Genomic DNA, 230,686 nt, shown 5'->3' with positions numbered 1-230,686 from the left:
ACCTGCGGTTGACGCCGCATCGCTGGAGCGCGGCCTTCAACAATCTGGGCTTCCGCGATCGCGAAGCGTCAGTACGTATCTGTCCCGTTTCCGATTTGAGCGATATTTCCAAGGCGGCTCAATTCAACTTCGAGTTCCGCGCCGCCGATGCGACCGCCAGTCCGCATCTGCAACTCGCCGCGATCATCCACGCCGGGATGCAAGGCATCGAGGAAGAACTGCCGACGCCGGACGCGACAGCCGAGGATCTCTCGCTTCTCGACCCCTCCGCGTTGGCGGCGCGCGGCCATGTTCGCCTGCCACAGTCGTTGCCTGAGGCCCTCGACCGTTTGTCGGCGAACCGGACAGTCAGTGGATGGTTTCCCGCAGGCTTTGTCGACACCTACGCGAAGCATAAGAACGGAGAGATGGCATTCCTCGAGGGAAAAACCCAACAGGAGATCTGCAGCTTGTATGAACAGGTATACTAAGGGCACCAACACCCGAGCGAATCCGCTCGACTCTGACGAGCGTCACACGCGCGCGTCTCGCGAATAAAGGCCGCTCATGATCCAGTGAGTTCTTTCGGTCAGTGCCGGTCGATGCCGTTTCTTCAGCCATGATCCGGATCAGGTCCGCAAATTCGGGTGATTTGCGGAGAAAATCAGCCGACATGCGGTTTACTCGCTCTCAGCACACGCTCGAAGAATTTCTCGTTCGTTTCCGTACTCGCGAAGCGCGTGACCCAAACGCCGTCGCTCGGTTGACGCTGCGAGTTGTGCCACGTATTCCAGCAGCTCATCCACAAGCTGATCGACGCTATCGATTGAGACGTGACTGATCCTGGGCGACGATCTTGTCTTGTTTGCTGGTGATTGGTGAATGCTGCCTTTTTCGCGTTTGGTGATCAGGTGCATCTTGCAGCGCTTGGCGATCAGCGGCATGCGGAACGAGCATCCATCCCCTTGTCTTGCTCCGCTCTGCTTCAATGGCTCCCTCCGGCGGCCAGGCAAAGAGCTGATTGGCTCGCCGATCTCGTCCCTCGCGGCCGGTTGACGCCCCCCTTGCTGATCGGAACCAACAATTTGGCATGGAACGAATCCCGCCATCGCGCATTAAGTCATTGATAATAAATGTCTATTTTATCAATCGCATCTGACGGCCGCGGAGAAAACATTGACAATTTGCTTCAGAAGGGGTATCCAGCCCCCATCAAGTTGAGGACGGATCGACTCAGGCATGTAATGTGCCAAGGGCCTCAACCCATCAAGTAGCACTTGAGCACCATCGCTTGAGGACGCGCTTGGTCACTTGCTTATGGCTGTGGGCCGAAAGGCTTGGCAAGTCGAGACTACATTTCTCAAAAGGGCGGCTTCGGCCGCTCTTTTTCTTTTCACAGTTCCTCCAGAGCGCGACCGAAAAGAGAGCGGCGACCAGTAACGGGTCTGACCTTACGGGGATAAGCGCTCTCAACAAAAAGGTCAGCCTCTGTGGGTTTTCGCGCAGAGCCAGCTATCAGCTTCAGTCGGAAGAAAATCCAGAACTTCTCATCCTCGACGAGCGGAGAAGGCATGGTCAGTCTATAGATGGTCCAATTGCGCTCAGGGGTAAGCGCTATCTGTTGGGTAGGCTTCGCACAAAGCTCGCACAGGATCGCCGGCAATTCACGGGAGTGAATGTACCTGACCGGACAAAAAATACGGCACTGCCCGTTCCTATCCTTGAAAACATATGAGCCTTCGGACGCGGAGCCATCGTGCTCAAGCGAATAGCAGTGATCACTGTAACGGATTTTGACCGTGCAAGAAAACGCCCCCTCCGCGCCAGTCCAAGAGCAGGTCTCGATATGTTGATCCAAATGACCGAGGTCGAAGTCTCGACCGCAATGCTTGACAAGGAAGGCCACTACCGCTCCGAAAACCGACTTCTAAACGATAATGGATGGAAACACTACAGTTTCGATCATCTTACTCATTCAGGCCCAGCTTGATCAGCATGCACCGAGACATCCGGTCCATATGCTTCTCGCAATGAAGCCAATCGTCGCCTTTCCATTCCTCGTGCGTTGTCGAAGGGTGCTTCCGAGGGATCTCATAGCAAGTGAACGCCAGGCAGCTCTCTCGATTCGATTCTCGCTCATGGCTCGCGCGGCAAGCCGCATTTGTCGAGTCGTCGTAATCGCCAAGAACGATCCGGTCTTCCGACAGGGCAAGAAGGGCGACGAGGCGCTCCGACGGCGGGGCCACTTGGGGCGTCAGCCACGAGTTGAAATATGAAAGGCCTCCGGCGGGCATGCCGGAGGCCTTCTTGGAGGTCGACTTCGATCGATAGAACCGTTCCGTTTTCTCCTTCTGCTGGTTTTACACGGTCACCAGTTGCGCTGAGCTCGGAGCAGAAGCGTGAGGCTGTTCTGATCCTTGAGCTCATACGCCGCGCCCGGCTTGGCGATACCTGACTGCGCTGGCAGCGTCACCGTGCTTCCGCTCGCGTACTTCTGGTTCAGCATCGTGTAGGCGAGGTCTGCCGAGAACGTCAGATTCTTGACCGGAGTCCAGCCGGTCGTCAAACCGACCACCGAGTAGTCGAAGTTCGGGTTACAGCCGCCAGTGCCGCTGGACAGCGCAAGAGTCGTGACGAACGCGCCGCAGATGTAGCCCTTGGCCGCGTCGTTATATCGTACGGCCGCCCACGCCCCGTAGATGCTGGTCGCCCAACGCGGGTCCCAGTTGTGGGTGTAGCCGCCGCGGAAGCCGTACGTCTTGGTCAACTCTTGGCCCGAGCCCGCCACGAACACGGAGTCGGAAAGACCAGCTAGTCCGACGCTCTGATAAACGCCCGCAAGGCCCGACCCGCCGTACATCGCGTAACTGGTCGACATATAATCTTGGAAGTTGTAGCGGCTCGCGCCATTCGTATACACGCCGGTCAAGTTGATCGTGTCGCCAGGACCGGTCGGGACGTTCTTGATCGACAACGCCAGTTGGCCAGCCCAGCCCCACTTGTCGGCCGGATGGCCCGTCGTTTCATCCGCGCCGTAGTAGGCGGCGTGATTGTCGTGCGCGGCGGCCGCCGCCTGGAAGAGGCCCCAGTTCTGATCGACGCGGAGCATGGCGATGAAATCGGGAGACACCGTGCCGGCGATGTCGTTCCCTCCGTAGGATCCGCTCGCGAGAGCTCCCGCGGTCGCGGCACTCACGTTCCAGATGTTCGTCGTGTCATGCTGGACCTGATCCTGGGCCGAGAAGGAGACGCTGACGCCTTGACCCAAGTCCGCGGTATAGCTGAACTGGTTGACCGGATCCCAACCGCCACCTCCCGGCAGACCGTCGAAATTGTTGGCCGGATAGTTTGCCCAGGGAGCGGAGAACTGCGACTGCGCTTTACCCAGCGTAAAGCCGGCGAACTGAACGAACGCGTAATAGACGCCGAGCGTACCACCGGCGACGGTCGCTCCACTATACGCTGACGAGCCATTCGTGGCAGTGGTACCGGCACCGGCATAGCCACCCGAATTCCAAGTGAATACGCCATCGAAGAACGTGCGGACCGTGCCGTATTCCGTCTGCGTTCGCGTGTCGATGGTCAGATCTTCACGCGAGCCGGTGCTGTAGTAGTTGCGCAGACGATTTTGCGCACCGGCCACCCCGCTATTGGCCGCGTCGTAGAGACCGTTCGTGGCCAACCCCGTCTGGACACGCAGATAACCGCCGAGCTTGATGCAGGTGTCGGTGCCGGGAATGTAGTAAAAGCCCGCTCCATAGAGGGAGCAGACCTTCACGTACTCGACCGCTTTGGCCTTGATGGGAAGATCGGCGGCCTGCGCCGAGGCGCCAGCGAACAGCGCCGTGCAACAAAGGACAAGACTCTTCGTCAGTTTCATCGATGAACCTCCAAGTTGAAAACGGCTCCGTCCTCCAGATCCGCCGCCGCCACTTGCGCAGGCGAGCGACGTTGCTTGACGGAACGACTTCGAGGCCCCCCTCGATGTCTGACGAAAACGCTACTTGGGTACCTAAGTCGGCATTTACCGATCTCGGCCTTCTCAAATTCCAAATTCTGCGTTCGAGTGGGAGGTTTCGCAGCTTTCCTGCGATTTGCGGTCAAACCCGTTCTAGCCGATCGACTCGACCGGGCGTCACTGCGCACGACTTTTCCGATTCAAAGAGCGATCGCGCTTGGGGATGCCGCCCCAGCAGCGCAGATAGCCCCCCGGCGAGGCGGGAGGCGCTCATGCGCGCGACGTCACAAGACGGGCTCTGCGCGCCGGAAGTTCGAAAGCGTCGCCAACGCTGCATCTGGCGCCTGGCGCGCAGGCGTCTTCAGGGCGTGTCGAATCCTTCAGGGACCACTTCCGGGGCTCGCGAAGATTCCCGCGGGTCTAACTAGACTTCAATCGAAGGCCGATTCTCTCGACAGCTCGTCGATAACTTGCTTGGTCGCCCCGTATGCCAGTTCGACGATCTCGTCGATTTCTGCTTCGCAGACGACAAGAGGCGGAGCGAAGCCCAGGATGTCGCCATGCGGCATCGCGCGAGCGATAAGTCCTCGATCGCGCGCCGCTTTCGAGACGCGGGCACCGACCTTGCGCTGCGGATCGAAGCGGCGTTTCGTCTGGCGATCTGCCACGAACTCGATCGCGCCGAGCAAGCCCACGCCTCGCACTTCCCCGACGATCTCGAGCTGGGCGAATCGCTCCTTGAGCCTCTTCTGTAGATACGCGCCCGCGATTCTGGCGCGATCGCTCAGTCGCTCCCTTTCGACGATATCAAGAACCGCGTTGGCGGCCGCGGCCGCGATGGGATGTCCGGAATACGTATACCCATGCGAGAATGCTCCGACGCGCTCCGCGGCTTGCTCCATGACCGCGTAAACTCTCTCGCCAACGATGGCAGCCGAGAGCGGCACGTAGCCGGAAGTGAGGCCCTTGGCGACGGTCACCAGGTCGGGCTCGATTTCGTAGAGCGTGCTGCCGAAGTCCGCGCCGGTTCGCCCGAATCCACAAATTACCTCGTCGGCTATCAGAAGCACGTCGTAACGTCGAAGCACCGCTTGAATTTCACGCCAGTAGCCGGCTGGCGGTGGTGTGATGCCGCCAGTCCCCAACACCGGCTCGGCGATGAACGCGCCGACGGTTTCGGGCCCCTCGCGCTGGATCAGTTCTTCGAGTTCGGCCGCACGCCGGCAAGAAAAGGCCTCTTCCGTCTCACCTGGCTCGGCACCCCAATAGTGATGCGGTGCGCCCGTGTGCAATATGCCCGGGAAAGGAAGGTCCATGTGATCATGGTAGAACGACATCCCGGTCATCGATCCGGAAACGACCGAACAGCCATGGTAGCCCCGCTCACGTGAGATGATTTTCTTCTTCTTCGGCTTGCCCCGCAGGTTGTTATAGTACCAAACGAGCTTGGCTTGGGTCTCGTTGGCGTCCGATCCGGACAACCCGAAGAACACCTTGCTTGGCTTCCCTGGCGCCATTCGCACGAGACGGTTAGATAAGATCGCCAGCTCTTCGGTCGTGTGGGCTGCATAGGTGTGGTAGTATGCCAACTTGTGCGCTTGTCGCGAGATGGCCTCGGCCACCTCGGTCCGGCCATACCCGATGTTCACGCAGTAGAGGCCCGCGAAGGCATCGATGTAACTGCGCCCTTCGGCGTCTTGGATACGAATGCCTTGACCGCCAGTGACGATCGTCGGATCACCGGCCTTGCCCTTGGCGAATTCCTCGAGCTGAGTGAACGGATGTAGGACGCTCGCGCGGTCTTGTTCGGCGATGGCTTTGATGTCGATCATTCCAGTTCTCCTAAGCTACCAAATCGCCGAAGCAGACGTATTTCAGTTCCATGTACTCCGCTAATCCGTGTCGCGAGCCCTCCCGACCCAGACCAGACTGCTTCCACCCGCCGAATGGAATTGGCGGCCCCGTGAACGAAGCGGTGTTGATACCAAGCATACCGCACTCGATTCGCTCGGAAAGGCGGAGCGCTCGACGCAGATCGTCCGTGTAGACGTACCCGGCCAGTCCCATTTCGCTGGCATTGGCGCGGGCAACGACTTCTTCCTCGGTTCCGAAGCGAAGCACGGCAGCTACTGGTCCAAACGTCTCCTCCCGCGCGATGAGCATGTCTTCAGCGACATCGCTCAGCAGCGTCGGCGGGACGAAGTTCGGACCCAGACCGGCAACTTCGTGAGCGCAAAGTATGCGCGCTCCCTTTGTCACTGCGTCATCGATCTGGGCCCTGCACTTGTCGGCGACCGACAATCTCGTCATAGGGCCGATGTCTGTTGCAGGGTCCAGGCCATGCCCCACCTTCAGCCGAGCCATTGCCGCAGCAAATGCCTGAACGAAGGCGGTGTAGATCCCTTCCTGGACATAGATGCGGTTGGCGGCCAGGCAATCCTGCCCCGACGTCGCAAACTTTGCCGCCATCGCGCCCTTGACCGCCTTCTCAAGATCAACGTCATCGAAAACAATGAAAGGGGCATGACCGCCCAGCTCCAGTGATACTTTCTTGACCGTTTCAGCCGATCCCTCAAGAAGCAAACGACCGACCTCGGTAGAACCGGTGAATGAAAGGGCGCGTATCCTTGTATCGCGCAGCAGCGGTGTCGAAAGTTCGACCGGATGACCAGCCACGACCTGAAACACGCCACGCGGGACCCCGGCCTCTTCGGCCAGTCTGGCCACGGCAAGGGCGGAAAGCGGCGTCTCGGGCGCGGGCTTCACGATGATCGGACAACCGGCAGCAAGGGCCGCCCCCGCCTTTCGGGTAATCATCGCGACAGGAAAATTCCACGGCGTAATCGCGGCCGCCACGCCAATCGGCTGCATTCGAACCTGAAGCAGGCTCCCGCACCTGTGGCTGGGGATTGTCTCTCCATATGCGCGCTCACCCTCTGCAGCGAACCAGTCGAGAAACCCGGCACCGTAGGCAATTTCCTGGCGGGCCTCTTCGAGTGGCTTGCCCTGCTCGCTCGTCACCAGCACGGCGAGTTCTTCCGAATGGTCGAGCAGCAGGGATGCCCAGGACCGGAGGATCTTGCCCCGTCCTGCCGGCAACAGATCTCGCCACGCAGCGAACGATCGATCCGCGGCCGCGATCGCAGCCCTCATATCAGCAGCAGAGCAGCGAGCCACGTGCGCGATCGCTTCCCCCGTCGCCGGATCTGCCACGACATCTGTTTGATCGCTCGCGGTCCAGCGTCCATCGATCAGCGAGGTTCCTGCGACGAAGTCGCGGCGACGCAGGTTCTGCAGGTGGCTGGCAGCAAAGCCAACCGAGCGGGGGCTCCTGTGCCGGATAGTTTCAAAGTCCATTCCCAAGGTCCGAAGCGGTCATTTTGTTGAATTTCTCAGTGCATTCAGGATATTGGTGTCGCACAGGACATTTGCGTCGCATTTCCTGCCGCTCGGATGATTTCCTGCATCGCGCAGGCATTTTGCGGCGAAATTCACCTGAAGGCTGGAGACGACCATGCAGTACGATAGGATAGACGCCCGGATTCTCGAGATCGTGCAAAAGAACAATCGTTTGACATCCGAGGTGATCGGCGAAATGGCAGGGCTTTCCGCCACCGCATGTCAGCGACGGTTGAAGAGACTCCGTTCAGAAGGCATCATCGAGGCCGACGTCTCGATCGTTTCGGCCAAGGCGGTCGGACGACCTATTCAAATGCTCGTGCTGGTAAACCTGGAGAGGGAGCGCTCAGATATAATTGACAGGTTCAAGAAGGCGATTAAGTCGTCCGTCGACGTAGTCAATGGATTCTACGTCACGGGCGACGCAGACTTTGTCTTGTACGTTACCGCGCGCACCATGGAAGATTATGAGCAGTTCACACGGCGGTTCTTCTATGAAAATCCCGACATTAAAGGCTTCAAGACGATGGTCATTATGGACCGCGTAAAGGCCGGCTTTGCTGTTCCGATTGAAACTCCATCGGATTGATGCGGCGTTTCAGGCCCTCTCGCCGCGGCAGAAAACGGCTCCTCGGGGCAACAACCGCGACTCATCGACGAACTCATGAAGCCAACCGTCAGACCGATCTACAGGCGATGATTAGTGGATGATCTCCCGATCAGCCCCCAAGGGCGAGCGGTCCCACGTTTTCGTGGGCTCCTGACGGCACCTCTCATATGTCGCGCGTCGTCTTGTTCTCTTGACGCGCAGGGAACGTTTTCAACACCTTAAATCGGGGCTCAGCCCCAGCGCAGCGATCTGTCCGTCCGACTTGCCTGCCTTCAGTTAGGATGCCACGGCGCCTCCACGCAACGACGCAATATACGTGCGCCGGCGACCAAGACAGCGGTCGCCGGCCTCGCGGCATCTATTCCGAAACCAATGAATGCAGATCTATGTGCGCCAGGATTTTCTTGAATACGATCGCGGCGGACGCACTCGCAATAGCCTGCAGCTCCGGCTTGTCTTGGCCATCACCAAAATCGGCGACGCCCTTGGCAGCGAGACACAACGGCTTACTTCCGATTACGAAGTCAGGCGCTGTGTAAAGTCCAAACACCTCCATGTCGAGCCCCATGGCGGTCGGGTGCAGTTCAATGATCTCCGCCACTTTTTCTTCGCTTGCCACAAAACTTGAACCCGTCACAACTGCACCAAATCGCACTTGAGGATCCTGATCCAGCAAAGGGGAGTATTTTTGAACGATATCCTGGAACCTCCTCTTCTTGCGCAACTGACTCAGCGCCCGCTCCATCCCTTCGCGCCCCTGCTCGATTGCGAGTTCAACAGGACGGCGAAGGCGATCACTAACGTTCCTCGTCTTGGCACGGCTCCTAAATTCACTCGATTCATCGCTGTCAAGGAATTTTCCTTCCTCCCAGCAAGTGACTTCTCGAACAACAACTACATTTCCCAGTTTTTGCGGATAAGCCGAGGCTGCACTGTTGAACCCACAACACATGCCAAGCATTGCGACGAGACGCGGGCGAAACAGAGAGATCGCCTGCGCAGTGGCAGCGCTCGTTGGCCCTATGCCCATCTCACCGACACAGGCGACGCAACCTGACAACGTGCGACCCGAACCAAGGTCGATTTCTCCAAAGGCTGTCTCGACGTTCCAATTCGGCATCGAAATGCCTTTAGACGCGCTGTTACCGAATAGCACCTCCTTCACCGGCAAAAACTCGCTCTGATGCCGCGCAACCAGCGCGAACACGTCAAGATCATAATTGTATGCCTGAAAATTGTGAGCCGACCTCTTCGAATTCACGAGATACGTTACTCTGTTTGAGAGACGATCCGCCCATGTATCGTCCGTCCAGGAAAACAGCTCCAAAGCGAACAGGTTAGCGTCATAAAACGTTCTTTCATCGCTTGCCACTTCCGCAAACTCGGTGAGACCAACCACGATGGTGGGTAAGACCAATCGGCCGGAGTTTAGCTGACCGATCAACGCACGCGAGAACGCTTTTGATGGAGCCTGCCCAGCACCCGGGATGAGCAAGTCCAGAATCACAAAGTCAAAGAATTGCTCGGTAAGCAGAACCATCGCGGTCTCGTAATCGGCCGCTTTGCAAAATTGGGGGCCATACTCCCTAAGTCGGCTCCCCAGTAACGTTGCAATTCTGCTCGCCTTCTCGGGGTTATCTTCTACGATCAATACGCTTAGCAGTGGCGCCCCAGACACCTTCAATCGCGTCACTTAATGTCCCTTTCCATCCATCATCTTTGAGATCAATCCACACGAGGGCCCGATAGACCATCGGAAATGCTTGGCGGAGAACTAAATGGAGATCATCCAGAGACCCAATCTCTCCGAATTCTTTGCTCACAAATTTGGTATGCGCAGTTGCAACGATCACGGGGACCGCCAAGCCGCTCCTTTGAATGTACTGAAGGACCTCAACGCCGGCCAACGCCTCCTTCGAAATCTCCCTGCCCGCGCCGTGCGATGCCTGGAACGTCATATCAAGTACGATAAGATCCCACTCCCTGAGTTGAAGGGTGGTATATGCATGAGCAATTGAACTGGCCGTTGATACTTTAACTCCAAAGCGCTCGGAAAGTAATAACTTCAAGGCTCCGAGCTTGGTTGGATTATCCTCGACTACAAGAACGTACTTCATTTCACGACTAGTGATTGCGACGTGGACACGATGACTTCAACCATGAACCGGGCTCTCCGACTCGAAAGGGGAGGTACGTTAATCCTAACATTCGACTTGAATGCCCTTCCCCCCACCACCTTGATCCTTTGAAAGCCGGACGACTTGTCAAGCTTTTGTCGTTTAGCGGGTCGGACGCTCGCTAGCTTCGAAATTCCGGAGTATCCATCAATGGCTGCCTTCATCTGCGCAGCGGTCATCGAATTGCTTGCCCTAAGCGTAAAGCCATCATCCGTGGCCAGAAGCTCGATCTCCAATATCGTCTGGAGCCCGTACCCACTGTGCTTGAAGGCGTTGGACACGAGATTATGAAGCGCTTCCTGAAAGAACGGCAAGAACCGTCCATCAATCGATAACGGGCCGCCTTCAGGCGACTTCTGCTTCGAGGTTCGATGATCAGTCGATCGGCACGAAACTTTCAATCGCTCGGAGTGAGACGCCTGAGTCGACAAGAGTTCGACGCTCACTATTTCGTCAATTGTGAACTCTTTAACGTGACCGCGATCCACCGCGATATTTATCCACCGCGAACTCTCGTGGAGAGCCTCACCGAGATTAGTTTCGATCGAATCCAACAACTGCTGCGACTCGGACGTGCGGCACATCTCTCGCATTTGACGAATGCAACTTGCTATGTTCGGCCAGGCAAGATCGTTCAACGCCGCCGACGCCATCAAAATAAACTTTTCAGTCTGTCGTTTGAATGCTGGCATAAACATCACTAGCGATGCGACAGGACGTCGCCGGCCAACAATGCTCGCCTTCAACACCCTTGTCGCTTCACTCGTGGTATCCTTGACGATCTCTGAGGTCGGAGTGATCTTCAGGTATTCATCCATGAATTCATTGATCTCTTTCGCGACATCATTGCGCAGGGTCACGATGGCGTCCCCGGCCTCGCCATAGTGATCGACTATTGCCTCGTCGGACCAATCGCGCACAACCTTGCCGTCCCATTCCAAAGGAGGAATGGCGTCCTGGAAGGCCCGCATGAAACGAGGAAGAAGAATGCCATGACGAAGGTTGTTGCTAATCGCCTGATCTACGCTGGCTAACGATTCAATTAGGACAAATCGCGTCAAAAGGCTCGCCACATACTGCATGATAGCTTCGAGCGTAGCCTGTGGAACAGTCACCTTGGCGCCGGCCAGATCCTGAAGGGAAAGAAAATCGAACTCCTCGCGAAACCGCGCCGCGGCCTCAGCTTGCAAGCTCTCCCATTCGACCTGAACTCTTCCGTCCAGAAGAATGTTGCGAAACAGGAGCACTCTCAGCTGATTGATCGCATCATCTCTGATGTGCTCGAACGTCTCCAGATCGATTGCACCGACCACGTAGGCTGCTCGTACAGCGTCCATCCTTAGCGCACAGACCTTCGTATCGATCTGAGATGTGAGCGGCCCCGTAAATGACGGGGAGGTCGCCAGCATGTTCGCAAGTCTCTCGATTACGCTCTTCTGTAGCAGCTCCAGAATTACCCTGTCACGGGCCTTGCTTGGCAACTTTCTAAACTTTGCAACGACGTTATAGATAGTCGGCGTTCGCCGAGTTGGTCCTTTGATTAGGACATGCAAGTCGCTGATGAACGCGCCCCGGCCCATCGAGAAAGCAACCATCCGAAACCGCTCTCGAACCTGAGGCTCTCCCATCAGGAGCATCAGGAACGCTGTGTGGTCGTCCGGCGGAAGCCACGTAGAATTTAGGACACTGCGGATCCGTACCCAGTCCAAATAACCTATCGTGACCGGGTCGTGCTGATACATGCTTACAATCGAATACTTCAGATCCCCGCCGCTCCTGCGACGAACCGCTCGATCAACAGACAGGGCGATCGCAACGCATCGGCCAATAAAGTCCCTCGGACGGAATGTGGTATGGTCTAAAGGCTTATCCTCGATCACCGCCTGCTCGACGCTTCGTACGAGACGCGGATGAAGATGTCTCCGGATCCCGGGCCAGTTCAGTTTCACGAATTCGCGGTCACTTGAAAAGTTCGACGCGGCCCGGAGCACTATCAGTTGGCTGGCAAAGGGGCCGACGTTCCAGACCTTGAAAACACGAGACATGCACTCCAACTGCGAAAGCGTCAACTGTTGCGAGGGATCGATCAAAGCTTGCAGAAAGGAAAAGATATCAGCTCCCAAAATTGGCCACCAAGCACGTTTGGCTTGGCTGAGGCAGCGACGAAAGTCCACTAAAGAATCCACTGTGAGGGGAAAGCCCAGCTGTTGTAGAAACGTCTTGATCCCAAAGAAGCTCTCCGCAGAATCAAAGCTTAGAATGCGTCGGAGCTGTGCGATCCGCCTTGTTACCAGTAAGCGCTCTTCACCAGCTTCATTACCTTGATTAGCGAAGAGAGAGCTCTGAATCGCGATAGAATAATCTTCCGCCCCTAAACTTCGTGAGGAGGCTAAGGCTTGGTCGTCGCTCGACAATAGACAGCCCACCGCAAATGGCATAACGGCGTGTCGCTCATTTTGTGTCGCAATCTGATGGATGTAATCGACTTGCTGGGTGACCGTTCGCCGCTCGCACGAGGTATTGATCAGGTACGACAGAAGTTCGGTTTGAGGTGGTATCCTTCGTCCAGCGAACACCCGCTGCCGTGACAGCGCAGCCGCAAAGAGGGAGGTTACGTCCCCTGGCGGTCGTCCCGTGCTCGCTTTCAATTTAGAACCATCGTGCATCTTGCGAAGGATTTCGGCTGCCTGAATGCGCCTATTTAAACCAAGGTCAAGCAGAGCAAGATCGCAGCTCGGCCCCTCCTTAGTAGACTCACTGAGATTAAACGGAGCTGATGAGGTCATGAACCAAGACTTTGCGATATTCGATTGTGTCGATCTCAATAAGTGTCAGCAGGGCCGTAGCAAACGAACGGAGCGTTCCGGGTACGTTGTTCACTGTCGGTCTCGTTCGGCTGGGATGGCACTCCGCGAAGGGCCAACAGGAGCAGGAGGGCCGCCAGTCTGACGCCAGGACGTGCTTCGCTTGGAGCTGGACCCGCTCTGAGGGCCGACGATTCGCCGAGAGGAAGAAGCCGCACGGCCCCAAGTAGCCGGCGGCTCCTCGCCGACCAAGGCCGGCTGCGGCGTGCGCCAAAATCGACGGCGGCGCAGCCCGGTAGCAAAAAGCGAAGGCGGGGCGCTTCACAGCCCGGTCTCTTCGTCGCTACCCGTCAGCCCGACCTACCCCGGAATGTAGACGCACCCGGGATCGTCGGGTGGACAGTCACATTCTCCGATCGTCCTGGCCAAATTGGCGAGCTGCGGCTTGTCCTTCACGAAGTCTTTTATCGCCGTCAGGATTTTGCGGCGCACTTTGACGAACTGCCCGGAGTCCTTGAGATGAGCATTGAGCTCTTCACTTAGGCCAGCGTTATGTACGGCACTCATGATCTTTCCCAGGCCTTGCACACCAAAGTCGACGTGGACTCCTCCTGCACGGACGGGCTTTGGCGCCGCGCCTGTCCTGGCAGCATTTCTCGCCTCCCCAACGTGCGATGGTGTGCGTTTCTTAGCTCTTTTAACTTTTGCCATGTCGGAATCCCCTTACAGTGCCGGTTTGAAGATCTTTAGTGCCAGGAATTGCTGAACTGCACGAGCCGCGCCTTGCTCGGCCCTTCCGCCTGTCGCTGTGATAAGCGACCCTTCATAAATCGGGCCTCTGGCCGCCTCGAGAATCTTTCCCTCGCCCTTGTCCAGATATAGCCCCACCGTCAGCTGGTGCGTATCCTTGCGCGACAACGCAATGGGAAAGCTCACATCAGTGACCTGCAACGACGCTCCTTTCGGCGCGAACACAATTTTAGGCGATGCGCCGCCACCTATAGTCGTGGTGAACTGAAGCTGCTGAACCATGCTCGGCGGTCCTTTCTTCACCGCCGCCACGTCCTTGTTGACCGCATCGAGATTTTCAAAAAGGCTCATCAAGGTGAATTCCTTGATCATCTTGGCGAGGCCAACCTTTCCGGCGATGGGATAGACATAATCTTCAGTTCTAGCCAAATGGTTGGTGCAATAGCTCTCGCTTGTCTTCTGAACGAGGTTTCCGAAGTTGTCGGTGATCGTAAACGACCATTCATTCTGTCTCTGCCTGTCGAAATTTCCGGTAAGGCCGAGGGTTACAAGTGAAGTGATAGGCGTCGGCCGAATCAAATTCGCAGCCGGATCTATGTTGTTCGTCTCCAGGCCCGTCAGATCGTAATAGTAGGCTATGCCTGTGCTGTAGAGGAGCCTTGTCACTGTGCGGGCAAAACCGGTCACCTGAGAAGGATCGAAGGTTCTGATCGACTCGGGATTCTCGTTGTAGGCCCGCTGCAGTTCGACACCAACAGCATACGAATAGTCGTCGAGCTTGTTTTTATTCATGTTGTTGTCTGGACTTGCGAGATAACCGAGCAACGCATTGATTACGGCCTGCCGGGCTTCACAGCGGACCTGCCTCGCAATATTGGACGCTGAAATGTGCGCAACGTCATCCGTGACTGGCGCAATGGCGCACCCACTCAACACCAAAAACGCGCTAAACAAACACAGGCGATTTGCGTTCGTCTGCATGCCCATAGAATCCCCCAATATAAACAAGTCAAATAAGCTAGCGCACTCAAAATTCGTCAGTAGAAGACCGGCCTCGCGCCAAGCCTAGTCGGCAATGGCTCGCTCGCCTAGTAGTGTCCAGCCTTCCGCGGCTTCACTGTCGGCGCCGGACTTCACCAATGCCCGGCTCTTCGGAAGACTGGATGGCTTGCTCAACGCGACGCTTCACAACCCGGACGCGAGCCTAGTCCGGATACGTCTGACCAGACAACCAGAAAGTGTCAGCGTATCCCATGTCTTCTGATTATCTTCAGGCATGAATTGCATCGCGCCTGAGGAGATCGTCTGGCCCGGCCGGATCAAAAGGACCTACGACAAATCGGCAAGCGCAGATAGTGTTTTCACAAGTCAGCAGATACTCGGTTTGGTACTAATCGTACCATTCCTCTGTCGGCCTCATCCTGAAGCGAACTGTGATTTGTCGTGATGGGACCGGAACGTCGAGGAATACGCAGGCAACCAATACAAACGTGCGCTGCTCGCGCGCTCGGTGCACTTGCCACCGGAAGGATCCTGCAATGGAAGATTGCCTTGCTGATGCTCGCGCGCAGGAACGGGGCAGCCTGACGAAGTGAGAGTTCGGCGAGATCTCCCCGACTTTGAATAGGCGTGCACCCGTACGACTGCCTGACTCGCTGCCACGATCGATGCGCTCACAGACCTGGATAGCCCCAGCTTGCTCGTTGGTTCGCACGCGGATTGCTTATCAAATCGACGGTCCGCATGCTGACCGAACAACTTACGCGCCATCACACGCCATGGCTCTCTCGCTTCGTTGTCGCCGAGGGGACAATCGGGCAGATCGGTTGCAGCCGCCTGGCGTCGAGCCCTTTCACCGCCGCCCACCGACACTTTCGTGATAGTAATCCCCGCGCTCATTGTGGCTACGCGACTTCGCCAAAGCCCACCCTTTGGAGTGCTGGTATTCAAGCAGCCGCGGCTTTCAGGCATCCTCTTTGAAGGGGCATCTGACTCGTCTATGGCAATGATGCCGAATTCGCCGTGGCGAGGACTGTCGAGGACGCAAGCTCCGTTCTGAAGCTCCTCGCTGCACATCGGTGATCTTCAAAGAGACTCGTTGCGTGGCATCTGAGGATGCCCACGAAGCTGCAGCACAAGCCCGAGTATCAGTTCGTCGGCGCCCCATCAGAACACAACAGGAACATTGAAGGCCGCCAATCCCTTCCATCTCGGCCGGAGATAGTCAAAAAACAAATCTCCACCAGAGCGACGATTTGCTGCCCTGCTCGAAAGCGCGGATTGCGTGGATAAGCCCGAGATCAAGGCTGCGACCGACGAACAGGATGTGGACATCGCCGCCCCAGACGTCCCAATCCTTCCTGGATGATGTTCAATCGGCGCGGGTCCGAGTAGGAAAAATTCATGAGCTTCAAAGCAACGGCAGCCGGCGCTTCGACTGAACCGACCCTGCGATGCCCCAATTGCAATCACGAGATCCACTTGACGGAATCGTTGGCTGCGCCGCTGCTTGCCGAGACGCGTCAACGCTTCCAGGAACAGCTGGCGAGCAAGGACGCCGAGCTGGCTCGCAAGGTCGAGGCGTTACGCCTGGAACGCGAGCAACTTTCGAAGGACCGCGAACAAGTTGAAGACCAGGTCGCACAGCGATTGGCGGCAGAAAGGGCCCAACTTGCCGCCAGCGAGGGAAAGAAGGCCCGCGAGGCGGCTGCCGCTGAACTACAAGCGCGGGAAGCGGAAGCCGCAGAGCTACGGGCCAATTTGGCCAACAACAATCTCAAGCTCGCCGAGGCACAGAAGCAACAGGCCGAACTGATGCGACAGCAGCGGGCGCTCGAGGACGAAAAGCGCGAGCTCGACTTGACCATAGAAAAGCGCGTGCAGGCATCCATCGGGGAAATCCAGGCCAAGGCAAAGCAGGATGCCGACGAAGCCGCGCGTCTGCGCGTTGCGGAAAAGGACCAGACGATCGTGTCCATGGCCCGCACCATCGAGGAATTGAAGCGCAAGGCTGAGCAAGGTTCGCAACAGTCGCAAGGTGAGGTTCTCGAACTTGAACTCGAGGAATTGCTGCGGGGAAGGTTTCCGACCGATCTGATCGAGCCGGTCGGCAAGGGTGAGCTCGGTGCCGACGTGATGCAGCAGGTGAACGGCTCGATCAGCCAGCCGGCCGGGATCATCCTCTGGGAGTCGAAGCGGACCAAAGCCTGGAGCGACGGCTGGCTTGCGAAACTTCGCGATGATCAACGTCGCTGCGGCGCCGACGTGGCGCTTATCGTCTCACAGGCTTTACCGAAGCATGTTGAGCACTTTGATCTCATCGACGGGATCTGGGTTGCTCATCCGCGATGTGCGCTTCCGGTTGCAGTGGCTCTTCGCCAGGGACTTATCGACGTCAACAGCTCGCGCATGGTACAACAAGGACAGCAGACCAAGATGGAGCAGGTCTACCAATACCTGACCGGCACGAAATTCCGCCAGCGGGTAGATGCCGTGGTCGAGAAATTCAATGATATGCGCGAGGACCTGGACAAGGAGCGCAAATTCATGGGGAGGCAGTGGGCCAAGCGGGAAACGCAAATACTGGCGGTGATTGACTCTACAGTCGGCATGGTGGGCGACCTGCAAGCGATCGCCGGCAAGGCGATGCCAGAGATTCCGTGCCTGGAGGTCCCAATGCTGGAAGCGGTAGGCGACCCCGAACGGAAAGCGGGATAGTCGCATAAAGATTCTCGCCGGCACTCGACGGGCGAGCCGAACGTTACGGTCAGAAATAACGGGCATGACCACGTACCACATTGCGTTGACGTCCGAAGAACAAGAGCTCCTGCGTAAGGTTGATCTCCGCGACGACTTGCCGGTTGGGGTCGACGCGCACGCAGTCTACCAAAGCAATCGGGCACCGATTCTGGCGCTGATGAAATCGCTCGTCGATCGCAGAGCAATACCTCAGCATCGCGTCGATTTTTTCACGGACGCCAGCTACAAGCCGGGTCGACCGAGGGGATCCCGGCAAAGCCTTTTCGAAAGAAACGGTACCAGAGGCGAAGAAATCTTCGAGCATCCTCACTTCAAGCCGTATCTTCGATATTTTTTGAACGGATGCGAGTTACCTTCAACCGCAATTTCCGAATTCGAACGGGAAGTCGGCAATCCGGAGTGGGTGAGCGGGAGCGACGGGATTGACCTTGCGAAGAAAGCGATCGCTATTTGTCGGCGGCATCGCATTCCCAGGCACGAGGCCGCCGAAGAGTTTTTCAAGCTCGCGCTGGACATGGGAATAAGGCTCTGTCAGGCGAACACGATACAGGCCATAATCAGCCGATCCAGCTTGAAGTAGAACGGGGCCTTTTGATGCGCAGCGAGCCCGATAGTTGGTCTGAATAATCCGGCAGATATTGACCGGTAGCTGGGACACATCGGCAGACAAGCGGTGCAGCATCAAGGATGGCTCGAGCCTCATGCACGCTTTCGCGCACAGCGATCCTGTTTCGTGCAGACACCCGCATATTTTCGAACTCAACCGTAACGATCATCACGGCGTTGCCGGCATAGGCATCGTCCCCCGCTACGGATGGAAAGCCGTCGCGGTTGATCACCTGAGCGGTCGGGTGCGTAGAACGCACTCAGCTTGATGTGCGTGCCGAACAGATGAGCCACGAGCAGCGCTCTCCGCACGAAGTTTCCCGTTAGGTGCGTAGTCGACGAACACCGTGCTCCTCGGCGCGTGCGGCGGCACCTGCCCGCAGGTTGATCACCCTCGCGGGATTAATCGCAACAGGATTTCCGCGATAATCGGTCACGTTCAAAAGCGCTGATCTTCGTCCTTCCGTGCACAATCAGAGCGCGTTCGAGATCGGCTCTCATGCTCCGTGCAACGGCGTCGATCGGCGTAGTCACCTGCCATCACCTCCCGAGTTCATCCCTTCACTTCATTTTTCTGAAGAAATTGCAGATCCAGCCTGTTTCCCGGCACGGTCGGGGGCTGATTGGCGATGAAGCCCCCTGACGAGCCCGAATGCGAGCCGGTAGCAGGATCCTTTTTCTTCAGGCTCTGTGCCAGAATACAAAGAGAGTCGTCATTTGGGCATGTGGTCTCCGGCGTCGCTTCGGGCTGTGTGTTCGCGCCGGGGCTGGCGGGGGCCGCGGGAGCCGTGTCTGGAGCCTGTTGGGCTGCCGCGCCAGCCATTGATACGATGAAGATGCCCATGACGATATATCGCGTCATTTTGAACGCCCTCGTTGCTGGCCCGCTCCCGCGCCGGTCTGGCTCGGAGTCGGGATACGCCTGACAGTCTTGACACCGATAGCAATCGGCCGCGGAAAGACTTGATTGAGTGCGATGCTCGTTCCATCCGTCGCCGTAGCGGTCACCGTGGCACCCGCAACCGACCGGTTCAGATCCTTGAGGCTATCTTGAAGCTCCTTCAGCTTTTGGGTCTGGTCCCTCGTGAACGGCTTCGCAGCCTCGCCGCCTTGGCTGCCGGCGGCAGATGGCGCGGGCGCCGGCTGATCGCCAAGCTCCTGTACTTTCTGGACGACCTGCGCGATCTGCGCCTGACGGCTGTCCACGGAATGGACCCGAACGATCGACCGCGTCAGATAGACTTGGCTCACGAGGACCAGTTCGACGTTGATCGCATAACGACCTGTGGACTTGCCTTGCGCGTCCAGGGCCGGCTTCCAAATGGCCTCGCCGACCAACATTGACAGCATCTGCCGTACCCCCGTGTCGGCGCAGATGGGCTTGCTTCTCTCGGCCTCACAGAAACTGATCAGTGCCGCCGTAGCCTCCGTGGCATTTACTCCGTAAGTCTCCGTACGGGGGAATCTTAATTCCTCCCGCTCTTCGCTATCTCGGCTCGCACCAAATAATGCCTTCCATCCAGCGAAGCTGCCACCCGCAGAGGCACCGCGCGCGTGCCTGACAACAAAACTTGGAAAAGCCACCAACGATAACGATTTTCGCTGTGCCGGTGAGAAGAGGAAGTCGGCTGTCTCCTGCTGCCAGACCTCGCCATCCTTCTCGGGTACAGGTCCTGTCGTGGGAAAGACAGGCAGATCGCGATAGCTTCGTTCGATCGCCCCGTTTAGGTTCAGGTGCCAAAGCTTGATCGAACGACCGAGGAAGTCAGGCTCACCGCTGCTTATCGTTGCGTAGATATCGCCTACGTAAACATCCTCCTGAGGCGGGTAGATAGGTTCGATATTGAGCTTATGGACCGCCTCATTCCAGTCCGATGCGACAGTATCGGCCTCGATATTCGTCGGCTTCGATGGGCCACCCAGTACGTTTACGGCGTGGATGCCTCCAACTATGGCGAGCAGGACGAGGACACCCCGCAGGCCCCACACCAATATGCTTTTAGTCCATTGCGACATTGCACGCCTTCACCTTACAATCGAGCACTAGGTGAGCCATCTTTTCTGGATACCGCGGACACCTGCCTCAAACAACCGTCGGTTCCCGTTTGGACGGGCCGAGAGCAATATTCAAAGGATCACCGACGAGCGAGGGCGCCGGATTGCGCTGCGCAACGGGAGCGTGCGCATGCAATACCTGGTCGATAATTCCAGGACCGGTCGTAAAACACAGCTTCTTCAAACATTCGGCTGCATCGCCTCGCCCGTAGCGAAACATGCGCGTGATGAAGTCATCGATCTTGATTCCAGGCCGAACGAGCGTACCGGAAGCGTCAAATTCGGTATCGCCTTCCCAGAACCTCTCAGGATTGAAAAAAATCATCGGAGTAAAGTCATGAGCGGAGCCAGCGTAGTAATTCTGTTCGGCATCCTCAAAGATCTCTCGCATGGTCCTGCCGCCGCCCTGCGCATGGACAATCCCGACTCGGGACTGGTGACAAGCGCCTCCTCTCGAATGCTGTTCTGGAAGAATTGTGCGTAGCGGGTCGCAAACGGCATGGTCGGCTCCTTGCCATATAGCCAAGTCGGAATCGCAAGGCCTAGTGCCTTGCTTCGCTGAACCAGCGTCCTTCACTTCGAGAGCAGCGTCCATCCACTGGCGCGCAACATCGAGATCACGTTCACGGCCGGACGCGATCTCGCCGGAGCGAGAGACTACATCACTTGCCAAGGCGGCCTCCTGAACTACTGGATTGGGCAACTTCCCGGCGCATAGGACTCGTTCAGGAAGCGAGCAAGACGAAGACCTGCCCTTCCCAGTTGACGATCCAATACGGGCAAGGACAACTGATAGTAATTGTCGGCCAAGGTCTTGTCTGGCGGGACTGCATTCCAGATGGTCGTTGCCTCAGCGTGCGTCTGTTCCGCCCAATCCTGCAGTGTGCCCTGCTCCGCATTGTTTGCTTCGGCACTGTTGAGCCATCCTGTCTCGAGGCGATCAACGTAAGCGCCCCAATCCCAGACCACCTTGAGAATCAGACCGGAGTCCCAGAACGCATGCAGGTTTGTTGATGCGTTGCAGTTCATACTGCAGGTGTTTCCATGAATGCTCGAGGTTACGTGGACGTCGTTACCGCCCCTGGCTTCCAGCACAGTATGGAGCGGCTGATGCAAGTCCCCGATAAAATGAACGGCAAACCTGAGAGCGTCCGCCCTGGCCGCGTCCGTTGGACGCGCACCGTAGATCAGAACGCAAGCGGTCCAGCTCAGCCAATACGCAATCGCCTTTTGTCGCCCTGTCGGGCGGATTGCAATCACGGCCGGCCTGATACGTATTCGCCGCGACAGGCAGATCGACAAAATGCCAATTGTATGTTTCAGGCCGTTGATCCCGGACGTCATCGGCCCAGCTCCCGACAGCTGCAAGGGAATGACCTTTGCCAAGCAATCGCTCGACCTGCGCTGCGGCTTCCTGATTTAGTCGCCGTTGCGCGATTTCCGCGATGATCGAATGCCCCTCCTGACCGAAGGCCAGGACATCACCGCTCGTCGCGATCAGCACCCCTGCTGCCACCGCAATAATTTTGCGCATCTAAACAACCCTTGAACATAGTTGATTATTGCCATTGGCGCTATCTTAAGTCGAGACCCGTCGGGCGCTTGCCGCAGAATAATTTTGCGCTCAGTTGCCTGGTTTGCGATCGTGGGCAATTGATACTCAGCCACTGTACGATCTGTACAAACGTCGGAAGGACCGCTGCGTTGCGCTGGCTTGTCTCGTTGTTCGCCGTCAGGTTCGCCGTCTCTGCAGTGGCGAAGTCAGATGCTGTTCAGCAACTTCGTCCAGGCGAACAATGAGATCAGAGCTCCATCGCGTCTTGCATGCCTCTCGTTGGCTTGATGTTTTGCAGATTGTGCCGGGGAACTGGAAAGGCTTTGCCGGCCGGTCCTGCGGTCGATCAGCGATGTGGCTAAGAACGCCTTGCAGTATTCCGCCAGGACGTCTCCTGTCGTTCCTCGCGCATCTGGTTTCGAATGCCGGACCGGACACGGTATCGCGGGGGTCGCAGCTATGACGGGCGTGGCACTCCATCTCTTGGTGGTGCCCGTCGCATGTTCGCCTAATGGCAAGCCGGGAGCGGTCAACTATTCGGACCCTTAAGCTCGATATGCGCTCTTCCGGCATCCGCAACCGGATGTGGGCTCATCCTAACCAGCCGGCTCTACGCGGCGCGAAATCTCTTCGAGATACTGGAATGCGCGACCAGCATGTTCACCAGCGCGGTTTATCCAATCTGCGGATTGCTCAATGCGACCGATCTCGGCCGGCAGTCCTCCCCTTGAGACAGCCAAAAGCTGTTCGCAGGGACTTCCTTGGGGCGGCAACGACCAGAAGGATTTCCGCAGACTGCCCGTTCGGTGCGTGGCCGATATCGCATCCCGAACTACGAATCGTATAAATTGGGCTGGCCGTCACCGGCTACTCCTTTGTCACAGTCGCAAGGCTGGTTCAAAGGCGCGGGCTTGCGAGTTTGGCAAGCCGAGCGGCGGGCTTCATCCCGCCTGACAGCGGAGGCCTTAGCCATGACAAGACATGGCAAAGGACCCAAGGACGTGCTCGTGAAGCGATATTCGCGATGGAAAGCGGGCAAGCGCGAGTCGGTACGCGATGCGCACCGAGCTTCGTCTCACCGTCTACGCCTTCGGAGATCGAAAGATCAGCTGGCCTTTGGGTTCTACCGATCGGGCTCGGCCTGAGAGGGAGCCGGTGGCGGCAACCCGTCTAACCAACCTTCGAAAATGGATAGCTCGCTTTTTTTACATTGGCGTCGAAATAGGCGCCCACCGAGGAAGCTCCGAGCAGACCCTCGAAGACCTCGCGAGGAACTCCATGGTAGTGATACTCGCCACCTTTTACGAACATCACACCCAGAGTATTCGTGGCGTCGACGTAGCCAATTGCGGCAACCGTCGAGGATGACACAGGCTGGTACTCCAATTGTATTCTCCCAAATCAACTTTGTTGTCTTCGCCAATTCGTGACCGCAACCGTGTAGTCAGGATTTGGTTTTGCGCCGTCCGCCCAGAGCTTTGATACTTCGGGATCGCCGCTCTTGGGCCTGGGCTCGATGAGCTTGATCCTGACACGGCTGGGTATCTGCGTTGCTTCGCCGGAAATGATCGCCTCGCCGGTCCGTAAAGCGGGCAAAAGGTCCACCAATCCAGCAAGTTCGTCTGGCACGGCACTTTTGATCCGACCCTGGTCCTGGCTGTTGCTTAACCGCAAGGCGATAAACGTGCCGCACTGTGAAAGAAGGGTCTCATCCAGCTCGGACGGCCTTTGGCTCACAAGCACTGCGCCTAACCCATACTTTCGACCTTCCTTGAGAATTCTCTGAACCGACCGGCGAGCGTAGCCTTGGATGAAGCTCCCCTCTCCGCTGGGCAGATAGCGATGGGCTTCCTCGAACACGAGCAGAAGCGGCCGTTGCTTGCCTATGTCAGGTAGATCCTTCCCCCAGAACATCACCTCAAAAAGCAACCTGGACAGCAAGCCAACTACCAAGTCCATTACATCGGACGGAACGCCCGCAAGATCCAGCACCGTGATCGGCTGGTCGTGGTTGACCCAGGATTCGACCAGATCAGCCAGGTCCTTTGTCGCCCCGTCGAAATCTCCCGGATTGAGCAGGAAATCATACCGACGGTCCCGCAAGCGCTGGGCGATCTTGTTGGTATACGCTGCCATTATAGGCGCCGGCTGTGGTTTGAATGGAGCCGTGCTCCCTAAAGCGGCGGGGCTGAACTTTGCGGATGTCAGCGTCTTCGCGTTTCCCTCCGCGATGAGCGCCTCGGTCACGCGAGCTATTTCGTTATAGGTCACCCTCTCCAGACGGTCGAAATGATACCAAAGGTCACGAATGCCGAACGGAAGCGGCGCGTCCGCCGTCACCTCCTCCGGGAGCAGCTTTTTCTGGTTTGCTCCGACTTTTACGCGGACGCTGGCCACGCGACGCATTTCGGCGATCTTGTCGCGCAGATTGCCGTCCTGGATGGTTTCAGACGCAGCGCGTCGGTCGACCAGGAACCAGCCGAGCTCATCAAAGGAGAGGCACCAATACGGCAACACGAACGGATAGTCCTTGGCGCCGATACTGAATACCCGGCTGATGCCCTGGAATGCAGCACCGTATTCGCCATGCGGATCGATTACGATCACACGTGCCTTGGGAAACGATCCTGTCGTGAGGGCCTTTAAAATCGCCGCGACAGTGTTTGATTTGCCGGCTCCAGTTGATCCAACGATCGCAGCATGCCTGGTAACCAGCTTGTCCAGATCGAGCGTGGCTTCCAGGCTTTCCGATGCCGAATGACTGCCGATCGCAACGGGCGCAGACTCGCTGGGAGCGTAAATTTTGCTGAGGTCGTCTTCGGTGACGACGTGGACCTCGTCATCGACGGTAGGATAAATGCTTAGCCCACGTTGAAAAGCCGAATTGCGATAGGCCTCACCTACGAGCTTGATCTCCAGCGTGCATTCGGCCGATCGGGCCGCGATGAGCGGATCCTCGCCGGGCACCGCCACGGCGCCGACCATCGAAACGATTCCGTACGCGTTGAGAAAGCCAAGGGGGATCCGCACAAAGCTCCCGATTTGACCGACCCGATAGACGCGACCGTGAACAATCGGACTGGTTGACGGGAGATCTGACGAGAGCGTGGCATAGACCGTCGCCCCGACAACTCGTCTGACCGAACCAAGGTATGTGGCTTCGTCTTTCATCGGGACTACGATGCCCCCAGCTTGGCGGCAAGCGGCCGAGCACCGATGAACTCGCGCAAGAACTGCGGCAGGTTTTGGAAATTGCCAAGGGTAAATTCGTTCCTCGTATCATCCCAGAAGGGCCAGTTTGACGCGCCAGACGGAGATTTCGCCGGCGCAGACCATGCGCCCATGGTACCACCGACTAATGCAGCGTCGGGCCCATAGACAGTGAGATTCCTGATTCCCTGGGTCGGCTTGATAAGGTTCTTCTCAAGATCGGGTTTGCTCAACGGATCAAATGAAAGGACGGTCATCGAGCATCGATTATTGCTTCGAAGCCCGCCAAAAAGGATATCATTGATGTGCTCGTCACCGAACGAATAGCCCGCCACCAGTATCAGACACTCTCCCGAAGTCGTCAGGCGGCGCAGGCGGTCGTGCAAGGCAACGAACGGCAACCGTCGAGAGTCGGAATATTTATCCCGCGAAGGGAAAATCATCAGGTCTTCATCGGCTTTAGGCGGGATCAAGGGCTGCCGAACGACCTTTTTCGTTCCAGTGATGGCTTCTTCCGCGACGCGCCATCCGATGGATCCGTGCAGTTTCCAGAGTCGCGCCCATGCACGGGGCAATTGGTTCAGATTGTCGGTATCATCCTTGAAATCCACCGCAGCGTCGGAGAAATACGGATTAACCGCGCCGAGAAATCCGTCGAAATAGGGCACCAGTGCTATTTCGAGCCCGCGCTCTATCAGCAGATCATAATTGGTAGAGAAAATTTCGACCGGCTTCGCCCGCTGGATGGAGCTCAACCATGCGGCGAACTCCGCATGAAGCTGGAAGCCTTTGGCCGGATCGACACATATCCTCTGATAAATGGCTTTGCAGATTGCGCGATCCAGCTCAGTTGCGAGGCTGCCAGTAAACCCGCCAGCGGTCGCGGTTTTGCTGTCGCCGATCATCTCTCGGCAAAGCCTTACGCGATTCAATACATGCTCAATGTGCGCCCCTGCGCCGACTTCCGACAGAACGCGGTCGTACTCGGGTTGCATCCTGGAGTCGAGCTGGTTCCGCACGTTTGAGGTCAACTGGACCACACCATCCAGGCCGACGGCTTGCGATGTGCCCGCACCAAAGAAAACAACTAACCTTCGGCGGTCAGACGCCAGCTGCTCCCGGAGCTCCTCCGCCTCGCGCAATGGATCGAACGTCGTCACGCCGGCGCCTCCAGCCTATCGATGTTTAAAGAGTGGTTCGCATGGACGAGACTGGCGCGTTGCCACAAATCGGACATCGGAGTTGCCGGTTCTAATAGTCCAATCGCCACGCACTCTCGCCGTAGTCCCCTCGCCGATGGCTCGCCCGTCAGCAACGGGGAAACCGAGAAGTTCAGCCGAAATTAGATGAACACCACAATCCGAATAGACATTCAATTGAGAAAACTCCCTGGGATTGCGTCCATGATGTGAAGGGTCATCTGCCATGTGAAGACGAGCCAGTCACAGCGAATGACCTTTCGAAGCAGGATTTACACGCCGGATGCCAGGTCGACGACCTCTTCTTTAGCATCATGGCCTGAAATCATCGCCGCGGAAGGATGCGCTGAACGCGCCATGCAGCGTATCTGCCGACAAGGGAGCGATCCAGGGCAAGCGCCCCAGCCACCTCACCCGGCCAATCTCGCAAATCGCTCTCACGGCATCCGAATTCCTTTCGCCAATGAAGGCTATGCCGAGAATGTCGATCTGACGTTTTCGAAGAACTTCTATGGACAGCAGCGAGTAATTGATCGTTCCCGGAGCAGTGCCGGCGCAGAGCACGACTGGAAGCCGCCATTTTTCGAGAACGTCAATGTAGACCGAGCCGCAATTCAGTGGCTCCATCAATCCGCCGGTGCCCTCGATCACAAGTGGCTGCCCTCCGGTATCAGGCACGTCCAGCGAATCGGTATCGATGCGAACCTCTTCGGCTTCTGTTGAACAGTGGAGCGAATCGGCGGCCTGCAGACGGTAACGCTCGGGCAGGATGCGATCCGATGGAAGAACGCCAAGCCGGGTGACACGCTCGGCGTCCGTCTCTCCTTCGACCCCAGCTTGAACCGGCTTCCAGAACTTCGCACCAATGAGATTAACGAGCCCGGCGCAGAAAACGGTCTTTCCGACGCCTGTGCCCGTACCCGTCACCACAATTCTCTGCGGCCTCACCGAGCTTGACCTTTTGTCCCATCGACGAGAATGTCCAGCATTGTACGCACTTCATTCTCCACGATACCCAATGCCAGCTCTCGAGCCTGGGCCCGGCGAGAGAACTGCCCTTACACTTAGGAAGATTACCTCCTGCGATGATCCGCGTACGGAAACACCCGACCTTCCCGGCAGTCGGGCCGGAGGCTGCCAGGCCATTCCCTTCACTGGCTCATGCGAGGCAGCGACTGCACGGTTGACTGGTTGACCACATAAGTTTGTCGCGCACGCGGTTGCGGCTCCTCTGAGTTGCATTTTATGCGTTGTACCAGGTCAGGATTGTTTTCGGGGCGCAAATATCGTCCGGATCGAACGACGGCGTTCAGAATTTGGCAGGATGTATCTCAATGGATGCAGAACGGTACGCTTCGAACCGCAGCTTTACGATTGGTGACTGAATTTACGCTGTTTGGCTTCATTGCCTGGACGCAGGCCGGCCAAGACAAAACGATTTGCGAGCATTGATTTATCCGCGCGAACATCCACCGGGCGGCCAGCGGGTCGCACCCCACAGCCGATCAAGATGATCCTGGCAAAGGACAGGTCATCTCAGCCCCGAAGAAAGTCGGAGCTTTCGCTTCGACACTTTCGGACTTCTTGCGCTGCGGCTCGGGAGCCTGGCCTCGTCGCCCCAGTCGTGCACCCGCTAGCCTCGACCGGCCAGAATGACCTCCTGCACGCGGCGCGCTCGCCGGCGCAAGATGATCGTTCAATGTATAGTCAGCCCTGTTCGCGGCCTGAGACTGCACACCGGGTGCGGGGCGTTTCGAAACGCTCGGGTCGCGGCACGAGTTGCCCCCCCTTGGACGATCACATTGACCTCGTTGCCTATTTCCTTGAGGTCTCGCAGCATCGTCAAGAAGGCTCATTGACGCGAAGACCGGCGGCTCGGCTTTTTTCGAATTCAGGCCGGCAGTATCCGGTTTTCTCGATCAACCAGCACAACGCGGGGCTTGAATCTAATAGCTTCCGCCTCGTCGAAGGAGGCATAGGCAACGATGATCACCTTGTCCCCCGTCATCGCGAGCCGCGCAGCGGCTCCATTCAAGCCTATCGTGCCGGATCCTTCCGGCGCCTCAATCACGTAGGTGGCAAACCGGGCTCCCGTTTCGATATTGTAGATCTCCACCCGTTCGTTGATGAGGAATCCTGCCGCATTCAGCAGCGTACGATCTATCGATATCGAGCCTTCATAGTGCAGATCGGCCTGGGTCACAGTGGCGCGATGAATCTTTCCCTTCATAAGCGTAATCTGCATGGATCTCCTGTCCTGACGTCTGTGCACAGGCCACTTGCTGCTCTGGCCTGGCTTGAGCACGGTTGCGGACCTGATCGCGTTGCAGCCCGGGCATTGTGTCGCGGTCCGCTTACGGGATTTTGCCAGCGAAAAGCAAGTCAGCCTTGATGCGCCGCCAGGCCCTGAAGCGAATTCCGGCGACGAGCGTCCCCCACCGAAATATCATCGTTGCAGAGCCTTCCAATCAACTCCACGCTTTTCGTAAGATCCTGATGGCTTCGTACGCAAAGACATGGCGGCCTATCAGCCAGGATCGACGGAAGACCGCATAATGGGTTGGTATTCGCGATGGCACATACCAGCGCAGCGCCTGCGATCACAATCGTCGCCCTGATCTTACAAAGCGCCCGGAGCATCGCGCCAATCAGGGTTCGCCTGTTCGTACGCCGTGGACGGAGCGCCGGGCCGGCAGACACCCCGTATCCTGCTCAAGCTTCTGTAAACTTCTGCGGCAAGGCTGGAATGACACGAGCAGCGAACAGCCTTCCTGCTGACGATGCCATTCGAGCATTGCGCTCGGCTTGATGCAGATATAAGACGCGACCGGGTTGCGGCGTACCTTTGCGGTTATCATGATCCGTCACATCGTCTTCTTCACAGCCAAGGATAGCTCCGGTATCGACCAGATCTCCGAAGGTCTGTCGGTTCTCACCTCAATCCCGCACGCGCGCCGGCTCGAGATTGCGTACAACCGCAAGAGCGATCAGCTCGGTAATGAGATCGATGTCGTGGTGTATGGTGAATTCGACAGCGAGACGGAACTCGCTGCGTACAAGAAGCACGATTTGTATCGACAAGCGATCGGGCGCGTCCGGCCCCTTCGGGAATTGCGGTTTGCCGTCGACTACGATCTCTCCGCAGACGTGCAGTTCGCCGGGGCGGCAGGGGTAGGCCAGGTCGCGCGACGCAGCCGACCAGCTCGTGGTGGTTAGCTTGATCATCAGCTTCGAGGCTTCGCACGTGTCGGACGAAAGCATCCCCTGTTCACGACGGGCCTACGATCAGATCCGGCTTCACAGCCTGCTGATCGTCGGCACTCGATAGCCGATGCACGTCTGCGAGTTGCAATGGATTGATCCTGTCAGGGCGCTGCGATGCCTGGCGCAGCGACCTCATCTTACCTTTCTCGACAGCGCGACGGGCCCCGAACCGCTTGGGCGGTACTCATATCTGGCCTGCGAACCGTTCGGCACCTATTCGGTGGTCGATGGACAGGCAATCTGGAATGGAGAAGCGCTTGCAGGCGATCCCTGGGCAATCCTCCGCGACCTTCTCGCCAGATACCCCGAAACGCATCGTTCCGATCTCCCTCCGTTCCAGGGCGGCGCTGCCGGCTTCCTTGCTTATGATCTGAACCGAACCGTGGAGCGGCTGCGCGCGCCGTCAGTGCCAGGTCTCCAGCTGCCCCAATCGATTCTACATTTCTATGACGTCGTGGTCAGCTTCGATCATCGGGACCACAGGTGCTGGATCGTCTCGACCGGATGGCCGGACCCGGACCCCACTAGGCGAGCCGAGCGCGCGCGACGTCGCGCCGACGAGTTTGCCGCCCTGCTTGCCAGGCCAAGGTCGCCACGGATTATCATCCCCGGCACGGCAGGCGCGTGGCATTCGAACTTCAGTCGGGAAAGCTTCGTAGCAGCGGTCCAGCACGTCGGCGAGCTAATTCTGGCAGGGGACATATTTCAGGCAAACATCGCGCAGCGCTTCAGTGCCAAGGTATCGCCCCTGTTCGATCCCGTCACGTTCTATTGTCAGCTCCGGTCATCCAACCCGGCACCGTTTGCCGCCCTCTTGCGCTACGACAGGCTGACGATCGCATCGAGCTCACCCGAGCGGTTTCTGAAGCTTGACGGACGACAGATCGAGACGCGCCCGATCAAGGGGACAATCGCGCGCGCCGCTGATCCGGATGAAGATCGGCGCCGCGCCGACATTCTCGTCGCGTCCGAAAAGGACCGCGCCGAGAACATCATGGTCGTCGACCTCCTTCGCAATGACTTGTCTCGCGTTTGTACGGACAGTTCGGTCGAGGTGACGGCACTGTGCAACCTCGAAACCTACGCCTCGGTCCACCACCTCGTCTCGATCGTCAGAGGCGAACTCGCCGCGGACCATGACGCCGTCAGTCTGCTCCGCGCCTGCTTTCCGGGGGGCTCCGTGACCGGAGTTCCAAAGGTGCGCGCGATGGAAATCATCGCGGACATCGAGAAGGTGGCGCGAGAGGTCTATTGCGGGTCGATCGGCTTTATCGGATTCAACGGGCACATGGATACCAACATCGCGATCCGCACCGTGACGATCGACGATGACCTGGCTGTGTTCCATGCAGGGGGAGCGATAACGGCCATGTCGAATCCTGAAGCCGAATACGAGGAGACGCTTGCCAAGGCACGGCGGCTTTTCGATGCCTTCGGCGCCGATCCGTCTGGTGCGTTTTGATCTTCATCATCGACAATTACGATTCCTTCGCGTTCAATATCGCGCGCTATTTCCGCAAGCTTGGCGCAGAGACAAAAGTCGTCCGCAACGACGCGATCGGCGTCGCTGACCTCGTTCGATTCCAGCCGCGCGCCATTGTCATATCCCCTGGCCCATGCACGCCAACGGAGGCCGGCATATCCACTGCCGTCGTCCGCGAGCTTTCAGGCCATGTTCCGATTCTCGGCATCTGTCTTGGACACCAGTGCGTCGGCAGCGTGTTTGGCGGACGGGTAGCGCGTGCGCGTCGTCCCATGCACGGCCGGGCGTCACGCGCAACGCATGACGGTCGTGGGCTATTCGAGGGGCTCCCGTCCCCACTTTCCGTTGGACGCTACCACTCTCTGGCGGTCGAACTTGATGCATCAGAGACGCCGCATCTGCTGGTGACGGCCCGTTCAGACGAAGGCGAGATCATGGCTCTGGCACATCGACATCAACCAACCTATGGCATACAATTCCACCCGGAGTCGGTCCTGACCGAGCAAGGTCACGTGTTGCTTATGAACTTTTTGCGACTGGCAAAAAACTTCCGGGCGTGAGATCAAAAAGTTCGTCGCGCGAATGGCGGCCCGGCTCGATAGGAGGAAGAGGCAAGCTGCGCATTTCATGCTCGGCGTGTGCTTGATGCGAAGCATGCCCCTGCCCTGTGGAAGACGTACCGAAAACGCGAAAAGAACTCGGTCGGTACGTCGCGTACGCAACTTTTTCTTTTAGTGCAGTCTCAATTGAATTAATTGGAGCCAACGATGCGCAGACCTCTTCGCATCACGTCCATCGCGATGAGTACGGCAGACCCGCTCTGGTCTTGCCGCAATAAAGATCGTCACTCGAGATCCGCCAAGAGATTGGCGGTGCCTTGCGGTAGTCTCGCTACCGCTGCCCTAGCGGGCGTTTCCTCCCTAGACTTGGCCGCCGATCCGACAGGATCGGCGGCTCCCTTCACCATCAGCTCAACGTTCTCACGTGAAGCCTGCCGGATCGGGCTGCACTCGACCGACGGCGGTGCCGGCCGGGACGACGTGAGTGATCAGGGCTGATTGTTTTATGCAACACAGAGGCGTGCAATACAGCATTCGGGAAGCTTCGCCGGGCGAATGGCGTTACACTTTTAAGTGTCGAGGGCAAGACGATCAGTGGCAAGACCCGAACGCGATTGCAGCTTCTTGCTGTCCGCCGAGTCGAGGACCGCATCAATCGTGAGCTTAATCGGAGTGCGGAAGGCAAAAGCTCGACGTTGGAGCGGACTACTGGCTCATAGCCTCATTCGACGAAACGCCAGGTCCTTCACGCGCAAGAGCGCGACGGCTCGAATGCTCCCTCCTCTTCCGCCCGCACGCCATTCTCCACCGCGCCTTGACCTCAACAGGTCGCGGCATGCGAACGGATTTGGGAAGAAGGGTCATCACTTCGCGGCGGCTTTCGATCACTTGTGAATGGCCACATGTTCCGCATCGAAGAGGCGAACGCCGTCAATTGCCGCCTCTTCGAACACGGTCGATGGCGCGTGCCGGCGTGATGGCCGGCCTCTTCACGGCAAACAAGGCTGTCGGAATCCCCGCCCGCTCAGTCATATCGAGCATGCTCATCCGCCGAACAATACTGGCTTTGCACAGCAATGGGCCAAGCAGAGTTGCCGCATCTGGTTGCGAGCGGGTCGGCGCTCCAGCAGCGTATTCCAAAAGCGCAGGCAGTCTCCCCTGCCCTTTCCGGCGGCGAGGATCGCATTGACTTTTCCGAGATCAATCCGAGGCGGGAGTATGAGAGCTTTCGCCGCGAAGGCGGCGGTAGTCCTTTGCCGCCGCAAGGTAACCCGGATGCACCGCCGCAAGCCCGCTCGTGCGCCCGGACCGGCTCTTCGGCCGGTATATCCCGCCATGCAGAAGTCTGGCTACGGCTGTTCCGGCAAATCGATCCTGACGTCGGGAGGCCCATTCAGGAGCGTATCCTGATCCGGAACGTAGATGCTGTCGAAGACCCTGAGCCCATGAGCCATCGCCGCGCCGACGATGATGAAGGGGAGCTTGACTTGCTGCAGATCTTCGAAGCTATCAGCATCAACGATCCGGATAAAATCGAGTTTGAACTTTCGGAACGCTACTAGAGATGCGGCCGACATTGTCAGATCCTTGACGTACGAGGCTCCCTCGGCGACCTCCTTCCTCGCATGGTCGATCGCCGTGAAGAGATGTGAAAGCTCGTCGAGCTCGGACCGGCTAAAGCGTCGTAGCCGCGACGAAATCGGTACTCCGTTCCTGTATCTCACCGTGGGCACAAATCGTATCTCGCAATCAAGAAGCAGGTCTGCGACGGCGCGCTTCACCAAGATCGCCTGACCGATATCCTTCAGGCCGAAATAGCTGCGGGTCGGCCGCGCATAGCAGATCCAGCGGATTGCACCGGTCACGGCTTCCTTCAAGCGCTCCTGAGGCCCGTCCAGACGCAAATCATAGTCCTCTTGCGATACGAGCGTTCGATAGCCTGGCGGGAACATCTCGGCATCATTAGACGAAACTACAGCAGTCGCTCCTGCACGTAGTGCAAGCCTGATATCATCGTCCAGATTGAAATCGTAGCTAACACCTGGCTCAAACTGGCTCTTGTTCGGGTATACCGTGACAATTGCTACGTCATTCTCGATTGCAGCCCTTCTGATCAGTTCTGCATGGCCGCGGTGCAGAGCGCCCAATGTGTGTACCGTGCCGATCGTCTGGCCTGTTCTCGCGACTTCGCGAAGAAAGGTTCTGCCCGCTGAAATGGACTCCAGATGCATCTGTCTTACTCCAGTTCTTGAATGCAATAAGGTCTTTCCGACGCTCAGATCACGGCAGGTAGCTCGGCGTGTGCACCGGCAGAGCACGCGTACCCCAGAAGAGCGTTTCACGTCCACGGCAGCATGGGCATTCCTCCCAACCTGGACCAAGCCTGTAACGTTGCATCTCCTCCCCCTATTCCCATTTTCCGAAGGTGTCAGGTTGATCCCTCTCGACCACGTCTCATCAACGATGAAAATTCGGCTAGATAGTCTGTCGGCTCGCACGGCTGATCACCCTGCAAAGCAGCATGAAGCCCCGGACATCGATCTGCAAAAAACGGCGGCTCGAACGTGGTTATCTTTGCGCCCGAAAAGTCGACCTTCACGAAGCTGGCCTGGAACGGCGATATCCCACTTAGATTCGCGTCGCGCAAGCACGATTGATTCATGCGAATGTATGCGACGCGCGCTGCCTCCAGATTGCTGCCGGTCATTCCTGCCGCCAGATATGCCTGAACGAGATTGGCTCCTTCGAGATTGACGTGAGCCAATGCCATCGATTGAGGAGGATCACCGGTAATCATCGACCGGTAGAGGTAAGCCTGCGACAGATCTGCACTCTCAAGATCGCAGTCACGCATGAACGCACAGCGGCCACGAAAGCCGGTAAACTTGGCGGCCCGCATCGTGCTTTCCGTTATCGAAATGCTTTCGCCTGATGCCCGGGACAGGTCCGCTCCATCGAGTTGGCAGGAACGAAATGATGCGCCGTTCAACACGGCACCGACGAGATTGGCGTCGGACAAGTTTACGGACAGCAACCGCGCCTCGGTCAGATCTGCCTGTTCAAGCTCCGCCCTTGAAAGATTTGACAGGTGAAGATCAGCGAATGGGGCGCTCAGTGCTCGCGCCGTGATCTGGCCGCTCACCTTCGACAGTCTCAGATACGGAAGATGAGCGCCTTCCAGCACAAGACCGTCGACCGAGGTGGGACGCATGATCGATAAACAGTCGCCCTTTGCCTGCAAGAACGAGCAGGCCGCCAGATATGACTTCGTAATCGTGACCTGGCTCAGTTTGGCAAAGCGAAAAGACGCGGAAGAAAGGAAGCACTCGTTGATGGTCGAGCCTTGCAATTCCGCGCCATCGAATACAGCGGAACTCGCGTCGCATTGATAGGCGAGAAGTCCACTGAGCATCGCGTTATCAAAACGCGTTCTTTTCATGCTGCAGCCGTGAAACAGACTGCCGGTGGCATCAACTAAATTGCGCAGACTGGCATCATCGAAGTTGCAGACCTGTGCCGCAATCGCGTGCATATACGCACAATCGAGCTTGGCGCCACGGAAGCTCGCTCTCTCTAGCCCAGGACATATAAGGTTGGCCTCGGAAAGGTCTGCCCGATCCAACGTTGTTCCGTAGAGTTGCGCGCGATTGAGTGTGCAACGCCGCAACGGGAAATCGGAGAGGTCGAGACCCCTGAAGTTCTCGGAGGAGAGCTGCAGGCCGATCCCCGTTCTTCTGATCGCCTCCTCGGTTCGTCTTCCGACGGCCACCACTGCGCGCGACCGATCAGCAGCTCGGCTCCAATATCGAACAAATTCTCCATCGGATGAAAAGCTATTTTTCGGCCCGGCCCAGTTCTCTGATTCTTCGGTTGCGCTGCACTCGTTGTTAGCGCCGATCGTTTGCGACATGTCGACGATTCCGTATAGCCCGGATTACGAGCTGTCTTTTTTGTCGTGAGCTCTTCCCGCTCGGCAAATGCGGGCAAGCCACGCAATTACTCCACCGCCATCCGCCGAACCGCGGCTGGATGGGTCGATGACGCAGTAATTGCGCGGCGGCCCTTCGCGGCCGCGGTGGTACGCGCGTCGGCAGAATGTATCATCCCCTCCACCACTGCTTGTTGCGATGGCTCGCCGAGCCCGACCAACGTCGACAAGCAGGCTCGTTGACTACGCCGATATCCCAAAGACGCGATTTGGCTCGATGCAGCTCTTTCCGGAAAATGCGTCCGTCGACCGAATGCGCGAAGTTCACGTTCTTGTTTCTTTCTCAGAATGAAGCCACGGCTTGCGGCCGAACGTGATCGCTTATGTAGCGCCGTACTCGGCATTACCGAGCAATGACCGTGCCAGCCGATCAGCTGCGACAAGGGACTGAATAAATGCGATGAAATCGACATCGCCAGATCGACGCCAGGTGTTTTGAACCTGACAAAGGCCGTCTCTTGTCGGGGATCGCACCAGGTTCGCAAGGATCTCGTAACAAACCAGGTTCTGAGCTCGCTCGCGAGAGGGCGATGGCCCAGAAGGCTTACGGCACATAGTCAAGGAATTCGGCACGTTTCATCGTCGAGTTCGCTGGTGCACGAGCTCCACTGGCCCGCTTCGAGCGCCGGCCGATCCACCGCGAGCCACACACTGTGCTGGCGGGGCGATGAACGAGCGCGCAATCGTGACCACACCAGCGCGCAAAACGGCAAAAACTTCCGCGATCGAAGATCAGCTATTTAATGATCCAAAAAAGTCGAAACCGGCAGCATTCAGGCGATGCCTTCTTCGAGAATCGTCGACGAACGAATTATCTCAGGATCGCGCACGAGACGGGGCATGGCGGCGATAAGGCTTCTGGTATATTCAGATCGTGGATTGAGAAATATCTCATCAGTGGCGGCACAGTCGACAATTCTCCCGTGACGCATGACGATGACGCGATCGCTGATATGACGAACAACGCCGAGATCATGCGAGATGAAGAGGTAACTCATGCCGAGGTGGCGTTTGAGATAGCCGAGCAGGTCCAGGACCTGGGCCTGGATCGAGACGTCGAGCGCCGAAACCGGCTCGTCGCAGACGATTACGGCAGGATTTGGCGCGATCGCGCGGGCGATCGCGACACGCTGGCGCTGACCGCCCGAGAGCTCGAGCGGCCGTCGGTCAAGCAACGCCCGCGACAGTCCGACCAGATCGAGCAGCTCGAAAACGCGCGCGTAACGCTTGCGCGATGTCTCAACGTTACTCCAAAGGCTGTCGGATAAAATGCGTCCAACCGTCCAGCGTGGATCAAACGAGCTAAGAGGATCCTGGTAAATGACTGACATCGACCGCCGGCGAGCCCGCCGTTCGCGTTCGCAAAGCGTGGTCCAAGCTCGGCCTTCAAACTGAACGGCTCCCTCGTCGGGAGCCTCGAGCGCGAGGATCATGCGCGCCATCGTGGACTTTCCTGATCCGGACTCGCCCACGATGCCCAAAGTCTCGCCGGATCGCAATTCAAAGGAGACGCCGTCGACAGCCGCCCGTAAAGTGCCATCCGGCCCCTTGAAGCGCTTCACCAGGTTTGTCGCTTCGAGCACGACGGGAGGAGATGTCGGCGGCGATTCCACGGGTGCCTCCGTTCGCCCGCCAATAGTCGACGATGAGAGACGTGAGCCGCGCGGCCGGCCTGATGGCACGGCGTCCAGCAGCTGGCGAGTATAGGAGTGTCGCGGATCTCCGAATATCTGAGCGGCGGTACCGCGTTCGACGACCTCGCCTTGACGCATGACAAGGACCTCATCCGCCACGCGGGAGACCACTGCCAGATCGTGACTGATCAGGATCAGAGCTTTGCCCCGCGTTTTGGTTTCCTCGAGTAGTGCCAACACCTGAGCCTGCGCTGTCACGTCGAGAGCGGTGGTCGGCTCGTCCGCGATAAGGAGACGTGGATCGAGCGCAAGTGCTGCAGCGATGAGAGCCCGTTGGCGCTGACCACCGGACAATTGATGCGGCAGTTGCCGGGCCTTGATTTCGGGCTCGGGGACGCCGACGAGCCTGAGGAGAGCAATCACCCTCCGTGCGAGCTCCTGGCGCGACGAGACGGCACCATGCAGGAGCAAGCCTTCGCCAATCTCGTCGCCGATCCGACGAAGCGGGTCAAGCGAGACGAGCGCATCCTGCAACACGAAACCAATCCCGTTGCCGCGGATGCGCCGCCAGCCACGATCGTCGAGGCCGGTCAAGTCCGTCCCGTCGAAGCTGATTTGGCGTGCATGGACATTGGCGTGGCGACCAGCGAGGCCTATGAGAGCCCGCGCGGTCACGCTCTTGCCTGAGCCGGACTCGCCGACGATCGCAAGGCACCGGCCCGGTTGCAAGGAGAAGGATACATTGCGCACGACCGCTTTGGCGGCGATATCGCGCCCGAATGAAACACGCAGTGAATCGATCGTGAGGAGGTCTGCCTGCTCCGAGACAGGTCTGGGACGAGCCTGCAACATTCAGCTTTTTCCTTCCAGGCGGTCCTGCAGGTGGCGCCCGATGACGGTGAGGCTGAGGGCAAAACTCGTCACGGCCAGGCCGGGTATGATTTCCAGCCACCAGGCGTAGATCACATAGTTGCGCCCGGCATTGAGCAGCGCGCCCCATTCAGGGGCCGGGGGAGCAACGCCAAGACCCAGAAAGGCCAGGCCGGAGGCCCAGATGATCGCTTGACCGACGCCGATCGTCACCATTGCGGTCAGCGGGCTCATCGCGTTCGGAAGAATATGCCTCCAGACGATACGGGGAAAGGGATGTCCAAGCGCCTTGGCCGCCTCCACATACGCTGTCCCTTTGACAGAAAGCATCTGGCCCCTGACCATGCGCGCATAGCCTGGCGCCGTACCCAGACCGACGGCTATGACCTCAGTCGGTACCGACGGCCCAAAGATTGTCACGAACACAAGGGCGAGCAAGAGCGTTGGAATTGCGAACAGCAAGTCGAAAATCCGGCTGAGAAGGCTGTCGCATACACCACCAGCAAGTGCGGCGGCGACGCCGAGAATGAGCGCGATGGACATGCTCAGCGCGGTCGCACCAAGTCCGATGGCAAGCGACTGGCCTGCGCCCTCCAGCACTCGGGAGTAAACATCCCGGCCCAATTGATCTGTGCCCAGCCAATGGGTGATCGAAGGAGACTGCAATGACGAGCTCAAATCAATTGCGAGCGGATCGTGGGTCTGCAGCACCTTTGGCGCGATGGCCGCGAGGCCAAAAAAAACGATGATCGCAAGCGAGGCAGCAACCCGGAAGGGAACATGGCGGACGAATGCCAGCAGTTCTCGAGACAGGGTGACTTCTGCGAACATGCTCATGTCAGCTTGATCCTCGGATCAAGCATCCGGTAGGCAAGATCGACAATCACACTGACAAGGACGAACAGGCCGGCAGAGATCAAAACAGCTCCCGAGACAATCGGAACGTCACGCGAGGACGTCGCGGCGACAAGAACTCCGCCCAGCCCTTGACGGGCGAAAACGACCTCGATCAAAATCGCACCCGAAAGGAGCCTGCCGAGCGCCCAACCTGATAAGGTAATTGCGGGCAATACGGCATGGCGCAGGACATGGTGAAGCCTGACGCCGAAATCACTCATACCTCGGGCCCGCGCGGACGTAACGAAGGGCTGCTCGAGCACGCGCGTGAACTCATTCAGAACGACTTGTCCGATAAAGCCCGACAGTTCGAGAGCCAGCGCAAGGGTTGGCAGAACGAGTCCCATCGGCGAACTTTCCCCGACGACGGGAAAAATCCGCAAATTCACGGCAAAGACGACGAGTAGAATTGTAGCCAGCCAGTATGGCGGTACGGTTGCCAAGAAGACTTGCGCGCCCCCGAGGAGCTTTGACCATGCGTTGTCTCTGCCGGCGATCAACAGGGTGGTCAATATGGCGATAGCCCATGCCGTCAGCAGCGCGGCGAACGCCAGAACGATAGTGGGACCAATCTGCTCTGTGATGATCCCTGCCACGGGTCGATGCTGCAGGTATGATTCACCAAGATCTCCGTGCAGGATGTTCCATATGTATTTTGTGTATTGAACCGCGAGTGGTTGATCAAAGCCGTACTGCGCATTGATGGCTGCGAGCTCTGTCGGAGGCGCTGGCCCGACGTTGCCACTCCGTATGTTGATGATGATCTGGGCACGATCGCCGGGCAGCAAACACTGTATCAGGAACGCGAATGTTGCCGCAGCCCAGATCACGGCCGCACCGGCAAGTGTGCGGCGCGCGAACCAGACAAGCGGGTTGCGGAGTACGATCTTCACGGCGTCATTTCTTCTCATCAAAATGAGCGTCATAGAAGACGGGTTCACCCACCGACCCATGGTCCAGCCAGACGCCTTTCAGGTTGGGACCGGTGGCCAAAGTCACGTCAAGCACTGTCAGGCCAATCACAGGGGCCTCGTCCACGATCTTCCGTTCCGCCTGCTGATAGAGGTCGGTACGTTCAGCGCTATTGAAATTCTGCTCCGCCTTTTGGATCAGCTCCCAAAGCGCCGAATCCTGGAAACGCGACGGATTGAAGCGATTGGGTTCGCCATTCTGGTCCGGCTTCCATGAAATCCGGAATATCTCGGCGCCAGGTGCGACCCAATAGAGCAGCACGATCTCGTAATCATCGGGGCCGAGGTTTTTTCCGGCGAAGAAGTCAGCCGGATTGGTGGGTTGAAAACGCACGTCGAAACCAGCCGCCCTTGCCTGCTGCTGGATAACTTGCAAGGCTTGCTCGCCATCCGGCTTCAGAAAAGCGTTCGAATAGGAAACGCGCACGATCAGTGAATGACCGTTCTTGACACGGACGCCGTTACGGTCGCGTTCGGTCCAACCCGCCTGGTCGAGCAACTGATTGGCTTTCTCAATATCGTGGGCATACGACTGTCCGAGCTCGCGCAGGTATTCCGGCGAGCTCTGACTTAGCGCGCCGTTGCCCTCAAATGGCAAAGAGCCAAGGAAGGATGTGCCGACCGCGGCCTCTCGGTCAGTAGAATAGGCAAAGGCCTTTCGGACGAGCACGTCGTCAAAAGGCGGCCTGGCCGCATACAACGCAAGGCGCAGAGGGGTGCCGCCGGTAATATGCCGCAACACTGTAAAGCGGGAATGAGCGTCTTTCCAGGCGATGGCCGGGATATCGTATATGGCATCGGTCTCACCCGTGATCAGCGAGCCGTATCGGACAGTCTGATCTGGCAGAAACTTCCAGCTGATCCCGTCAACGTAAGCCGGGCCCTGATGTTTCGCGGTTGCCGGCGGCGAATTGTAATCGGGATTGCGGCGGAAGGTGACCTCCCGCCCATGGCGCCACTTGTCGACGATGAACGGACCTGAGCCCACCGGGTTCTCGCAATTCACTGCAAGTCCACGCTTGAGCGCGGATGGCGACAGAATACCTTGTGAGGATTGGGCGAGCACGTTGAGCAAGGGTTGGAACGGCACCTTCAAGGTTACCTGCAACCTGAGAGGAGCGATTGCCTTCGCCGATCCGAAGCTGTCGCCAAGATATGGAGCGGCAGTCGGATTGCGAAGATCGGGGTCATTGCTGAGCCATCCGTTGATATTGTCGGCGATGGCCTGCGCATCCAGGGGTGTCCCGTCCGTGAACTTCACATTCGGCTTTATCTCGAATGTGTACACCTTCTTATCGTCGGAGATGGTCCAGGACTCGGCGAGCCATGGCACGATCCTGCCGTCCTCGCCGCGCGCAACCAGATTATCGCTGTACTGGCGTTGCAGATACCATTGCTGCACCCACCCACCGAACAAGCAAGCAGGCTCTTGAAAATGCCCGTAACGAATAATGCCTCCTTGTTTCAGGCTGACGGCTGCCCCTTCTTGAGCATGAACGCTGGGCGTCCATTGCGAGAGGCCTGAGAGCGCGACAAGGATAGCCGCCAGTTTCCGTCCTGGATGGCTCGACCGGCCAGGGAAGCGCCTCGTTGATCGCGCGTTCGACAAAAGCATATCCAGGCTCCGATGTATTTGGTGTTGAGGAAGCGTCAGCGCGGTGAGCTAGTTGCGGCTCTTGCCGGTTTGGAAAGGAATCCCGAAGTGCTCGCGCAAGGTCTGCCCCTCATATTCTTTGCGAAACAGGCCGCGCTTCTGCAGGATAGGCACCACATTGTCGACGAAGGCCGGAGTGCCATCTGTCAGCACGTCCGGAATGATGTTGAAACCATCGACCGCGCCAGCGCGGAACCATGCCTCGATCGAATCCGCGATCTGCTCGGGTGCGCCCACGAGCATGCGGTGGCCAAAAGCTTGAACGCTGCTAATGATCTCGCGAACCGTCCGGCCTTGGCGGGCCAGAGTTTCAATCGTGCGATGGTGACCGACAGAAAACGGAACCTTATCTGCATCGGGCAAAATCTCCTCCGGGATCGGCCTTTCAAGGCTGAGCTTCTCAGCCGCCACCCCCATGCTTCGTGCAAGAGCGGCGATGGCGCGCTCCAGATCGAGCAGCCCATCAAGTTCATCTTTGCGACGAGCGGCTTCTTCCTCGGTTCCCCCGATGCACGTGACAAGTCCTGGCAGGATGAGCGGAGCTGCAGGGCGGCCGAACTGCCGAGAGAGCGCGCGCAGGCGCTCCGCCTCCTGCAATGCCGTTGTCAAATCCCCGGCTGCCGCAAACACGACATCCGCACTGCGGGCACCGAGCCGTAATCCGGGATCCGAGCCGCCCGCTTGAACAATGACTGGGTGGCCTTGGGGCGAAGCGGGATGCGTAAGTGGACCTCGGATGCCGAAACTATTCGTATCGGGTTCGAGGAGCCGGAATTGACTCTGATCTGCGTAAACTCCCGCAGCCTGATCGGCGATGATCATCTCGCCGCCCCAGCTCAGCCAGAGAGCACGGACGGTTTCCACGAAGTCCTCGGCGCGTCTGTAGCGATCCGCTCGCGGGACTTCTCGACCGCCAAAGTTTGCCACCGTCGCCGGGCTCGACGTCGTGACCGCATTCCAGGCGACGCGCCCGCCGCTGATGACATCGAGCGATTGGAAACGGCGGGCGAGATTGTATGGCTCATTGTAGGTTGTCGACGCCGTCGCAATCAGCCCAACCCGCTCGGTTTCGCGTGCAATCACGGTGAGGACCAGCGTAGGCTCAAGTCCATTGAGCGGCGGCTGGCGCGTAATGTCGAAACTTATCGCGGGGGTGTCGGCGAGGAATACGGCATCTAGCAGACCATGCTCCGCAACCTTCGCAGCCCGGACATAGTGCTCGATATCGAAAAAGGCGCTTGGATTTGTGCCCGGCCAGCGCCACGCGGCAGAATGACCACCGGCGCCATGAAGATTTAAGCCAAGATGAAGCATGGAACGAACCGAAGACATCACAGCACCGAACGGGGCGGCCTTTGAGCCGCTTGGTAGACCTTGAGTACAAACCGATCTCCGCCAACCATTTCGGCGGCCACCTCGCCCTTTCGCGCAGGCTCGCTCTGAATGCTCCCCGGACAGCCGACTCGAGGAACAGATAATAAACTGTCGACTGATGTAAGAGCGATGTCACCAAAGGGGCCTTGGCTACGTCCTATGATGTTCTCCGAGCGGGCGTGGTCAAGAAGAGCTTCGACCACGACGGTCGCCGAACGACGCTGGGGTGCGTGCAGCCTTTTTCCGACGATGAGTTGATTCCACACGAGTGCACTCACATCGGCTCTCCAGAATTCGTCAAGAGGCCGGCCCCTCTCAGGACGGTGTTTCGGATTCCCATTCGCGATCGAAACATTTGGACTCCAGACCGATCGAGCACGGCTTAAGATCAAAGGATCTGTAGAGGTCGAGAGCATCCAAACGCAATAGTTGAGTATTTCAATCTACTATCCACGGTTGGCATCCTCTTCTATTGCGATGCCTATCTTTGCGTCGCTTAATCAAAATGGTCTCTGATCAGGCTCACCGAACACGCCGCTACCTGATTGCAGCGGCTTCAATTGACGGCGCCGACTCGAAGCCGAACGACATGATTGATGCCTTCGAGGACACACAAGACATTTGGCGCGATAGTGTTGATCAACCGCTTGCTGCCGCGTTGCAAAGCTAGACTCGGCGAGTAGCCTGCGCACGAAGCCAGCCATCCGATAATGCGATGAAACATTCTAGATTTGCGATGCATCTATGAGGCAACGCCTGGCAGCTGAAAACTCTTCTGCACCAAGCGTGCCACCGCCTGCAGCATTCTAGAATGCTGCAGGCCTTCGGTTCATTATCTTGCAGGCGGCGGATGTCGCCGCGCCTTCCATCGGCATGGTTACCGAGGCAAACACTGTAGGAACGCCGTCTTCGCACCCCTTTTCGTCAACCGCGCCGACACGTCCACGGAATCAGCTAGCTCTGTACATAAGGCTCATGCCTCGAGCGCCACGATCGCTTACATCAACCGAAATCGAGTAATTCGGCATCGGACTGCGCCACTTGCCGGCACATCGGGTGAGGCATGCGCCTCGTGATGAATAGCGCGCTATTCTGCGTCAACAATGCCAGATCGGAACGCCATGCCCAATGTCGACGTCTGCGGCCGTCACTGACGGGAGGAGACGCCGCGATCGATATTGCATTTTTTGTGACGTGGTGGTCAGCTTCGCGATCCGCCCAGGGCTCGAGCGGCGTGGGGGCATGCACAAGCCTGGCAGGGATGGTAGACGGCGTTAGTGCAGGGAGAATCCGGCCGGCATTATTCGCCGCATAGACCGTGTCCCAGGCGCCCGCGCGCTTGAAGAGCCACGGCGCCTCGAAGAAGTCGGCGAGTGCCTTCACTGGCACGGGTTTGCCTACTGTCTCCCCAGGCGAGCGCCGCGCAGCTGGGTCGAAATGTTCGCCCATACAGATAGGCGGCCCCATCGTCGTCCACGAAGACGGTTGGACCGATATTCTGGATGCCGTTGGCCGTCGGCAGGCGCTGCGAAACGGCCCTTCATGTCGTATATATCTGCCCCGTTTATGTCAGCCCACTCCCCGCGAGTACCACGTCGCGGTACCGATCGTCATTGCAACCTATTTCATGGCTGCAAAAGCCTTCCGGGGGTCGTCGACACACTTTGAACGGTTGTCCGTCGTTCACGGCTGAGTCATATCCTCCCGATTCGCCTTCCGAAAGAACTGCAGTGCGTTACCGCGCATGATCCGGTCAATCAGGTCACGGGTATCCTCAAGCGCGATCCAGCCCTCGGCGACCAATTGCGAGAGAGCTCGTGCGATTCCACGGCGCGCTACGCACGTATGGCCATAAATTGGCTCGACAGCGACATAGTCGCCACCGAAGGTGAAGATCTTGTTGGACGGCACCGCCATCAAGAACTCCTTCAGAAAGCGAACGCCCGCCACCGGATTAATGATCCATGCCCAGCACATGTCGATCGCGGCGTTAGGGAAATGTTTGGCCAGTGCGATAAACTCGTGCTCGTATGGATATCCGATATGCATCAATACGAATCGGGTTTCGGGAAACTCCTGCAGCAGACGGCAGACGTCTGCTGCATTGCCGCGAGTACGGGCGAGTTGCATCACGCCGTAGCCAGCCAAAACACCGGTGTGCAGTTTGACGGGTAAGCCGTACTCGCCAGCCTTGCCGACGCAATAGCGGAATAGATAGTCTTGCAGCGCTTTGAGGTCTTCAGGACCAAGGGCGTGCAATGCGCCGGCTCTGTCGGCATGGTGGGGGAATAATCTTGCGGCATGCGCCTTGGCGACCGGCGCGAAATCGAGAGCGCGCGAATAGGCAATCTGCGATTTTACAGCCACGGCTTTGGCGCCGTATGTTGTGAAATAAAAGTCGATAACTTCGAGCCATTCATCGAGCGTCGTCGGGCCTCGCCCCGTTTCGGCTTCCACCCACGCAAAATCAGCGGCACTACACCGGCACAATTGAAGGATGCTTATGTCGTGGTCGAGCAACCCCGGCTGCTCGGTCTCCATAAAGATGCGCTGTAGCGAATTGACGTGGCAGCCTTTGATGTTTGCCAGATCCAGAATGCGTGCGTAAAAACCTGGCCGAACAGTTTCATGGTATTTCTCGGCGATGCGGGGCAGGCTTTCGGCGGTCAGGTGCGGTTCTGCACGATTCGACCTATACCGACGACGACTCCAATTGCCAATGCAATCCACCAGCCGAAGAAGGCAAGCGCCAACGTCCAACCAAGACCCGAAAGCAGCCAGTCGATGTAACGCTGACCATCCATGGTCTTTTCAAGAAGAACTCCGAACATCGCGAACCTCACGATTGCGGGTTTGCACGACGACCATGCTCCGCATGGTCGCTCATCGTGCGTGTTGTGCCGGTACTAATCGATCGCGTCACCACGGCGGCCTCGAGCGTCTTCCGGTCGACGACGTTGGGATCGAACTGTTCGGGCCCCCAGAGGCGCATATTTTCACCGTCCGTCGACGCGTTGTCGAACCACTTTTCGAGCTTGATCACATGATCCCGGCTGTCGCCGAAGTCATAGAGATAATGAATCGTCTTGGCGCCGGTCTCTTGAACGATATCGCAGAGCCGCGCTTTGCTGGCGTCCAAGGGCTGGTGGCCGTAATCGTCGTGGGGACCAGGAATCCCCCAACGGACCTCACCAGCGAAGAACTCGAAGAGGTGGCTATTCGTCCAGCCAAATGGCGCCTGAAGCGTCAGATGTAGCCGATCAAAGCGCAGGGTAACGGGTACAACAAGGCGACGCATCAAAAGCCCAAAACCCGAAACGGTTAAACGTTATACTCGGGCGCTTCGTCAACCGTAACAGCGGCAGCCTGCGGCGATCCGAAGGGCGGTGATCGCGGTCGGGCACGGGATCGGGCGGCAATTGCGAGTTGGTTTCGTTCGTTGGCCCACGGGTCGCGCCGTCTCCGAATGGCTCGAAATAGAGTGAGATTGACGGCCTGCCGGCGATTTCCCTGCTGAACGCATCCAGCAATGCTATTACGTGTGCCTCGTGCGACAGCTTTCGGGCGCGCAGAACAATGAGGCCGCACGCTGCGTCATCAGCGTGCCGCGCGTCCAATCCGCTGTGATCTCCCGCTCAAGCCGCGTTCAGCGCCTGCGCGAGGTCCGCGATCAGATCGGACGGGTTCTCGATCCCGATCGACAGCCGGATGGTGGAATCGAGCACGCCGATCTTTTGGCGAATATCGGCGGGAACGCCGGAATGGGTCATGGTCGCGGGCAGGCTCGCGAGCGACTCGGTGCCGCCGAGGCTCACCGCCAGCTTGAGGATTTGCAGCGCATTGAGGAATTTCACCGCCGCCTCCTTGCCGCCGACGATGTCGAACGAGAAGGTCGATCCCGCGCCCAGGCATTGTCTCGCGAACACCCGCCCCGAGGGCGAGGCCTGCTCGTGATGACCGAGATAGTGAACCCTGGCGACCTTGGGATGGTCGCGCAGATAGCTCGCCACCAGGCACGCATTCGCATCGGCCTTTTCCATGCGCAGGCTCAGCGTCTCCAATGAGCGGTTGATCATCCAGCACGAATGCGGATCGAGCTGGGTACCGATGGCGCCGCGCAGCGCCTTGATACCCTTCATGATCGCCTTCGATCCGAGTGCGGCGCCCGCAATCAGGTCGGAGTGGCCGCCGACATATTTCGTCAGCGAATACAGCGACAGGTCCGCACCGTGCTCGATCGGCCGCTGAAACACCGGGCCGAGCAGTGTGTTGTCGCAGGCGATGATCGGCGTATGTCCCTGGGCCTTGCCGATAGAATCGGCGATGCGGCGGATCATCGCGATGTCGACGAGGCCGTTGGTCGGATTGGCCGGGGTCTCGATAAGGATCATCGAAACCCGCCCCCTCCCCGTCGCCTCCTCCGCGGCCTGCCTGACGGAGGTTTCATCGATGCCGTCGGCAAAGCCGACCGCGCTGATCGACAGGCGCGCCAGCGTGTTCGTCAGCAGGGTCTCCGTGCCGCCATAGAGCGGCTGGGAGTGCAGGATGACGTCGCCGGGCCGGACGAAGGCGAGGATCGTGGTCGCGACCGCCGCCATGCCCGAGGAGAACAGCGCACAGCCGTCGGTGCGCTCGTAGACCGCGAGCCTGTCCTCGACGATCTCGCTGTTGGGGTGGTTGAAGCGCGAATAGACGAGGCCCGCCCCCATGCCTTCCGGCGGCTCGCGCCGGCCGGCGACGTAATCGAAGAAGTCCTGGCCGTCTTCGGCGGTCTTGAACACGAAGGTCGAGGTCAGGAACACCGGCGGCTTGATGGCGCCCTCCGACAATTGCGGATCATAGCCATAGGTCAGCATCAGGGTTTCCGGATGCAGCATATGGTTGCCGATATGGGTCTTCGACGGGAACGGTTTTACCATGGCTGCCTCGCTGTTCTGATGCTCGCCGCGCGTTGCGGGCCGTATCGGTGGGACACTTGTGCTCACAAAATCGAGCCTGTATGCAGGTTTGTCAGCACCTGCTCCGGCAGCGGATTTCCAGACAGATCTAACTCGGGATCAGCGCTCAACTGCGTCAGTAGGTTCTCGGATAAGGCTTCTTCTCGATCCTTGAGTGGGCCCCACGTCCCGCTCGGCAGCCCAATTTTCAACCGTCTGGTCTTGGTCGTCCTCCGCATGAGCTGAATCTGCCGCGTCGTAGCCTGTCAGCACTCCGTCCCACTGCGCCCCGGCCTCGTTTTCCTGCCCCTCTCGTTCGTTCGAAGAGATCCCATCGCCGCGCAGAATCTGTCCTGCCTCAAAAGGATCCATTCCATACTCCCTAGCCAGGACTGAGTAGACTCAGTCCACTACGATACGTTGTAACCTCTGAAGCACTTACCTGTCGGTAAGCTGACGAAGAAGATTACGATTACCCACATTTTTGAGTCAGAGTTTCGCTCCCGTTGCGATATCGATGAATCGCGATAGTCCGCGCCACATGATCAGATTCCCTAGTGGCGCATCGTTGGCGCGGACGAGATAGCCGCCGAGCCTGGCTGATCTTGATGAGATAATGCGACAATATCTTTCGTTGGGTGCTGACTGGATCTGTCTTTGACGAGCCGATCAAGCAATTGGATTTCAGCTTTGGTCAGCGCAAATTCCGGTGAGACATTTGGGGGTGAACGATTGAGCATCGTCATCCAAAAAATGCGCCAGCTCACAATGCAGAACAGTGAGATTAGATTCGCAATCGCTGAGCAGTCCGCAGTTGCGAGTCCTCTGCCCTACAGCCGGATTTGAGTATCTTGTGGAAGACCTCGATCTTCCATCGCAGGGAATATCATTCGAGTTTCTCGATCGCCCCCTTCGCGATTGCACCGGAAAATCGGTCAGGAGTTTCCATTCAATCTTCTTTCTGTTCTTTGGCGCTCCTCTTTCATCAGCGGGGATTACAGTCAAAGTCAAAGCGGGATGCCGCGACTGCTGGTCAGCGCTTCCCGAACGACGATCGGGACAGCCGCGCACCGTAATTGCGCCGAGAAATTGTTGCTCCTCGGTGGCTACTACACCTCGCAAATGAGACCGCCATGAAATTGACTGGCCGCCGAGCCAGACCGAGCGGGATAGCAAGCGAGTATTGCCGCCAGAAGCGCTAGAAGAGGTTGACAGACATTGCACTTTTCGCGAGTAACGTTACTATGCACAACTACCGTGGCCCTCAGTGTGGAGTGTGCTCATGGCCGAAATTCTCTTCCGCGCGGGTCAGCGTCTCGAGCGGCACTTTCGGGGCATCGATTCACGATCGATGCAAGCCTGCCTCGGCAGCCTTCCTTACGCAACTCAAGCTCAGGATCGTTGCGCCTCCGCCGGGCTGCGTCTGCCAGACTTTCGCACTGCCGGATTTAGCGACGATGGCGCCATCTCGCCAAAGTCAGCTGCGATGAACAATGGGCGGCCGGCACAGTCGCAAGGGCTGGATCTTTAAGCAATGAAACTCGTCAGCTGATCGACAGCTAAACCCTCTAGCATGAGACCATCTCTATCCGGACAAGGCTGGGCTTGATGGGCTCAAAATCTGGAACAGAAGGAGCCGGATCCCCTCAACATACCGCCCCGTCGAGAACCAGATCCGCTCCATTTATAGCCGTTTGTGCATGTCTCGGTTTCCGACCCTCGCGGCTCGCTCAAATCGGATCAACTTGTCCGATTGATATCGACAAGGCTACCAAAGGGAAAATGGAATGAACCCGTTTGACAATATCAGCCCGTCTGCGGCTTCTACGAATTGCGTCGAGCAGCAACAGGAAGAAACGGGACAAGCAGACTTTGAGCAGCGGCTTGGAGAGCCTCAGCCGAGCCTACGAACATCTGATGCACCCGGGGCCGGATCGTCCCGGACTGACACGGAAGGCAATTTGAGAGCGCAGGCTATTCAGGGGGACGAACGGTGCGCAGCTGCATCCTTTATCAGGACGCGCGCTCAGCTTGCCGCGACGCTGACCTGCGCAACCGTTGCGGAACTCAGAAGAGAAATCGAACTCGCTGCGCAAAAATCGGCACGATGGTCGAAAGCAACTGGGCCATCAGCCGGCGGCATCGATAGTGGCCGCGTTTACGACGAGGTGGTGGCATCGTCGTACGCTGAGCTGCAGCGCTTTCAAAATCACGCCAGCGATTGCAAGCCACATGTACTGGACCGTCAAAGCGCGATGGACCATTTGTTTTCCATGGCGGCTTTGCGTTACGACGCCGCCCCCTGGAATATTTGGGGTGGCCAACAACTTGATCTGGGTCGCGCAGCGGCAGCGCACATGAGAGGGGACACCTATTCTTCGCCTTTTGTATCACTGTCCGAGGAGGCCTCACAACTGCTCCTGTCGCCGGACGATGATAACGAGTATGGCGCCAAAGCAATTGCGGAAAGTGCGAACGAGTTGCACACCTACACGGTGCCACGGGTCACCACCTGGACGGCCGAAGAGATCGTCAGGATCCTTGAGGACGGGACCGAGAATGATGAGCCCAATCTTGCATGGGTGAGCGATACCCCAACCGAGGAGCGCGAGGTACTGTTTCTGGGCGGGAATCTGGATGACTATCGGACCGCTAGCGAATCGAATCCATACAGAAAGTCAGAGACGAGCGGGCAAGGCTAAAGGGTGCGAGAAAACGCGACAACTCTTGTTGCGCTGCTGGGAAAAATCGGAAGCAGCGTTCGCGGCATCTATAATGCCTGATCGGAGTGTGGCCAGCGGGGGAGCTGGCCGGGTAGCGCATGTCGACCATCAAAGTGTCCGCCGAGATCTGTACCGTCTTCAATTCGTCGCACTTGTCGTCGGAGGGAAGCGACGGTATTTCGCTCGCCGATAGCCCAATATGGCCCGTTATAATAATCGCCAGAGCTCCACTCCCACCAGATACGGTCGATGTTGACGTGAATCGGCCAGGATACCGAGTCGTAGGACGCCGTCAGATTGCTGAACATGTCGCCGAGGCCTGGCTGGGAATAGAGATCCGATCGCGCGTGGAAGCGTGGCGACCACCGACCTGGGCGGCGTCGTTGACCGCCGGTCCATATGTGCATGGTGTTATGCGGGTTCTGGTCGAGGAAGCCGAAAGCAGCGTCGTAAATACTGCCGCCGCCGAAGTCGCGGAAATTGTTGAGGCTCAAGATCTGGGTAATGTCAACAGCCGACGGGTAGTGATAGTGGATCACTTGGTTGATGGTGCCGCCGCCGGCATACTCGGCGGGATAGCGCAGCGGATACCAGAGAGCGTGGGTCACAGCCCCATAGCCGATCGTGGTGACCAGGTGGCAGAAGAAGTGGTGTTGTGAGGTGAAGTAGGTGCGCTCGCGTGCGCGCGCGAGGACTGCCTTCTTCTGATCCGCCGTCGGCGCGGGATCAAGCACCGCTAACAGAGTCACAGCCGCTTCTTTAGTGAGATACGCCTTCATCGACTTGGGAATGATGCAACCCTTGTCCGGCTCCTCCGGACGGTACTCGGGCATCGTGAAGTCCCAGTACGGCAGCATGAGCCCGGGTTCGAAGCCTTGCAGGTTCTGCTCGAACTCATAGAGATAAGCGCGATGCCAGGGCAGGAAGCGCTCCCAGCCGTGCTGGCAATGGTTTTGATGGATCAACGCCTGGTTGTTGTAGCTGCGCCGGTCTTCCGGCCAGCGGTTCAGCGCGTAAAGTTGACGAAAGCCGCGGCGTAGACGATCAAGCTGAGCCTCGCCCATGCAATCGATGTTCATGCGTCGTCCCGGCTCACCGACTTGGCTGGTCGGCGAATAGCCGTCGGCAGCCACTGCAAACTCTGCGATCTGGCTCGTGCGGACTCTGACAGGCGGTGCTGGCTCGCCGGGCGAAAGCGCGACCGGAACGCTGGTCGTCTCGTCCGGACAGCCGGCGTCAATCCACTCGGCAATGTGGTCGATATCCGATGGAGATACCGTCCGGCCACGGTAGCGAGGGAAACGGTCACCGTCGAATGGCGCTTCGCCTCGCAATCCCTTGATCAGCCCGGACGCAGCACTCCGCGTGCGAACTGGAGCACAGCAGGCATGGCCCGCCGCTAACGGCGCGACCATCTTCACGCCGAAAATCTCGGCCTCCTCAAGCGCCCGAGCACCCATGGTCCAGAACCGTCCGGCACCACCATAATCAGCGGAGCTCTCGCCCGCAGCTTCATCGAGTATCGCCTTCACGCGCGCATGGGCGATCGTAAGCGCTCTGGTGTCCATTTCACTCCCCGAAGAAGCAAACTCAGGATGCCCGCGTTGCGGATGGTTTGTTCCTGGGAGGCGCACAGCTCGCGCGAGCATCGCCAAAATATCCGGCGACGACCGAGCCAGCTTCGTCCGACATGTCAACCTGCCGCGAAATCCCGTCAATGTGTCCGGCGGCGCTAAACCCATCGACGATGGCAAAGCGGCTCGGCGCGACAAACTGATATGACCCACACAGAAGAAGACGAGCCATTTAAGCCCAGAGACGGATGCAATCTTTGTAGTCACCTACCAAACCTATCAATTGATCAAGAAGACAGACACATGGCATGCATCTGCGTTCCGTGAACACCGTCAAGAGGTTTGAGTTCGGAACCTGGTCGAGAAGAATGAAAAGGCGCCTCCTGGGTATAACAGTCATCATATTGTTGGCCGCAGCTGTCGCTGGTCTGACCGTGCGGCTTTGCAAGCGAAGCGGTTCTGACATCGATATTGATCGCGGCAGCGGCCGTCGACGCTGGGAGTTCGTCAACGCTGGCGATGTGGTCCGTACGTCTCCTCCCGCCATGAGATGTCCTGGTGGGACAGGAAGACCGCTGGGCGGCCAAATCGGTTTCCGCTGGCAGATAGCCAATTCGGTATTCGGCATCGCGGTGAACGGCACTTGCGCCAATCCCGAGGACTCCGACGATAACATTGTTCTGCTGAGCCTTCAGGATGAACGCCAGGTAGCTACGCGCGGCCCGGTTAAGGATCCACTCGGTTACACCTGGAATGACGTCCTCGTGTACGTAAACGGCGCCGCTGCGGTCGCCCGCAATAAATATCAGCCCTGCGAGCTGGCGACTCCGCTGCAACTCGTCAACGGCAGCGAAAGCCAACGGGACGATGCAGCTGGAGTAGAGGCCGTAAGGTCTCCCTTTCCGCCCACCAGGCCGTCAGCGCTGAGTACGATTGCGTGCTCATGGGTCCTGCGCTCACTGGTTTTTGCGCAACCGGGATCGCAGGCGTTTCCAACGGGAGGTACCGCAGGAACCGCCGGCACTGGGCAGGACATCAACATAGGTTTGGTCCACGTGAACTAACGGCCGGAAGTCGCGGACGTCCTTGGTCTTCGCTTTTGTGTAAATTCATGTCGAACGACAAGAGTAACTGATGTCGAGAATTTTGGCTGTTGGGACGGCTTTGCCACCATTCCGGTTTTCGCAGACTGACGTCAAAGCTTTGGCAGGTCGCCACTTCGGATCCAAAATGGAGAAGCTTAAGCGATATCTTACAGTATTCGACCATGCGCTCGTCGATCAACGCTTCTTTTGTGTTACGCCAGAATGGCTTCTCACCGATCATCGCATAAGTGAGACAAACCAAATATATCTGGATTGGGCAAAGGAGCTCGCGTGCAAAGCGACATTGCTCTGTCTCAACCGGGCTGGCGTTAAGCCCGAGAAAGTCGATCGGGTCATGTTCGTCTCGACGACAGGGATAGCGACCCCTAGCCTCGACGTGGACCTGATCTCCAAAGTCGGATTGCGAGCAGACGTGGGACGGACGCCGATATTCGGCCTCGGATGCGCTGGGGGAGCATCGGGAGTAAACTTGGCGGGAGTCCTTTGTCGAGCAACCAACGAACGCATTCTCCTCGTTGCCGTGGAGTTGACTTCCCTTACGTTCCAGCCAAATGATCTCACCCCGAAAAACGTTGTCGCCTCAAGCCTCTTTGGAGATGGCGCTGCTGCATTATTAATCGGGCCAGCCGAGAGCGGCTCTGGCAAACTGGACGTCGTGAGAAGTACGAGTTTGCTTCACCCGGACTCGACTTCTCTCATGGGCTGGCATTTTGGCGACTCCGGATTTGAAGTCGTGGTCTCCGAGCGCATTCCATCAATGATTAGCGAATTGATGCCACGTGCAATGGAATCGTTGCTCGCGGAGGATGGCATCCTGCCAAGCCAGGTGAAGAGCTTCGTCTTTCATCCCGGAGGAAGAAAAGTATTGGAGGTTTGTGAGCAGGGCCTTGGGCGGTCCTCTGAGAACTTCTTTTCGAGCTATGAGACGCTTCGACTTCATGGAAATATGTCCAGCGCAACTGTGCTATTCGTTCTGGAACACGTTCTGGCGCATGAGGAGCAAGCGCCGGGATCATACGGCATCTTAGGCGCCTTTGGGCCAGGCTTCTCGGCCGAACTGTCGCTACTGAAATGGGCTGACACCGAAAGGGCACAGCCAACGCCCGCAAATCTTGAGTTGTTGGGTGACCGATCGAAGCACGTCTCTTAGTCGTGGTACCCGGCATCACCAAATTCGTTGCCGGTGCTGTCTGACGCCCGCGTACACGAGATGCTACCGCTGGTCTGCTCTGTTCAACGGTACCCCAGAAGCGCCCGCAAGACGGTGTCAGTCACAGCATCGCTCGGGAACCGACCTGGACGTCCTCTCTTAGACAACCTCAGACGGCGAGTTGATCGATTTGGAGTTCTCGTCACGGTTAAGGCGCTCATGCATTGCCCTGCTGGTCTTGAAGACCGGAAAGCGCTTTTGCTCGATTTGCATGTACTCGCCCGTTTTTGGATTACGGCCTATGCGAGCCCGCCGATGGCTGACCGAAAATACGCCGAAGCCCCGCAATTCAACGCGGTCACCGCGCGCGAGCCCCTCAACGATCTCATCGAGGATTGCGCTCACAATATTGTTGACGACGCTCTGATAAAGATGCGGGCAGCTGTCGGCGATACGTTGGACGAGTGTGGACCTGATCATCGGCGCCGCTGATGCGTTTTTTTGGGAAGTGGCCATTTGCTCGACGCATTGGCAATTGTCAAGATCGCTTTGTACCGACGTTGACGAAGAAACATCGTCGCGCGATGAACAACCAGCGTTTGCTAGCGCCTTTCAAATGGAACGCGCGACATGGCCTCGACTTATGTTTGATCGGTAACCGGACCTCTCAATGTTGGCAACGACAGATCCATAATGTTTGCAAAGCGGCGCCCCCCGGCATCGACTCCACTATCGATTGCTCCAGCTCAAGCCACATGGCGATGGCTGGCAACGCTGTCTCTGTCTGATTGATCGAACGGAGATAGGAGTGCCGCCCGGTCCGGTAGTCCGACACGGAATGAGCCCTTGTCGATGGCAGCTGGTTTCGCTCTCGAACCCTTTAGCCAATCCGGCACTTGCCTTGGGCCGGCGATCCACGACACAGGGATGATCCCAGCAAGCGCGATCAAAGGCAACCGCCAGCACGGTGACATCTCGCTGTGGCCCTGGATTTCCAAAGGACCGATCACGGCCGGTGCTTGTCCGATCCGCTGCAGAGCCATCGCGGCCAGATCACCCGGGCGTTTCATCAATGTCGGCGAGCACTGGATAACCGCGTGCTCGAGCGACGCCAATGCATCGCTTCGCGGATGGCCTGCCACCGATAGGTCAATTCCGGCGCGCCACGCCTTGTCGAACGTGGCGGTGACGGCCGCCGGCATTCCCGGCAGATCCTTGATGGGAAGTTTGCCCATCTCAACGTCCGAAAGCGTGCCGCCGACGACTTCCGGAGGACGTTGAGATCGACCGGTTGAGGAAGGCAGCCCGCAACTCGCCGCAAGCTGCGCGATACGCCTCCGTACGAAACGTTCCAAACTGTGGCTGAGAGAGCACGCTAATAGACGCAACTGGCGACCCCTCCAATGTTCCAGACCTCGTCGAGTTTCTGGGCCGGAAGCATCGCACTCCTGAAAATGCAGAGCGGCCCTCTCCAAGATCACGAACGGCCAGCCGCCAGTCCTCAAGAAGGACGGCAGGGACGCCGACAAGATAGGGGAAAAAAACCTACGGACTCGACGATCTCGACGGCTTCGATCCGGTCGGCACGGCCAAACCTGACGACGACGCCATATCCAAGGCCTTCAACGAAATGTCAGCGTTCGACGAACATGGCACGCTTTCGACATAGGAGATCAAGCCCCCAGGGACGGGCAAGTCCCGTTTGGATAAAGGATCCGTCATCCTGGCGTTCACATAGCCAAGCCGCAGTATGTTCGGTCATGGAATTAGGACCTAGCCCGGCGCCGACTTAATATGGTTTGGTGTGTGGTGATAGAAATGAGAAGCGTGGTGCTTCAATGTACATGGTCATTCGCAAGTACACCAAGGTTCGTTCGGTTGCGGATGCCGCCCGCCGCGCGAAAAGCGGCATCGGCCAACTTCTAAAGGAATCACATGGATTCAAATCGTATTATGTGCTGGACGGAGGTGACGGCGTCGGTGTCGCTGTGATGATATTCGAGGATCGCGAAAGCGCCAATGCGGCGAGCAAAACGGTCCTGGAGTTCGTTCAAGCAAGTCTGCATGATCTCAATCTTGGAGACCCCGAAATCACCGCAGGGGAGATATTGGTGAATATCCAATCCGATCAGTAGCGCGTATCGTGGAACGATAACTCCAGAGCCCTAAAAACAAACACAGCTTGCCCGTATCGTTGCGGCTACAGATTGGATCGTTTCGTACAGAAGGATCCGCTAATTAGCTTGGGATTTGTGCCTTTTCGAGAGCGGCTGATGGCAACAAATCAGTGATGCATAAAACGCTGCCAGGCACATCGGCATCACCCAGACAAAATGAAGTGCCAAGACAATCACCATAATTGTCATGCCATAGATCCCCACGATCCCGAGGTCGCGGACACGGCACCCTCAGATCCGGTCCTCACCCCTTACGACCACGAACACGCCGTCACCTCTATGCGCCTTCTGGACGCAGATGCAGATGCGGATGACGCCAACGGGCGAGAGGTTGCAAAGATCGCGTTGCATACGGATTTTGAGTATGAACCGCAGTGAGCCCGCCGCGCGTACGAAACCCATCTCGCTCGTGCCAAGTGGGCAGCAAAACATGTGGCAACCGCTGCAGAGCGGTCGACCGCGTTAGAACTAAGATAAACCACTACATTCCTTAGACCTTTGCCTGGCACATTGTTCGCGATCGCGGCGCGAACAAACTTTGTGGCCCGGACGAACGGGCACGGCTCCTCCGGCTAGCCAATCCTAAATGAAGTCGTTCGGTACATTTCGTACCGAACGACTTCAGCGCCATTACCAATTTCGACATCCCGAACCACCAACCGTCCTGCCGCGTGTCGTGGTGATGCACGGACTTGCTAGTGTCCTTCGAAACCGAAGTTCGCTAACGTGCGCACGGCTGAACGAAACGAAGTTCGGATCCGGAACACTCGCGCACTGGTCTAACCTAACCATGACACTCGCACCGCTGATTACCTATGCGCATGTAGTGAAGAGTTTTGCCAGCGGTCGCGACGCCGAGCGCGTCAACGCGGTGGACGACGTCTCGCTCGATATTACGGCGGGCGAATTCCTTGCGATTGTCGGCGCCTCCGGCTCCGGCAAGTCCACCTTGCTGCGGCTCGCCAACCGCCTGCTCGATGCCGACAACGGCCGCGTCATGGTGGAGGGCGAGGACGTGCGCAACGTCGACCCGGTGGGTTTGCGCCGGCGCATGGGCTTCGTGTTCCAGAGCAGCGGGCTGTTTCCGCATATGCGCGTCGCCGACAACATTGCCGTCACACCGAGACTGCTGAGCTGGCCCGCCGCCGAGATCGCCGTGCGGGTCGATGAGCTCCTCGAGCTGGTGCGGCTCGATCGCTCCCTCCATCGTGATCGCTTTCCGCATGAATTGTCGGGCGGCCAACAGCAGCGTGTAGGCGTGGCGCGGGCGCTCGCCGCTCGTCCGCGTATCATGCTGCTGGACGAACCCTTTAGCGCGCTCGATCCGCTGACCCGCGACACCATGGGCGAGGAGTATCGCGTCCTGCATCGCAGCCTCCGTTTGACCACGGTAATGGTCACCCATGACATGACGGAGGCGTTGCTGCTTGCCGACCGCATCGCGGTGATGCGGGCCGGACGGGTTGTGGCGCAAGGCCAGCCAGCCGAGCTGGCAAACAACAAGGATCCCTACGTGGCGGAGCTGTTGAGCACACCCAGGCGGCAGGCCGAGCGGCTGAACGCCCTGCTCCCGGGAGCAAGCGCGGAATGAGCTTCCTGTCCGACCCTCGCTGGCACGACGCGGCGGCGCACCTGCCGGACTATCTTGGCAGCCACGTTCAGGTCAGCTTGGCGGCGCTAGCGCTCGGGCTTGTGATCAGCCTCCCGCTCGCGATCCTCGCGCGCAATCATGCCGTGATCCGCGGCATTCTGCTGGGCCTCGCCAGCATCGTCCAGACCGTGCCCGGACTGGCCCTGCTGGCGCTGTTCTACCCGCTTCTGCTCGCCATTGCGTCATTGACGCTTCGCTGGTTCGGCTTCGACTTTTCCGCGTTCGGATTTCTGCCCTCCATGCTGGCACTGGCGCTCTATTCCATGCTGCCGGTGCTGCGCAACACCATCACCGGGCTGAACGGCGTCGATCCCGCGTTGCTTGAGGCGGCGCGAGGGGTGGGCATGACGCCACGGCAATCGCTGTTCACGGTGGAACTGCCGTTGGCGCTGCCGGTGATCATGGCCGGCATCCGCACCTCGGCGGTATGGGTGATCGGGACCGCGACATTGTCCACGCCGATCGGGCAGACCAGCCTCGGCAATTACATCTTCGCCGGCTTGCAGACCCAAAACTGGGTGCTCGTGCTGTTCGGCTGCGTCGCCTCAGCGCTGCTGGCGCTAGCGGTCGATCAACTTTTAACGCTGATCGAACGCGGATTGCGCCAGCGCAAGCGCCTCCGCACTGCGCTCGGCAGCGTCGGGATCGCCGCACTGGTCGCGGCCACATTGATCCCTTCGATGTCACGCGCCCCGTCGACCTACGTCATCGGCGCCAAAACGTTTGCCGAGCAATATGTGCTCTCCGCGCTCATCGAGCAGCGTCTGCAGGCCGCGGGATTGCAGGCCTCGACGCGCGAAGGTCTCGGCTCCAGCGTGATCTTCCAGGCGCTCGCGGCCAACAACATCGACGTCTATGTGGACTATTCCGGGACCCTGTGGGTCAACCAGCTTCACCGCAGCGAGATGCTGCCGCGTGGAGCATTGCTCGCCGAGCTGAAGAAAATCCTGGCAGAGCAGGACATCACTCTGCTCGGCGTGCTCGGTTTCGAAAACGCCTACGCGCTGGTGATGCCGCGGCAGCGCGCCGAAGCACTCGGCATCCATTCGATCACGGACCTGGCCGCGCACGCGCCAACGCTGTCGATTGCGGGCGATTACGAGTTCTTCTCGCGCCCGGAATGGACTGCCCTGCACAAGGCCTACGGACTTTCATTCCGTGCGCAACGACAGATGCAGCCTGATTTCATGTATGCGGCAGTGGCGAGCGGCAACGTCGACGTCATCGCGGGCTATACCAGCGAGGGGCGGATCAAGGAATACGACCTGGTGACGCTGGCCGATCCCATGCAGGCGGTCCCGCCCTATGATGCGGTCCTGCTACTTGCACCACGGCGCTCTCATGATACGGCGTTGCTGGACGCGCTAAAGCCACTGCTTGACCGGATCGACATTGCGACGATGCGCGAAGCCAATTTGCGCGCCAGTGGCAGCAATGCTAACTCCTCGCCCGCCGCGGTGGCGCGCTGGCTGTGGCAGAGGATCGGTGGGCAGTAGACGTACGTCCATAGCCCGCTAGGAACGCATGGACGCGGCTCGGTTGCCCATTGCGCATCGGCCGCTCACGCGCGCGCCGAACTGGGCCGCGTGGTCTCCTCAACGCTCGAAACAGCCTAGGATTGTCATTGAACCGATCTACCTCTTTTGGAGATTGCCAGTAAAAATCCGTCGCTCGATCCGGATGTCAACGATGCGGCGCCTACTGATTCGATCCTAACTGCCTACATCCGGGAACACGTCGTCATCTATTAGCGTCTCCTAGACGCAGACGCGGAAGGTGTCGACTGGAGAGAAGCCGCCGAGATCGTGTTGCGCATCGATCCCAAACGTAGGCCGCAGCGTGCTCACCGTGCCTACGATAACCCATCTCGCTCGTGTCAATTGGATGGCCAAGCATTATCGGCATCTGTTGCGGAGCAGTTGGCTATGTTCGAACTAAGCAAAGATTGCATGCCAATCTGGCGCGAAGAGCGCAGCGATCAGGATAGCAAGTGGCATCGCCGCGGTATCGATGATTGCCCAGAGATTGTTGGGTGCGAGAGCTTTGTTGGATCTGGTTGTCGCGGAGCGTCAAGCGTGGCGTCTTGGGAACCTGTGGACTTCGGCTGCACGGTAGTATGGACCGTGATCCGCTTGGATCTTGGCTACATAATGCGTGGGCCCAGTGCGCCGAAGTCTCTCAGATCACCTTACCAAGCGGGGCCTCACTTTGATGTTACGCTCCAGTTGTTGAAATTGAAATTCATTCCCCCTGGGGATGAGGTGACCTCGACGCCATATTGAACGCTGCCGACGTTTATATCGCCGAAGTAGCCCTTCGACTTGATCCACTGCAGAATGCTCTTGATGTCCACCGTTCCGCTGTTGGTCTTGGAAGTGCGCAGGAGTGAGATGACCTTGTGACCGTTGAAGCCTTCGAACACGTTCCAAGTCGCTCCGCCCACGTCGACGTTGGTGTAGACCGGGATTGCCGCGCCGGAACGATCCGGGCGATAATGATAAGAAATTGGTTTGACGTTACCGCTGCCGTCTGGATTTCCGGTGTAATTCGTCCAGAGCATTATCTCATGCTGCTGTGAGCTGTCCCAAATATCGTAGGCAACGTCCCAGGCACCGCTGGTCGGAACATCCTGATTGAAGTTCGAGCTCAGAGCGTTGATTGAACTGAGCGGTTTTCCAATATTGAAAGCCTCGTGCGGATAGCTCTTGATGCCAGCAGTATTGGGCTGGTTCGACCACACGCTCCACTGGTTGACTGCACGCACCGAAATCGTCTGAGGCCCAGCGCCTGCGCCCCACACGTCGTTGTTCCAAGAGTAACCATCGCGCGAAAAGGTCCCGTATGGAGCGCTCGAACTCCAAATCGGAGCCTTCGCCGGTACAGGCGCCGCAGACAGTGACCTGGCTTCATTCACGGCCTGCCCAAATAGATTATGATCCTCCTGTCCGAAAGCATACGTCGTTTGGGATCCTGGCGAGCCGGCATCGTTTATCCGATTGGAATTCATAATGCTCTCCTTGCTCTTGAGTAACAAAACCTCTCCGCCGAACCACCCAGCGGGTACCCTGGGTTCGTCACCTGTTCAGTTGTAGGCGGCATCGGCACTAGAGATCAGGTTCGAATGCTAGGAGGGCTGGCTTTCGAGAAGCTGACCACAACCCCGACACGGAGGTTTTGATTCGTTGAAGATGGTTTGATTTGGTTGAGGCCTTGAATAGCCGAGCACCATTTTGCACGAGCCTCGCCGGTTGAGTACAATCCATTTGACGCGAGCGCGATCGGCATTGTGGCGGTCTGGGCAACTAGCCCGGGGAAACTATCGACCGCCCATAGAGGCGTTGGCGACCAGAATGCCGATCTCGATCTCAACCATACAGGCACCCGGCGTACCTTGGGACCTAGCGGAACTCCAATCGGCGCAATATCCGCCGCACGTCGTCGGCGGGGAAAGGCCTGGTAGAGCACTCCGGCCGAATGATCGAGAGATTGTCGAGCGCTATTTGGCCCTCATCGAAGCCCGATCTTCGTCTGCGCTCTCTCGGATAAGCGGGAGCGGCGGAAAAATGCGAGCCCTGCGGCTCGATACGGATCGCAGCCTATCCGTCGACGGACATGCCTTGCCCGGCTGGCGGTCGGGGAGCTTGCAGCTTATCCTCATTCTCAAGGTAGTTCTGCAACCCATTGTCGACAAATTCTGCCAGAGCATGATTGCCGCGCGGCAGCGCAAGCAACCCGCTCACATGAACGGTTCCGCCACCTCCTTCGTAGAGCTACTGAAGAGCTCCGAAACGGCTCGCATAACGCTAAGTAGAAACTATCAGTAACGACGCGAGTATGAGCCGAGCACGCGAATGTCTGCGCGCTCTCGAAGCAACCCGGCAATACTATCCGTCTGCCCATGCCCCGCGACCTCGATCAGGTATCGATGGATTTCGAGGGCCGTCTTGGCCGGTCGCTCGTAAATCGCCAGGATTTGGATTCGGGCACCGGCAAACGACCCAAGCAAGGAAGCAAAATCCGATTCATCTACAGTTGCGAGCAACGACGTCTTGTCGTTTTCGGTCGGCGGAGGCATATCCTTGCCTAGCACCCACCAGCGCGTCACATTGTGCGGGCCTTCTTCGATCCCATCCAGCAGCGAATCCAGCCCATAAATCGCTGCGCCAATATGGGGGCCAACAGAAGCCTTGTCCAAGGCTTCGCTGTTGGCAACGGCTTGCGCCGCGGCGCCACTACTCGCTACCGCGGTACGTCGAACCCGCGGCAGCTCGTGATCCAACCAAGTCTTGAGTTCCTCAAGGGCAACCGGATGTCCGAAGACCTCTTCGATATCCTCCAGACGGGCTCCATGACGAGCAAGAAAGCTATAACGCAGCATTTTGGGATATTCGGCCACGACGCTTACATTCGGCAGGTCGAGGATCGGATCCAGATACGGGGTAGCTCCAACCAGGGAGGTCGTTACAGGCAGGCAGGCGCGGCCGATCTTCCCGCTTTGGTATACTGAGAGCAACTCGTCTTGGGACATAGGGACCAAGTCAGACGGACCGAACAGCTCAAGGCAAGCTTGGTGTGTCCATGATCCAGCCGGCCCAAGATAGCCAGTTTGACCCGCCGTCGCAGCTGTCATGGTGAGCAATCCAGTGCGCCCCTTGCTGCCGCGGCAAGGCGGAGCGTGCCTAACAACAATTGTGCGATCCGCGACAACATGGTCAAGGAGCCGCCTTCCCGGATATCACGATCTCAATTTATGCGGTCGTCCCTCCGCTATGGTCCAAGACGGTCGAAGGGTCGCAAATGGCGTCTTGGCCAAAAAGCGCTGTCTGTGGCCAGCACCAAGTGATGCACCAAGTGCCTGGTCGATGCTCGGTGATGGGCCAGTCCTCCCAAAGGCAAAGGCGACCAGGCTCAAGGCAATCATCAAAAATCACTTGGCGAACCACTAGTAGTTCCATGTGCCGATCTTCACGCATGATCGTTTCCGCTCGTCTAGACGAAGTCACCGGGCGCTCGATCGGCAGCAGTCGTTGAAATTTTTGTGCAGCCGACGAGCCGGTGCGAGACGTTCGACAGCGCGGGCTCAGGTTGGAAACCATTTAGAGATACCGGGTTCTAGCGAAATTTCCGTCGAGCCAAATGATTGAAGACGAATGCGTCTGGCAATTGGAGCGAGCGCTTGGGTTTCATCCGCACTTTGAGGAGTTAATGCTTTGCGCACGCCAGGTTGCTTGTGACCATTGTTCGTCGTCGGCATTACTTCATCATCACTTCGACTTCGGCACGAAAAGCTTGGCGCGAGACGTCTCGTGAATAGAACATGTGGCCGCCCGGAAAGACCACAAGTTTAATCCGCGGAGTGGAAGCAAATGGCGGCAATTGATCGAGCACGATCTGTGATTCGAAATATGGCGTGGCAAGGTCAAACAGCCCGTGCGCGACCAGCAATTTCATGTGCCGATCCGTTGCCAGGATCTGGCGCAGCTCCGAAACTGACTCCGGAGGGCTGCGGCCGAAATCCCAAGCCTCCATGACCTTGCGGTTGCCCAGTTCATAGGAGCCGTCCGGCCGCCAGCTTAGTTTCCGCGTGACGAGATCGACAGTGGCGCTGGTCAGAGGCGCCACCAGCGTATCGCTAGAGGGATCGCCGGAAAGTTGGAAATCGGACTCCGGATATGGATCGAGGCCACGCACAGAGGCATCATACCTGCCGATTAGCTTGCCGTTCTTACGGTCGAACTCACGTCGAAACTCGGCGACTTCGAAGCGGCCGGCGAGCCTACGACTGACAGCTTGGTCGATGCCGGTCAGCGCCGCGACCTTGTCGGCCAGACGCGTTGTCGCTTCCTTATCCGCCTGGCCTTTGATGAGATCAACCAGAAACTCGCCGCGGGCATAGCCTTCCACGTCGCCGAGATCGGCTCGGCTTACCGGACCCTCGGCTTCACGCAGGGTCGCAACATAGCTGGGCAGCGTTGCGGCGTAGCGCAGTGGGCTCCTGTGGGCACTGTAGTCGAACGTTGGCGAGACCATGATCAGACCCTTGACGCCTATGCCCTGCCGCACCTGCAATTGGTGGACAACCTTTGGCCCACGAATGCCGCCATAGCTTTCACCCGCGATGTACTTCGGCGATAGCAGCCGGTCATGCTTTTCGAGCCAGCGGCGGATCACCAGCGCCAGCGCGTTGACGTCACCCTCAACGGAATAGAGCTGCTTGCGCGCATCATCGCTGGTCGCGACGAAACGGCTATAGCCGGTGCCTACGGGGTCGAGAAACACCAGATCGGTGAAATCGAGCCAAGTTTCCGCATTTGGCCTCACCTCCGGAAACGTCGATGGCGTGACCTCGTCAGCATTGATCGGCAACCGCCACGGTCCGGCATTGCCGAGTTGCAGCCAGGCCGATGATGAGCCTGGTCCGCCGTTGAAGAAGAATGTCACCGGGCGCGTGCCGCGATCGGTGCCCTCAAGCTGATAGGAGGTATAGGCGATGTCGGCCAGCGGCTCGCCCTTGTCGTCGAACAGGCGGATGGAGCCGGCGGTCGCGACGACAGAAAGCGTCCGCCCAGGGAGCTCAAGCGAGTGCTTGGTGCTGGAGTCCGGCGGCAGGCGATGCCGCTCGGCCGCCGACGGTATGCTCGGCGTTTCGCCAGCCCCGCCTTGCTGCCCGGCCGGCGTCGTGACTTGGACGGGCGGCGGCGAATCTGTGGCCCTAGCGCTCCCCATTGCCCCGCAGGCAAGCAAGATCATCGCAAGCGAGGTGCGGCGCGGCGCGATCAAGTGCATCGAATTTCTCCTGTCCCGGCGCGCACTTCGGTGCGCGAGGCGCTTCCATCAACAACTCCAACAACTACCTCGTGACCGGGAACAACAAACCTACTGGATCCAGTAGTCGTCACCATCGCCGGCGCCTTATCATTCACGACGCGAAACCTGCGGTTCCAGCCAGAACCAACAGAGCGCGTCTCCACAGCTCCAATCGGGGCCGCTACGGAAGGCGCAATGTTATTGAAAGTTAGTTCCGCCGGCTCAGGGTTTTACGGCGCGCGGCAGCCCCTATGACAAACATGTCAGAGATTTCCCGGTCCGCGCCGTAATCGTCTCCAATTGGAGATCAATTAAGAGCTGCGTCCTAGTTCAGCTCTGCCAAGAACGAATTGATCGCGTCAGCACCTAGCTTTGGCTGCTGACACATCCACCAATGACCGCCCCCTTCCAAAACAGCAACCTTCGCGCCGGCGCGTTCGGCGGACCGGCGCGCGAGCCTCCCCCCGCCACAGTAACGGTCTTCTGTCGCGATTAGCGCCAGGCCAGGTTTGGCGGCCGCCCGCGGCAGGCCGAGCCCGAGATCTCGAATGATCGGCTGCGCGGCCGATCTGTACAGCGCGAGAATTGCCCTGCCCATATCCCTGTTTGCACCAGCAGCCACCTTCCGTGCGATTGCCGCGGTCATGCCCAGTCCCTCATACCCCTGGGCTAACGCCTCGGCCGGCATGCTTACCATCTGCGCGACAGCTTGGTCGCCGACCTTTGGCGTCTGCCAGGCCTGCGCCAGACCGTGCCAGACGTAGTCGGGATCGAAGGCGCCCAGCATATCGCTCGCCCAGGATCGTATCAGAGCGGGATAGTCCATTGCGACTCGCATGACATGTCCCCCACCCCAATCATGCCCCACGAGATCGATTGGTCGCGCCAATTTCCCGAGTTCGCCCACAAGCCAGTTGCGGTAAGCATCAATAGAACAATCAAAGCCAGGCGGGACATCTGACCCAAATCCGGGTGGACAGAGACGGACAATATTCCGGTCGCTCAGAAGCGGGACCAGATCGTCCCAGATCGCCTCGGTTTCAGGATTTCCATGAACCAGAACGATCGTCATCCGCGTTTCTCTCCAAAGAGTTCTGCCTGTCCACCACTCGTCGATAGCACTGCCACCTAGCAAAGATGTTTGCTGGTGACAGCTACGGGGCATATGAACGCGGAGGTTCATCGCTTGGCAAGTATGTGAACAGGTAGTGCAAAATGCCTGGAAGGTCGAATTTCCAACGCAACATGGCTAGAGCAACGTGAGACGATCGTTGGCCCACCTACGAACTCGGCGCGCGGGTTCTTCGCAGCGGTATCGGGACTGGACGAGTGGACCAACACGCAGCACATGACGGATCAAATGGGGCTCGACCACAACATCCGCTTTCTGGTCAGCCGAATTCGATCAATTGAGCTCCAGTTATAAGAGCGGCCCCCGACCTTTTGTTGTGGAAGTGCTGTTTCGAAGCTGTTCCATGTTTTGTCATCAGCACCGAGATTGCGCTCAAGGAGCCAACTTCAGGAAAGTCCTGTGCTCTTCCCAATTTCGGCCGCCACTTGCCGCGCGCGACTCCGCATCGGCCAGCGCTCGCAAATGTCCGGCTATGGACGGACCGTTCCGATGTCAGACTCGAGACAACAGTCGGCAAGTTAATGCGACAAACTCTTACGAGATCTCCGCAAAACATCCGAGTTCAGTCTGGCATATGCCTTGCTTCATTCGGTGCCTCATCACCAATCGCAGTGCGGTGATTTCGGAGCCGATCTGGCGCGCGTTGCCGCGAATGTCAGCTCTGGCACGACGATTTGCCGTGCGACGATATCTTAGGAAGGCCGGCGTGGACCGGGAAAGTGCAGGATCTTTGATGAAGTTGAGAGTTCTTCTGTTGGGTGTCACGACGATTGCGGTCATAGCGAGCGGTGCGGCCAACGCGCGCCTTGAACCAGAACCGAAACTGCCGCTGGTCGTATGGAACTGGTCGGGTGGCTATATCGGCGGACACGTCGGCGGTGGGTACGGCCGAACTTCCTTCAGCAATCCCTACGGCCCGTCGGTCTATGGCGGCATCGTGGAAAACCCGGCATTTTTTGCAGGTGGCCAGATCGGCTACAATTGGCAGAACAACAGCTGGGTGGTTGGCGTCGAACTGGATACCAGCGGTGTTATTTCCGAGGGTACCAATACCTGCCTCGCTCATTCGGGCCTGGTTGTGAGCGCAAACTGCATCGCAGGTCCCAACCTCTTCGCCACCGGGACCGCCCGCATCGGCTACGCTTTTGGCGCACTCGGCCACACGCTGACCTATCTCAGGGGAGGCGTAGCATGGCAAAACAATAGGGGCGATGTCGTCAACAACTTTGAAGCCGGCTACCTGCCCCAGGAAAAAACCCATTTCGACTATGGTCGTCTCGGTAGTGTCATCGGTCTGGGCATCGAGCAGGCGATTACGCCTGCATGGTCGGTGAACGTCGAGTATGACTATCTGCATTTTGGCGGGCCAAGTGTGCGGACGGCTTCGACCGTACAATCGCCACCGCTTGCGTTCCTGCCGGCGAACACAACCAACCTATCCAGCAGCTACCACATCGGGAAGATTGGTCTTAACTACCATTTCGACGCCGGACTGAAGGCCGCAGAATGGTCCAATGTGCCGCTGAACATGAAGGCACAAGCCAGTGCGCGGCCCATTCCCTACGCGCCCGGATGGTCATTCGAAGGCGGCTCGCGGCTCTGGCTCAGCCGGGGACGATTCCAGTGGGATCACAGCGCAGCCGATATAGACCAAGATCCCGGCTTGCTGATATCAAGGCTCACGTATCATGGACTGGACGGATTGTCCGGGGAGTTCTTCAACCGTGTCGACAGCCCCTGGCGATTTTTCCTGAAGAGCAATCTTGGTACCGGGCGCTTCAACAAAGGGAAGATGAACAATGAAGATTGGCTGCCCCACAAGCGGCGGTCCTACCAGAACACCCTTGACGGTCAGTCAAACGGAAGGTTCACATCTTACACCGCCGACGTCGGTTACGATTTCCTGCGAAGTACGAACTATAACGTCGGTGCATTTGTGGGCTGGACCTATTACGGCCAGAGCTCGGACCGGACGGGTTGCGTCGAGTTCGTTAATCCACGGCACCGATGTCTGAAGCCGGGTGACAACAGGATCGTTGGCAGCGAGGATACGCAATGGAATGCGCCTCGAGTCGGCCTGAGCGCCGAAACCATCCTGGCCGAGCGCTGGCGACTGAGCGCTGACGTCGCTTACCTGCCCTGGACCGATTTCATCGGGCGGGACAATCACCTGCTGCGCGACGTGACCACCTTTTCGGAACAACGCGGCAGCGGTGGCGGCGGAGTCCAGCTTGAAGGCGTACTGTCCTACTTCCTCACCGACAACATCAGCGTTGGCGTTGGCGGTCGCTATTGGGCTATGTGGACCAAAAAGGACGAGTCCACCGGTTGCCGCAATGCCTGCATCGAGCACTCGCCCTCATTTGCGAAGTACAGCATGGAGCGCTGGGGTACGTTCTTTCAGGCCTCATACAAGTTCGACTCAAAGACTTGAGACTGCCTCTAGATCCATCCAGGCTTGCTCGCAAGCATCGACGTCGACGCCACAATACGGACGCCGACGTCGTGGGTAATCGAGCGCTTCTATAAGCATGCAACCAGTGTGTAAGCGCTTTCGCTCGTTCTTGAACAATAGTTTCAATGCCAGCGTCCTCATTCCTGTTCGTCGCCTCAGAACCCAGGCCTTGTTGGTTCGTCATAGGCTGCAGGCCCCAAGCATCGGGCACATTGGCGATTGGGTCGAGAGGGTCTTACGCCCAGTGCGGCACAAGCCGCTAGAGCTATGATCATTCACAATCGCAAGCGATTCATCGCGATCAAAGTGGTACTCCCCTTTGTCTTGGAGCATTGGCTGAGACAGCCTGCGCTTGCTGCGATAATCCTGGTCAGCTCTCTCGGAGCGACGGCTGCAGATCTTTTCATGCCGTTGTATTCCGGACATCTAGTCGATGCAGTGAGTTCAGGTCCGTCTAACGACGCAGCGTGGCACGCCGCGCTTGTTGCCTTTGCAGAGATTGTAGCGCTTGGCCTGCTCGCGATCGTATTGCGACTTGCATGCTCGCGGGCAATCATATCGTTCACGCTTAAGACGATGTCGACCGTGGCGCGCGAGGCATTTATACGGGTGCAGCGCCTCTCGACCGAATGGCACACGAATTCTTTCGCGGGCTCCACCGTTCGCAAAATCACGCGCGGGATGTGGGCGTTCGACCTACTAAACAACACGGCACTGATGGCATTGCTGCCGTCGCTGACGGTACTCGTGGGGTCTATGATCCTGTTCAGCCTGTATTGGCCTGTGCTCGGCGGAGTGATTGGCCTTGGCGCGTTGATCTATGCTACGACAACAATAGCAATCACGATCGGGTACATTGCGCCGTCGTCGCGCGTCTCGAATGCTTGCGAGACGAAAATTGGGGGCACGCTAGCGGACTCGATCACGTGCAACGCGGTGGTGAAATCGTTCGGCGCAGAGGCGCGCGAGGACGTTCGGTTTGGCAAAGTGGTGATCCGCTGGCATGCCCGAGTACGGCGCACCTGGCTACGCTCCAACGCCACTAGCACATTGCAGCTCATCATCCTGCTGTGCTTCCGGGCCTCGGTGATCGGCGGCGCGATCCTGGTGTGGGCGCAAGGCCGCGCCACGCCGGGCGACGTCACCTATGTGCTGACCAGCTACTACATCATCCACGCCTATCTGCGGGATGTCGGCATGCACATCAACAATTTGCAGCGTTCGGTGAACGACATGGAGGAGCTGGTGCAGATCCATGGCGAGCCGCTCGGGATCGTCGATGCTGTCGATGCCAGGCCGATCGACATCCATGGCGGCCGCATCGTGTTCGACGATGTCACGTTCCGCTATGGCGGCCATCGCGGGCCGCTCTATGACGGACTGTCGATCGACATCGATGCCGGCGAGCGCGTCGGCCTGGTCGGGCGTTCCGGCTCCGGCAAGACGACCTTCGTCAAGCTGGTGCAGCGGCTCTACGACGTCTCGGGCGGCAAGATCCTGATCGACGGTCAGGACATCGCCCGGGCGACGCAGCAGTCGCTGCGCAGCCAGATCGCGATCGTGCAGCAGGAGCCGATCCTGTTCCATCGCACGTTGGCGGAGAACATCGCCTATGGCCGGCCGGGCGCCAGCGGGGATGCAATCGAGCAGGCGGCGCGGCTTGCCAATGCGCACGACTTCATCATGCGGCTGCCGAAGGATTACGGCACGCTGGTGGGCGAGCGCGGCGTCAAGCTGTCGGGCGGCGAGCGGCAGCGCGTGGCGCTGGCGCGCGCCTTCCTCGCGGATGCGCCGATCCTGATACTGGACGAGGCGACCTCGAGTCTTGACTCGGAGTCCGAGGCACTGATCCAGCAGGCGATGAAGCGGCTGATGAAGGGCCGTACCTCGATCGTGATCGCACACCGGCTGTCGACCTTGCGCAACATGGATCGCATCCTGGTGTTCGATCGCGGCGAGATCGTCGAGCAGGGCACGCATGAGGTGCTGGCCGCCCGTCCCGGCGGCATCTACCGCGGCCTGTTCGAGCGGCAGGCGACCGAGTTCAGTCAAGTTGCGGCGGCAGGCTAGGCCACAAATCCCATCATTTTTGCATCAGTGAGTGATCCCGAGAACGTTGCGCAGCTCATCATTTCGAGGCTGCGCACCAATTATGCAAAATGATCATTGCCTGTTTACGAGCGCCCCGGTACGCATCGACCAGCACCCCGGGCGGACGGCTCTGCCGCAGAGGTCGGGCGCTCGTCTTGGACCGTTCACGAGAGCAGGTCGACGGCGACAATTATTGCTCGTCGAGCGGAGCTCCCTTCGCGACGGTTAGGGACGACGGCATTGCCACGGGAAAGCCCGCCTTTGGACACTCTTGTCGAGAATCACGTCTGCAATCGAAGCTGAACTACTCGCGCACGATCACTCCACGATAAATGGGTACTGGCGGACATGTTCGGCGTCGGACTGGCAACATATCGCGAGGATCAACGTCGTCTGTCCACTTTTTGCTTGTTGTTCGTTACGGGCCATGCGCGACCAAACGCCGAGGAAGACCGCGCTGTCAGTTAGAATAGCGGTCCGTCAGGTCGTGTGAGATCTTCAACCCTTTCTCTATATAGAGTCTGATCGCCATGTTAGCTGCGGGCGTGCAGGTTCGGTAGGTCTGCGCGAACCCGTTGTAGCCGCGGTTAAAGCCCGCGACTATGCGCGTACGGCGGGGACCGAAGGGGGTTTCGGCATCGATCAGCGCCTGCATTTCGTCGCGCCATTTGGCGCCTTCGTTGGAGCCGCAGATGCCGCGCAGATAGTGCAGCACGCCGAGGATCTCGGCCAGCCGCTGTAGATCGGCATCGAAGGGAGCAGGCACGTCCTGGGCGCGGGTCATCGCAACGAATGCCGATATCAGAACCGCAACGGCGAGAAAGGTTTTGATCACAGGCGTTCCGGAAGTCGGTTGGTACGCTCCGTCAACACGCCCGAGGCAAGGTTGACGAGGCCCCGATCGCGCAGAACGTTTCCTCCTGCAGCAGATCAAACTCAAGAGGCGGACGGCTGCTCGCAATGAGCAGCGGAGCAAAAGGCGGACCAACTCGCCTGATACCTCTGCCAATGCCCAACTAGCTGAACATAGCGTGCGCGAGTGGCGGACCGTTCTGTGTGAGAACAAACGGTCCCTGTTCGGCACTTACCAATACTGTCGCACAGTCGCCATTGCCCGGGAGCAAAACATGACCCAGCGCGCCAACTGCAGCGCGTTCCTGTATTCATGTTCTGCCGGCGATTGCCCAATTTAGTTCAACGCTGGAATGGGACTGCAAGATGCAGGCACTTTTATTGCATTCGTCCATGGGATCTTCGTTCTAAACCTGCTCCAGGTGTGGGCCCCGGGTGGTACGTGGCCACCTCAGGGTAAACGACCTATCGAGCAATGGAGTGCACCGTGCGCGGCCTGACTGGTCGAAGTGCTCAGGCCAGCGATGGCACTTCGAACGGATCGAAGATCGCCAGCCAATATACTCGGGAGAAGCCGGAGCCCGTCCTCGGTGCGGCACACGAACGCTTGCCCGGTCGCGCCGTGTGGGGCGCAACCATCGGCAATATTCTCGAATTCTACGACTTTGGGACCTATAGCTTTTTCGCGATCCAGATCGGTCAAGCGTTCTTCCCGGCAAAGGACCCGTTCGCCAGCCTTATGCTGTCGCTTGCAACCTTCGGCGCGGGTTTTGTCACCAGACCGGTCGGGGCCATCGTGCTCGGTTCGTGCTCGGATCGACTGGGGCGCCGGCCCGCGATGACCGCCAGCTTTGCAATGATGAGCGCCGCAATCCTCGTGTTGGCTATTATGCCGTCGTACGAGACAATAGGAATCGCCGCTCCGCTGCTGGTCATTTTCGCACGTCTGGTGCAGGGTTTTGCTTTGGGAGGTGAGGTTGGTCCGACGACCGCCTATTTGATGGAAGCGGCGTCGGCGGAACGGCGTGGTCTTGCCGTCTCGTTTCAGCCCGCCAGCCAACAGATTGCTGCGACAGCCGGCGCGTTGGTTGGAGAACTACTCTCACTCACGATGACAACCGAGGCACTCAATGCGTACGGATGGCGGATCGCGCTGTTGCTGGGCGCCGCTACGCTGCCGTTCGGATTCTGGTTGCGGAACTCCCTTCCCGAAACGTTGCACCGGCCTGAGACGCCGGCTCTGGTCATCCAGCCTGTAGGGAGATCGCCCGCGGTTCGCCGCATCATGAGCTTGGGATTTGTTATCCTGGCCAGTTGCACCATCATCACCTATGTCACGGGATATATGACCACCTATGCCCTGAACACCCTGCACGTTTCCGCGCCTCTCGCCTTTGGCACGACGCTCATCAGCAATGCGGTAGGAATCGCCGCAGCACTGCTGGGCGGCTGGCTAGCGGACCGCGCAGGCCGCCGGCGCATCATGATCTGGCCGCAGATCACCGCGTTGCTGATGACTTATCCGGTGTTCTTCTGGATCTCGGAGAGTCGTAGCACTCTCGCACTTCTTGGAGGCTTCGGCGCGCTCACCCTGATCGGAACGATCCCGTATAGCGCCTTCTACGTGAGCATGGCCGAGGCTTTGCCCAAGAACATTCGTGGCGGCGCCTTCGCGACGATCTACGCTTTTGCCATAGCGATTTTCGGAGGTACCGCTCAAGCCATCGTCACCTGGCTGATCCACCTGACCGGGAGCGCGCTGGCGCCCGCCTGGTACATGCTTTTCGCTAGCGCTGCCGGGCTCTGTGCCATGCTTATGATGCCAGAGACCGCTCCGATCAAAATTCAGAGCGCGCGCACAAGTAGAGGCCGTCATAGCGCAGGGCAGTTTGAATGCGGGTCTCGTTTGCCTGACATCGCGCGGCTTTCGGGGCAGCAGGAATGTAGGTCTTCGCCTTCGACGCGGCCGTTCGCGCGAGCCATCGAGAGCACCGGAAGCACAGTACGCTCCGAGAGCGGATCTCGTCGATGGCTTGCCGGCTTCTTCAGACTCAGGCGCTCGCGGCGCTGAACACGACCCGATCGGTGCAGCGCCTGGAGCTGAGAGCGAAGTACAAGCCTGGGTTCGAGCCGCGGTTCTTAGCGCGCTCAACGCCGGTCCTGGTTAGGTCGATCTCGCCGCGATCTTCAGTTAAATGTCTCGACGCCTGCCCTGGTACCAGGTTCATTGAAGGAGGATCTTATGATCAGAAGTTCCAGCCCGCAGCAAGCCGGTCCGCTCACGCCACAGTTACCTTGCATGGGCTTGCAACAGCTGCCCACGAAAGGAGCTCGAAGGCATTTGCGCCGGCTGCCGCTCTTTCATCCAGATCGCGAAAGTGGCGATAGCAGGCAACTGACCATTGATCTAGTCTTGCTTCAGCCGGACGATCAACCTATGGCCGATCGAAAGCTCGATGAAATCGGGGACCTCTAAATAGCCCCCGCCGATTCCTTGGCTTACTCGGCGCTATGGCTGATGAATTCATAGGTAGCTCGCGCGATTGCTGCGGCATGGACGGCGGGACGTCGCGCACAATCTAAGTCCTTTACCCATTCTCGTTGATTGGAGCGAGCAGGATGTTCCAACCCAGCCTGGAATTTGAGAGAATTATAGATAAACGAACGTCTCGGGCGACTGCTCACTCAAGTCCGACGCGCAGATTCACATAGTACAATTGACTTGTATGCTGATGGCGAGCCTAATTGATTTTGCTGCAAGACTTATAGAGAGCACCAGTGAATTTTGGAACGCCTGTGCAAGCCAGATTCCTCGTTCGAATGGGGACCTCGGGCTGGATGGTTTATGATCGAGAACGCAAGGGACCAGCGCTGATAAACGACAGCCGCCTGGCCGAGAAACTGACAAGGGAACAAGCTGAACACATCAAGAATATCCTGACGAATACTCCGGGCAACCAGCAAACTTAGCCCTTCGTCGTCCATGGTGTTCGGTTGGCGCCCGCAATCCAGTGGGAGTCAAATCCTTGAGCTTCGATTGGGCAAAAGTAGTCCCGCTTCTTTTGATCGGTGCCGGCATCGTACTGGTGCTCGTAGGCCTCATCGGCACAATGCGGCGCCAGCGTTCCGAGGGACGCCGCGCAGCGCAAACAAAAAACGATATGTCCGGATCCAGCGAACCGGCGAAAATCCCAAGCGCGAAAGCGCGGCCTACTGAGAAATCTCCCGGAGAGGATCTGGACGCCCGGCAGGCCAATGAAGAATAACATTGAGTGGCAGCAAAGCTCTGTCCAGGCCGCCTTGCGCTTTTGCTGTCGCTTTCTCTCGCCGTTGGCGATCTCTGTGTCAGGCCGCTTGATACCCGTCATGATCGGAGGCGCGCTCCCTGGCTGATGCTCTCTCAAACATCTCGGCAAGCCATAAGGCCACGGAATAAACGGATCTTCGCTTTCGGCTTAGCGTTAGATCACCAGCGACCTCCACCGGAGGACCCGTTCGAATTGCTTTCAATCGCTTTGAATTCTTGTCCCGCGCTGGGGTGGGAACTTGCAGCTAGAGAGTGTTCGTTGCCTGATCCTTGATGGTCACTCTGTGCTGGAAGATCCGTTCCACCGGATTCTGCTCCGGCGGCGGAACTTGAACGGCTTCGAAGGCTGGGTCGCGATTCTCGTTACGCAAAGAGGACACGGCCGCCGTTCCCGCGAGCGGCCGGTCTGCGAGGCCTCTATCCTCATTCTCTGCTGGTTCGCAATCCCGCGCTTAGTGCTGGACGCACGCTGGATCGGTCAAACAAAAAAACAGGTCGCAGATGCCGTCCAGCGGGTCGTCCGCGCATTGAGGATATGACGTATCGGCTAGCTGCACCTTGGTGGCGACGGGTTGAGGGGCGGCCTCGGCAACAAAGACCGGCAGCGCCGTCGTTGCAAGCGCGGCGGCGCTCGCAGTTACAAACAGCAATTTTTTCATTTCAGAGTCGCTCCCGTGGATAGGCCCCAAGCCGTGCTCCACGGATATATGAAGGCGCCATAAGTGGTAAAATTGATTTTCTTGATCAGGCCCATCTACGGAATGGATGAATTCGCAAATCTCCGCTGCAGTCGCTCGGAATCAACGAAGCCAATCAATCGAGCCTCGATGCGCCCCTATGGCCAGGGGCCGCACGACGTAGGACATGCGCCTCACGTGGCTCCTCGCCGGCTTCGAGGTCCGCGCATTAATCAGAGCAATCGAAGAACGCGGTGGTGCATCTGCGGGCCCGGTGACTTGCGTTCCTTGACCGGACGCGTGACGTCCGACCGTCGAGTCACATCCCCGATTGAGTGCACGAGCGATCTCTGCGTGGTGCATGCGATCGGAGATTCCGTTCGTTTGTTTGGCACCTGATCATCGTCGACGACCCATTGATCAATCCTCCCGCCCTTCGGCCTACACTTCGCGAGCTCCGCGCTCACAGCAACCAGCCTGCCTGAGGTTTCCGGAGCTCAGCCGTCGATGACAACCAACTAACCAGTCTGGCCATCTCCCTTTGGAGCGATGCCTGAGGATTCGACGCTGGATCTTCTTCGCACCGATCTGGTCGCACCGGATCCGGGCAGACCTCGGAATACATTTACTAGCCCCTCCTGCTTCCCACACTTTGTAGGCTGTGGACGCCAACACATGAGGTCGCCGCGCCTTGTCCCGCCAGACGTCTTTGCCTTGGTCTTGCGGACCCGTCGGCACTCAATGAACCGTGAGATTGCAGTTGCGGCAATCAGAGCGCCAACGAAGAAGTTCTGGGGAGCCAAAATGTTTGGCAAAGCGGCGAAAATCTTTATCAAGGGTCAAGCGCTCAATCGGCTTAAGCTTCCTTTAGCCGCCTCAGAGCTTCAGACCGTGATCATTGAACACCTTGTCTCTTAGAGCGCCCTTGATCTCGCGGGCGATATCCTTGCGAATCTCAGCACCCAATTCTCGCTTCGCATCCTCGACGAGATCAGATGCACTCCCGGCCAAGCCTCTGTCGGCGAGCTGTTGCTCCAGCCTGTTGTCGAATTCCTCGCCCATCGCATCAACGAGCTGGCCCTGCATCATGGCATAGTCTTCAGGAGCGATTCGCTGCACCAGGCCGTCCCAAGGCTGCCAGTCCGTCGCCAAATAGCCGGCGAATTCCGCCGCCTCCCTGTTCAGGACGGAGGTCTCCGCACTGTCAATGTCGGGATCGGTGACGCCGGAGACGTCAAAATAGCGCATAGCGGGCGCGACGTGTTGCAGTCCCAGCCGGTCGCGCAGCCTGTTCTGATAAGCAAGATAGACCTCAACGGCGTCGATGTCTTCGACGTTGTAGGCAGAGTGGAGCGAGTGAGTCTTTTCGCGCGCAATCCGCTCAAGCGCGTCCAGACGGAACATGATACGCCCCAGATCGACGAGATCGGGAAGTCGGGCCGTGTCGTCGTAGGCCCCGTTCTCGACGTCTGCGATGAGGCGTGCGGTTTGCATGCCGTTCCAAGTCAAAGTTCTCCTATCCTCGCAGCTTTGATTGGCGTCGAGGGCGAGTTGAAAGTACTGCGCGCGCAATTGCGGGTTAGTCGCCGCCAGGCGCAGATCGTCAGCGACGGACTGCTGGAATTGTTCATTGCTGGAATTGACCGAGTCGAACAGTTTTTCGAGGAAAAGCGCGTATTCTTGGGCGCCCGGCTCTTCTGCAAAGCTCTGCCAGACGGCCAGTAGCTCTCGATCGCCCGGCTTCGGATTACTCCTGAGCCAGCCTGCGACAGTTTCAGCGAGATCATCGGCCTGTCCATCGTCTGTCCCGGACACATCACTTTCGTCATCGCGTGAAAGGTAGACGGTCGGACCGGTATATCCTTCGGCGCGAAGGGTCGTGTCCAGGTTCGTCAGCACCTGCTCGGGCAGCGGATTTTCCCGCAGCTCTATCCTGGCACCAGCGCTCAACTGCGTCAGCAGGTCCTCGGGTAGACTCGCCAACTGGTTTTCGCTGACGTCGAGAAACCGGAGCGTGACAGGGAGAGATTCCGGCAAACCCGTCAACCGGTTTTGGCAGACGTCGAGAAACTGGAGCGTAGCAGGCAGATCCTCCGGCAGACCCGTCAACCGATTGTGGCTGGCGTGGAGAAACTGGAGCGAAGCAGGGAGGGTCTCAGGCAGGTTCGGCAACTGATTGTGGCTGACGTCGAGGAACTGGAGCGCTGTAGGCAGGACCTCAGGCAGGCTCCTCAGTCGATTTGAGCTTGCATCAAGCCCTCTGAGCTCGGCCGGAAGCGCCGACAGACTGGTCAGCTGATTGCCCCTGATGTCGAGACGCTGGAGCGAAGGAGGCAAGCTATCGGGCAGACTGGTCAGCCTATTGAAGGGGACCTCGAGCACGATGATTTCGGTCGGAAGTCGAGGCAGACTGGTAAGAGACAATGATTCGAGATCCAGTCTCGTGACCTCATCCCGGGCATTCACTCGCCTTACCGCCTCTTCCCGATCCTCCAGCGGGCCCACCTGCTGTTCAGCAGCCCAATTCTCAAGCGTTTGGTCTATTTCGCCGTTCGCATGAGCTGAAACCGCCGGGCTTTCTGCATACCCTGACACAACTCCATCCCACTGCGCCGCCGCTTCGTTTTCCCGGTCGGTTTGGCCGGAAGACGCGGAAAGGCTGGCACTGCCCCGCTGTATCTGTCCTTCCTGAAAAGAATCCATCCCCACCCCCTACGAACGAGCCTACTCAGTCCATGACGACAGGTAGGAGGGCCTAAGACATCTAGCTTTCCATAAGCTGACAGGTCGATCGGCAAAAGTTGGCAACCACGGCGTCGGAAGGCCGACACTGCTGTCGTGACCTGAAACTGGGCTGTTGGTCCTGGGTGAGAAACGATCCTCTCCTACCTGCAACAGGCGCTGCGATCTTCCCAAGCGTGCGGCGTCTCTCCCCAAGCAACAAGCAGTCCGCGCCGACTTAGCTTAAGAGGTTGACCCGCTCAGCCGTCAGTGTGACCTGCTTTGGCAACAAGGTTGAGCGAACCGGCTGCCCTGCAGCAACACTCGTCAGCTGATCGACAGGTGGGCCTGCTAAGGTCAGAAAGCTTCCACGTTGACGGTCTTCAGAACTTATCTAGTCACGAAGTGGCAGCAAGCCTGGCAGCAGGATCGATCCAGTTGCCTCGGAAGGCCTCGTGTGAGGCCTACCGGCTCGGCCAGCAGTCGCTAGCCCCGGAGCATCTGCGTTCGCCGAACGATCATTGCGCTGCGCAACGGCCTGCTTCGCGGCCTTGAGAAGCGCCGGGCGTACTCCTTGATTCTAACAGTGAAGAAAGTTGATGAACACAGGACAGGCACAGCGAAGTGCAAACTCCTCCCTCGACACTTTTGAAGATGGGGAGCATGAAAGCTACCTCGGCGGCTTCAACCGAGCCTTGGCGGATTGGGTCGAAGCCTTGACAGGATATCGGACCCCCGCATCTTCGCGTGCGCGCATCCTGGAAAACTGGGCCGCCGAAGAGGGCCAGGGCGAAGCCGAGAATCGGCGACGGGGGCGCTCACGAATTAGGGCTGCGGAGAACGTTGGATCTCATTCGGTAGATCTGTCATCCCTCTCCCTGACCGCTTTGCCCGACGCCCTGCCGCCCCGGCTGAGGGAACTGCGCGCCATGCACAACGAGCTAGGCAGCCTGCCCGCTCGGCTGCCCCCGGGTCTCAACGAACTTCTTGTTAGCCATAATCAGTTGACCAGTTTGCCCGACGCGCTCCCGGCGAGCCTCTATCGCCTGGAAGCGAACGATAACAGGTTGACCAGTCTGCCGGCAGATCTCCCGGCGGGGCTCGGGATCCTAAGCGCAAACAATAACCGACTCGTCAGCCTGCCCGACGCTCTCCCGACCAGCCTCACCTCGCTCGCGGTTAGCGGCAATCAGCTGACCGAGCTTCCCGTCCTCCCATCGGGGCTTATCGAAATCGATGTCAGCAGCAATCAGTTGACCAGCCCTCCCGAACCCCTTCCCGGCTGGCTTCAATCACTCAATCTGAGCGGCAACCGGCTGACCAGCCTGCCCGAGGATCTCCTATCGAGTTTAAACTACCCGAATTTGGAGCTTGCGTTCGGGGACAACCCGCTCCCGGACGAGGTCCGCGCTCATCTGGCTGCACCGCATCTTGAACAACGGTCTCTGCACGAGGCTGCGGCGCAGTGGCTCGGGAACGACTCCGCAGCGCTTGCCGAATGGCAGCACTTTGCGGATGAGCCGGGCGCCCAGGACTATGCCCGCTTCCTGGAGAGGCTACGAGGGACCGTAAACCAGGGCAGCGACGAGTTTCGGCAGGCAGTGGCTGACGATCTGCGGCAGGCGGCGGCCGATCCGAGACTGCGCGAGCAGTTTTTCACACAGGCTTCCGAGGCCAACGCGAGCTGCGAGGATCGTATTACCCTGCATTGGAACGGTATGCGGAGCGCGCGCCTCAATGCTGAGGTCGAGAATGGGTCGTATGATGATCGGCTCAGCGAGCTGATCCAGCGCGCCCGCATTGCTTTCCGCCTCGAGGCGCTGGACGGGATCGCGCGCGACAGGGTTGAATCGCTCCTCACCGTCGACCCGAACGTAGACGACGTCGAAGTCTACCTTGCCTATCAAAACCTTCTGCGCGAGCCGCTGGAGCTCACTCACGTCGCCCCTGAGATGCGTTTCCTGTCGGTCTCTCACGTAACTCCGGAGGATGCGGCGCGGGCGCTGGAGCTGGTTCGGGAGCAGGAAGCGAGCCAATTCACCGACTACATGGCAACCCGCTGGCAACCCTGGGAGACGGTACTGAGGCGCATCGCTCCGGACGAATATGAAGCGATGCAAGATCGGCTCGTCGAAGCCATGGGCGAGGAGTTTCAAAGCCGCCTGGATCAGCGATTGGCCGAGCACGGTCTTCTAGGCGACCCGGATGCCGAGCGCGTGCTCGGAGCCCAAATCCGAAACCAAATCGCAGGCGAGATCAAAGGCGAGGTCATGCGCCGGCTGCTCGCAGACCGTGGGATCGAACAATAAGACTTCTCAGAGCCGCAGCGCAGATATCTTCATTGCTCTGCGGCGCTGATCGATCATGTCAATTGACATCATCTTCGAACTGCCGCTGACGATCGCCGATCGAGATTGGTCAGCGGATCGAATAACGCACGCCGACGAGCAACGTCGGTCTGGCTCAAAAGTGATGAACAAGGATCGGGTCGGTGAAAATGGTGATCGAGGGCGCGCAGTGGCAGCATAAAGGGCTGTCTGAGAGACTTGCAGTGCTCGCAGGCGTGAGAATCTCAAGCTATGGACTGCCGGACGTGACGCGATGTGGCCAAACCTGAGGACGCCAGATTGCTCAGGCCTGAGCACGCTGGAACTGAGCTAGGGTGCATACGTAGCGGGCGCGTCCGCCCGCCATGACCGGCTAGTCGCACTTGCGTGAACCCTGGGACCTGGATTGCCGATGTTCTCACGGCTTTGGCTGGCCGGGGCTGTTTCAATAGCGCGATTGATGAACTGCCCTCAAGCGCTAAACAGCCGCCCGATGCGCCATGTCGGGAAATCCCGCCGGGAGCTGCTCGAAGTGATCGAGCGCGCCATTGCCGCCACTCCCGACGAATCCTTATTCGAATATGCCGAATGGAAAACGGCAACCGTGCACTTCGCTTATCGTGTCAACGTCGACAAGACCTTTTACTTGGCGCCGCGCCGGCTGATCAGTCGTCCGTGGACATCCGGCCTGCCTGTCGCGCAGTCGAAATCTTGCAGGATCACCACGCCGCCAGCCAGCGCGACGTTCCCAGCGCAGCCCACATGTTACATTGAACGAGCACACCCAATCCCATCAGCCTTACGTCGGTATGACGCCGGCCAGCTTGATCGAGATGGCGGCGCGGAGCGCTACTGCTTCGCCATGGCAGTCGAGGGGTTGATGCGCGGACGCCCGCATTCCGGGCAGTATTTTTATTTCGCCATGGGCATCACCGCTCTGGCGCGACGCTATGAGTGCAATCGGCTGGAAGCAGCCTGCGAGAGTGCGTTCAATGCGATCAGCTGCTCCTCCGCGAGCGCCGTCGTTGACGCAGGGCTCGACCGTGCGAGCCCGCGACGCGCTACTATCAATGAAGGAAGTGACCGTCGGCATACTGAGCCACCCGGCCCTGGCCCGAATAGTGGCGGCCCACTGACCTCCCGCATCGATCAGGGGCAGCCGCCATATAAAGCTGGCCGCCCCCGTCATAGGCGTCTGCCTACAGGATGGCATTATCGAGCCAGATGTCGAGGATGTCAGCCGAGCGGTCGTGGGAGTAATGGAACATTGATGCCGCTGGGCCGGTGCGCCACCAAACGACGGATCGTCCGGACTTAGACTCAGCACCGGCGCGGATCGAGATCGGGCGCGCCCCCAACGCGCTCGAGGAAGAACGAAAAGCCCCAGCACCTTCTGGGGGCCGTGGAAGCCTGGATGCTGGGGCCATCGTAGCCTCATCCAAGAGTAGCATGGATAGGCAACCGTATTGTGCATTGCCAATTCGATTCGTCAAACTGGCCCGGGATACTTGTCTTCCCGAAAGTCTCATCACCTGCGTACCCCGTGCTCCGTCTCGGCAAAAGGATAGCCTGGGTAGCTGCTAAAAGCGGCACCTAACAAGGATTTGCAGAACGCAGGCGTGAGCTTGCCGCGGTGAATCACGACGTCATCGTGGCCCGTTGCGGCTCGAGCGTTCTGCCAGAGGCGATTGTAGCCGCGCTGTTCGTTGGATTTCACGTGGCAAGCGGCGAACGCGGCGTCATCTAATGTCGCCAGCTGCCATGCATAGACCGGCCGCTTCGTATGGATATGCACCCACATCGGATTTGGCACCGTACCGTTGCCCAGTGGCGCAGGCTGCAGCTTGATCTCGAACAGCTTTCCTGGCTCGCCCTTCAACGCGCGCGGTGGCTCCAGGGGCGTCAACTCCTCGGCCGCCTGCAATCGTTCGAGGTACTTCTGCGAGGGGAACGCGTAGGTCTTCATGCAATCGATCTCGATCGACGCCTTTCGTGCCGTCAAAACATGTATCTGCCCCTGAACCTCCGACAACATCGCCTTGAGGCGAACTAATTTGTCGTGCACTTCCGGCACTTGCACAGGCGTGAGTAGGCCGCGTCGGCGAGGTTCGTCGAGCGCGGCTGCACACGCCTCTATCTCCGCGGATTGGCTCTGCAGCCGCTCGACCACAGTATGCACGACGTGGTCGGCGTCTTCCGGCTTCATGTGGCGCATTTGCGAAATGGCTCTTTGCTGACTGCCCAGATCGAATTGCAAGAGTTCGTCCAATCGCTCGAGCAGCCGTGTCAGTGCCTCCTTCGACGGCGGAGCCTGCCATATCGCCAAGTGTCCCCTCGCCGACGATGACGTCCTCGCATGCGCCTCCTCCGCGCTCGCAAGTTTCTTCGTGCCCAGATCCGAGAGCACAATAACCTTGGCGGCTCGCACCGCGTCGGCATCGGGCATAGCGGGCTGCGGCTCGGGCTGCCCGGCTGCCGAACTCCCCGCAACTCCGGCCTGCCTGCGCTTGCCCTTCCCTTTCCTGCGCGCTGCACTGCCTTCGGCGGCCGGGGCGTTGCCGGCGGGGTCGGCCGGCATCGCAAGGCCAGCCTCCGTTGGCGGTGCGATGATGGCTGGCGTCTTCGGCTGCACTGCCAGGAGGCGCATGACCTCATGAGCAGTGACCCACGCTCCTTCCACGATCTGATCCAACAGTTCCAACGGAAGCTCGGGACTCGCTCCGTTATTCCTTAGCTCGGCGACCATGTTCGGCAACGCCGACGCGAACTCCGATAGCCGCTCCATAACTCCTTCCAAAACGGCGCAGTGCTCTGCGTCGAGGGCTTGTCCTTTGCTGTTCAGAACAGCATCGCCCGTCGAGAGGAATGCGGGAATAACATCCTCCATGAAGGTTCCGAGTAGGCGTGCCCGACCGTTCTCACCCAAGAGGATTTGCCTGACGGCCGGCTCGAGCGTGCTCGCCTGCGACTCAATTATGACCCGCGCGAGAGCGACCTGCGATTGCAGATGGACGCATTTCGTATACAGTGCCCAGCCGGTGTGCAGCCGTAGTGTCGCCTGTTCAGCCTGTCGCGTTTCGGCCGTTGCACTTGGCAGGTTGGCAGTGGCTGCGCAGACCGACTGCATCCGTTCGGAGCGCAATGCCTTCGTTCCCCACCACTCCGTGCAGGCCGAATAGTGCTTTGCCGCACTGGAAGCCGTTCTGATCAGGTAGTCTGGAGGAGCATTGGATTGGCGCATCCGCTCGAGTATCTTTCCCGCATTCTTCCTGCTCTGCTCCAGGGCGTAGATAGTCGGTGCGGCCAACGCGTTGCATTGGTTCCCCGCATCCAGCGTCTGGTCACGAACGCGGCGAGCCTGGCCGTCGGACAGAATGCTGCGCGCCACATCTGGGGGCAGGCTCGCGTAGTCTTCCAGAACTGCCGCGCCCGCTTTGACAACCTGATCGATCAGCTCTTGCGCCTCAGACGCGCTCCGAGCGCCCTTGGCAGCACTGTGGCAAGCATCAAGTTCCTCACGCAGGCCGTCCATATTTCGTTTCGCTGCGTTGATCCCCTCATCGCTCGAGAACATGGGGACTGCCACACCCGAACCTGAGGGCAGGCTCCCGAGCGTCGCCATTCTACCTTCAGGCGCTAAGCGCATCCGCTCCACGACGGAGTCGAAAACTCGGTTGCCTTCCAAAGGGGCAAAATTAAACTCCGAACGCGCGCTGCTCGATCTCGACGTGCTGTCGGCTCCCGCAGCCCCTTCGCCAGGTCGGCCAATGCCCGTCATGTTCCATCTCCCATAGGGTCAACAATGCGCGGTCTACCTGGATAGACCGCCTGGCTGACGGTTGGCTGACGAAGGATGCTCCCCGGATGCACAAAGAAATCCCCGGCTGCCCGAGTTCCAATTTGATGGAAGCTGTCGTGGTGCTGGAGGCAGCATACGGATGACCCATGAAGTGCGGGATAGGGGGTCGTAACGCGTGTCCGCATTCGGCGCTGCCTCGCCTTAACCAACACGGAAATGCGGGCTGCCAGGCTGCATCGGCAGTGACGGCGATTCCTTAAGGACTTGGCGATGGCGGCGGCTTGTCTAGGGCTTAGCCCTACCAAGGCCTTCCCGAATACTGAAGGGCGCTTAGCATGCCGAACCGTGGAACGGACTGGAAGACTACGGCGAAGGAAGTACCGGACGGATGTCGATTTGCAGACTTTCGGCAGCAGAGAACCTGTTGCTAACCGGGAGCGAGATGCGTTGTTCGGCCGAAGTGTTTACGGATCCAACAACACGTAAATCCGGCTCAATGTGGAACGGTCCGTCATGACAAACCTGTTGTTATCGCGTTCGAATTGAGTCGGAACCGACGTTGCGGAAGTCCTTTCTCCCCGTTCAGGATAGGACCCGCCGATATGCGGCCTATCCAAGCGTACCTAGAATATGCTCATAAAAACAACGCAGCGAGCGTGCCAAGCACACCGAGCGCCAATCCGATCAGCGAGCCTACCGTTGGCACGTCTCGAAACAGCAGGAGCGTGAGAATCGGTTCAACCACTAAAATTGCCCCCACCGATGTCGCGATGATGACCCAGATGTTCTCAAGGTACATGTAACCCAGTGCATATCCGAAGACGAGAAGGATGCCGCCGAAGGATATCAGCAGGAACATCGGCAGGAGAGTAGCCATATCGCCGCCGTCCTTTGCGAACTGCTTTGAGGCGACCAACTCTGCAATGATCGAAAGCGCTTCTCCAAAGAAAATCGCGCCCACCGCTACGATCTTCAATGTTGAGCTCGTCGCTTGACACATCACGATCGCTGTCAACGATTCCTTCCAATATTGGCATTGGCATCTGGCCTGCCTCCGACAGCAGGAAATACCGAGGCCCTCGATCGAGCACTTGCGTTCGTCGCATGTCGCTGGCACTCAACGTTTGCCGAAAGCCGCCCGGCTCCCGAGACGCCAATACGCCTCGCGCCACTCACCGCTTTCGGTGTTGCGCGGCGATGAGAGTGGTCAAAGAGGGAGACGAGATCGCGCAGCTGAGCGGCTGCTAGCCAGAGCTTCACGACCTAAGCTGCAATCCGCACAGGAAGAGCGGAATACCCGTGGACAAAGTTGGACGCAATTCGCTCGGGTCCGCCGACAACCTTGATCTCCAGCCGCGCCTTCAAGATTTCTTCCCAGAGGATTTTCAACTGCAGCTCAGCAAGATGTCGCCCAACGCAGCGATGGATCCCGAATCCGAACGAAAGATGTTGCCGCACGTTCTTGCGGTCGATGACGAAGCTGTCGGCATTCTTGATGACCTCCTCGTCCCGGTTACCGGAGATATACCACATCACGACCTTGTCGCCCTTCCTGATGTGTTTCCCACCTACGACGATATCGGCCGTGGCGTTGCGGCGCATATGTGCGATGGGCGTCTGATAGCGAATAATCTCGGACACGGCGCTTGAGACCAGCTTGGGATTATCGCGCAGCTTTTGCAGCTCGGATGGATGCTGGTTCATGAAAAGAAGGCCGCCGGTAATCGAATTGCGCGTGGTATCATTTCCCCCCACGATCAGAAGAATTAGATTGCCAAGAAATTCGCTCGGCTCCATGTGTCGAGTTGCAGGCGAGTGCGCCATCATGGAAATCAAGTCGAGCCGCGGATCGGCATTGATGCGCTCGTTCCAAAGCCGCGTGAAACACGCCAAGCACTCGGACAAGATCGCGCTTCGCTTGTCCCAGCTATCGATCGGCTGACCAGTTTTCGGAATTGCAACGGCCACGTCCGACCAATAGGTCAAGAGCCGCCGATCCTCGAATGGAAAGTCGAATAGCGTAGCAAGCATCTGCGTCGTCAACTCGATGGAGACCCGATCCACCCAATTGAAGTCATCGTTGCGCGGCAAGCCGTCCAGAATCGCTCTGGCGCGGCCGCGGATCAAGCTTTCGAGCCTGGTCAGATTTTCCGGCGCGACGATCGGACTTACGGTGTCGCGCTGCTCGCGGTGCTTGGGAGGACCCATCTTGATGAAACTCTGAGTCCAATGCTTGTCAGGCACGTCGGCGATAGTAACACCCCGCTCCGACGTGAATACCTTGTGATTGGTATCCACGTCTACGATATCGCGGTATTTCGTTAGCGACCAATATGGACCATAGTGGCTGTCTTGGCAGAGGTGGACGGGATCCTCCCTTCGCAGCCGCTCGAAGCAATCCCATATGCTATCATCTTGAAAGCGCTTGGCTTCGCTTACATCCAGCTTGCTCAGCGGGACATTGGAGGCGTCGTCGTCGGCTCGAAAGTCCGCCAATTGCGTTTTCATGATCATCTCCGCAGATTTTGCTCTCTCGAGAGCCAAGGGATCCACAGATCGCGATGGATAGTTTCGAGCTGCCGTGGCGTGCCGGTTGCGAGCGGGTCGTTGCTCCAACAGAGTATCGCAAATTCCGGGCGGTTTCCCCTACCATTTCCAGCAGGTAAGTATCGCATTGACTTTCCAACTCCGTCCGCTCCATTGAGCCAAAGAGCACCGTTCGCGCTACGCAAGCGGAGCCTAGTGCCGCATTACGCGGCTGCTCAAGCTATCAAACAGGACACAATGCGACCGCAGCTCCTCCTCGCCATTAAGAGGCCGAATGCGAAGTCTTCAGCGCCTAATTGCCGCATTCATTTCCTTGCTTGGCCGCTGGACCGTGCGCTGACCACCGCCCACGGTGATCCTTGTCCGCGAAAGCGGTTGTCGCCGCTCCGCCGCAAAAAGCCAATTTGTTCATCGGCGTGGCAAGGCTGCTTCATCCATCATCCTGACCAAGAGCTTGCACTGGGCGAGACGGGAAGCTCTCGGGGACGACCGCTGTGGAGGGCTGCAAGGATTGATCGTCCGCATCATCAAGTTCACATCGTCGGGACCATTCGGGGCTATCGCCCTGCCTGGCACACAAGAAGGAGGGCCTCCGATCCGCACCACTCATCAAGAGGAAATACGAAGTCCCGCTTTCGGGCGCGGGCGGGTCAGATGCTCGTTCCGCTTCGCCCAGGGTTCGTCAGGTTGCGCGAAACGCAACTATGATGCCCATGACGGCCAACGGTACTAAGTGGCGGCCGCTGCGAAGAGGAGAAGTTGACGCGCCAGACCAGCCCACCTCGGTTGAGCATCATCAAACTCGGCGCTGTGAGGATGAGGCAGGTGCTCGTTCCAGGTCATCATGCCGAACGACCTATGCTGGATTTGCAATGCGTGGGAAGCCAAGCAGCCGCTGCGCACCGAATGCTGCGCTCCTTCTCCAAATCTCAGGCAGCTGGAAGGACCAGGCAGAATGATGGCATATCCCATGGTGTTACAAAGCTTGCGCGCCGCCAGTCCTGGTCGCAGGGTGTTGGAGATAACCACGACCGCAGGGTGCATCGTTCGCTGTTCATATTGCTCTCAGGACAAGTTCGCCGATCGCCAAAGACCTGTGTCTCAAGCGAAGTATCTTGGCCTTCACGATTTCGAGCGATGTTTGGCACGCGTGCCGAAGGCTACCGACATCAGTTTTGCCGGCTACTCGGAGCCTTGGCTGCATCCGGCGTGCACCAGCATGGTTGAGCATGCTTACGCACGCGGTCACGACATCCGAATTTTCACGACCCTTGTCGGGATGAACGGGAGTGACGTCCGGCGCTTGCAAATGCTGCAGTTCAGGGCTTTTGTCGTCCATGTTCCTGATGACGGCAGTTATATGAACAGCCGCCTCGTCGGAAAGTCCTATCTCAATGTCATGCGCCAACTTCTCGACGCGAACATTCCCTCAATTCGATTCGTCGTGCTGGGCAAAATCCATCCCGCCCTCGCCGACATCATTCCCACCGGAAACCTGGAGCGCTTGCGGCCACTAAGTAGCGGCCGAGGACGTCTCGCTCCGCATATCATCAAAGCACGACGGCCAGTCGTCGGAACGTTGACATGTATTGGCAAGCAACAATATCGCAATGTCCTTCTTCCAAACGGCGATGTTACTCTTTGCTGCATGGATTTCGAACGGCGTCATGTCTTGGGCAACCTTTTACGCGACGAATACGAATATCTCTTTGAAGGAACAATCTTTCGCGAAGTCATCGATCGCATGAACGGAATGGGTGGTTTTCTGCTCTGCAGGAGGTGCGAGTTTGCCAGTCCGCGGACGTCAGGACGGCGCATGGACGCCGACCAACAAGCTTGACGGCAGGGCCACGCGAGTGCGGACGTCAAGAATTCACGTAGATCGCTACGTGCCAGAACGGCCATACGAATGGGGAAACTCGCCTTGATCGGATACACGACTGCCACCAGGTGGATCAGAGCCGCGCTCCCGCGAGGTGAACCAGTTGGGAGCCTACTCTGTAGAGGGCCTCACGGGCGGCACGAAACCGCCGATGTTCAACAGGCGCCACTGGAAGTGGTAGATCCTTTTCTGCAAGGTGGCCGAGAACGTATGACGCCAACACACGCCCGAGGACGTTGCCGGGTGCAATGCCACGCCCGTTGTAACCACCTAACGAGACCAGGTTACGGCCAAGCTTGTGAAAGCGCGGCAGGTGGTCGGAAGTCATGCCGATCGCCCCGAACCAACCGGTTTCGAACTCAAGGTTATCGAGCTGCGGAAACAGCCTGCGAAGCGATCTGATCGCCCAGGCTCGGTGAACCAAGGCACCCATACCTTGTAAAGCGCCAACGCTGCCGAACACCAGACGGCCTGACCGATCGAAGCGAAGCGAGGAAAGGACCACGCCGGTGTCCCATGCTCCCTGCCGTTCGGGCAAGATCGATGTCCTGAGACGATCTGACAAGGGCCGCGTGGCCAAATTGAAGTAAGGTAGACGGATCTGCGACCGAGGTCTGTTGCCGTAAGCGTCGGTGGCGACGATCACCCACTCAGCACATACGGATCCCATTGCCGTGCCGACCCTCCGGCACAAGTCCATGTCGCTGATTGTGAGAACTTCAGTCTGAGTGAATATCCTCGCACTCGCTGCAAGTGCAAGGCGTGCCAAGCCTCGCGCATAGCCCAGCGGCTGAATCGTACCGGCGCGCTTGTCTAGCAGCGCGCCGGTATAGTTGCCCACGCCAATCTTTCTGCGGGTCTCCTCCGCATCAAGCAGCACGACCGGAGCGCCGCGCTTTTGCCATTGTTCGGCACGTATCCTGATTTCCTGCAAGCCCTTATGGCCTACCGCGCAATGCAGCGTTCCCGCGCGTTCGACTTCGCACTCGACCCCATCTCTCTCGATCAGTCCAAAAACCTCTTGTGGTGCTCCATCCAGCAATTCGGTGAGCCGTTCCCCAAACGGATGGCCAAGGGTACCGGAGAGCGTATCGGGCATGATCCACATACGCCCGGGTTGACGAGCCCAACGTTAGCGTCCAGACCCACCGAACCCAATTTCGCATGCCTCCAGCAAGATGGCGCGCGCCGGCCTTCGCGAGGTGAATAGCTGCGGAGAGACCAGTGTATCCACCGCCGATCACGACGACGTCAGCTCGCGCATCGCCCACAAGAGGACCCGTATTCGGCGGCGCGCGCGCCGTCAGCTCCCACAAGCCATGCGATTTGGGATTGCCGTGCATCCGACGAACTCGTTCTGTCCATGATCATGACTGATCTCGACCTACACATCGTGGCAGGCGGCAATAAAACTCAACTCCAACATTGTGCACTCGCTCGTCTCGTCAAAGGCGTACAAAAGCATCGGCCGATTGCCGGGTGCATCCCTTCATCTGCCGCTGCCTTTATCTTGGGGCGCGGCTCACACTGCAACGCATCGGAGAAGCGCTTGCTCAGCAGTCCTTGATCCTACATCTGAGGAGCCCACGTCAGGTTTTGGAAAGCTGACGGTACTAGCGAGAGAACACGAGGACGACACCAGCAGACGAGACCATGGACCGATTCAATAATATCAACCCAGCCGATCAGGAACCCGCTGCGTCCGAAGCAACGGTGGAGCAACCGCAACAGCAGCAAGCCGAATTTGAGCAGCACTTGGGAGAGGCGGGTCATGTTGGCCCTCTATATCCACACAGGGAGCTTTATGATGTCTCTGAGGAAGACGATCGCCTGATCCAGGCAGCGTCCAGCGCTGCCCTTGAGCGAGGGCCACCGCCGGGTTCTGTCACCGTGAGCATTTATGATCGGCGACTTCGTAAATTGGCCGAGTTGCTGAAAGAGTCAGGCAAATCAATCGCTGGGCTCGAAGACGATACGTTGCTCGGTTACGCCAAAAAGCTGCTGCCAAATGACAGGGTCATCTTTCCAGCATTGTTCATGGTCAGCCGCTACCGCAATCCTGACGGCATCGCTCGGCTCACCTCAACACATTACCGTCCTTGCAAGGAAGATGAACGGCTCATCAATGAGGCAGCCGAGGCAGGCTTTGGTCGAGGGATCGACCCGAAAACGGCGGGAAATTACGCAAGCAGCCTCCGGAAGCTAGCGTCAGCACTTCGCCCCTTGTCCATTGCCAAGCTCAGTGATGACGCGTTGCTCGGTCATGCCGACACTTTGTTTCCGGATGATAAGAAACTGATCTACGCCTTGAATAGGCTTCGCAACTATCGCGCAATCATCGGGCCGAACAATTTAGGAGGACAGGGAGCCAGCTCGCGCCTGCCGACACAGCCAGCCGCTTATTCGCCGCGGCAGGTCCTCGAAGAGCAGCCTTTTGAGAACGCCGCGGACTGGGGCGCATTGGCGGCTGACGGTTTCAATGCGCCGCAGGATTGGCATGAAATGGGCTTAACCACTTATTCTCCCATACAAAGTGTAGCCCAGGACATGATTTTTGATGCCGCGGAGCGAAGCGGCGAGCTTACGGCTTCCAGCTTCGATGCACCGCTGCTTTGGCAGGGAATGCGCGATCCCGCTTCCTCGCCCGCGCAAAGTTTCGCTCAGGAAGAGCTTTTCGATGCCGCAGATCGCGAGAGCCTGCTGCCAGCCATGCCCCACGATGTATCGGCGTCTTGGCCGACGATGAGCTCCGCCGGCCACTCTACCCGGCAAAGTATCGACGAGAATGAGCTTTTCCATGCCCTGAATCGAGAGGACGCGCTGCCAGGCACAACTTTCGATGCACCTGAACTGTGGCCGCGGCCGAGTTCAGTCGTCCCCTCGCCCATGCAAAGCTTCGCCCAGGAAGATCTTTTCGATGCCGCGGATCGGGAGGGCTCCGTGACCGCGGACCGTCGTGTTTTACCGGCGTTTTGGCAAGAAGTGGCCTCGCCCGACCGCCCACCGATGCAAAGTGTCCGTGGGGAAGAGTTTCTCGATCCTCGCCCCTCGCAGCCGAGCTCCCGACCGCAGACTGCCGCCTCTGAAGAGTACCTTGCAAGGACGATGGACCAAGGCGGTGCTGCCCTCGCCACGACCGGCAGCGAAAGCTTTGATGCTTCCTGGGTCGTTCCAGACGACTTCTCCCACGGCAATCAGTCCGCGCCGGATATGATGCGCTCCAAACTGGGCCACTGGGGTCTGTTGCCCGACGCGGCAGAGCGGGTAAAGACCTACGACATTGCCGGTGAGCGCTATACGGCCGTGTTAGGTCCGGGAGGGCGCAATGATGTTCAGCTTATCCATCTGCGGTCTCCCGCTGCCGGTGACACCTTCGATGTTTCATTCGCAGTGCCCAAGGACTTTTCCCATGGCACCCAGCTGGCGCCCGACATGATGCTATCCACCCTGGGCAAGTGGGACTTCTTGCCTAATGCGGAACATCCGATCATGAACTATGAGATTGGCGGCGAGCGCTACACGGCTGTGTTGGGACCGAAAGGACCTGACGACGTTCAACTCATTCATCACCCCAAGTTCGCTTTACCGGGTGACGCTGCGCTTTTGGCACCGACCGGCGTCGCGCATACGTCCGGCGCCCTTTTACCCGGGCTCAATCCGCCCGCGTCGCTCGACTTCCGCAAGGCGGCAAACCCTCCACCGCCGTCTGCGGCGCAGGCATCTGGTTATCAGCCGCTACGGCAAGTGCCTGAAATCGGAGAGTTGTTCGGCCACGATTGGAGGCACGGCCCCCAAGAGGCTTCGCCTGCCGTAATCGACATGCTCCAAAATTTGGATCTTTTGCCGAGCCAGCATGCCCCGATGACCCGCTTTCTAATCCACGGCCAGCCCTACACGGCCGAAAGCCTGCCCGGAGGCCGCGTTCTTCTCTTCCATCGGCCGCAATTTAGCTGAACGAGGTGCCCTTCGGAGAGCTCAAGCCATCCGAGCCTATGTCGGAGCTTTCGCTTTCAGAGATGTTAGTACTGCCTCCAAATGACGCGAGCAAACCCCAACGCAGCCAGCTCAAGTTGGGTGACTTCAATCATCTCGTGGCTCACATCCGGCAACCAACGATCGGGGTTTCTGATGCTAGGTGTTTGCAGATACAGCTTGGCGGTTGCTCGCATAAAGACTTAAAGGTCTCGATTGGAAACCGGGTCAGCATCTGTCGAAACTGAATGCGCTCCCCTGCACTACACCATTGAGGAGCTCGATCTCGAACAACACGTCAGTCTGTCGCGGTACACCACGGCAAGGGGAGAGATCCGAGATCTCCTGTTGCCGTGACCTTGCGACGCACAACTCTTCGAGATCGAGCATAGCAAAGGCGGGCGCTGCGCATAGACCCTAACACGTCGATTCCCGGGTTTAGGTTAGAGTATCGGCAGATAACGATTGTTATACGAGTCACAGGCAATCGGCCTGCGGCATGCAGGTGTAACGGGTCAGATGCGTCTGGGCGTTGGGCCGACGTCGACCCTGTCGAAATCAGTTGGTTAGTTAATTGGCCATGGGCAGCCAAAGAGATTTCAGCACCCGGTCGCTCGTGATCCGGGATCAGATACCATCGACGATCGCTTGGCCTATACCGCTGCGGAATTTTAACTCGAAAAGCAATGACAGCTTTTCCTGTCCGATTACTAGGGCCTCCGAGCGGTCGAATCTGGAACGGGCCGCAGTCGAACCCAATTTTCGTCCTGCACTGCCTAGCGTGTTCGTTTGACGACGTTCTATGCCAGAAGTCGGACATCGAGCCGGGAAGCTCAGCGCTTATCACGCAGTCTCCGCGTCTTCATCAAAGGTGCCGGATGATATCTCATTGGCACGCCGATTGCTGAGGAGATGGTAGATGCGTGCCGCTCGGCTGGGCCGCCAGCAGGAGTTCGCGGGCTTGATCGGCCGTGAGCCTGGCCACGAAGGTGACAGCTATTGATTCGATAGAACCAGACAGATCATGCGCTGCGCTCACCTGCAGAAGTGCAATCTCGCACTGCAATTCTCATATGCTGCAATGATTGCGCCCTCAAGACGAATCCGCCGCATTGCGATGCCAGTGTATCCACTCTTCATCAATGGCGCGCAGTAACAGCCGTATAGGCGTCGAGGAGAATTTATGAACGCATCTCCAGAGATGATCCCGTCAGAAGCCGATGTCGAGCCTGTCAGCGGCGATAACCTCTCCTCGTTGCTCGCCGAGATCCGAAGCCGTCGAAACAAGTTCGCCGTCGCGCAAAAAATTCCAGACGACATAATCGATGGCTTTAAACGAGTTGGCGTCTATCGGGCTATGGTCGCCAAGCGCTTCGGCGGCGAGGAGAAAACGCCGGCCGAGTTTTGTCAGCTGATCGAGCGCATTTCCGAGGTGGATGGCTCGGCCGGTTGGGTCGCCAGCTTCGGCGATGGGGCTTGCAATCTCGCGGCTCTTCCGGACGAAACGCTCGCCAAAGTCTATGCGAATGGGCCCGATGTGGTATTCGCGGCTGCCGTTTATCCCCTACGCGCCGCCAAGCGCAGTACCGGCGGATTTGTCGTGAACGGCGTGTGGCCATTTGCCAGCGGCTCGCCTGGGGCGGCTTTGATCGGCGTCGGCATCAGGGTGGAAGACGATCCCACCGGCGGCCTTCCGCGTATAGCCGTAGTGCCGGCCGAAAAGGTAACTATCCGCCCCAATTGGGACGTCATTGGGCTGCAGGGAACCGGAAGCCATGATCTGGTTATCGAAGATGTCATCGTGCCGGAAGAATGGACCCTGGTTCGCGGCGGCTCGCCGACACTCGACGGTCCGATCTACCGTTATCCGTCAGTAACGTTTGCAGCCCAGGCGCATGCGATCGTTGGCGTCGGCATCGCGCGCTCCGCACTGAACGAGGTGATCGCGATGAGCAGGAACCGCGCCTCGATCACCGGAGCGCCTGTGATGGGAGAGCGGGGCTACATCCAGCTAGAAGCGGCCAGAGCCGAGGCTATGCTGCGTTCCGCGCGGTCCTTCTTTTATGAGGCCACCGAGGAGCTGTGGAACGAAGCACTCGATGACGCGGTCAATCCGAACACCACGACGCTGATGCGGCTCGCGGCGACTAACGCCGCGCTCCAAAGCGCGGAGGTCTGTAAGATCGCGAGCCGTCTCGCCGGCACTGGCTCGCTGTACACGACGAGCAATCTGGCGCGCGCGATGTGCGACAGCTTCGTGGTTGCCCAGCATGCGGCTTTGAACGAGGGGACACTTCAGCGTGCGGGCCAGCTCCTGCTCGGGGGTGCAGCGCAGCCAGGCTTTCCATGACGTGGTTCGGGAGCATTTTCGCGCGAATAGCTGCGAGCAAAGGGCCAAGAGCCATCATAAACGGCCAAAGCTTAGCGACGGTTTCTCCGCTCGCTCCGATCTCGCTATCTCCAGGACCGGAACGGAACCCGCTGTCGTCGGCGCGTATTCGCACGGTATCTTGAGCGACTGCAACAATTTTCGTGCAGCCAGATGAGCCTCGCGGACAAGACGGCCAGAAGAAATCTGGCCGTCTTTCATGATCGATATGATCCGTGTCGTGGCATTGCAAAGATGCCCGCACGGTTAAAGGGTCGGGGTTTCGAAGCGCATCCCCGTCCCGGTGCTCTTTCGTTTACCAGACGAACTTTGCGCCATCCGGCAGTTCACAGATGAATTCACCCTGGTTCACGAGTTCGGTGGTCCCGACCACAAGCTTTGAGGCCCGCACCGTGAGCTTACCTTCGCGGCTGAGGCTATGGCGAATGTATTCGGTCACGGCATGTCCGGAGCTGTCCACCGTTTGGTGCGCATTGGCGAAGCTGATGCCGTTCTGCGGGGTCACCCTGAATGCATTGATGACCAGACCGGCCTGTGTCGTCGAAGCCGGCTTGCCACCCTCCGCGGCAGCACAGCGGCTCATGTCCAGGATGAGCTTCACGTTTTTGCCGGCCTGCAGGGCATTGAGCACCTCGGTGTATTTCGGTGAGGGCTCATCGGCTCGCGCCATCGAGCTCACGCTGATGGCCGAAAGCAAAGAGAGCAGGATCGCCAGCCCTTTGCCAATAAATTTCATATGCTCTTCTCCCTCGATGAGTACCACAGATCACACGTGGCAAGACGCTGTGCTCGCAAGCCGTTTGGCGGAAACCAGACATCAAGCGCACGCGCGCCTGCGACAAAAACAACCTGTCGTAACCAGACGCAAGTGGTTGCGGCGACTATCCCTACCTCACAACCTCGTAGGTCAGGTTTGCCAAGGCGCCCTATCCTTGCGCGACACCGCTGGAACGATTTGATCCGTGGCGGCCGCTTGGAACCACAAACGGCAAGCGGTCCCGCCGATCCAATGGAGACCAATACGATTGGTGGGCACCACGATCTCGACGATGCGGTTCTCACGTGCGCGTAAACGGACGATTTCCAGCTGCTTTTTGACCAGCCACATCGTCAACTCGTCCACGTTGATACTCTCGCAAGGCTCGCTGCCACCCAGACGACAGGCCCGCAATGAAGCGGATTAGGCGCCGCGCTGTGAAAACGCTCTTCGAGACCCCGATCTCGCCTCGTCCATAATGGCGACTGCACAAGCAGCGCCGATTTATGATTCGTCGATTTGCGTCGCTTCCACCCGGCTCGGCTTCGCCTCACTGAACTAAAATTCAGCCGGTGACGACAAACCGACACTGACTCATCGCCTGGTCCGTCAGCTTCTCGAAAGCTGCACCTGCAACAGTCCGCACTAATAGCCGGCACTCCAGGAGAGAGAGAGATGAATGTTGATCCACGGAATGCTGCAGACGCTCTCTTTGAGCTTCAGGACATGCCGCAGCCACATCGGACGGACCGGCAACCAGACGAGTTGAGCGCACAAACCAGCGCACCGGCACACAGCTCCGAGGCTCAAGCAAGCTTTGAGCAGCAGCTGGATGATTTGGATCCAGATGAATTGAATCCGGTCCATCCTGCCTCCCTTCCGGCAAATAATACGACTGCTACGTCCTCGACCGCGCCGAACGAGAGGCCTCCGGAAACGGGTTCCTATCCAGCCACAACATTTGTCAGCGCGCGCGCTCAACTTGCCGCGACGCTGACAGGCGCCACGCTTGAAGCGCTCAGAAACGAGATCGACCTCGCCGTGCGTCAATCAGCACGTTGGTCGCCGGCGACCGCAGCTTCCGTCGATCGGGACGTCGTATTCGAGGACGTGGCGGGGTCGTCATATGTCACGCTGCGACGTTTTCAGAACCAGGACAATGATTGCAAGCCGCGCGCGGAAGAAAACACGAGAGCAATCTCCCATATCCGTAACACGGCTCGGGATTATTCTTCCGTCGGAGATCCTCTGGAGCGATATACAATGGACCGGGCACGTCAGGCCGGATGGCATATGCGCGGAAAGACAGCAGAATCTCCTTTCGTGTCCCTGGTTGAGGATCCCGCAAAACTGGTTGTTTCGCGCGACCACTGGGCGAGAGCGATCGCCAACAATGCGAACGTGCTGCACAGCTACACCGTCCCGAAGACCGCGGTCTGGACGCCCGACGACGTACTGAGCAGTATCGGGCTTGGAATGAACGTGGAAGACCAGGACAATATCGATGCGGATGTGGATCTGATGTGCTCGCTGGGCAGAACGCCAACCCGAGAGACCGAACGATTGTTTCTAGGCGGCGACCTCGACGACTACCGGACGAACAGCGAGGCAAATCCGTACAAGCGCGACAGCGCTGATTAGGTACGTGCTAAGCATCCCACGGCAGCGGTGTCTTCATTTCCAACCACAAAGGCATCTCCCATAAGGACAAGTTGAAGGACGCGCGCCGGCTTAACGAACAATAGCTTTAGCAGTTTGCGCATCAAGCTATCAAATGCCTCAATCGCCACCGTTATGAGGCGGACTCGACGCCTGCAGCTTATCCAACTCGCTCTTCCAAGTGATTCTTTGGCGGTGCTCAATCGTGCTTTCGGCGATTGCTTGACATCGATCCAATCGCCGCAATCGCATTCGTAGCCGAGCTCGCGGCTCGGGCCGGTGAAAAACCTGCCTTCGCCCGTGGCCGGCTAAGCCCGACGCTGGAGGCGCATTCAACCAGAAGATGGCCGGACGCGACCGCATGGCCAGCGCACTAAAAGCTGCATCACCTATGGTATGGTAAGCCGCATCAAGCGCCGCGCCTATCCGCCGCTTAAATGTGTTCCATCAAAACAATTGATTTTTCCGATCCCGCCTGAAGCCCCCATAGTCGGCCGCAGTCTTTGGAGCAGCATTCAGGAACGTGGTGTGACAGTCGGCCCTCTCTTCAATCCATTGCCAGTCAATTCAACTTGGCAATCGCGCCTGCGCACCCACGACGTTAATTTCTGTGCATCAGGTCAGCTTATCTCACAGCCGGCCATAGTCCGCCAGCCAATCGCCACGTGTGAGGCAACCAGGCAATCTCATACTCGCGCGCGTTGTGGCTTGCCTTGACGCGCACCGATGACGACCGGGCTCACGCAATCGCTACAGCTGAACTGCACATCGCAGAATTTGGAGAGGCGAAATGCTCACAACTTTCGAGAACACGAGAGCGACCGCGCCTCACAAGCCATGACTGTGTTCAAACTGCGTCGCGACCGAGTCAAGACGCGCACAAGATGGAGGGTACTCATAACGAACTGTTAAAGACACTTGATCCTCACCTGACGTCAGATTGTAGGATTTCCGACAGCTTCGCGACACCGAACCCGCGCGCGAACACTTCCTGACAGGTAGCAAGAATTGCGAACGTCTCTCAAACTCAACGACGCTCCGCTCCGCCCCATCGCGCGGATCGATCACTGCTGTGGGCGACGTGTTCTCCGCACCGTCTATGTGCAGAACCGGCAATCCAGCGGCACCTCTGTTGCGGCCCGGGCAGAATTTAGCGGCCGAGTAGAACTCGCATTCCGTTTGCCTTGGCCTGACCGAGCACCACGCAGCTCCAGATCCGCGCTTCGATTACTTTGCCATCGATCATCGCAAGTGAAGAGATGCAACTGGCGTAGCAATATAAACCAGACGGGCCATCGACCTGAAATACGGCAGCCCATTCCGTCTCTCGTTCGCACCTTTCGACGAGATCACGTATCGAAGCTGACCGAAAGTTGGGAGCGTCGGCGTCCGGCGTATCTATCACCGGCTGGGGGACGGCTTTTTCAGTAGCCCGGAGGCGCATCATCGTTCGTTCATCGCGCAACGCGTCTCAGGAGACATTGTCCAGACGCGTAGCGTGAAACTGTCTTTACGCGGAACAGCTTGCCTTGTCGGCGACACCATAGGCTCGACAGCATGGTAAGAACTGACCGCAGGACTGGGGAAAAGTTGGGAGTTCCCAATGCCGGCTTCGCTAGACTATTCAGCCATGGCTTCATCCGCTCGCTCCTGCGCTCGGGTGTCGAGGTCGATTGCGCGGTCCAGCGCTATTGAGATCGAAGGCTGCTGTGCAGTCCGTGCAAACACGGACGCGATCGACGCGCTCATGCGTCAACCTGGGGCGACGGCTTTCGTCCCGGTGAATGATTTCGAAGGTCTTTCCGAGCCAAGGGGTCTGCTGCACATCGCCGACGATGCATTCAGTCCGCGGCCCCCGATCTCACCGCGCAACCCGATGACGGCGGGCTCACTGGGATTGATCGCCCGCCACCGCGCTCTGCTTCTTCGCTGCCGAACTTTGTCGCTCACGACGAAACCGACGTCGGTCAGCTTCATCGAACCTCTTGGCCGTCCGTGACGCGCTCAAGGTCTTGGCGTGGATGGACGAGAGGCGATGAAATGCGAATTCTCCTGATTGATCATCATCCGGACTTTGCCCGTGCTGTGAAGGAAGCGCTCCTCGATTGCGGGTTCGCCGTTGACGTAACACCTACGCTGGATGAGGCCTCGGCTGCGCTGGACTGCGCCAACTACCACATTCTCCTGCTCGAATTGGTTCTGCCCGATGGAGACGGCCTGGACTGGCTGAAGCAGCTCCGGCGCGAGGGACGTTCAATGCCGGCCATCATGATGAGCAGTCTCAACGATCTCGGCCGGCGGATTGCGATTTTCAACGCGGGCGCTGATGATTTCCTTCCCAAACCCGTGTCGACCGAAGAACTCATCGCCCGCATGCGAGCCATTTTACGGCGGTCAACGCAAATGACAGCGCCGGTCGTGACATTCGGCAATCTGCATTTCGATCCGATCGCGAGGCAAGTCGCGGTCGGCGGTCAGGTACTGAGGATTGCCCGCCGGGAAGTGTGCATTCTCGAACATTTGCTCAATCGTGCCGGGCGCACCGTGCCGCGCGCATCCCTGGAGGACAGCCTTTATGCGTTCGACGACGAGGTCTCGACCAATGCGCTGGAGGTCGGGATCTATCGCTTGCGCACCCATTTGAGCCAGTCGGGCGCAACGCTCAGGATCAAGACCGCGCGGGGCGTGGGTTACACCCTTGAACTCATCAGCGCAGCATCGGCTGCCTAACCAAATCGAACTTGAAAGCAACAATCCCTTGAATGTCCTTAACAATGCTGCCCGCGCTGATGAGCCGTCGTTGGTCGTCGGGACGACGCGCTCTGCCGTTTTGCCTGGCCTCTGCTACGTCCTGTGCGGACTTGCTCTGCTATTTCCCCTTGCGGCAGCGGCTCAAACAAAGCGGGATGGCAAGGGAGAACCGCCGCGTAGCGCGCCTGGCAGCGCCACCGGTACGCTCAGCCTGACTTCCTCGCAGGGCAAGACAGTTCATCTAACCGCCCCGGCCGCGAGCATCTTTGTTGCCGACCCGACCATTGCTGATTATCAAGCACCGTCGAACATGACGATCTTCGTGTTCGGCAAGAAAGCCGGACGGACCAGCCTGTTCGCCCTCAATGAGGCTGGAGAAGCTCTCGCCGAGCTGCGCGTTGTCGTCACACAGCCGATCGAGGATCTGCGCGCCGCGCTGAAAGCTGAGGTCGGCGACTATCCGATCCAGGTCAGCTACACCCCGCGCGGAGCGATCTTAAGCGGTACCGCGCCCAATGCCGAGGTCGTCGAGACAGCCAAAAAGGTCACCGAGCAGTTTCTCGGGGCGGGCGCGCTCGTCGTCAACAAAATCCAGGTGGCCGGCTCGCTGCAGGTGAATCTCAGCGTACGGGTCGCAGAAGTGTCCCGCAGCGCCGTCAAGGATCTCAATATCCACTTCACGGCCTCCAGCCCAAACGGCGCTTTCCTTATCAGCGGCAAGGATGGCGGATCCGCCGCAGCGAACGGCGGCGGCACGATCGGCATCGGGCTCAGCGCGGGCAACACCAACCTGAGCGCTGTTCTCGATGCGCTCGCCAGCGAGCATCTCGCCTCGATCTTGGCCGAACCGAACCTGACGGCGATGTCCGGCGAATCCGCGAGTTTCCTGGCCGGCGGCGAATTCCCCATTCCCGTGATGCAGGATAATCGGCAGGTTTCGGTCCAATTCCGCCAATTCGGCGTGAGCCTCGAATTTGTCCCGACAGTGCTCAACAATAATCAGATCAATGTCCGCGTGAAGCCCGAAGTCAGCGAACTGACGAGCGAAGGCCAAGTCAAGATCAATGGCATGGAAGTCCCTGCGCTTTCGACGCGGCGAGCCAGCACCGTGGTCGAGCTCGCCAGCGGTCAGAGCTTTGCGATCGGCGGACTGATCAGGCGCAATTTCAACAACGACATTGGCGAGTTTCCCTGGCTCGGCGACGTGCCGATCCTCGGCGCGCTGTTTCGCTCCTCATCCTTTCAAAAGCGCGAAACCGAGTTGGTCATTATCGTCACGCCGTACATCGTGCGGCCCGGATCGAACCCCAGTCGGATGAGTACGCCGAGCGACCGCATCTCACCCTCTTCAGACGCGGGCCGCGTTTTGACGAACACTCTGGCGCGGCCGCCGAAGGATCGCGATGCGCCCCGCGCCAGCGTACCGGGATTGACCGGCAGCGCCGGCTTTATCATCGAATGAGGATCATCAAATGACCTTGCGACGTCTGTGCCATTTGATCGTGATGGCGGCAACATTAGGGGGATGCGCAAATACCGCTTCGGTCCATCCTGGTCCAGCTGAGCAAGCGATCCAGGTGGAGCAGAAGAGCAATGTCTTGTTCCTGCAGAGCCTTCGTGGCTCCGAAAGGCATCGGCTGCGGAGTTTCATTGCGAGTGCTAGTGGCGGCCGGCGGGACGCACTCCATGTCGATGTCACCGGCTCACCCCGGCTCATTGCACAGGTGGCCCACGAGGCCCGTGCCATGGGCGTTGCCCCTTATAACATCCGCCTGTCCGCCTCCCCGCTCGATCTGCCCGCCCGTTTCGGGGTGCGGATCGAGGCGATCACCTTTGAAGCTCATCCTCCTGTCTGTCCGTCGCTTTCCATCGTCGGGCCCGCGGTAAACGATAATTCGTTCGACCCCACGCTCGGCTGCTCGACCCGAAGCAATCTGGCGGTCATGGTCAACGATCCGCTCGACCTGCTGGACAATCGATCTGTGACGACAAGCAATGGCGATCGCGCCGCCATTCCGGTTGCCAGCTATGGCAGCTTTGCCCAGGGCAACAAGAGCAACGGAGAAGGCGGACAGAGCAACAGGGCCGCGCCGGAGGCCCAGGCGGCCGGAACGGGGGACACACAGCCTCCTCAATGAGGGGCGCTGCAATCGCAAGCGCCGGATCGAAATGAGCTCGCGTTTTTCATTCGGCTGAACCGGAACGGAACTCTGGGCTCTCGTTCTGGCACGTTTCTTCACGCGAACCGGTACCGACTTCGCGCGAAAGCACTCCAGATCATGATGCGCTGTCACGGAATCGCGTCATGCTCTCATCTCTATGTTTGGGAATGAACTTTCGTAAAAACCCGTTTCCACTCTTGCGGGCCATGCTCTACACTAGCCCGGCAGCGTAGAGTGCTTTTGCAATCGACTCGAAATATTGCGACGGAACCGGCTTGCCTAGTTTTGCTTTGCCGAGCAGTTGACTCGCCAGGACCTCGTCATCCACAATCTTGAGCCGCAGCGCGCGTGCCTCGCCAAGCAACTTTAGTGCAGCTTCGCCCTCGCCGCGGCAGACCACGACCGGCACGCCGGTTTCGCCGCGAACATAGCGCAGCCCAATCAGGATTGTGGACCCGCTTAGTATCAAGTTGGCGCGACCGACGCCAAGCGGAGCCTCGTTCGCCGACTCCTGGCGCAGCCGGCGGTGTTCACGCTTCACCTGCGGATTGCCTTGTTGTTCCTTGTTCTCGCGCTTGGCCTCGGTTTCGGTCATGCGCATCTCCTGCATGAACAACCAGCGCTGGATCAATAGGTCGGCCAACCCGCCGACGAGAAACGCCCCGGCAGCAATCCCGGCCAGCAGCTTGACCTCGGTGAAGACTATTCCGACACAGCCCATGCCGCAGACCGGCAAATACACCAGCGCCTTCCAGCTTGCGGTCACGGTAAGGAAAAAGCACGTCCCGAGGAGAACCACCTTAACCAGCGTCTTGCCAAGCTCGACCGCCGAACGTTTCGATGCGAGCCGCGTCAAGCCCTTGATCGGATCCAGCTTTTCAAGCTTCGGTTTGATCGGCTCCAAAGCGAACATGAAACCGCCATTGGCGAGAACATTTGCCAGAAGAGCTGCTGCGACGGCAGCCGCGAGCAAAGGACCGATCGCTGCCATCGATAGTTCCAGCAAGCCGTTGAGCGCCTGCGGAACCGCGCTCGTGAAGGGTTGCTCCTGCAGTTTGTCGATCAGCCGGACCGTTTCATGCCACTTGTCTTCGATCGCACCCGCTCTCCACCACAGACAGGAAAAGCCAGCGCAGGCGCTGACCCCGCTCACCAGGTCGGAGCTGCGCGCGCTCTGGCCTTTCTTGCGCGCATCGCGCAGCTTCTTGGGGCTCGGGGGAAGCTTCTTCTCCTCGCTCGTGCCGCTCATTTCAAGAGCTTCTTGAAGTACTCGAGCACGTTGTTCGACGTGAGGATTTCAGCTCCCGCGTATTCGAGGAGATAGACGGTATAGCTGACCATGATGACGCCGAAGGCAACATTCTTGATCGTAGGCGAAAGATCGTTCAGCTTGAGCTGCGATGCAAAGCGGCCGAGTATCATGACCGCCACGTCGATCAGCAGCAGCAGGGCTAGCACCGGCCCGGCGACCAATAGCGTGGTCAGCATGATATGGTCGAGAAGACTGAGGCATTCCATCGCCCCTTGCGCCGTCACCGGAGGCAGGAACTGATACACGGGCCAGATCAGATAGCTGCCATAAAGACTGCGCACCATGGTTTGGAGGCCGCCGACCAGAACGAAGATTGTGACCGCAGTGACTCCGAGAAACAGCCCGGTTCCCGACGCCTGGCTGTGCGTCGCAGGATCTTCGGCTGCGACCTGGTTCGAGATTCCTCGTTGCGTATCGATGATGTCGCCGACTGCCTGGATGCTCCATAGGGGAATACTGAGCAAGATACCGAGCAGAAGGCCGACGAACACCTCCTTCAAACCGAGCATGGTGACGTTGACCAGACGCGTGTTCGGGTCTAGCGCCTCCAGGCCGAGCTTGATCTGCGCCAGACACGGTAGCCCGATCGCGATCGTCAGACTTCCGCGGATCAGGCCGCTGATGCGCGGCCTGGTGAAGACGGGAAGCACAAGCATGATGCCCAAGGCGCGGGCCGCGCTCAGGCCAGTTGCTGCGATAAGTTCGATGCCGCCCTGGACGAGAGCTTGCGCATCTGTAGGTGACAGGCTGGCCATCCAAGCCCTGCTAGTATCTTGCGGTGAGTGCAGGAAACTCGCTGAAAATGCGTTCGGCCTGCTCGATGAGCGGAGCGCTCAGCACCGGAGAGAATCCGGCGAGTACGGCGACGACGACCAGAAGCTTCACCGTCAGCGGCAAGGTTTGATCCTGGAGCTGGGTTGCCGCCTGGATGAGGCCGATGATCAATCCCGAGATCAGGGCTGCCAGGAGCGGCGGCAGCACCCAGATCATGAAAAGTACAAGCGATTCGCTCAAGTACATGAGGATGCTGGCTTCGTTCATTATCAACCTCCCGGCGTCGTGTAGCTCAAAACCAGCCCGTGCATGAGACGTGACCAGCCGTCGATGGTAACGAACAAAAAGAGCTTGAAGGGGACTGATATCACCGTGGGCGACACCATCGACATCCCCATGGCCATCAAAATCGTGGTGACGATCAAGTCGATGGTGATAAAGGGAAGATAAAGAAGAAAGCCGATTTCGAAGCCGCGCTTGAGCTCCGAGATCAGGAACGACGGCACGAGAATCACAAGATCATCAGTTGTGGCGCTGCCGCGCATCTCCTCCGACCAGACATGTTCGGTCGATGACAGGAAAAACCGGCGCTGCTCTTCATTGGTGAACTTCTTCAGATGCGCGCGCAGCGGTTCCTGCCCCTCCTTGGCGGCCGTCATCCAGTCATCAAACGTTTGGTATCGAAGTTGCGGATCCGCCAGGCGGTTGTAGGTCTGCTCAAACACCGGCGCGCTGATGAAGACGGTCAGGATCAGTGCCGCCCCATACAGGACGATGTTGGGCGGTATCGATTGAGTCCCGAGCGCGTTGCGCACCAGGAAAAGCACGACGGAGACCTTTATGAAGGCAGTCGTCGTCACGACGGCGAAGGCGAGCAGGCCGAGGCCGGCCGTGACCGCCAAAAGCGCGAGGATGCTGGGTTGAATCTCAGTCATTGACCGCCAGCCTGCCGCGTAACCTGACGGCAAGTTCATCGCCGACTCGCACGATATCGCCACGCCCGATGCGCTGTCCGTTGGCAAGGATATCGACCGGGCCGTCAAGCGACCGGCCGAGTTCGAACACGTGGCCTTCGTTGATGCTCCGCAAGGTTCCAATCGGCATCGGCCAGCGGCCGCATTCGAATACGAGCGTGATCTCGAGGCTGTCGATATCGGCCTCGGAGGGGAGTTGCTGCGCTTGGGGTTGTGTCGTCATGTGTTCACTTTTCAAGGGGTGAGATTGCGAGCGGAATGGTCCCCGCAGGAGCAGTCGGTCGCCGGCAACCTCCGCAGGGGCCCACAATGTGCCGGCAGTGACGATGATCTGGCCGCGAGCACGGCAAATTGCGTCCGGCAGCAGCGCATCGCCTTGCTGGGCCTGGCGAAGAAGGCCGATCGTGATGCGGAGCGAGGCAACCTCGCCTGCAACGATCACAGGGAGTTCGGGGCGGACCTTAGGCACCTGTCGCGACAATCGACCAAGCAATTCGCCTAGGATGCCGTACGCTGGCGGAACCGAACCTTCAAGAGACGAGAATAGGAACAGGCGAACCTTGCTGGTGAGCGGACCATAGGCGACCTCGAATTCGAGGAATGGACCTGACTTCGCCGCTTCATCGGTACGGAGAAGCTGCAAATGGCGCTGCGTCAGTTGCTCCAGGGAAGAGAGCAACGGATCTAGCGCGAGTTCAAGGACCAGCGAACGCGTCGGCTCGGAAGGTAAAGTCAGGCCATTCTGCACGGTCGCAATCAGCGCTTCGGCAAGCGGTCTGGGCAAGGACAGGACGAGCGTTTCTCCGCCGGCGTCAAAGACGCAGTCAAGCATCGATGTCTCAGGTGGCTCGGCCTGCCAGACGAGCCGGTCCATTCGCAGCGATAGCGGCTTATCGCCGAGATGGCTTTGCAGAGGTCCGCGGAAAGCTGCGATCTCGTTGAGCCACGAGACCACGGCACGAGATAGGGCCAGCTGTGGTCTGAATGGTACGGGTCCGCCCGGCCTCGGTGTCGCAGGCGGCGCCTGCCCATCGCAGCACGCTGTCGCTGGCAAAGCAGAATTGGCCATCAGCTCGGCTCGCCTCCGGTTTGAATGGTCGCGCCTCTGCGGTAGCGAAGCAACACCTCGTCATCGGCTTCGATTTCCGCCGCGGCTTCAACATCAGCGTTGGTGATGCGCTCGACGTCACGTTCGATCTCTTGCCATTTGTGGCATGCAGCCGAACGTTCGGCCCATAGCGTCCGCGCCTCACGGACCGCCGCCTCGGCCTGATCTTGAGCGGTGTGCGCCTCGTCAAGAAGTAGCTGCGCCGCCGCGATATCCTCCGTGAGCCGCCCCATGATAAGATGATGGCGGCGCTCGAGTTCGCTGACGGAAATCGCATCGGCCGATAACATCTCCCGATAAAGCTCGGCTTCGACCCTTGCGCGGCGTCTTTGGGCATCGGCAAGCTGCTCGGAAGCCTGTTCGAAGGCTTCACCTGCGATGCGGCGCTTGGCTTCCATGTTGGACAGTTCACGAAGGGCGCTGCGCTCCCTCATGTCCTTGACCAACCGCAATCTCGACGCATGAACGGTGTTCAGGCGGTCAGACGTGACATCCATGCGATCGTCTCCTCAAATTTGCACGCCTCGTCCTGGCCCTGGCGCAGGAACGTCCGCAACTCCTCGATCGAGGCGATCGCCCGGTCGGTCAGCGGATCAGCGCCCTGCTTATATTCGCCGACCTTGATCAGGAACTCGGCCTCGGCGTAGCGCGAGAGCAGGTCACGAAAGAAAGATGCCGCCTTGCGATGCGGTACGGACACGACCGCATCCATGACGCGGCTTCGGCTCGACAGCACGTCGATGGCCGGAAAATGCTCTCGCGAAGCCAGTGCACGCGAGAGAATGATATGTCCGTCGAGAATGCCGCGGGATTCTTCGGCGATTGGATCGCCCGTACCGTCACCTTCGACCAGCACGGTATAAAAGGCCGTGATGGAGCCCTGCTCGCCCATGCCGGCCCGCTCCAACAGGCCCGGCAGCAGCGCAAAGACGGAAGGCGGAAATCCGCGCCGGGTCGGAGGTTCTCCCGCGGCGAGGCCGATTTCGCGCATCGCACGGCTAAAGCGCGTCAAGGAATCCATCATCAGAACGACGCGCAGCCCCTGATCACGAAAGTATTCGGCCAGCGCCGTCGCCGTATGGGCGCATTGCGCCCGCTCCATGGCCGAACGGTCGGAGGTTTCAACGACGACGACCGAACGGCGGAGCGCCTCGCCAAGATGACGTTCGATGAATTCACGCACCTCTCTGCCACGTTCGCCGATCAGCGCGACAATCGTGACGTCGGCGGCTGCGCCTTTGACGATTTGCGACATCAGCGTCGACTTGCCGCAACCGGCGTCCCCATAGATTCCGATCCGCTGGCCTTCACCACATGTCAGAAGCCCATCCAGGACACGAACGCCGAGCGGAAAAGGCTGTTCGATTCCGCGCCGTTTCATGGGGTTGGGCGCCTTGCCGCGCAGCGGGCGCACTTCGCCAGCCTTTATAGGGCCCTTACCATCGAGCGGACGACCGAAACTGTCGATCACGCGGCCGAGCAAATCGGGGCCGACTGGAACTTCCTGCATCCGCCCGGTCGTGACGACCTCGGCACGGTTGGACAAGCCGACCATGTCACCGATTGGCGTGAGCAACACCCCGTCCGGCAACAAGCCGATCACCTCGGCCTCGAGTGACCACCCGCTGCGGGGATCCCGCAACAGGCATAGCTCCCCAACGCGGGCTTCCGGCAAGACGGCATGGAGTAGCGTACCGATCGCCTTCGTGATCCTGCCGCGGACGGCGCGCGTATCGATACGCTTGGCGGAAGATCTCAAGGAAGAGAGTGCGGCGTGGACAGCCCCTTCTTCAGCCGCAGCACCATGGGTCGGTCGTTGTGCGGTCACTGCCCACCTTCCTGCGAAGGCAAGCCAAACCCCAAACGAAGTGCGCGGAGCTGCGCCGCAAGTCCGAGATCGATATTGCCAAACTCGCTCCACAAGACGCATTGGTCCGCCTTGAGCGCCGGATCCGGCTCGATCCTGACCTTGGGCCGGCCCTCCTGTCCGTTGTAGGCTGCGAATTCACTGGCAAGCAGGTCAGCTTTCAAGGGGGACACGTGAAGGCAAACTTCCGTGTTCTTGTACTTTTGCTCGATCGCGTGACGAACACTGCGCACCAGCATCTCGCCCGGATCAAAGGCGCCGAGCAGATCCCGCACGATCTCGATGACCAGCTCCGGCAATTCCTGCTCCAGAACGGCCTTTCGCTGCGCGAGTTCGCAAGCAGCCTGCGCGGTCAGCCGCGCGATTTCCTCTGCGCCCGCTTTTACCCCCTCGGCATGGCCGCGCGCCCGTTCCCGCTCGAAAGCTTTGCGTCCCCAGCCGCGAACGCGCTGCAGATGCCGCTCAGCAGTGGCCCGCGCGTGCACGGCTTCATGCCAGATCTCGAGCTCGGCTGCCGGGATCAGGGGCCCAAGCGGACGGATCTGCGGGGCCACAGGCAACGCTGGGACGTCGACCGTCATACCGTGGCTGCCTCCGTCCCCAAATGGGCCACAACCAAGGAAAGCAGCGGGCCTGAAGCACGACGGTGCTCAGCCGCCGGATTGTCCGCTACCGTCCCACGAGGCAAGCGTAGAAGCACGCGGAGGCGCTCAATCGCTGGAGCCTGGTCGAGCCAGGCGCCGAGACAGGCATGTCCATCGTGTTCAATCTGTCGCGCCAGATGTTCCGGATCGACAATGCGTGCTGTTGCAACCGCGCTGGGTAAATGCCGGATAGCGAAGGCATGCGCTTCGGCGCCGATCACCTCGATGAGGATCGAAAGATCGCGCTTTGAAACCAGCTTCAGGACAGACTGAGCATGCCAGATACCGCCGGCGAGCAGGGCAGCCCGACGCGGATCATGGCCGAGCAGAAGGTCGTCGTTCCAGCCAGCTCCGCTCACATTCACTTCGCTGCCGAGCAGCAGCTCCGCCAGCCTTGCCTGCAACCTGGAACTCTGCTGCAGCCGGAGTAATGTAGCGGGCGACAGCAGCGGATCGAGACACGCGGCAAAACGGCTCGGATGAATCGAGGCAATAAGCTCGCGCAGCCGTTCTGAAGGCAGCGTGAACGAACGATTGGGTTCGGTGGGTGATATCGATGACGACATGAGTGTCCTGGTTATGTCGCATCGGAGGTAATCTTTTTGCCAGCAGCCTCGACAGCGGTCACATTCGAACGCCTGCCGAACATGGTAAGTTTGCGCGATATTTGACCGAACCGACGAAGACGCGCGCCAAGCAACAGATAAGATGCGATGACGAATGCGGCACCGGCGCCCCCCACCCCAAGCGCAAGCCACGGTGTTGAAGCCGGCCTCGTTGATTGAGACGAAGCGGCAGCCGACGGCGCTGGCTGCTCAAGCGGAGCCCGCTCAACCGGCACGAAGACCACCGCCACCTTGTCGTAGGACAGCCCTTCGATGCTGTTGGCGACGAGCATCTTGATCTGAGGCAACAGCACCGAGAGCTTCGCGTTCGAACCATGTCGGATGAAAACCGACGCCGAAGATGGGGTCGCATCTTGCCGCAGAAGATCGTTCTTCGGCAGAACCACGTGCACCCGCGCCGAAAGGACGCCATCGATGTCGCTGATGGTGCGCGACAATTCTTCGCTGAGGGCGTAAACGTAACGGGCACGTTCCTCGATCGGGGAGGCAACGAGGCCCGATCCCTTGAACACCTCGCCAAGATTCTTGAAAGATTGGCGTGGCAGCCCCTCAACATTGAGCAGGTCAATCGAATACGCGAGCTGCCTTTCCTCGACCTGGATCGTGCTGGTTCCATCCTTGGCGACAACGCGAACAGCATCGACACCCTTGCCGAGGAGAAGCGCAAGCATCTCATTGGCCTCACGCTCTTGAATCTTGCTGTAGAGATCAGCCTTGCAGCCGATCAACGGAACAAGAAGCGGCATAGCAAGGCAAACGCGAAGCCGGCGCCACCATTGACGGCCGCCGCACCCTCCACTGCGCATCACACCAAGCATCAGCTCCACTCAGCCCGCCGACAGCAGCTTGTTCAGCGATGAGCTTACGGCGCTGGTGCCCTTGGAGACGAGGGAGACCTGAACGACGTCCCGGTAGACATCCCGCAGATTTACCATCATCGAGTCGAAATCCGCAGCCACCGGTTTAACCGCCGCATGCGCGCTGATGTCGACAGGCGGCAACAGCGGCCGCGCGGCGGGTCCCGCTTGTACGGCACTCGCAGCAGAAGACGTGCCACCGACCGCGGGAGCAACGGCACGGCTGCGGTACATGGTGGAAAGTGTTTGAAGAACGCGATCGCCCGGCGGCACCGCCAGCGTGTTCGCACGCTGCACCTCCAGTACCGGCGAAACGACTGCAGCTCTGTCCGCGACCGGTGAGGCAGTCCCCTGACTTGAGACCGCTTGCGCAAGAGACTGCTCAAAGTGTGCCTGCTCGACGGGAGCTGCCGACGAACAGGCATTGGAAAGGCAGTCAGCTGAATTGGGAGAGATCGGCGTTGCGCCTAACATCATATAAGGAGTCATTGTGCTCGCTGATGAGACCAAGCGTTCTCGACGGATGAACAGATGAAAACCTGTAGATTGGTGAGCTGACGAAAACCTGACGAAGATGGAGGTTATGACGCCATCTAATGATCACGTTTGGCTTCCAAGCTGGAACGAAATTCCAGGTTTAATTCTCAGGTGGAAGGCCTTCGGGAATGCTCGTACGATCCACGATGGCGCAAATTTTGAAGAGAGTTCTCTATGCCGGAACTCTCGTTTGTCTTGCAATGGTGAGCGCGTTTGGCGCGCCCCTGTCGCTGCCTTCGACTCCTTATAGCTATACGGTTCTCGATCAGGACCTTGCTGCCGCGCTGCAGGAGTTCGGCAACAATCTCAATATCAGGGTCAATGTCAGCACTGAAGTGAAGGGCCGGATTCGCGGGCGAATGCCGGACCTGCCACCGCGCGAGTTTCTCGAGCATCTGACCAACCTGTACAATCTTCAATGGTACTACGACGGCCTCGTGCTTTACGTATCCGCAGCCCACGAGGCGCAGAGCCGGCTGATTGTGTTGAACCCGATCAGCTTCGATGCGTTCAAGACCGCGCTCGACGCGCTCAACATCGCCGATGAGCGCTATATCGTGAAGCCGGCGCCGGGGGATGGCCTTGTCCTGGCTTCGGGCCCGCCACGCTTCATCGCGCTGGTGGACCAGACGTTGAAGGGCCTTGTGGCGGAGGCGCAGTCGCGGCGCGATCCCCCCGTCGCCGGAAAGCCGCCGCGGGATTCGGTTTTGATGTTGTTTCGCGGCTCCTCCAGCGTGGTTATTCGGGATGGGAGCCCGGAAGGGCATTATGTGTCCGACTCGCCGCGTCAGGACGGCACCGTGCGTGGAGCTGACACAGGCCAGAAATGAACCTGATTGATGCGAGGCAGCTTGAGCCGAGGTCGATCCAATCTGCATTGGCTCAAATCGTTCCGATCGTCAGCTTTTCGAAAGCTAATGCTCCCAGCATGGGCGTGCGGACGTCTGGAAGGCGGCCCCTCCTACCGACCGCAACGGATGTGAGCAATCACCTCCTGGACGCAAGGGGAAGTTGGCAAGCGCCACCTTTGACGGAAGCTCGGGGCCCCAAATATCGACGAGAGCCTTCGAACCGGCTGCGTCAGAGCCGCAGGGCATGTGCCTTCGTCTCGCTCGGTCCGCTCCATCATCGAAAAGGAGTAACAGGATGGATTTCAATGCGATCGGTTCAGGGAATACGGACCCGGAGCCCTACTCAGCTGAACCGTCTATGGACGCGACCGGCTTTGAGCGGCGGCTCGGTGGCGCGCAAGCTGGTGCTCTGCCACAACACGCGGCACCGCCGGTCCTGCAGGGGGACACCTATTCGCCATATCTGGACGCAGGCCATCCTTATTCGCCCTATTTGGATGCTGGTCACCCCTATTCGCCGTACCTGGATTTAGCGCATCCCTCGCCGGACTTGGATCGGGAAGATGATCCGTTTGCGCCGGGCACGGATCACATCGCGCCAGAACCGGAAAGCTCCCCGCAATATCTCCCCCAGCAGACGATTGCTCAGGCGATCGAGGCACATCCTGGTGTCGATCAGGATCTGATATGGCAGAATGTGGATGCCAGCCCTTCGCACCCTGGGCTGTCGAACGCCGGACCACTACAGGCCGGACCGCCCCACGCCGGGCCTGCGCATGCCGGTCCCTCCCACGTTCGGCCGTTGCCAGCCGGCCCCTCTCAGGCTGGTCCGTCCGAAGCTGCACCGCCAGAACTTTCCGAGTTCCGAATGCAAAACGGACGTCTCGCCAAGGATTACTGGGTTTTCACTGGCCAAACGGCCACAGGCGCTCAGATCGATATGCTTGAGCGCAGCGGAGTGAAGCCGAGCAAGGATCACCCCACAAAGGTTTTCTGCCTTCTCGGGGTGCCTCACACGGCCGAATGGAGAGAAGAGGGCTTCATTCGTCTTACACCGTCGCTGGACCAAACCCTTTGGCCTGAGGACCCGACTGAAAATGGATCTGCGGACACCGACTCCAGGGAAGATCCGCCTGCCCGCTAACGGCGGGCCGTGCCTTGGCTGGGCCACGTCCTGGAAGCGAATAGATTAAAATCGCGGAGGCGGAGGTACGGGCCCGCAGCCGGCGAACATGCCAATATTCCTGTTTAAGTCCACGCGATCAGTGCAGAATCCGGTCAACTCAGGATAACTGCACGGCTCAAGACGAACGATCGCAGCCGTCCTCTTTAGTCTCTCCGTCCCGCTGTACCGACGCCACGAAGTCGGCCGCCTTGATCATCAACGCGATCGTCACATGCCCAATCGCCCTTGATGATTGACTCCAGCGCGGCTACGTCCGGCCGAAAGCCGCCCAGACCCCGTCTTCACCATCCCAGCTGCCGCGGCTCGCCGCCTTGGAGTACTCCGTGGCGCGCTGCTCGAAGAAATTGGCGTGCTCGACACCATTGAGAATCTCCACGAGCCATGGCAGCGGATGTGCCTTGAGCCGGGTGAACCCGCCCTCCTTAGCCTCAAAGAAGCCGAATACCGGGGCAATCTGCAGCTGGGTCAGTCGCCAGTCGGCGACGTAGCGGACGTAGGCATGGATCTGCTCGGGACTCATGCCTTCGATCTTGCCGAGGCCAAAGGCGAGGTCGACGAAGTTCTCCTCCAGCTTCACCATGGTCTTGGCGACGTCGATGATGTCGTCACGGACGGAACGCGTCACCGCGCCAGTTTCACGGTGCCATTCGTGAAACAACATGATGAGGCCCTCACAATGCAGGCTCTCGTCGCGAACTGACCAGCTTACGATCTGTCCCATACCGTTCATCTTGTTGTGGCGAGGAAAGTTGAGCAGCATCGCGAAGCTCGCGAACAACGCCATGCCTTCGGTGAAGGCGCCGAACATCGCCAAGGTCCGGGCGACATCGGCCACGGTTCCGACGCCGAACTCGTGCATATAGTCGGCCTTGGCGCGCATCTCGGCATAGCCACGGAATGCCTCGAACTCGGTTTTGGGCATGCCGAGCGTTTTGAGCAATAGCGCATAAGCATCGATGTGGACCGTCTCCATGTTGGTGAAGGCCGCCATCATCATCTGGACGGTGAGCGGCTGGAAGATCGGGATGTAGCGCTTAAGATAGTTGTCGCCGACCTCGATGTCCGATTGAGTAAAGAAACGGAAGATCTGGGTGAGCAACGCGCGTTCGCTGTCGGTGACGCGGTCCGACGCCCAGTCCTTGAGGTCTGCACCGAGCGGCACCTCCTCCCCCATCCAATGGGTCTGCTGCTGGCGCTTCCAGAACTCGTAGGCCCAGCCGTAGCGATCGACGTCGTAGCTCCCGGTCGAGTCGAGGAGGCCGACGCGCTGCTTGCCGATCAGCGTACGCGGATCGACGGACGAGAGATCGATCACTGACATGCGAGACACTCCTCATAGTCGGTGCGCTGCTGCGAGAGTCGCGGTGGCGCAGCCTCGTCGCCATCGGCGATGTTCCCGGCGAACGCGGCGCGCGAAATAGATTTTGAACGACAGTAGTAGAGGCTCTTCACCCCCCGCTTCCATGCCGTCCAGTGCAGCATGTGGAGATCCCATTTATCGACGTCAGCCGGCAGATAGAGGTTGATCGATTGGCTCTGACAGATGAACGCGGCGCGGTCGGCGGCAAGTTCGACGATCCAGCGCTGGTCGATCTCGAAGGCGGTACGAAAGACCGCTTTCTCGAGCTCCGAGAGGATGTCGAGATGGGCGACCGAACCCTCGTGGGCGAGGATCGATTGCCAGATCGCCGCAGTATTGGCGCCCTTGACGGCCAGCAGTTTGGCGAGATGCGGATTACGCACCGAGATGGCGCCGGACAAGGTCTTGTGGGTGTAGATGTTGGCCGGGATCGGTTCAACGCAAGCGCTGGTGCCGCCGCAGATAATGCTTATCGAGGCGGTCGGCGCGATCGCGATCTTATGGCTGAAGCGCGCCATCACGCCTCGTTCCAGGGCATCCGGGCACGGCCCCCGCTCGCGCGCGAGCGTCACGGATGCCGCATCAGCATCGCGACGGATTTTCCGGAACATGTTCAGATTGAACGACTTAGCCACGACGCTTTCCATCGGAATGCTCCTGGCCTGCAGGAACGAGTGGAAGCCCATGACGCCAAGGCCGACGGAACGCTCACGCAAGGCGGCGTAGCGGGCACGCTTCATGACGCCCGGCGCCACCGTGATGAAGTGGGTCAGCACGTTGTCGAGGAAGCGCATGACGTCCTCGATGAAGCCAGGCTCCTCATTCCACTGGTCCCAGGTCTCGAGGTTGAGCGACGACAGGCAGCACACCGCGGTACGCTCCTCGTCGCGATGATCGATGCCGGTCGGCAGAGTAATTTCGCTGCACAAGTTCGATGTTGAGACCTTGAGGCCGAGCTCGCGCTGGTGCTTGGGAAGCGCGCGGTTCACTGTGTCGATGAACAAGAGATAAGGCTCCCCCGTCTGCAGCCGGTTCTCCAGGATGCGTTGCCACAGCTGACGGGCGTCGATTTCACGGATAACGTCCCTGGTCTTTGGACTGCGCAGCGCGAACGCAGTGCCGGCGCCCACGGCACGCATGAACTCATCGGTGACGTTGATGCCGTGATGCAGGTTGAGACTCTTGCGGTTGAAGTCGCCGGACGCCTTCCGGATCTCGAGGAACTCCTCGATCTCGGGATGGTGGATATCGAGATAGACCGCAGCCGAGCCGCGCCGCAACGAGCCCTGGCTGATCGCCAACGTCAGGCCGTCCATGACGTGGATGAACGGGATGATGCCTGAGGTAACGCCGCCCTTCACCTGCTCGCCGATCGAGCGAACATTGCCCCAGTAGGTGCCGATGCCGCCGCCGTTAGAGGCAAGCCATACGTTCTCGTTCCAGGTGCCCACGATGCCTTCGAGCGAGTCCGACACCGAGTTAAGGAAGCAGGAAATCGGCAGGCCACGCGTCGCACCGCCGTTGGAGAGCACCGGCGTGGCTGGCATGAACCACAGCCGAGACATCGCATCATAGAGACGTTGGGCATGCGCGACATCGTCCGCGAAGGCGCAAGACACTCGCGCGAACATGTCCTGGATCATTTCGCCGGCGAGCAGATAACGGTCGCTCAGCGTCAGCTTGCCGAACGGCGTCAACAGGTCGTCGCGCGTCCGATCAAGCTTGAGATCGGTCGGCTTTAGCGATGGCGCAAGGGGCTGCGGCAGCGGAGCCAGCGATGGCGGCGGCACAAGACACAACTCAGGCACGCCGGGCTCTGGCTGCGGCTCGATGAGATGACCATGCTGATCGAAATCGTAAGACGGCGACATCGGCGACCCCGCGATGTTAGGCGGGGAACCGCGCGGACGACTTGCGAGGAAACCGGTCAAACGTCCCCGGCTGCAAGCGACCCAACGGGGCACCCCGCCCGAGGACTTTCGTTCAGTCGCGGCAGGTCTCCTGGCTCGCGGGTCATTACGGCTGTCGGCCTTCCCGGCGCTATGTCGCGCTAGTGGCCATGATGACAATCGCTCGCCGCTTACAGTTGCGGGGGCAGCCCCGGAGTAGCCGTCTTCGGCGCACCGGGTTCCCTCTTAGCTTCCGACCTACAAGATCTGGGGGACGGAAGACCGTGACTAGCTAGAAATAGGCACGACTCGCAGGGATTCGTCAACTGGGGGTCCAGATTCAAAAGGCAAAAAACCTGGCGCCCGGACGACTCTGTGGCCGCGGTCGCTTCTGCTGCAGGTGATTGGAGGTGCCGTTGGGCCGCATTCCGGTTTCCGTAGCTTGCGCAAGGTCCAAGAAATTCCTGGCTCGCGCGTCGCATTGATGGAATGTGTGAAACCACGCTTCAGCGGAGAAGGAATTCGGCAAGGCGCTCTCCGACCTGAGTCGCAGCGCTCCCGCTCGCCGGGACAAATGGCATCTGGACAAAGTCGTTATCTAGTCGCGGGCGAACAATATCGGCTCTGGCGCGCCGCCGACCAGAATCGCCTCGCGCTCGACGTCTTGATCCAGCGACGAAGAGGCTCGCGCTGCACAGTGGTCCTCCTGTCACGGCTCCAGCGCGACCTGCAAGCCCTCCTTGCTTTCAACATGAACGTAACGGGGGCCGATCGGCCGTCCCCTGCCGCTGGCGACGGTGACAACGGCTTCCAGAGGCGCGGCGCGCGCATCCGCCTCGGGGCGAGACAAGATCAGGTCGGCGTGAAACAGCCCTTCCGATTCGAGGCCGGTGGCATCCACGCCAAGGGCTGCCAAGCTGGCCAAACAACTTTCAAACTCTTCAGCGTCGCGAAAGCGACGCTGGATAAACGTCGCGCCGGCAAGACGTTCTGTCACAAGACCACGGTTTGCGAATGTCGCGGCCAGCGACTCAAATGGGAACATTCGCAGCACGAAGGAGATGATCCATGGTTGCTTCTCTGTCGCATCGAGTATCTCGCTGAACGTCTTCTCGGTAACGTAGCCGATGCATCCGGTCGACATGATAACATCCACGGAGCGGAGAATGCGCGCGCTGTCCGCCGATAGCGCCTCCTTTTCAAGGTCAGCGACAATGCCCTGCTCCAAGAGGCCAACACTCTTTGCATAGCTGATCGCCCGTGCCGACACATCGAGACCGATAAAGCGTGCCAATCCGACATCAGGCCAGGCTGCATAAAAACTGCGATCGAGACTCACCAGTGTCTCAGAACTGATTGCTCTCATCTCACGCCGGGCGTAGCGGTGACGCAAGCCCCCGAAGGTCAGCGGAAAGCGATGCACCGCTGCATTGATGCCGTACGAACAACCAACATCGAGCACGACGGGCTTGAGGCCGGTTGCCGACGCTTTCGCTGCCAGGATTTGGCGCACAACTGGCTCAGCTACGTCCGGGATCATATAATCCAGGTCGCCGAGGACCGAGAAATATGCCCTCGGATCATCCGAAGCATAAATATCGTGGAATACAGCTTTAGACCGATTGATACGCGAGAAATCTATCCGCAACGCAATGTCTCCCATCTCATCTGCAAGCAACTCGACGGCTGGTGCCTTCGCACTCGCCTACGCTTTGGTTATATAGGGTGTATAAATCGGTCTAATATCCGCCGATGCGATAGCAGAAGCGGCAAGCGGACAAGAGCATGAAACCACCCTCTCTGCGTCGCGGCGTGAGCGACCCTGCTGTTGCGTGAAGAAACCATCAGCCGGCTCAGCCCACCGATAGAAACTTATTCAGAGATGAGCTGCGCCGGCGCCCTTGGAGATGAGCGAAACCTGAATGACGCGGTCATAAACATCCCGCCGGTTCGTCAAGGCTGAATCGAAATGATCCCCACCTTCCGGTTTGCCTGCCGGATGCACCTCGACTTACTGCGAGCACAAGAGCGGCTGCGCGGCCGGCCCGAGCTGAAGACTCTTCGCAGGATCGAGCTCGGCAGAGCTGGCGGAACCGCCCCCGGAGAAGATGGCTTGCGCCGGTGGATTGTAGAAATGTTCTGCAGGACGCGATCGCCAAGCGGACTCGCCGCCGTGACTGTACACTGAACCTCCGACAGCGTCGGAGCCGGCGGGCGGTCGGCCGCCGAAGAAGCTGCACCTTGCTTCGAAGCTGCCTGCGCACGACTACCATGATACTGGTCCCGCGCCGATAAATAGCCGCTGGGAGAGGCATTCAGCCGGGTTGAGAGAGATCGAGGCAACGGCAGGCAACATGAGAAGAACCGTTTTGTCACGTGATAAGATTGGCTGCTTTGTGAGCGCGAATGGGCCAGCACCCTAGAAACGCAAGCTGACCGAAAGCTGACGAGCCTTCGTCACCTGATGATCAGGGTTGGCTTCCATTTAGGAAGAAGCATCGGCCTCCAAATTTGAGACAAATTTTGGTGTCGATCCTGCCGTGAAAAAATAGCAGGAATACTCATCCGATCTCGGAGACTGTCATCTTGTATGAGCGCGCCGTCTTGATAGGGCGGCACCGTCGCGAATCGCAACGACGCTACAGGCTCCGAGCAACAGATGTCCGAGCTAGAAGGTACCGCCATTCTAGATCGTGGCTTGAGGATTTATTCCTGATGCGAGCCTTTGAACTGCTCTCCAGGATTCGTCATGCGAATGAACTTCGTCGAATAAGGATAAGAGACGTTCCGCTGTCAGGAGCAAACGTACTGCAACGCACCAACAACTAGTAGATGCGCGGCCGATCCAAGGGATTTGAACAGGAACAGACAGGACGGCATGAAGCGGACGAATTCAACTAGGATCTGATTTGGCCGAAGCTGGCAGCTGCACCGTCACGCGCCGAGCCATTGGATGACGGCGAGCGTCCAGCTCCCGGACGTCCCGCCGAGGACCACTGGGCCTTCACTCGCCCAGCCGCCAAATTCCTTAAATCGACATCTGAGAAGCTGCAATGCGATGTCGGGCAGGCATCCCCAGACAACAACTTTCGCCATCGTGGGTGTACCTCACACGGCCGAATGGCGAAGAGAAGACGTCGCCCAAGTCGCTAGAGCGATTTTCGATCACGTTGCGTCGTATCCGGCTGCGACGAGATAGTTTTAGCTTTGAGAGCACTAGACCTGCTCTTGGGGCCGTTTGCGTCCACCCTTCATACACCGCGTGATCCAACAATTATCTCGTACTGAGCCCGGGACGCGGATTCGTCAGGATCGAACGAGCGCAGCGGCTAAGTACGAATAAAAGGATAAAGGCGCGGGGCGTCCGAGCTTTGATGTTTGTCAGAGTAACCTGGGTCCACTCCACGTCTTTAACGATCGAGCTTTTGAGGACTTGGTCAACGACCGGCTGATCCGACCATGCTGGATGCGCTGATGAGACGGGCGCCAGCACTTTTTGGCGCAGGCGCGCAGTTGCGACCGCGAAATCAGCGCCCCACCTTGAGACGCTCCGGAGATTTTGCGAGATCGTTGGACAAAATCAACGAATGCTGCGGATCGCCAGACGGGAGGCCGCTAACTCGACAGACATGCCACCAGACCATGTGAACGCAACCAAACGAAGCTGACACCGGCATTGAAAATCTGTCCGCCCTTACCGGCAAGGCCCATTACATCAATCACCTCGAAATCGTCTGAGTGCCGTCAGCTTCTCGAAAGCTTGTCCGTCCTACCGTACGGCGTGAATATCTAGACGGCGGTGCTCCCATGGACGGTCGCGGAAAGGAGCGCTGCAAGCGCACCGAGCAAAAGGATGTAAGTGGCAGGACCTGTTGAATTCTGCCGCTCAACACCGCTTGTTCGTCGCGATCTCGGGCCGCACTACGTGACCGTCTTGTGGCGCACTCTTATATCGGAGGACCTATAATGTCAGTCGACCTATCGCCAACCGCCAACTCAACTGTGGCTTTATCTGGAACGCCCGCCCCGCCCTCTTCGGCGCAGGACTTTTCCAGCTTTCAGGCGATGCTGGTCAGCCTCGCGTCGAAGGACACGACCAGTGATCGTTCCGCACCGCAGGAGCCGGTGCCCACAGACGCAGCCAAGCAACTGACAGAGGAACTCACACGGGAGACGCGGAGTATCCTTCCACCAGAGATTAGGGCAGCGCTGGATGCATATCAGGATGACCCACAGCCGTCCGGTGCGGCGAGCAGCCCAACCATTGCGGAGGCACCCGTACAAAGCTCAAGGATCACCTGGAACGGTGGCACGCTGACTAATGCGGAACTGCAGATTGTCTCTGTGCTGAACCGCCACAAGGACAAATGCCCGCTTGATTGGAAGTCTCTGGGAGATTTGGCCAACGATCCCTCGACCCCGCCGGATCTAAAGGCGGCGATCGAGGCGCTGCAGCAGGACCCCGAGCTCTTCTATGCGATCGGTTCGCAAGGTGACGGCCGCTGTGGCGGCAAGATCAAAGCGGGCGATCTCTGCGGCTTTTCCGATCACCACCCCCAAGTTGCCGCGTTCCAGGAGCAGCGGGCGCGGACCTACGAGCAGAACTACATACCATCCGACGGGACCGGGAATGGTGAGCCATCGGTCATGGCCCTGACCGATGCCCTGCGCGAACTCTACCGCTATTCCGATAACCTGCCCAAGAACTTGAGCCTCGCGGATTTCAGGCACATCGTGGACGGCAACGCCGACATTGGTAAATGCCCCCCACAGGTCCTCGCGGCGGCTCAATATTTTCTCGACCACCCGGATCAATGGAAGCAGTTGTACGGCGGCTCGATCGATCAGGTTCATAAAGAGGACTTTCTGCAGGTCGCTTCATCATCGATGAGTCTCACTCGACCCGAGCTGGATACACTAAACACGATTAACAAGAACCAGGACGCCTTCTTTGGAAATGGCGTTCTGACCCGGGAAAAGCTCGTGAGTATGGTGGACGACAAGAGCCTTTCCCCCGAGGTACGAAAAGCGGCCTCCCAGCTGCTCTCGGATCCTGTGCTGTTCGGTTTGATGAACAACGCGATTACCGGCTACAAAACCCACCACAAGTTTTTCGACTTCGGCGGCGGCCATACGGTTGACTCAGGAAACATCAGCAAAAACGATTTCAACCAGTTCTTCAACAACATGTCTGGTGCGAACCGCGCCGCTCCACAGTCGAAGACGCATGCCGCTCAAACGCCAGCCGAACAGGAGGCTACCGCGGACATGATGAATGGCGTGGCAGACCAGCCCGACATCAAATCTCCCAAGAAGAATGGCGGCGCCTTCATGCATGCACTTGAAGACGTGCTGAAGGTAGGCTCGAAGGTGCTCGACTGGACAGCGACCGCCGTTGGTGTACTCGGCTTCATTCCAGGGCTGGGCGAACTGGCCGATCTAGCGTCAATGGTGATCGAGGCCGAGGCGCAAGCTGCAAATCTTCTGCACACCGCGATCAGCGGTGGCAACATAAAGCAGGCGCTGGAGGAAGCCGGGCTCAGTCTCGCGGCGCAGGCCGTGGGCTGCATCGCCGGCCCCGAGGTCAAGATAGCCATACGGGAAGGCTTGGTGAAGCAGGCAATTCAAGAAGCGGCGACGGCCGGCATCAACCTGCCGGTGTCGATGGCTCAGTCCTACGCGGAGAACTATCTGGATAACCTCAAGGCACGGATTGAATCCGAGCGCACGCAAGCTGCAGGTGCCTACGCCTAGCCGTAGCGGCAGCTATCGATAGAGGGTGAAGCTGGACCGAAAGGGAGCTTGCGGGGCCACCGCGCGGTAAGGTCGTCCGCGCGGTGCAGGTTCCGCAAGTTCCGCCGGCATTCGATGGTTACACCTACGAGCGTATTTGGCGCTAGCTAAACGGGCGCATTTGTCGGCTGTACTTGAGCGCCCGACGACATTCTCACATCGCGTGCGCCAACGCGAAGATCTCGCGAGCTGATTGCGCCACCCATCGCGGACTGCCAACTTTACGCCGCCACAAACCGTACGGAGCGGCGAACCTCACCAGTTTACGTCATCGGATCGAGAGCACATTAGTGATACGTGAGGCTCAAGGTCGTTGTCTCCAGCGCCTCCTGATCGTGTCCGACAAGGTCGTCCAATTTTTATGGTTCTGCCACGAGCGGAGCAGGAAGATCGCTCTTCGTTGCTGACTCGTACAAGTAACTTTAACCTGCCGCCCGCCCGTGTGGCAGGATGGAGACAAGTCGCTGAGCGGTCCGAGGCAAGTAAATTGCCGAACGAGCTGCGAGTATTCCCGGTTGGGTCATGAGATTGGGCCACATCAAAGATCAAGCCCATTTTATCCGTTCTGGGCGCCTACATTCCGCTCATCAAAGCTGCGCTTGAATGAACAGCGGGCTTGCCTGATCGAGTGCCACATCGGCGAGGCCCTGTACCAACTCTCTAATCGGCAGCTTTCGCCGGTCCACGGCCACATATGAGGCAGCCTGAGCAGAAGCAGCTCAATGAGATCGGCTCACTGTATTTCTGCGGCTCGTCAGCTTGTCGAAAGCTAGCGCTTGCATAGTAGACGTGATGGAGACTCCTTCCACCGCACGAACGAAGTTTGAAGTAGGAGAAACCCGATGCGTATTTCCAGCTCAAGCGCCGCTGGGCACTTTGATTCCGACCTCCATGCGGCCGGCAGCGCCAAAAAGGGATCCCGGGGCCCTGGTGAGCACGATGATCATGGTCGATCGACTGGTGCAGGAGCTCCCGTAGGTGGCGGCACGTCTGGTCCAGACGCTGGCTCGCAAGCCGCCGCTATGCAGCAAGCGTTCAACGTCGCTCTCGGCGCCGTCCTTTTCCAGTTTGCAAGTAGTGCAATGGGCAAGCTCGACGATACCATGGCCGAGACCGAGGAGGATTCCTGACCTCGCATGTTGCGGCGTCAGGAAAATCAGAGCCGCAAGTCGCGGCAATGTTCGAACAAAATGGAGAGACAATATGGCTGATAAGGTTGGTGCATCCCATTCCTCGACTGCCGGTGGCGCAGCTGGCACGATTGCTGCAGCCGCTGGTTCCACCGCTGCTGAAGCTGCCGGAGAAGCGGCATTCAACAGGCAACTCGCTGCGCTGACTGCCACGAGCACGAAGGCTGCTGAAAGGGATGTGGAGCTTCGCGTCGTCACGACAGAGCTCTCGACCGTCAAGAAGGTGGCCGACGAGCGGGTGCAGTGACGAGCGGGTGCAGTAACGGATGAAGCGGGAGGGCGTTATATCCTCCTGCTTTTGCCGGCCGCATGAACTGTGAAGTCGCAACAGGCCGTACGGCTTTGCCGTACGGTCTCGTTCTTCATTCAGGAGGCGACCGTGAATGAACCAGCTTCCCCGCTTTTCGAAGTGTTGTCGGGGTCTTATTCCGGGCTGACTGGCAAGGCGGGCGGCGGCTCCTGCTTGATTGGCAGCAGCCTCGATGCTGATTTGGTCTTCGTCGAGCAAGGCCTCGAACCGCACCATCTTCGCGTCGGCTGGCATGTCAGCTCGGTCGAGATCGAGGCCCTTGCCGCAGACGTCACGATAGAGGGCCACAACTCTATTTCGCCAAATGAGATCGTTGTTGTCCCTCTTCCTGCCGTCATCCGTATGGGCGCGATGTCCATTCGCTTGTCGCTCGAGGGATCTCAACCTGCCGGCTCTACCGGCCGCCGCCGTGCACCGATTACCGTGCTCGCCTTGGTCCTGATCAGCGCTGCCGCAGTCGGCACTGTCTCAACGAGCCTTGTCCAGTCCGACGGAGCCGCAGACCTGAGCACTTCGTCCTCAGCCGCAGACATTGCCCCCAAAGTCGCGCTCGCCTCCCCTGATGCTTCGGCCGCCGACGCAGCTGCTCGACGGCTGCAAGGGGAAGTTGATGCAGCGGGCCTGCTCGGTATCAAAGTCGGTTCTGGGCCGGGCGTTGTGACAGCCGATGGCACCATTACGCCCGCCTCGCTCGCTAAATGGCGCGAGGTCCAGCAGCGATTCGATGTCGACAGCAATGGTGCTTATACGCTCGTCAGCGCGGTCGCCATCAAGGATGAGAAGACGCCCCCCGCGATTGCCGTCCAGGCAGTTTGGCGCGGAAACGATCCCTATCTGGTCATTTCTGGTCAAAAGTATTTCGTGGGCGCGCTCTTGAGCAATGGATGGACCGTAAAGGAGATCGAGGACGGGCGTGTGCTGCTGACACGCAATGGCCAGCTTGCTGCTCTGTCTTTTTAGAATTTTAGCCCGCGGGCAACGAAGGAACGTTTCATGACTAGGCTGCCGCAGCGGTCCGTAGAGCTTGGCACCGCCTTTCAGGGAATCAACAACGAGCATCATGCGCCTGTCGTCACCCCGGCCACACCTCAGGCCAGTGACATCGGCTTCGACAAGATTCATGGAAAAGGCGGCAAGGGCCACACGTCAGTTGTCCAAGACCGCGCGGCGCAGGATCGGTTGGCTGCCAACACGATCGATAACGCGCTCGAACTCAAGTCAATCGATCCAATCTCGCGGATCAATCCCACCGATGCCACCGAGCACGCAGATAAGATCGGAACGAATTCGGAACTTGCATGGCTGAACGGCCCCAATCTCGCGGATAGCCTGCTCTCCTTCGTCACGCCCCGCCTGCGTCATTCGCATGTTGTGCGTCCAGAGCAACACGGCCTTCTCCTCGAGCGCCTGGCCGATGCGCTGTCAGCCGCGCCAGAGGGCTCGGTGGCACGCGAAGGGGCCGCGGTTCTGCGGCTGGAGCTACGGCGCTTGATCCTGCTCAGGCAGAATCACAACGGCTTGATCCAAGGTTAGCAATGCCAGATCCGCGCGGAGTGCAACACTTCACACCTACCCGGTCGTCGAATGTTTTCAAAACCGATGGGGTGGTGCCAATCTCTGGCCCCGAGCGCGATTTGCTCTGCGCGCTTTCCTATGTCCACCTTGCGTGCGGGCAGAGCGCACACAGTCTGGCTCTTTTACGGCCCGTGGTTCACGAACATTCTCAAGATGTCGAGCTGCTTCGTATCCTAGCCTATGCTCTCATCTCAGAGCGCCTCGGCGAGGAAGCGCTATCGGTATTGGACCGGCTGGACATGCTTGATGATCAGCCATCGTCGCGCCCGCCATTGCTGCTGCTACGCAGCCATGCTCTGCGTCATGCTGGCCGCATGGTCGAGGCGCAGGCCACCTTCAAGCGCTATGTTTCATTGCGGAGCAGTATGGCTCCGGTCCAACAATAAGGCTTTACATGGCCACACACCTACGAAATCTCGTCGCCCGCGCGCCGTCCCACCCGGATTTGATGGTCGCGTTGATGCTGCTTCTGGCGATCGGAATGATGATCATGCCGATCCCGATTGTGGTGCTCGATATGCTGATCGGCTTCAATCTTGGCTTTGCCATATTGCTGCTGATGGTTGCCCTTTATCTCAATACGCCTCTCGACTTTTCGTCGCTGCCGGGCGTCATTCTTATCTCCACGGTCTTTCGTCTCGCTCTTACCGTTGCAACGACGCGGCTGATACTCGCCGAAGGCGATGCCGGCAGCATCATCCATACGTTTGGCGATTTCGTCATATCGGGCAACATCGCCGTCGGAATTGTCATATTCCTCATCGTGACCATGGTGCAGTTCATGGTGCTCGCCAAGGGTGCCGAACGCGTCGCAGAGGTTTCGGCGCGCTTCACGCTCGACGCCCTGCCCGGCAAGCAGATGGCAATCGACGCGGAGTTGCGTAACGGCCACATCGACCAGCACGAAGCCCGCAGCCGGCGCAGCGCGCTGGAGCGAGAAAGCCAACTCCACGGGGCCATGGACGGCGCTATGAAATTCGTCAAGGGCGATGCCATCGCCGGCCTCATCGTCATCTGCATCAACATGCTGGGCGGCATCACGATCGGTTCGCTTTCGAAGGGCATGTCCCTTGAAGAGGCGATGCATCAATACACTATCTTGACTATAGGTGACGCGCTCATTTCGCAGATTCCGGCTTTGCTGCTCTCAATTACAGCTGCAACCATCGTCACTCGCGTTAACGGGCCCTCCAGGCTCAATCTTGGCGCCGATATCGTCAACCAGCTTACTGCCAGCACACAAGCGCTTCGGCTGGCCGCCTGCGTCCTCGTCGCGATGGGGCTTGTTCCCGGCTTCCCTTTGCCTCCCTTTTTCATGCTGGCCGCACTCTTCGGTGCGGCGAGCTTTCTCAAGGTTGGCGTGCAGCATGGCAAAGCGGACATCAAGACAAGTGCCAGTGCGACCGGTTCGGCTCCCACTCCCGCACAGAGTCAGAAGCAAACCGTCCCTGCGGAAGCACTTCCGATCACGCTCTTGCTAGCACCGAACCTGATACAGGCGATCAATAAGGCAGACCTCGATCAGGGCATCGGACGGGTTTCGGCACTGGTCTCATCTGATCTTGGCATCACAATTCCACGCATTCCAACCCAGGTCGACCAGCAATTGGCGGATTCGCAATTCAGGGTGGATGTCGAGGGAGTGCCCGTCGAAGCGGACAGCCTTAACCCGACACAACTCTTGCTCAACGACGACCCGGTAAACATTGAATTGAGCGGAATCCCCTTTCGGCAGGACCCAGACACGAACCGGATCTGGATCGAACAAGCTCATGCTCCTGCTCTCAAAGCAGCCGGAATAGGGTATCATGCTGCAAGCGATGTAATCGCATTGCGGGTCCAGTCGACGTTGAGGCGCTATGCTCAACGCCTGGTCGGTATTCAAGAAACCCGTCAGCTGCTCGGACGGATGGAGCAAGAATATGCTGATCTCGTGAAGGAGGTGCTGCGCACGACGCCGATCCCCCGCATCGCGGACGTCCTGCGCCGCTTGCTGGATGAGGGCATCCCGATCCGCAACACTCGCCTAGTCCTGGAGGCGCTCGCAGAATGGAGCGAACGGGAGCAGAATGCCGTGCTGCTGACCGAATATGTCCGCTCCGGTCTGAAGCGCCAGATCTGTCATCGCTATGCCAACGCCCATCGTGTTGTCGCTGCCTTTATCGTCGAGCGCGAAACCGAGAATATCGTGCGTGCTGCCGTGCGAGAAACCCCTGTCGGCCCCTATCTTGTTTTGGAGGATCGGCAAAGCGAGATGCTGCTTTCACAATTCCATCAGATTCATTCAAGCCTCGCGCGGAGTCAAAGCCAGCCGGTCATTCTTGGCTCGATGGATATCCGGCGCTTCGTCCGCGGCTTTCTCACTCGCAACGGGATAGATCTTCCAGTTCTCTCGTATCAGGATCTTGCCGCCGACTTCACGATCCAGCCGATTGGCTCCGTCAAACTTTCTGCTGGCAAGGACAAGGCCCCTACGGGAGAGCATCGCGACCTTCTCCGTGCGGCCGGATGACGAGTACAGCTGTGGGCGTGAGATAGCTTATGAAATCATATGAGATTGACGTTCCGCGGTGGCGCAGCTTTCATCCGCACTCGTGTTCAGCCCTTCTCCCAATTCTCGCCGTTTTAGTGCTCGCAGGCTGCGCTAACCTGGACCACCCGGATCTTTCATCGCAGCAGACGCCCACAGCAGAGCCGGCGGGCGTTGCGGAGATCGATCCCGCCATGCGCGAGCGCATCGCTCACGCCCTCGTTCGAGACGCTGACGAGCAGCAGCATTTGTGCGATACGCTGAAGCAAAAACCAAACAACGCCGATGCGGCGATTCCTCTGGCGCGGGCACTGCTGGCTCGTAAATGCCCCGGCGAGGCGATTGAGGTACTTGACACCGTCTTGTTGGCGTCACCCGGCGATCTGCGCGCACTGAACGCCAAAGCCGTCGTCCTCGATCACCAGGGCCGCCATCAAGAGGCCCAAGCGCTATACCGCAAAGCTCTCGCGACCGAACCGGCAAATCCGATGTTGCGCAACAATCTCACGCTATCGCTCGCACTTGACGGCAAGGCAGAGCCAGAGAACGCCAGTTCCCAAACGCAGACGGACGTCCGACAGGCATTGGCCCGATCGAGATAGACCGGCGACCACGAGCAAAGCACGGATGCTTGACGCCAATCCCATCGCCTACCGATAGCGAAGGCCGACTATTTGCGCGACGCTCGAGGACCGCATTCTTGGGAAGTGTTGTCTTCGGTGGAATGGAAATAGTGCCGTATAACCGCATCAGTGACTCAGCGCGCAATAGTTCTCAAGTGTTTCAGAGGCCGATGCAGATGAGACAGCGCCCTAAAGGGCCATCCTTGGACAGGAAGACAGCCATGCCATTGTCTCGAATCAAGGGATTGCATCGGCCAGACTTGCGAGCAACTTGGAACTCGCCGCGCGTCCTCCTCCTTCGCGTGCACGATCGTGAGACGATCTGCAATCAAGCGCGTGCGCAACGAGTCCATTTGCATTCGTTCACTCGGTCTTGAAATGGCGCAGCCGAATGTTACGCGGGACTTCGCGCACGCCAGGCACGGCTGTTGCGAAGTTGCGAAACATCTTAAGCTGTCGCTTGCGCGAGAGGGGAAGACGGAGACCGACGCCTTCCCACAACCGCAGAGCGACGGCAGGCATGCCGTGGCCCGATCAAGATAGCGCGGCCACGCTCGAGCGGCGGCTTGCCGACACTAAGCTGACTATAGGCCGCTGCGAAGGCTCAGGGAGTGACAATATCTGGTCGATAAGAATACGAATCGTCCGGCGCGGTATCGCGGTTCACCCGTCCCCCTCTTTCCCAGCTGTTTATGAGGCCGGTACCTTGCGATGGCCGGGAACCGGTCCAGCCTGCAGTCCGACATTGGTGAGAGCTTTCGCGGTTTCAATTGAGTAGATAAAATCCTCCGTGACCCGCTGCTTGGCGCCTTTCATCCAGGCCTGAAGAACGCTGATCTGATCGGGCGCTGAAGTCTTGGAGGAGACTTCCTTGAAGAACTCTGTCAATTGTGTCGATTCGGTTTGAATGCGCTCCTGCCAGTGCCAATAGGCCTCCGAGTACTTTTTCAAAAGCTCGTTTTGCGTTCCGATGACTCGCTTGGTGAAGTCCTGGAACGCGCCGGCTGCAACGCCGATGTCATCGTTAATTCCGTTCTCCTTCGTCATCACCGTCTCCTGTGTCGTTGTATACGGACGACGACGCCTGAGCAGAGCCCCCGCGCGTCATTCGTGGTCACCAATTGGCAAGTCTGCACTCTAGTTCACAATGCCGGACCAATCTGGTCCCTTCGTTCGACGAGCAAGCGACGTGCCATAAAAGACGCTGAGAAGCTGCCGTCCATGAACAGGAACGACACGTGCTTGATATAGCGCTCCGGAAGCCCTGCTGACGCGCGTCGCAGTCGAGACATGAAAGTATCAAATCGGACACGGCAGAGTGCGACAGCGGCGGAGGGCGAATGGCAGCATGACGTTTTCACGCACTCGTGCCTGATCAGCTCTCGTGCCGAACAATGATAAGGATTGACCGGGAGCAATTGCTCATAGTTCCAATGTTCCGGATCTATTCAACCGCGGACCAGTATCCTGGCACAATACGTTGCCCGGGCGCGTGCCCATTGCTCGAAGCTGCGCGACGGCAATTGGTCGCGATTCGAGATATACGGCGCCGGAGCAGTCGGCCGACGGTGGGCTAGCGATGCTATGCGCATAGATCGGTGCGTCTGGTCCAGTCGGCTTCGCGGAGGCGGCGCTCGAGCCAATCAGCCGTCATCATGAGTATACTCGGCGTGCTTTGCACCGCGATGAGCTTGTGCTGGCTGTTCACCCGAACGCTGGATTGGGCCGAGAAGTGTATGGCCCGGAATAGCCCCCACCAAAACATGGAGGCGACGACGTGCCTGTATGTAGCTAATATGGTTCGACCAAAGTTCGGGAAGACAGCTTGTCCGCCAGAGCGCTCGCGACGAGGGGACTCGGATGATCAGGCCGGTTCGACGGAGCTGGAGTCCAAAAGAACTGTTCAACGCTCTTACGCCTGCGATGTTCGCCGCCGAACCATCGGCCATACGCGCACGCTGGGATAAATTGTGGCCTGATCTGTACACGGAGTATGATGCCCGGTATTTGAAACAAGAACTAGCCGACCGAAACCTCGTCGCTACCGATGAAGCTGCGGCATTTCTCGACGCCTGGGCGATCGATGAAGAGCGCCACACCGATGGCTTCATCCGCATCATTGAACTTGTCGCTCATGTATCCGAAAGGAATCTTCGAGAGAGGTTGGATGCTCGACCGCATGATTTTGGTCCGATCACCGAGCACCTGACGGACGAATTCTCCCTCATGGTTATGATCGCATTTGATGAGATGTGCACTTGCCGCGCCTACGCAGCAGAAAAGCCGTTTTATGACACCCTCGGGAACAATACGTTTCATCATTGGTTGCGGGAGGTCATTGCCGACGAGGCGGTTCACGCGATGAACGCTGTTAACGTTATCCGCGCGCGCTATCCCGACCGCATTGGTCAAGTCGGTCCAATTCTCGATAGCCTAATCCGCGCGAGCGCAAATCTACGCTATTCTGGCACCTTCGTCCTGGACTACTTCGGCACAGTGTACTCCAAGGAGCTCCTCGCCACCTCTCGCCTCGCAACCATGAGAAGTATTGCCAAGCCACTTACGGTGTAGAGCGAGGCTGTACCGGCGAGCCCTCGCGAAAGTTGATCCGGCGTCATTTCGCGGCTCAATCGCTTCTTCCCTGTAAGTTGCCAGTTGGCGCTAAAGGGTCGTGGTGCTTCGTGCGCAATGTCGTGTTCACGACATGCCGGCGCTCGATGTTCGGGCAGAACGACCGGGCCGGGTCTTTCTCGCGCCCCGTTGGCGCGTCGTCCGGCCCCGCGCGGGCCATCGGGCAATTGGCCCGGCCTTTGCTCCATTGCTTGCCAAACGGTGCGCAGCTTGCCGCTTTGTCGGCCTGTCCGCCACAGCACGCGAATCTCTATGGAATGGAAGGCGGCCATGAAGAACGGGCGTTCGGTCACCGCCACGGCGGGAGGTATCGCCACTGGCGCCATCGGTTCGATGACGCACACCGCCCTGGCGATCGAACACAGAACAGATGATAGCACGGATGGTAACCTATACTTTCCTGAGGAGGAGAGCGTCTTCGCCCAGAGCACGGTCACGTCAGATCGACCAGCTAGCTTCGCGCTTCATAACGGCCTACAGGTGGTGGTGATTCCGGATCATCGGATACCCGTTGTGACACAGATGATCTGGTATAAGGTCGGGGCCGCCGACGAGCCGCCGGGCAAATCGGGGCTGGCGCATTTCCTCGAACACCTGATGTTCAAGGGTACCTCCAAACATCCGGCGGATGAGTTTTCCCAAACCGTGTTGCGCGTCGGCGGCAACCAAAATGCCTTCACCGGAACCGACTATACCAGCTATTTCCAGCATGTGCCGCGCGAGCACCTCGGCAAGATGATGGAATTTGAAGCTGACCGCATGACCGGTCTCATGCTCAAAGATGAGAACGTGCTGTCCGAGCGCAACGTCGTGCTCGAGGAATTCAATATGCGCGTCGCAAACGATCCAGCTGCGCGGCTCGCCGAGCAGATGGTGGCGGCGCTTTACCTCAACCATCCCTACGGCCGTCCTGTGATCGGTTGGCGGCAGGAGATCGAAAAGCTCGACCGCGAGGATGCGCTCGCGTTCTATAAGCGTTTCTACGCACCGAACAACGCCATCCTTATCATCGCGGGCGACGTCGAAGCCAGTGAGATCCACCCGATGGTGGAGAAGAATTTTGGCGAAATCCCCCCGCAGCCATCGATCCCCGCGCAACGCCTGCGACCGCAGGAGCCGACCCCGACCGCGCTGCGCACCGTAACGCTGGCCGATCCGCGCGTCGAGCAGCCAGCCTTGCGCCGCTGCTATCTCGTACCGTCGGCTCGCACCGCTTCTGCCGGGGAGAGTCCAGTGCTTGAGGTGCTTGGAAAATTGATGGGCAGTGGCGTCAACTCATATCTCTATCGCGCGCTGGTAATCGACAAGCAGCTCGCGGTCGGTGCCTGGGCGGGGTACTACGCTGCCGCGCTCGATCCCTCGCAATTTGCGATTTCTGTCACACCAAAACCTGGTGTCAAGTTCGGCCAGATTGAGCGCGCCCTCGACGAGGTGATCGCCGACATTGCGCATCATCCGGCGAGCACCAATGATCTCGAGCGGGTCAAGACCCGGCTGATCGCGCAAGCAATCTACGCCCAGGACAATCACGAAATGCTCGCGAGCTGGTATGGCCGCAGCCTGGCGACGGGGCTGAGCATCGACGATGTCCGAGGCTGGCCCGACGGCATCCGCGCCGTCGGCGCCCAGCAGGTGCACGAGGCGGCGCGGAAATGGCTCGACAAGAAACGCTCGGTGACCGGCTATCTCATCAAAGAGTTAGCGCCACAGCACGGGGAGAAGCTACAGTGACATATTCTTGCACACGACGTGGAGTTCTCCTCGGCGGGGCGTCGCTCTCAATTGCGATGCTCGCTTCGCCAACTTCGCTTGCCGCCATCACGACCAAGGTCAAGCGTCTGGTTTCGTCTTGCGGTATAGAAGCCTGGTTCGTGCAAGATTCCACGGTCCCGTTGATCGCGATGGAATTCGCTTTCGGCGGCGGCGCGACCCAGGATCCCATCGACAAACCCGGCGTAGGCCACATGGTTGCTGGCCTGCTCAACGAAGGTTCCGGCGATCTTGACTTCAAGACCTTTCATGAGCGTCTCGACCGTCGTGCGATTGAGCTGAGCTTCGGATCACCCCACGATCACTTCCGCGGTGCCTTGCGCACCCTTGGGGACAACGGAGACGAGGCCTTCGACCTTTTACGGATGGCGCTAACCTCGCCGCGCTTCGACCCGGCCGACGTCGAACGGATCCGTGCCAGCGTGCTTGCTCGCCTTCGGCATTACTCGACCGATCCATCGTCGCTCGCCAATCGCAAGCTCCTCGAGGTCGCCTTCAGCGATCATCCTTATGCTCGCCCAGCCGCAGGCTCGATCGAAAGCGTGCCGAAGATCGAGGTCGCGGATCTCAAGGGCTATCTCCGACGCGTGATCGCAAAAGACACGCTCAAGATCGCGGTGGTCGGCAACGTCGATCCAGAGGTTCTCTGCAGACTTCTCGACAAGACCTTTGGCTGCCTGCCAGCCAAGGCGGAGTCGGTATCGGTATCCGACGTGGTCGCAGCAAAGCCGCCGCAGCGCGTTTTCATTCCGTTCGATGTGCCACAGACAGTTTTGGCTTTCGGCGGTCCCGGCATTCGCCGCGGCGAGCCCGATTTCATGGCCGCCTATGTCGTCAACCACATTCTCGGTGGCGCCGGTCTGAGGTCACGGCTGTTCCGCGAAGTCCGCGAGAAGCGCGGGTTGGCCTATTCCGTCCGTGAGCACCTGGTCTGGAGGGATCATTCGGCCATGTTTGTCGGCAAAAGCGCGACCCGAGCCGATCGCGCCGGCGAGACGGTCGAACAGATCGAGAAGCAAGCCCGCCACATCGCCGAGGCAGGTCCCACCCAGCAGGAGCTCGATGATGCAAAGTCTTACCTGAAGGGCTCGCAGATGCTGGCTCTCAACACATCATCAAAACTTGCGCGAACGCTGCTGCGGCATCAGCTTGATAAGCTACCGATCGACTATTTCGAGAGGCACAACGCCGTTGTCGATGCGGTGACGTTGGAGGACGCCAAGAGGGCCGCGCAGCGGTTGTGGGGCCAGGGTCTGCTCACCGTTATCGTCGGCCACTCCCCGCTGGGCGCAGCACAGTCGCCCCCTTTCCCACCGGCCACGACGTCTCCGCCACATGCTGAGCAGCTGAGCGCCACACCATCACCCACCTTACCGAGGTAACCCAATTAGCTCTCTGGCAACATCGGCGGCGTGGCCACAAGGCTCGCTCTCCTTCCGGTGGAGAACTGGCAGTTGGCTGCGGCGGGCACAGCTGAGTCACACGAATAACCGCTCGCTGATTGGCTTGTTGCTCATCTTTCACTTCTGGCGCAAGCAGCGCCGCCGGGATTCGGAGGCTTCGCAGCGCGAGAGGTCGAGCCTTTCGGCAGACCCGGAGCAGTGAAATAAGAGCTATGAAGTCGACGCTTCTAGTTCCGCTCCTTACTCGATTTGCCGCCGTAAATATCTTGCCTTCAGGCCTTACAGTTGTGCGCAGCTGGTGCTACCGTGGAGGGCTGGCATTATGTACCGTGGTGCCAGCGGATCGATGCCTCCCTTAGAGCGCAAGCTCTAGGGAGGCATCTGAAAGGCTTCGGTCATCCCATGAAGGACATGGAGGCGAGCGTGAAGAAGCTTCATGCCGAAGCCGAATATGCGGATCAAATAGCAAAAAGCGCGACCGACCAGAAGAAGCGCGACCTGTACGAGCACCTCGCCGCCCATTTTAGGCAGCTTGCCGACCATATCGAAAGGGCCATGGCCGAACGGTCAGAGTGAGCGCTCAACAGACGGTGCTGTCTGTATGAATAAGGACTTGTCCGGTCTGCACAATATCAACATCAGATGCACAGATCATCCGGTGCGAGTCGTCGAGGGTACGCCGTGAAGAATCCCTGCGTCGGGCGTGGCTGGGCGCCCCTAGAGACACTCAAGCGGGCTTCACACTCTTGCGCGAGCGCGCGCTCCATGGCGACCGGATCACGATCGATAATCGTCAGATAGGCGCGCGCGGTCCATCGTGGCCGTGTCAGACGACAATGATGGCGGCGATCGTTGCCTCGACGGTGCTGCCGGTAATGCGTCTTGATCGGCCGCATTGCGGCGGCCCATCCCGATTAATGTATGCACGAGGGACTCATTACCCTTCGACCCCTGATTGTCGAGCTGAATGATCGGCCAGGTCATCACAGCCGTGCGACCCGGCTATCTAAGGAAAAGCGTCTGCGCAACGGCGCAGCACCGGCTCGATCGTGCTCCCACAAGCCCACTATCTGACGTTACGTGCGATTCAGGCCATTTCATGCAGAAATGTGCACGATGATGATCGCGATGATCGTCACCGCGCACAGCCGACTCTTCGACGAACTGCTCGTTCAGCTCCTCACAAACCTCACGTGAAGCACGATCACGAGTGATTAGCTGCTGTTCTCGACTGCATGGTCGTTGCAATCAGAACGCCCTGGTGGCTCGACGTTGGAAAACTCATCAGTTGCGCCGCTCTCGCGTCGAAGATTCGATTGCCCCTTCTTTCTGCCATGTTCGCACCCAAAGCAGAGACTCGTCGATTGCGCACGTCGCGCGCGGCAATAGCGAGTGTCTCAGGAGAATTCCATGGTGAAGCCAGTTGTGATTGTAGTGGGCGCAGACAAAGGAGGGGTCGGCAAGACGACCGTGTCACGAACGCTTCTGGACTACTTCAACGTCAACAACGTGCAAACACGTGCATTCGACACGGAGTCGCCGCGAGGAACGCTGAAGCGCTTCTATCCCGCGATCACCGAGATCGTCGACATGACGACGACCGCGGACCAGATGAAGATCTTCGATACCCTGAACTCAGGGCTATCCGTTACCGTCATTGACGCCCGCGCCGGCTTACTATCCACAGCATTGGCCTCCTTGCGCGACATCGGCTTTTTGGATGCGGCGCGGTCCGGACAGATCACCTTTGCCGTATTCCATATCCTGGGATCATCGATTGCTTCGCTGGACGAGATCGCCGAGACCGCCACCTTCATGGGCGGCGCAAAGTACTATCTGGTCAAGAACTTCATCAACGACACTCAGTTCTTCCAGTGGGACCAGTCGACCTATAATTCCTATTTTCACGGCATCAAGCATGCGACCGAATTGACCATACCGAAGCTCAACGAGATGGCCTATGAGCAGGTCGAAGTCGCTTCTGTTCCCTTCGTAGACTTCGTCGCAAACAAGGGACGGAACGATGAGCCGGCGAACAACTCCTTCGTGTTGCGCGGCTATGTACGGCACTGGCTGGCAAACGTCTGGAGTGAATTCGATCGTATCAACTTGACGGAATTGGCCGGCGCCAAGTCTGCGACCCGGAGCGGCGACAAGTAGTCGCCCTATCGGCAAGCGACGGGTTGAGACACACTACGAAGCGACATTGATCTGCTGGCTATGTTAGCGACCCCCATCTACATCATCTGCTCTCCTAGCCCGCAGGTCGGCAAAACCCTCGTCGCTCGCCTCGTGAGCGAGTACTTGCTGCTGAAAAATGGCACGGCGCTCTCCTTCGATGTCAATCTGAAGGAGCCGTCATTGCTCGATTATCTCCCCAACATCACGGAGACCGCGGATATAATTGACACTTACGGCAAGATGCAGCTGATGGACCCGCTGATCATCCACGATCGGGTCGCCAAGGTAATCGACCTCGGCTTCCATGCCTTCGACGAATTCTTCAAGATGTGCGAGGAGATCGGCTTTATGAAGGAGACTGCGCGCGGCCATGTCGTACCTATTATTCTCTTCGTTGCGGGCGCTGACCGCATCTCCTTTCGCGGTTATGAAATGCTGCGGCGGCAGATTCCTCCGGCGGCTCTGGTCACCGTCCACAATGAATTCGTGCTGCGCGGAGGATTACCTGAAGCGATGGAAGGCGAGCGAGTGCTTCGAATTCCTGCGCTGCCCCTGTTTCTAAAGAGATATATAGATCGACTTAGCTTTTCCTTCACCGGATATCTCCGCAACGAGAAAGACTGGTCGTCCGAGCTCCATCAGTGGATCCGACGAAATTACACCATGCTTCGCGATCTGGAATCGGGGGTGATGCTGCGGGGGCCTTATCGATCTCGGGCGACGAATATCGAGAGCCTACGGCGCACAAGGGTAACTTGAAGTTCCGGTTCGCCATCTATTTCGATGGATGGGTGGTCAAATGCAATTGCGATATAGGATTCCATCTGGATTATGCAGTCGTCCCGTGAAGGTCCGGTGCAGCGCCCGGCTCAAGCGATGTTTTGAACCGGGAGAGTTTTGACGAAGATGTGGATGACGCGCAAAAGCTCTCCCAGCCATCGGAGGAGCAGTCCGAAGTTGTTGCCGGCGGCGGCAAGGACGACGTTGATGCGGTCGCCAAGGCGGCCCTTGAGATGGTTGCGGTCCATGCGGTGTTCGGCCTTCGTGGCGGATGACGGGCTCGACAGCCGCGCGACACTTCATTTCACGACCGATGAAAGCGGTAACGCGGCGGACCTGACCCGAGATCCAGAGCCTGAGCCGAGGCCGGTGGTTGTGACCACGATGCCCTTGGTTGCTTGATGCGGTGACGCTCCACGCCGGTGAGCTTCTCCATGTGGGCAATGACAAGGCCGAGCGTGTGCCGCGAAGAGATTGCCATGCAGTGCTTTGGCATGGAGGAAGAACTGTCTGCCCTTCGGGGACGTCACGGGAGTGGCGATACTGCCTTGGAATTGAATGGGGCTTCACAGCTGGAGGCCGCGCTCAGCAAGCACCTGGCGCATTAGGTCGCCCTTGATCTCGCGGGCGATCTCATTTGATATCTCGGGTCCGAGCAACCGCTCGGCGTCCTCATCGCCGGTCAGTTGAAGACCCGCGAGCCGGTGATTCAGCCGGTGCTTGAACTCCTCCCCCATTGCATCGTGGAGTCGGGTCTCCATGACGTTATGGGCTTCCGGTGCAATGCGCTCCACCACCACCTCCCAAGGCTCCCAGCGCGTCGCCAAATAGTTGGCGAATTCAGTCGCCTCCTTGTCCCGCACGATCGTTTCGGCCGTGTCGATATCAGCGTCAGTGACGTCCGAGACGTCGAAAAAGCGCATAGCGGGAGCGATGTGCTCCAGTCCCAGGCGCTCCCGCAGCTTCGTCTGATAGGCAAGGTAGACCTCGATATCGTCGACATCGCCCATGCGACCGTCGGTTTGCAGCGATTCGACCTTCTTGCGGGCAATCCCCTCCAGCGCGTCCAGGCGGAACATGACCCGGCCCAGATCGATGAGATCGGCAAGGCGAGCGTCATTATCATAGACGCCATTCTTGACGTCCTCGATCATGCGTGCGTTTTGCATGGCGTTCCAGGTCAACGTGACCCGATCTTCGCAGGTTTGACTGGCGTCAAGGGCCAGGGCGAAATACTGCTCACGCAAGTTGCTGTTCGTCGTGACCCGCCGCAAATCATTAACCACCATCCGCCGGAACCCTTCATCGCTAGAGTTCACTGTTCTCGACAGCCGGTCGAGGAACCGCGCGTATTCCGGGGCCCCACTTTCTTGTTCGAACCGCTGCCAGGCGGCCATTACCGATGGCTCGGCCTCGAGCCAGTCCGCGACAACCTCTTGCAGAGACCGCGGCTCGACTTCCACAGTTCCTTCGGCGGTCGAGAAAAAAACCTGCGGACCTGCATAGCCTGCGGCATGTATCGCTGTCGCCAGGCCGGCCTGCACCCAATCGGGGAGCGGGTTATTCTCCAGATCAACGCTCGAGTCACGGCTTAGCTCTGTCAGCAGGGTCTCGGGCACGCTGATTAGCTGGTTGTTGCTGGCGCCGAGCCATAGCAGTTCGGGAGGCACCGTTTCGGGCAGGCTGGTCAGCTCGTTATGGCTGGCGCTGAGCCATTCGAGTCCGGCCGGAAGAGGCTCGGGCAGAGCCGTCAACCGATTGTAATCGACGTTCAGGCGCTGGAGCCGGGCTGGAAGCTCGGGCAGACTGGTCAGGCGATTGCCGCTGGCGTCCAGTTCCTCAAGCGTCGCCGGAAGGCGATCAGGCAGACTGGCCAGCTGATTGTTATCGACGTTCAGGCGCCGCAACCCGGGCGGTAGCTGCGCGGGCAGGTTCGTCAGCCCGTTGCTGATGACATAGAGCCGTCGCAGGCCAGCTGGCAGCTCAGGCAGGCTAGTCAGCCGATTATTGCTGGCATAGAGCCGCTGGAGACCAGCCGGAAGGTCCTCAGGAAGGCTGTTCAGTTGATTGTCGTCGACATTCAGGCGACGCAGCCCGGCCAGGACCGGCGCAGACAAGGCGGTCAGGGACAGGGACGACAGATCGAGGGCCTCATTGACATCGCCCGTCTCCCGCCAAGCCCTCGTACGACTTACCGCCTGTTGCCGATCCTCGTGTTGCCCCTGCCCGTCTTCGGCGGCCCAGTCCGCCAAGACCTCGAGCTGCGAGCTGGACGCCTCGCCGGCGGACGCCAGCGCATCCGTCAGCACTTCGCGCCACTGCGTTGTGGCCGGAGACCCCGGCTCGGAGGTTTCCGAATCGGAAGTTTCGGAAGGAGTGCCTAAGGCAAGCTGCTCTGTATTCATCGACGCCGTTTCTTCCTGTCCAAATGAAGCGAATGCGTCCGCAGCCGCACCTTTAAGCCGTCAGACCTCACCATGGTTGGCGCTCATCGGCTGATGACAAAGCTGTCGATCATACCGCGCGATCACCACCCACGGCTGGCGCGAACACCCGGCCGGTTTGCGGCCGAGCGACTGCAGCCGGACGCAGCACGCCCGCACGAAGTCTCGGCGGTGGATCGCTTGACGATGGAATCCATCCAATTCTCTTCCGCCGGAGCCGAGCACATCGACCCGGACCTGCCAGCCAGTAAAGACCTCTAGCTAGGAGACGTAGCTGTCGATGAGCTGACGGGCTGCGGAGCGACGAACAATGGGCGGAGGGCTAGTCATCGGCCTCCCTGGAAACTCAGCTGCCGGCTTGGCGGACGAGAAGCGGGCGAGACCAAACGGAGCTTCGAGATTGGCAAATTGGGCGCCGTTTACGGCGCGTCGGCAGCGCGGCGATGAGTCGGCCAGTTGCTCGCCCTGTGCGCGCGAGGCGACAAATCCTCCCCTGCTCGCTCAGATAGCCGCATTGGTGCCCTAGCTTGACAGCCCGCAATCCCATGTAGCACCGCTCGCGCTTCACTGCGAGGCGGCATGCCCCGACGCAATCGGCGAAGGCTGGCTTACGTCTTCCTGGATGAGGAGCTCCCACCTGTTCTGACGTCGGCGGCGAGGATCGATCCTGCCAGATCGGCTCACGCTGACGCAGGTTTCGGCCAGCAGAAGCTGATGACTTGGCTCTTGCCGGGACGCCTTCTCAGTTCAACAATTGAACAGCGGCATCTCTAGTGATCAACGTGAAACTCAGTGTAGTAGATCCGCCCCGCGACCGACAAACTCGAGCACCGACTGCGCCTCGTTGATCTCGCGTGAGACGCGCTTCAATATCCGGATTGCCACCTCTTCCGTCGCGATCAGCCCCGCTCTCTCGCAGGCTAAGCCAAAATGGTGCATCACCTGTTCGTAGGAAGGCGCAACACGATTCTGCAACAAGCTGATCGTCAATGATGAGAGCATCTGCTCGACTACATCCTTCTCAGCCTGGATCAAGAACAACGTCCTTCTATTGTTTACTCGCTTCTGTGAATTGTAGACGCTTCCGATTGCGTCGCAAGAGCGTCGCTGCGTCGGATCGTCGTATTGCTCCGTCGCGGCATCATGCGCGTTGAACAGCGCTTAAGAAGAGATTTCCTTGGTCGATTGCCTCGTCTAGTGAGACCACTTCTCCCCTGTACTGGGCGGCGTGGATTCACTTTGTATGAGTTGCAGTTCCCCGATGATCTTCGCGACCGCCTCATGGCCCTCTGCGCCTCGCTGCCATCTACTGAAACCGTTCATCAGGCTCTCCGATTCCGACTTGGTAAAGTCAAAGAACCGTACACCGCGGCCAAGGACCTCATGGACGACCGCCATCGTGGCTTGGCGAGCGGCGCTCTCGTTCGGCCATCTGTTGAAACCGATCACTAGGCCCCTGAGGTCCTGGACAGTGAAGTCTGAGAGTCCCGTCCTCCGGCCGGCACGGCGAAGGACCTCCCCCGCGAGCACAACGGTCACTCGACCACAGGGTAGCTCCTCCGGCCAATTGCTGAAGCCGTTCACCAAGTTCGCGAGCCCCTGCTGTGAAAACTCGTAGAGCCGAGTGGCACGGCGCAGAACCTCACGAGCGAGTGCGACTACTGCTCGGCAAAACGCCGGCTCTTCCGGCCACTTGCTAAAACCGTTCACCAGGTTTGCCAAGCCCTGCTCGGTAAGATCGGACAGTTGGGCAGCGCGCCAAAGTACCTCACCCGCGATCGCAACTGTCGCCTTACGACAGGTCCCATGTTCAGGCCATTTGCAAAACCCGTTCACGAGGTTCGCCAGCCCCTGTTGGCTATAATGATGAAGTTGGTCGGCACGGCGCAAAAGCTCATTTGCGATCGCGACTGTGGCCTGACGAGAGGCCGCCTCATCGGGCCATTTGCTAAACCCATTCACCAAGTTTGCCAGATCCTGCTCGCTAAACTCATGAAACCGGGCGACCCGGCCAAGAACTTCGCCTGCGATCGCAATCGTGGCTCGACCACAGGCCAGCTCTTCCGGCCACTTGCTGAAACCGTTCACCAGGATGGCTAATCCCTGCTGAGGAAATTCGCAGAGCCTGCCGGAACGACGCAGAATTTCGCGTGCGAGCACGGCTGCGGCCTTGCACGAGGCCGCATCATCCGGCCATTTGCTGAATCCGTTGACCAGGCTCACCAATCCTTGCTGTGTAAAGTCAGAGAGCTGGTGATGGCGGCCTGCGCGCCGAATGACATCGCCCGCGATCGCAACCGCCGCCTGGCGAAACTCCGCTTCTTCCGGCCATTTACTGAAGCCGTTTATCAACGCCGCCAAGCTCAGGTTGTTCAACTCTTGAAGCGGTCTGCTTTCGTCGTGACAAAACTTAGCTATTCTGATCGTTCCTTTGCGACATTCCGCCCTGTGGGAGTGCCGTCCGAATGACGCTGCAAATATGGAAAGGGCTCTTATTCCGATTTTCCCGATCAGCGCATGGTCGAGCAGCGACAGACGAGAAGCTATTCTCTCGCAAACGTCCCGGCCGGCTTGACCTCCGGCCTTTCGGCTCACTGCATTGCACGTCGTGGCATAGCCCCACGACTTCCCGGCACGGATGCTGTCCTCGAAGCTTGGCAGGAATCTAGATTGAAACTCAAGGGCCGCCTTTTGCAAAAAAACCGGATGGTCCGTCTTGCGCAGCTGCTTGTCGCGCGCAACCACCACAGTTGAGAATTCTGCAATGTCGCGAGCACGATCGATTTCGCTTAGCGCCGCGGTCAGATTGGCTTGAGCAGACATGGGATCTTCCGAGTTGCAGCGCCTTGTGCGCCCACGAGTTCAATGCGACCGGTTATCGCTTGCGGCCGATATTAACCGCCTATGCAGTTCAAGCACCTGCTCGCGAGACCGGGGCTGGTCAACGGGGCGCGCTTCGCCGCGGAACAAGAAATGCGATTGTGTTGTCAGTACCATTCTACTCGCGCACCGTTCCATCACATCATGGCATATCGCGACTCCGGTTGTTACAGCGCGAATGGCAACGGCCAACACGGTATCGTCCCCGCCGATGGATGCACCTTCTTGCCCACGGCCCACGAGTGAAACAACCGGCAACTGGGAAGCCCGGCTGCCGGATCATATTGAATCACTCGACGGCCGCTCAGCCTGCCTTTGTCTTTAAGGCTTTGCGACCCTACAACCTGACGCAGGGTGGGATTCAAGTCATGAAATATTGGCTTGAACTTTGCATAGCCGGCGATCGCAATGACTATCAATGGAGGCCTTATTCAGCTCGAATGACCTCGACGGACATTCTGCTTCTGAGATCCAAGCTCCCCCGCGCGTTTCATTCGATCGATTCGCGCGCAGGATATCGCGGTGAAGCTCGTCTTATCTGGAGGGAAACCACTTCGCGATTTCCCTTGATGTCGGTTAGTGCGCGCCTCCTACTAATGGACATTCGCATTGAGAAAACGATTGTGACTGTCCGGCGACAAGCGCAGGACGACCGCCGTCGGTGGGACCGGCAAGCACAATGAAGCTGCGAGATCGCTGCGCCGCCCGAGGCCGATATCGATATGCTTGCAGTCGTGAGCCTCCCGTCCTGAGTTACGTCACTGCACGCCGATCGCCCCGTGGAGCGCAGGAATTCCACAACTAGCATGATCGTGACGCAGAAAAGCCGCAACGACTTGCGGCAAATTCCTGTCGCGCACTTAGCATAAGGTGATATCGCTTGATCGGATCCTTGAATAGATCGAGCCGCTCGCCACATCCGCCGGGCGATGACGACAAGTCCCAGGTTCAGGCACAGTCATCGGCATGAACGCGGATGGAGCGACTGAGCAGTGCTGAGGCGTACGTATTGTAGTTTTTATGCCAAGTGAACCTGCATCTGTGATGACTTCGATTGATAATAGATTAAGTGAAATCAGATGGGTGCGGAACGAGATCTGGCGCTGTCGTAGGCTGCTAAAAATGGAACTGCCTCGCGAGGAGGGTGAGGCCGTTGAGAAGCGTTTGCTTGAACAGCTTTCCGACTTCGCACGGCTCCTGACGACCGCATTTCCTCTGGTCTTGGGTTCTGGGGTGCACTCAACCAGAGGCAGTCCCATCGGTTCAAGTGACTCCACTGAACCGCTCGTTGAGGAGTCCGCAACGGCACCAACCGATTCCTTCGGAAGCTCGATCGACGGCTAATTCAACCCGCTTCCCGTGCTCAAGAAGCTGACGCCTTCGGCATCTCACTCCCGATGCACGACGATTGGAACGGTGTTGACGCCTCGTTTTTTCGACCCGCCCGTTCTTTCCGCCGCGATTGGCATTACCCGGCGACATTCGACACGCAGCTCCTTGAAATTATCCCTCAGACAAAACATGGCCGCGTCCACATCGCCACGTCCTGTAAAGCGATCACAGAAGCGCATCACGTCCGGTCTGCAAGAAGTCAAGATCTCTTCCGATCTTCGTTCCCGTGCGCGAGCGTATCCCGCGCACCATGTAGCTGCGATCGCAATCGCAACAAGGATGGTTACATGGCGAGACGCACGGTAAGTCCAATCCCTTCGCTGCTTTTGTTTCAGCAGATCTCTCTTAAGCTTCATACCCTTCACTGTTGTCCCCCCCCGTATCATCTGTTCAGGAAAGCAAGTCGCCGCATCGGTGGACGCGGTCGTGCCACTGCGAGCGCGGCATCATCGTTGCGGTGCTTACCAATCATCCGTGCATCGCGCGCACAAGGCTATGCCGCCACGCCAACGCGGCCGGCACAGCGCATGCAGCCCCAATTTTATTTGCTGCGTGTAGGTCTTGTGATATTCGCGACGTTCGTTCCCAACACGCCATTTCTGCAAAGGACGGCCGATCCAGCTTCGAGCTGCGTACAACCTGACGCTACGGTCGATTCAAGCTTCACGATGGGCATATCCACACTCTAATTGAACAGTAAGGCGAGCCAGCCGACGATTACATTGCTTAGCGCGTTGTCGCGCGTACAAGGCCATCGAGGCTTTCGAGGCAACCTTGATCACGCCCGCCGCCCCGTTCGATCAATACCTCGAGGGCGATGCGTATGCTCTCAATGATCGGCAGAAGGCAGGATTAAAGCTATTCATGGAGAAAGGATGCTCATCCTGCCACAATGGTATCAATATAGGCGGTCAGGATTACTTCCCGTTCGGTGTGATGGAACGGCCAACCGCAAGCCTGCTGCCGAGGGACGACAAGGGCCGTTTCGCCGTCACCAAGATGCCCTGCGACGAGTATGTTTTCCGCTCCGCGCCGTTGCGCAACGTCGCATTGCGTCCCCCCTATTTCCATTCGGGTCAAGTTTGGAGCCTCAAGCAAGCTGTCGGCTTGATGAGAGAGATACAACTCGGCGCGAAGCTCAACGATACAGAACAAGACGACATCGTCTCGTTTCTAAACTCGCTCACCGGACAGCTGCCTCAGATCGATTATCCGATATTGCCCACGCGTACCGACGCAACGCCAAAGCCCTCTACGGACCAATAGGGTTGTTCACTTGACCCAGCCATGCGCTCGTCGACTGCCACGGGAGTGGCACTCATGCTTCCCGCAGCGAAGTTGAAATACATCGTCTCGAGCTGGAACTCACAATCAAGAATCCGGCTCCGAATCGTTCCCGTTAGCCCCTCGGTTTTTAGCAAACGCTTGCCTGAGCGCCTCCGCCTCTCGCCTGTCATTTGGAGCAAGCACCGGGCGCGTCGTCTCGGGGCTTCGGCAATGCCGACCGCCGCGCGCGCGGCGTTATCGCATCAGGGTACAATTGATGAGGCCGCCGCAAACCCACCTTTGATCGTCAGCGTCGGCAGGTTCGTGCGCCGATCAGGACGGAATTACGTACGCCAGCATTTAGCGATATTCGAGAGACCTCGTCGGAAATGGCAACGAGCATACCACAGTTTCGAGAACGCGCTCGTGGACCGTCACAAGCTGCGTCAGCTCGCTGATGTAGCGCCAATCGAACGGCATCGTAGTGACGACCTCCGCATAAGAGTGAATGTCACGGTCGTGGCCTCTGCAACCCATTCTCGCCGCAAGAGCCGACAGTATCATCTTCAGCTTCTATCCCGCCTCTCCTGCATGGTTGGTTCGCTACGCGAACGTCCGAAACTCAACGACACGATGGAGGATTCCACACACGCGGGAGGTCATACGAGCTTCACCATGAACGAAGCCTCCCCCCGCACCATACTGTTAACCGGCACGCAGATTGCTGGGTGAGGAGCAGTGAGCTGCCGCGAGTAGAAATGGCCGCGGCGGAATGTCTTCGGAGTCCCAATGAGACTTATCCGATTGATCCTATTCGACCTGGCCTTGATGCTGCTTGCACCTGAAGTCGCAGAAGCCATGAATGCGGGCGTCGGCGCACACTTCACATCGACCACCAGCGCTGTGGCGCCGTTCGAGCGGATCGCCGGCCATGAGGCGGTCGTATCAAGCCCTGAGGATAGCCAACGCGTCTACAGCCAAACGACGCAGGCCGCGCCAGTCCAGCCGGCGGACAAACTGAGTCCGACCAAGCTGGCTGAGGATTCCGCGATACTGGACGCCCGCCTTGCATGTGTGATCCCTCAGCGCTTCCGGCAGCGTTCGATTGCCACGATCCTCGATGACAGGGAGAAGCTCAAGATGCCGGCTGTCCTAACACCGTCGATCTGCAATGCTGCCGCGGCACCTTTTGGCCTCCTCGGGGCGGAAACGCCGCGTTGGAGCAAAACAGACTGGATTGTCGGCGGCATGGTGTTCATCGCCTTTGCGATCATTCTCGTCGTGATTTGATGGAAAGATGCAGCAGGGCGCGGGCACGTGAGAGAAGCAAAACCGGGCTATATAGAAGTCGCCTTCAACGGCGCTATCGCAGGGATCCCGCTGGATGCGCAATTCAGCGCCCCGGCCAAAGGTGTCACGGCCGTCTTCGGTCCTCCAGGGTGCGGCAAGACCACACTCGCGCGTTGCATTGCGGGCATCCAGCGTCTGCCGAGTGGATTCTGCGGCGTCGATGGTGAAATTTGGCAGGACGAAACGACGTATCGGCCGCCCCATCTTCGTCCCGTCGCATACGTATTCCAGCGACCAATTCTTTTCTCTCATTTGTCCGTCAAGCGCACCCTTCTGTACAACGCGTCAAAATCGAAGGCGTCACTGATTGATCTTGATGGCGCCGTCGAATTGCTCGACCTGGCACCGCTGCTTGACCGTGCGCCATCACATCTTTCTGGCGCCGAGCGACAGCGACTTGCGCTGGGCAGCGCTCTGTTGTCCCAGCCTCGGCTACTTCTCTTGGACGACCCGCTCATTGTGCTCGACCGACCCGCCAAGCGTGAGGTACTGCCGTTTATCGAGCGCATTCGTGAAGAGCTCACGTTGCCGATGATCTATATATGCCACGACATGGCTGACATCGAGCGCTTTGCCGACTATCTCGTCATGATGAAAGATGGCATTGTGACCGCGGCTGGGCCGCTGCATGTCGTCCAGAGCGATCCAGCGCTTGCTGCTCGAGGTGAAGCGGTTGTCTGCGTCGACACCGTAGTCGGCGGCTATGACGGGCGTTATGGGCTGATCATCCTCCGCCTCAAAGGTGCGCGTCTATTGATACCAGGACCACCGCTCAGACCGGGCGCGCGGCTAAGGCTGCGCATCGCAGCCGGCGATGTCAGCATTGCGCGCGAACCACCGCGCGCAAGTTCGATCCTCAACGTTTTTCCGGCACGTATCAAAGCCTCTCTGCCGTTCGACGAAGCTGAGGTGACGTTGGTTCTGGCGCTCGAAACTGGCCGCTCGGGCGTGCCGCTTTTGGCCCGCATCACGCGCCGCTCCTTTGATGAGTTACGGCTTGGCATCGGAACGGACGTGTTCGCCGAGGTCGCCCGGGCCTCGCCGGTCGCTCCCCCCGAACGATTGCTCACAACACCATCCACGCCAGTACGAGACGTTCGACGGCTAGGCGCCGACACGAGGGACGAACAGAAATTGGGACACGGCCATGATCGACGATCTTGATGATATCGATCCGAATGATGTGGCGGCGATTTTCTACCAGCCGGAAGATGACGTCGATAAGCTGCTTGCCGATTTCACCCAGGATCTCGCGCGGCAAGGCGTGCGCGTCGGTGGCATCGTCCAGCGACACTTGAAGGACGCACACGTCACGCACGCTATGTTCGCAGTCGACGTTGCGACTGGGCAAGAGATATCGATTTCCCAGCCACTTGGTAGCGGAGCTATGTCCTGTCGGCTCGATGTGCACGGACTGGCCGAGGCCTCCGCTATCGTTTCTCGGGCGCTACGCGACGGAGTCGATCTCCTCGTAATCAGCAAATTCGCCCAACAAGAAGCGGGTGGCCGCGGCCTGCGCGCCGAATTTGTCAACGCAATCACCTCGGGCGTGCCGCTTCTGACAGCCGTTCCAAGGAAATGCCTTGCCGACTGGCGAACTTTTACTGGTGATATTAGCACGCTGCTACTTTGCGATCCTTTAGCTGTAGAAGAATGGTGGCGCGACACGCGCATGGCGCGCAGCCGTGCCTATAGTCCCAGCTGGGGCTATTTGGGGACGATGATCCCAGACAGCTTGATGACGGCTGCGAGAATATCGCCGATGTTGCCTCCGAAATCACCGGCCAGGCTCCTTCGCAGGCTACGAAAGGAGCCCTAGCTTCGGCGTCCGTTTCACACGGCATCCATATGCCCCGCGAGGGCGCCGAGGATCCATTCTCGGTCGGCAAGCAGCCGTTTTCAACCAGCGGTTCAATCGCTGGTCGAGGATTCTGGCCGCTAATTTTTAACTGCGGCAGCCAAATCGTTACATGCGTGGCGACTCACCGACTTTCAAGCGATCGAGCATTGCGCATCCAAGCGGCATGATTCGAGGTGGATGTGATCACCATCGGACCTCAAGATCAAATGCCTGCAGCCAAGCCGCTCGTTAGCTTAGTTGCGACAATCGGATCTTGAGAACGGATGGCATATAGCTTGCTTCACCAGCGACGGCACAACTTACGCAAAGCAAACTTGTGAGGTCAGCATGCTCGGAATTGGAAGTCAGTTGCCGCCGTTCGAAATCACGGGCGTGAAGCCCGGATTTCAGGCGCAGGAAGAAGAAGGACACAGCGCGTTCGAGACGTTGACCGAAGCGAGCTTCCCAGAAAAATGGAAGGTCATCTTTTTCTACCCCAAGGATTTTACGTTCGTCTGTCCGACCGAGATCGCCGAGTTCGGCCGGCTATCCAAGGAATTCGCCGATCGCGATGCTGTGGTACTAGGCGGCTCGACTGACAACGAGTTCTGCAAGCTCGCCTGGCGGCGCTCCCATGCAGACCTGCACAACCTGCCGATTTGGCAGTTTGCCGACACAAAAGGGACCTTGGTCGATGGCCTCGGCGTGCGTTCGCCCGAGGGCGTCGCCTATCGCTACACCTTTATCGTCGACCCCGGCAACACAATCCAACACGTCTATGCGACCAATCTCAATGTCGGGCGCAGCCCCAAGGACACGCTCCGCGTTCTGGACGCACTGCAAACCGACGAACTCTGTCCCTGCAACCGCGAAGTCGGCGGCGAAACCCTGAAGGTTGCATGAGGCAGCATGTCGTCGATTGAGCGGTTGAATGAGACGATTCCCGATTTCGCCAAGGACGTCAGGCTTAACCTGGCGTCCTTGATAGCCGACGATACGCTGTCGCCGCAGCGACAATACGGCTTGCTACTGGCGAGCGCGATTGCCACTCGCAATGCAGACCTGATTGCCGCGATCGAAACGGCAGCCGCCGGCGTGATGACGCCCGCGGCGATCACGGCCGCGAAATCCGCGGCCTCTGTGATGGCGATGAACAATGTCTACTACCGATTCGTTCACCTCGCGTCCAACCCGGAATATAAGACCATACCGCCGCGATTGCGCATGAACGTGATCGGCAATCCTGGCGTGGATAAGTCCGATTTCGAGCTGTGGTCGCTGGCGGTCTCGGCCATAAATGGCTGCGGTGCGTGTATCGACGCTCACGAGAAGACGCTGCGGGCCGAGGGCGTCAGTTCCGGAGTGATCCAGACTGCTGTGCGCTTTGCTGCGATTGTGCAATCAGTAGCGGTTGCAATCGAGGCCGCCGGGCGCGCCCCGTCCGAGCCGACGGGCTGATTCCTTTGCCGCCGTCGGATCGACACCACTTATGGCGCAATTCCATTGCGGCACGACCAATTCCTCGGCACCCTAAGCGAGCATGATATCCGCAAGCTGCGTCTTGCGGGCCTCCCTCCGTTGCCTCGTTTGAGTCTCACCTCAAGTGCAGACGAGCCAGAATGCGTCACGAAGGCGGTGAGATCCTCAGTGTGATGGCGATCTCACCGAAGCCTTTCGTTGCACTCTCACCCAAACTTGAACAGCACGCCATAGCCGCCGCGCGGATGGCTCCATTTGACGTCGCCGGTGGGTTCAGCGATCACGCGGCAGGTGCCGCACTCGATGCAACCATCGACGGTTATCTCAACTTGGCCGTTGTCGTTGAGTTCGTAGCATCGCGCAGGGCAGGCTTTCAAAAGCGCAAGTAGCTGCGGCGACGGCGTCGTGTGCGCGCGCACGGTGACGTGAGGGCGACCGACATCGACAAGATAGCGGTTGTAATACAGCTTGTCTTCGACGCGCACTGAGGGCTCGACATTCATTCTTTGACCTTCCATTGCCGGATTTCACACTGTTACCGGTCAGCGCCAGGCTCTGGCAAAGCGGCACGCATCTCCGAACAGACCTGTCCATGACCGCGCCTTGACGAAGGATTTCAGGGTCGCCTTCTCCTTTTCGACCTTCGGTGTACCGTCGACGCGTACAAAGTTCTGCATCGCCTTGGAGATAAGCTGCGGATAGGTAAGAAAGAAGTTTTGCGAATGGGTATGCATCAGCGTCGGCATGTCTTTGTACTTCTTGAGATCCTTGATGACGAAGGACTCGTCGAGCATCGTCTTGTAGAGCGACAGATTCTTTGCGGTCATCGGCTCGCGGCGCGATTTCACCTGGGCGATCGCTTCGGCCGCGATGCGGCCTGAGGTCATCGCCAGATTGGAGCCTTCGCGATGAATGGCATTGTTGAGCTGTGCCGCGTCCCCCACCACCACCCACCCCTCACCGTAGAGCTGCGGGATTGCTTTGTACCCGCCTTCGGGAATGAGATGCGCCGCATATTCCTTGACTTCGGAACCCGCGATCAGCGGCGCCACGGACGGATGCTGCTTGAAATGATCGAGCATGCCGTAAGGTGTCTGGCCGGTGCGCTGGAAATCGGCGACGAGGCAGCCGATGCCCAGCGAAATGCACTCCTTGTTGGCATAGATGAAACCCATTCCGGTCATGCCGCGGGAAATGGTGCCGGCAGCCTCTATCACGACGCCTTCGTCGCCCTTAAGATTGAAACGCGCCTCAATCGTCTCGCGGGGCAAGAAGTGCATTTCCTTCACTGCGAGCGCAACATTATCGGGCGTCGGCCGCGGGCGCAGCCCCGCCCGCGTCCCGAGGAGACCATTGACCCCTTCGGCCAGCACCACGACGTCGGCGTGTATTTCGCCGTCGCGGCGATCCGTGCGAACTCCGACGATCCTCTCATGGTCGTCCCGTACGAGCTCGGTGACTGTCGTCTCGCAGAGTACGGTCGCGCCGGCCTCCCGCACTTTCGAGGAGAACCATTTGTCAAACTGCGCGCGTATGATCGTGTATCGGTTCGGCCGCGCCTCGTTGAAGTCATCCGAGCGGTAGTGCATGCCGACATGAGAGCGATCGTCCATCATCCAGAACCGCTGTTCGACCAGATGCCGTTCGAGCGGCGCCTCCTCGCGAAACTCGGGGATCAGCTTTTCCATCATGTCGGCATAGAGGATCGCGCCCTGCACATTCTTCGATCCGGAATATTCGCCCCGCTCGAGCTGCAGCACTTTCATGCCGTGCTTGGCCATGGTCAACGCCGCCGCGTTGCCAGCCATACCGGCCCCGACTATGATCGCATCGAACCTCTCTTCAATCATCACATCTCTCCTCTAGACCGCGAGCCGGGCGCGCGAATTCGGCAAGAGCCTGGCGCGAAACGCGGCCGTCAGCGACGGGAGCAGCTGCATGGCATCACTGACGATCGCGACATGAGCGAAATCGAAGATCGGCGCGTCCTTGTCGGTATTGATCGCGACGATCAGGTCCGCCCCCTCCACGCCGACCCTGTGCTGGATCGCGCCGGAAATGCCGGCGGCAATATAGAGCTTTGGCCGGATAGTCTTGCCGGTCTGGCCGATCTGCCGGTCAGACGTCACCCATCCCTTTTGCACCAGAGGACGCGAGCAGCCGTACTCGGCGCCAAGAAGAGTTGCTAGCTCGCGCACCAGCCGAAAATTCTCGGCCGATCCCAGTCCCAAGCCGCCGGCGACGACGACATCTGCATAAGCCAGATTTGACGTTTCGGAATCGCGATCGGGAATGAACGTCAGTACTTTCGTGACGATATCGTCTTCGACAAGGCCGAGCGGATGGATGATGATACGAGCGGCGTCGCGCAGGACACGCTCCGGCATCGGCATGACGCGCGGGCGGACGGTTGCCATCTGCGGACGGTAGTTCAAGGTATAAATCGTGCAGAGCAGCGAGCCGCCAAAGGTCGGACGCGTCGCCGCAAGCGAGCCATCGGCGTCGACGTCGAGCGCGGTGCAGTCGGCGGTGAGCCCCGTCGATAAGGTGGTCGCCACGGAACCTGCAAGGTCACGACCGAGCGTCGTCGCGCCCAACAGCAAGATTTCAGGCTTGTAGGTGTTGACGAGCTCGGTTAGCGCTTTGGTATAGGACTCATTTCGGTAATCCGACAAAACATTATCGCTCACGAGATAGGCCAAATCGGCGCCATAGCAAAAAGATTCGAGTGCGGCGTTACGCGTCGGCTGCCCCTCCGGTCCAATAACGACCGCGGCGAGGTTCACCTTCAGCCTGTCGGCAAGTCTGCGCCCCGCCCCCATAAGCTCCCAGGAGACCGGATGCACCTGGCCACGCTCCTGCTCGACGAAAACCCAGACATGCTTGTAGGCTTTAAAGTGCTCCGGCAGTTCCTTTTTGGCCGCCGCGCGGCCCGCCGCCGGCGCAGCCGTTTTGGTGACATTGCTCATGTTTTGAATTCCCCTCAATAGTGCGCGCGCCCGCGCCACAGGATTGGTTTCCACTTCGGTTGGCTGACGATCACTTTTGCTCAGCAGATGGCCGGCTGATCGGTGGTCCCGCCAGCTCGGTGCTGCCCGACCGCACGACGAGAGGCGTCACCCGGGGCGAACGTGCAGAGCGAGCCATATTCCGAGAGGGCCCAGAGACAGATTTCCTGCGCGCTTCGTTCGACAAGCGCCAGCGAGGCGGCCAGGCCGCTGCGATCACCCTGGTTGGCCCTCTCCATGCTTGAGTACGCGGTTCAACTTGCTTCGCAAGGGCAGCACCTCGCTTTCGGTCTAGCGCCCCACATCGGCTGTAACGCCCCGGGTGATCTTGCCACCGCGCTATCATGCGATGAGTGCTCGGCCGCCAGCGCTGATGACCCGCGGGGGCCGACGTTGTCCGCTCTTTCTGGCGCATGTCGCTATCAGCTATGGGATAGACGTAGATTCGCGCACAAGCGGGCACCCGCCTGATGCCGACGAAGATGTGCATAGGCTTGCCAAGTGAAACGTGGACGCGCGACTTACCCGGTGGCCGCCCTCCCGGGCCCGATAGTGGCTTTAATCGAATCCATCTGGCATGGCACTGCGCGAGCGGGAGCCACGAGATGATACCGCACAACCCGGTGGGCAGTAGACGCAACGTGAAAGGTCTTCCTTCAGATCTCATTTCGGACGGCTACCATTTATTGCACCGATGACCGGATCAACACGACAACAGCAAGTGTCGTACCAGTTGCAAGAACCAGGTAAATCGGGCGAACCCAATGGCTTATGAGGCACTTGGAACGGCTGCCAATCCCCAGGACACGACCAGTTCGGACATGGGTCGGGAATACGACAGCGCCGCGCGGGTCCTGGCGGAGAGAGTTGATGGAAGGAGACGAAGCCTGCACGAGGAGCCGTCAGCGCAAGATCACTTCAACTCACTCAATGGAATAAAGGCCGTCGGCTTGCCACGATCTGAGACGGCATCCTTCAGAACCTTGAACACCCGTTGCTCGATTGGCGACGATGATACGAAGTCGGCATAGGCCTGCTCCAGCATCGCTTTGCAACGAGCCCTGATGTCAAGCTCTGCGACACCGGCGAATTGCTCATCGGCAAAATATTGTCCCATGCGCTTTAGGATGTGAAGCCGTGCGACATCGACGATCATGGGGTCGTAATCGACGCCCAGCAGTGAAAAGAACTCTTCCGCCGACGAAGCCTTGCTGAGCCGATCCAGGATACCGGTCTCCGGGTGCGAGTTACTCATCGAAAAAGTCTCCTTGAATCAGCGGGTGGACGGTCGCGAAACGGCGGCAGAGCCTGGTCATCGTAGTGCATGCCCCCTTGCGCAACCATGCGGAGGCAGGCCAGCCTTGCCGCCGATCAACGATTCCGTCCTCGCGCGCTTGGCTTTTGAATAGTCTCCCAGACGTTGCTTGGCAGGCTGGTCACGCCGGGCGGGTCTCAGAGCATCCGCACACATCGCGCCAGATCGCCACGACGGTTTCGCGCTCGACGGGTAGCTTGCGCTCGACGGCATGCTTGCGCGCTTGCGACAGGATCTGTCTGGCCTGATCGGTGCTGGCGACGAGCTGCAATTCTTTGAGCAACGCGGTGATCGCCGACAGCCCGGAATGCTTTCCGATCACAAAACGGTTGCGGCGCCCAAGCAGAACCGGATCAAGCGACTGGTAGGTGCGTTGATCCTTTAAAAGGCCATCCACATGAATGCCCGATTCATGCGTAAACACATGCTCTCCGACGATGGCCTTGTTCAGAGGAATCGCACGTGCGGCTGCGGCTGCAACCACCGCAGCGACGTTCTCGAGCTCCGACAGTATGATGCCAGTCTCGCGGCCGTAGAGCTGCTTGAGCGCGACCGCGACCTCCTCGAGCGGTGCATTTCCTGCCCGCTCGCCGAGGCCGATAACGGTTACCGAGGCGTGGCTCGCGCCCGCCTTGATGGCGGAGAGCGTATTGGCGGTTGCAAGACCAAGATCATCGTGACCATGAAACTCGAGTTCGAGATCCGTGGTCACACGCAACTTTGCAACCAGTGCGAAGGTTGTGTCCGGGTCGAGCACACTGAGCGTATCGGCGATACGAAATCTACGCGCTCCCGCCTCTTTTGCCGCTGCTACCAGTCTGATGAGAAAATCGATATCGGCGCGGGAGGAGTCCTCGCCGCCAACGGCGACCTCAAGTCCCTGCTCACGGGCGTAGCCTACTACTCGCTTCACCTGTTCCAGCGCCAGGTCGCGACAACCGCCAAGCTTGGCTGCGATCTGCACATCGGAACTCGGGATCGACATATTGACCATGGACACATTTGCTTCGATCGCGGCATCGATGTCCGCTTGCCGCATCCGGCACCAGCCTATGGTGGTCAGCGGAAGCTCCGCTTCGACGATTGCGCGGATGGCGTTGATCTCCTCGTTGCCCATCGCGGGCGTTCCCGCCTCGATCTCCGTCACGCCCGCCCGCGCCAAAGCCTGCGCGATCGCCAGCTTTTCCTCCGTGGTGAACGCAACACCAGGCGCCTGCTCACCGTCGCGTAATGTCGTGTCGTTGAGCACGGTCGGCCTGACACGCGCCTGCTCGGACCAAGCCGGTTTGGTGGTGGTGGTGGCGGCTATCACGAAGGGGGCTCCTCATTGTGTTGGACCTCCATACGGTTCAGCAACCCGCATGCCAGCCCTCCATCTTTGACCACCCGTTGAAAATATACGCTCTTCTCCTCGGTTAACCTCCTTTCGCGATTGGATTGTCGCAAACGCGACAGGTTCACGAAGCGGACTCCTCACCTTGCCTCTTGCCTCGCCGAGCTCGAATGTCGACGCGATTGCACTACCGGATGCGGAAACGTTGCGAAGCCCCGGTGGCGCGACATCGCATTGCGCGTCCGCATCGAATCGCGTTAGCCGCCTCCTCCAGCTCCGGCGAAGTTCGCGAAGCCCGCGATGAGTTATCAGATGACCGGGAGATCGAGGATCCCTGTGGCAAGTCAAATAGGCCAGTCGCCGCTGACGACCGGGCGAGCTGCCTGCAACAGAAGGTCGCGCCGGCGCTCGGCCATCCGGCTCTGGCCGCCTTCTTCGCCAAAGCAGAGATCGAAGTCGTCACATTGCGTGCACACGGGGGTTGTGCACATGACCAGGCCTTCATCCTCGCATAGCGAGCGGTAAAAGAAGCGCTTCCAGCGCATATTATTGATATTGCGCGCGGCGAGGGGCGCGAAGTGGCGGCTTAGTAGCCGCGAGAGTTCGCCACGATTGCGCAATCCGAGATCTTCCCACAAGTGGTCTGGCTCGATGGAGCGGCGGGCGATCATCGCGGCCAGCCAGCCGCCGATATGCCCTTCCGTCGAGCGTTGCTTGAGCAAGAGATCGCGCAACATGGAGATTTCGTCATTTTCAACGCAATTAGACGCCAGGAGCCGCTCCGAGATCTTGACCTCAACCGACGGAAAATAGAGCCCCAGGAGAACGGCCAGCTCGTGGCCGGACAGGCCGGCCTTCTCGGGAAGCGCGCCACCATCCATCGAAGCGGCCGCCAGGATTGACGCCAGGACATGGCAATCGAAATTGCTGTCGGTGGCAATGTCGGCATCTTGAGGAGGCACGCCAATAAGCGCTCGGTAAGTTGTAATTCCTCGCTGCACATCGCTGCTCGCATCGACGGCGCAAGCAGTCATAAACGGAAGGAAGTGCATTTCGGGCATGATGTTTTGGGCTCTCGCAGCAGTCACGTTTGCCCCGCCCCGTTCTGGCTGGTCGGGTGCCGTCAGAATGCCGGTCTCCTGGATGGGGGGTGAGGAGACCGGCATCCGTCGCGCGCCTTCGCAAGGCCGCGACCCGCGCCCCTTACGAGGCCGCGAGTTCGGCGGCGGTCTTGCCGATGATGGATTCGTCGACCGCCTTCATTATGCCATGCTCCATCAGCATGTCCTCGAGCTCGTCCATGGAGATCGGGGTCGGAATGATGCCCTTGCCACCATTGTTGTGAACCTTGGTCGCAAGATTGCGATAGTGATCGGCCTGCTGCGAATCGGGCGCATACTCCAGCACCGTCATGCGCCGCAGCTCGGCATGCTGCACGACATTGTCGCGCGGCACGAAGTAGATCAGCTGAGTGCCTAACTTCTTCGCCAGCGCCTCCGCCAGTTCCAGCTCCTTATCGGTCTGCCGCTCATTACAGACCAGGCCACCCAGCCGCACGCCGCCCGAGTTGGCGTATTTCAGGATGCCCTTGGAGATGTTGTTTGCGGCATACATCGCCATCATTTCACCCGACATGACGATATAGATTTCCTGCGCCTTGTTCTCGCGGATTGGCATCGCGAAGCCCCCGCAAACGACGTCGCCGAGCACGTCGTAGGAGACATAGTCGATGTTCTCGTAGGCGCCGTTCTCCTCCAGGAAATTGATCGAGGTGATGACGCCGCGGCCGGCACAGCCGACACCGGGCTCAGGACCACCGGACTCCACGCAGCGGATGTCCCTGTAGCCGACCTTCATCACATCCTCGAGTTCGAGATCTTCCACGCTGCCGGCACTCGCTGCAAGGCTCAAGATCGTGTCCTGCGCCTTGGCATGCAGGATCAGGCGGGTCGAATCCGCCTTAGGATCGCATCCCACAATCAGGATTTTCTGGCCCATCTCGGCCAGTGCCGCCAACGTGTTCTGGGAAGTGGTCGACTTGCCGATGCCGCCCTTTCCGTAGAACGCGATTTGTCTCAGTGAAGACATGTAGTTCTCCATCAACCGATTTGCCAAAAGTTGCGTGCTTCCTACACGCGAGCTTGTTTCTCTTGCAGAAACGAGGCACACGGGTTCAAGGGAAGGAGCGCATCGCTCGTCTTACGCGTCGGCGTGCACCCAGCCCTCACTCAGTGTTGCTGCCGGTTAATAGCAACCGCCATGCCAACGCTATCCCCGCCCATTAAGCTTCTGATTAAGTTCTAAAAAGCCAACCGTCCGCAGAGTAACCCCAAGGCGCTTTGGACCGGACGGGATCTTCGCGGCTGTCAGGAAACGAACAACGGCAACACGCATCGACCGGGAAACCGCTGCTTGGCATGACCTGATCCAATGCCCTTGAATGGAACGGGACTTGCTCCTGTTGTTGCAAGCTGGTGGTCAGCAATTTGCGGAGGAAGAGATGCAGGTCGAAGTCGGAACCTCTAAGGCAAGTGGCCCGGCGAGAGTGTTCGTGGCCGAGGATGACGAAATCAATTGTGCGACCGAACTCAACTCCTGACCCAGCTAGTCAGATCGACGCATAACCTTGCTGACAGCAAGTAACGCGCGATCGCCTGCGAAATCGAAGCTAACTGAGGCCTGTTTCGCGCTTCGCTATGAGACATAAGAGCCCGATGCTCGTTGATAAGCTGGCGGCCCAATCTCTAGCTGGTTCGGATCTTGCTCGTTCGCGAGTCACCTCGGGAGATCACGGCCGTCGATCGCGCTAAGGTCGGTGCACGCACGGTACGGTGCTTAAGCCACTGACGGGTGATGGTGCGCAAGAGAGTGTCAAGATGCGCTTTCGGACGTAGCGGAACCGCCGCCGACCGTTCAGCTCGGCGCAGCAAAATGAGGTACACCATGGCGACAATCCTTTTTTATCAGAAGCCCGGCTGTGTCACCAATGCGCGTCAGATGCTGGCGCTGAAGGCCGCTGGCCACGACCTGATAGCCAAGGATATATTGAAGGAGCCATGGGCTGCGGAGGACTTGCGAAGCTTCTTCGGCGATATGCCGATCGCATACTGGTTCAACCGAGCCGCGCCTCGCATCAAGTTGGGGGACATTAATCCTGACACAATCGACGCCACGAGTGCACTCGCGGCGATGCTGGCAGATCCGCTCCTGATCAGACGACCGCTGATCGACGCCGACGGCGCAAGATGCGCCGGATTCGATCATGAACCCGTGTTCTCGCTTCTTGGTCGGGATGCGCAAGATGATCTTGAGGCGTGCTCCAACGAACAACAGGGCACGCACTGTCCATAGATGCGAGGAAACGATCGATCATACTATTATTGGAACGCCAACATCCGAACAACAATCCTCTCGCTTCCGCCCGTTTTCAGAATGGCGGTACAGTCACTGAGAACGCCGGCTTGCGTGGCTCTTCTTAGCCAAAGCGGTCCAGACTGCTCGGCTTGAATACGATCTTTCCGTCGCCCGCTTGTGTGAGACCGCCGCAGTTCGATCGCGTTTGTCGCACATGATGTCTTCAGCTTGAATCCGACCGGAGCTTTACGCCGAGACGCGGTTTATTGAATAGATTCGGCTCAGACAGAACATTGAACTGAATAACGGCCCGGACAAGAGGACGCGAACCTTCGCAGTCGTGATCCTTATGCAACGTGGCTGCAGAATTACGCTACGTCCGCCGCTATTTGATCAGCATCAAATCCTTCGCCGTCTGCCCTGTGTGACAGAGATATCGCGCGACTCCTCGCGCGAACTTTGGAGTGGAGAATTCGATGAGGACAACGACAATTCTGACAACGGCGTGGCTACTTGCGCTCGCGACCCCGCTGGCCAGCATCCCGGTACAGGCCGCGGACCTGGCGCGGGCCCCGATCTACTACAAAGCACCTCAGATTGAGCCCTTCAATCCGTGGATGATCCGCTTGCGCGCGCTTGGCGTTTTGCCGGATACCGCAGGAAGCTCCGTCAATGTTGCCGGGGCGCCGGCGCTGTCCTCGCCCGCCTCCGGACTATCGATCAGCGACCAAGTCGTACCGGAGCTCGATATCACCTATTTCTTCACAAATAACGTTGCCGCCGAACTCATTCTCGGCGTAACCCGTCATCACGTTAGCGGCACGGGCACGCTAAATGGTCTAGATGTCGGCAAAGCTTGGCTGTTGCCGCCAACCCTGACTCTGCAATATCATTTCACCGATTTCGGCCGGTTGAAGCCCTACATCGGCGCGGGCATCAACTACACCGTATTCTTCAACCAATCCGCGGCCAACACGTCGTTCGCTGGCTCTACCGTGACGGATTTGCACATCAGCAACAAATTTGGTGCGGCGGTCCAATTCGGCTTCGATTATATGCTTGACCGTCATTGGGGCCTCAACTTCGACGTGAAGAAATTGTGGTTGCGACCGAATTATTCGGCGACCGTAAACAATGTAATTGCTGTCACCGGCCGCGCCAATATCGACCCATGGCTCGTCAGCGGCGGCATCACTTACAAGTTCTAAAGCTAAAAACTCGTTTCCGTGAACTTCTCGGACGCGCCGCGTCGTCTGGCGCGTCTCCCCGCTGCAGTGCAGTACAAAGGCGAGCGGGACGATGTGTAAAAAGACACGTCGTTTCGCCGAAGGCCGGGATCCATTCGCAGCATTGCTCTCGCTGTGAACTGCGGATGTTGCGGAAAATGACGCAGCATAAACAGATCGAGCCAATAGCGGTCAATAAAATCCTAATCGTGTTTACTTCTCGGCGGAAGCAGAAGCGGTCGCCCTGCTTATCGGAGCCGAGAAGTCAAACCGGCACGCCCACCGCGTGAAACGATCGCGCTTGCAACAGACTTGAGTTCAGGGCAACGGCCCCGATCATGAACAGGACTCCGGTCGAGGCTTTCCTCTTACCGGATGATCCGGATCCAGGGCCATAACGACGGTCAGTAGTCCGCCGCTGCGCACGTGCTGGAAGCGTCAGGGGCGTCGGGTCATCATGAGACATGCCGAGATGCCAGCCGCTGGGCTTATAAGCTGCCCATATTGTCGACGGCCGGGCAAGCGGCGGCAAAGAGGGGCCTTTAGCTTCGCCTCAGCACCATCACGAGGCGGTCGACACGTTTGCCCTGCTTGAGATGGGAGTCTACGATTTCATCAACGTCCTCAGGCGTGGTCGCGCGATACCAGACCCCGTCTGGATACACGACCATCAAAGGACCGGAGTTACAAAAGCCAAGGCAGCCCGCCACGGTGAAACCGACATCAGTGAGACCTTGGGCTTCGATTGCCTTACCCATCCGATCCCAGAGAGCCTGCGCGCCAGAAGCGCCGCAGCTGCCGTGCGGATGATCGGGCGGACGCTGCGTATGGCAGGCAAAGACGTGATGCCGATAAAGTTGAGGAAGCTCGAATTCGGTTTCTGCGTTCATACGCCCATCCTGCAATCAACGGCTTCATCTGAAAGAGACAAGATCCCGGCGCATCCGGCCAAAGCCTCTTCTCTTTAATCGAACGCCGCATCGACCGTGACCAATTCCCACTCGTGCTTGCGAAGGCAGGCGAAATGAGCGGGCGACATATTGATGATCATCGCTGACGATCAGCGACAGATGCTTGCCATATGAAACAACCCGCCATGATCGATTTCAGCGCTGTGACCTTCTTTGCCGACCATCCAATTCCCCAAGCAAGTTCCGCACCAGATACGTGGCGCTTGTTTCTCCAACAATTTCATTCTCCGCTCCCACACATCTGACAATTATGCCGAGCTTGCGACAATGTCGCCCTCCTCTGTTTCGTGCATGACAAATGTTACATCGCGTTCGACACTCCCCCGCTTCAGCCTTTTGCAGTTCGTACGCAGCGCGCCCACGTCCCCGTTAACGCTTCGACCTTGGCCGTCGCCGTCGGCTGATGCGGTGGCGGCGACCGCCAAGGCCAACGCATAAACGGAGGCTTGGCATTGCAATTGCTACGCCCGCTTCAGCGGTCGCTAAAAAATCGGGACATAAGGAAAACTCGGAACACAGGATCGTCATTCCTCCAGACTAAACGGTCCTGTCAGTCTGGGCCTCCCCATTTCACGCAGCCCAGACGGTGCCCTCGGCGAACTTGTCGCCGAGGGCATTTCCTTTCGAAGATTCTATCCCTCGGCCGCAATGACCCTGCTGAATCCATGGTAAGTTAGCGCCAGACACCTCGTTGGTGCCGCTATTCGGCGATGCGCCTTAAAGCGACTAGAGTAGCGGCCAACTGACACGCCTGTTAATCAGGATGGATCGTAATTTCCATGGTTTCGTCGCCGTCCTCGAACGTATCGTACAACCGATCGTCCTCCAGTAACCTGACGCCGCACAGGCAGACGTCACCGTCGATGATTGCGAGCGCGACCGGTTCGAGCGTTTGTCCATTGCAGGGACCTTCGATGCATAGCCCGGTGTCGATCTCAAATCTCGCACCGTGCCTGCCACATCTGAGAAAGGAGCGGTCAGAGGAGAAAAACTCGCCGGAGCCGATGTTGAGCCATAAGCTGTCATGCGGACAGCGATTGACGTACCCTAAATAGTCGTCGTCGAACGTGCGAACCACAATAATTGGAAACGGGCGGCTCTCGCCGCCGCCGTCGACTCGCGACAAGCTGAAGCTCCTGGCGCCACTTCGCTCGATGGCATCGGCGGGACACACGGCGAACACCGCGATCCGGTCACTCACCGGGTTGCCAGTCATCTCTTTGCTCATCCGGGCCTCGCAGTTTCCTGCTTGAAGGCTTCGACCGTAGTCCGGGCCAGCCGAAAAGCGCCGCGGCCACGAGCGAGCGGTCGATAATTCGAGCCGGCGCGGGTGTTGAGGACATCAAACCACTGGTCCGGCGTGAGTTTCGCCGGGCGCTCGCTGATTTGGATCACCCTCCCGTTCGGACCGAAGCGGACGTGAATGATGACTTGTTGCGGGTCCATTGCAATTCCTTATTTAGCCGACTTTAAAGACCCGAGCCCGAGGATCTCAATTGCGAATAGCTCGGCTTCCAGCAGCTTCGCGTGTGGCCTCGAGCCGTGGATTTCAGACCGCGCCTCGCTAGTTTCGAGCAAGTCTTCTTCGTGCTCACGGGCCTGTCCTTGGTCGTTCGCCTTGCTCATCTGGCGCGATGAAGCACAACTACGATCATCGCTATTCAAATGCTCGTCCTTCCGGGTGGTGGATGACCCGCATCTCAGTAGATCGCTGCACCCGCGCCCACGTTGATCGACGCATCTTTCATGGTTTCGACAATAAACTCGATCTTGTCGTTCGAGAGATGGGCGTGAAACGGCAACGCCAGGGCGCGATCGGCGATCTTTTCGGTAACCAGCAAATCGCCACGTCGATAGCCGAGGTCGAAATAGTGGCGTTGCAAGTGCAGAGGATGGTTATATGCGACGGATTCGATTTGGGCGGCGCGCAGATCCTCGACGATGGCGTCGCGACCGGATCGCGTGAAGCGCGTTCCTAGATGGACGAGATAGAGCAACCAGTTCACCTCGGTCACATGAGGGCCTATGTAAGGCGGCTTGATACCTTCAAATGATTGCATATGCGCGCTATAGAGCTGCTCCACCAGTCGACGACGCTCCAGGATTTCATCGAGGCGCTTGAGCTGCGCCAGCCCCAAGGCTGCCGTGAGATCGCTCATGCCGGCCTGGGACGGTGCTGTGGCACCGACGATCACGGAGGAGCGTTCGTCCAGCCGGTGGGCGCGATAGCGACGCAAGCCAAACGCGAGATCGATATCGTCCGTTACCACCATTGCGCCTTCGCCACAGCTTAGGGCCAGGGGTTGGGCAAGGTCGAAAACTGCCAGATCACCAAACCGGCCGACGAGTTCACCCTTGTACCGCGATCCGATTGCTTCGGTGGAATCCTCCAAAAGCGCCAGGTGATGGCGCTGCGCGATCGCCCGCAGTTCTGACCACGGCGCGGGATGGCCGTTGGCATTACCGGCGACAATCGCCCGCGTTTTGGCCGTGATGCGCTCTTCGGCTTTCTCTGGCAGCAATGTTCCCGACCAATAGTCGATGTCGGCGAACACCGCCCGCGCGCCTGCAAGACCGATCGCATGGACCGTCTCGCGAAAGGAATAAGCCGAGGCAATGACCTCATGCCCTGGCCCGACGCCGAGCGCCTTGAGCGCCAGCAGCAGCCCGATGGTACCGCTCGACACTGCTACCGCATATTTGCGGCCAAGATAGAATGCAAAGGCCTGCTCGAACGCCTCGGTGACCCGCCCATTGGAGATCTGCGGCGAGCACAGAAGCGCTTCCACGGCGGAGAGCTCGGCGAAGCTGATATCGGGATCGGACAGTGGAATGAAGGATGTATTTGCATCCTTTCCGTCCGGGCCATCAAGCCGATGCTCTGCCAGCTCAATTCCGTTCACCCTACGTATTCCTCTTCGCTAACACGATAGCAGTCGCTCGTTTCGGATCGGCTGTAATCTGCAAGCAGTGATCCGACCCGTCGAGCAAATGCAGATCAAAACGAGGAAACTGCCGGAACGGCTGATCCGACACATCCGACGCATCGCAGCGAACGCATGCAAGTTGCGGAAAGCGGCGCCGCAGCTCGACGAAGGGGCCCGTGTCGGCGTCATCGACCGCAAGCAGCCGCTCGATTTCGATCAGTTCCTCCGCAGTGAGCACCATCGTGACGTCTCCATGATTGGTCGACGGCAATTCGTCACTGCCAGAACAAGCGCTCGGGATCCGCGTTCAATTCGTCGATCGCTGAACCCAGGCGGTGGTAAAGGCTGTAAAACTCCCAGATTCCTTGCGCGTGGTTCTTGCAAAACACCTTCCAGATCCCGCTCACGGCATCATAAAGAATCAGCGCGACATCAATGAGGCCGCCATCCTTGTCAATATTGCGCGAGCAACAGGGACTCTCAACCAGATAGCCACCTTTCACCGGCGTCACGTTCGGCGAGACATAGAGATAGTGATTGCGCGAGCTCAAGCCGCGCTCGATCCGCTTGCGATCCAGCTCGTTTGGGTGAGGGACCAGCCCGGTCTTTGCCTTCCTCATCAGCCCGGCATTCATCGCGAAAGCCCCCTCAAAGCAACGTGATTTCCTCTTAAAGACAGCCAGTGAGCCGCCGCTCACCAAAATCGACAGTATAGACCGGCACGCCCGCCTCGGTATGGATAGCGACCCTGACGATCTCGCCGGTTGCTCCGGCGCCGAGCACGAGCCCGTCGGGCTCGGTATCGGGTAACGAGCCTTCGTTGATGAGGCCGACTGCGGCTTTGCCGCGCTGGCCCGCCGATACTTCGGAAAGCGGACCTCAGTCATGACATAGTCTCTTCCGGCAATCGCAGATCATCGATCTCCTCGCATGCGTCCACCGGCTCAAGCTCCTTGCGCTTCATGCCAACGCGGTAACCGCTTTCGAGAAACTCGACGCCGTAGATGTAGAATTGCTGCAGGAACGTGCCGATCGAGACGACGTAACCCACCTCTCCCTTCTTGACCAGAATCTCGCCAATCTCCTTGCCACGATATGTGCCATCGTTGCGGATGGTACGATTTGCGCGCACCTTTTCGCTAAAGCCGAAGACAGGCGGCCCGCTGAGCTCGACGACGTCGCTGTCGCGGACGATTTTATTCATGGACCGCTCCCCTCGTGGACATGCAGGGACGCTGCCGTATCAGCGCAAGCGAGGTCCTGCATCGATTTGCCTTTATCTCCATCTGCCGATTCACCCGCGGTAATTGAGCGCGCCACTGCATGGTAGACGTGCGGGCCAAGGCACCCTGTGGAGCAGTTAGCGCCCCGGCAACAGGCGCTGTATGTTCTCGAACCGCACCGGGGGCGTCCAGGTCGTTCGCTGCGGCTCGCGGCCGCTCACTGGAGACGCCGCGCGCTACGATGTGGCGGAAGCCGAGCTCCTCGTCGCTCATCAATCGGCCGAGCGGCCGCAGCGCGATGTGGTGCGACACGGCGCGACTAAACTCAAAGGTATGGTCGGCCAGCATCAGCGTCACTCGGTTGCATCAAATGGAGCTCTAGCCCGGATGGCAAGGCTGCGATGGCCCTCGTTTCGTCGCCGCAGAACCAGGCGCATGGTTCATGCGCCTTCTCGGGTACGGTTTCGTCCACGTCATCAAGCGGCGGCAGCAATCGGTTCATGGAGCTCCCCTTTAGGCTGGCGCGTGGTACCGCGGCCATGACGTGTCAATGACGCAGGTATTGTCGACCGGACAGGCAGCAACACATTGCGGCTCTTCGAAATAGCCAATGCATTCGGTGCATTTCGCCGGTTCAATGACGAAGCTCCCGGCCTTCTCCGAGATTGCAACGTTCGGGCACAATGGCTCGCAGGCTGAGCAGCTCGTACACTGCGAGGCGATGATCTTGAATGGCACGCAACCTCCTCACGCCGCAGAGTTCAGGGCTCCCTGTCGAATCGACGCATCGCCGCGCTTCACGTGCCGGATCTCACCGCTTTTCACCTGGTCGAGATAGCACCGGAACCAGGCGATCGCCGACTTCTCGATGAACTCATGCGCGTACTGATCGACCGGCTCGATTCCAGCCTTGATCAGTTTGCTTTTCGGGCCGCCGCCGATCCTGGCCACGAAGACCGCATGGCAATCATTGATACCGCGGATGATGGTCGAAAGCCTATCCTGCTCCCCATAGCCGCCCTGGCAGTAGACATCCACACGGCGGTGGCCGACGAATTTTGCGCCGGAAGTGGAAAGTTCGTAGATTTGGAATTCCTTCGCATGTCCAAAGTGCTCGTTGATTAGTCCCGAGCCTTTGGTTGCGACTGCCACCAGAAGCGAGATCTCACTCGTCTCCTCAGCCAATTTCCCGAGTTCCTCGTTGTTGGCCGCGGCTTTGGCGGCACGCTCATCCTCTACCCGGTCTCGATAAGCCTGGCGCACATCGAGGTCATATTCGACGTCCATCTTCATGACCTGGTCAGTGGTAAACTCTGCGCTGCGATCCTCTCCGAGTAGACCCACAGCATCGGCCCGGCACTGACGACAGTGGCGCATCATATTTATCTCCCCTTCACACGCATCCTGCAGCGTCTTCAATTCCTGCGCTGTCGGCCCGCGCTGACCGTTGAGGCCGAATACTGTTCCGTACTCGGGTGCGGAGATCAGCGGCATGATATTGTGAAGGAAGGCGCCTCGGGACTTCACCGCCTTGTTGACTGCGACTAGGTGATGATCGTTGATATGCGGGATCATCACAGAGTTGACCTTGCACAGGATCCCCCGTTCGCTGAGCATCTCCAGGCCTTGCAGCTGGCGATCAGTGAGTATCCTTGCCGCGTCGATGCCGATGTGGCGTCTGTGGTCGAAGAAGATCCATGGATAGATCTTGGCCCCGATTTCGGGATCGATCGTGTTGATGGTGATCGTGACATGGTCAATCTTGGACTTGGCGATGACGTCAACATAATCGGGCAGACTCAACCCATTGGTTGATAGACACAGCTTGATGTCCGGAGCCGCTTTGGCGACGAGTTCGAACGTCTTGAACGTCTTCTCTGGATTGGCCAATGGGTCACCGGGACCGGCGATGCCAAGCACGGTCATCTGGGGAATGGTGGCCGCAACCGCAAGCACTTTCTTGACCGCCTGCTCAGGCGTGAGCTTCTCGCTCGCCACGCCCGGGCGCGATTCGTTGGCGCAGTCGTATTTTCGGTTGCAGTAATTGCACTGGATGTTGCAGGCTGGCGCCACAGCGACGTGCATGCGGGCGTAGTGATGATGCGCCTCTTCGCTGTAGCAGGGATGGTTCTTCACTTTTTCCCAGATCTCGGTCTGCAGATCGCCTTGCCCGGCCCGCGAGCCACAACTCGCTTGGCCAATGTTGGACGAGGTGCGGCAGCCCTTATGCTCGGCGGCCGGCTGCACCATCTTGCCGGCATCTACCGCAGCTTCGGCATGTTTCCCGCGTCCAACGACCGCGTTCATTGTCCATTTCTCCCTGCGCGCAATCATCGGCTTCCCCGGACCAGCCCCGAGAGCCTCAGGAAGATCAGTAGCAACTCGCATGCCATCGCGGACACAATGACGTTGCAGCTATGTGCCAACGAGTTAGCGGAAGTCTCAACACCCAGGCATGCAGGACCAGCAATGATGCGGGTGTAGGAAGCGCGACAGGTACGTCGTGCTTTTGACGCAGAGCTCCACGGCTGTTGCATTCATTCACGCACCAAGCTCGCGCGCTCCGGCGCCATCTCTGTTGGCCTTGATGCGATGCGGCCCCTCACAACAGGCCAATGCGGCCGCGAGGATCCGGCTTCGCAACGCCGCTAATGGGTGAGTAGTATCTCGACCGCGCGAGGCAGTCCAATCGCAAGCGGCATCATGCCTTGCTTGCGCATAAAACGGATCTCATTGCGTGAGATTACATCCAGATCAACGATCGCATAATGGGTGTTGGCCGATCGCTTGATGACTTGCCGGGCGTAGCTACGTAACAGTTGATCGTTAAACCGACAACCGATGAAGAGAAAGCTCTGTCCGATCCGCCTTTCCTTGATGATGTCCGGAATCGGTGTCTGGATGTCGATTTCGGTCAGCACCTCGACATAGTCGGCGTCAGAAATCAGGAAGTTATTCGCCGGCTGCACGCCGCCGTGCGGCTTATATAATACCGTCGTCCAGCTCTCCGCCACGACAGTGTCGACCTCGTGGCCAACCGAGTCATAAAAGCGATACCAGCGATTCTCACCAATACCGACGCGGCTGATACCCTGCACTTCGCCCCATCCATCGCGCTTATCCAGCGCCGCGCGCATCGCCCCATCATACCATGTGTCGACTGTGATGGGCAGCGACAGAGACACAAGATGATCGTGCAACCCGGTCGGCTCGACCGGCCGAGCGAAGGCCTGCGTCATCAATGCCGTCACGGTGGAGCGATGCTTGCTGATCTCGATGTGCTGTGCCGCGGCCCATGCATTGCCCTTTGCCCGGCGCGGCAGCGCAACCTTGCTGGCGAAGAACTCAGATAACGTCTCGGGTGTCGTCGGCACATCGGGTCTGGACAGTTCGGCGAGGCCAGGACCAAGATAGGGAACAACGCTCGCGGCCCTCAGCCCGGCAGCGACGTCCGCGAGAATGGCCTTGGCATCGGTCCCATTGACGAAATCGATCTGTGCGGTCGCCTTCACGGATCGTCACCGTTCTCGCCCCGCTTTTTGGCGTTGATTGTCACCGGCAGGCGCGTATCGCTCGCCATCTCAGGCAAATCGAGCACCCAGCCATTGGCTATTTTGATCCAGCCGCCCCATAGCGTCTCGTGCTCCGATTCCACGATCGGCTCTTCGATATCCTTTTTGGGCACGTAGATCGACAGGCCCGCGTCCGGAGAGCGGCGGATCATGATCTTCACGACTGCAACCCCCTCGACTGCGGCGCATAGTCGGTCAGACTGGCAGATTCCCGCAAATTGGCGCGCTGGCCGGCCACGATGTCGGACAGTGCGCACACGACGTCATCGACTTCCGCAACGGACGTTTCACGCGACAGAGAAAAGCGCACCGCGCCGCGCACGCTCCGCGCCGGTACCTGCATGGCGCGCAGAACATGTGATGGTTCCATTGAGCCGGAGTTGCAGGCTGATCCGAGCGACACGGCAATGCCCGCGCGATTGAGATGATGTACGATTGCCTCGCCGTCGAGATCATCGAAAGCGATATTAGCCGTGTTCGTTAGCCGGTTGCTGACATCGCCGAGCACCGCGCACTCGCCAATATGTAAAATCCCCTGCTCCAGGCGGTCTCGCAACGCACCAATCCGAACTCCTTCCAGCTCGAGCCGCTCCAGTGCCAGTTCCGCCGCTTTTCCAAGACCGATGATGCCGGGAATATTCTCAGTTCCGCCGCGGCGCCGACGTTCCTGAGATCCGCCCCAGATCAGCGGCCGAAATTTTGTCCCTTTGCGCAGATAGAGCGCACCGACCCCTTTCGGGCCATGTAGTTTGTGCGCTGAAAGCGACAGCATGTCGATCGCACTGTCCTTTAGGTCGACGCGTACCTTTCCGATGGCTTGGACCGCATCTGTATGAAACAGGGCGCCTGCCTCACGTGTCAATCCGGCCAGAAACTCCACCGGGAAAATCGTACCGGTCTCGTTGTTGGCCCACATGATCGAGGCGACCGCCGTACGGGGCCCGAGCGCGCAGCGAAACGCCTCGATGTCGAGCCGGCCACGGGAATCTACTGGTACGATATGCGTCTTGACGCCCCGCGTCGCCAACTGCTCGACCAGCGAAAGGATGGCGGAGTGCTCAACCGATGTGGTGACGATCTCATCGCGGTCCTCTTGTATCGCAAGCGCCGAGAGGATGGCGGCATTATTCGCCTCGGTCCCACCGGAGGTAAAAACGATCTCATGATCGTGGGCGTTGCCCAACAAATTCTGCAGGCTACGGCGCGCCTGCGCCAGCGCGACTGCGACCTCGCCGCCAAACGCATGGCTCGATGACGCATTGCCGAATTGCTCGGTGAAGAATGGCAACATGGCTTGCACAACGGACGGATCGGTCCGCGTCGTCGCGTTGTTGTCGAGATAAATCGGCACTTGATCCCTCGCTCAATCTCACGCCTTGGCTACGGCAGCTACCGGGATCAAGCGGACGAATTCGCAGATCCTATTGACAAGCCACGCCTGAATGTCGTCAAGCGCCTCCCTCGAAAGCTTGCAGAACGCGCAGGCGCCACGGCTGACCACGATCCTGCTGTGATCGATCCGGTTCAGTCGACTGTCGCCGCCTCGTTGCGGAGTGGGTCGGAAATCTTCGATTACGCCACGAATTGGTAGTTCTCGCCCGCTCATGGCGGCCGGTAATTGCCTCAGTTGCTCTGATTCGGTCGGCATGCTTCACGTCCCTTTCTTGTCAGCTGAACGATTTTCCGCACGAGCAGCTCGAAGTGGCGTTCGGGTTATGAAAGGTGAAGCCTGGACTCTCCAGCGCCATCACGAAATCGATGGTTGTGCCGACCAGATGCTCATGGCTCTTGTTGTCGACAAACACCCTCAGGCCGCCGCACTCGATCACTTTTTCGTCGGGCTTCGGTTGATCGGCCAGACCCATCATGTATTTGAACCCGTTGCAGCCGCCTGCCTCGACCATAATGCGCAGGCCGCTTGCTGGCTGCGTCGATGATGAAATCGCGCTCTTGACCGCATTCACCGCGCTATCCGTCAGGTTGATCATGGCTTATCCTTCATCTGCTTCGGACCACTTAACTTATGGCAAGTCGTGTGCCAGCGTGCAGAGGATTGATGATGCTTGCTTTTTCGTATCGTGCCTGTTGGCTTTGGCACTCGCGTCGAATTTCCGACAAGGCCGCTTGGGCGGTCAGAGCCCATTTACGCCTTCCAAGCTCCGCCGAAGACCGCTGCGCATGTTCGGCAAGCAATTTGCATTGCGTCTCGCACCGGCCAAGGCGTCGGTAAAACGCTTAGATCGAGGACGATTTTGATGACGACAATCGAGAACACCGCACTCGGCAGACTTGAGAAGGAGGGTCGCTTGCTCAATGCCGTATTCAAAGGCGGGACCGTCAAGCCTGGCCGGTTCGGCTTTCGCGGCGACGTCGCACTGAAATTCCAAACCCAGGTCGCGGACGAGAAACGGCCGCCGGACTACTCGATCGAACAGGTTTTGACGATCGCACAAGACGGAGAACGAACCATTCCGGTGCTGGCCGGTTATCTGCATTCCTTCGCGTATCTTGCCGACGTTGCAGGCGTGCTGGACGGCGCGTTAAGTCCCGACGGCAGCTACTTCATGTTCTGCAATAACATAGATCTGCTGGCGAAATACCGAGTCAAGCTTGGCGACGCTACTTTCCACGTCCTCCCGTGCGACGAGTCCACAGTTTGGAAGGAGATGATGGACCTGGTCGGGACCAGCTTCATTCGTTGCGGGAAGCATCGTCTTCGACAAGACGCACGCCGATGACGCAGATATCTCCATCCAGAACTGTCAACGCGATCGGCGTGAGCGCTCCCCCCCTACAGGGACCTTCGATGCACAGCCCGGTGCCGAGTTCGAAGGTCGATCCGTGCTTTCCGCACATTAGCCGAACGCCGTATGGATCGAGGAATTCGTTTCGCTCCCAATCCAGATTGACGCTGTTGTGCGGGCATTTGTTGACATAACCAAGCACTTTATTACCCCATCGGATCACAATGATGGACCACGGCCGCCGATTACCCTCGTCATCGCTGACCATAAGATGGAATCCCATGGCTTGGCGGCTTGAAATATCTTTGAAGCCGCAAATCGCATAGACGGCATCTGGCTGCATTCAATGCTCGCTTAATGTTAGACGTCTTTTACTGTCGTCGTGCAACAACCATGCAGTGCAACATCCTTGTTGGCACGGTTCTACGGGTTAAGGCCAATCCGCGCGAGCATTTGCCTTGCGCTGCGACATCACTACGCGGCACAGCCTTCACAACCCTTCTGGAACTACTTACCGGCCCATCAAACGCACTGTCGCTCGCAGAACGTCAATGCCTTTCCGATAGCGCCGAATAAGCCAGATTGCGCAGGTGAATGCCACGACAAGTGACCTTGGCATACTTTTGAATGAGTGAAGCGTCTGGACTTTGGTGTTCATGCCACGACGCGCCGATGCGATTTGCGGCAAGATTGCAACCGCAAAACCCCACTTAACCGTCGCCGATGGAATTCGAGTTGTTCCGGCTCACACTTCACGGTTTGCGACCGTCAAGTATGTTGCAACAACTCACAATCGCAGCTCGCGGGTGTCCGCTCCTTCCGATCCACCGACGGGGGTATTGCCAATTCGACGAAGCACAACGCTAGGCGTCTTCAGGCAAGGACCGCAAGCCCGAGATCCAGACGAAAGGGAGCGCGAGCGGGCACGCGCTCCCTTCTGGAGATTAAGACTTTTGCGTTAGCAATGACGAAGGACCAGTCATTTCCGAGCCAGTCGCGTCATTCCGAATCGTCTTGCGCCAGACCCATTCTTTCCATGGCGCGCTCCAGATAGAACGCAGGATCATCGTCGGACGATACCGTCTCGAAATTGCCGGCATCATTACCATCAGCACTGGAAAGGTACTTTGTAGGCTTGTCCGTTCGCTGCCACTGATTGTTCTCGTTCTTCGTCCACACATCGGGATGCTCGTGAGGATCAAGCACCCAGTAATTGCGGCCGAAGTGGACAAAACCCATTTCTGCCAGGCGAGGTTCCATGCCTTCCAAGGCAGGACGTGACAAGACCAGCGGATAGTCGCCATCCATTCGCAATTGATATTCCAGTAGAATATCGCCAGCGTTCTCGACGAGCGGATGGGTAACGCGAAGATCTACCACGGACGTGACGTCGCTACGCCCAAACTGCCGCAGAAAACGTTCTCCTTTGATCGTGGCGGGGCCGCCTGCCCTTAGCAGCCCGACACTTTCGTCACCTAGTTGATAGCTGTAGAATTTTGCCTGTTTGTTCGGATCATCGTAAGTGCTGGCATAGCTTCCAGCAACCGTTGCGGCGCGCTCCGCTTTCTCGGATACGAAATCCGAGTACTCTTCTGGGTTGCTTGCGATTTGCATGATGTCGCCACGCATATATCTCCTTACTCCATCCATGAAAGAGGATCGGTCAATGTCGATGATCGGAGGACCGGAAGCGAGAGTGTATCGCATCGTTGATGAGGACTCACCCGGATCCATACCTGCCACCGCCTCCGAAAAGCGGGAGCTGTCTCCCGCCTCTTCCCATTCGGCCTGGCTAGCGCTTGTGGACTCGTTCGCACCAACGATTCTGCCATACATCAGATTCGCTCTCCTATCGGCATAATTGCATGTTGTTGAGCTCGTGCCACGCAAGCTCTGCGGGTGAGGGTACCCAGACTAGCTGACCACAACCTGACGCACAGGCAAGGCATCTGTCCGAACTTTCACGCGAAGGCTAAGCCATCAGCAGCGCATTGCGATCCGACGATATTGTTTTCTCCTGTTGAAGACCTGCACTCCTATTGCGCTAGACTGATCGCGCCTGAGCTGGCCCTCCGCGCAGATCCGACTGCTAGCACCGTTCCTCGCAAGGCATATTGTCAGTCCACCACCGGCCAGGACTTTGTCGGTAAGCCCGTTGGAGAAATAGGACCACCCATCAAGGCGGCAGGTTCTCCTCCACAATTGGCAATTCCCCTGGCGAGATCGAACCCCGCGGTAAATTGCCGGGCCATGGCGAAACTCACACAAGCCGTATCCCAGCCAGAGCCGAAGATCGGACCAAGCGTATCGGCCGTGATCACGTCGGATGGAGCTAGAGATCAAATGGAGCGCAAGACTCGGTCGGGGACGATCTGGGAATAGATCTGTCCACGGCAATACCATGACCAACGTACGCTCCTACTCAAGGAAATACTAATGCTACCACTTGCCCGAAAAACGTGTCCCCGATCGGAGCCACATAATCCGTTACGATGAATCGGCTCAGGTTATGCCAGGCTCCGGCCCGATCTTTGTTGCGGTCACTGCTCAGGAAGTTCAACAATGGCAATATTTTTGACCGTGACGCCTTGCCGGGGAGAGATACGGCGCTGGGTCAAGCAGCTTCAGCTTCGGCCGGAACGTGGGTTTGGCAGTTGGCCGGACAAACCCTGGCGCAGGCGCCGCAGCCGATGCAGGCGCCCTGATCACTTAGAACCATGACCTTCTTTTCGATTTCATCATCCTCGTCATCATCGAGATCGACAAGTTCGCCCTCTTCGTTAATTCCTTTCAGTGTCATGACGTCTCGCCCGCAAACCTTGAAACAGCGACCACAGCCAATGCACTTCTTGGCATCGATCGAGATCAGGTAGTCCGGCGTCCAGTCGCGGCCATCGCGCGTTGCAAATGACATGAGGCGAAACCCTTCAGGTGTTTTCCAGCGCCTTCAAATCATGGCTCTTGCGGTCGAGCTCGGCATAGGCATCATACGCCTTCTGCGCTACCGCCATAATCGACGTCCAGCTGACGGGAAGCTCTTCCGACAGGTCATGCAGATCCATTTTGGCTTGTAGCGCTTTGGCCGACAGTTTCTTGAGTTCTGCCTTTAGTGTTTCACGATCGCTCATGAGTTCCCTCAATAGTTCGCCACGTCCGGAAATTTACGAACCAAGTCGATCCCGCTCCTGACATATTTGTCTCCCTCCTGTGCGAGCATTGCGAGATTATCGAAGCCGAATCGATGTACATCGCGCAGCTGCCTGTTCACTGCGACCAGCCGACCTCCGATCAGCACCATCCGGCCAAAGCCTTCATGATGCATCTTCAGCATCGGCTGGATCATTACGCCGGTGGCTTTCTCGATCGATAGTGCCACCGCATTGAAAAACAACTCCAGCCGCCACAGGGTATCGGGATCAGGATCGCCGACAATCGGCAGTGCTCGCCGTTTCTCCTTATCCAAAACATAGGGTTCAAGCAGGTCGAAATCGCTCCTGGCCTCCCAAGCTCCGTTGGTGTCCTGAGCGCGCCATATCTTGACCAACTCCTTGAGGAACGGCAAATCGAGGGTACCGCTCTGCTGCTTTCGTTCTGCGGCCTCAGTCATATTACCTCATTCGTCGAACTCGAATGTGCGCCGTTGGTCCTTCGCCAAGGCCTTGCGGAGCCAGGGCGGCGGCGTGCCCTTCAGCACCTGCTGGAGCTTTTCGAGCAGCATAAGGATGTTCTCTGGCTTATTCACTTTGATGGGATGGATGTTGTTAGCGACCACCCGTGCAGCGCCGGCGCCGCCGATTGCGGCAACGTACAGGATTGCGCAATCCTTGATCGCTTCGATCTTCGGCGCCAACTTGTCGTCATTGCCATCTTCCTTGAGATCTCCCTCAAACTCGACCGCCTTGAGAAACACGTATCCGCTTGGCGCGACATCGTAAATCGCGATATTCTTTGCCCAACCAAAATGGGCATCGACCTGTCTTAGGTCTTGTGTGGCGAACGCGACCTTCATGCAGTCGACCTCTCAGTCGATCCCGTGGAGCTGCCGTTGGCGGCCGCCGCTGGCAGCGCGGCCCGCCCCCGCCAGCTATCGGGCGTCGGCTGACGATTCTCTTCCCGATCCGCGATCAGGAGATTGGCGATGTCGAAGATCAGATCGCGCGTACCACGATAGCCGATGGATAATTGATGTCCTGCGCCAAGCCGATCGAACACCGGAAAACCGGCTCGATAGAACGGAATTTTCAGCCGGGCCGCCGCTTGCCTACCATGCGAATGCGTGATCAACAGGTCGCAATGCTTGGTTCTGGCGAGCTCTTCCAGATCCTCGAGATCGCCGATCAGCACCTCTTCGGTCCTGATCCGCTCGATCACCGCCGACTGCGTGGTCGTCACCGCCGCGGTCACCTGCGCGCCCATGTCGTGCAGCATGCTGGACAGGTCGAACAGCAGGTCGGGCTCCGCCGCGATCGCAAGTCTACGACCGCCGATATGGAAGTGCGCATCCAGCATTGCATCGGCCAGCTGGCCACGCTGGCGCCGATACTTCGACGGGACGGGGCGACCGCTGATCTCGCTCAAGAAAGTCATCAAGTCGTCGTTTGGCTCGAGACCGCACAGCCGCTCGAACAAACGAATGGGCACGCCCGTCTTGGCCTGCATGACCTCCGCTGCTCGCCGCATTTGCTCGCCGACCGCAATGGTCCATCCGGCACGCCCCATGCTCGCGATTTCGTCGACGCCTATGCCGCCGATGGTCGTTGCCGTAAACTCATCGGGGATATGCCCGTCGAGCGACCCCGCCAGATCAGGCAGGAAGGACGGCCGCAACCCAAAATCCTCCAAGATGGTGCGGAGTTCATCAAGATCACCGGGCGTGAGGTGGCATCCTGGAAGAACATTCACCCTCGATGGATCGCGCAAGCCGCTGACGTTTGGCGTTTCCACCAGCGCATCCACAATGCGCGCCACGGCCTTCTCCCAGCCGTCCTGGAACGCACCCTTGAAATCAGGCGTCGAGGCATAGACCAGCGGTAATTTCGCGAGCTGCGGATGCTTGTCGCGGATCAGCTTGAGGTAGGCACCTACGTCGTCGCCGTTGGTCTCGGTGATCCCCGTCGAGCAGATTCCGATAACCTTCGGCCTGGTCCGGTTGTAGATATTGAGTATCGCCTGCTCGAGATTCTCGTAGCCGCCGAGCACGGTCGCGATTTCGCTCATCGCAGTGGTCTGCAGCGGTACAGCTTCTTTGAAATGCCGCACGAAGAGGGTGAGCCCGAAGGAGGTGCAACCTTGTGAGCCATGCAGAAGCGGCATCGCGCCACTTAGCCCCATGAAGGCAAATGCGGCGCCGATCGGCTGACTCATCTTCAACGGGTTAACCGCGCATGCTTTTGTCGGTACCGTGGCAATGGCCATGACACGTCCCTATTCGGCGGATTGCAGCTCGGCGGGCGATGACGATGACAGGACGTCCTCGATGCGTTGCTTGCAGCAGCCACCGACTGCATTGGTGTGGGCTCTGACTGCATCGACGCTCCTCAGGCCATGCGCGTAGACCGCATCTTCGATTGTGCCGAGATCGACTGTGTTGCAGAAGCAGATCTTTCTCGCCCGCCGCGCCGCCTCCGTGACCGCCGGATCGCAGGCGACCGCGGCCACCGACGATTGTATCTGCACCATCGCCTTGGCCAATGCCTGCCATGGCGCTGGTCGGCGTAGCTGCTCCCAGATCGGGTTGGAGAGCGACTTGTCGATCTCCTCCACCAACCTCACCATTCCGACATAGCCCATATAGGCGTGGCACCGCTCCTGGTTGATATCCAGCCAGGGCATCGCCGCCTTTAATGCGATGAACTGCGATTTGCCGCCCGAAAGCATGATGTCCGCCTTGGCGCCCTTCAACATGTTGTACATTTCGCGCGGCGTCATATCCTCGATCATGTGGGCGTCCTGCCCCATCAGCTGCCTGATGCGATCCTTGTCCTCCCTCGTCGATTTCTTCACACTGGTTCCGACCAGTTCGAGGCCGGCTTGCTGGAGTGCAGCAACGACCGACCAGGACTTGACGCCGCCGGTGATCAACAAAGCCTTCTTGCCCTTGAATCGTGGCTTGTACGGTCCGATCGCGGCCCACGCTCTCGCTTCCTCGCGGGCGATCACAGCTTCGGTGCGTCCGAGCAAATCCATCGGCGCGCCGCGCTCAACCAACAAGCGGGCAATCTGGCGCAGCGATTCGCTTGAGTCCTGGATACCGTAGAACGAGCCTTCGAAGAACGGAATACCGTAGCGTTCCTCCATCTTGCGTGCGACGTTGATCATGGCTTTCGAGCACACCAACATCGCCGCTCGTGCCCGATGGGATGAAGCGACTTCGCGATATTTGGCATCGCCCGAGATGCAGGAGAGTATCCTTATTCCAAGCTCATCCAATAGAGGCTTCACTTGCCAGAGCTCTCCGGAGAGATTGTATTCTCCGATGAGGTTGACATCGTACGGTGTGGTATAGTCCGGCTCTTGCGTTCCGATCACATAGTCGAGCAAGGCCTCGCCGGCGAGTTTGTTACCGAGGTTCTTCGAACCAACGAACCCCGGGGAATTGATCGGAATCACCGGCTTGCCGAACCTTTGAGACGCCGCCTTGCAGACCGCGTCGATATCGTCACCGATCATGGCCGGGATGCAGGTCTGATAGACGAAGATAGCGGGCGGGTCGTGCTTGTCGATGATCTCCTTGATCGCTTTGCAGAGCCGCTTCTCGCCTCCAAATACGATATCGGTTTCGCTCATATCGGTCGTGAACGCGGTGCGCCACAGACTGGAGCCGGAAGACGCCGCGCCGCGATTATCCCACGAATTGCCTTCGCAAGCGATCGGGCCATGTACGAGGTGAGCGACGTCGGTGAAGGGCTGCAGCGCAACCTTGGCGCCGTCGAACGCACACCCTCCCGCAGCGCTGCCAGGCTGCAGCTGTTTGGTGCAGCCCTTTTTGCGCTCAGCCTCCGGCTTACTGCCATTCCTGGCGCAGCCCGGCTCGTTGAAAATACTCTGGACCCTGGCCGCCAGCGAACTCATTCGTTTTTCCTTTCGATCGAAATCAAATGCAAGGCCAACCATCATGGCCAACCATCAGCCTCTCGCGACATCGTCGAAGTCCTCGGCGAGGTCGCAGCGCATCATCTGCCGTCAACGAATGATGTCGAAGCTGTAGTCGGTTTTGCCTAGAACATTTGTTTTCTTGTCGATTTCGTCGAAGATCTTGTCGAGGATCTTCACCAGCACATTCAAGCCACCCTGATAGCCCCATACAGGGGAGCGGTGATGGTGATGTCGATCGAAAATCGGGAATCCGATGCGAATCAATGGCGTTCCCGTGTCGCGCTCCAGATACTTGCCGTGGGTGTTGCCGATCAGAAAGTCAACCGGATCGGTGAACAGGAGCGAACGCATGTGCCAGAGGTCCCGCCCCGGATAGGCTTGGCAGGCCTGTCCAAATGGCGAGCTTGCAAACAGCACCTGCATTTTTTCCTGCCATGCCTTGTTGCCGTTGGTTGACAGCACATGAGTCGGTTCGGCACCGAGTTCGAGCAGAAAGGCTGCCAGCCCATAGCAGAGATCCGGATCGCCGTAGATCGCGAACTTCTTGCCATGGATATGCGCGCTGGAATCCGCGATGGCATCAACCAGGCGGCCACGCTCTCGCGCGAGTTCCTCCGGGATCTCCTTGCCGCTGATGCGCGATAACGCCACGAGAAAATCATCGGTTGCGGACACGCCGACCGGGTAATTGAAAGACACGACGTCCTGGCCATGCTGGGATACGAACGGCAGGGTTTTTTCCGTACACCATTGCTGCATGGAGATTGTCGCCTTCGCGTGAACCGCGTTAGCCGCATCTTCCAGCGTGGTACCGCCGTCATACATCCGGAACTCGCCGTCGGTCGGAGTATCGAAGACTTCGGAGTTATCGGCGAGAATCGTGTGCTTGATGTCCATCAATGCCAAGATTCGCTTGATCTCGCGAAGGTTTCCAACGGTATTGCCATCGAAACCGCCGATGATGTTGATTGCCTCGTCTGGCTTGCGTTCCAGCTTCGGCGCTGTTCCTGCCTTTCCGTCCCAAAAATGCTCCAGGATGCCCTTGAGCGCATTGTCATAGCCGGTGACGTGGCTGCCGACGAACGCCGGCGTGTGTGCGAACGGCACGTCGAACTCTGGCGGAACCGAGCCCTTTTCCTTCGATGTCTTGATGAAGGCGTTGAGGTCATCGCCGATCACCTCGGCCATGCAGGTCGTCGAGACCGCAATCATCTTGGGCTTGTACATGTTGTAGCTGTTGGCGAGCCCGTCGATCATGTTGTTCAACCCGCCGAAGACGGCGGCGTCTTCCGTCATCGACGAAGACACGCAGGAGCTCGGCTCCTTGAAGTGCCGCGACAGATGGCTGCGGTAGTAGGCCACGCAACCTTGCGAGCCGTGGACGAAGGGCAGCGTACCCTCAAAACCGACCGAGACGAATACGGCCCCAAGCGGCTGGCAGGCCTTGGCCGGATTTACCGCGAGCGCCTCCCGCGCGAAATTCTTCTCGCGATATTCAGCCGTTTTGGTCCATTCCTTGATACGTTCGACCTCGGCAGGATCGCGGGGATTCTCGAACATCTTCTTGTCGGCCAGCATTTGCTGGTATTCCGGACCACGGAACAGTTCGACATGATCGAGCACATGTTCTGCACTCTGCGCCATTGTTAAGATCCTTTACTATCGAAAGTGACGTCGCCCGGCTCTCCCCAGAGAGCGGGATTGATTGCTCTGCTCTGGAACCAAGTCCGGGTTATTCTGCAGCCAAGAGCTTCGGCTTCGCAGCTTCCTTCCAGGGAGCCTTCATCTTCTTCCAGATCGGCGAGTTGACGGCCATGTCCATGTCCCGCGCGAAGATCGCAAAGCCGTCATAGCCGTGATATGGGCCAGAATAGTCCCAGGAATGCATCTGCCGGAACGGCACACCCATCTTTTGGAAAACGTATTTCTCCTTGATGCCCGATCCGACCAGATCGGGCTGGACCTTTTCGACGAAGCGCTCGAACTCATAGCCATTGACGTCGTCGTAGATGAGCGTGCTGTCCTTGACGTAATGCTGGGCGGTGCGCTGATAGTCGTCGTTGTGGCCGAACTCGTATCCGGTGCCCACGACTTCCATGCCGAGATCCTCGTACGCGCCGATCACATGACGCGGACGAAGCCCGCCGACGTACAACATCACCGTCTTGCCCTCCAGGCGGGGGCGATATTTGCCGATCACGGCGTTCACCAGCGGCTGGTATTTTTCAATCACCCGCTCGGCGCCTTCCTTGATCCTGTCGTCGAAATAGCCCGCAATCTTGCGCAGCGATTCCGCGATCTTTGAGGGTCCGAAGAAGTTATACTCGCACCAGGGAATGCCGAACTTCTCTTCCATGTGGCGGGAGATGTAGTTCATGGAACGGTAGCAGTGCAGAATATTGAGCTTCGCCTTCGGCGTCGCTTCGAGCTCGGCGAGCGAACCGTCGCCGGACCACTGCGCAATCACCCTCAGGCCCATTTCCTCCAGCAGAATTCGCGATGACCAGGCATCGCCACCGATATTGTAGTCTCCGATGATGGCAACATCGTAGGGCGTCGATTCGAACTTTGGTTTGGCGTCGGGCTCGAGCTTGTCGAAAATCCAATCGCGGACCGCGTCATTGGCAATGTGGTGGCCGAGCGACTGCGACACGCCGCGAAAGCCCTCACAGCGCACGGGCACGATGGTCTTGCCGCCGTATTCCTTGGATTTCGCTCTCGATACGGCCTCGATGTCGTCCCCGATCAGTCCGATCGGGCATTCCGATTGGATCGTGATGCCGTTGTTGAGCGGAAACAGCTCTTGGATTTCGTCAAGGATTTTGATCAGTTTCTTGTCGCCACCAAATACGATGTCCTTTTCCTGGAAGTCGGAGGTGAATTGCAGGGTCACGAAACTATCGACGCCCGTCGTGCCAACGTAATAGTTACGACGCGAGCCCCACGAATATTGGCCGCAGCCAACCGGGCCATGGCTGATATGGACCATGTCCTTGATCGGTCCCCAGACCACCCCCTTGGATCCCGCATACGCACAACCTCTGATTGTCATCACACCGGGTATTGATTTGATGTTGGACTTGACCCCGCAGTCGGACTTGCCCGCTTGGTGAACGTTGAGGTGCTTGGCACGCCGCTTCGCGGTCTTCTCCGGATAGACTTTCAGCACCTCCTCGATCAGCTCTTTGTTGCGAGCCTTGATTTCCGCAATGCTCTGGGTCGTAGCGAGACTCATGCTGATGTCCTTCAAGGGTTAGCTGTTGGAGAGCGGCTTGCTGTCCAAGACTTTTGCAACGAGGACTTTTGCAACGAGCATGCCAGCCTGTCGCGTGCGCAAAAACCGACGTAAATAAAGGCGGTTAGCGCGCTTCGCCCGGTGGGGCGGATTGTTGTTGCGAACGCGACATCGCAGTTTTGCACGGAGACTTCTTCGTTAGCCCTGTTCGAAATGGAACAAGTGCCGGCTATGTGCGGACTCGCGTCGCACAATTCTCGAAGGCACGACGCAGCCGCCGATTCCAGTACTTGGCGATCACGCTCGCCGGGACTGCCGCTAACACAGACAACAGGCGGGCTGAGCGGCTTCCGGCTTGCGAGTACCATCCACGTTGCAGAGACTACGGAAGCTTTACCTTCAACAATGACGATGACGTCCTCTTGCATGACGTCATCGCTCCCGAGATCGACGCAAGCTGCCCGGCCGCCTAGACGTGGCAAGCTCGCCGGTTCACGACAATAGCCGGCGCGCCTTGATCAGCGCGGCCACGAGCGTATCAATCTCTTCGTATGTGTTGTAGAGGCCGAAGGATGCACGGCACGTCGCCAGAACGCCGAAGCGCTTGAGCAGCGGCATCGCGCAATGGGCCCCCGCCCGAACCGCTACACCTGCGCGGTCGACCACGGTGGCAATATCATGCGCATGCGCCCCCTTCATATCAAAGGAGATAATTGGCCCCTTCTCGGCCGGTGTCCCGATCATGCGCAGGGAGTTGATGTCTCCCAGCTGCTGCCGTGCGTAGGCAAGCAACGCACTCTCGTGCTCGCGAATCTGCTCCTTGCCTATTGAATTGATGTAATCCACAGCCGCCCCGAAACCGACCGCCTCCACGATCGGTGGCGTACCCGCCTCGAACCGGTGCGGCGGATCACCATAGATGACGCCGGCACATGACACCTCACGGATCATCTCGCCGCCGCCATTGAAGGGTGGCATCAACGCCAGATGCTCGGACTTGCCGTAAAGCACTCCGATACCGGTCGGACCATAGAGTTTGTGGCCCGTCATCACATAGAAATCGCAATCGATATCGCCGACGTCGACATTCAGATGGACGCCCCCTTGCGAACCATCGATCAGCACCGGGATACCACGCGCGTGTGCGATTTTCGCCACCTCCTTTACCGGCACAACGGTCCCGAGCACGTTCGACATCTGCGTGATCGCAACCATCTTGGTGCGCCGCGTCAGGAGCTGCTCGAATGCATCCAGCAGGAAGTTGCCGTCATCATCGACTGGCGCCCATTTGATCACTGCACCGTTCCGTTCCCTGAGAAAGTGCCACGGCACGATGTTGGAATGGTGTTCCATCATCGAGAGAATGATCTCATCTCCTGGAGTGACGCGTTCACGGCCGAAGGTCTGGGCGACCAGATTGATTGCCTCTGTGGCGCTACGGGTGAAGATGATCTCTTCGCTTAGGCGAGCGTTTACAAATCGCGCCAGCTTCGCACGGGCATCTTCATACGCCTCGGTCGCCGCGTTAGCGAGGTAGTGCAAACCGCGGTGCACATTGGCATATTCGCTGGAGTACGCCTGCATCATACGGTCAAGTACCGCCTTGGGCTTCTGCGCCGAGGCGGCATTGTCGAGATAGACCAGCGGTTTTCCATAAACCGTCATGCTCAGCGCAGGAAAGTCCGTACGCAGACGGTCGACCTCGTACCGGCCCTTGTTCATCGCGGGATGCACGCTCATCACCGCGCTTGCAACCAGTGCTCAGCTTGCGCGGTCACAAAATCGCGCAGATCCTCGGCACCGATCTCCTCAATCGCCTCACCCAGGAATGCTCTGATCAGCAACGCCTGCGCTTCCTTCTCGGATAGACCGCGAGCGCGCAGATAAAAAAGGAGAGTGCCGTCCAGCGCACCTGATGTCGATCCGTGGCCGCAAGTCACGTCGTCGGCCAGAATTTCAAGTTCGGGCTTGTTGTCGGCGCCGGCCTCGTCGGACAGAAGCAGCGCTCGCGTCGTCAGCGTGGCGTCCGTCTTCTGCGCGGCAGGGCGCACGACGATCCGGCCTTGGAACACCGAATGGCCGCAATCATCTATAACCGCACGGAACTTCTCCCGGCTGGCGCAATGTGGCGCGGCGTGGTCGACGACGATTGTCGTGTCGACGTGTTGCTTGTGCCTGATGAGATTGATCCCGTTCGCCGAGAGCTTGGATCCCTCGCCGGCTAGTGTGATGACTCCCTGATAGCGACTGACCGAGCCGCCGCAGATCATGCTGAAGAGATCAAGCCTCGCCCTGGCACCGACCGCGATGATCCCCGACGAGATATTCACGGCGTCAGCGGCGTCGGCTGCTAGTCGGACATGCGAAAATCTCGCCTCATCACCAATCAGGGCGATTGTCGCATCGTTCGTTTGATACCCACTCGCGCCTTCGTTCGAGACGAAGCTTTCCAGGATGACCACATCTGCACCTTGGCCGAGATGCAGATAGGAACGCGTGAAGTTGGACGCCCGCGATCCGGTCGCGACGTGAACGATCTGTATCGGACGCTTTACCGCTTTGCCCTCGGCGATGGTAATCACCAAGCCATCGGTCGCCATTGCCGCGTTGAGCGAGATCATCGCATCAGTCGTCGTCGAGAGTATCAGACCGGCCATAGCTCTGTCCGCGGAATTCTCCAAGACCTCTCGGAGCGACCGCACATCGATCCCATGTTCCAGCCTGCCGACATCGGATAGCTGCGGGGCGAATATGCCATCCACCAAGACGAGCTTGACCGCCTGCTCGACTGCCGCTCGCCGAACTGACGCCCCTGCGGGCACCAGCGCCGCGGCATCCGGTCGCGGAGCGAGCGGCAGGACCTCGCCAATCAGGGCGCGCAGATCGGTGTATTTCCAGGCCTCGATGCGCCGATGCGGGAGGCCGGCGCGCTCGTAGGCCTCGAATGCCCTTGCACGGATATGAGCGACGGTCCCGGAGCCAGGCAGCCGTCCATGTGCCGCGGCGAAGACATTGTCCATTGCGCGCCCAACGGCGGTTTTGGCTACAACCTGATTCATCTGGATACCCTTTGAGCCGTCACGCCACGTCCTCGAATTGGGCGTAGCCAGAAGCCTCAAGCTCCAGTGCCAGTTCCTTGCCGCCGCTCTTCACCACCCGGCCCTTCGACATCACGTGCACGACATCCGGCACGATGTAGTCGAGAAGCCGCCGATAGTGGGTGATCACGATCATCGCTCGTTGCGGCGAACGCAAAGCGTTGATGCCGCCCGCGACAATCCGCAGTGCATCGATATCGAGGCCGGAATCGATCTCGTCCAGGATGCACAGGCTCGGTTCGAACAGCGCCATCTGCAGGATCTCGTTGCGCTTCTTCTCACCGCCGGAAAATCCGACATTGAGGCCGCGCTTGAGCATGCCTTGGGGGATGTTGAGCGACTTGGCGACCTCGCGGACTCGCTTCATAAAATCGGGAGTGGAGAATTCCTTTTGTGCGCGCGCCTTGCGCTGGGCGTTCAGCGCCGCGCGCAGGAAGTTCATGGTGGTTACGCCAGGGATTTCCACCGGATATTGGAAGGCAAGAAATACGCCCTTGGCGGCGCGCTCGTCTGCTTCCATCGCGAGCAGGTCGTCATCCTTGAATAGGATTTGGCCCGCGATCACCTGATAGCCGGGTTTGCCGGAGATAACGTGGCTGAGTGTAGACTTTCCGGAGCCGTTCGGCCCCATGATCGCATGCACTTCACCCGCATTGACCGTAAGATCGAGGCCGCGAAGAATTTCGCAGCCCTCGATACCGGCATGCAACTCTCGGACTTCAAGTAGCGCCATTGTGATCTGATCCTGAAATGCGTGATCCGGAACGCAAGCCGCAATCGGGAGGGCTCGCGGAACGATTAATTATCCGACGGATCCGTCGAGCGATATCGAGATCAACTTCTGCGCTTCCACCGCGAATTCCATCGGCAGTTTTTGCAGCACGTCCTTCGCGAAACCGTTGACGACGAGGCCAATGGCGTGTTGCTCGCTCAAGCCTCTTTGCGCGCAAAAGAACAGGATATCCTCTGAGATCTTCGACATTGTCGCTTCATGCTCGAACGTCGCCGAGGAATTCTTGGCTTCGACATAGGGCACGGTGTGCGCGCCGCATTTGTCGCCGATCAGGAGCGAGTCGCAGGCGGTGTAGTTGCGCGCGCCGGTGGCTTTCCGGTGCGCGCTGACGAGGCCGCGATAGGTGTTCTGCGACTTGCCGGCGGCGATGCCCTTGGAGATGATCCGGCTCGACGTGTTCTTGCCGAGGTGGATCATCTTGGTGCCGCTATCGACCTGCTGGAAGCCGTTCGAGATCGCGATCGAGTAGAACTCGCCGCTCGAATTGTCGCCGCGCAGGATGCAGCTCGGATATTTCCAGGTGATCGCCGAACCGGTCTCGACCTGGGTCCAGGAGATCTTGGAATTCCGGCCGCGGCAGTCGCCACGCTTGGTGACGAAGTTGTAGATGCCGCCCTTGCCCTCGGAATTGCCGGGGTACCAGTTCTGCACCGTCGAATACTTGATCTCGGCGTCATCGAGCGTGACGAGCTCGACCACCGCGGCGTGCAGCTGGTTCTCGTCGCGCTGCGGCGCGGTGCAGCCTTCGAGATAGGAGACGTAGGAGCCCTTGTCGGCGATGATCAGCGTGCGCTCGAACTGGCCGGTGTTGCGCTCGTTGATACGGAAATAGGTCGACAGCTCCATCGGGCAGCGCACGCCCGGCGGCACGTAGACGAACGAGCCGTCGGAGAACACAGCCGAGTTCAGCGTCGCGAAGTAGTTGTCCGAGGTCGGCACCACGGTGCCGAGATATTTCTGCACCAGCTCGGGATGCTCGCGGATCGCCTCCGAGATCGGCATGAAGATCACGCCGGCCGCCTTCAGCTCCTTCTGGAAGGTGGTCGCGACCGAAACCGAATCGAACACGGCGTCGACCGCGATCTTGCGGTTCGGCGTCTGCGGTCCACCCGGCGGCGGCTCGACGCCCTCGAGGATGGCGACCTCGCGCAGGGGGATGCCGAGCTTCTCGTAAGTCTTGAGGATTTCCGGATCGATCTCGTCGATCGAGGACAGCATCTTCTTCGGCTTCGGCGCCGCGTAGTAATAGATGTCCTGGTAGTCGATCTTCGGATAGTCGACGCGCGCCCAGGTCGGCTCGGTCATGGTCAGCCAGCGGCGATACGCCTCCAGGCGCCATTCCAGCATCCAGGCCGGCTCATTCTTCTTTGCGGAGATGAAGCGGATGGTGTCTTCCGACAGCCCCTTCGGGGCCTTGTCGGACTCGATCTGCGTCTCAAACCCATATCGATACTGGTCGACGTCGATGCGCCGGACGCGCTCGACCGTCTCTGGCACGGCTACCATTGCCCCCTCCGCTCGCGCACGAACAACTCCGGCCGACGACGGTACGCCCGCGCCCCCTCCGAGCTGATCGCGCAAGTCACAGCCAATTGGCCAGCGAGTGAGAAAATCGGGTGACCGATCCAGATAGACACCGCCTTCGCCAGGGTCTTCATCTTGTCTCGTGCCGGAGCGCCACGCATCGGCTAGTCTCTTATGCCGGCACGCAGGTGTCGGGCACTGGGCAAACGACAGCGCATTGCGGCGCCTCAAAATGCCCCTCGCATTGCGTGCACTGGGCCGGATTGATCACATATATGTCGTTCTTCAGGCTGATCGCCGCGTTGGGACATTCGAACTCACACGCGCCGCACACGGTGCACTGGGACGCGATGATCTTGTAGGGCATTACTGCGATTCCATAAGCAAAAGTGAGGGACCGTTTCTTGCGTTCAAGTCTTATGCCAAAGATCCTCGACTTGATTTGTCTCGGTTATTTTCCAAAGCACATGTCGCCGCCTCAACGGTTGTCGCAAATGCGACAATCTGCCTGACGGCAGGACGCCTTAGCTTGAGCCCAAGGTCGATCCGGCGGCGGTCGGCCAACGAGGTGCCCCCCTCCACCGGCTGTTCTTTCTCATGGCCGCGGTAGCGCAGCTACAGATCGGCACCGTCTCCTCCGAGTGGTTTGCTCCTGCGTCATGTTCGCCTGTGCCGATCATCGGTTCTGCTGACGGATGGCGGCTGATTTAGCGATAGCGCGCCAGGATGAAGAGCCGGTGCAGTCGTCACCAATCCGAAGCGATCTCCACGGCACGGCCAGAAACGTCACGCCGATCGCGCAGACAGCAGATAAAAGTCGCTTTGATGTCACGGGCCCACCGGCACGCCGTTGCAAACACTATTCAATCCTATCGGATTACCCGCAGACGTGCCTTCATGTGCCCTGTATCGGACGAAACTGGTTTGTCTCGCATGACGCGGGACGATTGAACGACAAGCGCGATCGGCCTTCGCTCCGCGTTCCAGGGACATACCAGCGGCGCTCTGCAGATTGAGGGAGCGAAAAAAAAGCCACCCCGAAGGGTGGCCCAAGTCAGGGAGGAAACGCCCGTGTGGGGCCTCTGGGATCAGGCCGCAGCCTGTTCGATCGGAGAGAAGGGGAGCCCGAGGCTCTCGGCAACCGCCTTGTAAGTGAGCCGGCCTCGATGGACATTGAGGCCCGCGCGAAGATGCGGATTCTCGAGCACGGCGGAAAAACCGTTGTTGGCCAAAGCCAAGCCAAATGGCAGAGTCGCGTTGTTCAGTGCCTGGCTCGAGGTCAACGGCACAGCGCCGGGCATATTGGCTACGCAATAATGGATGATGCCATCCATCTCGTAGGTTGGATCGGCGTGGGTGGTCGGGTGCGATGTCTCAAAGCAGCCGCCCTGATCGATAGCGACATCCACGATGACCGCCCTCTTGCGCATTGAGTTCAGCATGCTCCGGCGGACCAGCTTTGGTGCGCTCGCTCCTGGAACGAGCACTGCACCAATTACCACATCGGCCGCAAATACTTCCTCCTCTACGGATTCGAGGGTGGAAAACCTGGTGCGAACGTGACCTTCGAACAGCTCGTCCAACTCGCGCAGCCGGGGTATCGAACGGTCGATGATGGTGACCTCTGCGCCCAAACCGACCGCCATGCGTGCAGCGTGCGTGCCAACGACGCCTCCCCCGATCACCACGATCCGAGCTGGCTGAACACCGGGCACTCCACCAATCAACAGCCCTCGTCCGCCTGCACTGCGCTTCAGCGCACTACCCGCCGCTTCGATCGCAAGCCTACCCGCGACCTCGCTCATCGGCGCCAACAGTGGAAGGCCACCATGAGCATCGGTTACGGTCTCATAGGCGATCGCGGTGCACCCAGATTTGAGGAGTCCCTTGGCCTGCTCCGGGTCTGGCGCCAGATGCAGGTAAGTGAAGAGGATCTGGCCCTCCCGCAGCTGGCTCCATTCCGACGGCTGAGGCTCCTTAACCTTTACGATCATCTCGCTCGATGCGAATACCTCGCCTGCAGAAGCCAGGATCGTCGCGCCGGCGGCGTGATAATCGTCATCGCTTGCACCAATGCCGGCGCCGGCATTGGTCTCGATCATCACCCGGTGGCCCGCGGCCACGTATTCGCGGACGGCTCCAGGGGTAAGGCCCACGCGATATTCGTGCGCCTTGATTTCCTTTGGAACCCCGACCTTCATTTGAAAACTCCCTGCCTAGAGGCGCTTTTTAATCGGAAGAGCGCAGCGATATTGCGATCCAGGCGCGTATATGGCGCAGGAATTCAGCGATCTTTCGCCAGCGACGCAGGATTTCGAACGCACAGATGCGAAGCGGATTGAATGACCTGCTCACTGAGCTTAGCCACCATTCCCGCATGCTCGCCGCAAATGGGTGGCGTGTTCAACAGATCCGAGGCAATTGTTCGCCCGACAACCAGTCGACGATTCGTCCGCCGCCGAAGCTGGTCGCCATTTGCACAAATCTGTGATCGTCAGCGACCGCCTCGCCAATATCGGCGGCATCGCACCCCAGCGGATGCGCCTTCATGGCTGCAAGCACGGCGTCGGCCAGGTCAGGCGCGACGATCGCAACGAGCTTGCCCTCGTTGGCAACATGGATCGGATCGAGCCCAAGAAGCTCGCAGGTGGCCGCAACGGCGGGCTTTACGGGAATGGCCGCTTCCTGCAGGCGAAACCCGAGGGCCGATTGATGCGCGATCTCGTTGAGGGTGGCGGCCAGTCCGCCCCTCGTGGGGTCACGCATCACCCGGATGCCGCGCCCACCGGCCGCCATCATGACAGCCACCAGGTCATGCAGCGATGCGGAATCCGAGATGATCTCTGCTCGAAGAGCGGTGTTCTGGCGTGTTGACATGATCGCCACCCCATGGTCGCCGAGACTGCCGGACACCAGCACGCGGTCCCCGATCCTTGCCTTGTCGGCTGAGAGATCGAGGCCATCGGCCAGAAACCCGATGCCAGTCGTAGAGATGAACAGACCGTCCGCCTTTCCGCGTTCGACGACCTTGGTATCTCCAGTGATGATGTAAACGCCGGCGTCGCGCGCCGCCGCGCCCATCGACTGCGCAATCGTCCTTAGATCCGAAAACCGGAACCCCTCTTCGATGATGAAGCTGGCCGATAGATAGAGCGGACGCGCCCCGGCCATCACGACATCATTGATCGTGCCGTGCACCGCCAGCGACCCGATATTGCCTCCAGGAAAGAACAGCGGCGAAACGACATAGCCGTCGGTCGTCATCACCATCCTGCCTGCCTCGATATCGAACGCCGCCTGATCGTCGCCTCGGGCAAGCCATTCATTACCGAAGGCTTGGTGAAAAACGCCGGAGATCAGCTGCGCCATGGCACGGCCCCCGGATCCGTGGGAAAGATCAACGCGTCCGTTCTCGACGTCGAGCCTGTCATGATAGGCCTTTACGCTCATGACATCCGCCTCGCCTGATCATCGCGAACTCGGCCATAGGTCCAATACGCGGCACAAGCGCCTTCCGCGGAAACCATGCAGGACCCGATAGGTGTTTCCGGCGTGCAGACGGTTCCAAACAGCTTGCAATCGACCGGCCTCTTGGCGCCGCGCAGGATCGCGCAACACTCGCATGCCGGATTGTCGGCGACACGCAGCTCGTGCATCGCAAAGCGCGCCTCGGCGTCAAATCCCGCGTAAGCCCGCTTCAACCTCAGCCCACTGTTGGGGACGAGCCCAAGCCCACGCCATTCGAACTGCTCACGCAATTCGAATACCTGCGAGACCTCGTCCTTGGCGCGTCGATTGCCTTGGCGCGTCACCGCGCGGCTGTATTGGTTCTCTACCTCGTAGCGGCCTTCGTTTACCTGCCGCACCAGCATCAGGATCGCCTGCATCACGTCGAGCGGCTCAAATCCCGCGATCACGATCGGCTTGCCGAATTGCTCCGCCAGGGGCTCGTAAGGCTGCGTACCGATGATCGTGCTGACATGTGCAGGACCAACAAAGCCGTCGATTCCGACCCCACCGATATTGCGCATCTTCGGATTATCGAGAATGCTGTGCATCGCGGAGGGCGTAAGCACATGGTTGCAGAACACGCTAATGCCCCTCAGGCGCTTCCTTTCGGCCGTCCGGATCATCACCGCGGTCGGCGGCGTCGTGGTCTCAAATCCGATGGCAAAGAAGACCACCTCCCGGCTTGGCACCTGTTCGGCGAGCCGGATAGCGTCGAGCGTCGAATAGACCATCCGAATGTCTGCGCCGAGCGCTTTGGCTCGCATCAGGGACTGCCCCCGCGACCCGGGCACGCGCATCAGGTCGCCATAGACGCACAGAGTGACCTCTGGCCGCTCGACGAGCCGGATTGCCATGTCAATCCGGCTGGCGGGCAGAACGCAGACGGGACAGCCGGGCCCGTGGATCATTCGAATGTTCGCGGGCAGCAAATCCTCGAGGCCGTAGCGGGAGATCGCATGAGTGTGTCCGCCGCAGAATTCCATGAACCTGTAAGCCCGTCGCGCGCCGGCTTCGGCGCCAATCGCCCGCGCTAGTCCCTGTGCGATGGTCTTGTCACGAAATTCGTCGGCATACTTCATGGTCGAGGTTCCTGCCCTGCACTGCCCAACTCATGCAGGAGCTCCAACGTGCGCTTGGCTTCGGCCGGGTCGATCTTGGAAAGCGCATAACCGACATGGACGAGAACGCTGTCGCCGACGTCGAGCTCCTCGATGAGAGCGATCGATATTTCCAGGCTGACCCCATCGAGTGACACGATCGCCATATCGTCGGGAAGAATTTTCGATATCATCGCCGGGACCGAAAGACACATATCAGGCTACTCCTTCCAGGGCTGCAGACCGTTCAATGATCTGCAGAGCGGCAATCCAGGCCTGGCCGAGGCTCAAACCTCCGTCGTTGGGCGGCAGCTGTCGTGGCACCAAAGGGGTGAGGCCTGCGCTGCGGCAACCGCGCTCAATTTCATCCGCCAGCACCGCGTTCAGAAAGCAGCCGCCGCTGAGAACGATGGTCTTGACGCCTGTTTTCCGTGCAGAGCGCCTGACCCAGTCAATGCAAGCGGCGGCAAAGGTGCCATGAAACAGCCCGGCTCCATCCGCTGCTTCGATCTTGTCTGCAATCAACCGCGCAAATAGCGGACGAAGCGATAGCACGCCGCGGTCGATAGTCCAGCCGGCATGGAAAATCGCAGTTCGCCGCACCAACGCCTCGAGCTTCATCGCGGCTTCGCCCTCATAACTCTGCACACATGCGACCCCCAGCAGCGCCGCCGCGGCATCGAACAACCGGCCCGCGCTGGTCGTGGTGGCCCCACCCGGCTGATCGAGCAATGCCGACATGCGCTCAGCCTGCCGCTGCGCAGCAAAGCGATACCCGATTTCGTTACTCCGACCGAGCGTCTGCAATATTGCACTTGCCATACGCCACGGCTCGCGCGCGGCCCGCTCTCCGCCAGGCATTTGCAGGGGCGCGAGATGCCCGATGCGTCGACACCTTGTTCCTTGGCACAACAACAGCTCGCCACCCCAGTTTCCGCCGTCGGAGCCGAAGCCATGACCGTCGAGCACCAGGGCAAGCGCGGGTCCGGCATGGCCATGCTCAGCGATGACGGCGGCAGCGTGGGCGTGGTGATGCTGAACGGCGACAAGGGCCCGGCCGCTTGCTTCCGCAAAGCGGGTCGACGCCATATTGGGATGCAGATCATGGGCGATGGCGACCGGCTCCACATCAAGGGTCGATATGAGGTGCCGGATCGTCTCCTCGAACACACGGATGCCTTCTGCCGTATCGAGATCGCCTATGTGCTGGGAGACGAAGGCTTCGTTGCCCCGCGTGACGGTGACGGTCGATTTCAGCGCACCGCCGACGGCGAGCACGACCGGCACAGACCTCGCAAGCCGGATCGGTTCGGGGACATAGCCACGTGCGCGGCGTACGAATTGGGTGCGGCCGGCCACCACCGACAGCACGGAGTCATCGGCACGTGTCAGGATATCGCGATCATGGGTCACGACAAGGTCCGCAATCCCTTCGAGCCGCCGCAGCGCCTGCGCGTTGTCGATCACGAGCGGTTCGCCGCAAGAATTGGCGCTGGTCGCGACGATGACCGGGTCCGGCCCCGCAAGGCACGCCGCTGTCGCGCGAAGCGCATGAAAGATGAGGTGATGCAGTGGCACGACCGGCAGCATGACACCAACGCGCGACAAGCCAGGAGCTATGGCGGGCGCCAGATTGTTGCGCGAAGGCAGAAGGACAACGGGACGTGCTACGGATTCGAGCAGCGCAAGCTCTGCCCCATTCGCTTCCGCGATTTCGTTGACCAGTTCTGTGGAACCGATCATGACCGCGAACGGCTTCTGAAGGCGCTGCTTTCTGCTGCGCAAACGCTGCACGGCATCCTGGTTGCGTGCATCGCAGAGCAGTTGATATCCGCCGAGCCCTTTTATGGCCACGATTTGGCCGCCGGCGATCGCCCCGACAATGGTGTGGATCGCATGGCTGAGCCGAGGACCGCATGTCGGACACGCGATCGCCTCCGCATGAAACCTGCGGCTCGATGGATCGGCATATTCGGTCGCGCAGGCAGCGCACGGTCTGAAAGCTTTCATGACCGTGTTGTGGCGATCGTACGGAAGCTGTTCGGCGATCGTGTAGCGCGGACCGCAATGGGAACAGCTGACGAAGGGATAAAGGTAATGGCGATCTTCCGGATCGAACAGCTCACTGAGGCATTGCTGGCAGGTCGCGGCATCGGCGACGATCCGCGCTGATGACTTGCCACCTTCGCTCGTGCCGATCGAAAAGCCTTCTGCCGCGAGCGCCCCGGTCTGCTGAACGCGGATGTGGTCGATGCGTGCCAGTGGAGGCGGTTCGAGCGGCAAAGCGGCGACAAACTCGGGCGCGCGGCGACCCTCGACTTCGATGGTGACGCCTTCGGAGTTATTGACGACAAACCCCGCTAATCCGTACCGCGTGGCGAGGCCATAAACGTAGGGGCGAAAGCCGACCCCTTGCACGGCCCCGCTCACGCGCACGCGCAGCCGTGTTCGGTCACAGGTGGCGACGCTCATCGCCTCGTGTGCTCCAAGGCGCGCCTCTGATGCGCTGCCTGCTTATCGATCCAGGCATAGAGCCTGCCAAAACCCTCGCCGGTCCGCGCCGAAACCGTGAGTACTTCGATTTTCGGATTGACGCGTCTTGCATATTCGATGGTCTTGCCCAAATCGAATTCAAGCAGCGGCGCCAGATCAACCTTGTTGATCAGCATGAGTGAAGAAGCGACAAACATATCCGGATATTTGAGCGGCTTGTCTTCACCCTCGGCGGTCGACAACACGACGATCTTGCAGGCCTCGCCAAGATCGAAGGCCGCGGGACAGACCAGGTTACCGACGTTCTCGATGAAGAGGATACCGCATACGAGCGGCGGCAGGCGGCGATAAGCCTCGCCAATCATAGCAGCATCAAGATGACAACCCTTTCCGGTATTGATTTGAATGGCTGGCACGCCGGTCGCGCGAATGCGTTCGGCATCGTTCGAGGTCTGCTGGTCGCCTTCGATGACCCCGATCGGACGGCTGCGCTTGAGCTCGGACACGGCGCGGACCAGTAGCGAGGTCTTGCCTGCACCGGGACTGGACACGAGATTGAACACGAGGAGCTCGTCGGCCGCGAAGAGCGCGCGGTTATCCGCCGCGATCCCGTCGTTCTTGCCAAGGATGTCGCGCCCGATCTGAATCACCCGCTCGCGGCTCATGCCCGCGACCTTCAAGCCAGCCGGGCCGGCGCTGCCGCCGGGAAGCGCCTGCCCAACGTCCGCCTTCCGACGGCCAGGATGATGATCGTGATCATGGCTACGGCGTGCATGGTTTGAATCCTGTAGGTCCTGGCCGTCATGCAGATGCGCGTCATGGCGACCGCGATCGTCCTGCACACGAGGATCGCAGCGAGCGCGGCCTTGCGCATCATGCGGTTTGGAGGGCTCGGTCGAAGGAGTTCCTTCGCTGCAGCCGCATACGCCACACATCAGTCGATCTCCAGCTCTTTCACTCGCATCTCTTCGCCTGCGGTGACCTGCAACTGATAGCTGCCGCAACAAGGGCAACCTTCATCGCGCCGCGCAATCTCGACGCTCTTCGAACAGCTCATGCACCAGGCCTCGCCGGGACGTTCTATGATTCTAAGAGCCGTGCCCTCGGCAATGGTCCGCATTGCGACGACGGCAAAACAGAACCTGATCGCTTGCGGTGCGACATGGCTCAAGGCCCCGATCTCCAGACAGATGCTCCGCACCACCGAAACCGATCGGCGATGCGCTTCTTCCTCGACGATTTCGATGATGCTCTGACAAAGCGCCATTTCATGCATCGTCAACTTTGCGAAACTTGAGCGTGAATCCGACGCAGGGATCGAGCGATTCGATCACCGCGCGAACCGCTTTCCGATGCCGTCTCGCCGTCAGCTCCGCGCCCAGCAGATTCCGAACAAGCGGTCCGCGCCTATGGAAATTCCATTCCGTCGGAGCAAGAAATTCGAAGCGGTATATCTGGCCCCGAGGATCAAGCTCAACCGCGTGATAAAGCCTCCCCCTGGCGCATTCGACCGCGGCCGCTGCGCGTCTAGGACCTAACCTGTAGCTTTCGATGATCCCAGGCTCCGCTGCGTCGATATGAGCACCGGACTTGAGCCATTCGCATAGCCGAACGATTTCTGCAATTCTGGCCTTCAGCCGCTCGACCGCACCCGAGCGACCCAACCAGAGCCGGTCACGCGTCATTTGGCGCGCCCATGGACCCGTCTCGGGCGCACGCCCCCCAAGGTCGGGACAATGGCAAAATGTCGGGTCGTCGCCGAGCAGCCGTTCAATGATGTTGCGGTCGTCGGCGACGGACAGGAACGCGTGCGCGATCCGCATGGATTTCAAGTCGACCTCGTCAAGGGCGGCAATGCAAAGCGCGGACGGGCTACCGGGCCTCGGCAGACCATCTTCATTCGGCATGCCAAGCGCAGCGAGCGCAGCAACAATCTGCGCGATCGCTTCGCGTCGAGCAGAGCCGCGAGCTGGCTGAGCGCTACCGACAAGCACGGACAATCCCCGGATAAGGGACCGGATCGCCGCCGCACTGACGTTCGGCATAGGCTGCCCGACAAAGAGGGCCCGCAGCAATTCTGAGATGCGCTCGGCAACGACCAGGATCATACGACGCTGCTTTGTCGCGAGGATGATCTCTTGGTCACGCGCCGCCTCGATCGCGGACAGCAATGCGGTTTGCTGCGCAGCCGCGCATAAGGTGAAGAGCTGCGGCAGCGCCCTGAGCAACGATGATGGCGGTTTGGCGGCGAACCACCGCGTCAGCGGCGGCCTGGCTCGCGGCAGGATCTCGACCGCGGCTATGACGTCGGCAGCAAGCGAAATGGTGATATCGATTTTGTTGCGAGCGATAAGGCTCATACGCGCCGCTCCGGCATCATCTCGCGCAAGAAACGCAGGCCATCGATCAAACAGAGACGTGATGCATGGAAATGATGCTGCACTTGGCGATCGTTCGACCACATCATGGCACGGACCGCTGCTTCGGCAATTCCGCCGCCCATGGCTTTGCGTGCGGGAATCGCGGAGTGTAGGAAGCAACAGGTACCCGAGCTCAATGACCCGATTTCGCTGAAAAGAATTTCAATGTCGCCGAATCGAACTGAGCGGGGGTGCGAACTCTGCCCAGCGCGCCACGGGCGAGCGCCGTTACCCAGGCAGACGGCCACCTTCATGGCCCAAGGCGCGCCCGTTGCGCAATCGTGCCTGCCTTCTGCGCGTGCGAAACCCGATCGTTTCGACTTTCGACGCGGATCGTTCACGACCGATCGCGTGCGTATGGCTCGATCGGCGGTATCACGATAGGTTGCTACCGGCATCTCGTCAGACGCCGACACATCGAGGTGCTTGCACCTGCGAAAGTCCTGTTCTGGCTCAAGCATCACCTTCAGCCGACACGAAGCTGGCCTTGGACCTACGAAAGCCGAAGAAGCTTTTAATTTTTCGCGCGCAACGCGCTCGCGCAGCGGTCTGCGTCGACATCGTTCTCCGGTCGCCGCGCGCGATCCCGCTAACGCCACGTTGCGCGCGCGCCGGCTGCGAGAACCGACCAGGCGCCAAACAGTCTCCAGGCTCTTCATGCGCCGTAAGCTTTCATGATTTCCTGCAGACGTTCGGCAGAATCCTCAAAATCCTCGTCGGCAGCCAACGCGACAATCGGCGCGCCGCCGACCTCCAGCGTGTCGAGGATGATGGTGTCCTTAGAGTTGAAGAACTGGACCGCCCAGACATTGCGGATCCCGGTCGCCTGCACTCGGCATGTGCCGTAGCCGCGGAAGATAAGTTGGACCGGACCGTTGCCCAGGCTTTGCTGCAGAAACGCCAGATCGACGGCGTTCATCGGCAGCAGTGTCAGATTGATGACATGCGCGCGCATGCCATGCCGCCAGACGCGGGCCCGCTCGCGTATTTCGGCGAGAACCGGCAACACGTTCATTGCGCCGTCCGGCGCCGCACCGATCACCAGATTGGTCGACGTCAGGTCTGTTGCGGCGCGTCGCACGATCTGCGGGATCGCCCCGATCTCAAGGTATTCGTGCGCCGGTTCCGTCCCGATGCGCACGCGCCAGATTCCCGCAAGCACTGACTCCTGGATTTCGGCCAGAGAGCCATCTGGTAGCGCGACGAAGCCGGCGACCTCGCCTTCCCCGAGCACTTCGGCAATCAGCTTACGCTCGGGATCACTGAGATCCGCGAGCCCATACAGTTGCGTGCGTGCGTCGCTCTTCTGGCCGCGAGCGGCAGCAGCGGCGGTCGATAACAGAGCGATGGCATTCGGACAGTTTCTTGCAAGCTCGCCGCCATCGCGCCAAGCGCGCTCTACGAGCCCCCCCACAACCGTGGACCTGCCATGGATGACGTCAAGACTCTCCGCATCCCCAGGAAACCCGCTCATCGCCGGCGCATCGCTTACGTCTCCGTTTCGGGCGGCGGTTTTCATGATGCGACGTTCCGGTGAATGTGCGGACTGGCAATGCCATTGGCGATCCAGGCGCTACCGGCTTGTGGTCGTACGATCGATGCCGACACGGGGGCGATCTTGACCAAACGGACCCGACTCTTACCGACCAGGCATAGTGGACCGCGCTGAGAGAATTCGATCGGCTTCGGCAGGCCACGCTGGCCGAGCCGCCCGCCCGGTGCGCCACCGGCGCCAGGCGCGGTTACGACCCATTGCATCGGCAGCCCGAGCGCCTTGATCCGTTCAGAAAGCGCGGTTGCGACGTGGATGGCCCAGCTTGAATATAAGGGGCCCGCTGCCGGCGGCAGCTCCACGCCTCCCTTCCCGGGATCCTGCCCGGCGACCTGATCATGGGCGCCCATTCTCTCCACCTCGGACAGACCGGGCCGCGCCAGATCGTGCTGAGCCGGCTGGCACTTCATCAGACGCCTTTCTGACAATCTTCTGGTTCTTCTCGGCGAGGTATTAGCAAGGCACATGCCAATCATCGTCTCGCTGCGACCGCATTCGCGACCGGATCAGCCGCCGTCAGCGCTGACATTTGTTCTGTAAAGGTTGCGTACAACTGCAAATCGGTTCGTAAGCAAGGGCCGGCAACGCGATGTCCGCGCGCGGCGTTTAGCGTAGATGGTCGGGCAATTGCGGCTCGTGACCAATCAAGTCCGCAAAGAAGCGATCGCAGTTCTCGCCGTCGAGGATGGCCTCGAGCCCGCCGAGTGCTTCCGAGATCCGGCTTGCTTCATCCTCCTCCAAGAGCCGAACGGCTGTGTCGATATGGACGAGCACCTTGGCGCCGATCGTCGCGCCGGAGATCAGCATGACCGAGACACGCCGCCTTTCATCGCCATACTCGCATAGTGCCGTGATGCCGTCGGTCTCGACAATCGTCATTGGTAAGCCAAGGCACATGAATAACCGCGGCCGCTAGATCGGCCGCCCCCTTTCATAATTGACCTGGTCGATATTGTTTCCCAACAGCCATTCTGATGCAGACAGCGGCGAGCCCCGCGGTTTTGCCGGTGAGCCCCACTGGGCCAGCAGTTTGCAAGCCAGTTCGATCGCGGGCGTGATCTGAAAGCGCACCGGTGCACTCAGCGAACCGCCCCAATGCTCCAGGTCAAGCGGCTGACAGCCGATCAGAGCGATCTCTCGCGGGCAGCGACCAAGCAGGTCGGCTGCATTCAAGACCTCCTGAAAGCCGGTCTGATGCAGGCTCAGCTTCTTGGCAGCGGTAAATTTCGGCACCTCGTCATCTCGCACGAGCTTCAATTGTCCAGGCGAAAGTCTATAATCGACGGCATCGAACACGATCAGGCAATCGGCCTGCTCTAGAAAACCGACGAGATAGAGCCCCTGCGTGCCACCATCGAGGATGGAGACGTTGTCATCGATGGTGTAGCGACGATAAAACTCCTCTACCACCCGCACGCCGAATCCCTCATCGGCCCAAAGGATATTGCCGATGCCGAGCACCAGGATCCTTTTCTTGTTCTCCGGGCTCAGCATCCGCCTCCCAGTCAATCGCGAAACTGACGGTGACCCGAAATCATCGAGGAGATGCTCCGGCCCGACATGATGTCTTCCCGGATCACCGCGTAAATGTGGACCAGCGCAAAGGTCACGATCACCCACAGGCCGAGATGATGCCAGGTACGGAGGTCTTGACCGTTCGGCCAGATTGCGAATACCCAGCCGAACAGCTTGTACTGCCAGCTGTCACGACCGGCGCCCTGCCCGTAAAGTGCAAAGCCTGTGACGATCATGAACGTGGTGGTCTGCGTGAACATGAAGAACATCGCGAGCTGAGCCAACCGATTGTGCCCGACGTGCCTTTCAGGCTCAGTTGCGAGGAAGGCGTACCAGCGCATTTCGCCGTACACTTCGCGCCAAAAGCATCTGCGCCAGAGAGGCACGCAAAAAATCTGCATGGCATGCGGGTTTCCCATCAAGGCCCAGTAGATGCGCAGCAGAAATCCGACGCCGAGCAAATATCCCGCCAAGAAATGCGCAAAGCGGATGTAGCCGAACAGGAAATTGCCGCTGGCCTTCCCCGGCATTGCCGGTGTCCCAGTTCCAATGAGATAACCGGTTACGCCGAGCACCAGAATGGCCGCCGCATTGACCCAATGCCACACTCGCACGGGCGCTTCATAAACGTAGTCGGCGCCGTGAACAGTCGGCGCTGCATCGACGATGGCAACGGTTTTCGGAGCCTTGTCCAGTATGGACCTAACGTACATTGACCGAAGCCATTTCTTGGCCGGAAGGATTGATCACGTGGGTCGAGCACGCCAGGCACGGATCAAAGGAATGGATCGTGCGCAATATCTCCAAGGGCCGCTGCGGATCGGCGACCGGAGTACCGATCAGGGAGGCTTCAAAAGCGCCAATATTGCCCCGGGGGTCGCGAGGAGAGCCGTTCCACGTCGTCGGCACGACACATTGGTAATTGTCGATCTTGGTGTTCTTGATCTTGATCCAGTGCCCGAGCGCACCGCGCGGCGCTTCAGTGAAACCGTAACCCTTGGCCTCATCAGGCCAGCTTTCCGGCTTCCACTTGCTGACGTCGGCAGTTGCGCTATTGCCTGCCTTGATGTGGACGATCAGCTTATCCTGGAAATAGCGCATCTGATGCGCCGCCCACTGGCATTCGAGTGCCCGCGTCGCGGTACGGCCAAGCGTCGAAAACAGCGCGGTCAAGGGAAGATTGAGCCCCTTGAGCAGTCTCGCGGCCGGCTCCTTGAATTCGGCTTTGCCTTGCGCATAACCGATGATGTATCGCGCCAATGGCCCGACCTCGACGGCGTGGCCGCGCCAGCGCGGCGCCTTGATCCAGGAATACCTGCCGCCTTCGTCGAGTTCCTTGATATCTGTTCTGCTGCCTTTGACCTTTGCCCCTAGCTCAAAATTCGGTTCGGTGATGCCATCCCAGGGATGCAGGCCGCTGAACTCGCTAGGGTATTTATACCATGAATGCGCGACGAATTCCTGGATCTGCTCGGGATCGCCATGGTCGATCGGCAAAATCTCCTCAAGATTGCCGCCAAGAATGACGCCGCGCGGCAGCTTGAGACTTTTCGCGGAACAGTCGTTAGCGTTTTCAGGGATGTCACCATAGGACATCACGCTTTTGCTAGAAAGCCCACCGCCATGCAGCCAGTCCTTATAGAAGGAGCCGATCGCTGCGATGTCGGGCAGATAGACCTGCTCGACAAATTCGATCGAACGGTCGATGACCGAGGACACCAGGTTAAGCCGCTCCATATTGATCGCACCGACCGCACCAGTCCCGTCGATGTTGATCGCGCAGGCTACGCCGCCGACCAGCCAATTCGGATGTGGGTTCTTGCCTCCATAGATGGCTTGGATCTTGACTATCTCCTTCTGGAAGTCGAGCGCTTCCAGATAATGCGCCACGGCCATCAGGTTCATTTCCGGCGGCAGCTTGTAAGCTGGATGTCCCCAATAGCCGTTCTTGAACGGACCGAGTTGCCCTGACCCGAAGAATTTGGTGAGCCTGATCTGCAAATCCTTGAAATAGCCAGGAGACGACAGCGGCCAGCGCGAGATGGACTGCGCCAGTGCCGAGGTGGACCTGGGATCAGCCTTGAGCGCGGAGACCACGTCGACCCAATCCAGCGCGTGCAGGTGATAGAAATGCACGAGATGATCATGCACAAGCAGGCACAGCTGCATGATGTTGCGGATCGAGTTGGCATTTTCCGGGATAGCGATCCCAAGCGCATTTTCAACGGCGCGGACGGAGGCGAGCGCATGGGTGCCGGTGCAGACACCGCAAATCCGCTCGGTGAACGCCCAAGCGTCGCGCGGATCGCGCCCGCGCAGGATGACTTCGATGCCACGCCACATCGTCCCGCTCGAGATCGCGTTGCGGATCACGTTGTCCGAATCGAGGTTGGCTTCGACGCGCAGGTGGCCCTCGATCCGGGTCAGCGGGTCGATCACAATTCGCTTGCCGGAACGATCGAGATTGAACCCGTTCGGTGTCTGGACGGCCACCGTCGTACTCCCTTCAAGTCGGCTTATTTTTATGAACTGCGCGATCCGGCTTGCGGGTGAATCGCTTCACGGCCGTGACTGCCGCGTGTGCGGCAACGGTCAAGCCAACCACGCCTGCAGCGGCCATGCCGATCTGATCGGCGTTCTTCTCGATGCCGAACTGCTGGATGGCCGTGAGCCGGTCGTAGAATGAACCTTTGTCCCAAAAGCCGTCTTCGGAGCAACTGAGGCAGCCGTGGCCGGATTGAACAGGGAATGAAACACCGCCGTTCCAGCGAAGCGCCGAACAGGCATTGTAGGTGGTCGGCCCCTTGCAGCCCATTTTGTACAGGCAGTAACCCTTGCGGGCGTATTCATCGTCCCACTCCTCGACAAATTGGCCGGCGTCGAAATGCGAACGCCGATAGCACTTGTCGTGGATGCGCTCGGAATAAAACATCCTTGGGCGCCCTTGGCGATCGAGTTCAGGAAGCCTTCCGAACGTGGTGATGAAGGTTACGAGGCCGGTCATGACCTCTGCGATGGGGGGACACCCGGGAACCTTGACGATCGGCTTGTTGGAGATCACCTTGTCGATCGGCACAGCACCGGTCGGATTGGGCCTGGCCGCCTGCACGCAGCCCCAGGATGCGCAGGTCCCCCAAGCAATGACCGCCATGGATGCTTCCGCCATCCACCTGAGCCTCTCAACGAACGGCTTGCCGCCGTCAATGCAGAACATGCCTCCCTCGTTCAGCGGCGGGTTGCCTTCGACGGCAAGCACATACTTGCCTTTGTACCTGGCACGGCTTTCCTGCAGGACGGCTTCGGCCTGGTGACCAGCCGCGGCCATGATCACATCGTCGTAGTCGAGTGAAATCATCGACAACAGCACATCTTTGATCAACGGATGCGCCGAGCGGATAAAGCTTTCGGAGCAGCAGGTACACTCGAGCCCGTGCAGCCAAATGACGGGTATACGCGGTTTGCTCTCCAGGGCATTGGCGATACTACTTGCTGCGAGCGGACCGAGTCCGAAGCTTGCGGCCGTTAAACTGCAGAATTTGTGGAAACTGCGACGCGTGATACCCTGACGTCTGATCACGCTGTAGAAAGTTTCCTCTATCCCGCCCATGAACCCTTCCAAGTGATGCGTCAGCCGTAACGATGCCGACGCTCAGCAGCAAGAAACAGGCCACTGCACAGCAAACATCTGACGGATACCAAGCAGTCGCTGGGGGACCTTCAGCGCGATTGGCGAGCTAGGCGCAGGCTGCGCAATTGACCACTTCTCGTGCTTAAGGTGTCCGATTTGGACCGTCGACGTGAGAACTCCAACAATCATCCAATGGCTCGCTCCTGGCGGCGAATGCACCATACTCGCTCTTTAAGTACGGCCGGCAGGATAATTGTCGCAGTTCGCGGGCACCGTGCTGAGATTTCGATCAGAATGGCTCGTTCCAAGCACTGGGTCCGATTCGTTCGACGCGGATAGCAAAGGACATTGATGCCGATCCGCCAGCAAGCACCATTTGCCGGTCATCCAAGCTACCGTCGAGCATTTCCGACGCCAAGCAACTATCGTACTATTCCGGCATAGACGATATTCTGGACCTGCTCGCGGTAGTACTTGCGGATCTCTCCGGGCGCGGCCGTCCCGACCACCACAACCAATCGCTCCTTTGGATCACAGAAAAATTGTGTTCCGTAAGCGCCGGTCCAGGCGAACTCACCTGGACTGCCCGGAACAGCCGAGAGACCCTCGCGTATGCGTACAGCCACTCCGAGCCCGAACCCAAAGCCGGCGCGGTGCGGCTCCACATGAGCGACCTTGTTTTTGATCTCTGGACCAAGGTGGTTGGAGATCATGTGATGCACGGTCTTGGGACCGAGAATTCGCCGCCCATCGAGCTCCCCGCCATTTAGCAGCATTTGCCCGAAGCGCACGTAGTCACCAACTGTCGCGAATGCACAGGCTCCCCCGCAGTCAAACTTGATCGGACTGTCAAGAAGCTCGATGCTTTGCGGCTTTCCGGTCAGCGGGTCGTCTTTAAACGGACGCGCGAGCCGCTCGCGTTGCGATCCCGACAAGTGAAAAGTGGCATCCCGCATTCCAATCGGCTTCCACACGTTGCTGGAAAGATACTCGCCCAATGGCTGCTCGCTAACCTGCTCCACGACAGCTCCGAGCACGTCAGTCGAGAAGCCGTATTCGAATTCCGTGCCCGGTTGGTGCGCCAACGGCAGCTTGGTAATGGCTTCGATGAAAGCCTGCTTATCGCCCTTGACCGGCGGAGCTGCGAAATCCGGATAGAGACGCGCCACTTGGTCTGCGCTATGCGGTGGCGCGCCATAGGTGAGCCCTGATGTGTGGCGATAAAGATCGTGGACGTAAATTGGAGAACTCTGCGCTTCGTATTTTAATGAGCCGTCGGGCTGCGGCACTCCCACCTTCATGTCTGCAAATTCGGGATAGTAATCCACAAGTTTGGCCCGCAGAGGCAGGCGACCTTGTTCCGTGAGGGTAAGGCCGGCGACCGCCACCATCGGTTTGGTCATAGATGCGAGCGCGAATATCGCATCGACCCGCATCGAGGTCCCTTTTTCAGGATCGAGCTGCCCATATGCCTTGTAGTGAATCAGCTTGCCGTCTCTGGCGATTGCAACCACTGCGCCCGGCACTCGTTTGGTCGCGATTTCCCGAGCGAAGAACTCGTCCAGTCTGGCAAGGCGCTGGCTGGAAACTCCGACGTCGTCGGCCCTCGCCTCCGGCAAAGGCGCGCAGTGTGCTGAATTGAAGCTGATACCGGCAGCCGCCGCGGCCGCAACGAGTTTGTTCATGGTATCCTCGCCAAGAAAAAGGGCCGATTTGACATGCGATACTGCCGCTCGGTTAGGACCGGACATGCTTGGCCAGCACACCGAAGGTGCTTCGATCCGGCTTGCGGCCCCTCATGCGCCCCTTCTGGCAGACCGTTTGTCAATGAGGGTTAGGGTGAACATGACCGCAAAGGCGAACATCACCATCCCGCCCGCAACCCAACTTGCTTCGCGCCAGCGCGATGCTTGGACGTAGTCAATGACGTAGGCTGACAACACCTTGGTGCGCCCAGGAATGTTGCCGCCGATCATCATGACGACACCGAATGTGCCGATCGTGTGAGCAAAGCCAAGGATGCCAGCCCTGAGGAACTCCAGTCGCGCGAGCGGCAGGCCGACAGTAATGAAGGCGTACAACGGAAAAGCGCGCTGACTTTCCGCAACTCGCCGCGGGCGGTCGCCCATTGCAACAAAGGCGCTATGGATCGGCTGCACCACCAAAGGGAGCGCCGAAAGGACCGACCCCACGACGATTCCCGCAAAGGTAAATGCGAGCGTGTGCTCGCCCCAAAAAGAGGCGAGAAGCCCGCCGGGTCCGTTCGGGCCGAGCAGGACGAGGACGCAGAAACCGAGCGCCGTCGGCGGCAGCACAAGCGGCAGCGCAATTATTGTCGCGACCGCCTCGCTCAAAACCGTCTTTGACCGTGCAAGCCACCACGCGAGCGGCGCGCCAATCACCAGCAGGATCATTGTCGTCACGCAGGCGAGCTCGACCGTGAGCGCAACGGATTGCCAGATCTCGGGCGAAAGGACATCCATGTGCGTCAGCCCACCGGTGAGAGCATGTCGCCATGCCCGCGCAGCGGTCGCTTGCACACCCGGCCCCCCGAGGACTCTCGCGCGCATCGCGTTTTGATCGGGTCCAGGTCCCACGAACTGGGCGCCGTGCCTGGCTTCGGCTGCACCGCTTGCAGGATGGCGACCGCATTCGTTGTGTTTGCTTCACCTGCCGCTCTTCGAGCCACGACGCGCCTGCGGATCGACAACATCGTGAACGACGACGGCTCGCGGGTCTCCGCGCCATTCACGACGCCTGACGCCCAGTTCGCCGCAGTCGTGAGGTGGATTTCTGGAGCCACAGGAGCATTCTCAAGAAACTCAATCGGGCGAATGCTGTCGCTCGAGCGGAACGCCTGAAATGTTGCAGTTTGCGTGCCTTGACTATCGAGCTTAGTGCTTGCGTTACCGCTCAACGCGAGCTCGGACCGCCTCGCCGGCTTTGGCGAGGTGGTACCCCTGCCGTCCGGCACGCGCGATCTCCTGGCGGCCACAACATTTATACGCGTTGTTTCTGCGAGCAACAGCGGCATCGCAAACCTCATCGGAAACTCCTGTGAGGGGGCCGCTCCGACCGATCAGACGGCGGCAGCTCCTCGCGCGCCATCCAGCAATCTCCGTGCCGCTTGCGAAATGTGGCGCGCTTTGTGCTTAAGCGAGAAAAAACCCACATGGACGCCAGCATCACTGTGCAGTGAACCCAACCCGCTGTCAGGTTCCCGGCATCTTTGTTCTCAAACAGACAGCGTCGGCAGAATGAACAGGAGAGCTGGCCGCCGACAGATGTCGGCGCTCTGAAATCAATAGATGCAAATCCTCACGTGATTCCGCACCGAAGTATTAATTGGTTTCTTTGTCTCCCGAGGCGAGCGTGTATAAGCGCCGAAGCCGGCTAAAGTCCTTCTGCGAGAATGGACGCGACCGAAAAACAAAGGTTTCGGAGTCCACGTATTCGGCTTGCGTGTCGCAGAGGACAAAGACAGGAGCTGCCGACCGTCACCCGGCAATCATGCGCGCACTGTTCTATGATAACGGAGCATACCGTGGGACATGCGTTAATCACCGACCCGCCCAAAGCACGTGTCGCAACGGATCTATGGCCCGTCCGGGCGGTGCAGTATATCGACCGTAATGGTGCCGCGGGCTCGAGAGACACAGGCACAGATCTTTTCGTTCGCGTGCTTTTGCTGCTCGCTGAAGAAAACGTCGCGGTGGTCGAGATCACCGTCGATTTCGACGAGATCGATGGCGCAGACGCCGCATTCGCCGCGCCGGCAATCCGAAATCACCTCGCAACCAGCCTCATTGAGCACGTCCAGCAATGAGCGATCTCGCGGAATCTCGATCTCAAGAGACCGATCTGCAAGGCGCACCCGGAAACCCGTCGGTCGGCAGTGAGCCGCTCGAGCCAAAGGTCTCGTAGCGCAGGGCGGATAGTGCGCGACCTGCACAGGCCCAGGCCCGGCGGGCGGCATCGAGCATCCGGATCGGACCGCACAAGAGGGTCAAGGCGTCGGGCGGCAGCGAGGCGAACAGGCCGTCGGAATCGAGCCTGCGCCCTTCGCTGCCTGGATGGACAATGAGCCGCTCGTTCAGCAAGGGGGCGAGAACGTCCAAATAGACGGCTTCCTCACGGGACGACACAGCATAATGCAGAGTGAAGTCGGCAATGCGGCGTGCCAGCGCCTGAGCCGCCCCGATCAGCGGCGTAATACCAATGCCGCCCGCGATCAGGCAGTAATGCCGGCAAGCCCAGTCCATCGGCAGCAGCGACGAGGGCGACGTAATTGTGAGCCGCGCGCCCGGCGCGAGCGACCACATGTATTGCGAGCCGCCGCGGGAGTCCTCCGCGCGCCGCACGGCGACGCGATATCCGGCAGCGTCGGCTTCGCCGACCAAGGAATAGGACCTCGTCTCCGGCCGCCCATCGATAGTGACGGCGATATTGATATGGCTGCCGACCGGATAGGCCACGCCATCAAAGTTTTCCGGTTTGATCAGAAACTCGCGGATCGAAGGAGTCAGATCGCGCGTCGCGACGAGCGCGGCTTGTGTCCAGTTTTCAATAAAAGCGCATGGAGATTTCCGTTAATCGCCCGCCATCCTGATGAGCGCCAGTCCTGGCAGCAGGTCAGAATGTGTCTTATTCCTGAGCACCAAGCGCAGATTGCGCGCCGCCACTCGGGCGTGCTCGCGCATGATTGCCGCGGCCCGCGCACCTTCGCGGTTTTCGATTGCATCGACCACGACGCGGTGTTGATCTTGCGCAATCAACAGTGTGTGGCGCGCGTCCGGTAGTGTCGATTGGGTCATCACAAAGCCGCTGGGCGAAGCGAATGGTAGCGCCGACGCGCGATCAACCTGCCGGATCAAAGGCGGACTGCGCGACAATTCGGTCAACAGCGCATGAAAACGCGCATTGAGCGCGACGTAGGAGGAGGAAGCCTCGGCGAAAATTGGATCCTGCCGCAACAGGCCGTCATCTCGTCAAGACATCCTTTTAGAGGCTCAAGATCGCGCGACGAAACACCGCGCTCGGCAGCAAAATGCGCGGCCAGACCTTCCACGGTGCCGCGCACTTCGATCGGATCCAAGACATCTCGTTCGGAGAATGCCTTCACCATGAAGCCGCCAGAAGGGATCGCTTCCAGAAGTCCTTCCTCCTCCAGCCGAACCAATGCCATTCGCACCGGAGTGCGAGATGTGCCGGTCGACTCCACGGCCTGCAACTCGGAGATCCGTTCGCTCGGCCGCAAGTCGCCCGACAGGATCAGATCGCGCAAGCTGAGCTGGGCGCGTACCGTCTGTGAGACGGAGCGGTCATTGTCGCGCTCGACCATGCCCTACTCCGCGGCCTGCCGACCGTGCTGCGGATTCTCGGCCTCGATCATGCGATCTATCAAGCGGCGGGCCCACATCGCGCCGGCATCGATGTTGAGGTTATAGAAGACCCGGTCGGGATTGTCGTCGATCGCGCGCTGCTGCGCCTCGAGAATGACTTCGTCCTCACGGAAGATGCCGGAAACACCTTGGCGAAGTTCGGTGGTCAGGCGCTGTTCGTTCAGGCGATAATTGCGCACGAGGCCCAGAAATAATGGCAGCTCGTTTCCGTTTCGGGCGTAATGGTATTGAGGACAATACCATTGACGCCAGCCGATCGATCGCCTTCGGGCGCGCCGGTTCCTGCGGGCGCCACTCCGACGTCGATATTGATGGTGCACGGCGCCTCGAAACGGATAATTTGCCAGCGGTCCACCGGACCAGGTTTTTGCAATTGCTTGGCCCAAAACGGCGGCGCGGCAATCCCCTTCATCCAGCGCGTTACGGTAGCGGTCTTCTTACCATGGGTGACGTCAAACGGCGCTTCCGTGATGGCGTCATTGCCAATGCTAGCGCCATGCACAAAAGTTTCGTGCGTCAGGTCCATGAGGTTGTCGACAACCAGACGATAGTCGCATTTCAGGTGAATGGTGTCACCGTCGCCGGCCCAAGCGGAATCATCATTCCAGTGCATGTCCGGCACCAGGCCCGGGTCGGCTAGCGCCGGATCACCCATCCACAGCCAGACGAAACGATCGCGCTCGACCACAGGATAGGCACGTACACACGCAGAGGGGTTGATCGTCTCTTGCGAAGGCATGAAGGTGCAGCGGCCCTGCGCGTTGTATTTCAGCCCATGATAGCCGCAGACGACGCTATCGCCCTCAAGGCGCCCTTTTGAGAGCGGCACCAACCGATGCCAACAGGCGTCCTCCAGTGCTGCCACCTCGCCGGTAGCGCGCCGATACATCACGACGTGCTTGCCGCAGATCGTGCGCGGCAACAGTGCCTGCCTCACCTCTGTATCCCAAGCGGCCGCGTACCAGACATTGGTCGGAAAGCAATGGCTCATGCGCCGATTCCTCACTTAGGGACACCACCAGTATACACTCACTCGAAACAGGCCGAAAAAGTGACGGTTACGCGAGCTTACAGTGGCGTTCTTGTATACAGAAACGGAGACTGTCGTTTCTGCGCGGCCATAGCGAAGCATGTGGTGCGCGCATCAAAACAGCTGCCGCCTGAATTCAGGCTTGCTATCGCGCACATCCGACGGGATCTCGCCCTTGCACTGACGCGGCCTCGTACGGCTATCGACGTGGTTCCTGGCCTGCATAGGGGCGCAACATCGGGCGTTTCTTAGCCGGCAACACCGTCCCTTTGCCGGGGTCCGACGTCGACGACTTGGTGCCGAGATCGGCCCATGCTCTCAAGTCATCCAGTGCGTAGATGACGCGACCGCCGATCTTTCGATACGCTGGCCCCGTGCCATATGTGCGGTGCTTCTCGAGCGTGCGGCCGGACAGGCTAAGATAACGCGCAGCCTCCGGCGTACGCAGGAACCGCGTCGACAGACCTGACATCTGATCGGGCATTTGAGAACTCCAGGTGAGAGGCTGGCCGCGAGCGGCGGCACTTTGTCGTGCCAACATCATGGAGAAGCGCGCTCTCTGGAGGGATACCGAATATCGAGGAGGCGACTTTCGGCACCCTCCAAGTTGAAGGGCGCTATTAGTCCCCTGCGCCCTGCCGGCAAGCCTTCTTGTATTTAGCGCCCGCTCCAGCCTACGACATTGGTCAATCACGGCTCGCGGCTGCGAAGACGTCCATTAGGTGATCTGGCGCCTTCGCAAGGCGACGCAGAAACGCTCCGCGCATAAATTCTGCCGAACCATCCGGTTTCACCAGATCACCACTTCTGTACTTGAGTGCGCTCACCGTCGTCCGATTGTCGCAACTCATTCGAACTCGCCAGTACGTTCGCAGCCGGAACAAGTCACATTGGTCTCGTCATACCTGGCAATGCGTTTAGAAAAAGAACGCTCAAAACGCCAAAGCGGAATGATCGAAGCTCCATCGTGACGCCAAGGCAACCAAACGGCTCAGCGACCGCCCGATGCAGATACGCCTGACGTCGAGCAACCCGCTAGATGTCGCACGCTTCCATCGCATGGATGCCTCCGATCCAAACAATCAACGTTATCAATGAAGCGTACTGTCGCATCAACGTCAGCGGGCGAAGCGTACCGATAACTCCAGGAATTCCATGCCGAGACATAACTCGGGCAATTTGCCAGCAAGACGCGGCGATGCTGAGCAACCTTCGCGATCGACCACACAAATGCCATTCGAAGATTCAAACAGACCTCGTCAGAAGAAAAGCGGCTTATCTGATAGCGACTCGATCGTCTGGTTGGGCCTCTGGTGCAGATCTTGCTTGACGAAGCACGATAACGTAACTGAACGCCTGCCTTTGGAATGACGCGCCGGCTCTCGGAACCGTCTTCTATCGGACATGGCTAAAATGACAGCCTCGTATGATGCCGCCGCCTCTCAACGACGCAGCGGCTGGCATGCGGGTGTATTCGGGAAGGAAGCGTCATGACCACCATGGCAACTGCGGTGTCCGCGCGCGCACCGCAGACTTGGTATAAAATTCTCTACGTTCAAGTGTTGATCGCGATCGTGCTTGGCGCCATCGTCGGCTGGCTGTGGCCGTCGGTCGCGACCAACGACTGGGTAAAGGCACTCGGTGACGGCTTCATCAAGCTGATCAAGATGGTGATCGCGCCGATCATCTTCTGCACCGTCGCATCCGGCATCGCGCATATCCAGGATGCAAAGAAAGTCGGGCGCGTCGGCATCAAAGCGCTGGTCTATTTCGAGATCGCATCGAGCTTTGCCTTGGTGTTGGGCCTTGTCATGGGCAACCTGGTCCAAATCGGCCATGGTCTTGCGGTCAAACCGGACGCCGCGGCGGTCGCCAATTACGTCAAGCAGGCGGAAGCCTCGAAGACCGTCGACTTTTTTCTCAATATCATTCCCGATACCGTGGTCGGCGCCCTCGCTCGCGGCGATGTTCTGCAAGTGCTCCTGTTCGCGATCCTGTTTGGCTTTTCGCTAATGGCGCTTGGGGAGCGTGGAGAACGGCTGCGCGGCATGATTGACGACGTCGCGCACGCGGTGTTCGGCGTGATTGCCATCATCATGAAAGCGGCCCCGATCGGTGCGTTCGGCGCGATGGCTTTCACGGTCGGCAAGTTCGGGCCGGCGGCGCTCGGTAATCTGATCGGGCTAGTCGTACTATTCTATGCGACTGCGGCGATATTCGTGATCGTCGTGCTCGGCCTGATCGCGCGGATCGTCGGCTTTTCGATCTTCAAATTCATTATCTATATCAAAGACGAGCTTCTGATCGTGCTCGGCACCTCGTCCTCGGAAAGCGCGCTACCGCAATTGATGGAGAAGCTCGAGCGGCTGGGCTGCTCAAAGCCCGTAGTTGGCCTCGTGGTTCCAACCGGCTACTCCTTCAACCTCGACGGCACCAACATTTATATGACGCTTGCGACGTTGTTTATTGCCCAGGCACTCGGGGTCGATCTCACCTTTGGCCAGCAGCTCACGATCTTGCTCGTGGCAATGCTGACCTCGAAGGGGGCAAGCGGCGTCACCGGCGCAGGTTTCATCACCCTGGCCGCGACATTGTCGGTGGTCAACCCCGCGCTGGTGCCGGGCATGGCGATCGTATTCTCGATCGACAAGTTTATGAGCGAGGTACGCGCCCTTACCAACATCACCGGCAATGGTATCGCTGCCGTGTTCGTGTCCTGGTGGGAAGGCGAGCTGGACGACGCTACGCTGCACGCTCGGCTCAAGCAGCCCGCCGCTTCGACCAGTATCGATACACGAGCATCAAGGAGGTAGGCTCCGGATCTTATTCGTGATTTCAAGGCATGTTCAATTGAGTGCAGTTAGCTCCCTGGTTCGTTCGCAGTTCAAGGCGGCACAGCTGACTTGAACCGCGGATTGCGCTTTTTTCGCGGATCTGCGGTTCACACCACTTCCTCCATGTCGCGCGCCAACCACGTTTGAGAATTCCACGCAAACGAAGTCGCTTTTTTGACGGATATTTTTGGCGCGCCGTGACGCGAAAGCTGCCATTATTGAAATGCTGGCGCAAGATTTGCGCGGGGCAACACAATACGATTCCGACAGAACCTGCCCGGCCTGACAGCCCAAGGTACCGGGTTTGCTCACAAAATAGCTTGGTACGTGGCCGCTGAGCTGGGTTCTTCCGCCCACGGGTGGCGGCGCTCATTCAGCCATCCGCTTGCTCCGGTGCGCGTTACGGCATCGCGTCGGGCTTGTTACCTCAACCAGGCTAAGATGGTGTTATCGAACTAACGTCATGGCGTGCCAGGCCTCATCGCGGTTCTTTGGGACATTGGCGACGACGTGCCTCGTTGTTCAGCGTTAGCATCTTTGTGGAATTGAGAAGTCGTTGTGCGCGTCATTGGAACGGACCTTGGCGCCACGCAGCTGTATTCGTCCACAACTCCGGTGCCCGCCTAGCGATTATCGGCAGCGAAGGAAACGGACATCTCCGGCCCGGTTGTACGCGGGTCAGCGCGCCACATTGCAAGGTTTAGAACAAATATACCTACGTTTGTAATGCGCCTTTCTTTGGTACGTGCTGAGTTCAGCTGGAAGCAATCAATTGACCCGGAATATGGCGAGCCTCGCCTGGGCCGAAAGATTTGCCCCATTTTTGCCTAAAATGTTATAACTCTCCCGCTGGAGAAAGGCCAGACGGCCAAAGAATGTATAACCAAGTCAATAACTTCAAGCGATCAGCCACGCAGTTCACATTCGGCAGCATAACGCTGGCGGTGGTGACGTTGGCCTCCTTGTACCTTCAAACACATTTCGCTGCGACGGCGTTCGGCTATCTGCTGGTAATATTGCTGTTTTCGTTGATCGGCAGCTTTATTGCGTCGTCTGCCCTTTCCATCTTGGCTATCGCTGCTTTGGCGTACTACTTCGCGCCGCCAGCATTCAGTCTTGGGATCGAGGACCCCCAAGTTCTTCTGGTGGTTGTCGCCTTCTTTACTGTCTCGATTGTCGGAACGCACCTAATTGGAAAGGTCCGCCAGGACAGGGAGGCCGCGCGAGAGGCTGCGGCCGAGCTCCGGCGCAGCACCGCCGATTTGAAAGATCGTGAAAGGCTGTGGCGCGCAATCTTTGAGCACAATCCGTCCATGTACGTCATGGTCGACGAAGCCGGTACCGTCCTCAACGTCAATACGCTCGGCGCGACACAGCTGGGCTATGCAGGCTCCGAACTGATCGGTCAATCCATCCTGGGAGTCTTTCTGGACGAGGATCGCGCGTTCGCCCGCAAATGCATTCGGACCTGCCTTGAAGATATCGGTCGATCGCAAACTTGGGAGGCCCAGAAAGTTCGGAAAGACGGCTCGGTGTTGTGGGTACGCGAAAATGCCAAAGCAATGCTCTGGGCCGATGACCGACCCGTTGTCCTCATAGCCTGTGAAGATATCACGGAGCGAAAGCGGACCGAGCTTGTCCTACAGCGAAGCGAAGCACATTTGGCCCAGGCGCAGGAGTTGAGCAATACAGGCAGCTTCGGCTGGAACGTCGCCACCGGCGAAGTCTTTTGGTCAAAGGAGATGTTTCGAATTCTCCAGTTGGACCCGCAGACGGTTCCGGCGCCGGAACTGGTCGTCGCGCGCACGCATCCGGACGATAGAGCGTCGGTCCAGGAGACCATCGATCAAGCGATGCGAGATGCAGAAAGCTTCGAGCATGAATACCGGTTACTGCTGCCGGATGGATCGGTGAAGCACATCCACGCGCGGGCACGCGCCACAAGAACCGCGACTGGTGACGTCGAGTTCGTCGGGGCAGCGACTGATATCACGGCTGCAAGGCAAGCAGAGCAACAATTACGCCGTAGCGAGGCTTATCTTGCGGAAGCCCAACGTCTCAGTCACACGGGCAGTTGGTCATGGGACGTCTACGCTCTCGATTTTATCTATCGGTCCGCTGAAGTGGATCGTCTATTCGGCTTCGAGCCGCAAGAGGCTGTATCGATAGAGACCATTCGGTCGCGTATTCATCCAGACGACCTCCCGCGACTTCAGGAAGTGCAGCGTCTGGCCAGAGAAGACAAGGACGGGCACTTCGAGTACGATTTTCGAGTTCTCATGCCAGATGGCTCGATGAGGCACATACATTCCGTTGCCCATGTCGTGGTTGGCAGCGACGGCAATGTCAGCGAACTCATCGGAACACATATGGATGTCACTGAACAATACGCGGCCAGGGAACGTCTGGAAAGCACACTTGCCGCGCTTCGCGAAAGCGAGCAGCGCTTTCGCGACTATGCCGAAACAGCTTCCGACTGGCTGTGGGAGACCGGGCCAGATCATCAGGTGACCCGCTTGTCAGAGCACACCAGCGCTGCGGGAATCCTGGCGACAGGATTGATGGGTCTGCTCCGTTGGGACATCGCGTGCGACGTCGAAGAAGAACCTGAGAAGTGGCGGGAGCACCGGGCGACGCTGGAGGCGCATCTGCCGTTTCGGGATCTGGTCTATCGCACCGTCAATCGGATGGGATCTCCGATCTACGTCCGAACGAGTGGCAAGCCTTTCTTTGACCTCGACGGCAATTTTTTGGGCTACCGCGGCGTAAGCACTGACATGACGGCTATCATTCGTGCAGATCAAGCCGAACAGGAATTACGAAAGGCACAGGCAGAGCTGGCGCATGTGACGCGTGTGACGACATTAGGAGAGCTGACAACGACCATCGCCCACGAGATCAACCAGCCACTCGCCGCTATTATCAGCAACGCCGACGCGTGCCTCGGTTGGATGAACCGCGCCCCCCCAGATCTTTCCGCCGCGCGCTCATCGGTCGAGTGGATAATCGAAGACGCAATCCGAGCAAGCGAGGTAATCCGTCGCGTTCGCGCACTTGCGAAGAAAGGCGAGATCGAGATGCTGCCGCTCGACATCAATGACGTCGTCAAGGACGTCATTGCGCTTGTGACACGTGAGCTGATCAGCCATCAGGTGACGTTAAGAACCGATTTTACGGCGGGGTTACCCGCAGTCCTCGGTGACCGGATTCAACTGCAACAGGTGATCATCAATCTGGTGATGAACGGGATCGAAGCTATGGACGCAGTTACGGAGCGGCCGCGCGAACTAGTGATCCGGTCGTCTAGCGACGATATGGGGCACGTGCGGGTCGCCGTGACTGACAGCGGCATCGGCATCGCCGAGAATGACGTCGACCGAGTGTTAGACCCATTTTTCACGACAAAACCGAGCGGCCTTGGAATGGGGCTTTCGATCTGCCGCTCGATCGTGGAAGCTCACGGAGGGCGTCTTTCGGTCGTCTGCAAGCAGGGGCCGGGGGCCACCTTTCGGTTTGACCTGCCGCTGCACAAGGAGATCGTGTCATGAGTGAACGCTCCAACTCCCAGCGCGAAGGCAATAAGGCGGAGGCGTCGGCGCATGCGATCGTCTTCGTTGTTGAAGATGACGTCTCGATGCGTCGATCGCTTACGAACCTTTTTCAATCCGTGGGCCTGGACGTCGTTGCATTCGGATCGGCCCGCGAAATGCTGCAGAGCAAGCTTCCCGATGTTGTTAGCTGCCTGGTTCTTGATGTCCGGCTGCCAGGCCTGAGCGGCCTTGAGTTTCAGACTGAGCTAGCCAAGGCGAACGTTCATATTCCCATCATCTTCATTACCGGCCATGGCGACATTCCCATGAGCGTCAGGGCTATGAAGGGCGGAGCGGTCGATTTTCTCACCAAACCGTTTCGCGATCAGGAACTGCTCGACGCCGTAGTCGCAGCGACCGAACGCGATCGCAAAAGGCGCGAGGACGAGCAGACCGTCGCGAAGCTGAAGACCCTATTTGAGACCTTGAGCCCGCGGGAGCAGGCGGTGATGAAACTGGTCGCTACCGGATTAATGAACAAGCAGATAGCTGCCGAGCTGGGGCTCGCCGAGATTACGGTCAAGATCTACCGTGGACACGTGATGAAAAAGATGCGCGCCCGGTCGCTGGCGGATTTGATCAGAATGGCTGAGACGCTGGGAATCCGCGGTAACCGTCCTGAACAAACCTAAGTATGATTTTACAATTTAGCCACTTGAGCCCACTTTTCGCTCAACGGTGGCTAGTGCCTCGGCAGCCGTTAGTCCCGCGCCAGGAGAGCCTGTCTTGTCCACGCCTTTGATTTCTGTCGTTGATGACGACTCATCGGTCCGTGCGGCGACAGAGAATCTTCTGAAATCGCGTGGCTACGTCGTTCAAACGTTTGCGTCGGCCGAGGAGTTCTTGAGGTCGCCGCGGCTGAACGAGACCTCCTGTGTAATTACCGACGTTCAGATGCCGGTTATGAATGGCTTGGACCTGCTGGCGGAAATGCGGACCCGTGGCTATGGCGTGCCATTCATTTTTATTACTGCCTTCCCCAATGACCGCGTGCGCGCCTCAGCTCTGAGCGCGGGAGCGACTGGTTTCTTAGCCAAGCCCTTCGCCGGCCATACGCTGATCGAGTACCTCGATGCCGCACTGGGTGAGAATGGCGACGGCGCAGACGCTTGAAACGATCAGCCGGCCGCCGACTTAATGTCCGGCTTGGCCGCCTCGCACGAGAGCCGATCTTTAGCCCTGCCCCCTGTCGTTAGGTTCCCATTGGCCCGGACTGGGCTCTTATTGGGTTTCGACCCGTCCTGTCGGCTTGCCACTCCCGAGCTCGCCTGAGTCAATTTCAAACCCACTGTGGTGAGATTGTGTCGCGAACTCGGGCGAACTCTCCAAGGTCAGGCGAAGCCACTGTGCGCGGCCACGGTAAAGAGATCCGATCACGTAGGCATACGGTACAGCTGATCGGCAAGATAGTCGAAAAATCGCAGTCAGCTTCTCGTCAGACAGTCTGACTATCACGTCCCGTCGGCCTAAGTGGCCCTGACACTCAAGACGACTTTCTCGGATGGGAGCGCGAACGTCCATGTACAATCGACTAGATGGCTCACCCAGCTCTCCATGGATGGGTAGTTACGACTTTGATGGAATGACACAAACTGAAACTGGCGGTACGCGGACAGATCAAGATCGAAGCTTCGAGGACGTCTTTTCTGGTATGCAGATAGCGCCACAAAGAGCTTATGCCGGTTCATCTTCGGCCGCAGCGCGGCCGTACTCACTAGCTGCCAAACCACCCATCGTGGAAATCCCAAGCACCTCATTTCAGGAACTGTTGAAAGATTTCTATGGGGATGAAGTCCAGCATATCGCGGCCAATCCCCAGCAATACTCGCGGTCGGTGGCATTGAAAGCCGAGCGCGCTGTGGACGTCGCCTATAATCATGGCAGGAAGGTCGGTTCGGACGACGCACGACATTTCAGCTATCAATTAGGAAACAAAAGCGTCGGACTTCTCCGAACGGAAGGAGGGGCTACCGTTGATGATGTCTTCAAGGAGGAAACCGCACGCGCCCGCTGGCAGCAACAGTTTCCCGGACGATCGAATATCACATCGACGATAGACTTTCGGGTTACGCATCCCCTGGTCGACAATGCAGGCGATATCTTGCTGGAGTACCAACTTCGGCTTGATGGCGATGAGCCCTTGGTCCTTTCTCATCCTGTGAATCCGGAAGCGAAAGCCCGTGCGGCAGCGTTGGGTTTTGTTGAGATAGGTCACTCGCTGATGGTCCTCGATCCTACCCAGCATCCCGAGAAGTGGGGTAAGAACAGCCAAGGAGAATGGCAGCGAGAGAACAAACCTCGATTTTACCTTTCCAAAGCGGCGGAGAGTGAAGGCAGAGGCACGGAACGCTCCGAGCGTGCAGGAAATACCTCACCGGATTGGGAGGATGATGACTTTATGTAGGGGGATGTTTTGGCGCTTCGCGAGGGCGCGATACGCCCCCGCGAAGCTATCTGCATTCTGCATCCCCTTAGTTCGTCAGTTCGGCAAGCGCGCGAGGATTGGAGGCAGGACTAGGCTATTGGTGCTCCATCAGGCATATCGATATTTCGTTCGGACCGGGTAGGGCCTGTGGAACTGATAGGTGCCCAGCTACAGCGCGAGCTGAGCCCGTAACCGGGCGCCCCTGCCCGAACGTAACGCACGCGGCATTGACGTTTCGAGAAGCTACGAGTGCGGCCATGCGTCAATCAGGAATGGGATCAGTCTATAGCTCGCCTAGTGAAGCGATCCGATCGCCTCCCTCCGATAGCGGTTAGGGTCAAGCCGGACTCGCTTCCAGATCGCAGTCTCGATAATTTCGGCGGGCGCGGCGAGTACCAAGCAGTCGTCAATAGGAGTCACGACGACATGTTCTTGCATCCGCGGAACTGGCGCGGGAAAGCATATCGACGCTGCCGCGGCCATCTATTCAACAGTGACGGATTTGGCAAGATTGCGCGGCTGATCCACGTCCGTTCCCATAACGACGGCGGTATGATAGGCTAACAATTGCACCGCGATGGCATAAACCATGGGCGTAAAACTTGCAGCCATATCTGGTAGCACAATCGTCATGAGCGTATCCACCGTCGCTTCCGAGGCACCCCTTGCATCGGTGATCAAGATGATGTTGCCCCCTCGAGCGGCGACTTCTTGCATGTTCGAGACGGTTTTCTCGAAGACCCGGTCGTAGGGCGCGATCACCACCACGGGCACGGTCTCATCGATCAATGCAATCGGTCCATGCTTGAGTTCGCCGGCGGGGTAGCCTTCTGAGTGGATATAGGAGATTTCTTTCAGCTTGAGCGCGCCCTCCAAGGCCAGGGGCGCCGATGTGCCTCGGCCGAGATAGAGCACGTCGCTCGATTTGGCGATATCACGCGCCAGTTTCTCGATCTGCGGCTCGACCAACAGCGCTGCAGCAATCAGCCGCGGCACTTCGATGAGCTCGCGCACAAGCTTCGATTCATCGATCTCGGATAGCTTACCGCCCGCTTTGGCTGCTGCCACGGCAAGGACCGCCATCACCGCCAGCTGGCAGACGAATGCCTTGGTGGAGGCCACGCCGATTTCTGGACCCGCCAGCGTCGGTAGCACGGATTCACTCTCGCGCGCGATGGTCGACGTCGGGACATTGACCACGGACACCGTGTGTAGACCCTGGCTCTTGGCATAGCGCAACGCGGCCAGGGTGTCGGCGGTTTCCCCGGACTGCGAGATGACGATCGCGAGATCGCCCCGGCGCAAAGGCGCCTCCCTGTAGCGAAACTCGGACGCCACGTCGACTTCGACAGGCAGGCGGGCCAGCTGTTCAAACCAATATTTGGCGATGTAACCAGCATAGCTCGCCGTGCCACAGGCTGTAATTGAAATGCGCTGAATAGAATTGAAATCGAACGGCAGTGTAAGCGGCAGGACGACGCGCTCGGCTGCCATATCGAGATAATGCGCCAACGTCTGTCCGACCACAGTCGGCTGCTCGTGGATTTCCTTTGCCATGAAATGACGATAGTTCGCCTTGTCCACCAGGAGTGACGACGCGCCCGACTTGGATGTTTCCCGATGGACGACAGTCCCGTCTGCGCCATAGATCAAGCAGACCGCGCGGGTAAGCACGGCCAAGTCGCCGTCTTCAAGATAAGTAACGGCATCGGTCAAGGGCGCCAGTGCGATCGCGTCCGATCCTAAATAAACTTCGCCGGGACCATGCCCGATCGCAAGGGGCGACCCCTTGCGCGCGCCGATCAAAAGATCCTCATGGCCTTTGAACAGAAATGCCAGAGCGAAAGCTCCGTGCAGCCGAGGCAGCGAGGCCTGCACCGCATCCTGCGGCGAGTAGCCATTCTTGAGGTAGGATTCGACGAGATGCGCCACCACCTCGGTATCCGTCTCTGAACTGAAATGAGCTCCATTCCGCTCCAGTTCGGCTCGCAGCTCGCGGAAATTTTCAATGATCCCGTTGTGAACGACCGCGACATTCTCTGTCGCGTGCGGATGAGCATTGCTCTCGGTCGGTTTTCCATGAGTCGCCCAGCGGGTGTGACCAATGCCAATATGACCCGACGGCGGACAATGCCGTAGCCGTTCCTCAAGATTGCTCAACTTACCTTTAGCGCGCCGGCGCTCGATACGAAGACCGTCGAGCGTCGCTACGCCAGCAGAGTCATAGCCACGATATTCCAATCGCTTCAGCGAGGCGACCAGTTGCGCGGCGACAGGACCACGCGCCAAGATGCCGACTATTCCACACATGTTGATCGATGCAGCCCAGGTTCAAAGAGTCAGCCGTTCCCACGGAGAGAATCCATGGAATTTTCCGACCCGACGGTCATAGGTTATCAAGTTATCGATTTACTGCGACTTCATGTATCGCCGCGTTCGCAAGTATGGTTCTCAGTCTATTTCAACCATCATCGCTCTCCGGCTACGCTGCACTTTTGGTTGCCTCATCGAATACAAAACAGTGGTGACCACGAAAGGCATGCCCCCTTCGAGGTGAGCCCGATATGCGGGCATGCTTGCGTGGTTGAGTGCGGCATCCAATCCCGACACAAACACACACCTCGCTCGATGGCGCGGCAATTGTGACCATCTCGTGGTAAGCCCGCCGCGAGGATAGATCGTGCGAGCTACTCGGCTTCATGGATTGAGGAGCTTTGGACCAGATCGTCCGACTACTCATTCCAGGCTGAAGCGTCATGTCCTATTTGGCTCATCATCTCTGATGAGCCATTCACGACTCTTCAGCTCAAAATCCCGAAACAGCGAGCGGCGACGCGACCGGTCCGGTCAGCAACTGACGCGAGCGTAACGGTCCCGACGCCCAACTGAGGATCTCCTCGAGAGCCTTGCAAAGGCGGCACTCCCTTCAGCTAGAAGGATGCGGCCTCACCGCGCTTTCCACATGTCTGCTATCCGCATATTATGCAGCCGCTCTCGTATGGATCGTCTTTGTCGTTACTCGTCGAGATACGAGACTAAACGATTGCATCGAACTCTCTATTGTACGAACGTAAGCTTTCGATATCGAAACGTTCGAAGAACTATACCAACGTTTGCCATTCTTTCTCATTCCTCTTGCGTCGGCTTACACTTAGAGGAAGAAGCGCTGGGGTCGACGAGGTGTGGGAGCTTTGTGGAATGCGATATCGAGGCACAAGCTTCATTGTGTCCTTGCATGGCGCGTCATTCCGACAGGTGCGTCGGCAACTGGACCTCGGCAAACCACGCCGACGGCCATGGCGAGACTGCGCGACGTGCGCGAGGATGGACAAGGAACGTGGAGCATCGGCATCCATCTCGTTGGAAACATCGCCCGAGCAGCGTGCGGCTGCGCGTGACGATGCTTGTCCTCCGGCTTGTTCGCTTAGGATCATCGGGATGTAAGCAGGTCGCGCGTGTGTGTTAGTCGAAATCAACTCGATGGCACCCGCTCTCCAGGCGAGTAAATCAACGTATATAGTGCGCATTTCCACATGATGTGTATGACTCGATCTGACGATCGTTCTCCACCAATTGCGGGTGGTGCGCGGATCTAGATACCGCGAGAAAGCGCTCGCAAAGCGCGCTTCAGGGGGCGCTTTTCTTTCCAGCGCAACTGAGAGAGACCATGGCGGCTCAGGACTCAAAACGGCGCGTTGCGCTGATCACCGGCGTGACCGGGCAGGACGGCGCGTATCTCGCCGAATATCTGCTCGGGCTCGGCTATACCGTGCACGGGATCAAGCGCCGGTCGTCCTCGTTCAACACCGCGCGTGTCGACCATCTCTACCAGGACCCGCATGCCGGCAACGTGCCGTTCCTGATGCACTACGGCGACATGACCGATTCGACCAATCTGATCCGGCTGGTGCAGCAGATCCGGCCGACCGAGATCTACAATCTGGCGGCCCAGAGCCACGTCCAGGTCAGCTTCGAGAGCCCGGAATACACCGCCAATGCCGATGCGATCGGCGTGCTGCGCCTGCTGGAGGCGATCCGCATCCTCGGCATGGAAAAGGAGACCCGGTTCTATCAGGCCTCGACCTCGGAGCTTTACGGGCTCGTGCAGGAGGTCCCGCAGAAGGAGACCACGCCGTTCTATCCGCGCTCGCCCTATGGCGTCGCCAAGCTCTACGGCTACTGGATCACGGTGAACTACCGTGAGGCCTATGGCATGCTCGCCAGCAACGGCATCCTGTTCAACCATGAGAGCCCGATCCGCGGCGAGACGTTTGTGACGCGCAAGATCACGCGCGCGGTCGCCCGCATCGAGGCCGGCCTGGAGGGCAAGCTCTATCTCGGCAATCTCGATGCCAAGCGCGACTGGGGCCATGCCCGCGACTATGTCGAGGGCATGTACAAGATCCTGCAGGCGGACGAGCCCGGCGACTTCGTGCTGGCGACCGGCGAGACGCGTTCGGTCCGCGAATTCGTCGAGCTGGCATTCGCCGAGGTCGGCCGCAGCATCGAATGGCGCGGCAAGGGCGTCGAGGAGATCGGTGTCGACAAGGCCACCGGCAACACCCTGGTGCAGATCGATCCGAGCTATTTCCGTCCGACCGAGGTCGATCTTCTGATCGGCGACGCCAGCAAGGCGCGCGCCAAGCTCGGCTGGGCGCCCAAGACGCCGTTCGCGCAACTGGTGAAGGAAATGGTCGCAAGCGATCTCGTCGAGGCCAGGCAGGATGCGGCCAATGGCAAGCACGGCGTTTGAGCTGAAGGGCAAGACGGTTTTCGTCGCCGGCCATCGCGGCATGGTCGGCTCGGCGCTGCTGCGCCGGCTGGCGCGCGAACAGGCTGATCTCTTGACGGTGTCGCGCAGCGAGGTCGATCTGCGCGACCAGGCCGCGGTCAATGGCTGGTTTGCCGCGAAGCGGCCGCAGGCCGTGTTCCTCGCCGCCGCCAAGGTCGGCGGCATCGTCGCCAACAACACGCTGCGGGCCGAATTCCTCTACGACAATCTGGCGATCGCAACCAATGTGATCCAGGCGGCGCATGCCAATGGCTGCGAGAAGCTGATGTTCTTCGGCTCGTCCTGCATCTATCCGCGCCTCGCGCCGCAGCCGCTGCGCGAGGACTCGATGCTGACCGGCCTGCTGGAGTCGACCAACGAGCCCTATGCGATCGCCAAGATCGCCGGCATCAAGATGGCCGAGGCCTATCGCAGCCAGTATGGTTCGGACTTCATCAGCGTGATGCCGACCAATCTTTACGGTCCCGGCGACAATTATCACCCCGAATACAGCCACGTTGTCGCCGCGCTGATCCGCCGCTTTCACGAGGCCAAGGTCTCGGGGGCAGGCAACGTGGTGGTGTGGGGCACCGGCACGCCACGCCGTGAATTCCTCTATGTCGACGATCTCGCCGACGCCTGCATTCATCTGATGAAGACCTATTCCTCACCGGAGCTGGTCAACATCGGCACCGGCGAGGACATCACCATCGCCGAATTCGCACTCATGGTCGCGGCTGCCGTCGGTTTTCGTGGTGAGATCAGCTTCGATACCTCGCGCCCGGACGGCACGCCGCGCAAGCTGCTCGACATCAAGCGTCTGGCCATGCTCGGCTGGCGTGCTCAGACCTCGCTGGAGGACGGCATTCGGCTAGCGTACCAGGCGTATCTCGCCAACAGAAAATGTACGGCACCTGAGTGAACTGGCTGTCCCGACAGCGGGTACAAGCAAATCTATCCGAGCATCAGCGGACATTGGATATTCCAGCCTGGCTGACCCCGGCCACCCTGGAAACTTGCCGCGCGTTGCGCAACGGTCTTCATCAACAACGGCACTCAGTTGGAATGTCCGATCACCCGAGTGACTCGCATATCCTAGTTACGACTCAGCCAGCCAACTTACAGAAAAAGAAGAATGGCCGTGACCGAGGCGTACCGTTCTACTGCTAACGTTGCGACCTGATCGACTTTCATCCTCGAACGCCGCCCCCGCGAACGATCATGCCAAATCCCTTTCTCTGCACTAACGGCCTTAACGACCGTCTGCCATCACCATCCGTGCCGATAGCGTGACGATGCACATGAGCGTACCCAACATCGCGAACGCCAAAGGCAAGCCAGTCAGGTGTGCGACGAGCCCGATGCCGGCGGGCCCCACCAGTATACCCGCGTAGCCAGCTGTTGTGATGACCGCGATTGCAATGCCTACCGGCATCACCTTCTGTTTGCCAGCGCGTCGACACAGTACGGGTACAACATTTGAAATACCCAATCCAATAAGCAGGAACCCTGCCATCGCAATCAACGCAACCGGTGCGATCACCACAGCCAAGAAGCCTATCATGATCGGCAGTGTTCCGAGCATCAATGTGGCACGATCACCGATTCGCTCCACAACGGCATCTCCGCCGAGACGCCCTGCGGTCATCGCGATGGCGAACAGCATACATCCGAGACCTCCGTGCGCCTCCGTGAGAAGACCTTCCCCAACGAGAAGTAAAGCGCTCCAATCAAGCATCGCACCTTCGACAAGAAAGGTGATAGCCGCGAGCGCAGCTATTAGCAGAACACTGCGATTGGGCAAGACAAACAATGGCCCCTGCTGTCTCAAGCTCGTCGCAGTCAACCGCGGCCACGCCGACATTATCGCGATCATCATAAACGTCGAACAGACCAACGTCGAAAAAAGCGAATCAAGCTGAAGCGACAGAAGCAAGGTCACGGCAGCAGAGCCCGTAAATTCTCCAATGCTGTAATGGGCATGGAAGCCGGACATCAACGGACGGCCGGTGGTGCGCTCCAATTCGATCGCATAAATGTTCATGGCTACATCGATCGCACCGAGTGAAAAGCCGAAAGCAAACAGCGTAGTAGCCAGACAAAGAGGTGTTCCGGCGATAGCTAGCCACGGCAGGATAAGCGCGACGCCGAGTCCGCCCACGAGGATAATGGGCTTGCTGCCGTACCGCGCGTTCGACACGCTGGTCAGAAGCATAGCGACAACGGATCCTGTTCCGAGACAGAGCAGCAGAAGACCAAGCATGCGGTCGTCTACCGCGAGCCGCTCCTTGGCAAGCGGCACCAAAGGCGCCCACGCCGCGAGGCCAAATCCGGCGACAAAAAACGCAAGCCGCGTCCCAAGCAGGCTGGCAGCCCAATTGGCAGATGATATCACTGGCACTCCTGAGAGAACGGCTCGTAAGCGCGTTGTCCCCTCATCCTGTGTGCGTCGCCTGCAAGCGGCCGCAGCTCGACGAGGATGACATCGTGTTGATATTTTTATCTCTGCAAATGCGATGCCATCGCAAAAGCTCGGGCCACCTCAGATGCGAGTCTTAGTGATCGTCAAGCAACCCGGATGCGTGTTCCGGCCTGTCTTTCCCGGATGAGCGCCCCCTACGAGCACGCAGCCTTTGCGTTTCTCCGCCAGTCAGAGGCGCAACAACTTGATATCCATTGTCACAAAGCCTACAAAAATCGTCGGGACGTCCTTGTCTATATTTCGAGGAGAAAGCTACGGCTGGCGAACACGGCCGCAAGTTCCGCGGTTGCACTTGCCCACTCCACCGAGCATTACCGCTGACGCTAGCGTCTTTAAGAACGCTTGAGGATCACAAGGCTGGTGTTCGGATCGTCGGCTAGCAGGCTAATACCGATTTTGCATCGCTCCTTGTAAACGCAGACCGTAATCCAGATCGGCAGAATGGTAGCGTTTCACGTACCTGCCCGAAGCTGCCGGGCAACCTGTGTAAGGTAGTGGGAATGCGCCCGGCTGCTCTTTGGCAGCAGATTCGATGATCGCCGCACAATGAGCGGTGTTGCTACCGATGACCGACGAGACGGCGACTCGAGTGCTTGTGTCTCGAGTGATCCTTTTCCTCGATCAGCGCCCGCGAGCAACGATCACAAGCACTTCGAATGACAAGTCGCCAACATCTGCCTCCGACGGTTCAGAACCGAGATTCCAAATTCCCCGCCTCGGAACACCGGATAGTCGTGGAGCAATCAGCCAGTTGTCATGCCCTTATCGTTGGCGCCGACAGAGCCACATCGGCGTCTCGCGCAGTCATCGATTCTGCTTTCGGGCTGGTAGGTTCAGGGCGCGCGTGCGTTCGATACTGGGGGCCCGCCGATATCGTTCAATCGCCGAGACCGTCGCTCTGACCAGGTCGGACCGTGCGTGGTAAAGAAAGAGTATAGCAAGCAAAGATCGATCAGTATCGTCGCCGACATCACGCCATAAGCCCAGAAGCTCCGCACTAGGTCGAGCTCGATCAGCACCCGCGCCAGACCGAATCCGACGATCCAGGCATCAAAGCTCATGCAGATGCGTCGGAATATCTCAGGATCAAGCCGGCGGATGGCGTAGGATCCCAGCGGGATGCCGAGCATAACACTGGGTATAAAGGCATAGAGCAGGCTGCCGCTTTCGGAGATGAACAGGCCCAGCTTGTAATAGACGAAGGCGGTCACGCTCGATTCAACCACGCGAACCACGGCTAGACCGGCGCGAAATTCGCTTCTGACCAGGCCTTGGTTGTTAAACAACATCGCCAAAGGCGGACCGGAGATGGTCGTAACCGAATAGAGGATGCCCAGCATCGAACCGAATGGCAGACCGATCAGCCAGCTAGCTTCGATAGGGCGGCGCCAACCTGCGGCTTGTAGCAGGATCAGGGGTAGTATGATCGTGTAGGTGGCGAATTTGATCCAGCCCGGCTGCAGCGAGGCCAACGCATAACCTCCGAGCGCAATGCCCGGCAAGAGTCCAAGCAAGATGGGAAACACTCGTCTCCAAACCGCCGGCACGCCCTTCAGATTGATGAGGAGGACGTAGACGTTGACGAAGACCTCGATGATAACAATGGCGGGGTTGAGAATGCGATTGGTGTAGAAAAGTAGCGCAAGAGGTACAGTGAGCGACGAAAACCCGTAGCCGATGGCTCCATTTACAAAAGCCGCAAAGCACGTCGTTGCGGCTAGAAAAAACATAGCTGCATCAAACTCAGGCATTAGATAACTTTCGCACTTCGGAGGGCGTCGGACCATGTGTCAGGGAATCAGACCTGAACATTGGTGCCATCAGGACTGAGGCAGATTCTGGCCACGCTCTTGGCAGCTCATGCCGCCTTCATTGTGGCAGTGAACGTGGTCATGTGCGTCGGTTCAACGTCTGCTCCTTTATCGGCTTCGGTTGAGAAGCCGTGCCGTACTTCCCGCTACCTGACTGATCACTCAGCCAATACGGCGGCGACGCGGGGTAGATAATTCTATTTCTAGCGGAATTTGGATAATGGTAACGCCGCCTTTTCACCAAGCGATGCATGAATTCTCTCCGCCGCCCCGTGGCGAGTACGGAATTGAACGTTCTGCGGCCGTGAACGTCCCAGCAATTTGGCGTAGCGGAGCAGCAACGGATCGTTGACGTGTTCTTTGCCGAGCATCTGATGCTCGCCAAGCTCGGCAGCACAGGTATGAAGATCTCGCGGTACTGGGGAGCATGAAACCGTCCCAGGCTCCTTCGCTCACCACACCTGCGTCATGAACGATCGTATTTCTTGACGGTTTAGTCCTACCGGCTGGCGAAAGATGGATCGATACGGGAGCAGCAACCAAGAATCATCATTCGGCCCCCTCACGAAATTCGGGCCCATCAAATCACCACGGCCAGCGGACAACGCGCCAATCCAGGCCAGCAATCTCGCCCACCCGGATTGGTTTTGGTATCATTGCTCGGCCAGCTGGGCATTAGCGGCTCCCGAGAGGCCGCCCTTCTCGTGGCCGCAACTCGCGTCGACACGGTGATCGGATGCGATCGCGACATAGACCGCCGGCAACACGAAGAGCGTGAACATTGTGCCGACAGACATCCCAGCGACGATCACGAGCCCGATCGAGAAGCGGCTCGCGGCTCCGGCTCCCGTTGCGGTCAACAAGGGTATCAGGCCCGTGACCATCGCCGCCGTCGTCATCAAGATTGGACGAAGTCGGACGCGCGCCGCCATCTCGATCGCCGAGCGACGGTCAAGTCTCTCCTTGAACTGCAGCTCATTTGCGAACTCAACCATCAGGATCCCGTGCTTGGAAATCAAACCGACAAGGGTCAGCAGTCCGACCTGAGTGTAGATGTTCATCGTCGCCCAGCCAAAGAATAGCGGTATCAAGGCGCCGACCATTGCCATCGGCACGCTGATCATAATGATGATGGGATCGCGCAGACTTTCGAACTGCGCCGCAAGCACCAAGAATATGACGATCAGTGCAAATGCGAACGTGATGGCCAGCTGGTTACCCTCGTGCACATATTGCCGGGCTTCCGCAAGGAAGTCGTGGCTGAAGCCTGCGGGGAGCTTCTTTGCCTCCGCCTCCAGGAAGTCCACGGCTTGACCGATCGTGACGCCAGGCATCGGCACGGCCTGAAAAGTCGCGCAGTTGAGCTGGTTGTAGTGGGTGAGCGCGTTCGGATCAGTCGCAGTCTCGACCGAGACGACGGTGGATAGCGGAAGCATCGAGCCCGTCGCAGTCTTCACATAATAGTTCCCGATCGCTTCCGGGGCCAGACGTTTCTCACGCGGCACCTGCGGGATCACCTGGTAGGAGCGCCCCTCCAGATTGAAGCGATTGATGTAGTTTCCACCAAGTAGGATGGCGAGCGCGTTACCGACATTCTGCATGGTGATGCCAAGATCGTTGGCCTTGGATCGATCGACCTTGATTCGCACCACCGGCTGATTGAACTCAAGATCAGAATCGCTGATCATGAATAGGCCGCTGTTGCGTGCGGCGTCCTTCAGTTTCGACATCTGCTCATAGACGGATTGGAAGCCGAGCGTCGAATTGATCACCATCTGCACTGGCAGGACCGTCCGATCCGCCCGGAAGCGCCGGCAAGCTAAAAGCAAATGCGCTAATGCCTTCGATCTTGGACAGTTCGGCTTGGAGCAGGGACTTAAGCACGATCGATGATCGCTTGCGCTCGTCCCACGGCTTGAGCAACATGCCGGCCATACCCGCTTGCGAACCGCCACTACCGTTGAGTACGAAGCTCAAATCGGTCTCGGAAAACTTCCGAAGCGCCTTTTCCAGCTTGGCGCCGTAATAGTCGAGATAGTCAATATTGGCGTATTTCGGCGCCTTGGTTAGTGCGAATACAATCCCTTGGTCCTCCTCCGGCGCGAGCTCCTTGGAAGTGTGCGCATAGAGAAAGCCGACGAGGCCCAGCATGGTCACGGCAAATAGCCCGGTAATTGGACGATAGTCGAGCGAGCGATCGAGCTTGCGGCCATACCAGCGTGTCATGGCACCGAACACGCGGTTCACAAATCTAGCAAACCGCCCCTCCTCAGTGTTCCTCAGGAAAGCCGAGCACATCATGGGAGACAGCGTCAAAGCGATCACGCCCGACACGATCACCGCCCCCGCCAGCGTGAACGCGAACTCGCGGAACAGCGCACCGGTGAGGCCACCGAGAAAGCCGATGGGGGCGTATACGGCGGCCAACGTAATCGTCATGGAGACAACGGGGCCGACGATCTCGCGCGCGCCTCTCGCAGCAGCCTGCCGGGGCGGCGCACCTTCTTCTAGATGGCGATGAATATTCTCTACCACGACGATCGCGTCGTCGACCACGAGACCAATCGCGAGCACCATCGCAAGGAGGGTAAGCAGATTGAATGAAAACCCCAGCGCCAGCATCATGCTGCAGACACCGACGAGCGACAACGGAATAGTGACGACAGGAATGATGACCGACCGCAGCGAGGCGAGAAACAGGAAGATCACCACCACCACTATCACGACCGCCTCAATGAGCGTCCTCTCCACTTCATCGATCGACGATTGAATGAATTTGGTGGAGTCGTAGGCCACTTTCATCTTCAGTGATGGCGGCAGGTTACGCTCCATTTCTGGAAACATCGCGCGAACGCCTCGCGCTATGTTTAGCGGATTGCCTTGCGGGCTCGCCCGCAAGCCGACGAAGACCGCGTGCTCGCCGTT

At 58.8% G+C, this 230,686-nt stretch carries 184 protein-coding genes, 11 pseudogenes and 1 riboswitch (2 of these 196 cut by a window edge); of the genes and pseudogenes, 60 read left to right on the top strand and 135 right to left on the bottom strand.

What is annotated here, in order from left to right; all coding sequences use genetic code 11:
- Positions 1-470, top strand: the 3' end of a protein-coding gene (locus tag ACVINW_RS18570; protein ID WP_456752641.1) for a glutamine synthetase. The gene continues 841 nt to the left of window position 1, outside the view; only the last 470 of its 1,311 coding nucleotides appear in the window; its start codon lies off the left edge, out of view; the stop codon is at positions 468-470.
- A gap of 189 nt (positions 471-659) precedes the next feature.
- On the opposite strand, the gene ACVINW_RS18565 is transcribed toward ACVINW_RS18570, so the two are convergent.
- From ACVINW_RS18565 to ACVINW_RS18550, 4 genes are all read right to left on the bottom strand, one after another.
- Positions 660-923, bottom strand: coding sequence for a hypothetical protein (locus ACVINW_RS18565; RefSeq protein WP_456752640.1), 264 nt, complete (start codon positions 921-923; stop codon positions 660-662).
- A gap of 1,424 nt (positions 924-2,347) precedes the next feature.
- Complete coding sequence (locus ACVINW_RS18560) at positions 2,348-3,859, bottom strand: porin (RefSeq protein WP_456752639.1); 1,512 nt, start codon at positions 3,857-3,859, stop codon at positions 2,348-2,350.
- A 509-nt stretch (positions 3,860-4,368) separates the two neighbouring features.
- Entirely contained in the window at positions 4,369-5,769 is a 1,401-nt protein-coding gene (locus ACVINW_RS18555; protein ID WP_456752638.1) for an aminotransferase, read from the bottom strand.
- A 10-nt stretch (positions 5,770-5,779) separates the two neighbouring features.
- The gene (locus tag ACVINW_RS18550) at positions 5,780-7,294 is read right to left on the bottom strand and encodes an NAD-dependent succinate-semialdehyde dehydrogenase (RefSeq protein WP_456752637.1); all 1,515 of its coding nucleotides are present in this window, start codon (positions 7,292-7,294) and stop codon (positions 5,780-5,782) included.
- A 157-nt stretch (positions 7,295-7,451) separates the two neighbouring features.
- Here ACVINW_RS18550 and ACVINW_RS18545 point away from each other — a divergent pair, with 157 nt between their 5' ends.
- Complete coding sequence (locus ACVINW_RS18545) at positions 7,452-7,925, top strand: Lrp/AsnC family transcriptional regulator (RefSeq protein ID WP_456752636.1); 474 nt, start codon at positions 7,452-7,454, stop codon at positions 7,923-7,925.
- 379 nt (positions 7,926-8,304) lie between these two features.
- Here ACVINW_RS18545 and ACVINW_RS18540 read toward each other — a convergent pair whose 3' ends face one another.
- From ACVINW_RS18540 to ACVINW_RS18520, 5 genes are all read right to left on the bottom strand, one after another.
- Entirely contained in the window at positions 8,305-9,486 is a 1,182-nt protein-coding gene (locus ACVINW_RS18540) for a 5'-methylthioadenosine/S-adenosylhomocysteine nucleosidase family protein (RefSeq protein WP_456752635.1), read from the bottom strand.
- Between the two features lie 94 nt (positions 9,487-9,580).
- A complete protein-coding gene (locus tag ACVINW_RS18535; RefSeq protein ID WP_456752634.1) occupies positions 9,581-10,063 on the bottom strand; it encodes a response regulator in 483 nt (160 codons plus the stop codon).
- On the bottom strand, positions 10,060-12,909 hold the full coding sequence (locus ACVINW_RS18530; protein ID WP_456752633.1) for a hypothetical protein: 2,850 nt from the start codon (positions 12,907-12,909) through the stop codon (positions 10,060-10,062). The genes ACVINW_RS18535 and ACVINW_RS18530 overlap by 4 nt, the downstream gene beginning before the upstream one ends.
- Positions 12,910-13,287: 378 nt before the next feature.
- Positions 13,288-13,638 (bottom strand): hypothetical protein, encoded by a 351-nt coding sequence (locus ACVINW_RS18525; RefSeq protein WP_456752632.1) that lies wholly within the window; start codon positions 13,636-13,638, stop codon positions 13,288-13,290.
- 12 nt (positions 13,639-13,650) lie between these two features.
- The gene (locus ACVINW_RS18520) at positions 13,651-14,658 is read right to left on the bottom strand and encodes a hypothetical protein (protein WP_456752631.1); all 1,008 of its coding nucleotides are present in this window, start codon (positions 14,656-14,658) and stop codon (positions 13,651-13,653) included.
- A 1,422-nt stretch (positions 14,659-16,080) separates the two neighbouring features.
- On the opposite strand from ACVINW_RS18520, the gene ACVINW_RS18515 reads away from it, so the two are divergent.
- Both ACVINW_RS18515 and ACVINW_RS18510 read left to right on the top strand, forming a co-directional pair.
- Positions 16,081-17,394, top strand: coding sequence for a DUF2130 domain-containing protein (locus tag ACVINW_RS18515; RefSeq protein ID WP_456752630.1), 1,314 nt, complete (start codon positions 16,081-16,083; stop codon positions 17,392-17,394).
- Positions 17,395-17,458: 64 nt separating this feature from the next.
- Positions 17,459-18,016 carry a hypothetical protein gene (locus tag ACVINW_RS18510; RefSeq protein WP_456752629.1) on the top strand — a complete coding sequence of 186 codons (558 nt, stop codon included), beginning with the start codon at positions 17,459-17,461 and terminating at the stop codon, positions 18,014-18,016.
- On the opposite strand, the gene ACVINW_RS18505 is transcribed toward ACVINW_RS18510, so the two are convergent.
- From ACVINW_RS18505 to panD, 11 genes are all read right to left on the bottom strand, one after another.
- On the bottom strand, positions 17,994-18,275 hold the full coding sequence (locus ACVINW_RS18505; RefSeq protein ID WP_456752628.1) for a hypothetical protein: 282 nt from the start codon (positions 18,273-18,275) through the stop codon (positions 17,994-17,996). The two genes, ACVINW_RS18510 and ACVINW_RS18505, sit on opposite strands and share 23 nt — an antisense overlap.
- A 320-nt stretch (positions 18,276-18,595) precedes the next feature.
- The gene (locus ACVINW_RS18500) at positions 18,596-18,904 is read right to left on the bottom strand and encodes a hypothetical protein (RefSeq protein ID WP_456752627.1); all 309 of its coding nucleotides are present in this window, start codon (positions 18,902-18,904) and stop codon (positions 18,596-18,598) included.
- Positions 18,901-20,058 carry a hypothetical protein gene (locus tag ACVINW_RS18495; RefSeq protein WP_456752626.1) on the bottom strand — a complete coding sequence of 386 codons (1,158 nt, stop codon included), beginning with the start codon at positions 20,056-20,058 and terminating at the stop codon, positions 18,901-18,903. Before ACVINW_RS18495 ends, ACVINW_RS18500 begins: the two co-directional genes overlap by 4 nt.
- 67 nt (positions 20,059-20,125) lie before the next feature.
- On the bottom strand, positions 20,126-20,770 hold the full coding sequence (locus tag ACVINW_RS18490; protein WP_456752625.1) for a hypothetical protein: 645 nt from the start codon (positions 20,768-20,770) through the stop codon (positions 20,126-20,128).
- 14 nt (positions 20,771-20,784) lie between these two features.
- Positions 20,785-21,285, bottom strand: a complete 501-nt coding sequence (locus tag ACVINW_RS18485; protein ID WP_456756434.1) for a S1/P1 nuclease — start codon at positions 21,283-21,285, stop codon at positions 20,785-20,787.
- Positions 21,170-21,631, bottom strand: a complete 462-nt coding sequence (locus ACVINW_RS18480; RefSeq protein WP_456752624.1) for a S1/P1 nuclease — start codon at positions 21,629-21,631, stop codon at positions 21,170-21,172. The genes ACVINW_RS18485 and ACVINW_RS18480 overlap by 116 nt, the downstream gene beginning before the upstream one ends.
- A 1,191-nt stretch (positions 21,632-22,822) precedes the next feature.
- Positions 22,823-23,038 (bottom strand): KTSC domain-containing protein, encoded by a 216-nt coding sequence (locus ACVINW_RS18475; protein WP_456752623.1) that lies wholly within the window; start codon positions 23,036-23,038, stop codon positions 22,823-22,825.
- 15 nt (positions 23,039-23,053) lie between these two features.
- Positions 23,054-24,823 carry an ATP-binding protein gene (locus ACVINW_RS18470; protein WP_456752622.1) on the bottom strand — a complete coding sequence of 590 codons (1,770 nt, stop codon included), beginning with the start codon at positions 24,821-24,823 and terminating at the stop codon, positions 23,054-23,056.
- Positions 24,824-24,828: 5 nt separating this feature from the next.
- Positions 24,829-26,022: an SIR2 family protein gene (locus ACVINW_RS18465; protein ID WP_456752621.1), complete on the bottom strand. Its 1,194-nt coding sequence runs from the start codon at positions 26,020-26,022 to the stop codon at positions 24,829-24,831.
- Positions 26,023-26,373: 351 nt separating this feature from the next.
- The gene (locus tag ACVINW_RS18460) at positions 26,374-27,009 is read right to left on the bottom strand and encodes a dethiobiotin synthase (protein ID WP_456752620.1); all 636 of its coding nucleotides are present in this window, start codon (positions 27,007-27,009) and stop codon (positions 26,374-26,376) included.
- Positions 27,010-27,952: 943 nt separating this feature from the next.
- On the bottom strand, positions 27,953-28,306 hold the full coding sequence (gene panD / locus ACVINW_RS18455) for an aspartate 1-decarboxylase (protein ID WP_456752619.1): 354 nt from the start codon (positions 28,304-28,306) through the stop codon (positions 27,953-27,955).
- A gap of 611 nt (positions 28,307-28,917) precedes the next feature.
- Between panD and ACVINW_RS18450 the strand changes: the two genes are divergently transcribed.
- The 3 genes from ACVINW_RS18450 (at position 28,918) to ACVINW_RS18440 (ending at position 31,368) form a co-directional block, all read left to right on the top strand.
- Positions 28,918-29,277 (top strand): Dabb family protein, encoded by a 360-nt coding sequence (locus tag ACVINW_RS18450; RefSeq protein WP_456752618.1) that lies wholly within the window; start codon positions 28,918-28,920, stop codon positions 29,275-29,277.
- A gap of 115 nt (positions 29,278-29,392) precedes the next feature.
- A complete protein-coding gene (gene pabB / locus ACVINW_RS18445; RefSeq protein ID WP_456752617.1) occupies positions 29,393-30,787 on the top strand; it encodes an aminodeoxychorismate synthase component I in 1,395 nt (464 codons plus the stop codon).
- Positions 30,784-31,368 carry an anthranilate synthase component II gene (locus tag ACVINW_RS18440; RefSeq protein WP_456752616.1) on the top strand — a complete coding sequence of 195 codons (585 nt, stop codon included), beginning with the start codon at positions 30,784-30,786 and terminating at the stop codon, positions 31,366-31,368. The genes pabB and ACVINW_RS18440 overlap by 4 nt, the downstream gene beginning before the upstream one ends.
- A 1,349-nt stretch (positions 31,369-32,717) precedes the next feature.
- Here ACVINW_RS18440 and ACVINW_RS18435 read toward each other — a convergent pair.
- The 12 genes and pseudogenes from ACVINW_RS18435 to ACVINW_RS18380 all read right to left on the bottom strand — a co-directional run bounded on the left by ACVINW_RS18435 (position 32,718) and on the right by ACVINW_RS18380 (position 47,675).
- Complete coding sequence (locus ACVINW_RS18435; protein WP_456752615.1) at positions 32,718-33,599, bottom strand: pantoate--beta-alanine ligase; 882 nt, start codon at positions 33,597-33,599, stop codon at positions 32,718-32,720.
- A gap of 197 nt (positions 33,600-33,796) precedes the next feature.
- Positions 33,797-35,278 carry a pentapeptide repeat-containing protein gene (locus ACVINW_RS18430; RefSeq protein WP_456752614.1) on the bottom strand — a complete coding sequence of 494 codons (1,482 nt, stop codon included), beginning with the start codon at positions 35,276-35,278 and terminating at the stop codon, positions 33,797-33,799.
- 851 nt (positions 35,279-36,129) lie between these two features.
- Entirely contained in the window at positions 36,130-37,842 is a 1,713-nt protein-coding gene (locus ACVINW_RS18425) for a dipeptide ABC transporter ATP-binding protein (protein ID WP_456752613.1), read from the bottom strand.
- Positions 37,843-38,697 carry an ABC transporter permease gene (locus ACVINW_RS18420; protein ID WP_456752612.1) on the bottom strand — a complete coding sequence of 285 codons (855 nt, stop codon included), beginning with the start codon at positions 38,695-38,697 and terminating at the stop codon, positions 37,843-37,845.
- Positions 38,694-39,683: an ABC transporter permease gene (locus ACVINW_RS18415; RefSeq protein WP_456752611.1), complete on the bottom strand. Its 990-nt coding sequence runs from the start codon at positions 39,681-39,683 to the stop codon at positions 38,694-38,696. The genes ACVINW_RS18420 and ACVINW_RS18415 overlap by 4 nt, the downstream gene beginning before the upstream one ends.
- On the bottom strand, positions 39,655-41,343 hold the full coding sequence (locus ACVINW_RS18410) for an ABC transporter substrate-binding protein (RefSeq protein WP_456752610.1): 1,689 nt from the start codon (positions 41,341-41,343) through the stop codon (positions 39,655-39,657). The genes ACVINW_RS18415 and ACVINW_RS18410 overlap by 29 nt, the downstream gene beginning before the upstream one ends.
- 48 nt (positions 41,344-41,391) lie before the next feature.
- Positions 41,392-42,696 (bottom strand): NtaA/DmoA family FMN-dependent monooxygenase, encoded by a 1,305-nt coding sequence (locus ACVINW_RS18405; protein ID WP_456752609.1) that lies wholly within the window; start codon positions 42,694-42,696, stop codon positions 41,392-41,394.
- Between the two features lie 1,062 nt (positions 42,697-43,758).
- Positions 43,759-44,139: a hypothetical protein gene (locus tag ACVINW_RS18400; protein ID WP_456752608.1), complete on the bottom strand. Its 381-nt coding sequence runs from the start codon at positions 44,137-44,139 to the stop codon at positions 43,759-43,761.
- Positions 44,140-44,439: 300 nt separating this feature from the next.
- Positions 44,440-45,297, bottom strand: coding sequence for an amidohydrolase family protein (locus tag ACVINW_RS18395; RefSeq protein WP_456752607.1), 858 nt, complete (start codon positions 45,295-45,297; stop codon positions 44,440-44,442).
- Between the two features lie 131 nt (positions 45,298-45,428).
- Positions 45,429-45,587, bottom strand: a pseudogene (locus tag ACVINW_RS18390) (amino acid ABC transporter permease); the annotation flags it as partial.
- An 8-nt stretch (positions 45,588-45,595) separates the two neighbouring features.
- Complete coding sequence (locus tag ACVINW_RS18385) at positions 45,596-46,054, bottom strand: plasmid pRiA4b ORF-3 family protein (RefSeq protein WP_456752606.1); 459 nt, start codon at positions 46,052-46,054, stop codon at positions 45,596-45,598.
- Between the two features lie 337 nt (positions 46,055-46,391).
- Positions 46,392-47,675, bottom strand: coding sequence for a cystathionine gamma-synthase family protein (locus ACVINW_RS18380; protein ID WP_456752605.1), 1,284 nt, complete (start codon positions 47,673-47,675; stop codon positions 46,392-46,394).
- A 1,300-nt stretch (positions 47,676-48,975) separates the two neighbouring features.
- Between ACVINW_RS18380 and ACVINW_RS18375 the strand changes: the two genes are divergently transcribed.
- On the top strand, positions 48,976-49,224 hold the full coding sequence (locus ACVINW_RS18375; RefSeq protein WP_456752604.1) for a hypothetical protein: 249 nt from the start codon (positions 48,976-48,978) through the stop codon (positions 49,222-49,224).
- 256 nt (positions 49,225-49,480) lie between these two features.
- Positions 49,481-50,395, top strand: a complete 915-nt coding sequence (locus ACVINW_RS18370) for a hypothetical protein (protein ID WP_456752603.1) — start codon at positions 49,481-49,483, stop codon at positions 50,393-50,395.
- A 68-nt stretch (positions 50,396-50,463) separates the two neighbouring features.
- On the opposite strand, the gene ACVINW_RS18365 is transcribed toward ACVINW_RS18370, so the two are convergent.
- Positions 50,464-51,984 (bottom strand): tyrosinase family protein, encoded by a 1,521-nt coding sequence (locus ACVINW_RS18365; protein ID WP_456752602.1) that lies wholly within the window; start codon positions 51,982-51,984, stop codon positions 50,464-50,466.
- Between the two features lie 314 nt (positions 51,985-52,298).
- On the opposite strand from ACVINW_RS18365, the gene ACVINW_RS18360 reads away from it, so the two are divergent.
- Both ACVINW_RS18360 and ACVINW_RS18355 read left to right on the top strand, forming a co-directional pair.
- Positions 52,299-53,054, top strand: coding sequence for an outer membrane protein (locus tag ACVINW_RS18360; protein ID WP_456752601.1), 756 nt, complete (start codon positions 52,299-52,301; stop codon positions 53,052-53,054).
- A 70-nt stretch (positions 53,055-53,124) separates the two neighbouring features.
- Positions 53,125-54,246 (top strand): type III polyketide synthase, encoded by a 1,122-nt coding sequence (locus tag ACVINW_RS18355; RefSeq protein ID WP_456752600.1) that lies wholly within the window; start codon positions 53,125-53,127, stop codon positions 54,244-54,246.
- Between the two features lie 159 nt (positions 54,247-54,405).
- Here ACVINW_RS18355 and ACVINW_RS18350 read toward each other — a convergent pair whose 3' ends face one another.
- On the bottom strand, positions 54,406-54,726 hold the full coding sequence (locus ACVINW_RS18350; RefSeq protein ID WP_456756433.1) for an HU family DNA-binding protein: 321 nt from the start codon (positions 54,724-54,726) through the stop codon (positions 54,406-54,408).
- 266 nt (positions 54,727-54,992) lie between these two features.
- Positions 54,993-55,481, bottom strand: coding sequence for a hypothetical protein (locus tag ACVINW_RS18345; RefSeq protein ID WP_456752599.1), 489 nt, complete (start codon positions 55,479-55,481; stop codon positions 54,993-54,995).
- Between the two features lie 603 nt (positions 55,482-56,084).
- On the opposite strand from ACVINW_RS18345, the gene ACVINW_RS18340 reads away from it, so the two are divergent.
- The 3 genes from ACVINW_RS18340 to ACVINW_RS18330 all read left to right on the top strand — a co-directional run bounded on the left by ACVINW_RS18340 (position 56,085) and on the right by ACVINW_RS18330 (position 59,570).
- Positions 56,085-56,381: a hypothetical protein gene (locus tag ACVINW_RS18340; RefSeq protein ID WP_456752598.1), complete on the top strand. Its 297-nt coding sequence runs from the start codon at positions 56,085-56,087 to the stop codon at positions 56,379-56,381.
- An 832-nt stretch (positions 56,382-57,213) separates the two neighbouring features.
- Positions 57,214-58,014: an ATP-binding cassette domain-containing protein gene (locus ACVINW_RS18335; protein ID WP_456752597.1), complete on the top strand. Its 801-nt coding sequence runs from the start codon at positions 57,214-57,216 to the stop codon at positions 58,012-58,014.
- Complete coding sequence (locus ACVINW_RS18330) at positions 58,011-59,570, top strand: ABC transporter permease/substrate-binding protein (RefSeq protein ID WP_456752596.1); 1,560 nt, start codon at positions 58,011-58,013, stop codon at positions 59,568-59,570. Before ACVINW_RS18335 ends, ACVINW_RS18330 begins: the two co-directional genes overlap by 4 nt.
- Before the next feature lie 707 nt (positions 59,571-60,277).
- Here the strand turns inward: ACVINW_RS18330 and ACVINW_RS18325 are convergent.
- The 4 genes from ACVINW_RS18325 to ACVINW_RS18310 all read right to left on the bottom strand — a co-directional run bounded on the left by ACVINW_RS18325 (position 60,278) and on the right by ACVINW_RS18310 (position 65,953).
- On the bottom strand, positions 60,278-61,081 hold the full coding sequence (locus tag ACVINW_RS18325) for a glycoside hydrolase family 12 protein (RefSeq protein WP_456752595.1): 804 nt from the start codon (positions 61,079-61,081) through the stop codon (positions 60,278-60,280).
- An 810-nt stretch (positions 61,082-61,891) separates the two neighbouring features.
- Positions 61,892-62,704 carry a prephenate dehydratase gene (locus ACVINW_RS18320; protein WP_456752594.1) on the bottom strand — a complete coding sequence of 271 codons (813 nt, stop codon included), beginning with the start codon at positions 62,702-62,704 and terminating at the stop codon, positions 61,892-61,894.
- Between the two features lie 623 nt (positions 62,705-63,327).
- The gene (locus ACVINW_RS18315; protein ID WP_456752593.1) at positions 63,328-64,860 is read right to left on the bottom strand and encodes a S10 family peptidase; all 1,533 of its coding nucleotides are present in this window, start codon (positions 64,858-64,860) and stop codon (positions 63,328-63,330) included.
- A 346-nt stretch (positions 64,861-65,206) separates the two neighbouring features.
- Positions 65,207-65,953, bottom strand: coding sequence for an alpha/beta fold hydrolase (locus ACVINW_RS18310; RefSeq protein WP_456752592.1), 747 nt, complete (start codon positions 65,951-65,953; stop codon positions 65,207-65,209).
- Between the two features lie 793 nt (positions 65,954-66,746).
- Between ACVINW_RS18310 and ACVINW_RS18305 the strand changes: the two genes are divergently transcribed.
- Both ACVINW_RS18305 and ACVINW_RS18300 read left to right on the top strand, forming a co-directional pair.
- A complete protein-coding gene (locus ACVINW_RS18305) occupies positions 66,747-68,447 on the top strand; it encodes an outer membrane protein (RefSeq protein ID WP_456752591.1) in 1,701 nt (566 codons plus the stop codon).
- A gap of 288 nt (positions 68,448-68,735) precedes the next feature.
- Complete coding sequence (locus ACVINW_RS18300) at positions 68,736-70,538, top strand: ABC transporter ATP-binding protein (RefSeq protein ID WP_456752590.1); 1,803 nt, start codon at positions 68,736-68,738, stop codon at positions 70,536-70,538.
- Between the two features lie 481 nt (positions 70,539-71,019).
- Here the strand turns inward: ACVINW_RS18300 and ACVINW_RS18295 are convergent, their stop codons facing one another.
- The gene (locus tag ACVINW_RS18295; protein ID WP_456752589.1) at positions 71,020-71,394 is read right to left on the bottom strand and encodes a TIGR02301 family protein; all 375 of its coding nucleotides are present in this window, start codon (positions 71,392-71,394) and stop codon (positions 71,020-71,022) included.
- Positions 71,395-71,958: 564 nt separating this feature from the next.
- Here ACVINW_RS18295 and ACVINW_RS18290 point away from each other — a divergent pair.
- A pseudogene (locus ACVINW_RS18290) lies at positions 71,959-73,266 on the top strand (MFS transporter); the annotation flags it as partial.
- Between the two features lie 1,111 nt (positions 73,267-74,377).
- On the opposite strand, the gene ACVINW_RS18285 reads toward ACVINW_RS18290, so the two are convergent.
- From ACVINW_RS18285 to ACVINW_RS18275, 3 genes are all read right to left on the bottom strand, one after another.
- Positions 74,378-74,779 (bottom strand): hypothetical protein, encoded by a 402-nt coding sequence (locus ACVINW_RS18285; RefSeq protein WP_456752588.1) that lies wholly within the window; start codon positions 74,777-74,779, stop codon positions 74,378-74,380.
- 391 nt (positions 74,780-75,170) lie between these two features.
- On the bottom strand, positions 75,171-75,377 hold the full coding sequence (locus ACVINW_RS18280) for a hypothetical protein (protein WP_456752587.1): 207 nt from the start codon (positions 75,375-75,377) through the stop codon (positions 75,171-75,173).
- Positions 75,378-76,271: 894 nt separating this feature from the next.
- Complete coding sequence (locus ACVINW_RS18275; protein ID WP_456752586.1) at positions 76,272-78,098, bottom strand: NEL-type E3 ubiquitin ligase domain-containing protein; 1,827 nt, start codon at positions 78,096-78,098, stop codon at positions 76,272-76,274.
- A gap of 617 nt (positions 78,099-78,715) precedes the next feature.
- Between ACVINW_RS18275 and nopM the strand changes: the two genes are divergently transcribed.
- Entirely contained in the window at positions 78,716-80,425 is a 1,710-nt protein-coding gene (gene nopM / locus ACVINW_RS18270; protein WP_456752585.1) for a T3SS effector NEL-type E3 ubiquitin ligase NopM, read from the top strand.
- Positions 80,426-81,971: 1,546 nt separating this feature from the next.
- On the opposite strand, the gene ACVINW_RS18265 is transcribed toward nopM, so the two are convergent.
- The gene (locus tag ACVINW_RS18265) at positions 81,972-84,221 is read right to left on the bottom strand and encodes a hypothetical protein (protein ID WP_456752584.1); all 2,250 of its coding nucleotides are present in this window, start codon (positions 84,219-84,221) and stop codon (positions 81,972-81,974) included.
- Positions 84,222-84,494: 273 nt separating this feature from the next.
- Between ACVINW_RS18265 and ACVINW_RS18260 the strand changes: the two are divergent.
- Positions 84,495-84,728 (top strand): annotated as a pseudogene (locus tag ACVINW_RS18260) (hypothetical protein); the annotation flags it as partial.
- Positions 84,729-84,876: 148 nt separating this feature from the next.
- On the opposite strand, the gene ACVINW_RS18255 reads toward ACVINW_RS18260, so the two are convergent.
- On the bottom strand, positions 84,877-85,257 hold the full coding sequence (locus tag ACVINW_RS18255; RefSeq protein WP_456752583.1) for a hypothetical protein: 381 nt from the start codon (positions 85,255-85,257) through the stop codon (positions 84,877-84,879).
- Positions 85,258-85,505: 248 nt separating this feature from the next.
- Positions 85,506-86,756, bottom strand: a complete 1,251-nt coding sequence (locus ACVINW_RS18250) for a cytochrome P450 (RefSeq protein WP_456752582.1) — start codon at positions 86,754-86,756, stop codon at positions 85,506-85,508.
- A gap of 988 nt (positions 86,757-87,744) precedes the next feature.
- Between ACVINW_RS18250 and ACVINW_RS18245 the strand changes: the two genes are divergently transcribed.
- A complete protein-coding gene (locus ACVINW_RS18245) occupies positions 87,745-88,629 on the top strand; it encodes an SPASM domain-containing protein (RefSeq protein ID WP_456752581.1) in 885 nt (294 codons plus the stop codon).
- A 115-nt stretch (positions 88,630-88,744) separates the two neighbouring features.
- On the opposite strand, the pseudogene ACVINW_RS18240 reads toward ACVINW_RS18245, so the two are convergent.
- Positions 88,745-90,014, bottom strand: a pseudogene (locus ACVINW_RS18240) (NAD(P)/FAD-dependent oxidoreductase).
- A gap of 310 nt (positions 90,015-90,324) precedes the next feature.
- On the opposite strand from ACVINW_RS18240, the gene ACVINW_RS18235 reads away from it, so the two are divergent.
- The gene (locus ACVINW_RS18235) at positions 90,325-92,625 is read left to right on the top strand and encodes a hypothetical protein (protein WP_456752580.1); all 2,301 of its coding nucleotides are present in this window, start codon (positions 90,325-90,327) and stop codon (positions 92,623-92,625) included.
- A gap of 1,201 nt (positions 92,626-93,826) precedes the next feature.
- Positions 93,827-94,993 (top strand): acyl-CoA dehydrogenase family protein, encoded by a 1,167-nt coding sequence (locus ACVINW_RS18230; protein WP_456752579.1) that lies wholly within the window; start codon positions 93,827-93,829, stop codon positions 94,991-94,993.
- Positions 94,994-95,327: 334 nt separating this feature from the next.
- Here ACVINW_RS18230 and ACVINW_RS18225 read toward each other — a convergent pair whose 3' ends face one another.
- Both ACVINW_RS18225 and ACVINW_RS18220 read right to left on the bottom strand, forming a co-directional pair.
- The gene (locus tag ACVINW_RS18225; protein WP_456752578.1) at positions 95,328-95,768 is read right to left on the bottom strand and encodes a VirK family protein; all 441 of its coding nucleotides are present in this window, start codon (positions 95,766-95,768) and stop codon (positions 95,328-95,330) included.
- Between the two features lie 171 nt (positions 95,769-95,939).
- Positions 95,940-96,155: a hypothetical protein gene (locus ACVINW_RS18220; RefSeq protein ID WP_456752577.1), complete on the bottom strand. Its 216-nt coding sequence runs from the start codon at positions 96,153-96,155 to the stop codon at positions 95,940-95,942.
- 309 nt (positions 96,156-96,464) lie between these two features.
- Here ACVINW_RS18220 and ACVINW_RS18215 point away from each other — a divergent pair, with 309 nt between their 5' ends.
- The 4 genes from ACVINW_RS18215 (at position 96,465) to ACVINW_RS18200 (ending at position 102,337) form a co-directional block, all read left to right on the top strand.
- Entirely contained in the window at positions 96,465-97,430 is a 966-nt protein-coding gene (locus tag ACVINW_RS18215) for a hypothetical protein (protein WP_456752576.1), read from the top strand.
- A 2,058-nt stretch (positions 97,431-99,488) separates the two neighbouring features.
- Positions 99,489-100,178 (top strand): response regulator transcription factor, encoded by a 690-nt coding sequence (locus ACVINW_RS18210; RefSeq protein ID WP_456752575.1) that lies wholly within the window; start codon positions 99,489-99,491, stop codon positions 100,176-100,178.
- 28 nt (positions 100,179-100,206) lie between these two features.
- Positions 100,207-101,661 carry a type II and III secretion system protein family protein gene (locus ACVINW_RS18205; protein WP_456756432.1) on the top strand — a complete coding sequence of 485 codons (1,455 nt, stop codon included), beginning with the start codon at positions 100,207-100,209 and terminating at the stop codon, positions 101,659-101,661.
- A gap of 10 nt (positions 101,662-101,671) precedes the next feature.
- On the top strand, positions 101,672-102,337 hold the full coding sequence (locus tag ACVINW_RS18200) for a CpaD family pilus assembly lipoprotein (protein ID WP_456752574.1): 666 nt from the start codon (positions 101,672-101,674) through the stop codon (positions 102,335-102,337).
- A 235-nt stretch (positions 102,338-102,572) separates the two neighbouring features.
- On the opposite strand, the gene ACVINW_RS18195 is transcribed toward ACVINW_RS18200, so the two are convergent.
- From ACVINW_RS18195 to ACVINW_RS18145, 11 genes are all read right to left on the bottom strand, one after another.
- On the bottom strand, positions 102,573-103,610 hold the full coding sequence (locus ACVINW_RS18195; RefSeq protein WP_456752573.1) for an EscU/YscU/HrcU family type III secretion system export apparatus switch protein: 1,038 nt from the start codon (positions 103,608-103,610) through the stop codon (positions 102,573-102,575).
- On the bottom strand, positions 103,607-104,428 hold the full coding sequence (gene sctT, locus ACVINW_RS18190) for a type III secretion system export apparatus subunit SctT (RefSeq protein ID WP_456752572.1): 822 nt from the start codon (positions 104,426-104,428) through the stop codon (positions 103,607-103,609). Before sctT ends, ACVINW_RS18195 begins: the two co-directional genes overlap by 4 nt.
- 10 nt (positions 104,429-104,438) lie before the next feature.
- Entirely contained in the window at positions 104,439-104,714 is a 276-nt protein-coding gene (locus ACVINW_RS18185) for an EscS/YscS/HrcS family type III secretion system export apparatus protein (protein ID WP_456752571.1), read from the bottom strand.
- A gap of 2 nt (positions 104,715-104,716) precedes the next feature.
- A complete protein-coding gene (sctR, locus tag ACVINW_RS18180) occupies positions 104,717-105,382 on the bottom strand; it encodes a type III secretion system export apparatus subunit SctR (RefSeq protein ID WP_456752570.1) in 666 nt (221 codons plus the stop codon).
- Positions 105,375-106,376, bottom strand: coding sequence for a type III secretion system cytoplasmic ring protein SctQ (gene sctQ, locus ACVINW_RS18175; RefSeq protein WP_456752569.1), 1,002 nt, complete (start codon positions 106,374-106,376; stop codon positions 105,375-105,377). The genes sctR and sctQ overlap by 8 nt, the downstream gene beginning before the upstream one ends.
- 113 nt (positions 106,377-106,489) lie before the next feature.
- Positions 106,490-107,026 carry a hypothetical protein gene (locus tag ACVINW_RS18170; protein ID WP_456752568.1) on the bottom strand — a complete coding sequence of 179 codons (537 nt, stop codon included), beginning with the start codon at positions 107,024-107,026 and terminating at the stop codon, positions 106,490-106,492.
- Complete coding sequence (gene sctN, locus ACVINW_RS18165; protein ID WP_456752567.1) at positions 107,002-108,357, bottom strand: type III secretion system ATPase SctN; 1,356 nt, start codon at positions 108,355-108,357, stop codon at positions 107,002-107,004. Before sctN ends, ACVINW_RS18170 begins: the two co-directional genes overlap by 25 nt.
- Positions 108,354-108,977, bottom strand: coding sequence for a type III secretion system stator protein SctL (gene sctL, locus ACVINW_RS18160; RefSeq protein WP_456752566.1), 624 nt, complete (start codon positions 108,975-108,977; stop codon positions 108,354-108,356). The genes sctN and sctL overlap by 4 nt, the downstream gene beginning before the upstream one ends.
- Positions 108,974-109,606, bottom strand: coding sequence for a nodulation protein NolU (locus tag ACVINW_RS18155; protein ID WP_456752565.1), 633 nt, complete (start codon positions 109,604-109,606; stop codon positions 108,974-108,976). The genes sctL and ACVINW_RS18155 overlap by 4 nt, the downstream gene beginning before the upstream one ends.
- 11 nt (positions 109,607-109,617) lie before the next feature.
- Positions 109,618-110,484, bottom strand: a complete 867-nt coding sequence (gene sctJ, locus ACVINW_RS18150; protein ID WP_456756431.1) for a type III secretion system inner membrane ring lipoprotein SctJ — start codon at positions 110,482-110,484, stop codon at positions 109,618-109,620.
- Positions 110,485-110,493: 9 nt separating this feature from the next.
- Entirely contained in the window at positions 110,494-111,012 is a 519-nt protein-coding gene (locus ACVINW_RS18145; protein WP_456752564.1) for a nodulation protein NolB, read from the bottom strand.
- 194 nt (positions 111,013-111,206) lie between these two features.
- On the opposite strand from ACVINW_RS18145, the gene ACVINW_RS18140 reads away from it, so the two are divergent.
- Positions 111,207-111,890, top strand: coding sequence for a secretin N-terminal domain-containing protein (locus ACVINW_RS18140; RefSeq protein ID WP_456752563.1), 684 nt, complete (start codon positions 111,207-111,209; stop codon positions 111,888-111,890).
- Between the two features lie 316 nt (positions 111,891-112,206).
- Entirely contained in the window at positions 112,207-113,055 is an 849-nt protein-coding gene (locus ACVINW_RS18135; protein WP_456752562.1) for a hypothetical protein, read from the top strand.
- Positions 113,056-113,344: 289 nt separating this feature from the next.
- Here ACVINW_RS18135 and ACVINW_RS18130 read toward each other — a convergent pair whose 3' ends face one another.
- The 5 genes from ACVINW_RS18130 to ACVINW_RS18110 form a co-directional block, all read right to left on the bottom strand.
- The gene (locus ACVINW_RS18130; RefSeq protein ID WP_456752561.1) at positions 113,345-114,418 is read right to left on the bottom strand and encodes a ribonucleotide-diphosphate reductase subunit beta; all 1,074 of its coding nucleotides are present in this window, start codon (positions 114,416-114,418) and stop codon (positions 113,345-113,347) included.
- Positions 114,409-116,328 (bottom strand): ribonucleoside-diphosphate reductase subunit alpha, encoded by a 1,920-nt coding sequence (locus ACVINW_RS18125; RefSeq protein ID WP_456752560.1) that lies wholly within the window; start codon positions 116,326-116,328, stop codon positions 114,409-114,411. The genes ACVINW_RS18130 and ACVINW_RS18125 overlap by 10 nt, the downstream gene beginning before the upstream one ends.
- Positions 116,329-116,431: 103 nt before the next feature.
- Positions 116,432-116,648, bottom strand: a riboswitch (cobalamin riboswitch).
- Between the two features lie 407 nt (positions 116,649-117,055).
- Positions 117,056-118,009 (bottom strand): class I SAM-dependent methyltransferase, encoded by a 954-nt coding sequence (locus ACVINW_RS18120; protein ID WP_456752559.1) that lies wholly within the window; start codon positions 118,007-118,009, stop codon positions 117,056-117,058.
- A 213-nt stretch (positions 118,010-118,222) separates the two neighbouring features.
- Positions 118,223-118,351, bottom strand: a complete 129-nt coding sequence (locus ACVINW_RS18115) for a nodulation protein NolB (protein WP_456752558.1) — start codon at positions 118,349-118,351, stop codon at positions 118,223-118,225.
- Positions 118,300-118,722 carry a nodulation protein NolB gene (locus tag ACVINW_RS18110; protein ID WP_456756430.1) on the bottom strand — a complete coding sequence of 141 codons (423 nt, stop codon included), beginning with the start codon at positions 118,720-118,722 and terminating at the stop codon, positions 118,300-118,302. Before ACVINW_RS18110 ends, ACVINW_RS18115 begins: the two co-directional genes overlap by 52 nt.
- A gap of 1,590 nt (positions 118,723-120,312) precedes the next feature.
- On the opposite strand from ACVINW_RS18110, the gene ACVINW_RS18105 reads away from it, so the two are divergent.
- From ACVINW_RS18105 to ACVINW_RS18070, 8 genes are all read left to right on the top strand, one after another.
- A complete protein-coding gene (locus tag ACVINW_RS18105) occupies positions 120,313-122,100 on the top strand; it encodes an HrpF/NolX family T3SS translocon protein (protein ID WP_456752557.1) in 1,788 nt (595 codons plus the stop codon).
- Between the two features lie 881 nt (positions 122,101-122,981).
- Positions 122,982-123,269 (top strand): hypothetical protein, encoded by a 288-nt coding sequence (locus ACVINW_RS18100; protein ID WP_456752556.1) that lies wholly within the window; start codon positions 122,982-122,984, stop codon positions 123,267-123,269.
- Between the two features lie 73 nt (positions 123,270-123,342).
- The gene (locus tag ACVINW_RS18095) at positions 123,343-123,576 is read left to right on the top strand and encodes a nodulation protein NopA (RefSeq protein ID WP_456752555.1); all 234 of its coding nucleotides are present in this window, start codon (positions 123,343-123,345) and stop codon (positions 123,574-123,576) included.
- Positions 123,577-123,708: 132 nt separating this feature from the next.
- Positions 123,709-124,599, top strand: coding sequence for a SctD/MshK family protein (locus tag ACVINW_RS18090; RefSeq protein ID WP_456752554.1), 891 nt, complete (start codon positions 123,709-123,711; stop codon positions 124,597-124,599).
- A gap of 33 nt (positions 124,600-124,632) precedes the next feature.
- Positions 124,633-125,172 carry a hypothetical protein gene (locus ACVINW_RS18085; RefSeq protein WP_456752553.1) on the top strand — a complete coding sequence of 180 codons (540 nt, stop codon included), beginning with the start codon at positions 124,633-124,635 and terminating at the stop codon, positions 125,170-125,172.
- Positions 125,173-125,174: 2 nt separating this feature from the next.
- Positions 125,175-125,600: a type III secretion apparatus assembly chaperone SctY gene (gene sctY, locus ACVINW_RS18080; protein WP_456752552.1), complete on the top strand. Its 426-nt coding sequence runs from the start codon at positions 125,175-125,177 to the stop codon at positions 125,598-125,600.
- Positions 125,601-125,608: 8 nt separating this feature from the next.
- Positions 125,609-127,726 (top strand): type III secretion system export apparatus subunit SctV, encoded by a 2,118-nt coding sequence (gene sctV / locus ACVINW_RS18075; protein ID WP_456752551.1) that lies wholly within the window; start codon positions 125,609-125,611, stop codon positions 127,724-127,726.
- A gap of 29 nt (positions 127,727-127,755) precedes the next feature.
- The gene (locus ACVINW_RS18070; protein ID WP_456752550.1) at positions 127,756-128,346 is read left to right on the top strand and encodes a tetratricopeptide repeat protein; all 591 of its coding nucleotides are present in this window, start codon (positions 127,756-127,758) and stop codon (positions 128,344-128,346) included.
- Between the two features lie 711 nt (positions 128,347-129,057).
- Here ACVINW_RS18070 and ACVINW_RS18065 read toward each other — a convergent pair.
- Positions 129,058-129,414: a hypothetical protein gene (locus ACVINW_RS18065; RefSeq protein ID WP_456752549.1), complete on the bottom strand. Its 357-nt coding sequence runs from the start codon at positions 129,412-129,414 to the stop codon at positions 129,058-129,060.
- Positions 129,415-130,227: 813 nt separating this feature from the next.
- On the opposite strand from ACVINW_RS18065, the gene ACVINW_RS18060 reads away from it, so the two are divergent.
- The 6 genes from ACVINW_RS18060 to ACVINW_RS18035 all read left to right on the top strand — a co-directional run bounded on the left by ACVINW_RS18060 (position 130,228) and on the right by ACVINW_RS18035 (position 137,111).
- Complete coding sequence (locus ACVINW_RS18060) at positions 130,228-130,938, top strand: hypothetical protein (protein WP_456752548.1); 711 nt, start codon at positions 130,228-130,230, stop codon at positions 130,936-130,938.
- A 330-nt stretch (positions 130,939-131,268) separates the two neighbouring features.
- Positions 131,269-132,729 carry a M16 family metallopeptidase gene (locus ACVINW_RS18055; RefSeq protein ID WP_456752547.1) on the top strand — a complete coding sequence of 487 codons (1,461 nt, stop codon included), beginning with the start codon at positions 131,269-131,271 and terminating at the stop codon, positions 132,727-132,729.
- 56 nt (positions 132,730-132,785) lie between these two features.
- Positions 132,786-134,150, top strand: a complete 1,365-nt coding sequence (locus ACVINW_RS18050) for a M16 family metallopeptidase (protein WP_456752546.1) — start codon at positions 132,786-132,788, stop codon at positions 134,148-134,150.
- 444 nt (positions 134,151-134,594) lie between these two features.
- A complete protein-coding gene (locus tag ACVINW_RS18045) occupies positions 134,595-134,747 on the top strand; it encodes a hypothetical protein (RefSeq protein WP_456752545.1) in 153 nt (50 codons plus the stop codon).
- Between the two features lie 834 nt (positions 134,748-135,581).
- On the top strand, positions 135,582-136,331 hold the full coding sequence (locus ACVINW_RS18040; RefSeq protein WP_456752544.1) for a hypothetical protein: 750 nt from the start codon (positions 135,582-135,584) through the stop codon (positions 136,329-136,331).
- Positions 136,332-136,391: 60 nt separating this feature from the next.
- Positions 136,392-137,111: a hypothetical protein gene (locus ACVINW_RS18035; RefSeq protein ID WP_456752543.1), complete on the top strand. Its 720-nt coding sequence runs from the start codon at positions 136,392-136,394 to the stop codon at positions 137,109-137,111.
- A 110-nt stretch (positions 137,112-137,221) separates the two neighbouring features.
- Here ACVINW_RS18035 and ACVINW_RS18030 read toward each other — a convergent pair.
- Positions 137,222-137,677: pseudogene (locus tag ACVINW_RS18030) on the bottom strand (IS5/IS1182 family transposase); the annotation flags it as partial.
- A 21-nt stretch (positions 137,678-137,698) separates the two neighbouring features.
- Complete coding sequence (locus ACVINW_RS18025) at positions 137,699-139,537, bottom strand: NEL-type E3 ubiquitin ligase domain-containing protein (RefSeq protein WP_456752542.1); 1,839 nt, start codon at positions 139,535-139,537, stop codon at positions 137,699-137,701.
- A gap of 93 nt (positions 139,538-139,630) precedes the next feature.
- Between ACVINW_RS18025 and ACVINW_RS18020 the strand changes: the two genes are divergently transcribed.
- Positions 139,631-139,837, top strand: coding sequence for a hypothetical protein (locus tag ACVINW_RS18020; protein WP_456752541.1), 207 nt, complete (start codon positions 139,631-139,633; stop codon positions 139,835-139,837).
- A 528-nt stretch (positions 139,838-140,365) separates the two neighbouring features.
- Here ACVINW_RS18020 and ACVINW_RS18015 read toward each other — a convergent pair.
- Complete coding sequence (locus ACVINW_RS18015; protein WP_456752540.1) at positions 140,366-140,611, bottom strand: hypothetical protein; 246 nt, start codon at positions 140,609-140,611, stop codon at positions 140,366-140,368.
- 159 nt (positions 140,612-140,770) lie between these two features.
- Positions 140,771-142,399, bottom strand: a complete 1,629-nt coding sequence (locus ACVINW_RS18010; protein ID WP_456752539.1) for a hypothetical protein — start codon at positions 142,397-142,399, stop codon at positions 140,771-140,773.
- A gap of 2,196 nt (positions 142,400-144,595) precedes the next feature.
- On the opposite strand from ACVINW_RS18010, the pseudogene ACVINW_RS18005 reads away from it, so the two are divergent.
- The 6 genes and pseudogenes from ACVINW_RS18005 to ACVINW_RS17980 all read left to right on the top strand — a co-directional run.
- Positions 144,596-145,114, top strand: a pseudogene (locus tag ACVINW_RS18005) (cytochrome-c peroxidase); the annotation flags it as partial.
- Between the two features lie 789 nt (positions 145,115-145,903).
- Positions 145,904-146,404, top strand: coding sequence for a hypothetical protein (locus tag ACVINW_RS18000; protein WP_456752538.1), 501 nt, complete (start codon positions 145,904-145,906; stop codon positions 146,402-146,404).
- 27 nt (positions 146,405-146,431) lie between these two features.
- Positions 146,432-147,628, top strand: a complete 1,197-nt coding sequence (gene modC / locus ACVINW_RS17995) for a molybdenum ABC transporter ATP-binding protein (protein ID WP_456752537.1) — start codon at positions 146,432-146,434, stop codon at positions 147,626-147,628.
- Positions 147,612-148,283: a DUF2478 domain-containing protein gene (locus ACVINW_RS17990; RefSeq protein ID WP_456752536.1), complete on the top strand. Its 672-nt coding sequence runs from the start codon at positions 147,612-147,614 to the stop codon at positions 148,281-148,283. The genes modC and ACVINW_RS17990 overlap by 17 nt, the downstream gene beginning before the upstream one ends.
- A gap of 369 nt (positions 148,284-148,652) precedes the next feature.
- Entirely contained in the window at positions 148,653-149,207 is a 555-nt protein-coding gene (locus ACVINW_RS17985; RefSeq protein ID WP_456752535.1) for a peroxiredoxin, read from the top strand.
- Positions 149,208-149,213: 6 nt separating this feature from the next.
- Complete coding sequence (locus ACVINW_RS17980; protein WP_456752534.1) at positions 149,214-149,762, top strand: carboxymuconolactone decarboxylase family protein; 549 nt, start codon at positions 149,214-149,216, stop codon at positions 149,760-149,762.
- Between the two features lie 227 nt (positions 149,763-149,989).
- Here ACVINW_RS17980 and ACVINW_RS17975 read toward each other — a convergent pair whose 3' ends face one another.
- From ACVINW_RS17975 to nifH, 7 genes are all read right to left on the bottom strand, one after another.
- A complete protein-coding gene (locus ACVINW_RS17975; RefSeq protein WP_456752533.1) occupies positions 149,990-150,286 on the bottom strand; it encodes a ferredoxin family protein in 297 nt (98 codons plus the stop codon).
- 39 nt (positions 150,287-150,325) lie between these two features.
- On the bottom strand, positions 150,326-151,633 hold the full coding sequence (locus ACVINW_RS17970) for an FAD-dependent monooxygenase (RefSeq protein ID WP_456752532.1): 1,308 nt from the start codon (positions 151,631-151,633) through the stop codon (positions 150,326-150,328).
- A gap of 12 nt (positions 151,634-151,645) precedes the next feature.
- Entirely contained in the window at positions 151,646-152,752 is a 1,107-nt protein-coding gene (locus ACVINW_RS17965) for an electron transfer flavoprotein subunit alpha/FixB family protein (RefSeq protein ID WP_456752531.1), read from the bottom strand.
- Between the two features lie 952 nt (positions 152,753-153,704).
- Positions 153,705-154,046 (bottom strand): nitrogenase stabilizing/protective protein NifW, encoded by a 342-nt coding sequence (gene nifW, locus ACVINW_RS17960; RefSeq protein ID WP_456752530.1) that lies wholly within the window; start codon positions 154,044-154,046, stop codon positions 153,705-153,707.
- Between the two features lie 181 nt (positions 154,047-154,227).
- Positions 154,228-155,415: a homocitrate synthase gene (gene nifV / locus ACVINW_RS17955; protein WP_456756429.1), complete on the bottom strand. Its 1,188-nt coding sequence runs from the start codon at positions 155,413-155,415 to the stop codon at positions 154,228-154,230.
- Between the two features lie 368 nt (positions 155,416-155,783).
- On the bottom strand, positions 155,784-156,473 hold the full coding sequence (locus ACVINW_RS17950; protein ID WP_456756428.1) for a nitrogen fixation protein NifQ: 690 nt from the start codon (positions 156,471-156,473) through the stop codon (positions 155,784-155,786).
- A 169-nt stretch (positions 156,474-156,642) separates the two neighbouring features.
- Positions 156,643-157,527, bottom strand: coding sequence for a nitrogenase iron protein (gene nifH, locus ACVINW_RS17945; protein ID WP_456752529.1), 885 nt, complete (start codon positions 157,525-157,527; stop codon positions 156,643-156,645).
- 364 nt (positions 157,528-157,891) lie between these two features.
- On the opposite strand from nifH, the gene ACVINW_RS17940 reads away from it, so the two are divergent.
- The 3 genes from ACVINW_RS17940 to ACVINW_RS17930 all read left to right on the top strand — a co-directional run bounded on the left by ACVINW_RS17940 (position 157,892) and on the right by ACVINW_RS17930 (position 160,001).
- Positions 157,892-158,038: a hypothetical protein gene (locus ACVINW_RS17940; RefSeq protein WP_456752528.1), complete on the top strand. Its 147-nt coding sequence runs from the start codon at positions 157,892-157,894 to the stop codon at positions 158,036-158,038.
- 344 nt (positions 158,039-158,382) lie between these two features.
- Complete coding sequence (locus ACVINW_RS17935) at positions 158,383-158,790, top strand: ArsC/Spx/MgsR family protein (RefSeq protein WP_456752527.1); 408 nt, start codon at positions 158,383-158,385, stop codon at positions 158,788-158,790.
- Between the two features lie 479 nt (positions 158,791-159,269).
- The gene (locus ACVINW_RS17930) at positions 159,270-160,001 is read left to right on the top strand and encodes an OmpW/AlkL family protein (RefSeq protein ID WP_456752526.1); all 732 of its coding nucleotides are present in this window, start codon (positions 159,270-159,272) and stop codon (positions 159,999-160,001) included.
- A 560-nt stretch (positions 160,002-160,561) separates the two neighbouring features.
- Here the strand turns inward: ACVINW_RS17930 and ACVINW_RS17925 are convergent.
- The 15 genes from ACVINW_RS17925 to ACVINW_RS17855 all read right to left on the bottom strand — a co-directional run bounded on the left by ACVINW_RS17925 (position 160,562) and on the right by ACVINW_RS17855 (position 170,700).
- Positions 160,562-160,909: a (2Fe-2S) ferredoxin domain-containing protein gene (locus ACVINW_RS17925; RefSeq protein ID WP_057018214.1), complete on the bottom strand. Its 348-nt coding sequence runs from the start codon at positions 160,907-160,909 to the stop codon at positions 160,562-160,564.
- A gap of 835 nt (positions 160,910-161,744) precedes the next feature.
- A complete protein-coding gene (locus ACVINW_RS17920) occupies positions 161,745-162,218 on the bottom strand; it encodes a Rieske (2Fe-2S) protein (RefSeq protein ID WP_456752525.1) in 474 nt (157 codons plus the stop codon).
- On the bottom strand, positions 162,215-162,436 hold the full coding sequence (locus ACVINW_RS17915) for a hypothetical protein (protein WP_456752524.1): 222 nt from the start codon (positions 162,434-162,436) through the stop codon (positions 162,215-162,217). Before ACVINW_RS17915 ends, ACVINW_RS17920 begins: the two co-directional genes overlap by 4 nt.
- Before the next feature lie 254 nt (positions 162,437-162,690).
- Positions 162,691-163,884: a DegT/DnrJ/EryC1/StrS family aminotransferase gene (locus ACVINW_RS17910; protein WP_456756427.1), complete on the bottom strand. Its 1,194-nt coding sequence runs from the start codon at positions 163,882-163,884 to the stop codon at positions 162,691-162,693.
- Between the two features lie 10 nt (positions 163,885-163,894).
- A complete protein-coding gene (locus ACVINW_RS17905; protein ID WP_456752523.1) occupies positions 163,895-164,158 on the bottom strand; it encodes a DUF6129 family protein in 264 nt (87 codons plus the stop codon).
- 34 nt (positions 164,159-164,192) lie between these two features.
- Positions 164,193-164,552 carry a DUF3024 domain-containing protein gene (locus ACVINW_RS17900; protein WP_456752522.1) on the bottom strand — a complete coding sequence of 120 codons (360 nt, stop codon included), beginning with the start codon at positions 164,550-164,552 and terminating at the stop codon, positions 164,193-164,195.
- 34 nt (positions 164,553-164,586) lie between these two features.
- The gene (locus ACVINW_RS17895; RefSeq protein ID WP_456756426.1) at positions 164,587-164,742 is read right to left on the bottom strand and encodes a nitrogen fixation protein NifZ; all 156 of its coding nucleotides are present in this window, start codon (positions 164,740-164,742) and stop codon (positions 164,587-164,589) included.
- A 58-nt stretch (positions 164,743-164,800) separates the two neighbouring features.
- Positions 164,801-165,121 carry a nitrogen fixation protein NifZ gene (locus tag ACVINW_RS17890; RefSeq protein ID WP_456752521.1) on the bottom strand — a complete coding sequence of 107 codons (321 nt, stop codon included), beginning with the start codon at positions 165,119-165,121 and terminating at the stop codon, positions 164,801-164,803.
- Positions 165,122-165,653: 532 nt separating this feature from the next.
- The gene (locus ACVINW_RS17885; protein ID WP_456752520.1) at positions 165,654-165,878 is read right to left on the bottom strand and encodes a 4Fe-4S binding protein; all 225 of its coding nucleotides are present in this window, start codon (positions 165,876-165,878) and stop codon (positions 165,654-165,656) included.
- 9 nt (positions 165,879-165,887) lie between these two features.
- Positions 165,888-167,390, bottom strand: coding sequence for a nitrogenase cofactor biosynthesis protein NifB (nifB, locus tag ACVINW_RS17880; RefSeq protein WP_456756425.1), 1,503 nt, complete (start codon positions 167,388-167,390; stop codon positions 165,888-165,890).
- Positions 167,391-167,788: 398 nt separating this feature from the next.
- Positions 167,789-168,652 carry an SIR2 family NAD-dependent protein deacylase gene (locus tag ACVINW_RS17875; RefSeq protein WP_456752519.1) on the bottom strand — a complete coding sequence of 288 codons (864 nt, stop codon included), beginning with the start codon at positions 168,650-168,652 and terminating at the stop codon, positions 167,789-167,791.
- A complete protein-coding gene (gene nifT / locus ACVINW_RS17870; RefSeq protein WP_456752518.1) occupies positions 168,649-168,873 on the bottom strand; it encodes a putative nitrogen fixation protein NifT in 225 nt (74 codons plus the stop codon). The genes ACVINW_RS17875 and nifT overlap by 4 nt, the downstream gene beginning before the upstream one ends.
- Positions 168,870-170,063, bottom strand: coding sequence for a cysteine desulfurase NifS (nifS, locus tag ACVINW_RS17865; protein WP_456752517.1), 1,194 nt, complete (start codon positions 170,061-170,063; stop codon positions 168,870-168,872). Before nifS ends, nifT begins: the two co-directional genes overlap by 4 nt.
- 18 nt (positions 170,064-170,081) lie before the next feature.
- Complete coding sequence (locus ACVINW_RS17860) at positions 170,082-170,360, bottom strand: NifU family protein (protein ID WP_456752516.1); 279 nt, start codon at positions 170,358-170,360, stop codon at positions 170,082-170,084.
- A 19-nt stretch (positions 170,361-170,379) separates the two neighbouring features.
- Complete coding sequence (locus tag ACVINW_RS17855) at positions 170,380-170,700, bottom strand: HesB/IscA family protein (RefSeq protein WP_456752515.1); 321 nt, start codon at positions 170,698-170,700, stop codon at positions 170,380-170,382.
- Between the two features lie 267 nt (positions 170,701-170,967).
- Here ACVINW_RS17855 and ACVINW_RS17850 point away from each other — a divergent pair.
- Positions 170,968-171,396: pseudogene (locus ACVINW_RS17850) on the top strand (hypothetical protein); the annotation flags it as partial.
- Between the two features lie 7 nt (positions 171,397-171,403).
- Here ACVINW_RS17850 and ACVINW_RS17845 read toward each other — a convergent pair.
- The 38 genes and pseudogenes from ACVINW_RS17845 to ACVINW_RS17660 form a co-directional block, all read right to left on the bottom strand.
- On the bottom strand, positions 171,404-171,799 hold the full coding sequence (locus ACVINW_RS17845) for a Rieske (2Fe-2S) protein (protein ID WP_456752514.1): 396 nt from the start codon (positions 171,797-171,799) through the stop codon (positions 171,404-171,406).
- Between the two features lie 656 nt (positions 171,800-172,455).
- Complete coding sequence (locus tag ACVINW_RS17840) at positions 172,456-173,292, bottom strand: host specificity protein (RefSeq protein WP_456752513.1); 837 nt, start codon at positions 173,290-173,292, stop codon at positions 172,456-172,458.
- Between the two features lie 778 nt (positions 173,293-174,070).
- Complete coding sequence (gene fdxB / locus ACVINW_RS17835; RefSeq protein WP_456752512.1) at positions 174,071-174,370, bottom strand: ferredoxin III, nif-specific; 300 nt, start codon at positions 174,368-174,370, stop codon at positions 174,071-174,073.
- A 13-nt stretch (positions 174,371-174,383) separates the two neighbouring features.
- Positions 174,384-174,584 (bottom strand): CCE_0567 family metalloprotein, encoded by a 201-nt coding sequence (locus ACVINW_RS17830; RefSeq protein ID WP_456752511.1) that lies wholly within the window; start codon positions 174,582-174,584, stop codon positions 174,384-174,386.
- Positions 174,585-174,592: 8 nt separating this feature from the next.
- Positions 174,593-175,063 (bottom strand): NifX-associated nitrogen fixation protein, encoded by a 471-nt coding sequence (locus tag ACVINW_RS17825; RefSeq protein WP_456752510.1) that lies wholly within the window; start codon positions 175,061-175,063, stop codon positions 174,593-174,595.
- 6 nt (positions 175,064-175,069) lie between these two features.
- On the bottom strand, positions 175,070-175,465 hold the full coding sequence (gene nifX / locus ACVINW_RS17820) for a nitrogen fixation protein NifX (protein ID WP_456752509.1): 396 nt from the start codon (positions 175,463-175,465) through the stop codon (positions 175,070-175,072).
- The gene (nifN, locus tag ACVINW_RS17815) at positions 175,462-176,871 is read right to left on the bottom strand and encodes a nitrogenase iron-molybdenum cofactor biosynthesis protein NifN (RefSeq protein WP_456752508.1); all 1,410 of its coding nucleotides are present in this window, start codon (positions 176,869-176,871) and stop codon (positions 175,462-175,464) included. The genes nifX and nifN overlap by 4 nt, the downstream gene beginning before the upstream one ends.
- 9 nt (positions 176,872-176,880) lie before the next feature.
- Positions 176,881-178,527: a nitrogenase iron-molybdenum cofactor biosynthesis protein NifE gene (gene nifE / locus ACVINW_RS17810; RefSeq protein ID WP_456756424.1), complete on the bottom strand. Its 1,647-nt coding sequence runs from the start codon at positions 178,525-178,527 to the stop codon at positions 176,881-176,883.
- A gap of 111 nt (positions 178,528-178,638) precedes the next feature.
- Positions 178,639-180,195 (bottom strand): nitrogenase molybdenum-iron protein subunit beta, encoded by a 1,557-nt coding sequence (gene nifK, locus ACVINW_RS17805; protein WP_456752507.1) that lies wholly within the window; start codon positions 180,193-180,195, stop codon positions 178,639-178,641.
- A gap of 88 nt (positions 180,196-180,283) precedes the next feature.
- Positions 180,284-181,786, bottom strand: a complete 1,503-nt coding sequence (gene nifD, locus ACVINW_RS17800; protein WP_456752506.1) for a nitrogenase molybdenum-iron protein alpha chain — start codon at positions 181,784-181,786, stop codon at positions 180,284-180,286.
- Between the two features lie 492 nt (positions 181,787-182,278).
- Entirely contained in the window at positions 182,279-183,526 is a 1,248-nt protein-coding gene (locus tag ACVINW_RS17795) for a cysteine desulfurase (protein ID WP_456752505.1), read from the bottom strand.
- Positions 183,526-184,845: a Fe-S cluster assembly protein SufD gene (gene sufD / locus ACVINW_RS17790; RefSeq protein WP_456752504.1), complete on the bottom strand. Its 1,320-nt coding sequence runs from the start codon at positions 184,843-184,845 to the stop codon at positions 183,526-183,528. The genes ACVINW_RS17795 and sufD overlap by 1 nt, the downstream gene beginning before the upstream one ends.
- 19 nt (positions 184,846-184,864) lie before the next feature.
- On the bottom strand, positions 184,865-185,617 hold the full coding sequence (gene sufC / locus ACVINW_RS17785; RefSeq protein WP_456752503.1) for a Fe-S cluster assembly ATPase SufC: 753 nt from the start codon (positions 185,615-185,617) through the stop codon (positions 184,865-184,867).
- A 69-nt stretch (positions 185,618-185,686) separates the two neighbouring features.
- Positions 185,687-187,183: a Fe-S cluster assembly protein SufB gene (sufB, locus tag ACVINW_RS17780; RefSeq protein ID WP_456752502.1), complete on the bottom strand. Its 1,497-nt coding sequence runs from the start codon at positions 187,181-187,183 to the stop codon at positions 185,687-185,689.
- A gap of 190 nt (positions 187,184-187,373) precedes the next feature.
- Entirely contained in the window at positions 187,374-187,568 is a 195-nt protein-coding gene (locus ACVINW_RS17775; protein ID WP_057018034.1) for a 4Fe-4S binding protein, read from the bottom strand.
- Positions 187,569-188,289: 721 nt separating this feature from the next.
- Positions 188,290-189,402, bottom strand: a complete 1,113-nt coding sequence (gene ald / locus ACVINW_RS17770) for an alanine dehydrogenase (RefSeq protein WP_456752501.1) — start codon at positions 189,400-189,402, stop codon at positions 188,290-188,292.
- A 202-nt stretch (positions 189,403-189,604) separates the two neighbouring features.
- Complete coding sequence (hypE, locus tag ACVINW_RS17765) at positions 189,605-190,651, bottom strand: hydrogenase expression/formation protein HypE (protein WP_456752500.1); 1,047 nt, start codon at positions 190,649-190,651, stop codon at positions 189,605-189,607.
- A complete protein-coding gene (gene hypD, locus ACVINW_RS17760; RefSeq protein WP_456752499.1) occupies positions 190,648-191,790 on the bottom strand; it encodes a hydrogenase formation protein HypD in 1,143 nt (380 codons plus the stop codon). The genes hypE and hypD overlap by 4 nt, the downstream gene beginning before the upstream one ends.
- On the bottom strand, positions 191,787-192,023 hold the full coding sequence (locus ACVINW_RS17755; RefSeq protein WP_456752498.1) for a HypC/HybG/HupF family hydrogenase formation chaperone: 237 nt from the start codon (positions 192,021-192,023) through the stop codon (positions 191,787-191,789). The genes hypD and ACVINW_RS17755 overlap by 4 nt, the downstream gene beginning before the upstream one ends.
- A gap of 1 nt (position 192,024) precedes the next feature.
- A complete protein-coding gene (hypF, locus tag ACVINW_RS17750) occupies positions 192,025-194,280 on the bottom strand; it encodes a carbamoyltransferase HypF (RefSeq protein WP_456752497.1) in 2,256 nt (751 codons plus the stop codon).
- The gene (gene hypB / locus ACVINW_RS17745) at positions 194,277-195,236 is read right to left on the bottom strand and encodes a hydrogenase nickel incorporation protein HypB (RefSeq protein ID WP_456752496.1); all 960 of its coding nucleotides are present in this window, start codon (positions 195,234-195,236) and stop codon (positions 194,277-194,279) included. The genes hypF and hypB overlap by 4 nt, the downstream gene beginning before the upstream one ends.
- Positions 195,236-195,577, bottom strand: coding sequence for a hydrogenase maturation nickel metallochaperone HypA (gene hypA, locus ACVINW_RS17740; RefSeq protein WP_456752495.1), 342 nt, complete (start codon positions 195,575-195,577; stop codon positions 195,236-195,238). Before hypA ends, hypB begins: the two co-directional genes overlap by 1 nt.
- Positions 195,570-196,661 carry a hypothetical protein gene (locus ACVINW_RS17735; protein WP_456752494.1) on the bottom strand — a complete coding sequence of 364 codons (1,092 nt, stop codon included), beginning with the start codon at positions 196,659-196,661 and terminating at the stop codon, positions 195,570-195,572. Before ACVINW_RS17735 ends, hypA begins: the two co-directional genes overlap by 8 nt.
- Positions 196,658-196,975, bottom strand: coding sequence for a hypothetical protein (locus tag ACVINW_RS17730; RefSeq protein ID WP_456752493.1), 318 nt, complete (start codon positions 196,973-196,975; stop codon positions 196,658-196,660). Before ACVINW_RS17730 ends, ACVINW_RS17735 begins: the two co-directional genes overlap by 4 nt.
- A 401-nt stretch (positions 196,976-197,376) precedes the next feature.
- Entirely contained in the window at positions 197,377-198,240 is an 864-nt protein-coding gene (locus ACVINW_RS17725; RefSeq protein WP_456752492.1) for a hydrogenase expression/formation protein, read from the bottom strand.
- Positions 198,237-198,683 (bottom strand): hypothetical protein, encoded by a 447-nt coding sequence (locus ACVINW_RS17720; protein ID WP_456752491.1) that lies wholly within the window; start codon positions 198,681-198,683, stop codon positions 198,237-198,239. The genes ACVINW_RS17725 and ACVINW_RS17720 overlap by 4 nt, the downstream gene beginning before the upstream one ends.
- A gap of 196 nt (positions 198,684-198,879) precedes the next feature.
- Positions 198,880-199,170, bottom strand: coding sequence for a HypC/HybG/HupF family hydrogenase formation chaperone (locus ACVINW_RS17715; RefSeq protein ID WP_456752490.1), 291 nt, complete (start codon positions 199,168-199,170; stop codon positions 198,880-198,882).
- A gap of 15 nt (positions 199,171-199,185) precedes the next feature.
- Positions 199,186-199,767, bottom strand: a complete 582-nt coding sequence (locus tag ACVINW_RS17710) for a HyaD/HybD family hydrogenase maturation endopeptidase (protein ID WP_456752489.1) — start codon at positions 199,765-199,767, stop codon at positions 199,186-199,188.
- An 11-nt stretch (positions 199,768-199,778) separates the two neighbouring features.
- The gene (cybH, locus tag ACVINW_RS17705) at positions 199,779-200,501 is read right to left on the bottom strand and encodes a Ni/Fe-hydrogenase, b-type cytochrome subunit (RefSeq protein WP_456752488.1); all 723 of its coding nucleotides are present in this window, start codon (positions 200,499-200,501) and stop codon (positions 199,779-199,781) included.
- Positions 200,491-202,281, bottom strand: a complete 1,791-nt coding sequence (locus ACVINW_RS17700) for a nickel-dependent hydrogenase large subunit (RefSeq protein WP_456752487.1) — start codon at positions 202,279-202,281, stop codon at positions 200,491-200,493. The genes cybH and ACVINW_RS17700 overlap by 11 nt, the downstream gene beginning before the upstream one ends.
- Positions 202,282-202,294: 13 nt before the next feature.
- Entirely contained in the window at positions 202,295-203,395 is a 1,101-nt protein-coding gene (locus tag ACVINW_RS17695; RefSeq protein WP_456752486.1) for a hydrogenase small subunit, read from the bottom strand.
- 443 nt (positions 203,396-203,838) lie between these two features.
- A complete protein-coding gene (locus ACVINW_RS17690; protein ID WP_456752485.1) occupies positions 203,839-205,101 on the bottom strand; it encodes a serine hydrolase domain-containing protein in 1,263 nt (420 codons plus the stop codon).
- 111 nt (positions 205,102-205,212) lie between these two features.
- Entirely contained in the window at positions 205,213-205,899 is a 687-nt protein-coding gene (locus tag ACVINW_RS17685; protein ID WP_456752484.1) for a molybdate ABC transporter permease subunit, read from the bottom strand.
- Between the two features lie 5 nt (positions 205,900-205,904).
- A complete protein-coding gene (locus tag ACVINW_RS17680; protein ID WP_456752483.1) occupies positions 205,905-206,450 on the bottom strand; it encodes a hypothetical protein in 546 nt (181 codons plus the stop codon).
- 561 nt (positions 206,451-207,011) lie between these two features.
- A pseudogene (locus tag ACVINW_RS17675) lies at positions 207,012-207,984 on the bottom strand (PDR/VanB family oxidoreductase).
- 21 nt (positions 207,985-208,005) lie between these two features.
- A pseudogene (locus ACVINW_RS17670) lies at positions 208,006-208,757 on the bottom strand (GntR family transcriptional regulator).
- A gap of 3 nt (positions 208,758-208,760) precedes the next feature.
- Positions 208,761-209,809, bottom strand: a pseudogene (locus tag ACVINW_RS17665) (aromatic ring-hydroxylating dioxygenase subunit alpha).
- Positions 209,810-210,047: 238 nt separating this feature from the next.
- Complete coding sequence (locus ACVINW_RS17660) at positions 210,048-210,332, bottom strand: helix-turn-helix transcriptional regulator (RefSeq protein ID WP_456752482.1); 285 nt, start codon at positions 210,330-210,332, stop codon at positions 210,048-210,050.
- Positions 210,333-211,338: 1,006 nt separating this feature from the next.
- Here ACVINW_RS17660 and dctA point away from each other — a divergent pair.
- From dctA to ACVINW_RS17635, 5 genes are all read left to right on the top strand, one after another.
- Positions 211,339-212,661, top strand: coding sequence for a C4-dicarboxylate transporter DctA (gene dctA / locus ACVINW_RS17655; RefSeq protein ID WP_456752481.1), 1,323 nt, complete (start codon positions 211,339-211,341; stop codon positions 212,659-212,661).
- A gap of 896 nt (positions 212,662-213,557) precedes the next feature.
- A complete protein-coding gene (locus tag ACVINW_RS17650) occupies positions 213,558-216,230 on the top strand; it encodes a PAS domain S-box protein (RefSeq protein ID WP_456752480.1) in 2,673 nt (890 codons plus the stop codon).
- The gene (locus ACVINW_RS17645; protein ID WP_456752479.1) at positions 216,227-216,904 is read left to right on the top strand and encodes a response regulator transcription factor; all 678 of its coding nucleotides are present in this window, start codon (positions 216,227-216,229) and stop codon (positions 216,902-216,904) included. The genes ACVINW_RS17650 and ACVINW_RS17645 overlap by 4 nt, the downstream gene beginning before the upstream one ends.
- A gap of 94 nt (positions 216,905-216,998) precedes the next feature.
- Entirely contained in the window at positions 216,999-217,385 is a 387-nt protein-coding gene (locus ACVINW_RS17640; protein WP_456752478.1) for a response regulator transcription factor, read from the top strand.
- A gap of 406 nt (positions 217,386-217,791) precedes the next feature.
- Positions 217,792-218,676 (top strand): Effector protein NopP, encoded by an 885-nt coding sequence (locus ACVINW_RS17635; RefSeq protein ID WP_456752477.1) that lies wholly within the window; start codon positions 217,792-217,794, stop codon positions 218,674-218,676.
- A gap of 504 nt (positions 218,677-219,180) precedes the next feature.
- Here the strand turns inward: ACVINW_RS17635 and glmS are convergent.
- Entirely contained in the window at positions 219,181-221,007 is a 1,827-nt protein-coding gene (glmS, locus tag ACVINW_RS17630; RefSeq protein ID WP_456752476.1) for a glutamine--fructose-6-phosphate transaminase (isomerizing), read from the bottom strand.
- A gap of 1,357 nt (positions 221,008-222,364) precedes the next feature.
- Between glmS and gmd the strand changes: the two genes are divergently transcribed.
- Positions 222,365-223,450, top strand: a complete 1,086-nt coding sequence (gene gmd / locus ACVINW_RS17625; protein ID WP_456752475.1) for a GDP-mannose 4,6-dehydratase — start codon at positions 222,365-222,367, stop codon at positions 223,448-223,450.
- Positions 223,431-224,390 carry a GDP-L-fucose synthase gene (gene fcl / locus ACVINW_RS17620; protein ID WP_456752474.1) on the top strand — a complete coding sequence of 320 codons (960 nt, stop codon included), beginning with the start codon at positions 223,431-223,433 and terminating at the stop codon, positions 224,388-224,390. Before gmd ends, fcl begins: the two co-directional genes overlap by 20 nt.
- A 330-nt stretch (positions 224,391-224,720) precedes the next feature.
- On the opposite strand, the gene ACVINW_RS17615 is transcribed toward fcl, so the two are convergent.
- From ACVINW_RS17615 to ACVINW_RS17600, 4 genes and pseudogenes are all read right to left on the bottom strand, one after another.
- Entirely contained in the window at positions 224,721-225,860 is a 1,140-nt protein-coding gene (locus ACVINW_RS17615) for an MFS transporter (RefSeq protein ID WP_456756423.1), read from the bottom strand.
- Positions 225,861-226,783: 923 nt separating this feature from the next.
- On the bottom strand, positions 226,784-227,701 hold the full coding sequence (locus ACVINW_RS17610; protein WP_456752473.1) for a sulfite exporter TauE/SafE family protein: 918 nt from the start codon (positions 227,699-227,701) through the stop codon (positions 226,784-226,786).
- A gap of 263 nt (positions 227,702-227,964) precedes the next feature.
- Positions 227,965-228,132, bottom strand: coding sequence for a hypothetical protein (locus ACVINW_RS17605; RefSeq protein WP_456752472.1), 168 nt, complete (start codon positions 228,130-228,132; stop codon positions 227,965-227,967).
- A 282-nt stretch (positions 228,133-228,414) separates the two neighbouring features.
- A pseudogene (locus tag ACVINW_RS17600) lies at positions 228,415-230,686 on the bottom strand (efflux RND transporter permease subunit) (it continues 822 nt past the right edge of the window).

The sequence above is a fragment of the Bradyrhizobium sp. USDA 4461 genome (genome assembly GCF_054055655.1).
This window is presented reverse-complemented; position numbering and strand designations above follow the sequence as displayed.

Bases quoted from the DNA above. Each gene is read 5' to 3' on its own strand.
- hypD (WP_456752499.1), bottom strand. From the start codon at position 191,790: ATGAAGTATGCCGACGAATTTCGTGACAAGACCATCGCACAGGGACTA.
- ACVINW_RS17725 (WP_456752492.1), bottom strand. From the start codon at position 198,240: ATGAAAACCGCCGCCCGAAACGGAGACGTAAGCGATGCGCCGGCGATG.
- ACVINW_RS17935 (WP_456752527.1), top strand. From the start codon at position 158,383: ATGGCGACAATCCTTTTTTATCAGAAGCCCGGCTGTGTCACCAATGCG.
- nifH (WP_456752529.1), bottom strand. From the start codon at position 157,527: ATGTCTTCACTGAGACAAATCGCGTTCTACGGAAAGGGCGGCATCGGC.
- ACVINW_RS18530 (WP_456752633.1), bottom strand. From the start codon at position 12,909: ATGACCTCATCAGCTCCGTTTAATCTCAGTGAGTCTACTAAGGAGGGG.
- sctV (WP_456752551.1), top strand. From the start codon at position 125,609: ATGGCCACACACCTACGAAATCTCGTCGCCCGCGCGCCGTCCCACCCG.
- ald (WP_456752501.1), bottom strand. From the start codon at position 189,402: ATGAAGGTCGGGGTTCCAAAGGAAATCAAGGCGCACGAATATCGCGTG.
- pabB (WP_456752617.1), top strand. From the start codon at position 29,393: ATGCACGTCTGCGAGTTGCAATGGATTGATCCTGTCAGGGCGCTGCGA.
- nifD (WP_456752506.1), bottom strand. From the start codon at position 181,786: ATGAGTCTCGCTACGACCCAGAGCATTGCGGAAATCAAGGCTCGCAAC.
- sufD (WP_456752504.1), bottom strand. From the start codon at position 184,845: ATGAATCAGGTTGTAGCCAAAACCGCCGTTGGGCGCGCAATGGACAAT.
- ACVINW_RS17610 (WP_456752473.1), bottom strand. From the start codon at position 227,701: ATGCCTGAGTTTGATGCAGCTATGTTTTTTCTAGCCGCAACGACGTGC.
- ACVINW_RS18320 (WP_456752594.1), bottom strand. From the start codon at position 62,704: ATGACAGCTGCGACGGCGGGTCAAACTGGCTATCTTGGGCCGGCTGGA.
- ACVINW_RS17860 (WP_456752516.1), bottom strand. From the start codon at position 170,360: ATGCCGACCGAATCAGAGCAACTGAGGCAATTACCGGCCGCCATGAGC.
- ACVINW_RS18345 (WP_456752599.1), bottom strand. From the start codon at position 55,481: ATGGGCAAACTTCCCATCAAGGATCTGCCGGGAATGCCGGCGGCCGTC.
- ACVINW_RS18360 (WP_456752601.1), top strand. From the start codon at position 52,299: ATGCATCTGCGTTCCGTGAACACCGTCAAGAGGTTTGAGTTCGGAACC.
- ACVINW_RS18325 (WP_456752595.1), bottom strand. From the start codon at position 61,081: ATGAATTCCAATCGGATAAACGATGCCGGCTCGCCAGGATCCCAAACG.
- ACVINW_RS18545 (WP_456752636.1), top strand. From the start codon at position 7,452: ATGCAGTACGATAGGATAGACGCCCGGATTCTCGAGATCGTGCAAAAG.
- ACVINW_RS18500 (WP_456752627.1), bottom strand. From the start codon at position 18,904: ATGACGCGATATATCGTCATGGGCATCTTCATCGTATCAATGGCTGGC.
- ACVINW_RS18135 (WP_456752562.1), top strand. From the start codon at position 112,207: ATGGATTTCAATGCGATCGGTTCAGGGAATACGGACCCGGAGCCCTAC.
- ACVINW_RS18215 (WP_456752576.1), top strand. From the start codon at position 96,465: ATGAATGTTGATCCACGGAATGCTGCAGACGCTCTCTTTGAGCTTCAG.
- ACVINW_RS17735 (WP_456752494.1), bottom strand. From the start codon at position 196,661: ATGAGCCTTATCGCTCGCAACAAAATCGATATCACCATTTCGCTTGCT.
- ACVINW_RS18385 (WP_456752606.1), bottom strand. From the start codon at position 46,054: ATGCGTCGCCTTGTTGTACCCGTTACCCTGCGCTTTGATCGGCTACAT.
- hypB (WP_456752496.1), bottom strand. From the start codon at position 195,236: ATGTGTGGCGTATGCGGCTGCAGCGAAGGAACTCCTTCGACCGAGCCC.
- nifN (WP_456752508.1), bottom strand. From the start codon at position 176,871: ATGGCCATTGCCACGGTACCGACAAAAGCATGCGCGGTTAACCCGTTG.
- ACVINW_RS18420 (WP_456752612.1), bottom strand. From the start codon at position 38,697: ATGAGCATGTTCGCAGAAGTCACCCTGTCTCGAGAACTGCTGGCATTC.
- ACVINW_RS18095 (WP_456752555.1), top strand. From the start codon at position 123,343: ATGGCTGATAAGGTTGGTGCATCCCATTCCTCGACTGCCGGTGGCGCA.
- ACVINW_RS18245 (WP_456752581.1), top strand. From the start codon at position 87,745: ATGATGGCATATCCCATGGTGTTACAAAGCTTGCGCGCCGCCAGTCCT.
- ACVINW_RS17845 (WP_456752514.1), bottom strand. From the start codon at position 171,799: ATGCAGCCAGATGCCGTCTATGCGATTTGCGGCTTCAAAGATATTTCA.
- ACVINW_RS18125 (WP_456752560.1), bottom strand. From the start codon at position 116,328: ATGTCGCCGTCTTACGATTTCGATCAGCATGGTCATCTCATCGAGCCG.
- ACVINW_RS18555 (WP_456752638.1), bottom strand. From the start codon at position 5,769: ATGATCGACATCAAAGCCATCGCCGAACAAGACCGCGCGAGCGTCCTA.
- ACVINW_RS17900 (WP_456752522.1), bottom strand. From the start codon at position 164,552: ATGAATGCCGGGCTGATGAGGAAGGCAAAGACCGGGCTGGTCCCTCAC.
- ACVINW_RS18525 (WP_456752632.1), bottom strand. From the start codon at position 13,638: ATGGCAAAAGTTAAAAGAGCTAAGAAACGCACACCATCGCACGTTGGG.
- ACVINW_RS18380 (WP_456752605.1), bottom strand. From the start codon at position 47,675: ATGGTAAAACCGTTCCCGTCGAAGACCCATATCGGCAACCATATGCTG.
- ACVINW_RS18225 (WP_456752578.1), bottom strand. From the start codon at position 95,768: ATGAAATTTATTGGCAAAGGGCTGGCGATCCTGCTCTCTTTGCTTTCG.
- ACVINW_RS17825 (WP_456752510.1), bottom strand. From the start codon at position 175,063: ATGACTGAGGCCGCAGAACGAAAGCAGCAGAGCGGTACCCTCGATTTG.
- ACVINW_RS18280 (WP_456752587.1), bottom strand. From the start codon at position 75,377: ATGAAAAAATTGCTGTTTGTAACTGCGAGCGCCGCCGCGCTTGCAACG.
- ACVINW_RS18210 (WP_456752575.1), top strand. From the start codon at position 99,489: ATGCGAATTCTCCTGATTGATCATCATCCGGACTTTGCCCGTGCTGTG.
- ACVINW_RS18375 (WP_456752604.1), top strand. From the start codon at position 48,976: ATGGCCGAAATTCTCTTCCGCGCGGGTCAGCGTCTCGAGCGGCACTTT.
- hypA (WP_456752495.1), bottom strand. From the start codon at position 195,577: ATGCATGAAATGGCGCTTTGTCAGAGCATCATCGAAATCGTCGAGGAA.
- ACVINW_RS18480 (WP_456752624.1), bottom strand. From the start codon at position 21,631: ATGCGCAAAATTATTGCGGTGGCAGCAGGGGTGCTGATCGCGACGAGC.
- ACVINW_RS18310 (WP_456752592.1), bottom strand. From the start codon at position 65,953: ATGACGATCGTTCTGGTTCATGGAAATCCTGAAACCGAGGCGATCTGG.
- ACVINW_RS17890 (WP_456752521.1), bottom strand. From the start codon at position 165,121: ATGAATAAAATCGTCCGCGACAGCGACGTCGTCGAGCTCAGCGGGCCG.
- ACVINW_RS18010 (WP_456752539.1), bottom strand. From the start codon at position 142,399: ATGTCTGCTCAAGCCAATCTGACCGCGGCGCTAAGCGAAATCGATCGT.
- gmd (WP_456752475.1), top strand. From the start codon at position 222,365: ATGGCGGCTCAGGACTCAAAACGGCGCGTTGCGCTGATCACCGGCGTG.
- ACVINW_RS17710 (WP_456752489.1), bottom strand. From the start codon at position 199,767: ATGCTGAGCCCGGAGAACAAGAAAAGGATCCTGGTGCTCGGCATCGGC.
- ACVINW_RS17840 (WP_456752513.1), bottom strand. From the start codon at position 173,292: ATGTATGGCAGAATCGTTGGTGCGAACGAGTCCACAAGCGCTAGCCAG.
- ACVINW_RS18370 (WP_456752603.1), top strand. From the start codon at position 49,481: ATGAACCCGTTTGACAATATCAGCCCGTCTGCGGCTTCTACGAATTGC.
- sufB (WP_456752502.1), bottom strand. From the start codon at position 187,183: ATGGTAGCCGTGCCAGAGACGGTCGAGCGCGTCCGGCGCATCGACGTC.
- ACVINW_RS18130 (WP_456752561.1), bottom strand. From the start codon at position 114,418: ATGTCAGTGATCGATCTCTCGTCCGTCGATCCGCGTACGCTGATCGGC.
- ACVINW_RS17990 (WP_456752536.1), top strand. From the start codon at position 147,612: ATGATCGACGATCTTGATGATATCGATCCGAATGATGTGGCGGCGATT.
- ACVINW_RS18275 (WP_456752586.1), bottom strand. From the start codon at position 78,098: ATGGATTCTTTTCAGGAAGGACAGATACAGCGGGGCAGTGCCAGCCTT.
- ACVINW_RS17985 (WP_456752535.1), top strand. From the start codon at position 148,653: ATGCTCGGAATTGGAAGTCAGTTGCCGCCGTTCGAAATCACGGGCGTG.
- ACVINW_RS18355 (WP_456752600.1), top strand. From the start codon at position 53,125: ATGTCGAGAATTTTGGCTGTTGGGACGGCTTTGCCACCATTCCGGTTT.
- glmS (WP_456752476.1), bottom strand. From the start codon at position 221,007: ATGTGTGGAATAGTCGGCATCTTGGCGCGTGGTCCTGTCGCCGCGCAA.
- nifX (WP_456752509.1), bottom strand. From the start codon at position 175,465: ATGAAGGTCGCGTTCGCCACACAAGACCTAAGACAGGTCGATGCCCAT.
- ACVINW_RS18265 (WP_456752584.1), bottom strand. From the start codon at position 84,221: ATGACGGGCATTGGCCGACCTGGCGAAGGGGCTGCGGGAGCCGACAGC.
- ACVINW_RS17920 (WP_456752525.1), bottom strand. From the start codon at position 162,218: ATGAGCAAAGAGATGACTGGCAACCCGGTGAGTGACCGGATCGCGGTG.
- ACVINW_RS17605 (WP_456752472.1), bottom strand. From the start codon at position 228,132: ATGCTCGGCAAAGAACACGTCAACGATCCGTTGCTGCTCCGCTACGCC.
- ACVINW_RS17660 (WP_456752482.1), bottom strand. From the start codon at position 210,332: ATGCCCGATCAGATGTCAGGTCTGTCGACGCGGTTCCTGCGTACGCCG.
- fdxB (WP_456752512.1), bottom strand. From the start codon at position 174,370: ATGTCATTTGCAACGCGCGATGGCCGCGACTGGACGCCGGACTACCTG.
- ACVINW_RS18070 (WP_456752550.1), top strand. From the start codon at position 127,756: ATGAAATCATATGAGATTGACGTTCCGCGGTGGCGCAGCTTTCATCCG.
- fcl (WP_456752474.1), top strand. From the start codon at position 223,431: ATGGCAAGCACGGCGTTTGAGCTGAAGGGCAAGACGGTTTTCGTCGCC.
- ACVINW_RS18520 (WP_456752631.1), bottom strand. From the start codon at position 14,658: ATGCAGACGAACGCAAATCGCCTGTGTTTGTTTAGCGCGTTTTTGGTG.
- ACVINW_RS18565 (WP_456752640.1), bottom strand. From the start codon at position 923: ATGCCGCTGATCGCCAAGCGCTGCAAGATGCACCTGATCACCAAACGC.
- ACVINW_RS17715 (WP_456752490.1), bottom strand. From the start codon at position 199,170: ATGTGCCTTGGCTTACCAATGACGATTGTCGAGACCGACGGCATCACG.
- ACVINW_RS17970 (WP_456752532.1), bottom strand. From the start codon at position 151,633: ATGATTGAAGAGAGGTTCGATGCGATCATAGTCGGGGCCGGTATGGCT.
- ACVINW_RS18235 (WP_456752580.1), top strand. From the start codon at position 90,325: ATGGACCGATTCAATAATATCAACCCAGCCGATCAGGAACCCGCTGCG.
- ACVINW_RS18300 (WP_456752590.1), top strand. From the start codon at position 68,736: ATGATCATTCACAATCGCAAGCGATTCATCGCGATCAAAGTGGTACTC.
- ACVINW_RS18535 (WP_456752634.1), bottom strand. From the start codon at position 10,063: ATGAAGTACGTTCTTGTAGTCGAGGATAATCCAACCAAGCTCGGAGCC.
- ACVINW_RS18515 (WP_456752630.1), top strand. From the start codon at position 16,081: ATGAGCTTCAAAGCAACGGCAGCCGGCGCTTCGACTGAACCGACCCTG.
- ACVINW_RS18540 (WP_456752635.1), bottom strand. From the start codon at position 9,486: ATGGTTCTGCTTACCGAGCAATTCTTTGACTTTGTGATTCTGGACTTG.
- dctA (WP_456752481.1), top strand. From the start codon at position 211,339: ATGACCACCATGGCAACTGCGGTGTCCGCGCGCGCACCGCAGACTTGG.
- nopM (WP_456752585.1), top strand. From the start codon at position 78,716: ATGAACACAGGACAGGCACAGCGAAGTGCAAACTCCTCCCTCGACACT.
- ACVINW_RS17925 (WP_057018214.1), bottom strand. From the start codon at position 160,909: ATGAACGCAGAAACCGAATTCGAGCTTCCTCAACTTTATCGGCATCAC.
- ACVINW_RS18185 (WP_456752571.1), bottom strand. From the start codon at position 104,714: ATGAACGAAGCCAGCATCCTCATGTACTTGAGCGAATCGCTTGTACTT.
- ACVINW_RS18415 (WP_456752611.1), bottom strand. From the start codon at position 39,683: ATGACGCTCATTTTGATGAGAAGAAATGACGCCGTGAAGATCGTACTC.
- ACVINW_RS17650 (WP_456752480.1), top strand. From the start codon at position 213,558: ATGTATAACCAAGTCAATAACTTCAAGCGATCAGCCACGCAGTTCACA.
- ACVINW_RS17645 (WP_456752479.1), top strand. From the start codon at position 216,227: ATGAGTGAACGCTCCAACTCCCAGCGCGAAGGCAATAAGGCGGAGGCG.
- ACVINW_RS17690 (WP_456752485.1), bottom strand. From the start codon at position 205,101: ATGAACAAACTCGTTGCGGCCGCGGCGGCTGCCGGTATCAGCTTCAAT.
- ACVINW_RS18435 (WP_456752615.1), bottom strand. From the start codon at position 33,599: ATGCATCTGGAGTCCATTTCAGCGGGCAGAACCTTTCTTCGCGAAGTC.
- ACVINW_RS17905 (WP_456752523.1), bottom strand. From the start codon at position 164,158: ATGGTGCTCACTGCGGAGGAACTGATCGAAATCGAGCGGCTGCTTGCG.
- sctY (WP_456752552.1), top strand. From the start codon at position 125,175: ATGCCAGATCCGCGCGGAGTGCAACACTTCACACCTACCCGGTCGTCG.
- ACVINW_RS18025 (WP_456752542.1), bottom strand. From the start codon at position 139,537: ATGAATACAGAGCAGCTTGCCTTAGGCACTCCTTCCGAAACTTCCGAT.
- hypE (WP_456752500.1), bottom strand. From the start codon at position 190,651: ATGAGCGTAAAGGCCTATCATGACAGGCTCGACGTCGAGAACGGACGC.
- ACVINW_RS17965 (WP_456752531.1), bottom strand. From the start codon at position 152,752: ATGAGCAATGTCACCAAAACGGCTGCGCCGGCGGCGGGCCGCGCGGCG.
- hypF (WP_456752497.1), bottom strand. From the start codon at position 194,280: ATGAGCGTCGCCACCTGTGACCGAACACGGCTGCGCGTGCGCGTGAGC.
- nifK (WP_456752507.1), bottom strand. From the start codon at position 180,195: ATGGCGCAGAGTGCAGAACATGTGCTCGATCATGTCGAACTGTTCCGT.
- ACVINW_RS17855 (WP_456752515.1), bottom strand. From the start codon at position 170,700: ATGATCAACCTGACGGATAGCGCGGTGAATGCGGTCAAGAGCGCGATT.
- ACVINW_RS17680 (WP_456752483.1), bottom strand. From the start codon at position 206,450: ATGCCGCTGTTGCTCGCAGAAACAACGCGTATAAATGTTGTGGCCGCC.
- ACVINW_RS18085 (WP_456752553.1), top strand. From the start codon at position 124,633: ATGACTAGGCTGCCGCAGCGGTCCGTAGAGCTTGGCACCGCCTTTCAG.
- ACVINW_RS18035 (WP_456752543.1), top strand. From the start codon at position 136,392: ATGTTAGCGACCCCCATCTACATCATCTGCTCTCCTAGCCCGCAGGTC.
- ACVINW_RS17695 (WP_456752486.1), bottom strand. From the start codon at position 203,395: ATGGGCGGGATAGAGGAAACTTTCTACAGCGTGATCAGACGTCAGGGT.
- ACVINW_RS17730 (WP_456752493.1), bottom strand. From the start codon at position 196,975: ATGAAGGTGGCCGTCTGCCTGGGTAACGGCGCTCGCCCGTGGCGCGCT.
- ACVINW_RS18055 (WP_456752547.1), top strand. From the start codon at position 131,269: ATGAAGAACGGGCGTTCGGTCACCGCCACGGCGGGAGGTATCGCCACT.
- ACVINW_RS18335 (WP_456752597.1), top strand. From the start codon at position 57,214: ATGACACTCGCACCGCTGATTACCTATGCGCATGTAGTGAAGAGTTTT.
- ACVINW_RS18155 (WP_456752565.1), bottom strand. From the start codon at position 109,606: ATGTCGTCATCGATATCACCCACCGAACCCAATCGTTCGTTCACGCTG.
- ACVINW_RS18450 (WP_456752618.1), top strand. From the start codon at position 28,918: ATGATCCGTCACATCGTCTTCTTCACAGCCAAGGATAGCTCCGGTATC.
- ACVINW_RS18020 (WP_456752541.1), top strand. From the start codon at position 139,631: ATGACAAAGCTGTCGATCATACCGCGCGATCACCACCCACGGCTGGCG.
- ACVINW_RS18060 (WP_456752548.1), top strand. From the start codon at position 130,228: ATGATCAGGCCGGTTCGACGGAGCTGGAGTCCAAAAGAACTGTTCAAC.
- ACVINW_RS18495 (WP_456752626.1), bottom strand. From the start codon at position 20,058: ATGTCGCAATGGACTAAAAGCATATTGGTGTGGGGCCTGCGGGGTGTC.
- ACVINW_RS18000 (WP_456752538.1), top strand. From the start codon at position 145,904: ATGAGACTTATCCGATTGATCCTATTCGACCTGGCCTTGATGCTGCTT.
- panD (WP_456752619.1), bottom strand. From the start codon at position 28,306: ATGCAGATTACGCTTATGAAGGGAAAGATTCATCGCGCCACTGTGACC.
- ACVINW_RS18560 (WP_456752639.1), bottom strand. From the start codon at position 3,859: ATGAAACTGACGAAGAGTCTTGTCCTTTGTTGCACGGCGCTGTTCGCT.
- sctJ (WP_456756431.1), bottom strand. From the start codon at position 110,484: ATGCTTGGTGTGATGCGCAGTGGAGGGTGCGGCGGCCGTCAATGGTGG.
- ACVINW_RS18395 (WP_456752607.1), bottom strand. From the start codon at position 45,297: ATGGAGACCGAGCAGCCGGGGTTGCTCGACCACGACATAAGCATCCTT.
- ACVINW_RS17635 (WP_456752477.1), top strand. From the start codon at position 217,792: ATGTACAATCGACTAGATGGCTCACCCAGCTCTCCATGGATGGGTAGT.
- ACVINW_RS17830 (WP_456752511.1), bottom strand. From the start codon at position 174,584: ATGAGCGATCGTGAAACACTAAAGGCAGAACTCAAGAAACTGTCGGCC.
- ACVINW_RS18305 (WP_456752591.1), top strand. From the start codon at position 66,747: ATGAAGTTGAGAGTTCTTCTGTTGGGTGTCACGACGATTGCGGTCATA.
- ACVINW_RS18425 (WP_456752613.1), bottom strand. From the start codon at position 37,842: ATGTTGCAGGCTCGTCCCAGACCTGTCTCGGAGCAGGCAGACCTCCTC.
- ACVINW_RS18195 (WP_456752573.1), bottom strand. From the start codon at position 103,610: ATGAGCGGCACGAGCGAGGAGAAGAAGCTTCCCCCGAGCCCCAAGAAG.
- ACVINW_RS18550 (WP_456752637.1), bottom strand. From the start codon at position 7,294: ATGGACTTTGAAACTATCCGGCACAGGAGCCCCCGCTCGGTTGGCTTT.
- ACVINW_RS17775 (WP_057018034.1), bottom strand. From the start codon at position 187,568: ATGCCCTACAAGATCATCGCGTCCCAGTGCACCGTGTGCGGCGCGTGT.
- ACVINW_RS18330 (WP_456752596.1), top strand. From the start codon at position 58,011: ATGAGCTTCCTGTCCGACCCTCGCTGGCACGACGCGGCGGCGCACCTG.
- ACVINW_RS18200 (WP_456752574.1), top strand. From the start codon at position 101,672: ATGACCTTGCGACGTCTGTGCCATTTGATCGTGATGGCGGCAACATTA.
- ACVINW_RS17795 (WP_456752505.1), bottom strand. From the start codon at position 183,526: ATGAGCGTGCATCCCGCGATGAACAAGGGCCGGTACGAGGTCGACCGT.
- ACVINW_RS18230 (WP_456752579.1), top strand. From the start codon at position 93,827: ATGAACGCATCTCCAGAGATGATCCCGTCAGAAGCCGATGTCGAGCCT.
- ACVINW_RS18350 (WP_456756433.1), bottom strand. From the start codon at position 54,726: ATGATCAGGTCCACACTCGTCCAACGTATCGCCGACAGCTGCCCGCAT.
- ACVINW_RS18145 (WP_456752564.1), bottom strand. From the start codon at position 111,012: ATGACTCCTTATATGATGTTAGGCGCAACGCCGATCTCTCCCAATTCA.
- sufC (WP_456752503.1), bottom strand. From the start codon at position 185,617: ATGGCGCTACTTGAAGTCCGAGAGTTGCATGCCGGTATCGAGGGCTGC.
- ACVINW_RS17930 (WP_456752526.1), top strand. From the start codon at position 159,270: ATGAGGACAACGACAATTCTGACAACGGCGTGGCTACTTGCGCTCGCG.
- ACVINW_RS18140 (WP_456752563.1), top strand. From the start codon at position 111,207: ATGGCGCAAATTTTGAAGAGAGTTCTCTATGCCGGAACTCTCGTTTGT.
- sctR (WP_456752570.1), bottom strand. From the start codon at position 105,382: ATGACTGAGATTCAACCCAGCATCCTCGCGCTTTTGGCGGTCACGGCC.
- ACVINW_RS17720 (WP_456752491.1), bottom strand. From the start codon at position 198,683: ATGAAGTGCCAGCCGGCTCAGCACGATCTGGCGCGGCCCGGTCTGTCC.
- ACVINW_RS18120 (WP_456752559.1), bottom strand. From the start codon at position 118,009: ATGGGAGACATTGCGTTGCGGATAGATTTCTCGCGTATCAATCGGTCT.
- ACVINW_RS18050 (WP_456752546.1), top strand. From the start codon at position 132,786: ATGCTCGCTTCGCCAACTTCGCTTGCCGCCATCACGACCAAGGTCAAG.
- ACVINW_RS18170 (WP_456752568.1), bottom strand. From the start codon at position 107,026: ATGGATGTCACGTCTGACCGCCTGAACACCGTTCATGCGTCGAGATTG.
- nifE (WP_456756424.1), bottom strand. From the start codon at position 178,527: ATGAGTTCGCTGGCGGCCAGGGTCCAGAGTATTTTCAACGAGCCGGGC.
- ACVINW_RS18040 (WP_456752544.1), top strand. From the start codon at position 135,582: ATGGTGAAGCCAGTTGTGATTGTAGTGGGCGCAGACAAAGGAGGGGTC.
- ACVINW_RS18250 (WP_456752582.1), bottom strand. From the start codon at position 86,756: ATGATCATGAAAACGCAATTGGCGGACTTTCGAGCCGACGACGACGCC.
- ACVINW_RS18100 (WP_456752556.1), top strand. From the start codon at position 122,982: ATGCGTATTTCCAGCTCAAGCGCCGCTGGGCACTTTGATTCCGACCTC.
- ACVINW_RS18410 (WP_456752610.1), bottom strand. From the start codon at position 41,343: ATGCTTTTGTCGAACGCGCGATCAACGAGGCGCTTCCCTGGCCGGTCG.
- ACVINW_RS18510 (WP_456752629.1), top strand. From the start codon at position 17,459: ATGACCACGTACCACATTGCGTTGACGTCCGAAGAACAAGAGCTCCTG.
- ACVINW_RS17755 (WP_456752498.1), bottom strand. From the start codon at position 192,023: ATGTGTCTTTCGGTCCCGGCGATGATATCGAAAATTCTTCCCGACGAT.
- ACVINW_RS17975 (WP_456752533.1), bottom strand. From the start codon at position 150,286: ATGAATGTCGAGCCCTCAGTGCGCGTCGAAGACAAGCTGTATTACAAC.
- ACVINW_RS17980 (WP_456752534.1), top strand. From the start codon at position 149,214: ATGTCGTCGATTGAGCGGTTGAATGAGACGATTCCCGATTTCGCCAAG.
- ACVINW_RS18365 (WP_456752602.1), bottom strand. From the start codon at position 51,984: ATGGACACCAGAGCGCTTACGATCGCCCATGCGCGCGTGAAGGCGATA.
- ACVINW_RS18315 (WP_456752593.1), bottom strand. From the start codon at position 64,860: ATGCACTTGATCGCGCCGCGCCGCACCTCGCTTGCGATGATCTTGCTT.
- ACVINW_RS17685 (WP_456752484.1), bottom strand. From the start codon at position 205,899: ATGGATGTCCTTTCGCCCGAGATCTGGCAATCCGTTGCGCTCACGGTC.
- ACVINW_RS17915 (WP_456752524.1), bottom strand. From the start codon at position 162,436: ATGGACCCGCAACAAGTCATCATTCACGTCCGCTTCGGTCCGAACGGG.
- ACVINW_RS18285 (WP_456752588.1), bottom strand. From the start codon at position 74,779: ATGACGGGTATCAAGCGGCCTGACACAGAGATCGCCAACGGCGAGAGA.
- ACVINW_RS18405 (WP_456752609.1), bottom strand. From the start codon at position 42,696: ATGCTTCATCTTGGCTTAAATCTTCATGGCGCCGGTGGTCATTCTGCC.
- ACVINW_RS18470 (WP_456752622.1), bottom strand. From the start codon at position 24,823: ATGAAAGACGAAGCCACATACCTTGGTTCGGTCAGACGAGTTGTCGGG.
- nifW (WP_456752530.1), bottom strand. From the start codon at position 154,046: ATGAGTAACTCGCACCCGGAGACCGGTATCCTGGATCGGCTCAGCAAG.
- sctT (WP_456752572.1), bottom strand. From the start codon at position 104,428: ATGGCCAGCCTGTCACCTACAGATGCGCAAGCTCTCGTCCAGGGCGGC.
- ACVINW_RS18065 (WP_456752549.1), bottom strand. From the start codon at position 129,414: ATGACGAAGGAGAACGGAATTAACGATGACATCGGCGTTGCAGCCGGC.
- ACVINW_RS17950 (WP_456756428.1), bottom strand. From the start codon at position 156,473: ATGACTGCTTGCGCCGTCGATGCGAGCAGCGATGTGCAGCGAGGAATT.
- cybH (WP_456752488.1), bottom strand. From the start codon at position 200,501: ATGTACGTTAGGTCCATACTGGACAAGGCTCCGAAAACCGTTGCCATC.
- ACVINW_RS18430 (WP_456752614.1), bottom strand. From the start codon at position 35,278: ATGTCGCAAACGATCGGCGCTAACAACGAGTGCAGCGCAACCGAAGAA.
- nifB (WP_456756425.1), bottom strand. From the start codon at position 167,390: ATGGTGCAGCCGGCCGCCGAGCATAAGGGCTGCCGCACCTCGTCCAAC.
- sctL (WP_456752566.1), bottom strand. From the start codon at position 108,977: ATGACGGTCGACGTCCCAGCGTTGCCTGTGGCCCCGCAGATCCGTCCG.
- ACVINW_RS18105 (WP_456752557.1), top strand. From the start codon at position 120,313: ATGTCAGTCGACCTATCGCCAACCGCCAACTCAACTGTGGCTTTATCT.
- ACVINW_RS18340 (WP_456752598.1), top strand. From the start codon at position 56,085: ATGTACATGGTCATTCGCAAGTACACCAAGGTTCGTTCGGTTGCGGAT.